Origin of the sequence: Chitinophaga sp. 30R24 (assembly GCF_049056765.1) — a bacterium.
In the GTDB taxonomy this organism is placed as follows: Bacteria; Bacteroidota; Bacteroidia; order Chitinophagales; family Chitinophagaceae; genus Chitinophaga.
Genome location: NZ_JBJGXX010000009.1, coordinates 1 through 166,339, shown reverse-complemented (window position 1 = coordinate 166,339; position 166,339 = coordinate 1). Strand labels below are relative to the sequence as shown.

Genomic DNA, 166,339 nt, shown 5'->3' with positions numbered 1-166,339 from the left:
TTCTGGTATTCTGTTTTTTAATAGTGGCTTACTTCGGCTGATCTCTTTCAAGGCTAATTCGCCTCCTTCTGCATACAATTTCTCAAAACGATAGAAACTATCTCGGCTGTAACCTAATACCTTACAAGCCTCTGATACATTCCCAAGTGGAACTGCTACCTTTGAGTGGACATATAGTTAAGCTCATTTCTTAACTTTGAAAGCAATGAGTAAAAAAGAAAGAAGGAGTTATGACAAATCCTTCAAATTGATGGCAGTAGAATTGCACAGAAGTGGCAAGGCCGCCGTAACTGTTGCAAAAGATTTGGGTATAGACGTAGGCATGCTTCGTCGATGGACCAGAGAGTTCATTGTGCATGATAGCCGTAGTTTTCCTGGCCAAGGCAAACAGGGTCTGACACCAGAGCAGAAGGAAATCCAAACCCTGAAGAAAGCACTCCATGAAGCAGAAATGGAAAATCGAATTAAAAAAGGCAGTGAGCATTTTCTCCAGGGAAGACAACAAATATTCAGGTTCATAAAAAAGGACCATCAGGCAGAATTTGATGTCGAGAAGATGTGCAAGCTGTTCAAAGTAAGCCGTAGTGGTTATTATGCCTGGTGTACAAGAAAACCATCAAAACTTTCCATGGACAGGCAAATGCTTTGCAAAGGAGTTGAAGATATCTATCACAAAAGCAAAGGCCGATATGGGAGCCCTAAAATAGTTGCCGAACTTAGGTCTATGGGATTGCATGCCTCCAGACCCAGAGTGGCCAAGATCATGAAGGACAAAGGGCTTCGCAGTATTATTAGAGGCAAGTTCAAAGTATGCACGACAGATTCCAACCATAAACTGGAAGTGTCTGCCAATATCCTAAATAGAGAATTTACTGCCACGGCACCCTCAGAGAAATGGGTTTCTGATCTGACTTACATCCGGACAAAAAAGGATGGCTTTACTTAACAGCAATCATGGACCTGTTTGACAGAAAGATTATTGGATGGTCAATGAGTACTGGTATGAGAACCAGAGAGACTATTGTTACTGCCTGGAATATGGCGATTAGAAATAGATCGGTGGCTCCAAATATGGTTTTTCACTCAGACAGAGGTGTACAATATGCCAGTGAGGAGTTCAGAGATCTGCTTAAAGGCAACTCCGTACAACAAAGTATGAGTAGAAAGGGTAACTGTTGGGATAATGCAGTAATGGGAAATTTCTTCAAGATCCTTAAATCAAACCGGCCACCATACTGTATATGGTTCAATAAATGTTGCAAAAAAAGAGATGTTTGAGTTCATCGAAATATGGTACAACAGGCAGCGAATACATTCAATATTAGGGTATTTACCCCCCGAAGAATTTAGTAAATCTATTCTAAATAAAGCAGCTTAATAAGTTGTCCATTTTTCTGTTGCAAATCCAATACATCACTTTTATAATGAGCATCTGACTACGGATCAGAAGGCGATCAAGTCCACATCAAATCCATGTCAAAGGCAGATATAAAACGTATTAAAGGCTAGTGACATTGCTTCGGAATAACACGTCCCTGCTACTCACCATAAAGCCCTGGCGGGTGTTTTTGTACGCTCGCAGCAGTACGGTAGAAGTGCAGACGGTGTCTGTTTATCCCCGTCATCGATTAACCACGGCATATGCCTATAACTCACTGGGTCAGGTAGTGCGCCAGTCTACACCAGATGGAGGGGATAGTTATTTCTGGTACGATCAGATAGGCCGGCTTATTGCTTCCCGCAATGCCAACCAGTTAAAAGGCAAGGGTCAGTATAGCTATACTAAATATGATGTGTTAGGTAGGATAGTGGAGGTAGGAGAGAAGAAAAATGGTTTAGACTTAGGAATGCCTGCTTACCTGGCCAGCGCTGTAGCTGCCCAGTTTCAGACTAGTGGTGTTAACAGTCAGATCACCAAAACGTACTATGACCAACCGGTATTGAGCGCTGCTCAATATCCCCAGGATAACCTCCGCAAGCGGGTTTCCGCCTCTGTTTATTCAGAGACAGCAGGTACAGAGGAACAAGGTACCTACTATAGTTATGATCCAACGGGTAACGTAAAAACGTTGTGGCAACGTGTATATGGTCTTTATGAGTTAAAACAGCTGGATTATAGTTACGACCTGGTAAGTGGTAAGGTAAATGCGGTACGTTACCAGCGAAATAAGCCCGACCAGTTCCTTTACAATTACAAGTATGATGCAGAAAACCGTTTGGTAGACGCCAGTTCCGGAATCGCGCATGCGGGAGATGGCTGGACGATACAAAGCCCTAAGAGGGATGCGCATTATGGTTATTATCTTCATGGCCCATTAGCGCGTGCTGTAATTGGTCAGCAAGGGGTGCAGGGTATCGATTACGCCTATACGCTTCAAGGTTGGTTAAAAGGGATTAATGGCGTTCAGCTCCTTCCTACATCAGAAATTGGCCAGGATGGCGGAGAAGATGGGCTTACCTGTACCATCTCGCGTGATGTGATGGCCTATTCATTGGATTATTTTAATGGGGACTACCCCAGCATCAACTAACTACAGGTATGGGCAGTTGGGGTAGCTCACAGATCGTAGAAGATCACAAAGAGGATATCACCTATGATGGCAATGGTAACATCCTGACCTACAAGCGTAATGGCGCCAGGGATACGAGCCTTGCCATGGATGATTTGAGTTATGCCTATCCACGTGATGATGTGGGTAACCTGTCGTTGAACCGGTTACGGCATATACGGGATGCAGTAGCCCCGGATGTTTATCAATCAGATGTTGATAATATGGCAGATGACAATTATCTTTATGATGATCTTGGTAATTTGCTGAGCGATAAGTCGGCCCATATCAGCAACATTGTATGGTCTGTTTATGGTAAGATCCGTCAGATTACGTTTAGTGATGGAAGTTCTTTGTCGTATAAATATGATGGCTCCGGTAACCGGGTTTATAAGGAGTATTTTCAAGGAGGAGTAAGTACGAAAACGTGGTATGTAAGAGATCCTCATGGCAATCCGCTGGCGGTATATGGTAGTATCAATGGAGTAAGTGTTTACTGGCGCGAGCAACACCTGTATGGCAGTACCCGGCTAGGTATGTGGCTACCCAATATGGTGGTTAGCGGCGGTACCATAGGTAATGCCAGTAGTTTATGGAGTCAGTTTAACCTTACGCGTTATGAGTTAAGCAACCACCTGGGTAATGTTGTGGCCACGATCTCAGATGCACGTCAGGGTAAGGCTGCAACGGTGTATAACGAAAACGACTATGCGCCGTTTGGGATGCAGCTACCCGGTCGTCAGTTTAACCTGAGGGATGACACTACTTCATCGCCAACTTCTCCGGCACCGATTGTAGGGAGCCCTTCGCAGCCAGTAGCGCTGTACCTGCATGATTTTGAAGCGTCTCCTTATAGTAAACCTTATGCGGGCTTGCCGGCTACCCATGCTTATATCAGCAACAGTAGCTGGACGAACGATCGTACCGGGGATACTGCCTGGGTTACCTACGCGGGTGTCAGCAATGGTGGCCATGCCCTGGCGTTATCGTCTTCTGCTCCGGAAACGAGTACTCTCACCCTCACCTTCGACGTAGATCCGGGCTACCGGATGAACGTAAACTCATTTAGTTTTTATAACCGTAGCAGTTATACAGGTTACCAGAACTGGAGCATGACGATTAACGGTATCCCGGTAAGTCCTTCACCAACCTCTGGTGCAGACACTATTTACGTGGATGTATCAGGTGGGTCGCATGTGATGAGGTCAACTGGTACCTTGCCTGTAGCCAGCCCAGTGATAGGATTGGAAGGAAAAGTAACTATTGAGCTTATCTTAAGTAACCGGACAGGTAACCAGGGAACTTTCCGGATAGATAATTTTGTGTTGAATGGTTCTATAGAATCGGTCGGAGGGGATGTTTATACGAGTGTGGGAGGTAGGTATAGATATGGGTTTAATGGGAAGGAGAATGATAATGAGGTGAAGGGAGAGGGGAATCAGCAGGATTATGGGATGAGGATTTATGATCCACGTTTAGGAAGGTTCTTATCTGTAGATCCATTAACGCAACATTTTCCATGGTATACACCATATCAGTTCGCAGGGAATAAGCCTATATGGGGCTATTGATCTTGATGGAGCGGAAGAACTTATATTTCCAATGTTTGCTATGGATCCTCCAATGTTTTCTGTGCAGGAGATGATAGAAACAGGAGCGGAGGTTGGAGGTACATTTGAAGGTGCTGGATTGGGCCAGGCACTGGGTAATATGCAAATTGGCCGTGGTGGTCTATGGCAAGAGTTACCATTTAATTGGACTTCATTTGAGCCTATGCCTATAATACCAAGGATTCCTTTTTTGAAGAATCCGGATGCAACAACAGTATCTCAATCACAGGCCAAGCCAAGTACTGCACCACAACCTCAGGCTAACCCACAACGTCAATTTGATCCTAAGCAAGCACCTACTAAGAAAGATGATAAAGAGGATGACTCTTATATTTACAGAGGAGGTAACTTTACCGATGGTAACTTTACACCACGGCCAGGTAAAGATGATAACTATTATGATCCTAAAGGCGGTTTGTCAACGTTTAAAGATCCACTCACGGCAACAATGGGAGAGGGAGGAAAGGTGCAAAAACTAAGTGTGAAGAAGCTTAAGGCCCTTGGTTTCGAACTGAGTGTAGATGGATCACATGTTGGTATTAAACCTAAGAGTGAAAAGGCATTAAAAATATGGGCCGCTTCACGGCCTGATGTTGTTGCTAAGAAGCGAGAAGCGCATCTTTTAACTAAGATACTGAAAAAGGCAAGAGTTGAGGAAACCTATGTTTCTCGTTCTGGAAAGAAAAAGTAATATTTATGAATAATGAAATAGCTCAAATAATAGAAGAAGAAATTTGTTCTATGTCTGTTGATTTAAACAACAAGTTATCAGAAACGACTGATATATACTTTAGAGAAGAACGTCACCTGGAAGAAAATAGGAAAGAGTATATTTTTGAATTAATGGTTATTGAATTTGAAAATGAAGACGATTATGGACCATCATTAACTATTCGCTTAGAAAAGTTGAATGATTATTATGAATTAGATTTATCTGTTATCAGGAGTTACGGGAGTTTACTGGATAGGAGATTACTAAAATTTACAGAACAAACCGTGAGAGATGTGAGTATACATGCAGCTTTTTTTGAAATGGGATCTGCATTGTTAATGGCATTAGAGAAACTATACTTAAATAGACTAAGATAACTTAAACTTATAATAACCATTTTTCAGATAAATAGAAACCCGGCCGATTCGGCTGGGTTTTCTATTTATGATAAGTATGTCTAGCCTTAGCATCACGTATAAACATGTCTAGTAGTTTAAAGGCATCAGCTTTATCCTGGTCATTTAATTTTTGTATATCCATTATTCTGTCCAGGATAGTTTGGTCAAGTAGAAGATCTGTATTGCCTACCAGGTAATCAAGAGAAACTTCGAGTGCGGTAGCGATCTGGGCAGCCATCTCAATAGAAGGTTTTACTTCATCGCGTTCATATCTGCCAATTACGGCACCATGTACCCCTACTTTTTTAGCAATCTCCTCTTGGGACATTTTTTGTCCTTTCTCACTTCAGTAAGCCTTTCTCACTTCAGTAAGCCTTTTGCCGAAAGTAACCTGCTTCATATGTGTAGTAAAAACAACGGTTAAAATGGTGTTTTGGCAAATGTAGGAAACATAAATATTGTAATCAAACTATAAAGGTCTTGTTGAATTAAGATTGATATGTTATGTGTGCAACACATTTGTTGTGAAAAAATATTTTTTTATGTTGACAAGCAATAACAGACAAATCAAACTTCAGCCCAAACACCGGGATCAATCAGGTAATCATACCGTAGTACCGTGGCTCAATATCAGTGGTGTGTGGTTGGAGGAACTGGGTTTTAAAGTAGGAGATATGGTAAAGATTACCACCCATGACAGGCTGTTGATCATAGAACCACTGGAAGGTACGGAGCAGGCAGCGCATGAATATAAATCTGCTTTACAAGAAATGAAGCAGACGCTGAAAAAGCTGGCGCAATGAATATACAGGAGATCAAGCAGCAGCTGACATTATCTTCCGTATTGCAGCATTACGGGCTCAAACCTGATAAGCACCTGCGTTTACACTGCCCGTTCCATGATGATAAAACGCCGAGCCTGCAGGTGTATTATAAAACGCATACCTGTTATTGTTTTAGTTCTAACTGCAAAACACATGGCAAGGCACTGGATGTAATCGACTTTGTTATGCATAAAGACAGCTGCAGCAAACATGAAGCTATTGAGAAGTGCAAACAATTAAGCGGCGGCACTGTAACTGAAAGCCCTCTTGCCTCACCGTCTGGTATAGATATACTGGGCAATATGTTTATCTATTTTAAGAATGCGGTTCATCATAGTAAACCAGCCCAGGAGTATATAAGAAACCGTGGGCTGGATGCTACCAGTCTGGAGATCGGTTATAATACGGCGCAGTTCCATCATGGCAGCCGCAGAGACGAAACCTTTATCCGCTGCTGTGTAGCCGTAGGGTTGTTATCGCCGTGGGGAACCAATAGCCGAGATGGCGGGCAGGCTTATAAACCTTTTGCCAAGTACTGTATAGTGTTCGCGTTGCGTGATCGTAGTAGCCAGGTGTGTGGTCTGTACTTCCGCAGTACGATTAATGATGAAGATCAGAAACACTTTTATTTAAAAGAGCGTGGGGGTCTGTATCCTGGCTATCCTAAAGCAGAAACTGAGCGTTTAATCCTTACCGAAGCGATTATAGATGCTGCCACTTTATTACAACAACCCGTTATTACAAAGGATTACAGTGTATTATCCTGCTACGGAACCAATGGTTTTACACAGGAACACTGGACGGCAGTTAAATCCTTGCCAGCCTTAAAGGAAATCATTTTTGCCTTTGATGGTGACGAGGCAGGTAGTAAGGCGGTGGCTAAATATGCGGCAGCGCTGCGTGAGCATCTGCCGCATATTGTTATTACAACGCTTACCGTTCCTGCTGGTGAAGATATTAACAGCATGGGCTTATCCCATGAACCGGATATTTTTGTTCACCTGCTTAGTGAACGCAAAGAATTTTTTCTTTCATCTGAAAGTAAAACACCGGAATCCGCTACAGTGGCTGCTGAAAAGAGGCCATCACCTGGTGGTCTGGATACTGCGAATCCTTATAAACTGTGCTATAGTACAGAGGGTGTATCTTATTATGTGCAGGGTGGCATCAGCAAGCAGCTGGATAGTATGAAAGTAACACTGGTGATAGAACGAAAGGATAACAGTCAGAAAAGCCATAACAAGCTGGACCTGTACGAAGATAAGCAGGTGGAGAAACTGAGCAGAGAGGTGAGCGAAAAACTATTGCTTGATAAATCCTTGCTGGAAGGGGATCTATACCGGTTAACGGATCTGCTGGACGAATACCGGGAAAAGGATTTTATTAAATCAGGTGGGGATAATGGGTCTGTTACAGGTGTGTATCCTCTTACGCTACAGGAACGTACAGCGGCCGAAAGTTTTTTAAAAGCACCGGATCTGATCACCAGATTAAATGATCTGTTAGGGCAGGCGGGTATAGTAGGAGAGGAAACGAACCGTTTATTCTTACTGCTGATCGCCATTAGTTATAATATGCCCGAAACCCTGCACGCGCTGATACAAGGAAGTAGCAGCAGTGGGAAGACCCGGTTGTTAAAACAAATATCAGATTGCATCCCGCAGGAGAAAGTTACCAAGCTAACCCGCGTTAGTGATAAGGTGTTGTATAACTATCCTGAGCATTACTTTATCAACCGGTTGTTATGCCTGGAGGATATAGACGGGTTAAGCGAAGAGGCGGAGTTCGCGTTCCGGGAGTTGCAGAGCAACGGAGAGCTGAACAGTGCTACCAGTATCAAGTTGGATAATGGACAGATCACCAGCGGCCAGAAAACGGTAAAAGGTCCTATTGCCTCTCTGGCCTGTACTACGCGGGGAGAGATCTATGAGGATAATATGAGCCGTGTGTTTTTGCTGGCCGTTGATGAAAGCACAGAGCAAACCAGTCGTATGGATGACAAAGGCCGTTTAATTACAGCGGTATCTGATCTTGAAACGGCCGTAGCCATCATGTTCGATAGTATTATATTAAAAGTGGATGAACTCGACGGCAGTCTTCGTCAGTTCTATGAGCAGTTGAAAGTATACCTGCATAAGGCATCAGAGGGCCATGTAACAGAATATTGGTTTACACAACGGGAAGTCAGGCAATCATTACGTATCAGCCGCTCTCAATGCAGTCGTTATTTTATCCAGCTGCAAACGCTGGAATACCTGGTAAGTGACTATGCAAAAAATCTGCGGAAGGTCCGTTATCGTATAGATTATATGGATAACCACGGGTTACAGCGCTCCAAAGTAAAAACATTGTTATCCGATCAGTTGCAAAAGTTGAAGTTGGGATAATATGGGACAATCCTGGGACAATTAAACCCAGTACAGCAAAGGATTATATATGATTGTCCCTTATCCCGGAAATCTGTTCAAGGCCCCTTTTTAGAACAACGTCATACCTATACCGAAATCACCATATCGTTAACCCTTCCTTTTATTTTATCACAAAATAATATCATTATTTATGTACCCGATCGTAGATAGCTTTAAAAGCTATCTGTCCGTACTGGGATACAGTAGCACTACGCAAAGTATGCTGCCTGCGTGTATCCGTGACTTTTTGGAGTATGGGCAGTATAGCAGTATACAGCAGATCCAGCCAGTAGATATTAGCGTGTTTTATGAATGGCTGCATGAACGGCCGCTAAAGCGTGGTGAAGGGGGCGCTTTAAGCGAAATGATGATCAGTCATTACGTATATGCGTTAAAGGTATTTTTTAGCTGGCAGCTTGAAACCGGAGGTATTATGAGTAATCCGGTTAGTGTGCTGAAATTTAAAAGCCCTGGACGCGACCACCGGGAACCTTTAACCGTGGGGGAAATAGAAACCTTGTTTGCTGCGGCAGTGACCTGCAGGGAACATGCTATGCTGCACCTGTGTGTGATTCATAGACATCGTTTCAATATATTTGTATGGAATATTGGTAACATGGTAGTTATGCCATACTCGTTGTAATAGTCATTTATTATGGATGAATTAGTTCGCAAACGACTAGGATGGATCAAGTTATATCAGCAGTGTCAAAATGCAGGAAAAACCTGTTTGAAATGTGGTATTTCAAGGCCAACACTTCGGAAATGGTTAACGCGATTTGAATTGTTCGGAGAGGATGGATTAACAGAACTTAGCCGTAAGCCCTTAAACTCTCCAGGCAAGAAAATTACTGCATACCATGAAGGAATCATATTAAGCCTGCGTAATGACCGTAAGTTGGGGCATCGTAGAATTGCCAGTGAACTCAAACGGCTTCATAGTATCCATCTTTCTTTAGCATCTATTCATAAGGTTCTCGAAAAGCATAATAAACAATACCTTTCGCTCAAGCGAATCTACCGAAAGAAAATAACCAGATATAATCGTCCCACACCTGGTGACCGGGTTCAGGTAGATGTTTGCAAAATAGCTCCTGGCCTATATGAATACACTGCCATAGATGACTGCAGTAGGTCTAAGGTTATAGAGCTTTATTCAAGACGAACAGCAACCAACACTTTGTTCTTTTTAGAGGTGATGCTAGAGCAAATGCCATTTCCAATCCAGAGAATACAAACAGATCGCGGTCGTGAGTTTTTCTCCTATAAGTTTCAGGAAACGCTTATGGAATATGGCATAAAGTTCCGACCAATCAAGCCATACTCGCCATACTTAAATGGGAAAGTGGATCGAACTCAAAGAACCGATCTGGATGAATTTTACTCTACGGTATCCCTAAAGGATCCTAAATTAAAAGAACTGCTGAAGGACTGGCAACACTACTATAACTGGTACAGAGCTCATAGTTCTCTACGTGACAAAACACCTGTTGAAGTAGTGGTTTCCCTTTCACCCAAAACGCCCTATTGGGATGAAGTTGAAACATCTTATGATCCACTAAAAGAGAGAATTAGAATACAACATTATGCATCAGATCAGAGGTCTGAAAAATTGAAACGATGTCTATGAATCACACATTTTATCGCGAGAATGATTTGATCAATAATATTGAAGATTTTCAAAAATTCTCTAATTATATTGCCCCAGAAGGTAATTTAATTTTATTAGGATGTTTCATTGGTGCTCCTCAGTTAAAAGGGGAAAGCTATTTGAAAACTTTTTCAGGGATAGTAAATCGTCCTGTTTACGGGAATCAAGGTGAGAGTTCTCTGAGATACAGTGTTTCATTTACGGGAGTGCCAATGGGTGTCTCGCCAATGGTGAAGGATAAGCACAATGCGTCTTATTATGATATGGCTGTGCAAAATGCTGGCAAGTGGTTAGTAGGGCTTCCTTCTGGGAGTGTGAAGACAAATATTGGAAATCTTGGCCTTAATAAAACAGGGTCTCCATATATTTTGTCTCCTTCGTCAGCTGTTAAACCTGTTGATAAACCATTACCATCTTTTCAATCAATTTTGGGCAATGCGGAGTCTCATTAAAGTCGGTTATTTTTTGTTATTAATATCTACTTTTTTTGCATGTCAAAAAGAGGTAAAGGTAGTTGTGTTTTGCAGTTTTAATTATGAAAAATTGCGACCAGATAGTAATTGCATGTCAAGTATTAAACTCATTGCCAGTACAGTTAATGATAAATTTGAATCTATTAAATATTACAATGCGGGAAGGTTGATTAGAGTGGATTCAATTTTGGAACTATCTGGCATGAACTTTTACTTATCTAGTACTTTTTTTCCAACAGATACCCTATTTAGGGTGTCTGTATTGGTTAACGACACTACCCGGAGTTTTGTTTTTAAGAAAGTGGGTGGTGTGTATGATTTGATTTTTATTGAGAGTGCAGATGGTGGAGATCAAATAAAAATTAATTTCACGCGGAGTGGTACATTATTTACAGAGCGCATAGATATTGTTTTTTTGAGGTCTATTTTATCAAGGTTTGATAGCTTGGAAAAGTTAGGGGATTACATAGTGTTGCGGTATAAGTATTCTGCAGGTGGGTTATATTGTGAGATATTTGAGGGGCATGACTATCTTGAAGGGATTGGGAAGTCGGGAGAACATAATATATTAATGAATAATGGTAATATCTACCTTGATTTACCATTAATTGAGGATCGAGTCATTTTACCTTTATCTCATCAGTTAAATATACAAATGAAGCCTAGTTGAATGTTAGGGCCTCTTTACTAAAAACGGATTGGAACTAAATGCCCAGTTTGGATCCGTTTTTAGTATTATTATTTATAGGTTTCTTGCGTTTTAACGGAAGCAAGTAGGTGGTCTAATGTGTATAGAATGCAACGTTTATCCTTCTCAGGGAGTGCATTAATATCATTAAGCCGCTTAAGCATCGCGGTATCTTTAAGTACGTTCATATCATTAGATTCACTAAGCAGATATCCAACTGTAGTATCAATTAGTTTGGCAATTTTTTTAGCAGCTTCAATAGAGGGTAGCATCTCATCTCGCTCATATTTACCGATAACAGAATAAGAAGTATTAAGAAGGTTGGCGAGTTCCTTCTGGGATAAGTCTTTGGCCTCCCTACACTCTCTCAATTTTTTACCAAATGACTCCATGTTAGATATTGACGTTCTACCAAAAAATGAGACAGTTTAAAAATAGAGAAAATCAATTGAGCTTGTCCCCAATCCTGGACACGGTAAATTAGAGATTTTGGGTCTTTTTATGTCTTTCAACGACCTCGTTTGGTGTTAAGTTATTAAGCGAACTATGAGGGCGAAAATTGTTGTACTCCTGGCACCATTGTTCAATTTTCTCTTGTGCATCCTCAAGAGACAGGAACCAATTCACATTCAGACATTCATCCCGGAAACTGCCATTGAACGATTCTATGAACGCGTTGTCAGTGGGCTTCCCCGGACGGGAATAATCTAAAGTTACGTTATTTTCATGAGCCCATTTGTCAAAGTCTTTGCTAATGAATTCACTTCCGTTATCCACCTGGATGCGCCGGGGAATAATGTTTTTCTGATGTTTTAAGTCTTCAAGAATTTTTACCACATCAATGCCTTTTATCGATTGGCCAACCCCGATTACCAGGCATTCCCGGCTAAAATTATCTACTAAAGTTAAGGTCCTGAATTTCCGTCCGTCAAACAGCTGATCTGCTACAAAATCCATTGAACAACACTGGTAAATTCCAGTTAAGCCTGGCCGTTCCAGGCGATGAGCCGCTGCCTTGCTTCTGCGTGTACGTTTGCTCCTAAGATTGAGCCCCTCTTCCTTATAGATGCGATGCACCCGCTTACGATTGTCTTTCCAACCTTCTCTACGCAGAAGAATATGAATTCTCTTATAACCGTATCTAACTCTCGTTGCTGCAATCTCTTTTATTCGCTGCCGGACAGGTGTATCACTCTTCCTTTTAGATTTATAATACCATTTTGAACGGGCATACCTAACCAACGAACAAGCTCGCTTTACAGCCACCTTGTAATCTGATATCAGATACTGTGCATGCTTCTTTATCTGAATCCGCGTTAAACACTTTTTTTTAGCACGTCCTGCAGCATTTGCTTGTCCAGACTAAGGTCCACCACGATCTGCTTCAACTTAAAAGTTTCCTCCTCCAACTGCCTTAATCTTTTAAGCTCAGTTACACCAAGATCTCCATACTTCTTCTTCCAATTGTAAAAAGTCGCTTCGCTCACCCCCATCTTTCGACAAACTTCACTCACTGTAACTCCTGTCTCCGATTGCTTGAGAGCAAATACAATTTGTGCTTCTGTAAATTTAGATTTTTTCATGACAATTATCTTCTTTTTAAAGTTATAAATAATTGCCCATTTTCTCTATTTTTAAACTGTCTCATTTTTTGGTAGAACGTCACAGTGTATGAGGGGCGTGAGAATCCCAAATGGGCAGGAGCTTTAGAAAATATCAGGTTGATGTTCCCGAAAGGCAAAATGAGGTTAGAATTCTTAAATTACAGACAGGGACAAATCAAGTAACAGGTGAACCGACGTATAAATTTGGGTATTCAACGGATCATTATAAAAATATTCACGAATTTAAACCAATAACGTCAACGCCCTAATTCAGCTTCTTAATAAAAATGAATATAAGTTAATGTAATGGAAGTTTTGTTGAGTTTAGAAGGAAGGACTATTATGACTTGCGATTATGTATGGCTTGATCCTCTAGCAATTAATTCTGGAAGAAAGCTACTCTTTTCCGGAATAAAGTACTAGGAAGATATCGATTTATGTGATAATTCAATTGATGTGAGTATTTGGGTAAGTACTGGTTCCGGGTATAAAAGAGGTATAGCAGAATTTAAAGTTGTTGTTTATAATTTTGGAGAAGGGAATTTACCAGAGAAAAATTGGTGGGTTTATGGGGAGCTTCATAATTCTCCCCCAGAGTATGAACAAGGCTTAGTGAATATTTTTAATATATGGCAGAAAGAAACTTTTTTTAATTGGTTTAGTCTGCCAATTGGTTCTCAAATGAAGCGCGACTATAACGATGCGTGTTTGATATATTCTAGTTTAAGTACGCGAATCTTAAAAAAGGAAATATACCAAATAGATGTTTCTTTAACACGTGAAGAATTGGACTTTTACTATTTGGTCGCTTCAGAGTTTTTGGGGGAAAAGGGATATTTTGGTTATGATCTTCATACGTTTAAGGATTGTTTAACAGAATTGTATATGAATAATGGATATCAGAATGGGAGTACAATAGCTTTTGTTAATTATGATAAGATAGTGGATCAGAACATTTCTAATTTTATATTAGAAATCAAGAATATTTTTATGAGCTATGAATTTACGGTGAAGTTTTTTTGATTGTAAAGAAGAATCGTGATTTATTATGCAATGTCATGATAATGTGGAATTTTACATTGAGATATAATATTCAGAAAAGTAGGTTAGATCAAGTGGATATAAAGTTTAGGGGGTTATACTTTTCTGCTTATAAATGATAAATGATTCAGTCTGGACGATTTGCTCCAGAATTACTTCAGGGGTACATTGATAATCCGAAAAACGAACATTCTGAGGGGAAAGAAATATCTACCTGATGTGCATTATAATAAGGTACCTACTATAATTATGATCCAACGGGTAATGTAAAAACGTTGTGGCAACGTGTATATGGTCTTTATGAGTTAAAACAGCTGGATTATAGTTACGACCTGGTAAGTGGTAAGGTAAATGCGGTACGTTACCAGCGAAATAAGCCCGACCAGTTTCTTTACAATTACAAGTATGATGCAGAAAACCGTTTGGTAGATGCCAGTTCCGGAATCGCGCATGCGGGAGATGGCTGGACGCTACAAAGCCCTAAGAGGGATGCGCATTATGGCTATTATCTTCATGGCCCATTAGCGCGTACTGTAATTGGTCAGCAAGGGGTGTAGGGTATCGATTACGCCTATACGCTTCAAGGTTGGTTAAAAGGGATTAATGGTGTTCAGCTCCTTCCTACATCAGAAATGGGCCAGGATGGCGGAGAAGATGGGCTTACCTGTACCATCTCGCGTGATGTGATGGCTTATTCATTGGATTATTTTAATGGAGACTACCGTCCAATAGATGGCAGTGCTACTGCCTTTGGGGTAAAGTATGTAGGTAATAGTACTGATCAGACCGGCCAGCCTCTTTACAATGGTAACATCAGCCATACCACCCTTGCATTGGATAAAATCAATCATGGCCATCCTGTTGGTTATAGTTGCCGTTATGATCAGCTGAACCGGTTGGTTCGTATGCGCCAGCATCAACTAACTACGGGTATGGGCAGTTGGGGTAGCTCACAGATCGTAGAAGATCACAAAGAAGATATTACCTATGATGGCAATGGTAACATCCTGACCTACAAGCGTAATGGCACCAGGGATACGAGTCTTGCCATGGATGATTTGAGTTATGCCTATCCACGTGATGATGCGGGTAACCTGTCGTTGAACCGGTTACGGCATATACAGGATGCAGTGGCCCCGGATGTTTATCAATCAGATATTGATAATATGGTAGCCGACAATTATCTTTATGATGATCTTGGTAATTTGCTGAGCGATAAGTCGGCCCATATCAGCAACATTGTATGGTCTGTTTATGGTAAGATCCGTCAGATTACGTTTAGTGATGGAAGTTCTTTGTCATATAAATATGATGGCTCTGGTAACCGGGTTTATAAGGAATATTTTCAAGGAGGAGTAAGTACAAAGACGTGGTATGTAAGAGATCCTCATGGCAATCCGCTGGCGGTATACCTCAATCAGCTACAGGTGTTGCTGTGACAGTTGTTTCGGCTATTGGAGGTTATGATGGGCCAGATGTTCCTGGGGTTGGAGATGATTTTGCCACTATGGGAAGAAAAGGATATGAGAAACTAGTGGCTAAAGGGATAACGTCTGAGGCAGAATTAGGGGGCATTGCGCGTAATTCTTATAATGCAATTATTGGGACGATTGACGAGGAGATTAAAGGACTAAGTACTTTGGAATTAAAAGCTAAAAAGGCATTTGATATAAGAAATGAAGCAAAAGATTTTGCAAGAGAGCTTTCTGGTCCAGAATTGAAGCAAAAAGCTGAGGCTATGAGTGCTGGCAATTATGGAAATGCCAAACCTTCTTTTGAGTTACTGTTTAATAAAAATAAAGACAGAATGTTAAAGGAGAATCCAAATTTAAGTGGAGACGATTTGTTAAATAAGGTCTATCAAGGGATTATTGATGGCTCAAAGAGAACTAATGAGGCAGTTAATAAAGCGCATGGTTCAAACTAGATTTTAAATTATGGAAGAGAAGCTTATAAATAAAGATAATGGCTACTTACAGGTAGTATTGGTAGATGACTGTGATTTTCAATTGTTTTATGAGTTAGCTGATTATGCAGAACGAGAACTGAATTTTACCTTTACAAAGGTAGATGATATTGATTCGTTATATTATAGTTTTAAATATGATGCTATTGGTTTTATACTTTCATATCATGTATATTTTGGAATAAAATTGGAATTTGTTGATAAAAGAAATAATAGTCAGCAATGTGAAGATATAATGAGACGATTGGCAAATATCTTATTAAAGGCGTTGAAGACATAATGGAGAGCTAATAGATTGGGTTGATGCATTTAAAAGGGACTATTTCAATAAGTGTGTAAGTTTAAAAATCGGAGAATACCTGCATGATTTTGAAGCGTCCCCTTATAGTAAACCTTATGCGGGCTTGCTTGTTACCCATGCTTATATCAGCAACAGTAGTTGGGCGAACGATCGTACCGGGGATACTGCCTGGGTTACCTATGCGGGTGTCAGCAATGGGGGCCATGCCCTGGCGTTATCGTCTTCTGCTCCGGAAACGAGTACTCTCACCCTCACCTTCGACGTAGATGCGGGCTACCGGATGAACGTAAACTCATTCAGTTTTTATAACCGTAGCAGTTATACAGGTTACCAGAACTGGAGCATGACGATTAACGGTATCCCGGTAAGTCCTTCACCTGCCTCAGGTGCAGACACTATTTACGTGGATGTATCAGGCGGGTCGCATGTGATGAGGTCAACCGGTACCTTGCCTGTAGCCAGCCCAGTGAAAGGACTGGAAGGAAAAGTAACCATTGAGCTTACCTTAAGTAACCGGACAGGTAACCAGGGAACTTTCCGGATAGATAATTTTGTGTTGAATGGTTCTATAGAGTCGGTCGGAGGGGATGTTTATACGAGTGTGGGAGGTAGGTATAGGTATGGGTTTAATGGGAAGGAGAATGATAATGAAGTGAAGGGGGAGGGAAATGAGATTGATTTTGGAGCGAGAATTTATGATCCAAGAGTGGGGAGGTTTTTAAGTGTGGATCCGTTAATAAATAAGTTTCCTTGGCAATCGCCTTATACTTTTGCAGGGAATAATCCAATTTGGATGGTGGATGAGGATGGTTTAGCCCCTATACCTGTTGACGAAAAAAAGAAAGGCTTCTTTGCCAAGATTGGTACTCCTTTAGTAAATGCGTTGACTACTAAAGATATTCCTTTGAAGAATGCTATGTTTGTACTCGGACAAGTTATTATTGAACAAGGATATAGTCCTCAAAGTAGCGATGCAAAGAAGATGTGGGAAGGAAATGCGATTTTTAATATTAAAGGTAAGGGAACAGCGGGTTCGGTAGCAATTACAACTACTGAATTTAAACAAGGGAAAAAAATAACAATAGTTGATAATTTTAGAGCTTATAATACAATGAATGAGGCGATAAATGATTATCTGGGACAACTTCAAAAGAACTTTCCTGACGCATATCAAAATCTAGTAAATTTGGCAGGTTCTGCAGAAGGTTTTGCGAAAGGGCTTCAAAATGGTAAATTGGGAAGCTATGCAACTGCTCCGGATTATGAAGATCAAATAGTGGCTTTTTCGGGCTATGCGACTAAGGGTTATAATAAGTTTGGTAATGGTAAATTGGAAGTTTCTACGAAACAGAAAGGCGAGTTAAAGGATGAGAAAATTTATGGAACTATTATGCTTAATGAATATGCCGTAACAGCTAAGGCTCCTAACAGGCCGGAAACACTGGCTATAAAACAAGCTACAATTGCGCAGCCTTCCATTGAATTAGTTAACGATGGTTTAAATAAAGTTAAATGAAATATTATCAATTTATTTTTTGTGCCGCTATAATGGTTTGTTCTTGTCATGAGCGGCAGCTAAAGGAGAATAATCCTGAAAATGTACGGGAAAGTACTAAAATTGTAATAGACTCTAATGCCGTAAGTAAGCTTGATAAAGCAACTTATAGGGTGGAAGGGGATTCTGTATTTTTGAATTTTAGAGGGGGTAGTATACAGATAGAGGGAAGTGGTGTTATTCCTATACAGAACGACAGGAATGGAGAAGATAGCATAACGTTAATTGATTATGATAAGAATGGGGTACCAGAAGTTATTGTTATGGTTGACGATCCCATGATGGCAAGGCGTGCCCATTTAAAAGTATTTAAATTGGAAGATGGGATACTGAAACAGGTTTGTTTTAATACGGGTAGCCAAAAATTTGATGAACTTGTTGTTAGAAATAACATTTGTTTTATAGATAGTGTTGGTAATATCTTTGCTTATACTACAAATACGATGGACAAGGATGATCAACTTTTAATGCAAATAGATAAGTATTCTTGGGATAAGAAAAATGGTGAATTTCTTTACATAAAAAGTAAGTCAATACTTGAGAGTAATTTACCTGATTCTATTAAAGGCTTAATTTTTTAGGCAATTCCTACAATAGGCATAGAGATAATATTTAATCCGACAGACAATATTAATTAATAGGTTGTAAAGTAAACTGCTTCGAGATAAACCCCGGTCGCCGACCGGGGTTTTGTTATTTATCAAAAGCCTTTTAGTTTTATAGTTCTAGATAACATTATCAGTGAGGAAAAAGAGGTGCTGTTTAGTATCGGCATTAAGCTTCGGTACGCATTAAATTAAGTTGAAACCAGGATATTTGCTCTTGCAGTTATCAACTTGAACAGAGTTGCCGCCGGGCCTCCTTAAAGGAATCTCAACATCAAATCCTATAAAACAAAAATCGTAGCATGGAATCCCATGCTACGATCAAGGACGAGACATACCTTACTTATTTCAGGTTAGCCAGTAACTTCTTATTCAGCGCTACATAGTCGTCGTTTTTGGCGGTAGTAGCCAGTTCGATGGATTTCAGTGCAGCTTCTTTTGCTACAGCATTATTTTTAGCTTTCGCGTTGATACGGGCTTTTTGGTACCATACCCAGAAAGCGTCTGGAGCTTGGTTGGCCGCTTCGTTAACCCATTCTACAGCTTTGTTAAGATCTTTACCGTTTTCAAAATAGTATAAGGCTGCCTGGAAGTAAGGCTTCTTGTCAGATAGCATCGCTTCATTGAGCTGCGACATAATTTTACCATCGATGTCGGCAGTGATTACTACAGGCACTTTTGTTTTGTCCCAGTTTATAGACAGTACCATGGAATTAGCAGTTACCGTTTCAAATTCGATGGTAAAGCTTTCCTGGCTAAATGGCATCGCTACCGGCGTTACTTTCACACGGGCGATGTCGTTTTCTGCTTTATACGCAGCAGGGCTGGTTACGTCCAGGCTGCTGGTGAGGATCACTGTCCAGGATTGCTGGCCGGGAATAGATAATAAACCATATTTACCTGCTTTTACCGGAACGCCACCAAATTTCACATCTTCCCCGAAAGTAATGATGGTAGCGCTGTTGGCGCCTGTTCTCCATACTTTGTTGTAAGGTACGAGGTCGCCCATGATTACCCGGCCATTTTTAAGCGGACGGGAATAGCTCAGTTCCACGGCAGACAAAGCAAAGTCTTGTTTAATGGTTTGAGTAGGACTGGGTGCAGGTGTTTTAATTCCCTGTGCCAGGGTGGTGCCTGCGTACAGCAGCAGCATGGCGCCTGCTGTGGCGGCAAAGGTTTTAATAGATTTCATATTAAAGGTGGGTATTTAAATACTATTCTATGATTCCGTTACGGAATGCGTACAATACAAGGCCTACGCTGTTTTTGACATTGATTTTTTCCAGTAATTTCTGGCGGATGCCTTCTACCGTGCGTGGGCTCAGAAATATTTGCTCAGAGATTTCCTGGGTAGTTAGTTCATTGCAGATCAGCTTTAATACTTCCTGTTCCCGTTCGTTGAGCTGTATTTCGTTTTTAAGTGTTGGTTTAAACTGCTGTTTGTTTTTGTGTAATACTTTTTTGAGCAATGCGAGATTTACATTCTCATTAAAATAGAATCCTTTATCGTGCGTAGTACAGATAGCTTCATAAATTTCTTCCGGTTCTGCATTTTTTAATAAGTAAGCATTGGCGCCGTTTTCTACCAGGTGTACGATGAAGTTATCATCTTCGTACATGGTCAATATAATTACTTTAACGTCCGGATATGTTTCCTTTACTTTAATGGTAGCCTCAATACCATCCATATTAGGCATTTTAAGGTCCATCAGGATTACATCCGGTTGTTCTGTAGTCATCAGTTGAAGTAAGTGCTGACCATCATCCGCTTCATATACGAAGCGGATATTTTCGTACGGAATTAAGGTGTTGATCACTCCACTGCGAAAGATCTTGTGATCATCAGCAATAGCCACTTTTATGTGTGCCATAAAGGGACAGTTAATAATTTGTATTATTTTATTATGAATAAATTACTATGAGTCATGTTGTTATAAGCGGGTTCAACACAACCGGATGGCAATTTAGTAATAAAACAACATAAGTATCAACTATTCTGTGCGGGCATCTGATAATTCTCTACACTGATCGTAGCGATAGTACCTTGTGGTGTTCCTGGGGTGAAGGTAATACTTCCACCGATAATATTGAGGCGGCTCTCAATATTTTTAAGTCCCAGGCTACCGTTTTTCTTTTTGGAATCGGCCAGGGAAGATAACAAGGCGCCGTTTCCATTGTCTTCCATCCGGATAGTGAGCACCGATGGAGTGGTATGGTAGGAGATGAGCACCTGGCTGGCCTGTGCGTGTTTTAGGATATTGTTGATCAATTCCTGTATAACACGGTACACGTTCAGTGCTTTTTCCTTGTCTACCCCCTGGCCATTACCGTTAGCGTTGAAGGTAATCTTTACTTGTCTGTTTTTGTTGATCAGGTTACAGAAGGAGTCCAGCGCATGCGCCAGTCCAAGGTTTTCCAGGGCTTGGGGATGGAGACTTTGGGAGATGAACCGTAGTTGTTGAATAATTGTATCCGTAAACTCTTTTGTTTCTTTAAGTCGTTCAGTTTCGCCATTGCCAGTTTTGAGCAGGGGTTGAAGCCCGCCAAGGTTGAGTTTTAATACCGATAGCTGAGCGCCTACTTCGTCGTGCAGATCTTCTGCGATCCGTTTTCTTTCCTGTTCCTGCCCCTGGAGTACCGCGATGAGTCGTTCCCGTTGTAACTGGAGGTCTTTATCGCGGATAACCAGTTTGTGTTGAATAACCTGTTTTTGTTGGAGCATTACGAGTATGATCACAATTACACCCAGCATTAACATTACTGTAGTACCAATTACAATAATATCAACAGTCTGCATATCTCAATTTTTTTAGTTTTGAGAGGCCAATATACTGAAGTATCATGGATAATGTGCCTATGATACAATTAATGCATAGGGTAGTAATGATCATTCTCATATTGCTTTCGCTTGTTTGTTGTCCTTGTACAAAGTTATAACTGATAGAAAAGAAAAATTCTGTACAGGAGAATATGAAAAAGCCGGCATTATACCAGAATATGGGCAGGGTATTAATGTAAATGGATTTTTCGATGAGATCTTTGTCCCATAAGGTTTGGAGGAATAAATAGATGCTGTAAATAAGTATAACGAAGTTTTTAGATCCGGTTGAAATGGAATTATAGGCGCTTACGCCTTCGAGATAGAATATGTCTGCAAGAAAAACACCAAGTATCACTACCGGCATAAGTTTTATCACTGTCTTCATCGCGCTGTTTTTTACGCAAGTCCAATAAAAAGCAGACAGGATAATAAACTGGGCAAAGTGCATGATACTTAGAAACCACATATTATTGCCCATGATTTTTTGAAGGAAATAAGAACCAACAGCAAAGATGACGCTACTGATAATATAGTATAATATGCATCTGGATGCTGTATCAAGTAGCTTATGGTTTATAATGAAGGGGATCAAAACTAAACATTCGACCCCCGTCATTGTGCAGTAAATAATCCAAAATATTGTAATATTCACGTATGTCTATTGTGGTTAGGGTTATTAGGGTTTTGGATCCTCTGATCCTGAACAGAACTGAGGGCAAGGAAGGCCTGAATCCAGTATTTTACCCATAGCCATAGCTTTTGATACAATGCCATCTGCAGGTGCAACAGCAGGTGTTTCTGAAGGTACAATATCGTTACCATGTTCGTCTACCGCTACCAGGATCATTTTCTTTTCTTTAATACCGTCGCCATCTGTATCGATTTTAATACCGTAATAAATTCTTAAAGCTACCGCACCTGGTTGGTCCAGTAGTTCTATTATTTTATCTTTACCAAAGCACATGGCCCGCACGTGGGAGTCAAAAGATTTTTGGTTTGCATGATCATCGTCATGATTTTTGGTAAGTGTTTTCATTTCTGCTAATGAAATAAAGGCCCCTGTATCAGAGGAAATAGTTTTTTTTGTAGAATTACCCATGGTGTTAATGTATTAGTTATGAGGTAAAATTATTATAAATTACCAGATATCCAAGTATGCATTAACAAGGAGTGCCAGGTGTAAAAAATGGCTTTTTAGAGCTAAACCGCTATTATATTGCATTCTGATTATTTTCATATATTTTTATCCAGGGGCTGATTCCGTAGGTTTCTCTGTAAAATGCGTATTTATACGTATGGTCCTATGGGGAATACAATTTAAATATAAAGATAATGTTTTTATAGTATATAATATTTATTTTTATGTTAATGATAAGAATTGGTACCCACACCTGGTTTTAAGTACAAGTTCTGGTGACGCGAGAAGTAGAGTGGGAGCAGATGCGCTTATGTAACTACATCGGCTATACGGAAATAACCAGTGGCAATGTAATCGTTATCAGAAATAACAGCGCTGTATATATCCGTATAATCATTGCCGTATTTTTTTTTGGAAAAATTTTATTTTTTTTGCTGAATTTAAAATAAATCCTACATTTGCAATCCCAAACAGGGAAATGGCTTCATAGCTCAACTGAATAGAGCATTTGACTACGAATCAAAAGGTTTCTGGTTTGAATCCAGATGAGGTCACAAAAAAAGAAAATGCTGCAGCTTCCTGCGGCATTTTCTATCAAAAAAAAATACTTGAAGAAAAGCTATCAGGTATAAAAAGTTGAAAAATAATTTGTTAGGATTAAAAAATGTATTACATTTGCAATCTCAAACAGAGAATGGCTTCATAGCTCAACTGAATAGAGCATTTGACTACGAATCAAAAGGTTTCTGGTTTGAATCCAGATGAGGTCACAAAAGGACGGATACAGTGTATAACTGATTCGTCCTTTTTTGTTATTAACAGTTCCCTATCTTTCCCTTTAAAGTACCTTCCACCATTTTCCTTACTGATAAAAAAACTACCCCTTCTGCAGGCTCTGTGGCTGGTTACCTGGAAATTAATGTATCAGGGCAGATCTATAAAAAACATTATCTTTTAACTGTTGTTAGTAGATTATCCAATATCGGAAACCAGTATTATGATACGGATAAAAAAAGAAGGCATCCTCCTGAAACCAACTACACAGGATTTTGAAAATGAAGGAGTATTGAATCCCGCTACCATCCGGGTAAATGATGAAATATTCCTTTATTACAGGGCCGTGCAGCATGGGAATCACTCCAGCATCGGGTTTTGTAAACTGAGCAATCCCTTAACCGTAGGAGAGCGGTTGGAAAAACCGTTGTTGTTACCGGAAAACGATTATGAAGCAAAGGGCCTGGAAGATCCCCGGGTAGTGAGGATAGATGATGTGTTTCATCTTACCTACACTGCCTACGACGGTGTTACCGCTTGTGCGGCCCTGGCCACTTCTACTGATGGCGTAACATTCGAGAAAAAAGGTTTGTTGGGCGCGCAAATGCATTATGATGAATTTATACGCCTGGCATCCACGCAGGGCCCGCTTAATGAAAAGTATGCACGTTACAACAGTATTAATAAGATGCTATGGGATAAAGATGTCGTTTTCTTTCCCAGGAGGATTCAGGGTAAACTATACTTCCTGCACCGCATCAAACCAGATGTGCAGCTGGTATGTGTAAATGACCTGTCGGAGTTAACATACGATTTTTGGAAAGAATATTACCTGCACTTTCAAGATCACCTGTTTCTTACCCCCAGGTACCCGCATGAACACAGTTATGTGGGGGCTGGTTGCCCGCCAGTAGAAACGGAATATGGTTGGTTATTGATTTACCATGGTGTGCACCAAACAACTGAAGGATATGTATATGTAGGTTGCGCGGCCCTCATGGACCTGGAAGATCCACGTAAGGAGATTGCGCGGTTGCCGCACCCCATTCTAGTGCCGGAAAGGGTTTGGGAGGTCCGGGGAGATGTAGATAATGTTTGTTTCCCTACTGGTACTGTATTGGAAGGGGATGCGCTCTACATTTACTATGGTGCAGGAGATGAGGTAATTGCTACCGGTGTAGTCAGTTTGTCGGAATTACTAAATCAATTACTGGCCCATAAGGCAAAATAAAGTGAAGGCGCCTCAAACGTTTGAGGCGCCTTCACTTTATCGCATATGCCTTTACAAGTCTGTATAGCAAAATATTATAGTTTCAATAATCCGTTTTGTTTCTTCAGGGTCCCTTACTTTAACGCAGTCTACTCCTGTTTCTTTGGCCGGGTAATCATTGCCTCCCGGAAAGATCGCATCGCCGGCAAATAGCATTTCTTCCAGCGGGATCACGAGGATGTCGCGTAGCTTCCGGATCCCATAGGCTTTATCGATGCCAGGTTTGGTAATATCTACGGAAGTAGTGCCACCCAGGCTAACCGAAAATTCAGGGATTAGTTTTTCAAGTAATGTCTGCATCTTTTTTCTTTTGGTAAAGTCGGGGTCCCATTTTTTCTTTTCTTCCAGCGGGGCTTCCTGGCCCAGCGCAGAGAACGTGATCTGGCTGCCACGGTCTTCTATGGGAACTCCCCAGAGCCTAGGGGCTTTATAGCCTAGTGTAGAGATCACCTGGTTTAACGCATTGATGATCTTTTGTTTCTCTGTACTGGAAAAATCTTCTGCATATAATTTTTCCCATTCGCCGTTATATTCATAAAATTGCGTGCCACATGTAGGCAAGATAGAGAGCCGCTGTAGGCGCTCATCTGCTGGTAAATGGGCCAGCACCTGCGTTTGGAACTGGGGCCATGCACCCCCCGATATAATGGCCACCCTGGCCACGCCCAAGAGTGCATGCAGCAGTTGGCTCATTTCTTCATCTACGGCAGACTTACTTTCTGCCAGGGTGCCATCCAGGTCAAATACCACCAATTTTTTCATGTGTTTTGAGGTGTTGTTACAGATCGGATTTTCAGCAGGGCAAACGCGCGCTGCACAATATTTTCTACGGTAAAGCCAAATTCACGTAACATTAGCGGTCCGGGTGCGGAAGCGCCAAAGCGGTCTATGGAAATAATATCGCCGCTGTTGCCAGTATACCGGTGCCATCCTTGTGATATGCCTGCTTCTACGGCTATCCTGGCTGTAATGTCAGGAGGCAGCACCTGGTCGCGGTATTCCTGCGTTTGGGTATCAAATAGTTCCCAACTAGGTAACGATACGGTGCGTACGGCAACATGGGCTTTTTTCAGTTCTTCCTGTGCGGCTACGATCAGGTCTACTTCCGATCCGGTGGCCATCAGTATCAGTTCCGGTTGTCCATCTGCGGCGTCCTGCAATATATAGCCGCCATAGTGCAGTTGATCGGCTGCGCCATATTGGCTCCGGTCTAATGTGGCCACGTTTTGACGGGTGAGCACCAGGGCAACAGGCTTATCCGGGATTTCGATGGCCATCTGCCAGGCAGTAATGGTTTCGTTGGCATCTGCCGGACGGATTACCACCAGGTTGGGGATGGCCCGTAGCGCAGCCAGCAGTTCTACTGGCTGGTGGGTGGGGCCATCTTCTCCCATGGCGATACTATCGTGTGTAAATACGTAAATTACTTTTAATGCCGATAAGGCGGCCAACCGTATCGATGGGCGCATATAATCAGAAAAGGTCAGGAAGGTGGCGCAGAACGGGATGATGCCGCCATGCGCTGCCATGCCGTTGGAAATGGCCCCCATGGCATGTTCCCGGACGCCATACTGTACGTTCCTGCCTTCATAGCTCCATACGCCGCCGGCGGCGCCTTGCAGATCGCCGTTCTTCATCGCGGCGCTCTCAAAGTTCCCGGCATCTTTCAACTCTGTATTGGTAGACGTATTAAGATCTGCGGAGCCTCCGATGAAGCCGGGTAAATACTTGAAGAAAGCCTGCATCACTTTGCCGGAAGCGGCTCTGGTGGCCATACCTTTACTATCCGCCGGAAAAGGGGTAATGTCTTTGGTCCAGTTTTCCGGAATCTGTTGATGTATCAATGAACGGAGCTCTTGTGCCAAATCCGGGTATTTCTGCGCATAGATCACCATGCGCTCTTCCCATTTTGTAGACAACTGCTGGCCAACGTCAACAGCGCTACGAAAATGTGCCAGTGCTTCTTCCGGTATCAGAAAAGCAGGTTCCACTGGCCAGCCCAGGTTTTCCTTGGTGAGCTTTACTTCCTCTTTTCCAAGGGGAGAGCCATGGGCGGCACAGGTATCTTGTTTGTTCGGAGAGCCGTAACCGATATGGGTACGGACCAATATCAGGGAAGGCCGGTCGGTAACCGCCTGTGCATCGCGGATAGCTTGCTCAATGGCTTCCAGGTTGTTGCCGTCGTCTATTTTTAACGTATGCCAACCATACGATTGAAACCGCAAGGCATGGTCTTCTGTAAAGGTAACCGGTGTGGCGGAAGCCAATGTGATCCGGTTATCGTCGTATAGGTATATCAGTTTCCCTAACCGCAGATGCCCGGCCAGAGAGGCGGCTTCGGCAGCTACGCCTTCCATTAGGTCGCCATCGCTCACAATCGCATACGTATAATGGTCTATCACTGGGTCGCCCGGACGGTTGTACTTTGCCGCTAGGTAAGCTTCTGCCATTGCAATGCCTACGCCATTAGCAAATCCTTGACCTAATGGTCCTGTGGTCACTTCTACGCCAGGTGCATGGTGCCGTTCCGGATGCCCCGGCGTTTTGCTGCCCCATTGCCGGAATTGTTTGATCTCATTCAAGGAAAGATCATACCCTGTGAGATGTAGCAAGCTGTACAACAACATGGAACCATGTCCGGCAGATAACACAAAACGGTCCCTGTTAAACCAATTAGGATCGGAGGGATTATGCTGCAAAAATTTTGTCCACAGCACATAAGCCATGGGAGCAGCGCCTAAAGGCATACCTGGATGCCCGCTATCGGCTTTCTGCACAGCATCTACAGAAAGAAAACGGATTGTATTGACACATAACTCATCCAGCGCTGCAGGATTGGGAATAAGAGAAGTGTTGGTACTCATGGAATTTTCTTTTTGGTGTGAATAACCACACTTAGGTCAACAAACATCATGCACAGAAGGTTGCCGGGAATATTTTTTAATTAGTCTACTTAAATTATAGACTTTTAGAAAAATATTGTATTATTGTAGCCAGACAGCTTTCCGGATTTGCGTACGGAGAATACTATCCGCCTGTTGATATGACCGTCTTATCTTTCAAAATTTAACTTACATGCATACGCTACCACACTTATTGAGGAAATTTTGCAGCGTGGAATATACTGCGAACCGATGTTAGAGAAAACCAATCACATATAAAAAGGGCCGGAACTGTTAGCGCAGTTCCGGCTGGTAAACAAGGCTGCCTGGACAATTATCAGTGATCGTATTAGCGTACTATCACCGGCCTCATTTTTTCATACCAAAGTAAAGATAATGAAAATTGCTATTGCATGCAGCTACGGGCTGCTGCTCTCAGCCGCTGCATGGGCCCAAACCTCGCAGCAGCCGAAAGATGCGGACACTACTTCTCCCGCGCACAAAACCGTTGTTCAGAACAACATCTCGCTTTCCGGAAGACTTATTGACGCCAAAAACCAGCAGCCGATAGGTGGCGCTTTGGTGCATATTAAAGGAACTACACACGAGGTACAAAGTGGTGTTAACGGAGAATTTTCTTTTTTAACCGGACAGAAGGTGCCTGTTATTTATCAGATCTCTGCCCTGGGCTATAAGCTGAAAGAAGTGTATGCCGACAGGGCCCATATAGGCAATATTACTTTAGAGGAATTGAGTACACAGCTGAATGATGTGGTAGTAGTAGGGTATGGCACCCGCAAAAGAAGGGATCTTACCAGCGCTGTTTCGTCTATTAAAGGGAGTGAAGTAACCAGTGTGCCGGTAGCCAGTTTTGATGCGCAGTTGCAAGGCCGCGCCGCGGGCGTGCAGATTAACTCGAATACAGGTGTGCCAGGTGATGGTGTGTTTGTGCGTGTACGCGGTACTACTTCTATCAATGCAGACAATGATCCGTTGTATATTATTGACGGGGTATTTATTAACAATAACAGTTTGCAAACGGTGAATACCGGTGGCAGATCTACTTCCCCATTGGCTGATATTAATCCTGCTGATATTGAAAATATTGAGGTATTAAAAGATGCGAGCGCTACGGCCATCTATGGCTCCAGGGGCGCCAACGGTGTGGTGATTGTTACTACCCGCCGTGGTAATTATAACTCAAAGGCTAAACTAAATCTCGATGTATCTGCCGGTGCGGCCTGGGCGCCTAAGCTTTGGGACCTCACCACCGGCCCTCAACATGCAGCACTGCTCAACGAATTTTACCGCAACTCCCTGGCCGATGCTACAGCTGCTAATGATAAAAATGGTATTGCTAAATATACTTACCTGCCTTTCCGGGCGCTCACAGATCACCCTGAAGCTACTCCGGCCCCCAGAGGGCTGCCACAAGACCAAAAAACGTACAACCGTTTAGGTGAGATCTTCCAAACCGCTCCCTTACAGAATTATAACTTGTCGCTCTCCGGAGGTAACCGCGATACCAAGTATTACTTTGGTGGTGGTTATTCCAAACAGGAATCCATTCTGAAACCAATTTCTTTTGAAAGGGCCAGTTTTAAACTGAATATAGACCAACGGGTAAACGATAAGGTAACTATTGGCGCCAGCAATAGTTTTTCCCGCAGTTACCGTACCCAAGGCCGTTCTGGCGATGGCCCCCAAGGTGGTCTTCTCCAGGCCGCCTTGCATACGCCCACTTACCTGCCGGAAAACAACCCGGATGGTACTCCCGCCCGCTGGGCAGGATTTGATAACGTACAGGTGCTCATAGATAACTATAACGTACATACGACGAGCCTGCGTTATATCGGTAATCTTTACCTCGACGCTACCTTACTACCTGATCTCAAATTCCATAGCACTTTCAGTATCGACTATAATAACTACAATGAATCGGAATACTGGAATAATCTTACCCAGCTAGGCGCTAGTCCTACTAATGGGTCGGCTACTTCTGCCATCACCCAGAACACTACCTGGATTAATGAACAGACATTGTCTTATCGCAAGCAATTTGGCACTAAGCATTTCTTCGGTATTCTTTTAGGTAATACGGTGCAAAGCAATACAGAAACGCTAACTGCCGCCCAGGGTTCAGGTTTTCCGAATAATTCTTATAAGCTGATATCGGCAGCGGCTACACGTACTTCTTCCCAGTCGTGGACCCGTAACAACCTTGCCTCTTTCTTCTCCAGGGTAGATTACAACTATGCAGGTAAGTACTATTTTGAGGCCAGTATCCGCGCAGATGGCTCTTCCAAATTTGGGAATAACGTAAAATGGGGGTACTTCCCGGCAGTAGGTGCTTCCTGGCGATTAAAGGATGAAAATTTCCTGAAGCATGTGAACAATATCAGCGACCTTAAGTTAAGGCTAAGCTATGGTGTTACTGGTAACCAGTCCGGAATCAGCAACTTCGCCTCAAAAGGATTGTGGTCTGGCGGCTCCGGCTATCCCGACAACAGCAGTGGCGATCAGCCAGGTACGGCGCCACAACAACTGTCTAACCCCAACCTGAGCTGGGAAAGAACAGCCCAAACGAATTTAGGAGTGGATATAGGCTTGTTGAAGAACCGCATCAACCTTACCACGGACATTTATACCAAATATACCAGCAGGGTATTGCTGCAATTGCCACAGCAAGGTGTTTCCGGCTTCGGTACCTACTATAGCAATGCCGGCGAAATCAGCAATAAAGGATATGAAATAGGCCTGAATACTATCAATATTACCACCCGCTCCTTTACATGGACCAGTAACTTTAACCTTGCAGGCAATACTAACCGGATAGAGAAGCTACCTACACCGATCTATCAGTATAACCGCGACTGGATCATTATGCAGCAAGGTTCGCCTATGTATTCTTTTTGGTTGTACAAACAGTTGGGGGTAGATCCCAAAACTGGTGATGTGATTTTCCAGGGTGAACAAAACGGTGTTTTGCCAGTATCTGCGCGCCAGGTGATGGGTAATGCCATGCCTAAGTTCTATGGGGGATTCAATAATACCCTTACTTATAAAGGCTTTGATCTGAGCATCCTGTTATCTTTCCAGTATGGCAATGATATATATAACCTGAACCGTTTTTTTGGAGAAGGGGGCGGTACAAGAGATGCTAACCGCGTATTGTTTGCAGACCAGTTGAACCGCTGGCAGAAACCCGGAGATATTACGGTGGTGCCAAGGCTCACTGCTTACGGTCTTAACTATACGGTAGACCAGAACAGCCGTTTTCTTGAAGACGGCTCTTTCCTGCGCCTCAAATCACTCACATTTGGCTATACCATCCCTAAATCGGTAACTGAAAGATTAAAGCTGCAACAGCTGCGGTTATACTTTATTGGTACAAACCTTTGGCTGCTTACTAAATACACAGGACCCGATCCGGAAGCCAATGTTACCGGTATACAAACTGTACAGGGACTGGATCTGGGCACGCCGCCGCAACCACGCAGTGTGCAATTTGGCCTGAACGTAACCCTTTAATCCATTTTAATCTGAGATTTTATGAAAGCATATCTGAAATATATTGCGGTTGTCTTTTCTATGCTGGGAACTTTATCATGCAGTAAATTCCTTGACGTGGCGCCCAGGGATGCGGTAGCTGATGATGCTACCATTGTTGATAAAACATCAGCCAATACCGCACTGCGTGGTGTATACAGGAAACTGGCCGGGGATAGCTACTATGGTTCCCTATTTCAAACATTTGGTTACCTGCCTGGTGATAATGTGCAGTGGACCGGCTCCCAATCAGTGATCCAACAGTTTATTACACATAGGATATCTGCAGACAATGGCAACCTGCAAAGTGTGTGGTCTAGTATTTACGCTACCATTAATGCAGCTAACAATGTGTTGGCAAAAGTGCCTGGCGTGCAGGATGCTACCTTTGCAGATGCAGAGAGGAAGCAGGTGCTGGGCGAAGCATATTTTCTTCGTGCTTTGTGCTATTTCGACCTGGCCAGAACCTGGGGAAATGTGCAGATAACGTTAACGCCTACATTAAACTCTACCGGTAAAAGCAATATTAAGAGCAGTACGCAGGTGCAGGTGTACCAACAGGTGCTTAGTGATCTTAATGCGGCAGATTCTTTGTTGAAGGTTCCCGCTACGCCCAATCCGGTGCGGGCCAACCAGGAAACTGTATGGGCATTAAAGTCGCGTTATTACCTTTATCAGGGAGATTGGTTACAGGCAGCTGCTTATGCATCCAAAGTGATCAGCGATACTAAAAACTATGTTCTGCAAAAGCCTTATAGTGCATTCTTCACCCCTGCCAGCGCTGTAGCTACCCGGGAGTCGGTGTTTGAGCTTTCCTACAGTGCTACTTATACCAATGGTCATCGCAATTATTGGCAACCGCCGGCTAACAATGGTACGCGGCAATGGGCGCCCTCCGACGCTTTTGTGAGCCTGGTGAACGACCCCGGAATAGGCGGCAACCGTAATGCACTCGTAGCCGTTACCTCCACTGGTTTATGGTATGGAAATCTCTACTACCGCAGCCCAGCTACTGATCCGGCTTATGTGATCCGCATTGCAGAATTATACCTGATCCGTGCAGAAGCGGAAGCGCAACAAAATCAACTGGATGCAGCAGCAGCAGACCTCAACGTTATACGCGACAGGGCAGGGTTACAACCCACTACCGCTACTGGTAAAGAAGACCTGCTGCTAGCCGTTGAAAATGAAAGACGGATTGAATTCGCATTGGAACCACATCGCTGGTTCGACCTGGTTCGTACCGGCCGTGCAGCCACCGTACTCAATGTAACAGACACAAGATTATATTTCTTCCCAATCCCTGCCAGTGAAGTAGTGTTATCGAATGGCAATCTGAAACAAAACGATGGTTACTGATCTTATCACTTTATAACAATACACTAATGAGTAACGTTACTTTCGGGGAAACTCCCGCCTGGAAAGATTATGAGAAGATCGGCTTTAGGATAGTGTTTATTTATTTTTTGTTGCAGGCATTGCCGCTTGACTGGAAATTTTACCACTGCCTTTTTACCACTTCTCTTTTTCATCTTCATTATGAAGATATTTTTAACCTGGCGAATTATACTACCAGGTTTGCTGCCGGTCCTGCTACTTACCTCGATTGGGCCATTCTGCTGGCTTTGGCGATTATAGGCGCCGGTATCTGGACCTATCTGGATAAGGGCCGTACCCACGCGTATAATGCCACTTTCTATTGGTTACGGGTGATACTCCGTTACCGGTTGGCGCTGTCTGTGCTGGCTTATGGCTTCCTGAAGTTTTTTGCCCTGCAGGCGCCTTATCCATCGCTGAGCAGCCTGAATACCCCTTACGGCGATTTTACCCGTTGGAAACTTTTTTCCCTTAGTTTAGGCATTGTACCTTCTTATGAACTCTTCCTTGGATTGGTGGAAATTATCCTGGCCATATTGCTGCTGTTTAGAAGAACGGCTTCTATCGGCGCCTTTATTTTCCTCATTTTCTGCGGTAATATTTTTATGTCTAATCTGGCTTATGAAGGCGGCGACCAGGTATACAGCCTGCTCCTTATTTCTTTTGCCTTAGTAGTGTTCAGCTTCGATGCCCAGCGCGTTGTACGATTGCTCATTTTGCAACAACCCACTGCTGCTGCTACGTTCAAACCCGTTTTTGAAGGGGTAAAACGCTATGGCCGGCTAACACTAAAAACATTGTTCCTGTTGTTTTTTGTAGTGATTTATGGGATTAAAACCGGCGTTGGCGCTAAACAGGATGTTTATCAATATCCCACAACCCCAGGATTGACAGCCAGCAAAGGTTTATATAATGTAGCGACGTTTATCGTGAACGGTGATACGCTGGCTTATTCCCCTACAGATACTTTGCGCTGGAATAATGTGGTGTTTGAAGAATGGAATACCATTAGTATCCGTAGTAACAAACCTGCCCCCATAGATGCCAATAACCAACACCTGGTTTCTGGTAATAACGCAGAACGGCTGTACGAAATTGAAGGTACTAATGGCCGTCATTATTACAGCTATACGGTAGATACCACCCGTCAGTTGCTTATACTGCAAAACAGGCTGCCACAATCAACCGAATCTTTTTCCCTGCATTATTCCCGCCCGGATAAGAACAGCATCATATTAAGTGGCATCGCTTATAGCCGGGATTCTATTTATGTAGTGCTGGAAAAGGTCAACAAAAAATACCTGTTGGAAGAAGTGGCTAACGGTAGAGGAAGAATCAGGACATTAAAATTATAAACTTATTATCATGGCTCAGATTACACACACATTATCCGGTGAAATAGTGATCAGGGAAGGTGCTGCACAAGTTCCGCCTGCAACTGACGCTACTTTATCCCAGTTGCCGGCCTGGAAGGAATATCAACTGATCTTATTCCGCATCGCTTTTATCTTCTTTATTGCCATCTCTGTTCCTAATAGTGCGGAATGGTATAAACAGTTAGTGCAACTGAACTGGTTCCACCTCAACTATCGTGATCTCTATGATATCGCCCGTTTTGGTTCCGGTATTAACTTTCTGGGGAATACTATTTTCGGCAGCCAGTTGCTAGGATATGCCAATTGGGTCACCACTTTGCTGGTGGCTATTGGGGGTAGCCTTATCTGGACCGTTGTTGTGAAAGTGAGAAAATTGCCACGCAAAGAATATTACCGTGCAGCATACTGGCTCCGCGTAGTAGTAAGATATCGTGCTGGTATAGGTATCATCGGTTTTGGTTTTACGAAGTTGTTGCCACTGCAAATGCCTTATCCATCCCTGGGTATTTTAAATACCAACTTCGGTGACCTTACCGCTCAAAAGATCTACTGGCTATCCATCGGTATTGTACCGTGGTACCAGGTGTTTGCAGGTGTGGTAGAAATAACTGCCGGTACCTTGTTGTTTTTCCGGAAAACCACTACACTGGGAGCCATTCTTCTGTTGGGCGCATTGGGCGACATTGTATATGTGAATTTTGCCTATGACGGCGGTGTACATGTATATAGCAGTTACTTTGTACTGTTGTCTGCTTTCCTGCTGGTAAATGATGTGCCTAAAATATATCGTTTGCTGGTACAGGAACGTTTCACCGTACCGGTAAATTTTTATCCTTCGTTTTCACAGCCCTGGTTGAAATATACCCGGATCGGGCTGAAGTCGCTCACTATCTTCCTGTTCCTGGGTGTATTGTTTTACCTGCAATACATCAATTTTCGCTACGATCCATATAAGCAACCGGCAGTAGCCGGTGTAAAAGAATTGCGTGGCAATTACCAGGTAACGGAATTCAGGATCAATAACCAGGTGATCCCATATTCACCTGTAGACACGGTACGTTGGCAGGAAGCTACTTTTGAGGATTGGTCTACCTTCACTTTCAGGGTCAATAAGCCACATCCGCTTGACTTATCCAATGGTGGTGGTGATCCGCAACGGGATGTGAACCGTACCTTCGAGATCACCGGTCTTGCAGGCGGGCAACGGGCTTTCCATTATTATGCTGATGAAGTGAATAAGGTATTGTATCTGGAGGATAAGTATAAGCCTATTCCCGACAGGCGTAACCGTACCGCCGGTGTAGGGGGTGACGGGGGCGCAGTGCCGGATAAAGTAGCAGAAAGGGCTATGAGTCGCCAGTCGGTCAAAAAGAAAACCAAAGAAAAATGGATTCCTGCCGAAGCGCTCAAAAATATAGGAGATGAAGCCGTAAAAATTAATCCGCTGGCATTATCTGCCCGAAGGGCAAAAGATTATGCAGCAACGCCGGCAAATGAATTCCGTAAGAGATTTATCGTGAAATATACCACCGCGGATGGCTCGCATATAGTGCTCAGTGGTGTTGATGAAAATAAAGACAGTATTTATGTGGTGCTGGATCGCGTAAATAAGCAATATGCCTTGTCGCGTAGCACTTTGCAGGCGGGAAATTATTAGCTAACAAGCCGCCTTTACGGCGGGGCTTTATACTTCGTGGAACCACCAGTATTTTGAAGATATGCTGATACAATATAGATACGCTTGCCTGGTAGCCATAGCAGTATGGGGAATGGCTTGCCACGATGTAGCCTCCCAGTCTTCGGAGCGGGAATGGCCGGTACATTTTGGGTTTGGAAAAACGGCCACTGCTGCACAGATAGATTCGCTGGATATCGCTATTCGCCCCGATGGCAACGGGCTGCCGCCGGGTAGTGGTAATGCCGTTTCCGGTAAGAAAATTTACCTGGCAAAATGCGCGCTTTGTCATGGTGAAACCGGCGCAGAACCTACGCCTAACCGCCTGGTAGCGCCTATAGGCGACACTGCCCATGTAAAGACCATTGGCAACTATTGGCCGTATGCAACTACTATATTTGATTATATCCGCCGTGCAATGCCCTTTAATGCACCAGGATCGCTTAGCAATGATGAAGTGTACCATCTTACTGCTTTCCTTTTATACCGTAATCAGATCATCGATAGTACCCTGCAGCTTAATGCCATGAACCTGCCGAAGATAGTGATGCCGGCGAAAAAATATTATGTAGACGATGACCGCCGCGGTGGCAACGAAATAAAATAGTAAATGTATGTCGACAGATGAACAAGGGCACGAAGACAAAAAGATTCCCAGGAGAGTGGTATTAAGGGCTGCTGCCGTATCTGCGGCGGTGGCCCTGATGGGAAGCGCCGGTATACAAAGCCCTGGTAGTAATGAAGTAAAATCTCCTCCGGCCAATAACGGAGGCGGTGCTCCGCCATCCGATGGCGCGCAGCCTTACGCTGATCCTACTAAAACGGTGGGTGCGCCCCCGGGGAAACTGGGTACCCGCTCATCTTTTGAACAGCTTTCGAAGAAACCGTCGGATATTTCTGCACGTACTCCGCTGCAAGATCTTTATGGTATGATCACGCCTGCCGACCTGCATTTTGAAAGAAGTCATGCGGGTGTGCCGTTCATACACCCTGATAAATATGAGCTGCTCATCCACGGGATGGTAGACCGGCCGATGGTATTTTCTTTACGCGATTTAAAGCGTTTTCCGGCTGTTTCCAGGATCGCCTTTATAGAATGCTCGGGGAACTTCAGATCGGGCAAGGAAACCCTAACGCCGCAAGAAATATGTGGGCTGACCAGCCAGAGTGAATGGACCGGTGTGATGTTGTCTACCCTTTTCCGGGAAGTGGGCGTACATCCTAAGGCTACCTGGTTTTTGGCCGAAGGTTCAGATGCTGCTGTGATGACCCGTAGTATCCCGGTAGAAAAAGGGTGGAAAGACGCCATGATTGCCTATGGGCAAAACGGGGAGGCTATACGCCCGGAACAAGGTTATCCAGCCCGTTTATTCCTGCCCGGTTGGGAGGGAAATACCAATGTGAAATGGATACGCCGTATAGAATTATCTGATCAGCCATTTATGACCCGGGAAGAAACATCCAAATACACAGAAACGATCCGGGACCACAAGATCCGGCAATTCAGTTTTGATATGGACGCACGGTCTATTATCACCTATCCGTCTTATCCCGGGCAGGTGGAAAAGGGCTGGATAGAGATTAACGGTATTGCTTGGAGTGGCCGGGGAAAGATAAGCCAGGTAGAGATCAGTACTGATGCTGGAAAGCACTGGGAACGGGCACAATTGCAGGAACCTGTATTGGATAAGGCGCATACCCGTTTTCGCCATTTATGGTATTGGGATGGGTTGCCTACAGAAATTATGAGCCTTGCAGTAGACGATACAGGCTACCGGCAGCCTACTTTAAAGCAGTTGGTACAGGCGCGTGGCGCCGATATGGGGGGATATCACGTTAATCCGGTTACCGCCTGGATAATAGAACGGGACGGCAAAGTATTGTTTAAACCGGAAAAGTGGAAATAGGCTTAATCAAATAAAGTAAGTTCATCCCGGGTAAGGGCGTGGAATAGGTTCTGTAACTGGTGTACATGTACAATAGGACGGCCATAAGGCACCAGTTCGCCGGGAGCGTCGGTAAGTGGTTGAAATGTCCCGTTTTCGTGGCGGATATGGATGCTATGCAGCCGGTTATATTTCAATGAATATACATTCGCATCTTCACCATATTCCGGATCTCCCTTGAGAAAATCGAAGCGGGCAAGCAGATAAATATCTAATACAACCGGATTTACCTTTTCTATAGGGAGTTTACTAAGGGGTAAGCCGGAGTTATAAACATAGCCTTTTAAGATCCCTTCGACTATAAAAATGGTTTCTTCCATGTTATAATCGAAATAAGATACATAATTGCCAATCCTGATATCAGATTCCTGTATCATGTCACAAAAAAATAATGCCTGGATAAATATAGTTAAATTATTTTTTCGGGGAGCCAGCCAATACAAATGTAAGTAAGGCGCCTATGGCCTGATATACGCAATCGCTCCACAGGAAATCATGTTTCGGCAGAAAGCCGGGGAATATAAAGCTGATATTAAAGGAAGATGCAGGTAGCGAAAAGGATATTTCCACCATATATCCGGATGATAGCTGGGAGAAATTGAGGCTTATCCGAAAGGAACATTGAATGAAATAAGGGTTAAATAAAGCCAGCGTGTTTTAGCTACCATAGGTTAAAAGCAATGAAGAAAATTTACATTGCCGCTACAGTTTGGGGAGAATAATAACCAAATAAAAAGCAATAACCCTTGACGGGCTATTGCTGATTATCAGTTTCAACGTTTACTGTACTGTTTTTCTTTTTGCCACGATTGGTGCCGCCTTTCCGACCTATAGCTGCCATGTGTTCACGGTTGCGACTTACGGCTTCACCGCCTTTTTTACCTGCTGCACGCGCTTCTTCTGAGGTAAACTTGTGCGCAACGCCTTGTTGATGGGCAGCTTTACCACCTTCCCTGGATATGGCACGTTGCTGTTCAGGGTCCATAGAAGCAAATCCGCGTTTACTGTGCTTTTTAGGTTCCTGATTATTCTCTTCTACATGAGCAACCGGAGATGCCTGATGATATCTGATGTCTTCCATAATCCTGAAGTTTTTTAGTGATAGTGGTTAAAACATTTTCGGCAAATACGAATCAAGTTATGTGCCACCGCTAAATTTCAGCACCAGGGGGCATTTTCATTAAAAGTCTGTTGCAGATAGGGCAATTGATTCCACAATTCATAGAATTTTTATCACACTCAAGGGTCAGTTTCCACATTTTTAGCAGTGCTAAACCCCTTATTTCCATGGCTTGTATTTTGTTTTTAGTAAGTCGTTATTTTATTTTCTTAACCCATCTAAATTTTTATTGTCATGGCAAGATACTCAAAAGCATCCCAGAGCAAAGTGAAGAAAGTGATGCAGGAAATGCAGGAAGGCAAATTAAAAAGCGGAAAAAGCAGAAAAAAAGTAACTAATCCGAAACAGGCAATCGCCATTGGCTTATCTGAAGCCAGGGCAGAAGGAGATAAAGTCCCCAAAAGAGCAATGGCCAAAAAATCCACTGCAAAAAAATCCACTGCAAAAAGTACTATAAAAAGTGCTACAGCGAAGAGAGTTACTGCTAAAAAAGCTACTGCTAAAAAAGCAGCGCCAAAGAAATCCTCTATGATGAGCACTGCTACCCGGAAAACTACCGCTAAAAGTGCTACCGCTAAAAAAGCTGCCACAAGAAAACCTACTGCTAAGAAGGCAACAGCCAAAAAAGCAACAGCCAAAAAAGTCACTGCGAAGAAAGCCGCTCCAAAAAGAACGGTAACTGCCCGCAGAAAAATAGCAGCGATGGCGCACTAGATGATGATATTACAGCTATTGGCTGCTGGTTACTGGCAGTTGATAGCTGTAACTTTGTAATAGCTAGCTCCCGGCAGCCAGCGTAATAGCTAACCATAAGATTTTTGGCGATGGAAAAGCACAGTATTACGGTGATTATACGAGGAAAGCCTTATGGGTTGGTCATTACGATCGATAGAGGAGCGCTGGAAACAGCATTTCAAGTGGTGCCAGATGTAAGCGAACATGTATTGGAAGAGTATGAACCCCATAACGACACCTTTACTGCCGATCACGAAGATACCCTGGAAGGGAGTATCCGGATCGTGGAATCTGAACAGATTGCCCGCATTATCTGGGAAGATATCCTGGATAAAATGAAGTAAATACCTGCTTTGCAAATCAATTCCCCAACATACCTTCGCCATAAAGAGCGCATGATTGCTTATGATGGTAACGTAAAGCAATAGTGAGCTATTCCGCCAGTTTTACGCCAGAAAGTTTTTCTCTCAAAACAATCGAGATCAAGAAAGATTATGTACAGTTTAAGGTGCAGCTGTTGATGCCCCTGGCGGATAAAGAAACAGAAAGGTTAATCAGGCGCGCGCTGAACATAGAAATTATGGCCGTTGCTGAAGGCGGCTGAACTCCGTTGGCACTACATTAGCATTACAACGATCTGCTGATTATCTTCTTAATACCCTTACCCCGTTTACTGGATGGTCTTGTACTACCATCGTATAGCCGTGAGGGTTAATATCCTGTTCATCTGCTAATGGGATGGTAAAAAAGAAGCTACTACCACTGCCTGGCATACTGTTAAACCAGATTCGGCCATGGTTGCGTTCCACAAAGTCTTTGGAAAGATGCAATCCCAGTCCGCAACCTTTTTCATTTTGAGTGCCGGTAGTAGAGTAGTAAATATTGGAGAAGATGCGGTGTTGATTTTCTACCGGGATGCCAGTGCCGTTATCCTTCACCGTTATTTCGGCGCTTTCCTTGTCTTTCCGGGCGGAGATGAGGATTTCACCGCCGGCAGGTGTGAACTTGATGGCATTGTTGATTAGGTTGCGTAATACCAACCGGATCATATCCGGATCGGCATATACCATAATGCTTTTGTTCAGTTCGTGTAGGAGTTTTACTTCCTTTTGCTTGGCGAGGGTGTTTAATAAGTCGAACTCCCGGTTTAGCAGCAGGGTGAGATCGAAATCGTCTGCCTTTACGCCGATGCCTTTCATTTGATTGCTGGCCCACTGCAGCATGTTATCCATCATATAGGCCGTGTTTTTAACATCGCGCCATAGTTCATCGGTATAGATGCGGAATTGGCTGGCGTCGATTTTTTCATCTTTCAGCAGGAACAGCAATCCCTCCAGGATGGCTAACGGTGAGCGCAGGTCGTGTGATATCACAGAGAAGATCTTGTCTTTTACCTGGTTCAGGTTCTCCAGGGTAACGTTTTGTTCCAGAATGATCCGGTTCTGCATCGATGCTTCCCGGTTTTTATTATTCAGTTCGCGGTATAGTTCCTGTTGTTTTTTATAGAGCCGGTATACCATCACAGTAATCAGCAGTAAAGCCATAAACAGTGCGGCGGCAGACAATACCAGTACCCGCTGTTGCTGTATGGTGGCCAGATGCATGTGTTGCTCTTTTTTCAACAATATATTTTCACGTTGCTTTTTTTCTGACTCATACTTTTCCTGGGAACGGGAGATCTGCCGGCCTTTTTCAGCGTTAAAAAACTCGATGTTGCGGGTACTGAATTGTTTAAAATTTTCAAAGGCGGCGGCGTAATCTCTCCTGGCAGAATCCAATTCGTATCGCACTTTGTAATAGGTCATTTCATTTTTTGTGTTCCCGAGCTGCTCGTTCAGTAACTTAGCTCTACTGAGCTGTTTATCTGCATCTTTCAGGTCGCCCAGGATGGTTTTCACTTCTGCCAGGTGCAAACTGGCTTTTACCAGGCCGGGTAAATTGCCGGCTTCTTCGTAATAGGCAGCAGAGAGTCCATGGAAGCGCAATGCGTCGTTGTAGTGGTGTTGCAACAGGGAAATAATGCCCATGTTCTCGTAAGTAAAGGCCAGGCTGCGTAGGTCGTGCAGTTCCAACTTGATCTTTTCTGCTTTTTTCAGGTAAAGCATGGCAGAATCAAGCGCCTGGAGCGCAATATAAGCTGATCCGATATTGTTGAGGGTTTTGCCTATTTCTGCTTTTTCGTTCCTTTTTTGTTTGATGGCCAACGACTTTTTCAAGTACTCAAGGGCGTCTTGTGGGCTGTTCAATTCCGTATAGATGTTACCGATATCGTTATTGAGTACACCAAGGGTATAGGCGTCGTTGGTAGCTGTTGCCAGTTTCAGTGCTTGGAGAGTAAGCCGCATTTGTTCATCCAGGTGGCCTTTGGTATTTTCTACCAGGGCAAGGTTGCGCAGAGCCCATATCTTACCTGTTACATCATGGAGGCTGTCGCTCAAGGCCAGGGCTTCCTGGCCAAAGGTGGCTGCTGCCGCGGTATTGCGTGTAAAGTAACTCCTGGAGAGTTGGTTGAGCAGGTAGATTCTGCCTGTATCTTTTTGGGGATGCTGTTGCAGGGCCGACAATAAACTGTCGCTGATTGTCTGCTGCGCCGTTACCACAGGCGATAGTAAAAGCAGATAAAGGGGGATTAAAACGTATTTATTCAAAGGACTGGCCGGCAACATAGTGTAAAGGTGTTGGCTGTGACTAGAGTGGAGCGGTTTTGGGGCGGTCCACCTTAAATAATATAGGTTAAAATTAAAGATAATGTGCCACGATTCAAAGGAAGTGGGAATAAAAAGTAGCGGGTGCCGCAAGTTTTTATATGATGTTCCGCTGAATCAGCGTTGAACGACGAAATGGGGTTGGTATGAAAAATGGTCACCAATGTAATGTCTGCATGTAATTTTATACATTTGCAGCTTATGTATAAGCAGCTCCATATCACGGCTTTATTGGTTATTTTAGCTACAGGCGCAAAAGCTCAGTTCATTAGTATTACAAGAGTGAAAGACCAGCCCGATTCTTTACGGACAGGTATAAACGATACTTTGCTGCTGCGGAGGCGCAGTTTTTTTCCATTGCCGGTATTAGCTTATTCACAGGAAAAGGGATTGGAGATAGGCGCTGCTATGTTGTATTCTTTTTATACAGATAATAAAAACCCTGACCCGGATACACGCAATTCCACCTTGAACCTGATTCCGGCTATAACAACGCAGAAACAGTTCAAGATAGATCTGCGGGCCAATATCTGGACACACGATAATCTTTGGCATTTGAAAGGGATTTTTCGTTACCAGAATTACCCACTTTATTTCTTTGGCATTGGAGATACCACTCATTATGATACCAGGTCGCTCGTAGATAATATCCGTTACCGGGTGCAATTGGAAGGGGAGCGGCGTGTTAACGGTCATTTTTATGCCGGCATTTCCCTGTTGTACCAGCATGATACCTATGGTAGCGGTGATAATAAAGGGATATATACTACTATGCCACTAATTGATAAAGATGGGGGGTACGTTACTTTCCTGGGAATAGCAGGCGTATATGATAACCGCGACAATCAAAATTATACCCGCCATGGCTCCTTATTGCGGCTTCATGTAGCCTATGCGCCCGCTTTCCTGAGCAGGCATCCACTTGTAAAGATCGAAGCTTCGGGTACCCATTTTTTTGCGATCTCCCGGAAAAGTACCTTAGGGTTAAATGGCTTGTTCAATAGCCTGCAAGGCAATGAGCTGCCTTTTTACCTGCTTCCTGAGATGGGGAATGATAACCTGATGCGTGGGTACTATACCGGTAGATACCGGAATCAGAATTATTTGGCCGGTCAGGCAGAATACCGCTATCTGATAGATCCCAAAATGCGTGTAAGGGCTTGGTTTATAGACCTGAAACCCAAATTTGCACTGGCAGCTTTTGCTGGTACGGGCACTGTATTTGCCAATCGTGATTTCCGTTTTGGAGGCTTCAAACCTAGCTATGGTGGAGGGATTCGGTATTTCTACGATGAAAATGCTAAGCTGACCATCCGGGTGGATTATGCGATAGGAGAAAAGCGTGGTGGCGAGCCAAGACAAAAAGGATTGTATCTTTCTTTAGCGGAAGCTTTTTAGTTTAATCGTACTTTAATGGATTTCGTAATGGTTATTTGCTAATAATTTGTTAACTTCCAACAGGCGAATATAATACACCAAAACCATTGCATTATGAAAAGACTATTCCTGATCTGCTCAGCAGCGCTAATGGCTGCCGCAGTGACTACCCAGGCCCAGGACGATTCTCACGCTTCTTCCCCCCATTCAAAATTCTATTTTAAAGTTGCAGGTGGTTATTTTTTTAGTGTGTCTCCCGGGCAATTTCCCAATGTGGGGCCTTATCCTCCGCAGGATCTGCACACAGAGGTGAACCCCGTTACTGGCATTGCAGATACCATCAGCCGCAAAGTGCTTACAGGTTCTTATGGAGAAGGATTCCGTGTAGGCTTGTCCTTTGGCTATAACATCAACAGGTATATGGCTATAGAAGGAACTTTTAATTATTTCCACAGCTCCAAAAATTTGATGACACGGCAGTTAACTACCGTAGTAGGCGCTCCCAGCCAGCAATTGGGAGACATCACTTCCCACGGGTATGTATATGCTGTGGATTTTGCCCCCAGCCTGGTGGTAAGCCCGGGGTTGGAAAGAGTGAATCCTTACGTGCGTATTGGTGTAGTGTTTCCGCTTTGGGGCCGTTTGTATATAAAAACGGAAGCCGATCAGCTCTCTGCTCCTCCGGCAGGATTACCAGTGCCTCCGGGCTCTCTGATCGCAACAGATGTTAGCCGCAAGGAAGCAGTAAAGCCTAATATTACCCTCGGCTACCAGGGGGCATTGGGCGTATCTTTCCGGATAGCTTCCCACTTTGATATTTTTGTGGAAGCAGAATACAGGAATGTACCTGTTAAGAGCAAAGACAAAGATGTGGTGAGATATGCAGAAACCAATACACTTGTTAGCGCTGCCGGAGCACCTATACAGGTAGTATCTACCCGTTCCCTGGATCAATTGAGCACTGCCGAAAAAGATACCAAGTACGTAACTACCCTCACCCAGAATTCTAATACCCCTATTAATCAGATAGGTACTACTGTGGTGTATAAAAATAATAATATACCTGCCAATGACATAAAATCCTATATCAATATAGGTGGATTGGGCGTGAATGTGGGGCTCAAAATCCGCCTCTAATAGAGGTAGAGGCATGAGAGCAAAGAATAGCATAAGCGCCTAAAAAACGCTTAAATGGTTACTTGTCTCCCCGCAGGTACCTGAAAATGAAAGAGGCGATCTCAAAAGTAGAGATCGCCTCTTTCATTTTCAGGTATTGATGGGCGTTACCTTTATCAGTGAATTACGCACTGGCTTGATCCAATAATTCTAAAACAGATTTATCGAGCGACAACTGCACGCCCTTGATCAGTTCATGTAATTGAGGGATGCTGGTAGCACTGGCAATAGGCGCAGCAATGGCCGGACGGGAGAGGAGCCACGCCAGCGAAACGCCAGCGGGTGTGGATTGATATTCCGCCGCTACCTTATCCAGGGCAGCCAGGATACGCAAGCCTCTTTCATTCAGGTAGCTTAACGCTTTTTGGCCTCTTGCACTGCTCTTGCTGATATCTTCCTCGTTACGGTATTTACCGGTAAGGAAGCCGCTGGCCAGGGAATAATAATTGATCACGCCCAGGTCTTGTGCTTCACAGATAGCGGCATAATTGTTTTCATAGTCTGGCCGGTCGTACAGGTTATATTCCGGCTGAAAGGTTTCATAGCGAGGATAGCCATTCTTTTCGCTGGCCTGTAAACTTTCCAACAAGCGGGCAGCGCTCATGTTAGAGGCGCCAATGGCCCTTACTTTGCCTGCTTTTACCAGCGTAGCATATGCTTCCAGCGTTTCTTCCACTGGTGTGGCTTCGCTGTCGAAATGGGTCTGATATAAATCAATATAGTCTGTTTGCAGCCGTTTTAAAGAGGCTTCCACTTCTTTGAGTATATAGGCTTTGGTCACATTTTTTCCATCTCCCAAACCCATATCTGAACCTACTTTTGTAGCTACTACCACTTTATCCCGGTTCCCGCGCGCCTGCATCCATTTGCCAATGATCGTTTCCGATTCACCGCCCCGGTTGCCAGGCACCCAGCTGGAATATACATCCGCAGTGTCTACCAGGTTAAAACCCTGTGCAATAAATTCATCCAATAGGGTAAAAGAAGTAGCTTCGTCGGCCGACCAGCCGAATACGTTGCCGCCAAAGGCAAGAGGGGCTACAGTAAGCCCGGATTTTCCCAGTTTCCTTTTTTCCATAAACATTTTTTATTGATTCTTATAATGGGTATATCTCTCTTGTAATTTAATCACTTTTACGTTGCAAGCAGATTATTTTTTTCAGGTTTATTATTACAAGTATTACTATAGGCTTAAGGTCAGTTCCTGTATGTAAAATCAGTACTAAAAACATATACGGGTTAACGTTATTTAACATAATGCCCGCATGCATAGAAGGGCTGTGGCGGAAAGTAACGGTAACCAGGGTAGTTTGCAATTACTGTTGTACTGATGATGTGCATCTCCGGTGCTAACAGCCGGAAGAGGCAAACGTGTTGTTGGTAGGTGTTGTGTCTGCTGGTTTACCGCTACATAAAAAGGCCGCCCCGAAGAATCGGGACGGCTTTTCTGCTAACTGTTCCGTCTATATTGATTTTCTTCTGTTCTTATTAAAAAAAGAGAACAAATAACATCCACCTAGTAATCAATAACGGATTTACCTGTTGTTCAACTAAAAAAAATTAAAGCGGCAATAGCTTCCCGTCACGAATTCCGTGCAGGGTTACTGTCAGTATATAATCATTTTGGATTTTAGCGTGTTATATTCGACCATAGCGAAAATTAACGTTATGGAATGATGGCTACATCTGGAAAATAGTTACATATAGCTGTATATAATCTTCTCGTTTGCGTTTAATGTAATAACACGAAATAATTTAAAATTGTTTTGTAAAATCGCGCTAAAAATTAAAAAGCTCATGCATGCCTGGTACCAGCATTTACAGGACAATCGCTGTAGAATCAGTCCCAGCATTTTGGTTATCCGATCATTACATTATTGCTGATTATTTTCACAATTCTGTTGCCGGTAATAAAAAGAGAGGGTAGAATATAATTATTATGTTGCATCATACGCCCGTAATCAGGATACGGTTAGATGGCTGGGATTTTAGTCGGAATAATAGTACCATGGCCTGGCGGCAAGTGTATGGCCGCTAACGTGGTTTTCTCTTCGTGGGTAGCCAGGCAAAATAATTTTTATGTTCTCATGCGGGGCAATTGCCAATTATGACGTAGGCTTACGAGTCGTATCACCACTATAACGGCGATGGATATACTTTGTGCAATGTCTCCGGAAGCGCCGTAATAACGATCTGCTACTACATATAGTATACCTCCAGCAAGGGAGGCTGCAGCATATATTTCTCGTGTAAAAAGGATAGGTTGCTCTCCGCAGATTACATCGCGTAATAAACCGCCGAAGGTGCCTGTAATAACGCCAAGGGCTACACATATTGGTAGCGGTAAGCCTGCTGCGAGACCTTTGTCGATACCTGTAATGGTAAACAGGCCGAGGCCGATGGCATCAAAAGTGCTCAGCAAACGGGTGAGTTTTTTTACATAGGAAAAAAACATTGCCGCTATAATCGCTGCTGCAATGATAGCGGTGTTACTGATTCCATCTGTCATCCAGGCCACAGGAGTAGCCCCGATCAGCAAATCACGTACAGTTCCGCCACCGATGGCTGTGATAAAAGCCAGCGACAATAATCCGATCACATCGTACGATTTGTTAATGGCGGCGGTAGCGCCTGAAACAGCAAAAGCGAAAGTTCCGAGTAATTCCAATACCTGTATAAAGGAAAGCTGCATGCTCCTTGTCTTGATTTTTACAAAGGTAAGCATACTTTAAATGACAGATGTGAAAATATGGAGCTGCTTCAATAATCGTAATCGAAAGCATATTCTCCCCGTAAGGTGCGTTCTATTTGGTTGCGGAGATCATGACTGAATCCTTCTACTTCAATTTTAGGGTGATGGTCTAGGTAAATCAGGAAACGTCCTGTTTCTTTGGTAACCAGATCATAAATATCTTCCAATAGGGCACAAAGGAGCTTCCGGGTAACTTCTGCAATCTGCGCAAGAGAAGTGTCTTCGAAGTACAGATACTCACGGTTTTTGTAAGATAAGGTAATTTGTATCATAACTGATGGTTCTTCTAGGATTTAAAATAGCCGGTTGCTTCTTCTAACCGGTTGGTTTTCATATTTTATATTCTGACATAAAAATAGAAAAAAAGAAGTAGTTTTTTTCCAACTAAAGGGTGATTTTTTATCCACAGTACTGCTTCGAAAACCAACTAAGTATTTCAATAAAGGTGACTATCCGCGCCTTAACAAGGTAGTTGCTATATTGTTCACTTTTTTTTCTTTTTTAATTTGGATACCATTGCAAACTATATTTACACATATGAAGCCACTTACGTTATTTGTTTTATTGATTGTCCTGTTCTGGCTACCCTTGCAGGCACAACCCGGCAAGGGTAGCCGATGGAGCCGGGATGGAGTATCCTATTATAAGGCTACGGCAGCCGGTATTGAAGCTTATCCATTGTCTGGCGCATCGCCTACTGTAAAAGTGCCGGCAGCCAGTTATCAAGGTTTGGCGGTCAGGGATTTTTATTTTTCTGGAGATGAAAAAAAATTATTGCTTTACACGAATGCTCGGAAGGTATGGCGTTACGAAACCAGGGGCGATTACTGGGTACTGGACATCCCCTCTGGTAAGCTGCAACAGCTGGGAAAAGACAAGCCGGCATCTTCCCTTATGTTTGCTAAATTGTCGCCGGATGGTAGTAAAGCAGCTTATGTAAGCGACCATAACATTTTTGTGGAAGACTTGCAAACAGGCGTTATTACGCCCATCACCACAGATGGTATGCGCCGTTTGATTAATGGTACTTTCGATTGGGCCTATGAAGAAGAATTTGGTTGCCGTGATGGGTTTCGTTGGAGCCCCGATGGACAACACATCGCTTATTGGCAGATCAATGCTACTAAGATCCGTGATTTCCTGATGATAGATAATACCGATTCTATCTATTCTTTTACCATTCCGGTAGAATACCCGAAGGCAGGTGAAAGTCCTTCTGCTTGCCGTATAGGTGTAGCAGATATCCGCACAGCCCAAACTATCTGGATGCAAGTGCCGGGCGACCAGCAACAACACTATATTCCCCGTATGGAATGGGTGCCGGGTAAAAATACCCTCATCATTCAACAGCTTAACCGCAAGCAAAACGATAGTAAAATAATGCTATGTGACGCCGCTAGCGGCAACGTACGGCCGCTCTATGAAGAAACAGACAGTGCGTGGATAGATGTGAAGTCCCGCTGGGACGATGATAATATTGCCGGATGGGATTTTATCAGCAACGGTAAATCTTTTGTATGGGTAAGTGAACAGGATGGCTGGCGTCATCTGTATAATATTAATACGGAAGATGGAAAAGCAGCCTTGATCACTCCTGGTAACTACGACGTGATCAGCATCGCTAAAATAGACGAGGCTAACAATGAAATTTATTTTCTGGCTTCCCCGGATAACCCTACTCAGCAATACTTATATAAAGTGGCGCTAACAGGTGGTAAAGCAGTGCGTATTACACCTGCCAACGAACCTGGTACCCATGAATATAAAATAGCGCCTAACAGTTCCTGGGCCATTCATGAATTCAGCAATGCAGCTACCTATCCGGTTAGCGAAAATGTGCAGTTACCCGCACATAAAAGTAACGGCAACACGGTTTTAAATGCTATTAATAAAGCGGCTGCATCACCTAATAAACCGGAGTTTTTCCGTATCACTACTGCTGATGGCGTTATTATGGATGGTTGGATGAGCAAGCCTACTGGCTTTAATCCCGCTAAGAAATATCCGGTAGTGTTTTATGTGTATGGCGAACCTGCAGGCGCTACTTCCCTTGATGCTATTGGCGCAGGCCGTAACTTTCTTTATGACGGGGATATGGCTGGCGATGGTTATATTTATGTGTCTATGGATAACCGGGGCACACCATTGCCTAAAGGCCGTTACTGGCGGAAATCCATTTACCGCAAAGTAGGATTGCTCAACGCCCGTGATCAGGCCATGGGTGCAAAAGCCCTGTTGCAAAAATATACTTTTATGGATCCGGAGCGTGTAGCCGTTTGGGGTTGGAGTGGTGGTGGCTCTATGACGCTGAATCTCTTATTCCAATATCCGGATATCTATAAAACCGGTATCGCCATCGCAGCAGTAGGCAATCAGCTCACTTACGATAATATTTATCAGGAACGCTATATGGGATTGCCGGAAGAGAACCTGGAAGATTTTGTGAAGGGATCTCCGATTACCTACGCCCGGAATTTGAAAGGTAACCTGCTTTATATACATGGTACCGGCGATGATAATGTGCATTATCAAAATGCAGAAATGCTCCTGAATGAATTGATCCGGTACAATAAGCAGTTTCAGTTTATGGCTTATCCTAACCGTACCCATAGCATTTCAGAAGGTCAGGGTACTTTCGAGCATTTGTCTACGTTATATACCAATTACCTGCGAACACATTGTGAACCAGGGGGTAGATAGTTGCAGTAATCACCACAAAATAACTACCTTTGCCCCCCTAAATTCAAAAGTATGTCCAGGACAGCTATCATTGGTATACTGGCAGTTTTGCTGGTAATTATCTGCGCTTTTTTACCATGGTCTGTAATTGAAAGCAGGCACTTGGTATTTACAGGAGTAAACGGTGCTGGCTCCAGCTATGGAGAACCCGGTAAGCTAAATATCTTCGTAGGGGTACTGGCTGTTATCTTTTTTTTGTTAAAGCGCCGGATGGCCATTTGGGCTAACCTGTTTATTACAGGTTTTCTGGTAGCCTGGACTTTCCGGAATATGATCCTCTATTCCCGTTGTGAAATAGGGGAGTGTCCTGATGCCGGTATCGCGTTGTATCTTTCCCTGGGAGCGGCTGTTGTGGCTTTTCTTTGTGTGTTGCTTACCCGGGTACCCAAAAAAGAGACTATTATAAAGGAGTAGTAAACCGCTTAATGGAAGAATAAATAAAGCACCTGAGAAGCGTTTAAAGGTTCTGAATAACAAGAAAGAGGATGTATCATACTTTTGATACATCCTCTTTCTTGTTATTCGGGTACCTGATGGAGACAGGTGGTTGTTAGAAACTACCGATAATCCACCAGGTGTTGCCATCAGACTGGAAAATATGAGATTTTCCGGTAGCAATTGTTGGATTTCCAGCCGTTTCATCAAAGCCGCCACCGGCGGCGGAAACGGTTAGGGTACCATTTCCCCCTGACGCACGCTTTACGATATACATTTTCCCTTTATGATTGGATGCAGTGGGAAGGCTAACGTTAAGGTTCCCGTTCGCATTAAGTTTTCCGATAATTGTATAATCATTTTCCAAAGCGGTATAGGTAAGGGTTCCATTGTTATTGGAGCTAACTGTTTTTATTGCCATTATTGAAACGCCACCGTTCACTGTTAATGTAGCGTTTGGTGTATTGGTTCCCACGCCCAGCCTATTATTGGTATCATCAAAGAATAAATTCGCATTATCCTGTGTCACTTCTGATGATGCATCACTTGTAACGTTGCCAAAGAGGATAGCGCCGGTTTGGATATTAGTATTTCCATTTGTGAGAATGGCTTTATACCAGATATTTCCTGCGTTGGTGGTGAGTGGGGCTGTAGTGCCGCCCCATTCTTTTACCGCCAGGGTATTTTTATCGAAATATAGTTGTGTAGTATATCCAACTCCCCTGAACGAGAGTACATTCCAGGAAGACGCGCTTGTGCCGGATACGCCGTTTACTACGTTCCCGGTAAGTGGGCTGGCCCATATTTTCATACGGGTGGTAGATCCGGCTACGTCGGCATTTGAAATATCGTTATTGGCAAGCGTTGCATAGGTAGCTCCCCCATCGTTATCGGTATTGGTTTCCCAGGCTGTGCCGTTCCATTTCAATACTTCACCGTTGGCGGGCGTTTTGGCCGATATTTTCATTCCCTGTACTTTACTGGCATTCCATACGCCCAATGCGCTGTCGGCGTATAATGCACCGGCAGTAGTTAGTTTTAATGTGTTATCGAGGGAAACCTCTTGTAAAGAGCCTGCACCGGTTGCGAACCTACCCAATAATTTCTGGGAATTTATATTTTGTATTTTGCTGTAGGTGACTGCTTGGTTAGCGATGGTGGTGGACATTGTACCTGCAGCGCTAGTGCCCGTTACATCTCCAGTAAGCGTGAGCGAAGCGGAAGGGGTGGCGGCATAGCTCAATGAAGTTCCATTGCTGGTTAGCACTGTGCCTGCAGCGCCAACAGCTGTTAAACCGGTTCCACCTTGTGAAATAGGCACCACTCCGGTGATCTTTGAAAAGGGTAGGCTAGGCAGGTCGGCTGCAACGAGGGTACGGAAGGAAGCGGTACCAGCAGTGCCATTAGGCGTTGCGAAAATGGTATTGGCAGGTTGTGTAAGCATACCAACATTGAAAGTGCCATTAGTGGTAAGCGTAGCGGGTGAAACGGAAAATGGCACTGGCATGGTGAGGCTGATAGAGGAAATAGATCCACCTTCCGGCATCTTCACCCAGGTTCCGGCCTTACGCACGTATAAACCGTTTTGTGCTGGAGTAGCACTGGCGAGATATACGATCATGCCATCTGCCGCGTCTGTACCAATAGCAGTATTGATGGCGCTAAAATCAGGTATCCTTGGCAGTAACAGCCCTTGTTTGTTACTGCTAAGTTCCAGAATGGCAGATTTGATAACCTCAGAAGGATTTTCGCCGATTTTCATTTGCGCGGTTGCTTGCGTAACAGCCAGGGTAACGCCACCAGCTAGCATAAGTGTGCGAGGCACATGACGTAAAAGTGATTTCATTGTATAGGAATAAGATCTTTTCTAAAGTTTTTGATGCTTATGCAAACAAAAGCTACGCATGATGGGTGCTGTAAGTTTATCCGAAATTTTCAGGGGTAAACTCTTCAAGCTAGCTACTCTCCGTTTGCAAAAGAGATAGGTGACAAAAGTTTTTCAGCAAGTAGGTGGTTAAAAAATCACCCGTTTTTTGTTATTGTTCCCGAAGACCTGTAGTACTGATTGATTAAAGATGCCCGTAATACCGGTGATAAAAAGTATGTCCCTTCTGAGGAACAGGGTATCGTGCAAATATCTGATATTATAGATATTAATTAAATGACATGAACGTATTATTTTGGAAGATTCCTGAAAGGCCACCAAAATTCCAGGAATCAGGCAGTCTTTACACATAGGGCCGCAACGGCTGTTAAAATGTTTTATGTAATATCCAGGCTCCCAGAAGAATGCCTGCGCCCATTAACCAGTAGCGTAAAATAATGGGTAGTGGGCGTTGAGCGGTTACCCGGGCCTTTATAAAGCTGAAGATGGTAAGCCCCAGAAAAACCAGCAAAGTGCTGGTTTGTGATGCAGCGGTAAAATTTTCGTTGGAAAGATAAGGTCCCAGGGAGAGGGCGCCTCCCAATAAAAAGAAAAATCCTGTTAGCAAGGCGCTGCTGATAGCGTGGGAACGGCTAAATGTAGTTTCTTTTACGTGCTCCTGTTCCAGTATCTGTTCCCAGCTTTGGGCGTCTTTTTCCATTTCCTGTGCAATATGTGCGATGGTTTGGTCATTGATATCAAGGCGCTGTAATTTGCTTCTTTCCTCATCAGACAAGAGGGCGCTGTCGTGTTGTGTATCTCCTTTATTGGCCTGGAAGGCGCTGTACATCACCAGCAAACCGCCTATCACCAGTAGGGCTATATGAATGTTATAAAAGGTTTGCACCTCCATGGGGAATACCTGTATTACCTGGGTGGCAAAAAATAACAGGAAAAGCCCGTCGGGGAAGCCGATTAAAAAGTCTGTTTTCCACCCGGAGCTACGGATGGCTTTATGTGATGTACCCATACAGCAAATAAACTAGCTAAAGGCCTGTTCCAGGCTTCGTTTAATGATCTCCACACAATCTGCCACCTGGCCGGATGTAATAGGCAGGGGGGGCGCAAATCTTATTTTATCGCCATGCGTGGGTTTGGCCAGCAGGCCATTTTCTTTTAAGGCAAGGCAGAGATCCCAGGCGGCTTCCGGGTTTTTATGCTGGATAATAATGGCATTCAGCAGCCCTTTACCGCGAACAGTAGTAATGTAGGGCGAATGCAGGTCTTGAAGGCCCAGTCTTAGTAATATGCCCATTTCAGCAGCATGTTCTGCCATATTCTCGTCTTTGAGTACTTGCAGGGAAGTGATCGCCACTTTACAAGCCAAGGGATTACCACCATAGGTTGAGCCATGTTCTCCCGGCTTTATGGTTAACATAATTTCATCGTCTGCCAATACCGCACTGATGGGCAGGGTACCGCCAGATAAAGCCTTACCCAATATCAGGATATCGGGGCGTACACTTTCGTGGTCGCAGGCCAGCATTTTACCCGTACGGGCCAGTCCTGTTTGTATTTCATCTGCAATAAACAAGACGTTGGCATCCTGGCAATATTGTTTCGCTTTAGCCAGGTAACCTTCTTCCGGTACTACTACACCGGCTTCGCCCTGTATGGGCTCTACCAGAAAGCCGGCTACATTTTTATCCTGTAAGGCCTGCTCTAGTGCGGAGAGATTGTTGAACGGAATTACCTCGTACCCGGGCATAAATGGTCCGAAATCATTACGGGCAGTGGGGTCTGTACTGAAAGAGATCACATTTAGTGTGCGGCCATGGAAGTTGTTGGCGCATACAATGATTTTTGCTTTGTTCTCCGGGATGCCTTTTATCAGGTAGGCCCAGTGGCGGCACAGCTTCAGGGCTGTTTCCACGGCTTCTACGCCGGTATTCATGGGTAATACCTTGTCGTAGCCGAAATAATCGGTGATATATTTTGCATATTCCCCCAGCAGATCATTATAAAATGCCCGGGAGGTAAGTGTTAGTTTCTGCGCCTGTTCTATGAGGGTGGCAATAATCCTGGGATGGCAATGTCCCTGGTTTACTGCAGAATAACCAGATAAAAAATCGTAATAACGTTTACCATCTACATCCCATAGATATACTCCTTCTCCCCGGTCGAGCACTACGGGCAGTGGATGGTAGTTGTGGGCGCCATATTGTTCTTCCAGGGCCAGGTAGTGCTGTGATTTCTTACTAATCGTGAATGAAGGTATCATAATTCAAAAGTAAGCCATTATCCTTTTAGTTTCTTCACAAGATCCACATATTCCTGCATGGCAGCTTCCTTTGTTTTGCCTTTAAGCGCGGCCCAGGCCTCATATTTTGCTTTGGCAACGAAATCGAATGGGTTGGCTGGAGGCTCCGTATCTACATCGCCGGTAGTGCCTTGTTTGTACAGTGCATATAACTGCAATAAAATGTCATTAGAAGGCTTTTCTGCCAGGGTTTTGCTGTCTGCAACGGCCTGTTCAAACTGATTAACAAGTTCCATGATAATTCGATTTAAATGATTAACAGGAAGGGGTTGGGATTGTTCCTGCGCCCCATGTTATAAAATTGAGGTTTATACGCTAATATATCAAAAAAAAGCGGCCCTTCGGCAGAGGCTATCTTCCTAAAAACCAAACTATAAAACATAATCGGCAAACGCATTAACTAATCAACTAATTTCAATACCTTTGCCGGCTGAAAAGGTTTAGTGTAGACTCACATAGGCCTATGGAACAGCAAAACATCATATGAAGAATATTCGCAATTTTTGTATCATTGCCCATATTGACCATGGTAAAAGCACCCTGGCAGACCGTTTACTGGAGTTTACCAAAACTATTTCCGACCGCGATATGCAGGCCCAGGTGTTGGATGATATGGATCTTGAACGTGAAAAAGGTATCACGATCAAGAGTCATGCTATTCAAATGGATTATACTGCTAAAAACGGTGAAAAATATACCTTTAACCTGATCGATACCCCCGGCCACGTAGACTTTTCTTACGAAGTATCCCGCGCATTGGCAGCCTGTGAAGGTGCATTGTTGTTGGTGGATGCCGCTCAGGGTATCCAAGCCCAAACTATTTCGAACCTCTACCTGGCATTGGAAAATGATTTGGAGATCATTCCGGTGATCAACAAAATAGATATGCCCGGCGCTATGATTGAAGAAGTAAAAGACCAGATCATAGACCTCATTGGCGTAAAAGATGAAGATATCCTGCTGGCATCCGGTAAAACGGGTATTGGCATTGAAGAAATCCTGGAAGCGATCGTGTCCCGTATTCCTGCTCCCAAAGGCAGCAATGATGCTCCGCTGCAGGCATTGATCTTCGACAGCGTTTTTAACTCTTTCCGTGGTATTATCGCCTATTTCCGCATATTCAACGGTTCCATCAAAAAAGGGGATAAAATTAAATTCGTGAACACCGGCGAAGAATACGAAGCCGATGAAGTGGGTATCCTGCGCCTGGGCCTGGAACCACGTAAGGAAGTATTCACTGGAGATGTAGGATATATTATTACCGGGATCAAAAGTGCGAAAGAAGTAAAAGTAGGGGATACTATTACCTTGGCTAATAATCCTTGCCTGGAAGGAATCAAAGGATTCCAGGAAGTAAAGCCTATGGTATTTGCCGGTATTTTTCCGGTAGTAACAGAAGACTTTGAGGAACTGCGGGACTGCATGGATAAGCTCCAATTGAACGACGCCTCCCTTACCTATGAGCTGGAAACTTCCCAAGCGTTAGGTTTTGGTTTCCGTTGCGGATTTCTGGGCATGTTGCACATGGAAATCATCCAGGAACGCCTGGAAAGAGAGTTTAACCAAACGGTGATCACTACCGTTCCCAACGTAGGCTTTATTGCATACACTACCAATGAAGGCACTGTACATGTAAATAACCCGAGTGAAATGCCCGATCCTACTAAACTGGATAGGATCGAGGAACCTTTCATCCGTGCGCAGATCATCACCAAACCGGATTATATCGGTAACATCATGACCCTCTGCCTCGGTAAACGTGGTATCCTGCTTAACCAGAGCTACCTCACTACCACCCGTGTAGAACTCATATTTGAGCTGCCGCTTACAGAAATTGTATTCGATTTTTATGATAAGCTGAAAAGCCAGACCCGTGGCTATGCTTCCTTTGATTATTCTCCGATCGGTTTCCGCGACAGCGATATCGTGAAAATGGATATTCTCTTGAACGGTGAAAAGGTGGATGCACTTAGCGCCCTGATCCACCGCAGCCGTGCACAGGACTTTGGCCGGAAGCTCTGCGAAAAGCTGAAGGAACTATTGCCGCGCCAGCAATTCCTTATTGCTATCCAGGCTGCTATTGGCGCTAAGATCGTTGCCCGTGAAAACATCAGCGCCATGCGTAAAGATGTAACCGCGAAATGTTATGGCGGTGATATTTCCCGTAAACGTAAGCTCCTCGAAAAACAGAAAGAAGGTAAAAAACGTATGCGCCAGATTGGTAACGTAGAAGTACCACAAGAGGCATTCCTGGCGGTGTTGAAACTGGATGACTAATTCGTGATTTTTGAATACCTGGTGAAGCAGATAAAAATCAGATGACAAATTTTTTATTTTATGAGAAAAATCGTATCGATCTTATTCGTCACTTTCATCACCTCCCTGGCTCATGCGCAAACAACACCACCACCTGCGGAGAAGGTGATTAAAGAAGCTTGTGCCAGTGCTGCGAAAGCGCATAAGCAGGTATTCGTAATATTTCATGCTTCCTGGTGTGGCTGGTGCCATAAAATGGATACGGCAATGAATGATGTGAGTGTGAAGCAAGCTTTTACCGATAACTATGAGATCCGGCATATTACAGTGAAGGAATCTGGAGATAAGAAAGTACTGGAAAATCCAGGTGGTAATGAGTTGCTTACCCAGTACCACGGTGGCGACCAGGGCATTCCTTATTGGTTGGTACTGGATACGAAAGGCAAGATGTTGGCAGACAGCCGTGTAAAGGATGCCGCCAGTGGTAAAATGCAGAATGTAGGCTGCCCTACGCAGCAAGAAGAAGTGGACTACTTTGTTGGCGTATTGCAGCAAACCTCTAAGATGAAACCTGCAGAACTGGATGCCGTGCGTACCCGTTTTAGTTTAATAGGGCAACAACATTAATAACAGTACATCTGATAGCAGATCCCCTGGAATGATTTCCAGGGGATTTTTTTATGCCTGTTGGTATATAGTTCCCCGTTAGGTTGAATGGTATTTTAAACTATTTTCGTATTTTGCTAATCCTATTATACACCAACCGATCTCCGGGAACAACCAATTATCTTACAACAATCCATTCGTATGCACCTGACTGCCCGGGAAACCGAAAAATTATTATTACATCTGGCCGGAGAGCTGGCCGAAAAAAGAAAAGCAAGGGGCTTGCGGCTCAATTATCCGGAAGCTATTGCCCTTATCAGCAGCCGTTTGATGGAGGCTGCCCGCGACGGTAAAAGCGTGGCGGAACTGATGCACTACGGGGCCACTATCCTTACCCGCGATGAGGTGATGGAAGGTATTCCTGAAATGGTCCATGAAGTACAGATTGAAGCCACTTTCCCCGATGGTACCAAGTTAGTGACTGTACACGATCCTATCCGTTAACCATTAATTTTTGCAAAGATGATCCCCGGAGAATATTTTTTAAAGCAGGAAGATATACTGCTGAATGCTGGCCGTAGCACTGTAAAGATCAGCGTGGTAAATACCGGCGACCGGCCGGTGCAGATTGGGTCCCATTGCCATTTTTTTGAAGTGAACCGGATGATGTCTTTTCCCCGGGAAGCTGCTTTTGGTATGCGCCTCAATATCCCTTCCGGCAACGCCGTACGTTTTGAGCCAGGAGAGGCCAAAGAAGTGGAGCTGGTGGAGCTAGGCGGCCATAAACGGGTGATAGGTATTAATAACCTAACCAATGGCGACACCACCAATCCTATAGTAAAAGCGGCCGCTATTGAAAAAGCCGCCCTGTTGAACTTTAAATCTGAACAACTATGAGCCTGTCTGTCAGCAAAACCAAATATGTAAATATGTATGGGCCTACTGCCGGCGACCGTGTACGGCTGGCAGATACAGACCTGATTATAGAGATAGAGAAAGATTATAATGTACATGGCGATGAAAGCAAATTTGGCGGGGGAAAAAGCGTAAGGGACGGCATGGCGCAATCTGCCACTGCCCTGCGTGAAGAAGGGGTGTTGGATTTGGTGATCACCAATGTGGTGATCATCGATCATTGGGGCATTGTAAAGGGCGACATCGGTATTAAAGACGGGAAAATTGTGGCCATCGGGCAATCAGGTAATCCAGATACCATGGATGGCGTGCACCCCAACCTGATTATTGGCGCTTCTACTGAAATCCATAATGGCGCCAATCTCATCGCTACAGCCGGAGGTATAGACACCCATATCCATTTCATTTGCCCCCAGCAGATTGATCATGCCCTGTTTAGCGGCGTTACCACTATGATTGGCGGTGGTACCGGCCCGGCAGATGGCACCAGCGCCACTACCGTTACGCCTGGCAAATGGAATATACAGCGAATGCTGCAGGCAGCAGAAGCTTATCCGGTAAACCTAGGTTTCTTCGGAAAGGGCAACTGCGCCACTACGGCCCCGCTCATAGAACAGATAGCCGCCGGGGCGTTGGGGCTTAAAATACATGAAGACTGGGGCGCTACGCCAGCAGTGATAGATGCTTCCCTGAAAGTGGCAGATGAGCTGGATGTACAGATTGCTATCCATACAGATACCCTTAACGAAGCCGGCTTCCTGGAAGATACGTTGAACGCCATCAATGGCCGGGTAATACATACCTTCCACACAGAAGGCGCCGGTGGCGGTCACGCACCCGATATTATCCGGGCAGCCTCTTTTCCCAATGTGTTGCCGGCGTCTACCAATCCTACCCGGCCATATACGGTAAATACCATAGATGAACACCTCGATATGCTGATGGTGTGCCACCACCTGGATAAAAGGGTGCCGGAGGATGTGGCGTTTGCAGATTCCCGCATCCGCCCGGAAACTATCGCGGCAGAAGATATCCTGCATGATATGGGGGTATTCAGTATTATGAGCTCAGATTCCCAGGCTATGGGACGTGTAGGCGAGGTAGTGATACGCACCTGGCAAACTGCTGATAAAATGAAGAAGCAACGCGGCGCTCTGGAAACAGATAAAGGGCGCGATAATGATAACTTCCGTGTAAAAAGATATATCGCCAAATATACCATCAATCCTGCCATTGCACATGGTATTGCAGACCATGTAGGTTCGCTGGAACCGGGTAAAATGGCAGACCTGGTGCTATGGAAACCTGCATTCTTTGGCGTAAAACCGGAATTGATTATTAAAGGGGGAATGATCAACGCCAGCAAAATGGGTGATCCTAATGCCTCTATTCCTACCCCCCAGCCGGTTATATACCGTCATATGTTTGGTGCTCATGGGAAGGCCTTGCTGCAAAGCAGTGTATTATTCGTATCTGCGTTGTCGTTAGAGAAAGGGATTAAGGAAGAATATGGATTACAGAAGCAATTACTGCCCGTGCGCAACTGCCGGAATATTTCCAAGAAAAACCTTATCCATAACGATAAAACCCCGGATATCCGCGTGAACCCGGAAACTTATGAGGTAAAAGTGGATGGGGAGCCGGTTACCTGTGAACCATTGAAGGAATTGTCGCTGGCGCAACGTTATTTTTTATTTTAAGCCGGGAAAGATATGTTGGTGAAGGAAATTATAGGGAATACGGTAACGCATACACGTAATAGTAAGGTAACAGATTTATTGCAGCTGGAATGGTTCGAAACTACCCGGCGCATTCAGCGTAAACGCACAGTGGGCGGTCGTGATATCTCCCTGAAATTTACAAAGGAAGGACAACAGCTACAACAGCATGATATCCTGTATCAGGATGATGAGCTGATGGTAGTAGTAGACCTCCTTCCCTGCGATGCTATTGTAATCTCTCCGCGCAATATGTATGAAATGGCTAAGGTTTGTTACGAGATTGGGAACAAGCATTTACCCTTGTTTTTAGAAAAAGAGCAGCTGCTGATTCCCGCAGACGAGCCTTTGTTTCGTTGGTTGGTGGCTTCCGGATACGAAGTAGTAAAGGAAAAGCGGCAGCTGCTTCACATGTTGCGCACTAACGTGCAGCCGCATGCGCATGGTAGTGGTAGCCCTTCGTTTTTCGAGAAAATACTCGACCTGGCATCAAAATAAAATATGATGGAACAATCCTACCTGGGCAGTTTATTGCACCTGGCAGATAGCACATTGCCTATAGGCAGTTACACCCATTCGTCGGGACTGGAAACCTTCGTGCAGCAGGGGTTGGTACATAACAGCCCTACCGCAGCCACCTTTGTACGCAATATGTTGCAGAACAACCTGCAGTACAATGATGCCGCTTTTATGAGCCTGGCCTACGCCGCAGGAAGCCAGCGTAACATTACCGGATTACTGGAACTGCATGAGTTGTGCACGGCGGTGAAAGCGCCACGGGAGCTGCGGGAAGCTAGCCATAAGCTGGGCGCCCGTCTTACCCGTATCTTTAGCCGTCGTTATCCCGATTCCTTAATAGCGCGTTACGAAGCTGCGGCAAGACAAGGGCCTCATTATTGCCTGGTATTTGGCGTATATGCTTCCCTGTTAGCTATCCCTTTGCCGGCTGCCTTGTTTGCTTTTTATTATAATACCGCCGCATCTATGGTAACCAATTGCGTAAAATTAGTGCCGTTGGGCCAGATGGATGGGCAAGACATCCTTTTTGACCTGCAACCTTTACTCCGGGAGCTTACCACTGCTACCCTGGAACCGGATCAATCATTATTAGGACTATGCAACGCAGGTTTTGACATTCGCAGTATGCAGCATGAACGGTTGTATAGCCGTTTGTATATGTCATAGTTACACTATCATAAAATCATTGCAAATGACAACAAGAGAATATATTAAAATTGGGGTAGCCGGCCCCGTTGGCTCTGGTAAAACAGCGCTGATAGAGCGGCTCACCAGGCAAATGGCCACTACCTACCAGGTGGCTGTTATTACCAATGATATTTATACCAGGGAAGACGCAGAATTTTTAACCCAAAATAGCCTGCTGCCCGCCGAGCGCATCATTGGTGTGGAAACGGGTGGTTGTCCTCATACTGCTATCCGCGAGGATGCCAGTATGAACCTGGAAGCCGTAGAGGAAATGGCCCGCCGTTTCCCGGACCTAGAGATCATCTTCATAGAAAGTGGAGGAGATAATCTCTCCGCTACTTTTAGCCCCGATTTGGCCGATGTTACCATTTTTGTGATTGATGTAGCGGAAGGTGATAAGATACCCCGTAAGGGTGGTCCCGGTATTACGCGCTCCAACCTGCTTGTAATCAATAAAACAGACCTTGCGCCCTATGTGCATGCGGATCTGGACGTAATGGAGCGGGATGCCCGTAAAATGCGGCAGGGGCAGCCTTTCGTATTCACCGACCTTATGAGCGGTAAAGGATTGCAAGACGTGATTAACTGGATCAAACGGTATGCTTTATTAGAAGATATAGCAGAGCCTAACTTGTGGAAATGATCAGCGAATTGAAAATACTAACCGGGAAGAGGGGGGCACAAACTTTTTTACAGTCTTGCTATTGTACCCGTCCTTTTAAAGTGGCCAATATAAGGGAAGAACGGCATGATCCGGTGTTGCGCCTGATGATGATGAGCTCTTCCCCAGGTATGTTAGACCGGGATCATTACCGTTTGGATATTACTGTGGCAGCAGGTACTTCCCTGCACCTGCAAACGCAGGCTTACCAGCGTCTTTTTCATATGGAAACCGGCGCCCGGCAGGAAATGCGGGTGGAGTTATTACCAGGCAGCAGTTTTACTTTCCTGCCACATCCTCTGGTGCCCCACGAGAAAGCTACCTATACCGGCTATACGAATATTTATTTGTCGGACAATTGCCGGTTGATATGGAGTGAGATCATTACTTGCGGGCGGCGGCTTAATGGAGAAGTGTTCCGGTTTACTAAACTGCATAGTGTTACCCAGGTGTACAAAGATGGTCAGCTATTGTTGAGAGACAACCTCCTGATGCAACCTGGGAGCAACGATTTTCAGGCAATGGGATGGATGGAGGGCTATACCCATCAGGCCACCTTTCTTTTTTTTGATACCCAGGTGGCAACCCCCCTGGCCGAAACTGCGGACCTGCTTTACCGTTATCTGGAAACCCAGCTCCATATGCTGGCCGGTATTACACGTACACATGGCAACGGTATACTGGTAAGGCTGTTGGGATATAGCGGAGAACAGATGTATGCCTGCCATCAACAACTGGCCGCGCTTCTGCAGGTATAAAAACAGTGTATGACATTTATCGATAATAGCTTACTACTTACGGCAGTGACCATCAGTTGCTTACATACAGCGTCCGGGCCAGATCACTATGTACCTTTTATCGTTTTTTCCCGGACCCGGAAATGGTCTGTGGCCAAAACTATTGGTTGGACAGCCCTTTGTGGGCTGGGTCATGTTATGAGCTCCCTGCTGATAGGAATGGCCGGTGTAGTGCTCGGCTGGCAGTTGTCACGGTTTACTACGATCACAGAAGTACGCGGAGGCATTGCTGGTTGGGCTTTGTTGGTACTGGGATTGTTTTACCTTATCTGGGGGGTATATAAAGCCATTGCTAATCAGCCACACAAACATTTTGATGTGTATGAAGATGGTGATATGTATGTGTACCAGCATCGTCATAATGAGGTTTATGTAGTGCCACAGCGGCGTATCCGGGTAACTCCCTGGATATTGTTTGTGATCTTTGTAATGGGCCCTTCGGAACCATTGTTGCCATTGCTGTTTTATCCGGCAGCCCAGCAATCGGTAGCTGGCATCATAGTGCTGGTGGTAACTTTTACCCTCTTTACCATACTTACTATGATCGTTATGGTACTGTTGGGATATTATGGTTTTTCTATGATGAAACCCGTCGTTACAGAGAGATACATGGCTGCCATCAGTGGTGCGGCCGTTACTATATGCGGAGCAGGCATGGTTTTTATGGGTTGGTGAACTGTTTAACCATTCAGCTGTTATAGCAGTTAAACCTTTCTGTATGCGAAAATGGCTCAGGATCATCTTTATCACCAGCGGAATCGTAATAGCGCTTTTGCTGTTATTATTCCTGGGTATGACCTGGTACATACATGCCAACAAGGAAGATTTTTTAAAGCAGATCGCCGCACAGGTAAATGAGAGGATCAGCGGTACTATCAGTATCCAGGATATGGAGTCTTCTGTATGGCGAAGCTTTCCCAATGTATCTATAGGCCTTAAAAAAGTAGTGCTGCAAGACAGTACCTGGCAATATCATCATCATGCTTTATTGGATGTAAACTATATCTATGTAAAAGTGAACACCCTCTCACTGTTACGCAAGCACGTAGCAATAAGTGATATTACTTTGCAGGATGGTACCGTTTTTTTATATACAGATACCAGCGGCTATTCAAATACGTATGTATTGCGGGCATCCGGCGGCAACCGGCATAGTGGTTACCGGGATGCCGAGATTAAACAGCTGCTGCTGCGGAATATCTATTTCGTAATAGATAACCGCCAGAAATTTAAACTCTTTCAACTAGACATTAAACAACTGGATGGTAAGATACTCGTTTCTGATAGTAGTATAGCGCTAACAATGACCTCCGACATTTTGTCGAAAAGCTTTGCCTTTAATACCAATAAGGGAAGCTATCTTCAAGGTAAGCGTCTGCAACTAAATCTCACCGTTAGCTATAACAAACGTACGAAGCTGTTACAGATACCAGAACAGGAAATTAAGATCGACGGCCATCCGGTGATGATTGCAGGGCAGTTTGGTTTTTCTGAAAAACCACCGCCTTTTCAGCTGAAGATAACGGCTAACCAGGTATTGCTTAAAGAAGCGGCATCCTGGTTATCTCCGGTTATCAGTGCCAAACTCACAAATATTACGCTTACCAAACCGCTGGACGCTTTTGCTGATATTGCAGGGTACCTGAAATTCCGGGATACACCGCATGTGGTGGTGAACTGGAAAACTACTGGAAACGTATTGGGTAGCCCCATAGGAGAATGGAAAAACTGCAGTTTTACCGGTAGGTTTAATAATGAAGTACTCCCCGGGAAAAGTCATAATGATGAAAATTCTGCGGTTAACATATTTGGTTTAAGTGCCGTATGGGCGGGGGTAACGCTGAAAGCGGATACCATCCGGGTAGTGAACTTGAAACAGCCTTTGTTACATGGTCATTTCCGTGCCGCTTTTCCCTTAACCAATCTAAATGATGGCGATAACGACGGCCCCCTGGTATTTAAAGGCGGTAGCGCAAATGCAGATCTATATTATACCGGACCCTTACAAAAGGGTGATAATACGCCTTCTGCATTGCAAGGAGTAGTGAACGTGCAACAAGGCACTTTTATTTATCAGCCGCGTAACCTGTCTTTCCACAATGCCAGCGCCACCTTGCGGTTTACCGGGGAAGACCTGTTGCTGGAAAACGTTAGGGTACAGTCTCAGCACAGTATTCTGCAAATGGATGGTATGGTAAAGAACTTATTGAACCTGTACTTTACCACACCAGATAAGATCCAGATCAGTTGGAATATCCGTAGCCAGTTGGTAGACCTTAACGAGTTTATAGGTTTCCTTGCGCCGCGCCTGCAAGTAGAAAGTAGCCGTAGCCGCCAGCGGGCCCGGATGGGAAGGGTATCCCGGCAATTGGATGTAGTATTGGCTTCCAGCAATGTAAAGATGCAGGTACTACTGGATAAAGTTATCTTTCAGCGGTTTGTGGCACAGCAGGTAAAAGCCAGTTTGGATCTAACGAATACGGATATACTGCTAAACCAGATTTCGCTGCAGCATGCCGGAGGTAGTATAGAAATGACGGGTACTATCCATCAGCAAGGCATCAATAATCTGTTTAATATACAAGCAGGTATCAATAATGTGAATATAAGCCAGCTTTTTTATGCCTTTGATAATTTTGGCCTTACTTCACTTACTTCGAAAAATTTACGGGGCACCGTATCAGCCAAAGTAAATATGAAGGGAAATGTTCTTGATAACGGCATATTGGCCAAACACTCTTTATACGGTAATATCAGCTGTAATCTGAGGAATGGCGCATTGGTCAACTTCGGGCCATTGATAGACATCAGCAATTTTGCTTTCCGTAAAAGGAGGTTGGATAGTATTACCATTGAAGACCTTTCCACTACTTTCCAGGTAGATGGCAATAAGATTACCATCCCGCCCATGCGGATTGCTTCCAGTGCCGTTAATATTGATGTATATGGCGTATATGGCATAGATGGCGGTACCAATATTAACATGGATATTCCATTGCGTAATCCAGCCAAAGATTCTGCTGTTAAAGACCGGACAGAGAGGCGTAAAAGAAGCAATAAAGGAGTTATTGTACACCTGCATGCCACGTCAGATAAAGATGGGAAGATGAAGATACAATTGGGCAAGGGGAAGCATGAAGACAGGGGGGCAGATAGCACGTATCTGCCAACAAACCTGTAACTACAGTGCCTATATAGTATAGGCAGGACTGTTATCAACCTATGAATTTTTATAATAGTTGATGGCTACATATAACAATATGTAATACCTTTGTTGTTAAAAATATTTAAAAGCGTGTTTCAAAGGAAACACAGTGTACCAATGTTATTAACTATTACGACTAAACGTTACCCCGCTACAGACTTAGGTTATCTGCTGCACAAACATCCTGCTAAAGTTCAGACCGTAGAACTGGCTGCTGGCTGCGCTCATATTTTTTATCCGGAAGCTACCGACCATTGTTGTACAGCGGCTTTGTTGCTGGACATTGATCCTATCCGGTTGGTGCGTGGAGGAAATGGAGGCCACGATTTTGCATTGGAGCAATATGTAAACGACCGTCCCTACGTTGCTTCTTCTTTCCTGAGCAATGCGATTGCGCATACTTTTGCTACAGCTATGAATGGCCGTTGTAAAGACAAGCCCCATCTGGTAGATGAGGCGATGCCATTTGAAATCAATTTATCCGTGTTGCCGGTAAAGGGTGGTGAAACGGTACTGCGCCAACTTTTTGAGCCACTGGGTTATGAAGTAAACGTACAGGCCTTTTTGCTGGATGCTCAATTTCCTGAATGGGGCCAAAGCCATTATTTTAAGGTTACCCTGCGGCATACCCTGCCGCTTAAAATAGTGCTTAGCCAGTTGTACGTATTGATACCGGTGTGTGATAACGACAAGCACTATTTTATAGGCGAACATGAAGTGGAAAAGCTCATAGAAAAAGGAAAGGGGTGGTTGGATGTTCATCCAGCCAAAGAGCTGATCACCCGGCGTTACCTGAAACATATTGCTCCCCTGGCTAAAGAAGCCTTGGGAAGGATTATGAAAGAGGAAGGTTCGTTATTGGAAGAGAAACCCGTAAAAGATAAAGATAAGGTACGTCTCCACGATGTCCGTTTGCAGGCGGTAAGGGACTTGCTATTGGAGCTGAAAGTAAGTACGGTGGCCGATCTGGGTTGTGGTGAAGGGAAGCTGCTCCGTTTGTTGATGGAGAAACCGGTTTTTAGTAAATTACTGGGAATGGACGTGAGCTACCATGCTCTGGAAATAGCAAAGGAAAAGCTGAAAATTGATCGGTTGCCGGAAGCACAACGGTCCAAGTTAGAGCTGATACATGGTTCATTAACGTACAGGGATAAACGTTTATCCGGATTTGACGCTGCTGTGTTGGTAGAAGTTATAGAGCACCTGGACATACCGCGCTTACAGACATTGGAGAAAGTGGTGTTTGAATATGCCCAGCCTCAACATGTGATTATTACTACGGTGAATGCAGCATATAACGTGATGTATGAAAAGCTCAGCAATGGAAGTTTTCGTCATAGCGATCACCGGTTTGAATGGACAAGGGCAGAGTTTGAAGCCTGGGCCAGCCAGGTTGGTGCGCAATTCGGGTATGAAGTGTTTTTCCGGCCGCTGGGTGAAGTAGTGGACAATTTGGGCGGTCCCAGCCAGTTGGCGTTATTTAAAAGATAGCCCTGCTCATGCATATAACATGATTCCCTATGACATTTGCAACATTACAACAACAACGTGCTTATATACTACTGGAGTGTATCAGTGGCAGCAGGGCTTATAACCTGCAAGTGCCCACATTACAATATATAGAGCAGCTGTATGCTACGTCAGACCTGCCGGAACATCCGGCCCCAGGATTGGCGGAGCTCTGTTAATCAGAATAAGAGAGGAATATTATGTCCCGAAGAAATAATAAATTATCACATATCTCCATACCGGAATTGTCGCTGGTATTATTGGTAGGCCCTTCCGGGGCCGGTAAGTCAACGTTTGCCCGTCAATTTTTTAAGCCTACTGAAATCATTTCTTCAGATACATGTCGTGGTTTAATCAGCGACGATGAAAACAACCAGGCTGTTTCTGCAGATGCATTTGAATTGGTAAGATTCATTGCAGCCAAGCGTTTGAAGCTTGGGTTACTTACTGTAATAGACGCTACTAATGTGCAGCCTGAGTCAAGAAAAGAATGGGTAAAGTTGGCACGTGAATACCACGTGTTGCCGGTAGCCATTGTGTTGAATATGCCTGAACAGCTGTGTCAGGAAAGAAATGACTTGCGTAACGACCGTCATTTCGGTAGCCATGTTATCCCGCAGCAATCCAGCCAGTTGAAACGCAGTATCCGTTATCTCCGGGAGGAGGGGTTTCGCCATGTTTTTGAGTTACGCTCGCAGGAAGAAGTTGCTTTCCTGGAAACGATCAGCCGGGTACAGTTGTACAATAATAAGAAAGAAGAACATGGCCCATTCGATATCCTTGGTGATGTGCATGGTTGCTACGATGAGCTTTGTACCTTGTTGGAAACATTAGGATACACCATTGATAAAGAAAATGCCCGGTTATTGAGCGCTCCCACAGCTACTACCGTAGATGGATATACGAGATATCGTAAGCCTGTATTCTTGGGTGATCTGGTAGACCGTGGTCCTAAGTCCCCGCAGGTATTGCGTTTGGTGATGGATATAGTAAATAATGGCATGGGGCTTTGCGTGCCAGGTAATCACGATGCTAAATTATTGCGCTTCCTCAATGGTAAGAATGTGCAGCTCAGGCATGGGTTAGAACAAACGGTGGCTCAGCTGGCCGGAGAAACGCCCGCGTTTTTGGAAGCTGTAAAAGCATTTATCGATGGCCTTGTAAGTCATTATGTGCTGGACGACGGAAAATTGGTAGTAGCACATGCCGGATTGAAGGAGAGCATGCAGGGGCGTGGGTCTGGTGCTGTGAGGGAGTTTTGTTTGTATGGCGAAACCACTGGCGAAACAGACGAATTGGGCCTCCCGGTGCGCTACAACTGGGCCCTGGAGTATAAAGGGAAAGCTATGGTAGTATATGGCCACACACCCGTGCCGGCTGCCGAATGGCTCAATAACACCATCGACATTGATACGGGTTGTGTTTTTGGCGTTTCCCTGACTGCCTTACGTTATCCGGAAAGAGAACTGGTGTCTGTGCCGGCGCTGGAACAATATGCTGTACCTGCACGCCCTATTGGTTATAATGCCAGTAGCCCACTGAGTGTACAACAGCAGTATGATGATATACTAGACATCGATGATTTTATTGGACGGAAAATATTGCAAACACGTTTTAGTCATAACATCACCCTCCGTGAGGAAAACAACATTGCAGCCCTGGAAGTGATGAGCCGTTTTAATGTAAATCCCAAATGGCTGATCTATTTGCCACCAACGATGTCGCCCGCTGAAACCAGCGAAGCATCCGGTTTTCTGGAGCATCCGGCAGAAGGACTGCAATACTTTAAAGAGGCCGGCGTAGAGAAAGTGATCTGTGAAGAGAAGCATATGGGCTCCCGTGTGGTAGTGGTGGTTTGTAAAGATCAATCAGTAGCAGAGCAGCGTTTTGGAATAACAGGGGAAGGTAACGGGGTAGTATATACGAGAACTGGCCGTAGCTTCTTCACAGAGAAAGAAACAGAACAGGATTTTATCAACCGGATCAACCAGGCGTTGATCCGTACAGGTTTTTATGATGCCTTTGATACCGACTGGGTATGTTTAGACGGAGAGCTGATGCCTTGGAGCGCCAAGGCGCAGGCGCTTTTACAGCAGCAATATGCTGCGGTAGGCGCTGCCGCCGGAAAAGCCCTGCCACAAGTGGTAACTGCCTTACATCAGGCCATTAGTAACCAGGTGCCTGCACAAGCTTTACTGGAAAAATACACACAGCGGTTGGAACAGGTGAATAATTATGTGGATGCTTACCGTCAATACTGTTGGCCTGTAAGCTCCCTGGATGATTATAAGCTGGCGCCGTTCCATATCATGGCTACGGAAGGGAAAACATATTTTGATAAGGATCATGAGTGGCATATGTCTGCCATAAAAAATATTTGCGTTGGTGATGAACAAATTTTGCTGGCTACTCCTTATCTTTTGGTAGAAACCGGAAATGAAGCCAGTGAACAAGCGGCTATCCAATGGTGGGAACAGCTCACTGGTAAAGGAGGTGAAGGGATGGTTATCAAGCCTTATACTTTCCTTCATCAGCATGAGAAAGGTCTTGTGCAGCCGGCCATTAAGATCCGCGGAAAGGAATACTTGCGTATTATTTATGGCCCCGAATACGATGCGGTAACTCATTTGAATCGTTTACGTACCCGTAAGCTTTCAGGTAAACGTTCGCTGGCATTACGTGAGTTTGCCCTGGGATTGGAAGGCCTGGAGCGGTTTGTAGCAAAAGCGCCCTTGCAGTTAGTGCATCAATGCGTATTTGGTGTGTTAGCCCTGGAAAGTGAACCGGTAGACCCACGGTTGTAATCATCTTTTATCATAATAAAATAACAATTATGAAAGCCGTAGCCGTAACTAAATTTAAAGATATTCCTGTAGTAATGGACCTTCCCACACCTGTTGTAAGGCCTGGTGCCGTATTGATCAAGGTGGCGGCGGCAGGTATCAATCCTTTTGATTGGAAAATGGTGGATGGCATACTGGACGGGAAAATGACGCACAGTTTTCCACTGATCATGGGTGTAGATGGGGCAGGTACAGTGGAGGAAATAGGCGAAGGTGTTACCCGCTTTAAAAAGGGTGATAAAGTATATGGCCAGTTTATTCATTCTCCTATAGGGGAAGGCTCCTATGCAGAATATGCCATTGTACCGGAAAAAGCAAGTATTACGTTGGCGCCTACCCGCCTTTCGGCGGTAGAAGCGGCGGCAGTGCCTACTGCGGGTATGACCGCCTTGCAATTATTGGATAAGCTGGATCTGAAGAAAGGAGAGGTACTGTTAATTAATGGTGCTACCGGTGGAGTAGGCTCATTTGCCACACAGCTGGCTGCTGCCAGAGGTATACAGGTGGTAGCCACCGTGAGGGATGAGGAAGCGGCTATACGTATGCAACAACTGGGTGCTACTGCTACCATTAACTACAAGACAGGGCCATTGGAAAAGCAGGTAAAAATGCAATTCCCTGCAGGGGTAGATGGGCTTATTGATCTGGTAAATGATGCTGCCGGATTTACAGCTCTTCTGGAACTAGTAAAGCCGGGCGGCACTGCGCTAACCACTACTTTTGTAGCAGATGAAAATGCCATGAAAGCAAAAGATATCCATGGGGGTAATTTTGAAACGCAAGGTAGCGCTGCCTCTCTTGATAAATTATCAATGATTATAGATGAAGGAGCATTGCGTATTCCGGTAGAAAATAAGATCGGATTAGAAGAAGTACCGGCTGCCATCGTATTGAGCCGGCAAGCGAAAGGAAATGGAAAAACGGTTATCGTTATCTGAGATACTACCTGGTTATCTTGTGCTGTGTACCTGATGTACACAGCACAAGATACTGGGTGGTTATATATTTACTGTTGCCTTAAATAGCATGGCATCGCTGTCTGTATTAATTTCGTATGCGGCGTTATAAGTAGTGAACACGCATTGTCCTTTATGTAAGTTCAAGGTATCATCTCCTTTAATAGTGGCGGCGCCACTTATCATAATCAATATTTCCGCCGCTTTAGCAGTGTATCTATACACTTCGCCCGCTTTAATAGTTATCTTACTTACTTCAAAATCTGGTGCCGGGGAAGGATATACTCTTTCCAGTCCATCTGCGTTTACCTCTCCTTTAATGATATGCGGATGTATGGCTTCAAAACGGGTGTGTTTCAGTAGTTCCGGTACATCTACATGTTTAGGCGTAAGGCCTCCACGCAATACATTGTCTGAATTGGCCATCAGCTCTACGTTTTGTCCTTCGAGGTAAGCATGAGGAACGCCGGCATCCTGGAATACGGCATCACCGGGTTGTACCTGCATGATGTTGAAGAAGTAGATAGAGAAGATACCACGATCAAGTTTGTCTATGCTGGCCGGGTCATTTAATACGGCGCGTGCTGCCCAGAAGCCGGGATCTGTTTTAGCCAGCTGGCCAGCCTTATATAATGGTATCATGCGGTCTGTCAGTGGGCGGAGAATAATATTCACCAATGATTGGGGCATTTCCATCACATTTTTATATAAACCGTAATAGCCTTCCTGTTCGAAGATGCTTACTAAAGACGTGAACTCTGGGATGGTGCTCAATACCGTTTTTAGCTCGGCCTCCGGTAAGAAACCGTGCAACAGGTAAAATTCACTTAACGCCACCATAATTTCAGGTTTATGGTTGTCGTCTTTGTAATTACGGTTAGGAGCATTTAAGGGGATGCCTTCTGCATTTTCTCTTGCAAAGCCTTTTTCTGCCTCTGTTTTGTTAGGATGTACCTGAATGGATAACATGTCTTTTACATCCAAGATCTTAAAAAGAAAAGGCAGCTCTTTGAATCGTTCCCATACAGCGGGGCCGGTAATGTTAGCAGGATCTTGCTGAATCAGTTGATTCAATGGCAGAGGCCCGTTGCTGGTAGTAATAAGTGACGGCGCACTGGGATGCGCGCCCATCCAGTATTCTGCAGAGGGTTGATCGGTTGTGGGAATGCCGAGCAATTCCGGGATATAAGTATATCCGCCCCACGCATAATGCTGTATTTTTCCTTCCAGTCTGAATAAGTTCATATGTAACAGTTTACTTGTTTAACAGCAGAGAAATGATAAATTTATATGCTTGCAAAAATAGGCGTTAAGCAGTAAATAGTTATCCGCTGAAAAATAAATATTTAACGTACTTGTTTGTTATCACCAATTCCTTCAGCACATGCTACATCATTTAAAGTTAGGGCAGCGGGGAGAAGCCATTGCACAGGCTTATGTACGCCAGTTCTGTTCCTTACGGCATCTAAATTGGAAGTCCGGTAAGCGGGAAATAGATATTATTGCAGAAAGGAACAATGTCATTTATTTTATCGAAGTTAAAACGCGTAGCTCTTCCCGTTATGGCTGGCCGGAAGAAGCGGTGGATTACCGTAAGCAGCAGCATATCCAGCAGGCTGCCGCAAATTATCTATTGCAATACGCACTATACCCAGCGGCTATCCGGTTCGATATTATTGCGATTACGTTTAAAGACAGGATAAAAGAGAGAGGAGTAGATAATGAATGTAGCGAGTATAATGAGCATCATGAATATGAGCTGATGCATTTTAAAGATGTTTTCTAAAAAGGCATGATTCATCTGATTGCTGGATTGGGAAAGATTATTTTTTGAGGTGATGAGAATGATCTTCTTTATCACTGAAAAGTGATATCTCTGTTTAAACGAAAATCATTTTTAGCAGTATCTGAAATCGTATACAGGCAGGCATTTTGCGGTTTTTCCTTTAACCAGTCATTAACAAAAAAATGAGTGTAAATATTCACTAATAACATGCATAATTTATATATTTGCAATGCTTTTAGAACCTACCCTTTGTGTTGTTATACACTTCCGGTATCCCGGTAGTTTTCAAGCAAATCATTTTCTCTGAAAGAATTTGGCACTGGTTATTTACTGACCTATGTGGATGACTATTTTATATTAACAAGAGAAATGACAGCCGGGATTACCCGTAACAACGATGAAAAGCAGGGAATAGAAATTAATACACCTTGATTGCGTTTGTTTAACCAAGGCTCAACAGCTGTAGCCATTGAAACGCATTGATCGCAAAGAAAAATTGCTTTCGGGAGTCCAGAAAAATAAAAGCTCCGTCTACCCGACGGAGCTTTTATTTTTTAAGCGATTACTAGCGCACATGAGATAGCTTACCAGATACCGGTATAGCTATGTGGCGTAATGGCTTTCAGTTCTTTTTTCAATGCGGCGCTGATTTTCAGGCCGTCGATGAATTTATGCATACGTTGTTGGGTGATCTGTTCTCCGCCACGGGTAAGCTCTTTCAGGGCTTCGTAAGGTTGTGGGTAGTTTTCACGGCGTAATACAGTTTGAATCGCTTCCGCCACTACAGCCCAGTTGTTTTCCAGGTCGTCTTTCAGTTTGGCTTCATTGAGGATCAATTTGCCCATACCTTTTTGGATAGACTTGGTAGCCAGCAGGGTATGACCAAAGGGTACGCCCAGGTTGCGTAGTACAGTAGAATCGGTAAGATCGCGTTGTAAGCGGGAAACCGGGAGTTTGGCGCTCAGGTGCTCAAATAAGGCGTTGGCCAAACCGAGGTTGCCTTCTGCATTCTCGAAATCGATCGGGTTTACCTTGTGTGGCATGGCAGAGGAACCCACCTCGTTTTTCTTGATCTTCTGTTTGAAGTAATCCATGGAGATATATGTCCATATGTCGCGGCAGAAGTCCAGCAATATAGTATTGATACGTTTCAGGGTATCAAATTGAGCGGAGATATTATCGTAATGTTCAATCTGGGTGGTGTACTTCATACGTTGCAGCCCCAGGGTATTATTAACAAATTTTTCCCCGAATTTTTCCCAATCAATCTTCGGAAATGCTACATGGTGGGCGTTGAAGTTACCGGTAGCGCCGCCAAATTTTGCGGCAAAAGGAATGTGTCCCAGTAAATTGATTTGTCCTTCCAGCCGCTCTACGAATACCAGTATTTCTTTACCGAGAATAGTAGGAGAAGCGGGTTGTCCGTGGGTACGGGCCAGCATGGGCACTTCCATCCAGGATTGGCCCAGCTTTTTCAATTCCAGGATCAGGTTAGCCAGTGCTGGCATGTAAACATGCTCTACAGCGTCTTTCCACAGGAGCGGCGTAGCGGTATTATTTACATCCTGGGAGGTAAGGCCAAAGTGCACCCATTCCATTCTATCTTCCAGGCCCAGGTTCTTCATTTCATTTTTAAGGAAGTATTCTACTGCCTTCACGTCGTGGTTGGTGATTTTCTCCGTATCCTTGATCAGTTGTGCGTTTTCTACTGTAAACTCCTGATATATTTTACGCAGGGCAGCATATTTGGTTTTAGGCAGCGCAAACACTTTCTGTTCGGCAAGTGCAATAAAGTATTCCACCTCTACCATCACACGGTAACGGATTAACGCAAATTCAGAGAAATAATTGGCCAGCTCGTCCAGTTGCTTGCGATAGCGCCCGTCCAGCGGAGAAATGGCAGTTAATGGTTGTAGTTGCATAATGTTTCTTTCCAGTATTACAATTAACTTGTTTATCCGGTTACAAGTGCTGATCGCATCCTGTATTTCAGGACGACGAATTTCAAATAGGACTTGTTAACCGGGATTTAATTACTTTTGCAGCTTCAAAATTACTGAAATTGGAACGGAAAGTAAAAGTTGCGGCTGTAAGTTATTTGAATACGAAGCCTTTATTGTTTGGATTCAAGGATCATCCGGTATTGGAGATGATGGAATTATCGATGGATTACCCAGCTAAGATTGCCCAGCAGCTGATAGATGGAGAGGTGGATGTAGCGTTGGTGCCAGTGGCTATTATTCCTAAATTGAAGGAATATCACATTATCGCAGATTATTGTATTGGCGCCGAAGGACCTGTGGCCTCCGTTTGTTTGTACAGTGAAGTGCCCTTAAATGATATTAAGCGCATTTATCTGGACTATCAAAGCCGCACTTCTGTAGCCTTGCTAAAGGTGCTGATACGTGAATATTGGAAACTGGATGTAGAATTTGTAAATACCAGCGATACCTACCAAGACAAGATCAAAGGTGCCGATGCCGGATTGGTAATAGGCGACCGGGCTTTGGTACAACGTAAGGTATCTCCATATATCTATGACCTGGCAGAACATTGGGTGCGCTTTACAAGCCTGCCTTTTGTGTTTGCTGCCTGGATCAGTAATAAACCGTTGCCCATTGATTTTATAAAAGCATTCAATGATGCTACGGGTACCGGTATCCGGAATATTCCTGCTGTAGTAGTGGAAAATCCTTATGAGGTATATGATCTTACTACTTATTATATACATAACATCAGTTATCCACTAACGCCTTCAAAAAAGCAAGGTATGCAGCGGTTCCTGGGTTATTTGCTGCAAGAGCAACCGGCAGCTGCCAGCGCCAGCTAAGGCCGTTGGCCGATCTTTTTTAGGTTAACAGCTAGTTCCTAACAGCTATCTGGCTTTGCTCTTTTTTAAGTATCTTCATGACTCGTGTTTCAATATTGGCTTAATTTAATACACAGTCATGAACATCGGCATCCTAGGAAGCGGTCCGGTAGGACTTACCCTTGGTAAAGGTCTTATCCAGTCCGGACACCATATCACTATTGGCACCCGTAATCCGTCGAAGGAATCTCTGCAACAATGGATAAAGCGGCAAGGGAAGCAAGCCACTGCTGGTACTTTCCGGCATGCCGCCGAATTTGGCGAGCTATTGTTGATCTGCACTAGTTGGATAGGTACCAAAAAGGCCATTGAGGCCGCCGGCATCTGGAATTTCAAGACAAAGACCGTAGTAGATGTTACCAATCCCCTCGATGGTAAAGGCCCCGATGAACATGGGCGGTTTACCTTCACGATCGGGCATAACTATTCTGCCGGAGAACAAATACAGGCGTGGTTGCCACCAGATGCTAATGTGGTGAAAGCCCTGAGTTGTATAGGCCACGAAAAGATGTTGCTGCCCGAATTCCAGGAAGGAGCCCCTACTATGTTTATTGCAGGTAATAATCCTGAGGCTAAAAAACAAGTAACAGACCTCTTATCGCAGATAGGATGGCAAGATGTGGCTGATATGGGCCGGATAGAAATGAGCCGCAGCATAGAGCCCCTCTCACTTTTATGGGCCGCTTACGGCTTTTTAAATAACAGTAACAATCATGCCTTCAGGCTATTAAAAAAATAAGGAGGAGAGATCATAGCCTGATTCCTCCTCCTTATTTTATAGGTTATTGCAGCTCCCTGCTACTTTACCTGTTTGGTATTAATGTAGAAGTTTTTGTCTACCTCAAAATCTTGGAGGTTGGTTAAAGTTGTATTGGCGCTATGCCATAACGTGCCGGGATATACTAACTTATAGCCATTGTCGTTTAGCTTCACTTTTACGGGCATATTAAAATCTTTTACATCAGAGCTCCAACGGAATTGTAACTGCCGTCCTACAAAGCGATATTCCAGGGTAGGAATGGTGGTATGGCGTAGGTATTGGTCGAATACCTTACTGAGGTCCATGCCTACCACCTTACTCATATAGTCTTCTACTTCCTTGGAGGTAACCGTTTTATGGTAGAAGGTTTGATTGAGTCCTCTGAGCAGCTGCCGGAAGGCTTCATCATTTTCCATGATCTGCCGGATGTTATGGATCATATTAGCGCCTTTATAATACATGTCTCCGCTGCCCTCGGCATTTACGCCATAAGGAGCAATAATGGGCACATCATTTTTAATATTCTTCCGCAAACCGATTACGTAAGCATTGCCGGCCTCTTTACCAAATTCGCATTCTGTATACAATGCTTCGGAGTAGTTGGTAAATGATTCGTGTATCCACATGTCGGCCAAGTCTTTGCTGGTAATGTTGTTGCCAAACCATTCATGTCCGCTTTCGTGTATGATCAGGAAATCCCATTTTAATCCCCATCCGGTACCAGACAGGTCGGTGCCCTTGTAGCCCATCCGGTAATTGTTGCCATAGGCGACTGCACTTTGGTGCTCCATGCCTAGGTAAGGTGCTTCAATGAGTTTGTAGCTGTCTTTATAAAAAGGATATTTTCCGAACCAATACTCAAAACATTTCAACATGGGCTTTACCACTTTGAAATGTTCTCTTGCCTTTTCTTCATTATAATCCAATACCCAGAAGCCGAGGTCCAGTTTACCGCCTTCGCCGGAATAGGTATCTTTCATTTCAATGTAGTTGCCGATGTTAAGGGCTACGTCGTAGTTGTTGATTGGGCTGCCAACATACCATACATAGGTATGGGTACCATCTGTATTAGGTATGATTTTCTTTAACCGTCCGTTGGATACGTCTACCAGGTCGTTGGGAACTGTAACCTGTATGGTCATTTCTTCCGGTTCGTCGCTCTGGGTGTCTTTATTGGGCCACCAGATGCTGGCGCCCAGGCCTTGGCAGGCGGTAGCGATCCAATGCCGGCCTTTTTCGTCCTGGGTCCATACAACGCCGCCATCCCAAGGGGCATTTTTTGCCCGCCGGGGCTTACCGCTATAGTATATGGTGATTTGTTTGGATTTATTTTTAGGCTGGGTAGATTTTAGTTGTATAAACCAGGCATTACTATCGCGGGTAAACGATAAAGATTTTTTATCCTGTAATACGCTGTCAATGATCATTGGCGTTTGTAGATCTATCTGCATGACAGAGTCAACGCTCAATATCTGGTAAGTAATGGTATTGAAGCCACTGAAGGTGCTATCTTTCGGATTTACGTTTACATGCAGGTCGTATTTGGTTACATCCCACCAGGCACGCTGAGGGGTAATACTTCCCCGTAGCGTATCTGCTCTGCTGAACTGCTGTTGTTGAGCCGTTGCGGTAAAGATTGCCATTAGGGCCATAAAAAGCATCGGTATGCCGCGCATAATTCTTCGTATATTTTAACCTGAAAGATATTAATTTACTGCCAAATGAAAAGTTGTTATTGTCAGGCGGTTATATTGCCCTGTTACCTTATACTCTTAAGTATAGGAAGCTTATGGTCTTGCAAGAGCCCTTCAAAAGAGCATCGGCAGGTGTTCCGGTACAACAGCGCCAACGGTTTGGCTACGTTAGACCCCGCTTTTGCAAAAAGCCAGGAAGTGATATGGGCAGTGAAACAACTATATAATACCCTGGTAGAAACAGACAGTAACCTGGAGATCCGCCCTTCGCTGGCGAAAGCCTGGTCTGTTGCTGCAGACCACAGGACCTATACTTTCCACTTGCGTACAGATGTTTATTTCCATGATAGCGACATCTTCCCGGATGGGAAGGGGCGTCGTATGACGGCCCAGGATGTAGTATACAGCCTCCGGCGCATTATGGACCCCGCCACCGCTTCTCCCGGCGCCTGGATTTTTAATGGTAAATTGAGTGCAGATACGGGGTTTACCGCACTTAACGATTCTACTTTTCAACTCACCCTTTACCGGCCTTTCCATCCGGTGTTAGGCATATTAAGCATGCAATACTGTTCTATAATACCACATGAAGCCATAGCAAAGTACGGGAAGGATTTCCGTAACCACCCCTGTGGCACCGGGCCATTCCGGTTTTTCTTATGGGATGAAGGACAGGCGCTGGTACTGCACCGCAATCCTGCTTATTTTGAAAAGGATGCCAAGGGCCGTAACCTACCTTATCTGGATGCGGTGCAAGTTAGCTTCCTGGAAAGTAAGGCATCTGAGTTTCTCTTGTTCAGGCAAGGGCAATTAGACTTTATGAATGATATAGATGCCTCCTTTAAAGACGAGGTATTAACCAAACAGGGGCAATTGCGAAAGGAATGGATAGGTAAAATGCAGCTCAGCAAACATGCTTACCTGAATACAGAATACCTGGGCTTTTTGGTAGACAGTAGCAACCCACTTGTCCGTGAATCGCCATTGCGCCTCAAAAAAATACGGCAGGCCATCAATTATGGTTTCGACAGGATCAAGATGATGACCTATCTCCGCAACGGTATTGGTACAGCTGCGTTGTCGGGCTTTGTTCCGGCAGGGTTGCCTTCTTTTGATAGCGTAAAAGTAAGCGGGTATTATTATAACCCGGTATTAGCCAGACAGTTGCTGCGGGAAGCCGGGTATCCCGATGGTAAAGGGCTTCCGGTGATCAAATTACTATCTATTCCTTCTTATGCCGACCTGGGCAATTATTTAGCTAATCAGTTACAGGAAATAGGTATGCATATAGAAGTGGAAGTAGTACAGAAGAGTTTGCTACTGGAGCAAACCGCTAAATCCCAGGCACTTTTTTTCCGGGCCAGTTGGATAGCCGACTACCCGGATGCAGAAAGCTACCTGGCTATGTTTTATAGCAAAAACCCGGCGCCACCTAACTATACCCGTTACCATAATCCTACTTTTGATCAGCTGTATGAAAGGGCGCTGGAAGAGAATAATGATAGCAGCCGGTATGTTTTATATCAGGAAATGGACCGGATGATTATAGCAGATGCTGTTGTGGTACCGTTATTTTATGATGAAGTGATCAGGTTGGTGCAACCTAATGTTAGCGGATTAGTGAATAATGGAATGAATCTGTTGGAGCTACGAACGGTGCAAAAAAACGTTCCCTGAGTGATGAAAAAACGTCCGCAAATGCCTTCATTAAAAAAACGTCGGCTGGCTGTACCCGCTGAAAACCAATACAGTAAAGGGAAAAATTAAATTTAAAATTATTTTAACGTTTCCTTCACTAAGCTACGTTTTTTTTGTCCTTTATATCTACCTATTTAGATTACCTTTGGCACTTATTTGTCAATTTTAAAGTATAGAAATGACGGCGATCCTGATATTCTTTTGTGTGCACTGGTTCTTTTCATTGTTCTTTCACACATTCTATTTACACAGATACGCATCTCATCAGATGTATACTACCAGCAAATTCTGGGAGCGTTTCTTTTATTTTTCTACCTGGTTTTTCCAGGGGTCATCATATTTGATTCCAAGAGCTTATGGGGTTATGCACCGCATGCACCACGAGTATAGTGATACAGAAAAAGACCCGCATTCTCCTCACTTCTTTAAAGATGTGTGGACGATGATGGTGCAAACCCGTAAAATATATGGCGGTTTTGTAGACCGTACCAGTACCATAGATCCTAAGTTTACAGCGGAACCATTACCAGAATGGGATGCGATGGATAAATTCGGCGACAGCAATATTACACGCTTTGCGTGGATGGCCGCTTATATCGCTTTTTATGTTGCTTTTGTTCCGGCTGGCATGTGGTATCTCTATTTATTGTTGCCTATTCACTTCCTGATGGGGCCTGTACAAGGCGCTATCGTTAACTGGTGCGGACATAAATATGGTTACCAGAACTTCGACAATGGCGATCATTCCAGGAATACTTCTCCATGGGGTATTGTATTAATGGGAGAGTTGTTTCAGAACAACCACCATAAGTTTAAGGATAGTCCTAACTTTGCCAAGAAATGGTATGAGCTGGATCCTAGCTATCAGGTGATGAAATTGCTGAATGTAATGGGTATCATCAAGCTTAAGCCAGCAGTGGTTACACCAGCCCAGCTGAAAGAAGCGAAAGCTGCATAATAACACTGTACAATCAATCTGTTACAATAATAAAAGTGCCTTACCGTAAATGGTGAGGCATTTTTTATTATTGGCTGCCCTTTAATTGTTACCTCGTGATAGGGCTGTTATGGCGGTATCCGGATTTAGCTAAATGCTCTATATGAAACGTAATGGGCGAGCGACAACATGGGCAGATCCCCTTTACTGTCGCCGTAGGCATATATTTCCCGGAAGTTTTCGAGGTGGTAAGCCTGCCGGATGCGATTTACTTTTTCTTCCCCATTGCAATTGATGCCTCGTATCTTTCCGGTAATGCTTTTATTTTTTATCTCAAGCCGGGTGCCCAGGCAGATAATATTTTCAGATCTGCACCAGGGCGCTACCCAATCTTGTGCAGAGGCGGTTACCACTACCACATGATGTCCTTGTTGCTGGTGATTGCGTATGGCTGTCAACGCTTCGGGGCGGATAATGGCCGGTAGCCGCTGTGCGCAGAAATCTTCACAATAACGGGTAAAATCAGCGGCAGGCATCTCTCCGAAAAAATATCCCAATACCTGTTCTTTTATATGTTGGGCAGTGGTTAGCTTTAATTTAAATTGTACCAGGGCTGGCAGCAATTGCACAATGCCGGCATACATAGCCGCCCTGCCTTTATGGAAGCGAATAATTTCCCAGAGCGTATCCCGGTTGGTGATAGTACCGTCGAAGTCAAATAAAGCAATCGTCAAAGTGAAAGTTTTTTGAAAATACCTTCCGGTATCAGTTTGATAATGAGCATAATGTATTTCCAATGCCATTTCACGTATATCGTATGCTGTTGTTTACGGACTGCTTTAAATATAGCTTCGGCCACCGCGGTTGGTTGTGCGGTTAGCAGCGGTGGGAGTGTGAGGTGTTGCGTCATTTGGGTATTAACGAAACCTGGTTTTACCGTGATAACGTGTACACCGCTGCGATATAACCGGTTGCGTAATCCACTGAGATAGGCGGTAAACCCGGCTTTAGCGCTGCCATAAATATAATTGCTTTGGCGCCCGCGTTCTCCGGCTACCGAGCTGATGCCTATAATAGTGCCCCGGTTAACTGCTACATAATTGTCTGCAATGATATTTAAGATAGACACAGCGCCGGTATAATTGGTATGAATAATCGCTGCAGATTCCAGCCAGTTTTGTTGCGCTTTTTCCTGGTCGCCCAGGTAGCCAAATACGCAAACGGTGATATCTGGCGTTGTGGGTAATGCATGATAGAATCCGGCATGGGTATTAAAATCGGTCGCGTTAAAAGTGTGGGTGGTGGCGGTGATCCCATAGCGTACCTGCAGGTCTTGCTGCTGTGGTAAGAGTGCAGAGGCGTCCCGGCCAGCTAGTTGTATATCATATTTTGCAGCGGCGAATTTTCTGGCAATGGCAACGGCAATGTCGGAGCCAGCGCCTAATAGTAGTACTGTTGGCATGTGAGGTGTATCGTTAAAACAAGGTGACTATTTAGTTAATAATAAACGTTCAGATTGGCGGGATTCGAAACGGGCGCCGGAATTATACTGCTGGATAATGTTAGCAAACTGTTGGGCATTAGGGTAGCTGTTCCAGAAAACCTCCTGTTTCATCCGGGCATCTTTGGAGAGGTACAACCGGCCGCCATATTGCAGCACAATTTTGTCGAGTTCGTCAAGGAATTCGAACAGTCCTTTCCGGATGGGGAAGTCTAGCGCCAGGGTGTAACCTTCCATGGGGAAGGAAATCAGGCTGTCTTGTTTACCAAATACTTTCAACACGGCAAGGAAGGAGCCCCAGCCTTTTTCACTGATCCGTTGCAGGATATTGATCAATCCTTCTTTTTGGTTAAGGGATACTACAAATTGGTATTGTACAAAGCCTGCTTTGCCATAGCCCCGGTTCCAGTGCAGGATGGCATCCAGTGGATAAAAGAAAGGTTCGTAAGGGATGATTTTGTGCATCACCTTCTTGTAATTTTTACCGTAATACAGCCAGTTGAAGGCTTTCACTGTAAAAGTATTCAACGCAAAGGATGGTAGGTTAAAGGGAAGGGTGAGCTTTCGTTTAGCCGGAAGGGTAAGCGGAGCCTTCCTTTGTTCAAGTGTTAATTCTTCAGGGGCAGCATGTTCTCCTACAATAAGGATGCTCCGGCCAAAGGAAGCGCCTTTTTGCAGGCAATCTATCCAAGCCATGGAGTAGGTATAATGTTTATACTCATCGAACAGTTGCAGTACTTCTTCCAGGTTGCGGGCTTTCAGTTGGGTTTGGCGGATATAGGCGGTAGCCACTTTTTTGAGACGGAATTTCACCCGTGTAATCACGCCTGTTAGTCCCATACCTCCACAGGTAGCCCAAAAGAGGTCTTCGGCTTGGTTGGGTGCGCAGCGGATAGTTTCACCAGTGGCAATGAGTACGTCCATATCTATAATATGACCAGAGAAAGCGCCATCTACGTGATGGTTCTTACCATGCACGTCGGAGGCTACGGCTCCGCCAATGGTAATATACTTGGTGCCTGGGGTAACAGGAAGGAACCATCCCTGAGGAACGATGAGGTCTAATATCTGGTCGAGGGTAACACCAGCCTGTATATCCAGTATGCCCATGGCCGTATCCAGCGAAAGTACCTTGTCGTACTTCAGCATATTGATGCTGTGTTTGCCTAGTGAAGCATCGCCATAACAACGGCCATTTCCTCTGGCTATCATCCCGGAATGGGAAGCAATATATTTACGGAGTTGATCTTCCTGGGTAAAGAAATGTTCATCACTGTCAACAGTGGGGTAGTTTCCCCAGTTGGCTAACCGTTTTTGCATTATTCAAATATTTTTTTGTCTGTCGGTAAATAAATTAAAACATAAAAACTAAGTACCCACAGGATGATGGTTAATTGAATAAAACGGTCTTTATATAGGATTTTGGTGGGAGAACCAGTATTGTTCTCCACGTAGGTTATTTGCAAATATCGTAATAATCCGCCAATTACAAAGAGTGTGGTATAATAAAGGCGGTAGGTCTTAAAGCGGAGCTGTGTTTCAGGAGAGATGGTATAGGTTAGGTAGGCAACTATAATGATGGCAGATACCAGGGCGAGCATCACGTTCAGGAAATCGGAGTTATAGCCGCTGGCGGCTTTTCGCATATCCTTACCCGTGTCTTGTTTAATGAGTATATCATCGCGCCGTTTGGCGATGGCCATAAAGAGGGCAAGTAGGAATATCATGATCACCAGCCATTCGGAAAGGGGTACCTGGGCGGCCACCCCGCCGCATTTGGCGCGTAACACAAAACCGGTAGAAAGGATCATGATATCCAAGATGGAAATGTGTTTCAAGCCCAGGCAGTACAAGATATTCATGACGAAGTAAATGCTCAGGATAAAGACAAATTTGCCATTCACCAGCCACCCAAGACCATAACCAACTAGTATGCAGGCTACAAAAAGAACCAGGGCCGCCTGTTTGGAAATTTCTCCCGAAGCCAGCGGGCGTTTACATTTTACTGGATGTAGCCTGTCGGCTGCTATATCCTGGTAGTCGTTTAGAATATATATGCTGCTGGCAGTAATGCTAAAAGAGAAAAAGGCGATGACCAGCTCCAGTAATTTGGCTGTATTGAATAGTTCGCCGGCAAAAAAGAGCGGGATAAAAAGGAAGGTATTCTTTACCCAGTGCTTGGGTCTCAGTAACTTAATGTATTTCATGGGGGAACTAGAGTTGACACGTCGCCGCCAAATTACAATTAATTCGATTACTTTTGGCCTCCATTTTACAGTTGATTATAAACCACAACGAATCCCAAACCACTATGCCAGTTTTATCCCTACAACGCCAGAAATGGGTCATTGCCGAAAATATCCTCATTATTGCATTGGCGTTGGTGCCTTTGTTGGTGACTTTCCCTTACCGGGTCAATATTTTTTTATCGTGGGAAGGAGCCTACCGTATTTCCTCCGGGCAGATGCCTTTCAAAGATTTTGGGACGCCGTTGGGCTATGGGTTTTGGATTATTCCGGCTTTGTTTTTCAAGTGTTTTGGCCCGGAAATGATCACGCTGGTAAAGGCGCAGGTGTTCATTAACTTGTTGGCCGGTTTTTCTTTCCGGTCTATCCTGAGAACGCTGAACGTTAAACCAGGTGTGCGTTTCTTGTCGGTGCTGGTATTTGTATTGTCGTATTCCTTTTTTAATTTCTGGCCTTGGTACAATCATACGGTGATTGTATTTGAACTGATAGGGATCAGTTGTTTGCTACGGTCTTTTTTTACGGATATCCGGCTACGTAGTTACCTGTGGATGTTACTGGCTGCCTTTTTCATCTTCCTTTCCATTTTTACCAAACAAGATGGCGGGGGGATGGCTTTTATGCTTTGCCTGCTTTTTGTGGCCTACAATAGTTTTCAGACCCGTCGTTGGTGGGACTTGCTCCTGTTTCCCGGAATGGTACTTGGTATTGCCCTGCTTTTCATTGTGCCGCTGCTGCCGGGATTTGCTTATTGGTTTAACCATGGGCAACCGCCGCATAGCTCACGCTTATCCATCAACGATCTTACAGATGAAATATTGGGCAGTTCCAATTGGATCAAAGGATATGTGTTGTTGGTGGTATTATGTATTGCCGCCCGTTTAAAACAAGGAAAGGTTTGGTTACAGGAACGCAGAGAGGTATTATTTATATTGCTGACTTTGGGGATGCTGGGGGAAGCAGCCATTTTCCAGGTTACAAGTTATACGCCGCCAGATAATAATATCTTCTTTCATAGTTTTGCTTTTGCATTTATTACCAGCTATTTATGCGATTTATTGCAGGTAAATACTGATCGTGTCCGTCCTTTGTTGGGCGCTACGTTACTGGTATTGTTCTGGTGGTCTGGTACCTGGTGGAAGTATGTAAGCCGTTTTACGGACAGGTTGTTTCCTGCGCAGGAAATGGTGTTAAACGATCCTCATCATGAAAATGTGGTAAACCGGAGAAATTATATGATCAGCACAGATACGACAGACGTGCCGGTTACCCAATGGGTATTTTCAAACCTGAAGCCTTTGCGGAAAATTTATATGCCGGCCTCTACAGTAAAAGGGATAGACCGTGTGCTTGCCTTGCCGGTAGTAAAGGAGAAGAGGGAGAATATTAAGGTACTGAATATGACTGAGTTAACGCCTTTAGCTGCTGCTATGCCCTATCATCTGGAAACCGGGCCGGATATCCCGTTATGGTATCACCTGGGCGTAGGGATGTTTAACCGGCAATTGGCAGCCTATACACAGAAAGTAAGGGAGCATCATTATGACCTGGTGATTTTTGAATATGCTCCTGGTTTAAATAACTTTTTTCCCTTTGCTTTACGCAACGAATTGCAACAACAATATCACCAGGTTGATTCTTTTTTAGCGCCAAGGCGTCCAACAAATGCTATGATAGAAGTATATATTAAATAATATATATGATTTCCACTTGGCTAAGCTGTGAGGGTGTAATTATTTAATACTTTGTATTTTTTATATATGTTTAAAATGATTTATTTTTTTGGTGGCCACGTGTAATTTAGATATTTTTACAATACATTATTTAAAGGAAGCAAGAGGTGGAAAAATGAGCCAACCTGGTAGCCAGCTAACGATTAAAATACTATTATTATATTACCGGAACCAGCCATTTAATGGCTGGTTTTTTATTTTTCAATTAACTGATTTTTAAATATTTAAATTCATCTACTTCATGTGTTGTTTTAAGATGATAAAAAGCTGTTTTTATCCTTATTTTTGATTAACCAATAAAATGTATTTTGATGGTTAAAAATAAAATGTACCTTCATTACAAATGATGTGTATGTCTATCGAAAAGTCTGTTACCACCCTTCGTTTGGAAGGCAGCATATTATGCCTCGATTTTATTAATACGGTTGAAAACCGGAAGAAAGCAGCGCCTTACGATTACCTCAACAGCTTTAAAGATTTGTTGAAATGGTATGCGCATACCGGTGCCTTATCTCCCAAAATAATCCATACTTTGGAACGGTTGGCGAAAGATTACCCACAAAAGGCAACCATTGTTTTTGACAAATGCAAACAGTTGCGTGAATTGTTGCATAGTATTTTGTCGCGTTTGGTTGCAAAGAAATCTCCTCTTCCGGAAGATCTTTTGTTATTTAACCGGTTTATCAGTGAAGCGTACGCAAGCATTGAAATCAGTTTTCCAGCAGGGCAGGGGCTGCTACAATTTAATGCACCGGTATTGGAGCAGGTATATTGGTGGTTAATAAAATCTGCAGTGGAATTATTTATTTCCCCAATGGTAACGGGCGTAAAGGAATGCCCCGGTTGTGGATGGCTTTTCCTGGATAAGAGTAAAAATGGTTCCCGTAAATGGTGCAGTATGCGTACTTGCGGAGATGTAAGCAAGGTAAAGGCGTATATGCAGCGGCAGCGTTAATACTTAACAAGACAGTACCTTTGTTTTCCCCCTGATAATCTGTATATTACCAACTCACCCTTATCCTGCTCTGGATAATTCCCTGTTGAAGAACCCACAACCTGGTAGCAGTATTTTATTTATTTATATATGTAGGTTCCGCTCTTTTGGGTGCATTTTTTGTTTTGTTGTCGCTGCCTGTTGAAAATAATTAGATAATAGATTATATAAACTGACTATGCGAAAAACCATTATTGTATCAAACAGACTGCCTGTAAAAATTTCTGAATCCAATGGTGAATATATCATGCAACCTAGTGAAGGGGGCTTAGCCACTGGGCTGGGTTCTATTTACCGTGAAGGAAATAATATATGGATAGGCTGGCCCGGGCAGGAAATTTCAGCAGAGAAAAACCAGGAAAAAATAACCCGGCAACTACGTAAACTAAACCTGATGCCGGTTTTTCTGACGCAAGAAGAGATTAATAATTTTTATGAAGGCTTTTCTAATGAAACACTGTGGCCTGTTTTCCACTATATGGCTGTTTATGCACGCTATGAGCAGGATTATTGGGATGCCTATTATGAAGTGAATAAAAAGTTCAGGGACATTGTTTTAAAACTTGCCGCTCCTGGCGATATTATCTGGATACATGATTATCAGTTATTATTATTGCCTGGCATGATCCGGGCAGAAATGCCGGAAATCTCTATCGGCTTTTTCCAGCATATTCCTTTCCCTTCCTTTGAGCTATTCCGCTTGCTTCCCTGGAGGGCTGAAATATTAGAAGGCATGTTGGGGGCCGACCTGATGGGTTTTCATACGTTCGATGATACTCGCCATTTTCTGAATGCCGCTAATCGCATCTTGCCAGTGAACACTTCGGCCAATGTTGTATCGTGGAACGACCGCGCTATTGTGGTAGAAACATTTCCTATGGGTATTGATTTCAACAAATATGCAGCACTGGGCAACAATCCGGAAGTGCGTAAACAGGTCGGTTATCTCAAAGATAATTTCCAACATGAGCGGATGGTGCTTTCTATAGACCGGCTGGATTATAGCAAAGGCATTCTCCAGCGTTTGCAGGCATTTGAGCTATTGTTGCAGCTGCAACCTGAATATGTTGGGAGGGTAGTACTATATATGATTGTGGTGCCTTCACGCGATACGGTACCCCAGTATAAAGAACTCCGTGATGAAATTGACAAATTGGTGGGAAACATTAACGCCCGTTTCCGTACCCTTGCCTGGCATCCCATCCAGTATTTTTACCGTTCTTTTCCCGTGGAGATATTATCAGCGCTCTATAATTTTGCCGATATCTGCCTGGTTACTCCAATGCGGGATGGGATGAACCTTGTTAGCAAAGAATATGTGGCCAGCCGTAATAATAATGATGGCGTGCTGATTCTCAGTGAGATGGCCGGGGCATCTAAAGAGCTAATAGATGCCCTTATTGTAAACCCTAATAATATCGGGGCTTTTACCCGCGCTATTGTAGATGCCCTGAATATGCCACTGGAAGAACAACAACGACGCATGAAACAGATGCGTGCCATAGTGGCCAAATTTAATATTCACCATTGGGTGAAGTTATTTATGACACGCCTGCAGGAAGTGAATGAAATGCAACAGAATATGCTGGCCCGCCGTGTGAACCAGGAAACCGCCGTTTTGATCCGCCAGCAGTACCATGAAGCTAAAAAAAGGATTATTTTCCTGGATTATGATGGTACGCTGGTTGGTTTTCAACCTAATATAGATATGGCTTCTCCAGATCCAGACCTGTACCAGTTGCTCAGAGAGCTGTCGGCTGTTCCTGGCAACGATATTGTGATGATCAGTGGTAGGAAGCATGAAACATTGGGAGACTGGTTCGGTCATCTAAAATTAGACCTCATTGCAGAACATGGCGCCTGGCAAAAAACCAAGGAAGGAGAGTGGTACCAGTTACCTGGGTTAACAGATAAATGGAAAAAAGAAATCCTGCCCATTATGGAGTTAGCCACCGACCGTACTCCCGGTTCCCTGATAGAAGAGAAAAGTTATTCCCTGGTATGGCATTACCGGAAAGTGGAATCCGGGTTAGGAGAGCTGCGTGCTAATGAACTGATGAGTACCCTCCGTTATTTCACCGTGGAAAAAGGTTTGCAGGTATTGCCCGGTGATAAAGTAATAGAAGTGAAGAATGTAGAGATCAATAAAGGTAAAGCGGCCCTAAGCTGGTTAAATCATAAGAGGTACGATTTTATGATGGCTATGGGAGATGACGTAACGGATGAGGATATCTTTAAAGCGCTTCCGCCCAAAGCCATTACAATTAAGGTAGGCAGCCAGGTTTCGGCTGCACAATATTACCTCAGAAGTTATCATGAGGTCAGGCATTTGCTCCGAACACTAAAGCAGTAACTACAAAAAAATCGGTGTGTCCAATTTCATTGCAATGCGGTAGGCGGCATTCATCAAACCTACATGGCTATATGCTTGGGGGAAGTTGCCCCATTGGCTGCCGGAATCGGCAGCTACATCTTCACTGAACAGCAGGAGGTGGTTGGAATATTGTAGGAGTTTCTCAAATTCGCGTTGGGCATCTTCTAATCTGCCTACGCAGGCGAGTGCTTCTACATACCAGAAGGCGCAAACAAGGAAAGTGGTTTTGGGCTTACCGAAATCGTCTGAATGGCGGTAGCGGTAAAACAAGCCTTCCGGTGTTTTGAGTTCTTTTTCCAATGCTGAGAGATGATCTTTAGCCCGGTCTGAGTGGGGATCAAGATAATTCATCATGATCAGTTGCAGCGTGCTGGCGTCGAGGTATTCGCTGCCTGCGGCGTTGGTATATACTTTCCTTACGGGGTCGTAACAGCTTTCGATATGGACTGTTGCCCTTTCTTTGAGGGCGAGCGCTTTTTGCCGTAATGCTTCATTGCCGATAGTGCGGGCCATTTTTTCAGCGGCTGCGCAACCGGCCCATTGAAACAGGTTCGTATAGCAATAGATGTTAGCCATATTCCTAAATTCCCAGATGCCTGCGTCTTTTTCGTCAATGGTTTTTTCTATCTTTTTCAAGAGCAGGTCTATCCATCTGTCGGAGTCTTTCCGTTCAGAGAAAATAAACCGGTGGTCGGTGTATAGGGGGAGCATAGAGATGAGCACTTGTCCGTAGATATCATTTTGAATATGCTCGTAAGCCTGGTTGCCCACCCGTACAGGCTTATTGCCCATGTAGCCATCCAGTTCGGGCAATACCCTTTCCAGCAGGGTTTTGTTACCCGTAATACCGTAGAGGGGTTGATAGCGGAAATCACCTGAAAAAGAGATATCAGTAATATAGCCGAAGTAGCGTTCCATTTCTTCGAAATGGCCAATATGGTTCAGGGCGGTAATCACATAGTAGGTATCGCGCATCCAACAGTAGCGGTAGTCCCAGTTGCGGCCACTGTCCGGAAATTCCGGTAAGCTGGTGGTGCTGGCCGCTATAATGGCGCCAGTATCTTCAAATTGGTGTATTTTGAGCACTAAGGCAGAACGGATTACATAGGGCTGGAAATAATTGGCGATAGAAGACTGCCTAATCCATGTTCTCCAATATAATATGGTTTCCCGCAAAAATCTTTCAGCGGTGCTAATCAGCGGCGCTTCCAGAGGGTGGCCATAAGTTAGCAGCAAATAACGGGTATCGTTCAATACAAAAAATTCATCCTCAAAAACATAGCTTACCGGGATATTGGTGGTGAGCCGGATGTTTTCATCGCAGCCAACAAACTCAATATGGCTGCTGCCGCGCATACGTTGCAATCGTTGGGCGCCATAATCGCACACTGGGGCACATTTTACCCGGATGCGAGGAGAGCCTTCCAGGGGTTCTACTTTTCGGATCAGCATCAAGGGTCTAAAAAATCTTTCATATTGCACAAAGCGCGGTGTGAAGTCGGTGACGCGGTAGCTGCCTTCCGGGGTGGAAATTTCGGTACAAAGTACATTGGTATTTTCCAGGTAATATTGATGGGTTGTATAATCATTTTCCGGAAGGATAGAAAATTCGCCTCCTTTATTTTTATCCAGCAGGCCTCCGAAAATAAAAGAGCTATCCATGCGGGGCCAGCAAAGCCAATCGATGTTGGTGTCCTTATTTATATGCGCCAGAAATGCACAGTTACCGATAAGTCCTGTCTCATAAATATGTCTTTCCATAAGTCCTGCCGTTTTTTGAATTACATTTTTACCTGAGAATTGTTCATCGAAACAAAAGCTCTTGCACTAATGTTCTGGCCTAACAAAGGGCTGAGTTGCAGATAATATTGATGGAATACCTTATTTTTAATACAAAGCGCCACAGCAATGCAAATATTAAAAGAACAGCATTATCTGCCGCAGTTTATAGCGCCAGTACAAAGTGGAGATACTCAAACATACTTACTGGCAGGCGACTTGGGAGGCACCAAAACGAACCTGGCGTTATTCAGTTTATGGCATGGGAAATTAGATATGATCAGGGAAGAAACATATCCTTCGCGTAATTATACCAGTTTTTCGGAGATCATACAACAATTCATTAACGAAGGAAAAGACATCCTTCCCCAGCGTATATGCGTAGGAGTGGCCGGGCCGGTAGTACGGGGCAAAGTAGAGTTAACCAATCTGGCGATGGAGGTGAATGAGGAAGAGATCAGGCGAGGGACCGGCATAGGACTGGTGTGTTTAATCAATGATCTGGAGGCTACAGCCTATGGATTAGCTACCCTGGCTCAGCAGCAGCTCATCACCTTACACCGGGGCGCCCCGGATCATAGTGGCAACATGGCGCTTATTGCACCAGGTACAGGGTTGGGAATGGCTGGTTTATATTGGGACGGCGCCTACCATCACCCATTTGCGACAGAAGGGGGGCATACCGATTTTTCTCCGAGAACAGACCTGGACATATTGTTATTTCGGTATTTACAGGATAAATATGAAATTGTAAGCGGGGAGCGTGTAGTAAGTGGACCAGGTATTTTTGATATTTATGAATTCCTGAGGGATGTAAAAGGGATGGAGGAACCTGCTGCTTTTCGTGATGTACTGAATACGGGGAATGCTTCTGCGGCCATCAGCAAGGCCGCGCTGGAAGCCAAACTGCCACTCTGCGTAAAAACGATGGAACTCTTTGTGCGCTACCTGGCGAGGGAAGCATGCAACCTGGTGCTGAAGCTGAAAGCCACCGGCGGACTTTTCCTGGGAGGTGGTATACCTCCCAAAATCGCGGCCTTACTGGAAACAGGGGACTTTTATCATTATTATATGCAGAGCGACCGTATGGCCGAATTATTATCCAGTGTACCTATTCATATCGTAAACAACGATAAAGCCGCCCTGTGGGGAGCAGCATATTATGCTGGATTATTAAAAGAATAATTTATTTTTGTGAGATACAGGAAATGGTGTCTTCCTGACCCAAACCGTCAGCCCCTGGCTGTCTGATGGCGCCTACAAATATTGAAGTGGTATGATGCCACTTAACACTGCTATTTGTAGGATATGAAACAATCTAAATACCCTTTTGAACAATTTACGGTAGCATACCAGTTATTGCGTTGGACCGTATTGGTTACGCCAGTAGCCGTGATCGCAGGCTCTTTAGTAGCCTTATTCTTATGGTTGCTGGACCTGGTTACCCATATACGCTGGCAACACGAATGGCTACTTTTCGGGCTTCCGCTGGCGGGAATATTCATTTACTGGTTATACCGCTTGGCTGGCAAGCAGGCCGACAAAGGTAACAACCTGATCATGGAGGAAATCCATCAGCCTGGAGGCGGCGTGCCTGCCCGGATGGCGCCGCTGGTATTGCTCACAACAGTATTAACCCATCTTTTTGGCGGGTCTGCGGGTCGGGAAGGAACAGCAGTACAAATTGGCGGTAGCATCGCGGGTCTGATCGGGAAAAAGCTAGGACTGCCAGCTGCAGATATACGTATATTACTAATGACAGGAATTGCTGCTGGCTTTGGGGCGGTATTTGGTACACCACTTACCGGTGCTGTATTCGCCTTGGAAGTGCTTGCCATTGGCGTAATGCGCTACGACGCGCTGGTGCCTTGTCTTATTGCCGCTATTTTTGCAGATATTGTTTGTAGCGCCTGGGGCATCCATCATACTCATTACAGTATAGATTTTAGCGGCAAGGAATTTACAGCCATCCTGCCTTTCATTCATCTCGACTTATGGTTGCTTGCAAAAGTGATTGTGGCAGGTGTAGCCTTTGGGCTGAGCAGTTATTTTTTCTCCTGGCTGATGCATAGCATTAAGGATAATGCCAAAACATATATTAAAATACCCTGGCTCATTCCTGTTATAGGTGGAGGGATGATTATTATCTTAAGATACCTGATAGGTACACCCGATTATCTCGGATTAGGCGTAACGAGTCTGTCGCCAGATGGGATAAGTATTGTAGCTGCTTTCAAGGCCAATAGTAACATCACCAATTGGAGTTGGCTTTGGAAGCTGATTTTTACGGCAGTTACGTTAGGCATGGGATTTAAAGGGGGAGAGGTAACACCTTTATTTTTCATAGGGGCTACTTTAGGACATACCCTGGCTTTAATACTGGGCGCCCCCGTTGATCTCTTTGCCGGTTTAGGCTTCATTGCTGTTTTTGCAGGTGCTACTAATACCCCAATTGCCTGCACGCTGATGGGCATAGAATTATTCGGCACTAGTCATGTTTTATATTTCGCCGTTTCCTGTTTCACTGCGTATTATTTCAGCGGACATGCTGGTATTTACAGTGCACAGCGAATAGAGGTGAGAAAACTTTAAAGGTAACTCCACCTAAAATCCAGTAAAAATCGAAAGTCGCCCCACTGAACTACAAACTTTTTTAATTCGTTTTAATGTGTTCATAAACTTCCTATAATTTATATTATGTTAAATAAAACAAACCAATTAAAACAGATAGAAACCTATACCCTAAGTTGAATTTCAGAGCATATCATTTACTCAAACCCACCGAAAGGTTTCAGCATCAACATTTCCGAATGATATCATTCATAATTGCTGCTGATTTTGAGGCGGTATTTAGCACACCGGATGGAGAGTTCGTAGACGATTATAGGCAAATAAAATTGTACTACTTCCTCCCCCGGTTGCTGAGTATAAAATCTGCTCAGATCTAGCGAAGAATTAACCGCATTAAAAAGCCAGCGGCAATCTCCGCTGGCTATGCTCGTTCAACAGATTATGCATTCATCACTATCTTACAGGACTACCGTCCATATTATAAAACAGATTTTTCACTGTTTCTCCCTTTTTAATAGTTATCCGGTAATATGATTTTTTAGACGTTTCACTGGACAAGCGTGTATACTTATCAGATTCGATAACATATCCAGGATACTCTTTCCGGATATGCCTTGAAATCTTCTCTGGTAACGGCGCATCATTTACCTTATACTGCGAAGCAATCCTTTTACCAGTTTTGTCGTACAAAGCATAGTAGGTATTGCCACCACGTTCTACACTTACAGAGTAATAATCAGGATCGCTATCAGGCCCGGCACCGCTGGAAGTAACCATCCAGTCTTCCTTGGTATATTCAGCGGGCACCGCAAAATAATCTGTAATGCTGCCATCTTTATAATCTCTTTCGGCAGCGCCTGTAACTACTACAGGTACGTTATTTTTATCAACTCTTCGGAGGTTCAAATTCTCTGCTGTCTGAGCAAATGTTGTAAAATACGCACCCATCAGTGCACATAATAATAGGATCTTCTTCATACTTAACAATTTATAGGATTGTGAGAAGGATAAAAAAAATATCCAATGTGGTTGTATAACAAGTCTATTACCCAAACAGTTCAATTGTGATGTTATCCCCCAATAAGGGATCTCTGCTTCTAATCTCTATATAAGTCAGATCTTGTCTATAACAGCGTTCTCACTTCAGCTTATAATCTTATTTTTAATATATTTTATTCATTTTTATTAACGATTTATCAATCATTAATAAAAATGAATATGTAAGTAACTTATTCTTAATCTAAAAAAATTACTTGCAAGTAACAAACAACAACTATTCTTAACCTTAAAAACAAAAAAATGAAAGCTTTAAAATTTGCTGTTATGGCAGCTGCTGCATTTGTTGGTTTAACTTCTGCTTATGCTGGTAGCCTTCGTGCTGTATTCACCTATGTTAACATAGGTAGTTCAATTTATACAAGATTGACAAATCCATACAATGCTGCGAATTGCGTAACTCCTGATCCCAATCCATGTGCTTATACAACAACTGCAAACCTGCCTACTAGGGTTACTAAACATCAATTAACTACAGCTTTTGCCTCTCCTAAAGGCGGAAATAGAATTTATATTCATTAAATAACTAGGTTCCTTCCAATTGAATAAATGGGCTGACCAAAAAGTAAAAATTGGTCAGCCCTTAAAGTTTTAAAACCAATGTTTTATCATTGCAAAATGATTCCTAAACAAAGATTAAAACGGTTGCTGATCTATGCAGCAAAATGCGTAAGCGGTGTATTACTAGTACTAGGGTTATCATGGGCAGTAGATTACAAGGATATCATCTGGATATTGATTTCCGTTATGCTGGTATTATCGCCGGATGGTTCCGATGCAGTAACCCTGGCTGTAACACGTATTAAAGCAAATGCAGTGGGAGCCATATCCGGTTTCCTATTAATCCTGCTTCATCCCAATATGATACTGATGATGTGCAGCGCAGTATTTATAACAGTGGCCATCTGCAACCTATTGAACCTGGAAGCAGCTACCCGCACGGCTTTAGCAGCTACTATTATTGTAATGACCCACGAAGCCGGAACGCACATATGGGATACAGCCGTAGAAAGAGTACTATCAGTATTGACGGGGTGCCTACTAGGATTACTCATTACCTTTATTTTTCATAACAAATACACTGTCCAAACAGCTGAAATGATTTTTCCTAAACCCGACCGCGGAGGAGAATAACAAATACAGAATTGCTCCAGAATCAGCCCCTAAGTTTGATCAAATAAGGAATGATTCATGAAGAAAATGTTATTCGAAGCGGCGGGGCTGATCATCTTTACTTTTACCTGTTCACTCCAGTCAATTGCTCAATCAATCGACACGCTTTCCACTACACCTCTTGTACTGACAGCCGATACGATCCAGCGGCCACTTATTGCGATACCCACTGTAAACCGGACTAAAACACCGGTGATAGAAATAGTTGTGCCAGCAGCTATGATCGGGTATGGCGTGCTTGCACTCAGTAATACTATGCTGAAAAATCTTAATGCAAGTACTAAAACTGAACTCAAAGAAGATCACCCCCAATTTAAAACACATATAGATAACTACCTCCAATATGCGCCTGTAGTTGCCGTGTATGCATTAAATGCGGCAGGTATTGCCGGCAAACATTCCTTACGCGACCGAACCATTATTTTGGGAATGGCAGCAGTGATCACTGCCAGTACAGTGGAAGGGGTAAAAAGATGGACACATGAAGAGCGCCCGGATGCTTCGGATTATCTTTCTTTTCCCTCCGGACATACCGCCACCGCTTTTGCGGCTGCAGAATTTCTTCGTCAGGAATACCATGATGTGTCTCCCTGGTATGGCGTAGGCGGTTACCTCGCCGCTGCTACTACCGGTGCCCTACGCATGTACAACAATAAACATTGGTTAAGTGATGTAATAGCGGGCGCAGGAGTAGGTATATTGAGCACCAAAGCAGCTTATTGGCTGTTTCCCCTGGTGCAACAACACATTTTCAATAACCGTAACAGCCATACCCAAAAAGTAGTAATGCCGTTTTATAACCCTTCTTTGCATACTGCCGGAATAGGCGTTACCTTCTTCCCACATTAACTGCCTGATAAATAAAACAGGGTAATTCAATTTAATGAAGTACTCACTTCACACAAATACAAATGTGATTTATACCTATATTATATAAAATTAAGGGATATTATTCCTAGATTATGTGGGGGTTAACCCCTAAAGCTGACGTTGGTTACAAACACCTTTTTTCTCTAACTGTGTCGCAAAGTTGCAGGATTCTTCTGAGAAATTTTGTGATCTAATTGTTAATGCGGAAAAAAAATTTATTTTTTTGTGTCAGAACTCGCTTATAAAGTTAACGTATACACTTTTATCTCGCTTTTATTAACATGTGATTTACAAAAACTACTGGCATATGCTGGTATATTAGCACTATCAAACTGATAATAAAAATCCCCCTAACCCATTATCTTATTTATGATTTATGGTCTAGCTTATACTTCATGATAAACCAACTCCCTATTTAACAACTTTCTCCTCAAAAGCTATTAATATTATGTACGTCCCGGTTATTATCTTTTTCTTTTTTATGTTATGGTATCTACATTTCAGGACAAAAAGTTTTCGCAATGCCCATTTCAGAGAAAAAAAACTAAAGCCCTTTGCAGGGGAAGATGCTATACAAGTGGCCAGAATCGTTGGTGTTTCCAATAGTGTTTTCAGTGTATCAAAATACCTGCGCAGTATCAAAAACTTATCTGATAAACGGTTTATTACAGTAGTTGTTGACCAAGTGATCACCACCACCATGGGCACTACCCGTCAAACCAGATTAATAGAACACCTGGCGCCAGGGGAAGAAAGGCGGCTTGGCCATACAGATGATATCCGGGAAGGAAAATACCAGGTATACATCGGTTATGAAATATTATGGGCCAGATATACGCCTACCCCACCCTCCTACCGGGAAAAGATACACGAACAAACAAACCCTGCTAAACTCTACAAGGAATTATTAAAACAACATCAGGAATCCCTGCTACGGGAAATGGCATCGAAGAAAGATCTACAACCCTGATTCTTCGCCCAGTTTACCGGTTATGAACGTTAACCAAACCATGGTAAAGAAAACGCCCAATACCATACCGGCAATTACATCTTCTAAGAAATGCTGGCTCAGGTACATACGGGAATAACCGGTAAGCGCAGCCAACGCGAAGTACAACCACGACCAATGCTTGTTACGGGCAAAATAAGATAACACGGTAGCAGCAGTAAAGGCGCATACGGTATGCCCGGAAGGGAAACTCCGGAAATTATCCAGCACGGTGATCCCTGGCACAAAGTATATGTCGTGCAAACGGGTAAAAAAATACCGGTGTGGCCGGGGAAAGCCTACCAACACTTTTAAACTGAAACTGATGGCAGATGTAAACAAGTAAGCAGTAGCTAATGCCCAACCTATACGTCTTTTAAATATTAATAACAACAGGGAAATCAACACGGCAGCCGACACACTGCCCAGTTCTGTTACATAGGAGAAAAAGAAGTCGCCAAAAGGCGTATGCAGCCGGTTAATATAAAAATAGGCATCCGTGCGACTTACAAAGAGCCGCGTAGTCAGCACAGCTATAAGCAATATTGCAGAAGTCCACAAAAAATAAGTTAGTTGCTGACTCACCTTCAGGAATCTTTGCAGAAAATCTTTCACGCAATTATGACTGGGTTAAACGCCTGTGATAATTGATCTGTCCGAGATGGTAGTTTAAATGGGCCAGCAGACGCAACAAAAAATATCCGGTAGACATTGTGCTGGAAAAAACAACCTCAGGATAAGTCTTCTCTAACGCTTCCGCAGAAAAACCGGCGATAACAGATAAAACAGTACGGCGGGTAGTACTGATCAACACCAACAATTCTTCTTTGGCAAGCCCGCTATCACTAAATTCCCGTTCCCGCTGGCGTACATACCCAGTATTACCCAACACTGCTCCCACAAAATATTGCAAATTGCCACAAAGATGTAAACAAAGATTACCTCCTGAGTTATTGATCCCTTGGGGTTTTGCCCACAAACCTTCATTAGTGCCATAGGCAGCGATCTCCTCTTCCAGTTTGCTGAGATCCCGTTCATATAAGTTAAGTAGTATACCCGTAAGCATACGCTAAAGATAGGAAAAGCTATGCAATCATCTTTTGATATTATTATAAATACTTTCCAGTACGGATTCCGCATGCTGAAGGTCGTGCCGTGGAACACCCATTTCCGCCATTTCCACCACCGATAACGCCAATGGATATACTTTTTCTTTCAGTTTCTTCCCGGCAGATGTTAGCCAAACCCGTTTGCTACGCCTGTCTGTTTGATCAGTGGCGCGCTTTACTAAACTTCTTTTCTCAAGGTTATCCAGTAACTTGGTGAGGCTGGCTTTATCTTTACCTGTTTTATTAGCCAGCTCTTGTTGCCGGCTACCATCCTGCTCCCCCCATAGGTAACGCAGTATAAAATACATATCCGGTGTAAGATCCAGACCTGCTTTCATAAAAACATTCAATAATTTAAGCCGGTAGGCGGTATGTGCTTTAATAACCGCGCTGGCAATATTCATCCGCAGCTTGGCACTAATATCAAGTTTTTTCATAATATGGTTAATGATTAAACAAGGGTATAAAGTAAAACTGCCACTCCTATTGGAGACCTAATAATTTTCCACCTAAACATAAATGAGCAGACTTTTGTTTAAAGATGATAATCTAACAGGACGAAGAGCTATACCACCCACCTATGTAGAAGCGATTTATGGAGGCGCACATTTTCCAGATTCCTTCGGGCACCAAAATAAAATAGGGCGTATCAGATTTTGATACGCCCTATTTTGTATTTGCCGGTATGGATTATAATTACCAGCCTGGGTTTTGAACCAGATTAGGGTTAATTAATACCTGTTTATTAGGGATTGGGAAGAGGTAATCCCTATCTTTAAAAATACGTGTTTCAATGACTGTTTTCTTGTAGAAATCAGTACCGTTCGCTGTCATGTCTAACCCGTATACCGGGCCATTATTGGTGGTCCCGGCAATTTTCCAGCGGCGGGTATCGAAATAGCGTACATTTTCAAATGCCAGTTCTACTCTTCTTTCGGCGCGGATGGCCTCTCTCATATCTGTTTGCGAAACCGGGACAGGAATCATATTGGCGCCAGCTCCGTATTGCGGAATACCTGCACGGTCGCGGATCAGGTTAACATATTTCAGGATGTCTGCATTCGCCGGATCATATTCATTCAACGCTTCTGCATAATCCAGGTATATGTTGGCCAAACGAAGCAATAAGCAACCGCGTTCCCCTTCATTGGAAGAACCGGTTACATCTTTCCTCACAATATACCCGGTTGGGGAAACATCGGAAGTACTCTGGCTCCTGCCGGAATTACCGTTAAATTCCATGTTGCTGACAATAGGTGTAGAACCCTCCTGGTACAGCCAATAACTATTATTGTAAGTAATGCCTACATAAAAACGGGGTTCCCGGTTTACCCATTGATTATACGTACTTCTGGCGTTCACATCATAGGGTGCTTTAAAGCTCGAAAATCCGCTCTGCTGATAGTCGGCCCCAGCGGCAGTAATAGGTAGTCCATTCGCCATAAAATATGCATCTACCATATTCTGGGTAACTCCCTGAGCGCCGGCTCCATGCTGGTTGGCAGGTAACCCTGCGTGGAAAGGCGTTCTATCATAACGCATATAACTGCCAGAATTAGACCGGCCAAAGATCCATTCTTTGTTCCATTCGTTGGTCATTACATTACGGCAAGAAAGATAGGCGGCGGTAAAGGCATCGCTGTTATTTTCTTTATACAGGTCGTAATATTTAGGCACATACGTATCTATGAATTCTTTGGCAGCAATAGCAGCCCTCTGCCACTTAGCTGCCTCGTAAGTAGTATTTACCAGCAATGCGCCATCCGGGTTCTTAAAATCGCCATAGGCAGCATTACCATTCCAGAGCGGGCTGGCAGCCAACAGCAGGGCTTCTGCTTCATAAGCCTTAGCTACCCCTTTCGATACTCTTCCATATTGTACTCCTACATCTTCCAACAGATCGGATTTAGCTTCTTCCAATTGCTGTACGATATAGTTGATACAGGTATCAATGTGGGAACGTTTCAGCTGCAGCTCCGACGCAGGTGTGTTGATGTCTACCGGCTCTTCACTCAACAAGATCACCGGGCCATAGGTACGTACCAGGAAGAAATAATAAATAGCCCGTAGCGCCCTGGCTTCTGCCTTGTATTGCTTCTGCAAACCAGCATCTACTTCAACGGGATTGGCTTTATTAATGTTCTGAATTAAATAAGAAGCGTTGCGGATCGCTACATAATAATTTTTCCAGTAGTTATCTACATTGTCGTCTGTATTAGCCCAGGCGCCCAGGTTCATGGTATTGGCATACACGAAAGACCAATTATACTTACATTCATCTGAAGCGCCACTCCATACACCCGAATTGTCGGTACCGGCAAATCGTTGCTCAAACTCATTCGGCAGGGAGTTGTATACGTTCGCCAGGAAACGGTCTGTGTTAGTCTTGGATTTAAAAATATCATCGGTGGTCAGCACATCGTCCGGCACCTGCGACAAGTACTTTTTACAGGAAGTGATGCCCAATGCGAGCGTGGCGGTTAATATTAAGAAAACTCTTTTCATTTCATACAGTTTATGCATTGATGTCAATACGGCACTACGCGGATAATTAGCGCAATACAGCTGTCTTTAGAAATTAGCCTGCAGACCGAAGTTCACAGATCTGGTGTTTGGATACTTCGTACCGTTACTGGTATTTAACTCAGGATCCCACAGCTTGAACTTACTCCAGTAGAACAGGTTCAGTCCTTGTACATACACACGGGCATTCCTCATTCCAATGCTTTTCAAGGTGCCTTTAGGCAAGTTGTAGCCTAAGTCGGCTGTTTTGAGACGTAGGAAACTGATATCCTTCACCCACCAGCTGGAGGTCTGCGCATTGTTTTTATTATCGGCATTACCATATGCCAAACGGGGATAAAAAGCATGTGGATTCGGATTGTCTGCCGTCCACCTGTCTTCTGCGATGGCAAACAGATTACTCCTTTCCGGTCCTGTGCTGTTGTTAAATGGAATAATGCCATCGCCAGACAACAACCTGTCTGCACCGGCTACTCCCTGGAAGAATACGCCTATGTAGAAGTTTTTCCAGGAGATATTGGCACCCAAACCATAAATTGTCGTAGGTACGTCACCGTTACCAATGCGGGTCTTGTCGTTGGCATCAATAACCCCATCACCGTTCAGGTCTTTATACTTGATATCGCCTGGGTGTACCTCGTTCCAGGTTTGTTTAGCATGTTTGTTAATGTCTGATTCATCAGTGAACAACCCTTCTGCTATATAGCCAAAGGTAGCCAGGTAGTTGGTACCACGTTTTTCCATGTAGGGATAGGGCTGTTTAGGCTGATCGTTTTCGATCACTTTATCCCGGTTATAGGAAAAGGTAGCGCGCATATCCAATGTCATATTTTTGGCAATAGGAATAGGGCTCAATTCCAATGTACCATCAAAACCTTTATTTTGGATAACGCCCAGATTTCCCCAGGGGCTATTGGTTAATCCTACAAAATCGGAAAGTGATTCCCTTGGCAGGAATACGCCGGTACGTCTTTCTTTAAATACGTCTGCTGTCAGCGAGAGTTTATCATTCAATGTCCTTAACTCCAGTCCCAGGTCTTGTTTATGGGAAGTAGACCAGGTAACGTTGGTACCATAGTCTGTGATTTCCACACCATCATTTCTCACCCTGTCTGGCCCGTTTTTACCAAAATCCAATCCGTTGTCGGTAACGTCTACCAGTGTCAGGTAACCAAAGCGACGGCCGCCATTACCCCCATCCCCTACCTTACCATCGGAATAGCGCAGTTTAAAGAACTGGAATACATTAATAATTGGTTTAAAAAATTGCTCATTAGAGAGTACCCAACCCACCCCAAAAGAGGGGAAGAATCCAAATTTGCGGCTGGGCACAAAGTTCTCGGAACCATTATAACCAAAGTTCACCTCTCCGAAATACCTGTCGTTATATGAATAGGTTACCCTTCCTGCCAATCCCATATTACGGTAGGGCAAAGAATTCGTTAAACTTTCAGAGGCGTCTGCCCGTATTTCTTCCCGCTGGTTGTACAGGATCATGGCAGTAATATGGTTTTTAGTACCGAAGCTCTTGTCGTAGTTCAGGGCGCCTTCCACATAAAACTGACGGGCAGCACTATTGGAGGTATCAAAGTTCAGGTTATCGGAACCATTAGAGATGAGGTTTAGATTAATACTGCCATCTGCGTTATATGGACGCGCCTTATTAATCAGGTAACCGCTTCTGGAACGGGTACGCTCCAGCCCGCGGGCGCCTTTCACGTCGAATGAGAACAAGCCATATGCAGACAAACCAGGCAACAGGGCTTTTAAGTCTTGCGAAATACGCGCATTAGAGTATACCTGGTTCATGAAGGTATTCGTATACCCGGTTTGCGTTACCTGCGCATAGGGATTAGGTTGGGCGCCCTGGGAGTTCACACTAGGCACCAGATTACCCGGATACATGATAGGATACAATACCGGATTGGTTTGCATCACATTCGCAAAAGCATCTTCCGGACCTACGCCAGGTTGGTTATAGGTAGCAATATAACCCTGGATACCCAGATCAAATTTGGTGGTTTTAGTCCAGTTGGTACTAACATTCGAAGTAAAATTATAGCGCTTGTACCTGGTAGCAGCATTATAACTCTGTAACGCGTCTGTTCTCAGCAAACTTTCTTCATCGTAATACGCTAATGATACATAATAACTCGAATTATCATTTCCGCCCCTGGCGCTGAAATTAGCGCGTCTGTTCTGGCTCACATCTTTGAAAAGAGCCGACATCCAATCTACATTCGGATACAGGTTCGGATCTTCTTTCAGAATAGTGGAATTGATCGTATTGTTGGAATATTCTGGCTTCAGGCCAGAGTTGCGCTCAGCCTCATTGCGCAACATCATATACATAACGCCATCAGTAAGTTCCGGTACTTTGGTAAAAGAGGTGACACCCTGGTTATAGTTAAACATCAGGTTAGTTTTCCCTATGTTACCCTTTTTAGTAGTGATGATAATTACTCCGTTTGCACCGGCTACACCATATACTGCTGTAGCAGCTGCATCTTTCAATACGGTAAAAGAAGAGATGTCTTCCGGATCAAAACTGTTGATATCCCGCCCTTGCACGCCGTCTACTACGACCAGGGGACTGGCGCTATTATAGCTATTAAATGTAGAAATACCGCGTATCCAGAGGTCTGCGCCATTGGAACCCGGCAACCCGGAACGCTGTACGCCAACCAACCCGGAAATCCGGCCGGCCAATGCGGCGCTCAGATTGGCTATAGGTTGTTTCAGTTCTTCTACTTTAACGGTAGACTGGGCGCCTACGAGACTAATTTTTTTCTGCTGACCGAAACCTACTACCACTACTTCGTTCAGGCTACTGTTGGTTGCTTTTAGCGTAATATCGAAGTCGATCGTTTTATTGATAACGAAAGTAAAAGGCTCATATCCCACAAGGCGGGCGATCAGGGTATCTCCTCTTTTAGCGTCGATGGCGAAATTACCTGTTGCATCTGTATTAACGCCTGATTTGGAAGACTGGTTGATGATGGTAACACCAGGCATCGGCGCTTTCAGTTCATCTTTCACGTTACCGGTAATCTTTATTTTTTCGGCTTGCTGGGCATATGTCCCGGTGCCCATAAACAAGCCAGACAGGCAAAGGCTGCCCATTATTATACACTTTCTTAGATTGCTAAGCATAGTCGCTTGAGTTAGTTGATGAGTAATGTTGGCTTAACTACTAGTGAAGAATAGGGTGATCGCTTATTGCGGCCGGCTGATCACACGCCATTCGGCCAACTGAAACAGTCCGCTGGCACCGCCTTTCAAGGCACTGATAACCAACCGGTAGTACTTGTATTTATTGGCGTTGGCGAACTCATAACGGATCGTTTTTTTCCTGGCGTCGAAGGTTTCGCCAACCCTGGTATCCAGCGTTGTCCATTCCGACTGATCATTGGAGCCCAGCAATTGCCAGTCTTTCGGATCACGGTCGTCAGCATCATTAGCAGAAGTCAGGGTATAGGCATCAATTCTTACTGCATCCTGGTAACCCAATTGCATATAAAAAGTAGGATCAAAGGAGAAAATCAGGAACTTGGAATCCAGGTCGTTGTCGATCACTTTCCTTGAACCTTCTGCGGCGGTGGCGCCACTTGTGTTTTCAATGTTCACAGAGAGACTGATAGCCAGTTCGGTTAGATCCTTTTCCATTTCCGGATCTGGCGGTAATAGTTCATAGACGCGCTCTTTCTTTTTAGTACATCCCATGAAAACTGCCACCATCAGCGTCAAGAGGAAAAGGGCGCCTTTTTTGGTTGATTTGTGCATATTCATATCTATTTGATTTTGGCTTATAAAAACTTTCAGGATATAGAAAGCCCTGTCCGCATAACGGCGTTGTTGTTCACACCGTTGCCTGCAGAGGACATTTATTGGAATTACAGATATATCACCGTTTATTTTGCTGTTAAGTGCAAAAACGATTTAGCATTCTGGTTACGGTTTAATAATGGTCTATGTTATTCATATAGCCCCTCTCGTTATTAATTAAATAAATACACGTAATATAGCACCGGCGTTCAACAGGTATCTTTCCTGTATTCCGGTCAACTGTCTCTTAGGGACGTGTGAATAGCCTGGCATAATGAGGCATCACTTTCTGATCTTGGTTTGTCTGTTCATCTACTTTTATTATTACCTGCTACCGTTAATGACAGGATTTTCAGGATTTTAGTCACCACTATACGCTTCCCAAAAACCTGTGTCAAAATCTTCATATGAAAAGGAATTGATATTTCCCAAACGGCTATAAAATTATAAGGTTTTCTTAACAAAACCTGTTAACGAAAATTATTGAAATGTAAATGGAATTTAAAACTCATCACAACGGTTTGATTTACAAACGATAATCATCATTTCACCTCATACAGATCAGCGGTCAAAAAAATTACTAAAACGGCTATATGTTTTCCAAGAGATATCTGAATAAAAAGAGGCTATCTCCGTTTTTTGCAAACATAGAGACAGCCTCTTGCTATGATATTGTTGTTGATGTGGTATCGTTTACCAGTTTCCCAGCCCAATGCCGGTATCTCCTTGCTTTACGTCTCCACTCTCAAAACCTTTTTTAAACCAGAACATTCTTTGCTCGGAAGTACCGTGTGTAAAGGCATCTGGCACTACCTGGCCGGTGGCCGCCTTTTGCAAACGGTCGTCACCTACGGCGCTAGCCGCATTGAGGCCGGATGCTATATCACCTGGGTCTAGGAAAGGCTTAATCTTATTAGCACGGTTTGCCCACACTCCTGCCAGAAAATCGGCTTGCAACTCCAGCATTACCGATAATTTATTGTAGTCTTTTTCACTCAAACGGGAACGCATGGCCTGCATTTTTGTGCTAATGCCTAACAGATGCTGCACATGGTGGCCTACTTCATGTGCAATCACATACGCTTTTGAAAAATCGCCCTTCACCCCAAACTTTTGTTCCAGCTCATCGAAAAAAGTAACGTCGAGGTATACCTTTTCGTCTGCCGGGCAATAAAAAGGGCCCATGGCCGATTCAGCAAAGCCGCAGCCGGAAGTGGTACCTTGTTCAAATAGCACCATGCCTGGTACCTGATAGGTTTTATTATCTTCCTGAAATTCCTGCTTCCAAACCCTTTCTGTGCTGCGCAGTACTTTAGAAGCCATTACTTCATAAGTGGATGCATTCTCTTTGGTCAGCTTTTCCACTTTTTCTGTCCCCTGCTGAGGACCTTGTGCCTGTTGCACCGCCTGCATTACCTGCTGGGGATTTTGTTTGAAGAGCAATGCCAGCACTAAAATAATAATGCCGCCGATACCGCCGCCAATACCAATGTTACGCATTCCGCCACCGGTTCGTTTCTCGACGTTGTCGCTCATTTCTTCATCATCAAGACGCATAGTAAATTTAAATTTATGGGTGAAGTTTTCTGACCCCGAATGTACATTTTTCAGCGGGATTCACCCACTTTCCTTCATGGTAAGCAAAAGCTTTTTACCTGTTACTCATTCCTCTTCTCCGCTCACTCAAGCAAGGCATGAAAATTAAACTCCGTATATACATCGCCGTATGAACAACAGCGAATACAACATGTTCCTTATGAAAAGCAGTACTGTTGCTAAAACAATAAATACCTCTACAAACAAATCGCTAATTGCATATAATAACTTGCCAGCATCAAGCAGACAACGCTTCCGTTTCCCGGACCAATTCTTCCAGTATATCTGCGGCACTCCAGGCTTTAGCCTTACCGGCTGCCTGGCCAGCCCAAATGTTAATGAATTCCGGATTATCCAGTTCCCTTGACACGCTACGTATAGGCTGGGTTAAAGCATCCTGATAAGGATAATCACAGACCGTTAACCCGGAAGCTTCTACTTCCCGGATCAGGGTATTGGGAACCGCCCTAGCCCAACGGCCGGAAAAAGCACGGGTAAGCAGGGTATCTGTATCTGTTATCCCCGCCAACGCTTCTTTATGGGCAGGTGTAGCCGCACTTTCATGCGAACGTAAAAACAGGCTACCCAACTGCACTCCTGCAGCACCTAGTTTGCCTGCCGCAATTACTCCCCGTGCATCCATAATTCCACCTGCTGCCACTACGGGCAGGCGCACCCTGTCGACCACCTGTGGTACCAAAGCCATTGTACCTATTACCGGCAATGGTCCGGGCAGAAAAGAACCCCTATGGCCGCCGGCTTCTATTCCCTGAGCCACTATCACATCCGAGCCCGCTTCTTTCAATACGATAGCTTCTGCTACACTGGTAGCCGTTCCCATCAATAATATATCGTGCGATTTAAGCAAACGGACTCCCTCTTCATCAGGCATACCAAAAGTAAAACTCAGCAACTTAATGCCTGCGGCAATGATGGCTGGCAATTGCTCCCTCCAGGAATAAATACGTATATCTTCATAATTTACCGGTACAGCCGCCACCCCCTTTGCCCCGTAAAGAAATTGCAAAAAGTCCTGCATCTTATCAAACACTTTCCGGTCTTGGTACTGCGGAGGCTCATAAATAAAGAGGTTTACGGCAAATGGCTGTGTGGTAAGCTCTTTTACTTCCCGGATCAAAACAGTAACCTTCTCAGGTGGCAAACCTCCCAACGACAAGGAACCCAATCCCCCGCTATTGCTTACAGCGGCTACCATTGCCGGGGTAGTAATCCCTAACATAGGCGCTTGTATCAGTGGATAGGAAACACCCAGCATACGGGTTAATTCATTAGTCCATTCCATAAGCGTGAGTTTACTATAAAAATACGAAAGTTTGCCTTCCCTGCAGCCGGGCTGCAGGGAAGGCATGGAAGCACTTAACGGAAGTTTAGTACGGAAGGCGCTCTTAGTGCGGAAATATCAAAACGGAAATCTACCACGGTAGTAATCTCCAACATCAGCTTATTCACTGGCGCAGGGGCATTGGGATAGTAGTATGCGGATACTTTAAGGGTATTGAGCGAGAGATTTTCATTACGTACCAGAAAACCGCCACCTATACCCAGATAGAGTGGATTGTTGAACAGGTCGCTACTTTTGGCAGAGAGCATGGAACCCTGCAGGGAAGTGAAGAAATTAAACTTAAAGCCCAATAATTTCAATGGACTGTAGTACACTGTTTCGGAGCTGAGGTTTAACCGCTGAAAGCCGTTGAGAGTGGTTCTCTTGTATCCCCATATACCATATTCCATGTTAATATTAAGCGGCTTATTGAAAAAAGGATCGGGACTATTCAGATAATCACCGATAAAGAACTGCCGGAACCTGGATTTGCGGATGGTCACCAACCGGCTATAATACTCTATCCTGGCATGGATAATAGCATCTTCCGTAGCATTGTTCAGCCAATAGGTGCCAATGCCAACCGTAGTATTAAAGAGTCCATGTTTTTTGGTAGTCCAGTATTTCTGGGCTTCAAGCCCGGTGTAGATCCTTCTGCGATCTTTCCAGGTTTCCCAACCGCTAGTGGCACTTACATTATATCCCAGCGGAATATCCTCTGTACGACCGAAACCGAAAAAATAATGGTCTTTGAAATAATCGATACGATAGGCCTGCAACTCCAACAAATATAACCGGTGATTATTGTACACCGGATCTTCTTTATAGCGGATCTGATCCGGTTTTCGCTGAAACAGCAAATTATAGTGCCGGGCCAGCAGGGCTACGTTCGGCTTACTGCCTATCGTACCGTCGTGCCGGTAGTTATTAATGAAGTTATATCCTATCCAACCGTCTATAACCGTATAACTATAATCGCGGTAAGCAGTATCTCCAAGAACCGGCAGGGAACCATGAATATTGATAGACCAATTTTTAGAAAGGGCGAGTCCTCCTACCCACTTGGCTGCATTGCGGTAAAGCGGCCTGTTTAAATTGATGAATATCGCGCCTTCATAAGCATTGGTATCCAGTTGGGCATAATTGTTCAGGGTTGTATAGCCTACGCTCATATCAACGAAAGAGCCCAACATGTTATACTTGGTATAATGTATTTCCGAGTTCCAGCTAGGTGTATAATCAGAACGCCACTGCATACCCAACCGGAGCCCCTGACCTGCTCCAAACAGATCGTTGTTAGATACTCCCGCCCTTATATCTGTTGCACTGAACTGGGAGATATCAGCACCATATTCAAACAGGTCTTTTGTAACTACCTCTACATCTACAGAATCTGCGTCAACGTTTTGGATGTATAAACGCGCATCCTGGATGAACGGGCGGTTACGGAGATAACGTTCATTATCTGCCATTTCAAAAGGGTCGAGGGTTTGATCTTCCCGGAAAAACAGGGACTGGCGGATTACCCATTGCCGGGAGTCGTAGTGTACGCGGTTAGCCAGGTGTATCAGCTTCATGTTGGTGGTAAAAGTGGTATCGTTGATGTTCCGGGGACCAAACACCTTTACCTTTCTATAGTAGATATTTCTGATCACTTTGCCCGCAAAAGGGGTAAAATATGCCTCACTTTTGATAATGATGCTATCGTTGTTAACATAATGATCCGGTTCATCCTGACGGGTAATCCGTTTGATCAGGGATTGGCGGTAGTCTTTATGCCGTATGGAATCCCGGTATTCTCCGATCTTTTTAAATAGCCCATTGCTTTTATGGGGGATAGTATCTGCCGAAAGCGGAAGCTGTTGGCTATCAGCAACTCCCAATGCAGGAAAATGCAGGCTTAACAACCAGCATAAGACAGTTATTGTAGGCAATATTTTTAAGAAGTTCCTCAATTCTAACAGCAGGGAACAATTATATCGAAAAAAAATGGAAATGCAACCACTACAAATATTGTACTGACCGGAACGGAATTAGCTATAAAAAGGCAATTGCTGGCATAACCCTTAATAGCCAGCAGCTTCCAATTCATATTTCACCTCAAAAAAACTTACGCTTATGTTACGTTGGGCATTAATTTTTTTTATTGTAGCCATTATCGCGGCCATATTTGGCTTTTCAGGCCTTGCTGCGGGAGCAGCCTCTATTGCGAAGATCCTCTTCTATATTTTCCTTGTGCTGTTTTTAATTTCGTTTCTGTCGGGGTTATTGAGAAAATAAAAAGAACAACCCACCAGTGATAAGCATTCCTGGTGGGTTATTTGGCTATCAGCCACTATTTTACAATACTGGTTTCCCAGCCGTCGTATTCTGCGTTTACTTGCTGGGCCAACTCCCAGAGGCTCATTACCAAACGGTCAATCGCCGCTTCACTGGCTTTGTCTAAGCGGGAGATACATAATTTATAGGGGAACTCCGGATTATCAGTTTTACCCTCATGCACCAGGGAGAAACCATTTTCTTTGATGTGCTCCCAATAAACATTTTTATCTTCGGTAGTCCTGAAATGTATCCAGTGCTCTACCGGACGCTCTTTCTCACCTGCGTCTCCATGTTGTTGCAGCATACGTAATACTTTCCGGTTTTGTATACGCTGAAACTCATACACATCAGGAAAGAGGAAATCAAAATATAACTCCCAGTTATTATCTTCCTTCATCCCATAGTCGTAACGGTAATCGGGAAAATTAATCATTGCATCTGCAATAAATTTATCATGCAGCAGTGTAGTACCGGTATAAAAATAAAAGTCCCTTACGCCATTGGAAAAGGTTCGGCCAACAAAGTGCGCATCCAGCCTGGTTTGTAACTGCTCCACCAATCTGTCTTCTATTTCACCCATGATGGCAAATTCATCGTTCTGCGGGAATCCGTCTTCACGTGGATTGTTAAGATATACTGTTACATATATGGCATTCGGCTTTTCCTTTAATGGCGCAAATCGTCTCAGATCAAGGTCAAGGCCTATTACTGCTGGACTTTCTTCAATATGGCACGTATAAATATCCCAGTCCGGGCGGTAATCCTTATGCATATAAAAAAATTAAAATAACGCAACAGCGGGCTGTAAAGATACGTAGCTCTCCGTTACAACGGAAAAGATAAACTTATATACGGCCCTTTTTTATCCACAAAATTTAGCGTATGCTTTCCGTTGTCTTCCATGAAGTTATGTTAACCTACTACCAGATTTAACACTACTTAACATTTGTGGTTTATTTTCCGCATATCTATACAACCGGCCACCAGTAAGAATCCTATTCAATTCTGTAGCTGAAACACCTGTCTGCAAAGGGTTCCGTACAACCTTTTATCCTAAAAAGGTGATATTCTTCGTCCTTAAAAACTAATTTTGCGGCACTATAAATTGTTGGAAGCTATTATGAGAAAAATTGTATTGTTTATTACTAGTTGGTTATTGTTATTTTGTTTCACAGCCCTGGCACAACACCCTCCAGGCAAGCCGGGAGCCCCCACCGGCACTATTTACGGTAAATTATTAGACGCCCAAACCGGAAAACCTATCGAATATGCCTCGGTGGCATTACTGCGCCCGGATTCATCTGTACAAACAGGCATGCTCTCTAAAACTAATGGAGATTTTAGTTTTGAAAATATTACCCTTAACAAATATATTCTTAAGATCAATTTTATCGGCTACGAAACGCTCTATAAACCAATTGTTCTTTCTACCCAATCAAACAGCACAGACGCCGGCAACATTAAACTGCAGGCAAATGTAAAATCGCTGGCAACTGTAAATGTGGTAGGCGAAAAGCCAGCTTTTACCATGGCTATCGACAAAAGGGTGTTCAACGTAGATAAAAACCTGTCGAGTATAGGTGGCACTGCTACCGATGTGCTGAAACAGGTGCCTTCCGTGAATGTAGACATAGATGGGAATGTGACCGTACGCAATGGCTCTCCTACCATCTTTATCGATGGCCGTCCTTCTACGCTCACACTAGACCAGATCCCTGCAGATGCTATCCAGAACATAGAAGTGGTAACCAACCCTTCTGCCAAATATGATGCGGAAGGCATGAGCGGTATCCTGAATATCGTCCTCAAAAAAAATAAAAAAACAGGTATCAATGGTTTGGTAAGTGCCGGCGGATCTTCACTCGGTAGCTCCAATGGAGGCGTAGACTTTAACCTGCGCCAGGAAAAGTTCAATTTCTTCCTTAACTATAATTTCCGCAACCGGAAGTCACCCATGACCAGCCGCCTGTACCGGAAAAATAAAGGCGCCGACACCACTACGTATACGGAGCAACTGGAAGATGGCAATTTTTATCGCAAATTCCAAACCGGCCGCATTGGATTCGACTGGTTCGCAGACAACCGGAATACTATCACCCTCTCCGAAAATATCACTACCGGTAACTTCAATAAGTATTTCGACCAAACGGTGAATCAGCAAGACGCCCACCAACAGCAAGTGCGTTATGGCACCGGTATAGATAATACCCTGAACGGTTTCCGTAACTATACCACCCAACTGGGTTATAAGCACACTTTTGCCAAGGCAGGGGAAGAACTAACGGCCGACTTCACCTACAACTATGCCACCGGCGATAACAGCAGCAATTACTCCCTGCAGTATTACGATCTGGAAGGTACGCCCAGCTACGATCCTAACAAACCGGAAGTACGCAATGGCAAAGGCAAAGGCGCTACTACCTATCTCACGGCACAGGTAGACTATGTAAAACCGCTAACAGAAAAATCTAAGCTAGAAATGGGCTTGCGCAGCAATACCCAACGATTCGATAACTACGTAAACACCTTCGGACAAAATTACCCTTCCGGTGCTTTTACACTCGATTCTGCCCTTTCCAATAACTACCATTACCAACAACAAGTAAACGCCGCCTACGCCAGCTATACCGGCGCTAAAGATAACTTCGGCTACCAGGTAGGCTTAAGGGCAGAACAGTCGAACTACAAAGGGGAAACCCGGTTGGGAGACAAAGCTTCCTACAGCATCAATTATCCGGTAAGTTTATTTCCCAGCGTATTCCTGTCGCAAAAATTAAAAGGCGACCATGAGCTGCAACTCAACTACAGCCGCCGTATCCGCCGGCCCTGGTTCAGAGACCTGCTGCCTACCATAGACTATAGCGGCCAAAGCGCCAGCACCGGTAACCCGGAACTGAAACCTGAGTTCACCAACTCTTTTGAACTGTCGTATCTGAAAGACTTTGCCCGCAAACATAACCTGTTAGTATCATTGTATTACCGGAACACCACCAACGCGATTACTAATTTTTATGTAGATACCACCCTGAACCTGAATGGACAGGCCCAACACGTATTACTCACTTATCCTATCAATGCCAGTTCCAGGAACTCATATGGTGCAGAGTTTACCTTGAGAAGCCAACTGACTAAGATATGGGACCTTACTACCAATATCAATCTGGCACAAACAAAGATCGATGCCACCAGTAACGGCAACAACCTATCTAACCAAGGGCTTACCTGGTTTGGTAAATTAAACAGCAACACCAAGCTGCCCTGGAACCTTTCCCTTCAGGTAAGCGCTGAATATGAGTCTAAGCAGATCCTTCCGCAGGGAGAGCAGAAAGCAAAGTGGTCTGCCGATGCTGCTATTAAAAAAGACCTGCTGAAAAAGAAAACATTGTCCGTTTCCCTGGGCATCAATGATATTTTCAATACCGACCGTAATCTTTCCTATACTTCCACCAATTTCTCTGACCAGGAGAACTACCGTAAAAGGGTTACCCGTGAACTGCGTTTTAATGCTGCCTGGCGCTTCGGAAAAATGGATACTAATCTTTTCAAAAAGAAAAACAGTAAACCCAAAGAAAGTGGTAACGGAGATATGGGAGGAGGTGATAATTTCTAAAAGGGCCAACAATAAAAAGCCCCGTCTGGTAGTACCAGACGGGGCTTTTTATTGCTAACAACAATTATATTGTAAACTGCATATCACTCAGTGTTCTATACAATCCTTCCATTTCTATCAGCTCGTTGTGTGTGCCTTCTTCTACTATTTGTCCTTTATCCAACACAATAATTTTATCCGCTTCGCGGATGGTGGCCAGGCGGTGGGCAATCACAATAGAAGTGCGGCCTTCCATCAGTTTATCCAATGCATCCTGTACCAGTTTTTCTGATTCGGAATCCAGCGCCGAAGTGGCTTCATCAAGGATGAGGATACGCGGATTTTTAAGCACGGCCCTGGCGATAGCAATGCGCTGGCGTTGGCCGCCAGACAATTGTATACCTCTTTCTCCTACGATTGTATCTAGTCCTAACGGAAACCGCTGTATGAATTCCCAGGCATTGGCCTGTTTGGCAGCAGCTTCCATCTCAGCAATGGAAGCGCCCGGCTTGCCATAAGCGATATTTTCTGCAATAGTACCGCCGAACAGGAATACATCCTGCGGCACTACGGCCATCTGTGCACGTAACTGGGACAAAGGAAATGCTTTACTGTCTTTCCCATCAAAACGGATATGACCACTTACCGGATCATAGAGGCGAAGCAGCAAGGAAACGATTGTACTCTTGCCCGCGCCACTGGGTCCCACCAACGCCACTTTCTGATCGGCATATACGTCGAAGGAAACGTTGTTCATAACGGCCTGATCAGGACGGGACGGATAATGGAACGACAGGTTACGGAAACTGATCTGTCCTTCCAGCTGATTTTCCGGTGCAATTTCCTTAACAGCAGTAATCGCTTCCGCAGGCTCATCAAGTATTTCCAACAGGTGCTCGGTAGCTCCTATGCTCTTTTGCAGGTTGGTGTATACTTCCGCTAATCCGGCGATAGAACCGCCTATGAATACGGAGTATAACAGGAAAGACAATAGCGATGAAGTAGGCATGCCCATTGCAACGCCTCTCCAGATCACAGCAACCAGGGCGCCGAAAATACCCAGGATAATAAAGGAAGAGAAAGCACCGCGGAACTTACCACCTTTCATACCTATCCGGGCGGCTTCGTTGGTACGTTGGCGATACCTTGCGATCTCAAAAAATTCGTTGGCAAATGCCTTTACATTCAGGATGCCCTGCAGGGTTTCTTCCACAACAGTATTGGAAGCAGCTACCTGTTCCTGTACCTCTTTCGAAAAACGGCGGATGAACTTCCCGAAAAACACGGCCGCCAGCATCATTACCGGCAGAATAGCCAACATAAAACCGGTTAATCCCGGAGAAGTGATCAATAAAATTGTTACCCCTCCAATGATAATGACCATTTGGCGGATAAATTCTGCCAAGGTAGTAGTAAATGTTTCCTGCAGCAGTGAGATATCAGAAGAAATACGGCTACTCAGCTCTCCTACCCGTCTTTCCAGGAAAAATTTCATCGGAAGGCGGATCAGGTGACTGTAAATGGTTTGGCGAAGAGTGGCCAGGGTTTTCTCCGTTACATTCACAAATAATACAATACGAAAAAAAGAAAAGATAGATTGTCCTACTAATACAGCAATCAGTAATACGGCGGCCTGGTTCATTCCCTGGAACAACTGTGTGTTGCTTTTAGGATCTACCAGGTTGCCTAATAGTTTAGGAAAGGCCAAACCAGCGAGGCTGGAGATCAACAGGAAAATCAGGCCTAAGGAAAATTGAGGCCAGTAGGGCTTTACATAGCGAAACAGGCGTAATGTTTTTTTCAAGGACGCCAGCTTAATGGGTTGTTTTGGTACCGGGGTAGTGATGTCGTTCTGCATTAGAATAAAATTCTTTATGTATAGGAAGACGAAGTGTTTCCAAATATATTGCAAAAGCGGGATAAAATGCTAAACGCCTCCATATGTCTTTATCCAAAGGAGAAAGATCAAAGGAGGCGTTGTACCGGCCCGATTAAGGACGCGGTCTGTTTTTGGAAGAGTCTTCTGTTCCAGTACCAAATCTGGAAGAATCTTCTCCCGGATTAATGGTTCCCGGGGGCATTTGGGCCGCTGGTACGGTATCCTGCTGCTGCAGCCCCGCAGTATCCATCGTAGCGTTCACCGAATCGGTGGTTGCCTGGTGACCATTTCCACATGCAGTGAGCCACAACAGGACTGCACTTCCCAACAACATGAACGGGTGTTTTACTTTCATCATAACAGTATGTTTAAGGGTGAAGTAATCAGTTTATAAAAGAATAGGGACACCCTTAAACTGTTACATATGCATAGAATCAGGCTTGGTAATACTGGTGTCTACAGGAACAACACTGGTGCTGTCTACCCTGGGCATAGTTACAGCGGCAGAATCAGCGGCGGCATCCTGGCCGGTTTCCCGGGCGCCATTACACGAAAAAATAAAGATGCTCAGCATACCGGTGATACATAACACTACACAGCACTTGTAGAAAAAAGGTTTCATCTAAATAAATTTATGGTTATAAATCGTACACATAACAAGGTGTAAAGCAAACTGTTCAAGCGCTGTACACTTTTTTTCTTCAAGGAAAGAATTGTGCCAACGCGTACATTTGTAACAAGATATTTTATCAGATGAAAGAAGCATTACAGGTTATACAGGAAGATCAAATCCTGAAAGTACTGATAGCACTGATAATGGGATCATTACTGGGGCTGGAAAGAGAGTACAAACGCAAAGCCGCGGGCATGCGCACCATGGCGCTCATCTGTATGAGCAGTGCAGTTTTTACGATCCTCTCTGCCGAACTGGGATTTCCCAATTCTCCTGATCGCGTAGCTTCTAATATCCTTACCGGTGTAGGTTTTATAGGGGCGGGTGTTATCTTTAAAGGCGACTATACGATAGACGGTATCACCACAGCTGCCTCTATCTGGATTGCCGCCGCAATAGGCATGGCCGTTGGCATGAGTCGCTATTGGCTGGCTGGCGCCGCACTTACCGGAGCCTTGATCGTACTCATTTTGCTGGAATATGTAGAACAAAGAATTGCCGTTGTTAACAATAAACGACTGTATACAATTTATTTCTATGAAGAAAAATTTCCACATATGGATGTTGAGAATATCCTACAACAATTTAAATTGAAGTATGAGCGGATGATGGTCATGCGAAAAGACAATATGATAGAAGTGAGCTACGCTGTGAGGGGCCCTCGTAGCCAAATGGAACAATTGGATGATTTCTTTTTGCAAAACACTAACATCTTTCAATATGAAGTACAACTGAGCCCATTATAAATATTTTAACCATTTCCATATGCCATCATATGCAGATCTTCCTTTACATTACGGGCAGGTACCTCCCTGGCTGGCAAAGCGCATGAGCCTTTTGGGTGGCGCCATTGTAGAGGCAATCCTTACCGACTACGGTAAGGGAGAAGTAATCAGGAGGCTCAGTGATCCCTGTTGGTTTCAGGCGCTGGGCTGTGTGTTGGGCATGGACTGGCACTCTTCAGGCATTACCACCAGCGTAATGGGCGCCCTGAAAAAATCCATCAATCCCCGCTCATCCGAGCTAGGTATCTACATCTGCGGAGGTAAAGGCCGTTATAGTAAACAAACACCTGCAGAATTAACTGCTATCGCAGAAAAAACCGGTTTGCCCGGAGAGCAATTGGTATATAGTAGCAAGCTTACCGCAAAAGTAGATAATACTGCCATTCAGGATGGATTTCAGCTATACCTGCACTCCTTCATTTTATCAGACGAAGGAGAATGGGCCGTAGTACAGCAAGGTATGAACGATACCAACCATATGGCCCGCCGTTACCATTGGCATTCTTCGGCTTTTACCTCTTTTACTGAAGCCCCCCATACTTTTATTTACGGTCGGAACCAAGGCCAGATCCTAAATCTTACCGATGTACAAGCTAGTCTTACTAAATCGGGCATTCTACAGCTAACACAGGAAAATCCGGCTCACCTGTTGCCCGAAATACGCAACCTGGTAATGCCTTGCCGCCACCATGTAAAAGCCGACGACGTAAATCTGAAACGGTTGGGGAGCGTATTGGCGCTGGCATATGATACACGACCGGCAGATTTTGAAGCATTACTGATGTTGGAAGGCGTAGGCCCAAGAACGTTACAATCGCTCACCTTAGTGAGCGAAGTAATACATGGCACCCCGTCACGATTTGAAGATCCCGCCCGATTTTCATTTGCGCATGGCGGTAAAGATGGCCATCCGTTTCCCGTGCCTACGCAAATTTACGATGATACCATCCATACACTCAAAGAAGCACTGCACAAAGCAAAAGTAGGCGAGTCTGATAAGAAAGATGCGATCAGGAAATTATCACAGCTCTCACAGCAAATTGAGCAGGACTTCGAACCGAATTCCAGTTTGGATAAAGTAATAGAACAGGAACGCCGGGATTCATGGAAATATGGCGGCCGTACCGTATTTGGCAAAGCAATAACGCCAACGCCACCCAAGTCTGGCGAACAACTAACGCTTTTCTGACAACTCATTTGCAAATAGAAAACTTATTTATCCTCCCAAATTATATAAACGAAGCACCACACGCATGATCAATTATAATGAATTAACTGTACCTGAGGCCACCCGCCTACAACAAGAGCTAAAAGCAGCAGTAAAAGTTATTCCATATACCGGGCCACTCCACTATGTGGCAGGCGCGGATATTTCATTCAATAAATTCAGCACTACCGTATATGCTGGCATTGTATTGCTGGCATTTCCTTCCCTCGTTCCTATTGGATACAGCCTGGTTAAAAAAGAAGTGCTATTCCCTTATGTGCCTGGCTTCCTGGCCTTTCGGGAAGTGCCCGCCCTACTAGACGCCTGGGAACAATTACCGGTAAAACCCGACATATTGGTAGTAGATGGCCACGGTATCGCCCATCCGCGGCGCATGGGCATTGCGAGTCATTTTGGGGTGTTAGCGAATCAACCCTCCATCGGAAGCGCCAAGAAAAAACTGTTCGGCATTTATGAAGAACCTGGCCCGGAGAAAGGCAGCTATACACCGCTTACGGATAAAAAAGGCGAGCAATTGGGCAATGTGCTGCGGAGTAAGAACAAGGTAAAGCCCATTTTTGTGTCGCCTGGCCATCTGGTAGACATTCCCGGCAGCTTGGAGATCCTGGAAAAATGCCTGAAAGGCTACCGCCTGCCGGAACCAACAAGACTGGCACATAATGCCGTAAATCAGTTCCGGCTGGGCGAAATACCAGCAGGTTGGACCGCATTATAACGGGCCGCAACAATTGCGGCGCCAATAACCTGGTAACTTAGCGCCAACCTCTAATTAATAGCGGAGAAGTAGCTATCATTATCGCTAAAACTTTATCCAGGCGATATTCGCCTTTTTCTCCAATCCTTTCCGGGAAATCAGTAACGTAGCGTAAGTGCCTACAGCAGCATTATAATCTGCTGCGCCCATCATACAAGCATAGCCTTTGGTGACTTCCGGCATACCAAATAAAAACAACCGCTCCATCTTTCCATTGTAAAAGCGGTAACAAACGAAGTTTGCATCCACTGCATATTTTAATGGTTTGCGCACCCTGTCTTGTCCGCCAGTGTCCAGATATTGCAGGTAATCATTAAACAATACAAAAGCAGCCGACTGCCCTGGTATATAATCGTATGAGAGGTAGGTATTGGTATTAAGGGCCGCAATCTTGTTACGGAACATCCATTCGCTTTTGCTTCTGCGCTGCAACTGGAAGGGCTCGCAGATGCCGGTGATCACCTGGTATTTAGACACTGCCATGGTGGTATTTTCTTTACCCGCTGTGTCTAACAGTGCAATGCCAATGTCTCCCAAATTAGTATGCAGTTTATTAATTTGTGTGTTGCCTTGCTTAAAAAAGGAAAAGTTTTCCAGGAGCAATGTACTGGTGCCGTCTTGGTTAAGCATGAACCGCTGCGGCGTTCCCTTATAGGTGTCTTTATATCCAAGGTTCATTTCCATATTACGGGCCAACTCTGGAAAGACTAACTGCACATGCTTTTGGAGCTTGCCGGTAGATAGCTGGAAAGTATTCAGGATGATACTGCTATTACCTTCCCCCTGTTTAGCTGGTACATGCAGCAACATATATACGTTAGCGGTAGAAGTGGCTACCTGGATAGTGCCGCCCACATTGGCAAAGCCAGCGGTGTAATCCAGCACCTGGTGCGCAAAAGTAGCAGAGTCTGGCGATAACGCAGAGAAGATCACTTTCGGCTTAATTTCACTGCCATTACGTTTGGTATTAAACCCCACCGTGCCCAGATATACTTTTTCTTTTCCATTTACCGCCATGTTAATATAACTGAAATAGCTATACGTAGTGTCCGGCATATACAACCATCCTTGATGCAGGAGCTCATGCCGCGGAGAAAAATGCATAACTTGTATCCGTTCATGAATGCTATCTGTTTTCTGCACAGGCATACCTGAAAATAAAGCTACCGCATAGTAATCACTCTCCGGGTCTTTCTCCACATAAAAGTCGTGCGAGGCCAGGTTATCGTCTACAAATACGCTACGGAACTGCACAGAAGGCAATTCTCCCAGTTTATCTTCCCGTACCAGCTTACCACTAACGCCATCCAATACGAGACGGTACAACACTGGATTATATTTCACCAGCTGTTGTAAAAACAATACCGGCTGCCCGTTGATTTCGAAAATGCCATCTATTTCTGTAGATTCTATATCGGCTGTATTCCACAACTGGGCATGTACTGTATCCGTTACCGTTAATTCATGCCCGGCATTATATACATTCACCACCAGCCCTTCTTTCCTGGAAAAGTGCAAATAGAAGGTGTTCCCATTCTTTAATTGCATTAACTTATCCCAACCATCACCCGGCTCTGCGAAGTCGGGTCCTAATGTTACTACAGGCACCTGGGCTGCTGCCACTGCATGGATAAACAATATTCCCAGCAGAACAGGCCATTTCATATATTTCATCCTTAAATTAATTAATAATTTCAAATATATGATTTATTTCATTTATAGAATGATGATTTTAGCAGGATTGGAAGAAGCAACTCCCATAATACTCAAAACAATATTACGCCAACCGGAGCGGTTGCCGGATCGTACCAGCAACCGCGGGAAGTGGATTTATTGGTAAGCAACGTATAACGGAGAGCGGGAGTCCGGCTGCGGGTCGTATACCCTCTGGAAAAAAGTGTAGCACAGTTGCGGTAGCAATTGATTTATATTATGATTTGTACTTAAATTAGCTCTATGAACTGCCTGATCGTTGATGATAATAAACTGGCCCGTACAGCGATGAAACAACTAGCCAGCCACGTAGTGCAACTTCACGCTGTTGGCGAATGCAGCAGCGCGATGGAAGCTTATAACCTTTTACAGAAAGAAAAAATTGACTTGTTACTGCTCGACATTGAGATGCCAGGCATGAGCGGCCTGGAACTAACGCGCAATCTGGGTAAAAAACGGCCGGTCATTATTTTCACCACCGTTAAAAAAGAATACGCAGTAGAAGCCTTTGAGCTCAATGTGGCAGATTACCTCATTAAACCGGTACAGCCAGCCCGGTTTATTCAGGCCATAGAAAAGGCGAAAGAGATTATAGACAGCAACAACAGGGAACTACAGGTATCAGATACGGAGTTCGTTTTTATCCGCGACAACGGTGTACTAAAACGGATACGCACAGAAGATATCCTTTTCCTGGAAGCAATGGGCGACTACGTGAAATTAAATACGCCACAGAAATTTCATGCCATCCATACTACGTTAAAAGCATTGGAAGAAAAGCTTCCTGCCGGCAAATTTATGCGGGTACACCGTTCGTATATCATTGCGCTCGATAAAATTGAATCCATAGAAGACGGTACGATTATTATTCAGAAAAATACGATCCCCGTAGCGGACGCATACCGCTCGGCCCTGAACAATAAATTGAATCTCCTGTAATTCAACGACACTTTATCCTTTTTGAACGATAGCTGCCGCCTGTTGGGCCATAAGTTAAATCATTGCTTTTGAAGGGAGTGTACCTTTAGGTTGTCAAATAAATTGATCACTAATTAAAGTATACAACCATGAAAAAGTTTGGTATTATCATCGCTGCAGCCATGTTGTTTATGAGTGCATCATCTTTTGCCCAGACAACAACAACTCCTAAAAAAGAAACAAAGAAAACAGCCACTGAAAAAGCGCCGGCTCATAAAGCACATGCAAAACATCATGCGGCTAAAACCGATGCTACTCCGGCTACACCAAAAGCGCAATAATTGTAACTCCGGAACTTTCTAAATTTTCGGGTTTAAGGATTTAGTTACAGGCAATCATTTATCTGTACATAAATCCCTAAACCCGGAAATTATTTACGTATTTAGTTCATGTACTTTGAAATACTGTAAATATTTGAACCAAAGTGCTATCGTTGTTGGGTACTGCTTTTATCCGGGCAAGGAAATCTGCCGCAGGCAAAGGATTACCTGCAACCATAAAGAAATCGGTTCTGCTATTGAACCGGCATTCCTATATCAGCGTTTATATTTACTAAACTGTCATGCAGCCTAAAAAAATCAAATATTATCTCCTCGGCCTTTTCATTACCGGAATGATATTATTTGTTGTGCTACAGTTTAACTCCTCCAATAACATCCGCAAACTTATTAAGGGTAACGAGCAGTTGCTACAGGAACTCAATGTTAAAAATGAGTTACAGAAACTGCAAACCAATATGGCTAAAACGGACAGCAAGGTCCGGGGTGCCGTTATCTCGCAAGACACTACCCACATTACGGGCATAGAGGCAGAAATTGCCATTATAAAAGCCGATCTTAAAGAAATCAATAAGATTGTTAAAAACGACAGCACCGAGAAATTGCTCACACAGCTCTACTACCTGGTAGAGGAGAAAAACAATTTCAACCTCATGGTGCTGGATACCTTTTACAGTAATGGGAAAGAGGCTGCCGAAAAAATGATCAATAACCAGAAGGGGAAACGGCTGGGAGAAGCCATCAATGGCATCTTACGGCAACTCGATACCACCCGGCAATCGGAGGTGAACCGGACTACCCATCTGATAGACAGCAGCGGGCAAAAAGCGCAGAGCTGGGGCACCATACTCGTGATCTTCGCTTGTCTTACCTGCTTATTGGCATTTCTATATATTATCAGCCGCATTCACCGGCAAGAACAACTGATAGAAGCCCTGGATGAATCGCAGCGGCAAGAAAAAAAACTGGCGGCGGTAAAAGAGCAATTCCTGGCCAATATGAGCCACGAGATCCGGACCCCTATGAATGCAGTACTGGGTTTCACTCATCTGCTGAAATCCCAACCCATGAACGATAAATCCAGAGAGTTCGTAAATGCCATCGAAAACGCCGGCCAAAGCCTCCTGGAAATTATCAATGATATCCTGGATATTTCAAAGATAGAATCCGGTATGATGCGTATAGAGGCCACCTCTTTCAGCCTTCGTAGCGTATTGCACAGCGTGAATACGATGTTTCGCCCTAAAGCGGAAGAAAAACAACTGCAACTGACTGTTACCATCGATGAAGATGTGCCGGATATCCTGTATGGAGATATGATGCGGCTCACACAAGTACTGGTAAACCTTACCAGCAATGCCGTGAAATTTACCCACGAAGGGGAAGTACACATCCATGCCCGAAAAATATGGGCAGAAGATAATTCCGTACGTATATTGTTTACCGTTAGTGATACAGGGATAGGGATAGATGCCGATAAATTAAATAGTATATTCGACCGGTTCAACCAGGCGGAAGCCTCTACTACCCGTAAATACGGAGGCACCGGCTTAGGACTGACCATCGTAAAACAACTGATAGAGCTACAAAATGGTTTCATTTCAGTAGAAAGCAAACCCGGTGAAGGCAGCATTTTTAAGGTGGAACTTCCCTATACGCTGGGAGAGTCGCCGGCAGAAGAAGATAACAACTATTACTCCGACAATGACCTGTACCCCCTGCACCCAGACGTGCGGCTGCTGGTAGCAGAAGATAACAAAATGAACCAAAACCTGCTTCGGCACCTGCTGAGCAGCTGGCAACTGCAGTTTAAAATTGTTAACAATGGTAAAGAGGTATTACAGGCGCTAGACAAACAACATTTCGACCTGGTACTAATGGATATACAAATGCCTGAAATGGACGGCTACACGGCAGTACAGGCGATCCGGAATGAGCGCCACTCCACCATTCCCATTATTGCCATGACAGCCCATGCCATGGCCGGCGAACGGGAAAAATGCTTACAAATGGGTATGAACGAATACATTTCAAAACCTATTATAGAAGAAGAACTGTACAAAATAATACAAGTATATATCGGAAAACTGCCTCCACGGGAATTACCTTCCGCTCTTCATCATCCACATGAAACAGGCGCCCAGCACCTGATTAATATGCATTACCTGCACGACCTTTCCAAAGGCAATACCGACTTCGAAAAAACGATGTTGGAACAGTTTATCACCCAACTACCAGAAGAACTTGCCCTGCTTAAAAAAGCTATCATAGCCGAAGATATTGCAGGCATTCGTGCTACCGCTCACAGCTTAAAAACAACCGTTGCATTTATCGGGTTGGAAGAACACCTTTATCCCCTACTGGATCCCCTGGAAAAATTACCGGAAAATAATTACCATCTTAACGTAATAGCAGGTCAGTTTAATACGCTGAAACAGTTGTGTATACAGGCAGTGCAAGAAGCTATTAATATTCTTTTATAATTGTAATTGCGCATTACCGTACATTTTTCCCCGTTCAACGACAGTAATTCCTTGTTCACCGAAACTTCCCCTCCACACCAATTGGCTGGTGTATTTTTACTCTACAAATAACAACAACACATTCTTAATCTAATCATTTTAAAAAGACAATCACCATGAAAAAAAGCCTGATCGCCGCTGTAATAGTAATGTGCATCTCTGCTGCTTCTTTCGCACAAGCACCAGCTACTAAACCAGCAAAGAAAGAAAAAGCTAAAACCGAAGCTAAAGCTGAACCAAAAGTTGAAGCAAAACAAGCTGCTGATTCAACTAAAGCTCCTAAGCACAAACATGCTGCTCCTGCTGCTAAGAAAGCAGCTTAATTCAATACCATATAGCGTTTGAGTTAATTGTCCCGTCGACCGGTGGTTGACGGGATTTTTTTATGCTATACGGGCTCCATAAAAAAGAGGTTGTATCGAAAGATACAACCTCTTCTATTATTAAATCTTCCTGCCGGTTTTTACTCATCAGGACTATCGAAAAATCACTTCAATCACATGACTATTTCTGCGTTAATGCATCAAGTTTCTTTTTCACTTCTTCTACTTTCGCATTATCATTCTTGATAGCATAGATCTTCTGTAAAGCATACAGGCAGCTTTCGTAGGTTTGTCTGTCGCTTGTATCCAGGTTGCTCACTTTAGCAGAGAAACCTGCATCTGCCTTTTCAAAGAAAGGTAATGCCTGGTTCATCAGTCCTTCTACCTTAGTTTGCAACTCTTTTGCTTTAGGAGAAGTTTGTTGTTTGCTATCGAGGTTATTCAGTTCTTTATTAAAAACAACTGCACGGTTAAAGTACAGCGCTCCTAACTGGAAGTTCGCAGTAGCATCAGCAGGATTTAACTGGATGGCTTTTTTATAGGCATCTTCCGCTTTTTTGATCAGCTCTTCGTAGTTAGCTGGTTTAGGAGCGTCGTTACCTCTCTCATCGCGGGGATTAGCCAGGTTATCTACGCGGATAGCGTAATCCAGCACTGCTGCTTCATCATTTGGATTTTCGGCGATTTTCTTTTCCAGCATAGCGAGTAATTCGTCTGATTTACCGGTTTTGCTGTAGAAAGCCATTTCCATATCGTTAAAGCGTTTATCCTTAGGGAATAAAGCTTTTGCTTGTTCAATAGTTTTCAGCCAGTTTGCCTGATCTCCTTTTTCTTCATACAGCTGACCCAGGATAACATACAGGGCTGGTTCACCTTTGAATTGGAGGTCGGCTGCTTTTTTCAGGTAAGTAAAAGCATCATCTTTTTTACCTGCCTGGTTAGCTGCATAACCAGTATAAAAAATCAGGGCTGTATCTGTAGGGATAGTGCCACCGAGATTTTTACCGTTGTAGAAATCAGCTATTTCAAATGCTTTTTTGAAGTTGATCAGAGAGGAATCCCAATTCTGTTCGTTCAGATCAGCATAGCCGGCATTGGCAATAGTAGCATATACGTTGAACAGGGGCTGGTTCATTTCCAGGATGGCCTCCTTCATTTTAGGATCAATTTCCAATGCTTTCTTGAAAGCGTTGTATGCTTCAACGGCGAGTGCAGAGCTTTTCTGCTTAGTACCCATTGCCTCAAGGATTTTACCATCTACCAGCCATGTTTTAGCTTCGTTTTTGGTCTTGTCGTTCTGTAATGCTGCGTCGATGTCTGCCTTAGCTTTTTCCAGATCTTGTTTCTTCAGGTTCTCATCCGCACTGGCGACTTTTGCCCGTTGTGCCATTACCGATACACTTGCCGTGCAAAAGAGAAGAGATACCAATAATTTTTTCATGCTTTTGTTTTTTTTAGTTGCTGATTACAATAAGAGTATGGTGCTCTGATAAACAATATACAACCAGGTAACTGGTTACCACTAAAGTTGGCAGTATTTTTTATCAGTAAACAGGCAACAGTTCCTTTTAAAGACCTGCTACCTGTTTTAAAGTTAATTATTCTTCGTTGTTTGCCGGTTCACCGTTGTTATCTTCCGGTGTTTCTTCATTTTCTGCGGAAGTATTGGCATCTGCTACAGTAGTTGTTTCGCTACCTTCCATAACTTCCTCTTCCTGATTGTCTTCTTCCTGTTCATCTAAACGGGCTACAGCGGCAATTTCATCGTTATTATCCAGGCGGATCAGGCGTACGCCTTGCGTAGCGCGGCCAGCTTCACGGATATCGGCAACTGCCATCCGGATGGTGATACCAGACTTACAGGTGATCATCAGGTCGTGCTTTTCTGTTACATCCAGCACGGCAATCAGGTTACCTGTTTTCTCTGTGATATTAATTGTTTTTACGCCTTTACCACCGCGGTTGGTGATACGGTATTCTTCGATGTTGGTACGTTTACCGAAACCTTTTTCAGAAACCACCAGGATGGTTTTCTGTTCATCTTCCTTACTTACGCAAACCATACCTACCACTTCATCATTTTCGCTATCCACTTCGATTCCCCTCACGCCGATGGCGCCACGACCGGTATCACGTACGGTCGCTTCCGGGAACCTGATAGCGCGTCCGCTCTGGATGGCCATCATGATCTGGCTGTCTCCATCTGTGAGTTTAGCTTCCAGCAACTCATCGCCTTCGTTGATAGTAATAGCGTTTACACCATTCTGACGTGGGCGGGAGAATTCTTCCACCATTGTCTTCTTGATAATACCCTTTTTGGTGCAGAGTACAATATAGTGATTGTTGATGTAGTCTTTATCGCTCAGGTCCTTGATATCAATAATGGCGCGGATTTTATCATCCGACGGCAATTGGATCATATTTTGGATAGCGCGGCCTTTACCACTCTTTTCTCCATCTGGGATTTCGTATACTTTGAGCCAGTAGCAACGTCCTTTTTCCGTAAAGAACAGCATGGTGTGGTGGGTAGAAGCAACGAACAAATGTTCTATATAATCCTCATCCCTTGTTCTGCCGCCCATAGCGCCACGGCCACCGCGTTTCTGCTGGCGGTAGTCGTAGGCAGAAGTACGTTTGATATATCCCAGGTGGGAGATGGTGATCACCACATCTTCTTCTGCGATAATATCTTCGATCCTCATTTCACTGGCCAGGTACTGAATTTCAGTTTTACGCTCGTCACCAAATCTCTTCTTCACTTCTTCCAGTTCCTCGCGGATAATCTTCATCCGCAGGGCTTCATCGCTCAGTACTTCTTTCAGGTAAGCGATCAGTTTCATGATATCGTCGTATTCTGCACGGATCTTATCACGCTCCATACCGGTGAGGCGTTGTAAACGCAGCTCCAGGATAGCTTTTGCCTGGACTTCAGACAGTCCGAATTCGCTCATGAGGCCATCCTTGGCTACTTCAGGCGTATTGGCCGCACGGATCAGGGCAATTACCTGGTCCAGGTGGTCTAGCGCAATGAGATAACCGGCGAGGATATGCGCTTTTTCTTCTGCTTTACGCAGGTCAAAGCGGGTTCTTCTCACCACTACTTCATGACGGAAATCGATGAACTCTGCAATCATATCCTTCAGGTTCAGGATACGTGGGCGGCCTTTTACCAGGGCCACGTTATTGATACCATAAGAAGTTTGCAGTTCAGAATATTTAAATAACTGGTTGATGATCACGCTGGAAATGGCTTCCCTTTTGAGATCGATCACCAGGCGCATCCCCTCACGGTCGCTTTCATCGCGCACGTCAGAGATGCCTTCAATAATTTTATCGTTTACCAGCTGGGCAATTTTCTGGTGTAGCACCGCCTTGTTGATCTGATAAGGCAACTCATAGATCACCAGCTTTTCTCGTCCGTTTTTAGCCGTTTCTGAGGTAATTTTACCCCTTACCACTACTCTGCCCCTGCCGGTTTCAAAACCCTGTTTTACGCCTTCAAAACCATAAATAATACCCCCTGTTGGAAAATCGGGTGCTTTTACATGTTTGATGAGGTCTTCTACAGTAATGTCTTTGTTTTCTATATAGGCGATACAACCGTCTACCACCTCGCTGAGGTTATGGGGCATAATGTTGGTAGCCATCCCTACGGCGATACCGGATGCGCCGTTCACTAGCAGGTTAGGAATACGTGTAGGCAGTACAGTAGGTTCTTCGAGCGTATCGTCAAAGTTGTTGCTGAAATCTACCGTTTCCTTCTCAATGTCTTCCAGCATGGCTTCCGCGATCTTCTGCAGGCGGATTTCGGTGTAACGCATGGCTGCCGGCATATCGCCGTCTACCGAGCCGAAGTTACCCTGCCCGTCCACCATCGGATAGCGCATGCTCCAGGGCTGGGCCAAACGTACAATGGTATCGTAAATGGAAGCATCACCGTGGGGGTGATATTTACCCATTACTTCACCAACAACACGCGCAGATTTCTTGTAGGGCTTGTTGCTGGTGTTGCCGAGTTCGTTCATACCGAACAAAACACGGCGATGTACCGGCTTCAAACCATCCCGTACATCGGGTAAAGCACGACCAACGATCACAGACATAGAATAATCTATGTAGGCCGTTTTCATTTGCTCCTCGATGTTAATCTGGACGACTCTCCCTTCCTGTGGATTTTCCGTATGCTCTGTCATTTTGTGTATTGATTTACAGTTTTTTCTGCTCAAAACAGATAAAGGCAAATATAGCCATTTCAGCCCTTATTCTGGCCTAAAAATCCATAAATGTGAAAAAAAGGACCATAGAGATTAACGGTTATATGGCAATATCGATATATGATTCAAATGCACTATGAATGACAACTATTTATATGATCAGAATGTTATGAAAAAATAGCCCGGCTGATTTTTAATGAATCTGCTATATATTACAACTATATCATATAATACTAAATGAACATTGGCAAAGTATATTTGTCTATAAATAACTGATAATCAATATTTCGAATCAACGGAAAACATATATATAATCTGAATAAATCCGAATTCACTGTAGAATTCGAACATTAGTATCAAAAGTGCTGTTATTCCCCTGATTCTTAATCACTTTTCTAACAAAACTATGAAGAACATACTGTTGTTTGGCGCCGGTAAATCGGCCACCAGTCTGATCGACTACCTCTTAACAAATGCACCAAAACAAAAGTGGCATATTACGGTGGCCGACCATGACATGTCCCTGATCAAGTCCAAAACAGGAAAATCATATTACGCTACCCCGGAAGCCCTGGATATTAAAGACGATACCGCCAGACAAGCGCTGATCCAGGCTACAGATCTTGTTATATCCCTGCTTCCCCCTTCTTTGCATATACTGGTAGCCCGCGACTGCCTCGCTGCCAAAAAAAATCTGCTCACCGCCTCTTATATAGATCCGGAGGTACGCGCCCTGGAAAACGAAATCGCCCAGGCTGGCTTACTCTTTATGTATGAAATGGGACTGGACCCCGGCATCGATCATATGTCGGCCATGAAACTCATTCATTCCATTGAGAAAAAAGGCGGGCAAATATTTTCTTTTAAATCCTATTGCGGCGGCCTGATCTCACCAGACAGCAACGACAATCCCTGGCAATACAAAGTGTCTTGGAATGCCCACAATATTGTAATGGCTGGCGCTTCCGGCGCTACTTACAAGGAAAAAGGGAAGGTGAAAGAATTAACGCACGAGCACTTGTTTGATCATACCAAAACCATTCAGGTACCCGGACTAGGCAAACTGGCTTTTTATCCTAACCGGGACTCTCTCGGCTATATGGAAGCCTATAAGCTCGGCGACCTGGCTACTTTTATGCGCGCTACCCTGCGTTACCCCGACTTCTGCGAAGGCTGGAACGCTGTTATCAAACTGGGCCTCACCGATGATCATCATAAATTTGCTACAAATGACCTTACTTATACTAACTGGGCTTCCCACCTCGTTAGTGATACCTCATCAGGTAATTCCGAAGAAAACCTGGCACAATTCCTTGGCGTTAGCGCAAAATCAAAAGTGATCCGGCAACTGAAATTCCTTGGGCTGTTAAGTAACGATACCATCAATCTGGGAGAGCAAACCAATGCAGGCATCTTACAATGCCTAGTAGAGAATAAATTGAAAATGGAGCCTGCAGATAAGGATATGATCGTAATGATGCATGAAATAGAATTCGAGCGCCGCAACATGGCTACCAGGATGCATAGCTACATGATCAGCCAGGGAGAAGACAACATACATACCGCTATGGCCAAAACAGTAGGCCTGCCGCTAGGCATACTCGCCAAAATGATATTACAGGATAAGGTAACACTCACCGGCCTGCAAATACCTGTAATGCCGGAAATATACAATCCAGTATTAAAAGAATTGGAAGACTACGATATCCGGTTTGAGGAAAGCTTTGAATAGTAAAATAATTGTCTATAACAGCATGCCCAACAGCTCTTCCACACCGACAGTAGCTGGCTTTTCTATGCGAATCTGATTGGGCTGCTGTGCTACGGGAGGTATTTTCTGGTCGATGATATAAACCGGCACCTGCGAAGGCACATATTCCAATAAGCTGGCAGCCGGATATACCTGCAGGGAGGTTCCGATGATCACAAAGATATCAGCTTCCAATACCTCCGCTACTGCCTGTTCTATCATAGGCACTGCCTCTCCAAACCAAACAATATGCGGGCGTAGTTGTCCGCCATCTTCCGCCAGGTCGCCCATCTTAATATCTTCATAAATATCATAGATCAGCGTTTCATCTGTTACACTGCGCATCTTAAAGATCTCTCCGTGCAGGTGCAATACCTGGGAAGAACCACCGCGTTCGTGCAAATCGTCTATATTCTGCGTCACAATACGCACATCATATTTTTCTTCCAGTTTTGCCAATCCGGTATGCGCAGCATTGGGTTGGGCCGATTTTACATCCTTACGGCGGGCATTATAAAAATCCTGTACTAGTACAGGGTCTTTTGCCCAACCTTGTGGGGAAGCTACTTCATACACATCATATCCTTCCCACAGCCCATTTGTGTCGCGATAGGTCCGGAGGCCACTTTCGGCGCTGATGCCGGCTCCGGTCAGCACCACCAATCTTGGTTTCATTCTTTTTCGTTTACAGGTGAGGGTTGGGTAGAGGTCTTTAATATTCTATGTCACAAGCGCAACAGCTATTATTTCATACCGCCCATCTCCATGATCACCTCAAACTCCTCCGGCATTACAGCGCATACCGACAAGCGGCCTTGCCGTATCAGCGATAAGTTTGCCAGTTGTTTTTCGGCTTTCATCTGCGCCAGGGTTACCGGTTGTTTGAAGGGTTTCAACGGTTTGAGATCTACCACTACCCAATTCGCGTCTGGTGTGGTAGGATCTTGGTAAAACTCCTTTGCTACAGTAGCCAAACCTACTACTGCCAGTCCTTCGTTGCTGTGGTAAAACAATACCTGGTCACCTTTTTTCATGGCTTTCAGGTTATTGCGCGCCTGGTAGTTGCGTACGCCATCCCAGAAGGTAACTTTATCTTTTACAAACTGTTCCCAGGAATATTTAAACGGCTCAGACTTCACCAGCCAATAGTTCATATGCAATAAAATTTTCAGATTTATATGGGTGTGTATTACCAACCGCTGGCCAGTACATCGGCGATGTGCATTACTTTAATGTTGTTGCCATGTTTGCGGATATATCCATCCAGATGCATCAGGCAGGAAAGATCGGTAGAGATGAGGTAATCGGCACCGCTATGAAGCGCATTGTGTACCTTTTGTTCGCCCATACCAACAGAGATCGGCTCAAACTTTACCGCGAAAGTGCCGCCAAAACCGCAACAAACTTCGCTATCGTTCATCTCTTTCAACTCCAGTCCTTTTACATTTTCCAGCAGTTTGCGGGGACCTTGTTTAATACCGCATTCCCGCAGTGCGCCACAGGCATCATGATAAGTACCTACCCCATTGAGGGTAGCGCCCAGGTCGGTTACATGGAGTACTTCGGTGAGGAATTCCGTAAACTCATAAAGATTTCTCTTCAGTTGTTTTACGTCGTTATGTGCAGCAGAATTATCGAATAATTTACCGTAATAATTACGTACAAAGCCCGTACAGGAGCCGCTGGGAGCAACGATGTAATCGTATGTTTTAAAGTCTTTGATAAACTTGGTGGCAACGGTACGGCATTCATCCTGGTAGCCGGCATTATAGGCTGGCTGACCGCAGCAGGTTTGCTCCGTGTTATACATCACATTACAGCCTAGTTTTTCCAGTACTTTCACCATATTGAAGGCGGTTTCCGGAAAAAACTGGTCTACAAAACACGGTATAAATAACTGTACATTCATCTTTAATATTTTTTACCTGCTTATTTCCTGGCCAGGTCCCGTTGCAGTGCGATCATTTTCAATGCGGTGATCGCAGCTTCTTCTCCCTTATGGCCATGCGCCCCGCCTAATCTGTCGAGCGCCTGCTGTTCATTATCTACTGTAAGAATTCCAAATATAACAGGAATGGGTAATTGAAGGTTCAATTGAAGGATACCTTCCGTTACTGCTTTACATACATAATCGAAATGTGGTGTTTCGCCACGGATTACACAACCGAAAGCAATAATAGCGCCAGGCTGTTTACCGCTGCCTTTAGTAGCTTCCCAGTATTGTTTACAGGCATATGGCAATTCGAAAGCGCCAGGTACGATGACCTTCTCTATTTTAGCTGCTTTATACTGGTGCAGGGTGTTATCACAACCGGCAACCAGTTCATTTACGATGGCGTCATTCCATTCGGTATATACCATAACAACACTGGCATCCTCCAAGTTGAGAATGCCAGCATCGTTTAACAAGCTTTTATTGTGCTCGGACATATTTTTAGCTTTTAGGAGTTAGCGGCTAGTAGCTGATAGCTATTAGCAGCCAGCCACTAATAGCTATCAGCTGAACCAAGCTTAATTTCTTACTTCACCCAGTCTTGCCAGGTACTTATCCATTTCACGACCTTCGCCGGTCAGTGGGAATTTTTCTTTGATTTCTTTATAGATAGCGATTGCTTCCTGGGATTTACCTGCTTTTTCCAGGGCCATACCGGCACGGAACAGGTATACAGGAGCAGTCAGCTCATTATCATTATAGTGGCCTGCTTTCTTGTAGAAGTCTATACCTTCTTCAGTTTTGTTCAGTTCCATATAAGCATCGCCGATCAGGCCATAAGCAGTAGGCTGCAGTAACAGGTCGTTAGCGCCGAAAGATTTCAACATATCGATACCTTTCTGGAATTCACCCAGGCGGATATAGCAGATACCAGCGCTATATTTAGCCAGGTTACCAGCTTTAGTGCTGCCATATTTACCGGCCACCTGTAAGAAACCATAATTATTACCATCACCATTAAGTGCCAGCTTGAATGAATCTACTGCGAAGTAGTTTTGGGCATGGAATACCATTTCCTGTGCTTTCTTTTCATTCGGTTGCTTTACAAACTGGTTATAGGCGAAGAAACCGCCTACCACTACTACTACAGCTAATACTGCAATAGTAATAACATTCTTGTTTTTATAGAAGAAGTCTTCTGCTTTATGCAGGGATTTCTCCAGATTAAAATCTTTCGTAGGTTGAGGCACCGGGGCTTTATCTTTAGTTTCTGCCATTGTAAGGTGTAATTGTGATTACTTGATAATGATAATAAAATTAGAAATCAGCAGTTAGCTGATTAGCCTTTAGCCGATACAACATCAAAACGCTGTATTGGCTAAAGGCTATAAGCAGCTGACAGCTAAAATACTTTAGTCAACGATAAACGGATAATCTTCCTGAGTGTACACATCTTTCAGCAGCTCATCATCGCTAGGCCATGGTGATTCTTCTGCAAATGTTACACATTCTTCAACTTCAGTTTTTACACGTTCGTTGATCGCCTCAATTTCTTCTTCTGTTGCCCATTTATTTTTCTGAATTACCTTCAGTACTTCGCTGATAGGATCTTTTTCTTTGTACTCTTCAAGCTCTTCTTTGGTACGGTATTTAGCCGGATCGCTCATAGAGTGGCCGCGGTAACGGTAAGTTTTAATTTCCAGGAGGGTAGGTCCACCGTTTTCACGGGCGCGTTTTACCGCTCTTTCAATGCCATCGTGTACGGCTTCGCAGCTCATACCATCGATAGAATCTGCCGGCATTTCATAAGCGTCTGCAAGCTTGTAGATATCCAGTACGTTAGAAGTACGTTCTACTGAAGTACCCATTGCATACATGTTATTTTCGCATATGAAGATGACAGGCAACTTCCAGGTCATAGCCATGTTGAAAGTTTCATGCAAGATACCCTGACGGGCAGCGCCATCACCAAAGAAGCACAACACTACGTTGTCCGTTCCTTTGTATTGTTCTGCAAATGCCAGTCCCGCACCTGTACCAATCTGCGCACCAACGATACCATGACCTCCGAAGAAACCGTGTTCCTTGGAGAAAAAGTGCATACTGCCTCCCTTTCCTTTCGAGCATCCGGTTGCCTTTCCATACAGTTCTGCCATACAAGCCTTCGCGGAAATTCCTTTTGCAATAGCCAGCGCATGATCACGGTAAGCAGTGATAAATTTATCCTCCGGCTTGGTAGCTGTAATCGCACCAGCAGCAATTGCTTCTTGTCCTATGTACAAATGACAAAAACCACGGATTTTTTGCATCCCGTACAATTGGCCTGTCTTTTCTTCAAAGCGGCGCAGCAAAAGCATCAATTCATACCAGTACAGATATGTCTCTTTGGTGAATTTCGTCTTCACGTCTGTTTTAGTTTGCACTCTTTCTAAATTTGTTCGCAAATATAACAGGAAAATCGTAAAATATAAATATCAATTCCAATTCCCATTAAATTATGCAATTTCATCAATTTCAAACAGTTTTGCATTTAATTGCACTTAAATCTCACGGAAGTTCCGATTAGTGCGGATCTTTATCGCTTATAAAGTCGGTAAATTTCGCATATTATTAATTACGCATAACTTTTTTCCTTGCTGTCTATTCATAAAATATCACTCGTTCAGTTCAAAAACTACCGGCAGGCGGCCTTTACTTTCGAAAAAAAGATGATAGGAATTACCGGCAGGAATGGCGCAGGCAAAACCAACCTGCTGGATGCCATCTACTACCTGTGCTTTACCCGTAGCTATTTTACCAGTACTGAAAGTCAGAATACCCAATACCAAACCAATGGCTTCCGGCTGGAAGGGTTGTTAGACAAAAACGGGCAACGCGAAAAAATTGTTTGCACCCTTAAAGACGGCAAAAAAGAGATCAGCCTTAATGAAGAAAAATACGACCGGTTTTCACGCCATATAGGCCAATTCCCAGCCGTGATGATTGCCCCTGACGATGCAGACATTATCCTGGGCGGCAGTGAGGAAAGGCGCAAATGGCTAGACAGCCTCCTATCCCAACTTTATCCCGACTACCTCGACCACCTAATCGCCTACCAAAAAATATTACAACAGCGAAATAGCCTGCTCAAAAACATGACTGGCACCGGGCAAAACCAGGATAGCCTGCTAGACATATTTGACCTACAATTGGTGGTGCACGGCGTACCCGTGTTTGAAACCCGGCGAACGTTCCTGCAAACCTTTATTCCGCAGGTACAACGGCTATACAATTATATTTCCGGCACCCATGAAGCGGTTGATATACAATATGTGTCGACCCTTGCGGAAATCCCTTTCGCCTCCCAGCTGCTACAAGCCCGGTACCGCGACATGCAGGTACAGCGCACTACTACCGGCATACATCGCGACGACCTCCTGTTTTTGTTGGATGAGCACCCGATGAAGACCAATGCTTCCCAGGGGCAACGCAAAAGCTTCCTGTTCGCCCTCAAACTCGCCCAGTTTGAAATAATCCGCCAACATAAAAATTACCCCCCATTACTATTGCTCGACGATGTTTTCGAAAAGCTGGACCAGGAAAGGGTTACCCGCCTGATTGCCCTCGTAAGCAGCGATAACTACGGACAAGTATTTATCACTGATACCCATGCCGACCGCCTGCAACAGGCATTTGCCGGGAACCAGGCATTACAGCTATTAACGATTACCGGTTAGCCACTAGCTGTTAGTAGCTAACCAGTATCACTTTTTCCTGTTTTTTTCCTAGCTTCGCACCATGCGCCACGGAACCACGAATATAGGAGATGCCCTCCGGGATTTTTTGAACAAGAGCAGGATGAAGCCCCGTCTTACAGAGGTGCGTATCCAAGAAAACTGGGAGCAACTGATGGGCAAAACGATAGCCCGCTATACACAAAGCGTACAGCTCATCGATCATAAACTGATCGTTACTACTACAGTAGCTCCATTAAAACAAGAATTAACTTACTCTAAAGACAAGATCATCAAACTCGTAAATGAAATGCTGGGAGAAAACATGGTAAGGGAAGTGATGATCCAATAGGATGGTTAGTTAGCGGCAAACTGCTGTATCAGGCTATTCACATCAGCCATTTTGAGGGACGTTTGCAAGTTTACTATCACAAATTGTTTATCGTCCTGTATTAGTAGTACCACATTTCCCAATTCATCGTCTGTACCTTTGTTCAATACATGTACCAGGCTGTTCTTTTCTCTTACCTCCATCAGCAAATCGAAGTGATCGTTGCGCTGCAGGTTACTTTTCAGATCGGCAATATCATCGTAGTTAACAGTATCACCGTTAATGTTAGTGATGGTATACATTTTCAGCCGCTTCACATGCTTAAGCGCATGGCTAACCGCTTTACTATCAGCATCTTCTTTATCAAACGAGATATACCAACTGGCAAATCTCATAGGGAAAGAACCCAGCGACAAAGTATGTGTTTCCGCACTCCGGTACTTGTTCCGGAATGCCCGTAAACTTTTTTCCTGTGCAACAGCCGTTGACGTAGCGAGCGTCAGGCAACAGGTGGCAATAAGGAATGCTTTCATGGAAATCATTTTTTATTTTTTTCTCACGTTTTTGAGTTTATCCATTCCCTGGATATTAACCGCACCTGCGATCTGGGAAATCTCATTGAGGTCAATATCTCCTACAAGGCTCATTGCCAAAAATTCGTCTGAGCCGCCTACAAGCATCACCAACTCATTGATATTACCTTTTCCGTTTTCTTTCACCAGAAATTTCAAATCGCTGTTTTTATCCCTTACGGTCATCAGCTCTTCAAAATCGCCACCCAGGAAAGCGGCGGCCTCCCGGTACAAGCGGGGCCCTTCTTTGGTACCATCCTTAGTAAGGATCTTCAATCCCTTCAGCCGCTGCACTACCTTCATCAGATTTTTGGCATCCGGATCTCCGGGGTCTAGCTTAGCAAACATACTGAACATTTTAGGCGTAATACTGATCAGCGTGAAGCTCCGGTCATTTTCGTACTTCTGGAAAAAGCGGTCGATAAGGCTCCCCTGTTGCGCCGACAGGTGGAAACTGGCAAAAACCGCTACCAGTAATAAAATACATCGTTTCATCTTTTGTTAATTTATATCAGGTTTTAAAATGGCGTTCAATTTTCCTTTCCTTCCACCAGTGCAGCGGCATCGTTGAAGTAAGACAACTTCTGCATGCCGGTGGTGCCTTTGTTCAGGTTTTTGGCCAGCAGTTGCAAGGCCTTTTTAGTTTCATCGAATGCTTTCTGCGGATCATTCATATTTTGCTGTTGCATCATCTGCGCTACTTCCTGTTGGCGGCGATCCTGCTGTTTCAGCGCATAAACAATTCCCACTGCTGTCAGCAACACTGCTGCATACTTCATCCAATGGTGCCAGGGCGATAGCTTCACTACCTTTCCGGGGGTAGCCGGCGCCATAGCTGGCAACTCCCAAACCTTAGCCGCTTCCTGGCCGAAATACTGGAATAAAGGAGCCGCTTCCTGTAAAGCTGCAGGCAGATCCGGAGGGAGGACACGAAAGAATTCACGCAAGGCATCTTCTTCCTCCAAAGAGGTATCTCCTTCCCAATATTTTTCCAACAATGCATAGATCCTGTTATAATCCATATACCTGCTGATTTTGTAGTTTTTCCCGTACCGTTTTGCGGGCACGGTGCAAATTCACTTTTACCTCATTCATATCTATCTCCAGAATATCTGCGATTTCCTGGTAGGAATGCCCGTCTATATCCCGCAATTGCAGGATGGTGCGGTGCTTTTCCGGTAAGCTGTTGATTGCCCGATGTACCTTCTTCATCACATCCTGCTGTTCCATCATCATGTGCGGATTTTGCTGTGATACCTCGGGCAACTCCCCCGCCCTATCCAGCTCATCGGCGATACGGTATTTCTTTGACTTTAATTTATCCAATGCCAGATTACGGGTGATCCGCATACACCAGGCCTCCATATTCTGTAACTCCGTCATTTTATCCTGCATGCCCCATACCTTCATTAGCACATCCTGGGTAATATCCTGGGCATCTTCCTCGTTGCCCAACAGGCGAAATGCAAAGCGGTACAGCTTTTGCCTGACTGGAACTACCTGAGTAAGATACCTATCTAAAGACATATGGAATGATACGTTTTGAAAAGAAGACGACTGTATGCAGCAGATGTTACAAAAAAGTTTGACTTTTTTATAAAGTAACGGGACAGCTTTTATAGCCAGCCGCGCTTACAGCTTAATCCTGGGGTCTATCCATGTATAGATTAGGTCGGCCAGGATATTCACTATCACGAAGATGCCGGCAGTAAATAATATAGCGCCCATCACAACGGGGAAATCAAATTTGTCTAAGGCGTCTACCGTGATTTTACCGATTCCTTTCCAACCAAAGATATATTCCACGAAGAAGGCGCCGGCCAACAGTTCGGCAAACCAGCCGGTGATAGCAGTAATAACAGGATTGAGGGCATTAGGCAGTGCATGTTGCAAAACTACCCTGCTTTTAGGGAGCCCTTTGGCGTAGGCGGTGCGGATAAAATCCTGGTGCAGTGCATCTAGCATGGCACTGCGGGTAAGCTGCACAATAATAGCGAGTGGGCGGATGCCCAAAGTAATAGCCGGCAATATCAGGTTGCGCAGATTCAATACGCGGCCCCTGAAAGGATCTATATCGAAGAGACTGCCCGTCATGTGCAGGCCGGTGTAGTCGCTGAGTACAAAGCCGAACAGGTAGGCAATAACAATACCCGCAAAAAAGGAAGGCGCCGAAATGCCTACCACACTGGCAAATACAGCACCGGTGTCCATCCAGGTATTTTGTTTTACGGCAGACAATACTCCCAGCGCAATACCGGCAACAGTAGCGAGCAGCATGGCCGCCAAGGCCAGCAGCAAAGTACCGGGCAAAGCCTCAGTGAGTATATCCCATACTGGCTTTTTCCCCTGATAAGAACGGCGCAAATAGGGCGTTTTGAGCAAGAGTAGTTTACCTGCCGGCAAATGGGCTATAGCAAAGTAATGAAAATTGCCCCCCGCTTCCGGTTCGGTATAAACGCCCAGGGGCAACAAATCGTTGAGATAATACAGGAACTGCATCCCTACCGGTTGATCGAGATGCAGTTCTTTTCTTACATTTTCCAGGGAGGCTACGTCTGCCCGCTGCCCCAATGTTAGCCTGGCGGGATCACCGGGTAATACATTGAACAGGAAAAACACCAGTACTACTACTCCCAGTAGTACCAACAGGCCATATCCGGTTTTATGCAGCAGAAAACGAAGCAATATGAATAACTTTTAAGCAATGAACAGAGATCCCTAGTTTTAACCCCTTACGGCATATCATTATAGTGCCACTTTCCTTTGATCGTCCCTTTTTCCAGGAGGATCAGGCAAGGATTACTACGGCCGGCCGTTTTAATAGCCACACCATCCATTTGCACAAAAGGAAACGCCAGACCATGTTCCTGTTTGAAGGCGGCAATTTCATCTTTGGTAGAAGCGGATACGCCATATATTAACACCTGCTGGTCTTTCCATCGCTGTTGCAGCGCTTTCATTTTAGCATCCCAGCCACTACCGGCTTTCTTCACATTCTGCACCAAGAACAGGTATACAGGTTTGGTTTCAGACAAAATAGCTGTTGTTTGATTCACGCCATCGGCATCTGTGAGGATAAAGTCTTTGATGGCCGGTTCAGCGTTACCTTTTTTCACCAGTTTATCTTTACGGTCTATAAACTTCCAGGTGCTGTCTGACCAGGGGTAGTTATCTGCAGAGAACTCTTTTTGCTGACCGTCCTTTTCATAAATGAAGATCATTTCATACACATCTGGCGTAGCTCCCGGCGGCAACTTCATTTTTTCGGGGATATTGTTGCCTACTTTATAGGGCAGACAATCGATAAATGGCAGGTGGCGCAAGGTATACCACTGCACGCCAAAAGCAAAAGCAGCCGACAGTAACAATACCACGCCGGCACCTTTAAATAATGGTTTTATCCGATGGCGGTAGAAGAAGATAACGAGTATCATTACCAGCAGGATCACATCTTTCCAGAAAGTTTGTTCTGCAGACAGTTTGATGCAATCACCGAAGCAGCCACACTCACGGATAGTACCGCTAAACAACGCATAACCGGTAAGGAAAGTAAAGAATATAATCAACAGTAATAATAGCACAGAAAAGATACGCATACGGTAGCCAACGAGTACGGCTACACCTGCAATAATTTCAAACGCATTCATTATAATGGAGAATGCCAGGGAATAGGGAGACAAGAAGGTCAGGTGCAACACTTCAAAAAACTCCTCCATTTTATAACTCAGGCCCAGTGGATCATTAGCCTTGATAAGTCCCGAAAAAATAAATAACACCCCAACGATTATACGTAACAGGTTCAGGATAATCTTCATAAAATAGTTTAATGGTTAAGTATACTTCTAAATTCCTAAATTCGGAAATGATACATTTTCCTGCTTAGATTTGCAGGCAAAATAAAGAATTTCAGGTAAAAGGCCGGAACTATATGATGAATGAGGCGTAAGCCCGCCTGTACACTCACTTTTTAACGCATTCAAATGACAAACCATATCCATCATGCGGCGGCCATACCGCAAATCAACTGCAGAGGACAATTATTATCACTTCATACCCCCGTTGTAATGGGGATTATTAATGCAACAGACGATTCGTTTTATGAAGGCAACCGTATGCATGAGTTGCACCAGGTAATGGCAAAGGCGCAACAGCACCTGGAGGAAGGCGCGGCCATACTGGATCTAGGCGCACAGAGCACACGTCCGGGTGCCGAAGTGGTTGGCCCTGAAGAGGAGATACACCGGCTGCTCCCCTCCATTCATGCTATTCTGAACCGCTATCCTACTGCCATTATCTCTATAGATACCTGGTATGCCAGCGTAGCAGAGAAAGCGGTGCAAGCCGGCGCCTCCATCATCAACGATATTAGCGCCGGCGATATGGACCCTGAAATGATCCCGCTAATAGGGCGTTTACAGGTGCCTTATATCGCCATGCATATGCAGGGTAAACCAGCTACCATGCAGCATAACCCCCAGTACGGCAATGTGGTAACCGAAGTATTGGACTATCTAAAAGAGAAGCTGGCAGTTTGCCGGGCTGCGGGTATCAAAGACTTTATCGCCGATCCCGGATTCGGATTTGGCAAAACGCTGGAGCACAACTATGCGCTAATGAAAGAACTGTCGTTGTTCTCCAGTGTATTGGGAGTACCCGTGCTAACAGGCATCTCCCGGAAATCCATGATCTATAAATTACTTCATACCACTCCAACCGAAGCCTTGAACGGCACAACAGTACTGAATACCATTGCCCTGCTTCATGGCGCCCATATATTAAGGGTACATGATGTAAAAGCTGCTGTGGAAGCGGTACGGATCACAGAGAAACTGAAAGGCTAACTAAATCTTGCTATTTTTACAATTATGAAGGAAGTTATACAATTATATGGAGTGGAATTTCGCTGGTTGAATGCAATAGACCTGTTGATCGTTATTTTTTTAATCGTCCAGTTATACCGGTTATTAAAGGGCAGCCTTGCTTTTAATATTTTCGTAGGGTTATTAATGGTATATGCTGTCTATTTCCTGGTAAGGGCATTACAGATGCCTATTCTTACCAGTATCCTGCAAAACTTTATCAATGTTGGCATCATTGCCATTATCATTATTTTCCAGCCAGAGATCCGGAAATTCTTGTTGGTGCTGGGCAAGAAAACGCCGCTGAGCAAAGACAGCTTCTTTACCAAATTATTTTTACCCGACAAGTTTAAAAGTTACAAGGAAGAAGAGAATATTATCAATGAGATCATTGTAGCGGTAAGCCGGATGCAAAGCAGGTATACTGGCGCATTAATGGTAATTGCCACTACTTACCGTCTTAAATTTGATTCTGCTTCCAGTATTTCCATAGATGGTAATGTGAGCGCCAAACTGATAGAAAGCATTTTTGAGAAGCACAGTCCTTTGCACGATGGCGCCCTGATCATCGTAGGCAATAAGATCCTGGCAGCCAAAGTAATACTACCGGTGTCTGAAAACCCCAACCTGCCCAACCGTATCGGATTGCGTCATCGTTCTGCTGTAGGCATTACAGAACATAGTGACAACCTGGCCATTATTGTATCTGAAGAGCGGGGCACCGTTTCCTATGCAATGGACGGGGAGTTAACACAGGATGTATCGTTGGAAGACCTGAAAGTGAAACTGTATGAGGTATTGATAGATGGATACGCTTAATTGATCAAAAGTAATAAAAGTAAAGGCCGTTGATATTATTTATCAACGGCCTTTACTTTTATCTGCTTATCTACCGCCAAAGGCAGCAGGTAAAAACTATTTCTTAGATGGAACAACCGGAGCTTCAGGAGCACCTGGCTTAATATCTACCATCTGAACATCAAATACCAGGATAGAGTTACCTGGGATTACTGGAGGACTTCCCTGTAAACCGTAAGCCAGTGTAGAAGGAATTACCAGGATAGCTTTAGCGCCTTTTTTCAGACCGCTTAAGCCAGCATCCCATCCTTTAATCACGAAACCACGACCGATAGGGAATTTAATTGGGTCCAGCGGCATACCAGGACGCAGGGTAGAATCCAGGCTGGAATCGAATACTTTACCGCTGGTAAGTTTACCAGTGTAATGTACATATACAGTATCACCTGGATTAGGGGTGTTGCCGGTACCTTCTTCAGTTACGGCTACGTATACACCTTCTGCGTTCTTAGTAGCGTTGATCTTATTTTTTTCCAGGTATTCTTTAATCAGCTGCTCATCTTTTTCTTTCTGGGCGGTAGCTGAATATTTATCTTCAACTGCGAAAGTGATTTTCAGTTTATCACCTTTTTTACCAAAAGGAGGACGTTCCTGAGCTGGTAATGAATCCCAAGGAATGATGAAAGTAGCGCTATCGCCTTCGTGCAGGAGGGCAATACCTTCCATGAGGTCGTACTTATTCTGGGGTTTCTGCACCAGAACAGGGATAGGAGCACCTACCATTTTGCGGGAATCACCCAGGAGAGAGTCATTGATACGTTGGGTTACGTTCACGAGGACAGTATCACCCAACTTCAGTTGTGCTCCGCTACCGGATTTGTGAACGATATACTCAATACCGCCCGGTGTTTTTTTAACACCTGTACCACAGCTGGCTATCAGCAAGCCTAATGCCGCAGTTGCAACTAAAAACTGATTGTTTTTTTTCATTTGTTTGTATTAGTAGGTTGAAATACTTTATTTAATTATTGTAAGAGCGCCTCATTTTCTTCGATGGCCTTAATAAAGCGATCCACGGTTTTTTCCAGCGGGTCGGCGCTACGGCCTCCGGAGGCGTTGAAATGACCACCGCCATCAAAATATTTACGGGCGAAAGTATTTACATCAAAATCTCCTTTAGAGCGGAAAGACAGCTTCACTTCTGAGTTCCGGTCAATGATCAATGCTGCCATCTTGATGCCCTGGATAGACAACAGGAAGTTAACCAGTCCTTCGGTATCCCCTGTTTGCAGGTCGAACCGCTTCAGGTCTGAATAGGGAATGGCCAACATGGCGGTATTATATTCATAGAATACTTCCATGCGGTTCAACAGACTATGTCCGAGGAAGCGCAGACGGTTTTCTAGGAAATTATCGTAGATCGCCTGATGTATTACCTCGTGGCGCAGTCCTCTTTCCATCAGATCGGCTACCATCCGGTGTACGGCGGCAGTGGTGGATGCAAAGCGGAAAGAACCGGTATCAGTTACCGTACCCGCATAGATACACTGGGCAATCTCAAGGTTAATATACTGCTCATCTCCCAATTTATAAATAGTTTCATAAACTAATTGGGCCGTAGAGCTGGCAGAAGTATCACTTACCCCATAGTCGAATCCGGGCTGTGGCTCCAGGTGGTGATCTATGAGTATTTTTACTGCCGACAGTTTTTCCAGATGAGGCGCCAGGTTTTTGGTACGGTAAAACGCATTGTAATCGAGGCTAAACAGGAGATCTATCCCTTCCAGGGCCTGTAAGGCCTTATCTGTGGAAGATTCAAAATCAATGACCAAATCTGCTCCAGGCATCCATTTCAGAAAATCCGGAAAGTTAGTGGGAGAGATTACAGTTACCTGGTGCCCTTTCTGCAATAAGTAATGATACAGTGCCAAAGAAGACCCCATAGCGTCAGCGTCTGGCTTCTGGTGCATGGTTATCACCACTTTCTTAGGGTTCTCCAGCAAAGGCTTAATTTCCTCGATCGGCTTCATTAAAAAACTGTAATGTTAAGAGTTGATTTTCAATCACAACAAGTGGTTGAAACAGAAAACGAAGTGCGAAGTTCTTTATTTGGGCTAGAATTTCAAAATTTTTTACCGCTAAAGAAAATGTAATTACTTTTGCGGCCTAATCTGTAATTCGGAATTAAACATAATATGAGCAACAGAACATTTACTATGATCAAGCCTGATGCAGTAGCAAACGGGCACATTGGTGGCATTTTAGACATGATCAACGCTGCAGGTTTCCGCATCGTAGCCATGAAAATGACACAGTTATCTACTGCTAAAGCAGGTGAATTTTATGCAGTACATGCGGAAAGACCCTTTTACGGTGAACTGGTAGAATTCATGAGCAGCGGCCACATCGTAGCAGCTATCCTGGAAAAAGACAATGCTGTAGAAGATTTTCGTAAACTGATCGGTGCTACTAATCCTGCTAATGCAGAAGAAGGTACTATCCGTAAAAAATACGCAGAATCTATTGGCCGTAACGCAGTACACGGTTCTGATTCTGATGAGAACGCTGTAATTGAAGGTAATTTCTTCTTCAGCGGTCTGGAAAAATTCTAAAAAAACTGCTACCTGCAAAGGTGAAAAAAGCCGGCAACTTATGCCGGCTTTTTTATTTCAATTAACTTATTATCAATACATCCACGATAATCAATTAAAGCCGGCTACCAACAAAGTCTTTTCCTGCCAAAAAGTTAAATTAATATATATTATAATTGCAATATAACAACCTAAAGTTAAATATCGCCCGTTGGAAGCAGCTAAAAGAGCTATTTTTAGATGGTTTCTCATCTAAAAAAATAATAAAATAAATCACTCATTTTTAAACGCTTACATAGATATATTTCACCCTTTACTTTAAATAATAACAACTTTGCGCGCTGATCTCCCTATACCCGTACAGCAACATCTTATTTTTTTACTATTGCATATAGCCGTTGCCGTTGTTTTGTGAAAAACCTGTTAACTTGCCCTCATGTGGGAATCATTCCGGAAACTATTTAAAGGTTATTTAAGATTGGAGCGGTCCATGTCTGACCACTCAATAGAAGCTTACTTACGCGACGTAGAAAAACTGGAGCAATACCTGCTGGCGCATGGTAAAGATAAAATGCGCCCGCAGGACATTACCCTGGAAGAGCTCCAGGGTTGCGTACAATGGATCGCCAAACTGGGCATGACCGCCTCCTCTCAGGCCCGAACCATTTCCGGGCTCAAAGCATTTTATAAGTTCCTGCTGCTGGAAGACATGGCCAAAGACGACCCTACCCAACTATTGGAAGCACCCAAGATACTGCGGAAGCTACCCGACGTACTCACCTTTGAAGAAATTGAAAAGATCATTGCACAGATACCGTTGGATACTCCGGAAGGGCACCGTAACAAAGCTATTCTGGAAACAATGTACAGCTGCGGGCTACGGGTAAGCGAAGTAATTAACCTGCAGATCACCCAACTGCACATGGATGTAGGGTTTATACGGGTAGTAGGAAAAGGTAATAAAGAAAGGCTGGTGCCCATCGGCAAGGATGCCATGCGCCAGATAGATATTTACCGAAGACATGTACGTACATTGCTACCCGTTAAATACGGCGAAGAGGATACCCTGTTTCTGAACCGGCGCGGAAGCGCCTTGAGCCGGGTGATGATCTTCCTGGTAATAAAGGAACTGACTAAACAGGCAGGCATACAGAAAAATGTATCGCCCCATACTTTCCGGCACTCTTTTGCTACCCACCTGGTAGAAGGCGGCGCCGACCTTAGGGCCGTACAGGAAATGCTGGGGCATGAAAGCATTACCACCACAGAAATATACACACACTTAGACCGTGAATACCTCCGGGATACCCTGATGCGTTTCCATCCGCGCTTTTAATCCTTCATAAAAAAGAACAGCTACCCATAAGAAAGGTAGCTGTTTATTCTGCTGCTAGTGGGTACAAACAAGAGGTTCCTATGCCAAAAAGATAAGGGTTCACAAAGCTGAAAATAGTAGGGTTCTACAAACTTGACAATCTCTTACAATAAGCTCGGATGAAATAACAAACGATAATGATCACTCTTCTTTTTCCGTGTGCCTGTTAATGTTATCATGTCGGTAAACCAGGTGCCGATGTGGTCGGAAGCCCATTTTACCCGGGATGGTTTATAAATGATATTCAAATTAGTACAAGGGCCAATATCCTGCCGTTCCGGCACTTGCGCCATTTTGGGATCTTCAGCCCATAGCAGCTGATCATTCCGGTAGATGCGGAAAAAAACATCTGGTCCCATGTTCTGGCTACCGGGCCGGATCATTTGCAGGGAGCCCTTCGCCAGCTGTTGCCGTGAAAAGTGCAACGTATACCTTCCTATTTCATTGGTAAAAGCCTCGCCAATCCGCTGCCCTGTAATGGCGTTCCAGGCCTCTACTCTCAGGCAAGACTCTTCTGAAGCGCCAAACCGTGGTTTCACAACACCCGTTATTACCCAGGCGCCGGCCCTGGCATAAATGCTACGCCATACGGCAGCAGGGATCACATAGGCATAAGCGCCTACATAACCATCGCTATTACGCTTCCAATGCAATACCAGGCGACTCAAATGGAAATTGCGCGACTGGCGGCTACCATTCCTACCCGGCAGTTCATCCAGGCAGAGATCCAACTCCAGGGCTTCGGTAAATAAGTGCACTTCTTCCCACGACAGGGAAAAATTCCCCTTCTCATCCAACGAGCCTTCTGCCAGTAAGCGATCGGCCTTCATCAACACCTCTTTGGCCGACAAAGCGGTCATATCGTTAAAGATACCTTCCTCTACTTCCTGCTGCAACTGCTTTTGACTCTTCGGCGCAGGTAAATATACACGGATACGGGCATTTGCCAGGGGCTCTACACAATCGTTACAGATAAGTGCGGATATATTTCCGATTAATAGGTAACTCATATTTAATTTTTTAAAAAAGGGCTAACGAGTATCACCTCATGAAAATGTTCTGCGTATTATTCATCCAAAAAAACAAACAAGGCGAAAAGGCCGGATCAAACTTAAACCGATTGATGCTTACAAAGATTATGAAGTTTCTAAAAGCACGCAAGCGTTAAACAACTGAAAAAAGCAAATGCGTAGAAATACGTAAAAAAGACAGAAAAATACGCAGCAGCCTGGAAGATATGGCTATTCACCACTTCATAGCTACCATATTGTTTAATATACTTACCGAGTAGCCGGTTGTTGATGCAGCCCGGTTAATATTGCTTTCTATTGAAAGAAAGAGCTGAAACTTCAATAGCTTATAGCAGATACTTCTCAAGGTATGGGAATTGCTTCCACCATAATTACATGTCCACTTTTATCATAATAGGTACAAGTCATTTTTCTCATACATACGGCCCATTTATTCACTCCATTATTAGCACATTCCCTACAGATTTCAAAATAATCCGATCCTCCGTTCTGGTGATTTTTAATGTCTTTGCGCAGTTGTTCTTCATTAACTTCATCGGCAATATGAAGAAGGGAATAATTAGGCGTTGAACTTACTTTATAATCGTTTTTTCCATAGTAATCTGTATGTCCGTCGTGGAGAAAAGTCTCATAAAAAGTAACTCCCAGCGCTTTGATATCCTGGATATACTTCGGAAAATCGGCGCCTGATTTTACGGTGGAGTGAGCCGCTTTAATTTGTTCAACTGTGAAATAAGGTAGGGCTTCCAATATACTTTTCAGCTGAGCCAATTCATCATCAAATTGTTTCATTCCCACTTCAAAAGCTTCTTCAGGCATCTGTACCGGTTTGGTAAAGGTGATCATAAAATGGGCTCCTTCATTGCCTGCAACTACTCTGCAGGGAACACGCCAATGGCCCTCCCCCGGATCAATGAAATCATGGTCTAAAATACCCAAAGATTTATCTGACCTCATTTTTACTTTTGAAATTCCCCTGGGGCCTTCCATCAGATAAAATCCATCTTCTCCCCCACTTACTTTTTTTACATTATGTACAGCCCATTCGGCCCATAAAGAAAGGTTGTTTACATAATCCCAGACTAAACCGGGATTTGCTTTAATGTTGATTGTTTTTGTTATTGTACCTGTCATTTTCCTGAGCATTTGTGTTGAACATACCATTGAAGCATATTGCAACGGTTAAGGAATATTTCGTTTCAACAAAAGTCAATCTTTCGCAAATGCTGTAATTGTAAAAAATCGTTTTCTATAAAGTGGGTTTGAAACGCTCTGGTGAAACACCAGTATATTGTTTGAAGTCTTTTATAAAATGGGCCTGATCAAAAAAATTATTCTCATAGCAGATCTCGGTTAAAGATTTCTGACTATCTAAGGTATTAAGTACCGCATTAAAGCGTACAATGGAGGCAAACTTTTTAGGGGACGTTCCTACTAATTTTCTAAATCGCTTTTCAAAGGGACTTTGGCTAATAAACAGTTGCTCGCTGAGCTCCTTTATCCTGATAGTCCCATTTGATTGATAAATACGTCTTACCGCTTCCACAATTAACTTATCGCTTGCCCTGTCTTTCAGTGCTGATATAAAAAAGCGTTCAACAATTTTAATTCGGTCTTTATCTGTTTGGGCTAGGGATAGCTGGTCTTCCGCTTCATGAATTTTATTCTTATCGAAAATAGTATCAAGTGCAATACTTAAATTAAACAACTCGTTAGCAGGATGATTTGAAAAATAGGTAATTCCCGTTTCACTGAAAAAAACCAGGATTGTACCAATATTGGCAGTGCTCTTAAACACTTTATAGCTATCCGATATACCGGTTATTCCTGCTGTAGCTAAGGTATTATTTTTCCCATCTTTAATTAGTGCTAAATGCCCTTGGTACTGAAATCCTATCACTAAAGATGTTGATGGAAAGACTTTATAAATTTTTTCATCCGTACTTTCAGTAATGACAAAATATTTGATATAGGGTTTAAGTCTGTTTGCCGGCTCAGTCTTGTCAAATTTCATTTTCAATCTTATTAAAAATTAAAAAGCTCTCTCAACGGCTTCACTCTTCTTTCCTGAGGATACCTGCAAGATAGGTAATAAATCCAATCGGGCTGCTATAGCAATTGCAGCGTTTCTATCAGGAATGAACGATGCGCAACCCTTACCGACTGAACCGTATTACCACCTGTTCATCAGCGTATAAATAAAAAGCCGACCAGACTAAATGTCTGGTCGGCTTTGTGACCCCGTCAGGATTCAAACCTGAAACCTTCTGATCCGTAGTCAGATGCTCTATTCAGTTGAGCTACGGAGCCTTGTATTTATAAGTGGATGGCAAAAATAGCTTTTTTTTTGAAATCGTCAAATAGTTATTAAAAATATTTCTGCAATCTTTTGATTTACATTTACATTCATAATCATTGTGTAAATATAATAAAAAGTGAAAATTCAACTCTGGAGCATCGGAAAGGATCATGATCCTTATATCAGGGAGGGTATGGCAGTATTTCAAAAAAGGCTGCAACATTATGTAGACTTTGAAGTGAAGCTCATTCCCACTGTGAAGCAAGCTGCCAGTTTATCAGTACCCGAACTGAAAAAGCAGGAAGCTAAAATCATTATGGATATGCTGCAGCCCACCGATTATCTGCTTGCCCTGGATGAAAAGGGTAAAATGATGACCACCGTGCAGTTTGCCGATTTTATACAACAAAGAACTAATGCCGGTACCCGGCAACTGATCATACTCATAGGTGGCGCTTTTGGGATAGACAGCACCGTGCTGCAAAGGGCACAGTCACAACTATCCCTTTCCCCCCTTACCTTTCCTCATCAACTTGTGCGGCTGATTTTCACAGAACAGCTATACCGGGCCTATACGGTCATCAACAGGGAAAAGTATCATCATCAATAATTACATTTATCACAAAATAATGTGGGCCTTATGACATTATCCATCAGCTTAATTATCATCATTATCACCTGTCTGATTTCCTTTACGGCACTGAATAACTACGGCCAGCTCGACAAACTGAGCCTGCAGCCTTATATGGTAAAAAACTACAAACAGTACTACCGGTTCATCACTTCCGGTTTTGTACATGCAGATTATTCCCATTTGCTGTTTAATATGCTTACTTTATATTTCTTTGGGAGTTCTGTGGAAAATTATGTATTCCTAGGACTGTTCCATAGCAAATGGATATACATCGCTTATTATCTTCTGGGAATTATTGTGGCTAATATTCCTTCTTATATCAAACAGCAGAATAACGTTAACTACTCTTCCCTAGGTGCTTCCGGCGCTATATCGGCAGTAGTGTTTACCGCTATTCTCATCAGTCCCTGGACGCCTATCTACCTGTTCTTTGCCATTAAATTACCAGCAGTAATATATGGCGCGTTATTCCTGGTAATCTCCGCCTATCTATCCAGAAAGGGCGGCGGCAACGTTAACCATGACGCACATTTGTGGGGGGCTCTTTTTGGTCTGGTATTCCCGCTGTTGTTTCATCCAGAGCTGGGCACGCAGTTCATCTATATGCTTACCCACCGCTCCATGTTTGGGCAATAAAAAAATCCGGTTGCTGAAATGGATAAGGTTTCAGCAACCAGGTTACTTCACCAGGGTGATTGCCAGTATTTCTTTTGTTTTAGGAGTGATCTTCACCCGATCGTCTATACGCATGCCCAGTATCCAAATTATCCGCTTATTCGATTCCAATACCCAAACCTTTTCCTTTTGTGGCAGCGATAATTTTTGATCTATCAGAAAACGGCTTATCTTCTTTTTCTTAGGCATGCCCAGCGGATAAAAATAATCTCCCTGTTTCCATTTGCGCAATATCAGCGGAAATTTAATCTGACCGGCATCTAACCAGGCTATTTCCGGAGCCGTAGGAATAGCCGCTCCTCCCTTCTCCTGAACGCGGAGATGTAATTGTCCGTCTGCAAAATGAATATGCGATTGTTGCGGCTCTATCACTATAAATGGCGTATCCTCCGTGGTAAGCGGTGTAACCAGTAACCACTGGCGGTTGCGGATAATCCGATGGGTAGCTGTTTCCACATAACGACCCGATTCACTTTCCAGGAGTGACAGCACCTGTTGTGTTTGTGCAGAAGAACAACCGAAACCACGGAACAGTTCCCAGGTAATCGTTTGCAGGGGCACGCTTTTCTGCAGCTTGGCTACCGGCACTTTCCAGGTATTGCCTTCAACTGTCAACAAACGTTTACGATGCCGATCCATAGCTTCCTGGTACAGCATTTCGGCTTCCTTCATCCGCTCAATAGTGGCCGCCATATTTTTCACTGCACCGGGAAATGCCTCCTGTAAGCGAGGAATAATCTGGTGCCTGAAATAATTACGTGTATACTTATCCGTTATATTAGAGCTATCTTCCACATAGCGGATATTATGCAGGGCTACATAGGCTTCCAGGGTAGCTTTATCTGTAAACAACAGCGGCCGGATCAGGTACTCCTGTTTGGGCAATATACCGTGCAAGCCAGCGATACCGGTACCTTTGGTAAAATTCATCAGGGCTGTTTCCACACTGTCTTGCACATGATGTGCAGTAGCGATACAGGCATACCCATTTTCCCTACGTACTTCTTCCAACCAGCGATAACGCAGCTCACGGGCGGCTACCTGAATGGTTACACGATGTTGGGTTACATAGGCCTGGGTATCGAATTTCACAGTGTGTACCGGCAACTCCAGCCTGGCCGCAAGTTCCCGGACAAAGGCCTCATCGCGTTCGGACTCTTCCCCTCTTAACTGAAAATTACAATGGGCTATAGCAGCCAGATAGCCTGCCTGCTTAAATAATGTAGCCATCACCACAGAATCTATTCCTCCGCTTACTGCCAGCAGTACTTTTTGCGCAGGATCGAACAGTTGATGACGAGTAATAAAAGTAGTTAGGTGTTCTAATAAATGTTGCGGCATCCGTTTTTAATTGGATTAGAAATATCAATATACCAGGTCTTCATAGGCCGACTGCAATTCATTGTATGCATGCCTTTCGTTAGCCGCTTTAGCCATGGCCATTCCCTTTTCATAGACGCTAATGGCTGCAGTATTATCACCTGCACGTTCCAGCAATTTTCCCAGATGATAATAAGACCCCACATAACCTGGTTCATGCGCCAACAGTTCTTCAAACAACTGCCGGGCGGCGGCATCCTCGTTGAGCTTAATATATTCCAGGGCCAGGGCATGTTTCAAGAAACTGTCGTTTGGCGTTGCCTGGAGGAATTGCTTGATTTGCTCGATTCTATCCATCCGTATATTATTAATAATTTATACAATATGTAGCGGATATTTACTACCCAAAATCATCTTTCTATGCAGCGGTTGGCGTATATTATTTAGATATATTTGCTAATACCACATTTTTTAATAAAACCGTTTAAGGCCATGAAGATTTTAGTATGTATCAGTAAAACTCCGGACACGACTGCAAAAATAGCTTTCACGGACAACAACACGAAATTCAATGAAGCTGGCGTACAGTTTATTATTAATCCATATGATGAGTGGTATGCCTTGGTAAGAGCGCTGGAGCTGAAAGAAACAGTAGGTGCCGACGTTCATCTGATCACTGTGGGCGGGGCTGATTGCGATCCGATCATCCGCAAAGCGCTGGCACTGGGTGGAGATGCAGCTTTCCGGATCAATGCAGACAGTGCAGACAGTTTTTATATCGCATCACAAATTGCTGCGCATGCACGGGAACAGCAGTACGATATTATTTTTACCGGTAAGGAAACCATCGACTATAATGGTTCCGGCATAGGCGGCATGGTTGCTGAGCTGCTGGAACTGCCCTATGTATCCATTGCTGCTAAATTTGATCTCAACGGCACAGTAGCCACTATAAACAGAGAAATTGAAGGGGGAGAAGAAATATGTGAAGTATCCCTGCCGGTAGTAGTATCCTGCCAAAAAGGAATGGCCGAAGCCCGTATACCCAATATGCGTGGCATTATGGCGGCCCGTACCAAACCCTTAACTGTTGTAGAACCCACAGCCGCAAATACCCTCACGGCAGTAGTAAACTTTGAACTGCCTCCAGCAAAAGCGGGCGTAAAACTTATCAGTCCTGATCATGTGGAAGAACTGGTAAAGCTACTGCACGAAGAAGCCAAAGTAATTTAAGGGTATAACATTTCTCAACAACTAATCAAATTATTCCATGTCTATATTAGTATTTGCCGATCAGGCACAGGGTAAAATCAAGAAAGCTGCGCTGGAAGCCATTCAATATGGAGCCAAAGTAGCGGAACAGTTGGGCACTACCGCTACAGCGCTGGTACTCGGACCGGTTGAAACAGCGGAACTCGCCTTACTTGGTAACTATGGCGCACAGAAAGTATTACATGTAGCAGATGCACGTTTACAAGAAGTGGAGAGCTCCGTATTCACTAAAATTGTGGTGGCGGCCGTAGATAAAGAAGGCAGCAAAGTGATTATTTTCCCCCACAACTTCGACGGCAAAGCAGTAGCTCCCCGGGTAGCGGCTAAATTAACCGCGGGCCTGGTATCTGGCGCTATCTCCTATCCGGATATTTCCAATGGTTTTGTAGTAAAGAAAAACGTATTCTCTGGAAAGGCTTTTGCCAATATCAATATCCTGTCTGAGAAGAAAGTGATTGCCATAATACCCAATACTTTCCCATTAACGCCTGGCACAGGCACTGCTGCAGTAGAGGCATTTTCTCCTGCCATTAACGAAGCAGACTTCAAAGTAAAAGTGATCAAAACGGAAACAGTTAGCGGAGAGGTTCCGTTAACCGAAGCAGAGATCATTGTAAGCGGCGGCCGTGGCATGAAGGGTCCTGAAAACTGGGGTATCCTGGAAGACCTGGCTAAGGTGCTGGGAGCAGCTACCGCTAGTTCCCGCCCGGTGGCCGATGCTGGCTGGCGCCCGCACCATGAGCACGTAGGCCAAACTGGCTTAACGGTAAGACCCAATCTATATATCGCCGTAGGTATTTCCGGCGCTATACAACATTTGGCTGGGGTAAATGGTAGTAAGGTAATTGTAGTGATCAATAAAGACCCAGAAGCGCCATTTTTCAAGGCGGCAGATTATGGCATAGTAGGTGATGCATTTGAAGTAGTTCCCAAACTAACGAAAGCCATTCAACAATTTAAAGAAGCATAAACAAAATGAGCGCATCAATAGAGAATGAAGTATTATAATATCATATGGATCAGTAAAACTTCATTCTCTATCATTTATTTTGTATAACTGACAATTATCATTATAGATTTTTTTTAGATAAGGAATTATTTTCTAACTTCACACACTTACAAACTATTCAGCGACAACGCAAGACAGATATGAGAAAAATAGAACTGGAAATAGTTGCTTTATCGCACAGCATTACGCAGACTCATTCGTATGCTGTAGTACTGGGAGAAGTAAATGGTTTGCGCCGTTTACCTATTGTGATTGGTGGATTTGAGGCACAGGCAATTGCAGTGGCCCTAGAGAAAATGCAACCCAGCCGGCCTTTAACACACGACCTGATGAAAAACTTCATGAATGCCTTCAATGTAGAATTACAGGAGGTGATCATCAGTAATCTACAGGAAGGCATTTTTTATTCCAAGCTTATCTGTTCCAATAACGACGAAACCATTGAGATAGACTCCCGCACTTCTGATGCTTTGGCACTCGCAGTGCGCTTTGGATGCCCTATTTACACCTACGAGAATATCCTCAATAGTGCTGGTATATTGCTAGACGACCCTGCCGGTAAGAAGAGCAACAAACCCGTTACTCCTACTATTTCAGAACACGAGAAAGGCATAGAAGATGACCTGAAATCGATGAATGTAGAGGAGTTAACTTCTCTTTTACAGGAAGTATTGGAGCAGGAAGATTACATCCGTGCTATCGCTATCCGCGATGAGATCAATAGCCGTAAAAGCAAATAATTTTCTTTCAGTCACCTGCCTGCTGCCAGCCATATCAAATGGCTGCTGTTAGCTTGCTGTGCAATAATTAGTACATGGTTGTATTTCCTAATTGCAAAATAAACCTGGGCTTACATGTTACCCGTAAGCGCCCTGATGGCTTCCATGACCTGGAAACGGTGTTTTATCCTTTCCCTGTAACCGATGCTTTGGAGGTACTAACACATCCTTCCTTACAATTTGCCAGCAGTGGCATAGATGTACCAGGAGATGCCACAGACAATCTCTGTTTGAAGGCCTTTCATTTATTACAACGGGATTTCCCGCAGCTAACGCCGGTGAATATTCATTTACATAAGCACATTCCTATTGGCGCCGGCCTGGGCGGCGGCTCAGCAGATGCTGCCTTTATGCTGCAGTTGCTGAATCAGAAATTTCAACTGGGATTGTCTGAAGCTGCGCTGATCGACTATGCTGCACAACTGGGCAGCGATTGCCCATTTTTTATATTAAATCAGCCTTGTTATGCCACCGGGCGTGGAGAAATCATGGAGCCCATCCAACTGGACCTCTCTGCCTGGTCCTTTGTGCTGGTACATCCGGGTATACATGTAAATACCGGCTGGGCATTTAAGCAGCTCACCCCTCAGGCGCCTGTTCATTCCCTTACGGAAATGATCCAGTTACCGGTAGCGGAATGGAAAGAAGTGATCAGAAATGACTTTGAGGCGCCGGTATTCAGGGCACATCCGGTTATCGGGGCTATTAAAGACCAGTTATATACCGCCGGCGCCGTATATGCCGCTATGAGCGGCAGTGGTTCCGCTGTTTTTGGCATCTTCCCTAAAAACAAAATAGCTGGCATCCTGTGGGATACCAGCTACCGGGTATTTACTATTAAGTAAGTCTTACTTTACAGAAGCCACCAGTGCTTTGAAAGTTTCTGGTTCATTCATAGCCAGATCAGCCAACACTTTTCTGTTCAGCTCAATCTTTTTACCGGCTAATTTGTTCATGAACACAGAGTAGGTCAACCCTTCTGCTCTAACAGCAGCGTTGATACGGGCGATCCACAGCTGGCGGTAGTTTCTTTTCTTTAATTTACGACCTACATAGCTGTAAGTGAGTCCTTTTTCGAGAACGTTCTTCGCTACGGTGTAAACATTCTTTCTTTTACCGTAAAAGCCTTTGGCTTGCTTTAAGATCCTTTTTCTTCTGGCTCTTGAAGCTACGGCATTAACTGAACGAGGCATTTGCTTTGTTTTTTCTCAGGTTATAAAATTCGATTCTTGTGACAGCTACTAGCGCATTCCGAGCATTCTCTTAACCAAGTTAAGATTTGCTTCATGAACCAGCGTACTACCTCTTAAGCTACGTTTTCTCTTGGTAGCTTTTTTAGTCAGTAAGTGGCTTTTGAAGGCCTTGAACCGCTTAATCTGTCCGTTCCCACCAACCTTGAATGTTTTCTTGGCACGGGAATGTGTCTTTACTTTGGGCATCTTACATCAAATTTGGTCTGCAAAGGTAGGAAAATAATTTAATAAAGCACAGACTTGTATAAATAATTCGCCTACCCTCCATAATGTGGATAACTTTTTAAATATTTTTTCATCTGCCGGTAAGCTATTGACAATCAGTTTTTCGCCCGACTTCCCTGCCAAGTTATCTCACCTAAAACATATTACGATTATTACCACTTTTTTTAATTTTGTATATTATATCTAATTTTAATCTCAAATTAGTTATATATATTTTAGCCATACCATGTATAAACACCTGAGGCCTATGAAACCATTTTACACACTTCCGACCCTTTGCCAGACAAGGGTATCTGGATTTAATTACCGATGTAAAGAGTTGAGAAACAGTAAGGACTGAGCATCCTAGCATGCCCGGACCTGATATTTTTTTCACTTAACTGTTTGCACCTATGAAACAACTATTAACCTTTTTGTTCCTGCTACTGGGCTTTATGCTGCCGCGGCAACACGCGATGGCACAAACTGCGCCCCCCAACGGAAGTGCCTTCATGAACTTACCGGACACGGCCTGCTGGAATAGCTTTGCCAGTATGAACGCCTTTTACTGGAAGGCCAATTATTCGCCAGATTATGTAGACTGGACGGTTACCGGAGGTAGCGTCACAGTACTCTACTCTTCCGATGGTACGAAACTGGTAGGGCAGAAGCCGGATACCAAGTACGGTAAAAATGCCTTGACGTTAAAATTTAACGACAAGGGATTATACACGATAACGGCCAAGCTCGTAAGAGGTAATAACTCTACCACCATTAAAAAAACCATCTATGTAAAAGATTGCTCTATCCTACCTTGTCAGGGACAATCCCCTGGCGTAGGAGATTTTAAAGAAACCTTCGGTAACTTTAAAGTGAACGCCGGTACAAGTAGATCTAACTCTAACGTAACCGGTTATACGTACGTTGCCATTCCTTTAGGAGGAAAAGACTTCGCTGATGATAGCTATACCATTTACTACAATACACAGATCAGGGGCGAATGGGTAAATGCCTCCGACCACACCGGTAGTATCTATGCCGACTCTGTAGGCGGTATGCTGATCGCTAACTCATCTGTCACTAAAAAATCATTTTATACCAAAGATAATGTACCGGTTTGCCCGGGTTCCCAATACAATTTCAGCGCATGGTTTATGAACGTTAACTCCACGGAGGTGTTCAATTCAACCTGTGCTGCCGGTAACCCAGACGGTTACCACTATGCGGGTGTAACCTTTCTTATCATCAATAAAAATAAGACGCCCTGGGATACACTGGCACGTTTTAAAACCTACGACGTGTCCATGAACCTGAAAAATCCACAGTGGCAGATGTATGGAGGTGGTTTTAAAACACCGGGAGGCGTTACTGCTGTTACCCTGACCATCGTAAATGATCGTTTGGGAGATTGTGGTAACGATATCGCGATCGATGATATCACCTTTAATTATTGCAGTCCATATATTTACTCTTTTATAGATGGGCAATACAATCCACCGCTAACAGCAGATTCTCTTTGTGAAGGAGCGCCGGTAACCATTAAAGCTACCTATAGCCCTAATGGCTGGCAGCCTGATGGTACTTACGACGCTTCCAAAGACTATTTCCAAAAACCGATTTTCCAATGGGAAAAAAGTCCGGATAGCCTTAACTGGAGCCCTCTCTATGATGGTGGCGGTATTACAGGTACTAGTGATTCTGTACTGGTAATCGCCGAAGGTGCATTAAAAGGCGATCCTAACCAGATCGTCAATTATTTTTACCGGGTAAACATCATTGAAAAAGGCAACAGCACCAACTGTGCCACGCCTTCCCTAGCTGCTAAAGTCACGGTACTACCTAAACCCAAAGTAAAAGTTTCTTCGGGCAGGATATGTATAGGAGAAAGCGTGGACCTGGAAGCCACCGGAGGTTATAGTAAATACGAATGGAAGGTAGAACCGGTAGTGATAGGCCCAAAACTAACCGTATATCCCCAGGCAACCACCACTTATGAAGCGGTGGGCATTGCCGATTATGGATGGAACTCACTTACTAATGAGCCCAGACAGTGTAAAGACAGTGGCAGGGCTTTGGTAGTTGTAGATTCCATGCCAGTAGCTAAAATTACTGGTGGACCTACGGAAATATGCCTTGGAGATCAGATCAATCTGCACCTCACCATTACTGGCGCGCCAGCTGATAGTATTACCTGGAAATGGGCATATCAAACAGATTCAATTGCTGGTAAAGTAACTGACATCAGCCATACTCCTGCTGATACCGGTAGAAGAGTATACTACGCGATAATAAACAATAAAAACTGTAACGCACTCGATTCTTTCGTAGTACAGGTAAGATCACTGCCCAAAGCAGATGCCGATACTACTTACAAGCAGTGTAATACTACCGACTTTGCTATCAAGCGCTCCACTCCTCCTGCCGATCAGCAAGGAACCTGGTACTTCGAGGGCAACAACCTCGGTGCTACGATCACCAATATCAATGCAGCACAAACTACTATTAAGGGTGTACCTGCCGGCGATACTGTGCACTTGTTATGGGTAATCACCAACAAGTACCGCGCTGTATGTACCGATACCAGCAGGGTAACACTCATCAATACCAAGCCGCTTAGCACCAGCATAGCAGGTCCGGATATGATCCAGTGCGATAGCACCATATTCCAGCTAGCTGGCAGCAAACCTGGCCCTAATGAAACGGGTACCTGGAGTCTCGCTACCGGTTATACCAATGCAGATGTAACCATCGATAACATCAATGCCTGGAACGCACAAGCTACTATCCTGGGTGCTACACGGCCCACAACAGTAGAACTGATCTGGACTATCTCCAATGGCGTTTGTACCGATGATACTTCCAGCATTAAACTGACCGTTAAACAAGCTCCTACTGTAAAAATAACCGCTACACCGGTTTGTAATACAGCAGGCGCCTTTACCGTGAACTTCAGTAACGTTACCGGCACCATTACCAACTACACTATAGATGTAGCTTCCACCAGGCCTATGCCTGGCTTTACTGCTGTTAGCCAATCATGGCCAGGCGGTACTTCAGGATCTTTCACCGTGGCATTTCCAGCCTCTACTCCGGCTGGCAGTTATGATTTTGTGCTGACCGCTAACGAAGATGACCTGAAAGGATGCAGCATTAATATACCTTTCTCTGTTTCTGTAGAAATACCTTCTACCGCTCCTACCGGTGTTACTGCTTCTGTAGACAATTTCTGCATAAGTGGTAATGCAACTTTAACTGTTGTAGGCGGCTCACTAGGTACTGATTCCACAGGTAAGGGTATTAAGTGGAGATGGTACACCGGTAGCTGCGGCGGCACACCAGCTATTCCAACTTCCGCTAACGCAGATAGCTCTATCGTTACTTTCAATAATATTACCGCTACTACTACCTTCTTTGTACGTGCAGAAGGCGCCGGCGCTTGCGCTACTACTTCTTGTGCATCTGTAACAGTAACAGTATTACCACAACCTAATACTGCTGCAGTAGGAACAGACCAAACACAATGTAATAACGCTACCTTCACTTTATCCGGTAATAATCCGGTAGGCACAGACGCTCATGGCGTGTGGAGATGGCCGGCTGCTTACAATGGTGTAATTACCATTGCTGATAGCACCAACGCTACTACCACTGTAACCGTGGCCGCGGGTAACACTGTACCATTTACCTGGTGGATCACTAATGGCGTGTGCGACTCTACGCAGGCGACTGTGAAGCTCACCAACTTCGAACAACCAGTAACGGCTACTGTAGGTGCGGATCAGGCACATTGTAATGATGCCAACTTCACCCTCTCTGGTAACACCCCTACTGAATATGGCGCTCATGGCGTGTGGAGATGGCCGGCTGCTTATAATGGTGTAATTACCATTGCTGACAGCACCAACGCTACTACTACCGTGACCGTAAAAGCAGGTAACACCGTATCATTTACCTGGTGGATCACTAACGGCGTATGCGACTCTACTAAAGCGACCGTGAAAATCACCAATTTCGAACAACCAGTAGCAGCTACTGTAGGTGCAGATCAGGCACATTGTAATGATGCCAACTTCACCCTTTCTGGTAACACTCCTACTGAATATGGCGCTCATGGCGTGTGGAGATGGCCAGCTGCTTACAATGGTGTAATTACCATTGCTGACAGCACTAACGCCACTACTACCGTGACCGTAAAAGCGGGTAACACCGTACCATTCACCTGGTGGATCACTAACGGCGTGTGCGACTCTACACAGGCTACCGTGAAAATCACCAACTTCGAACAACCAGTAACGGCTACCGTAGGTGCAGACCAGGCACATTGTAATGATGCTAACTTCACCCTCTCTGGTAACACCCCTACTGAATATGGCGCTCATGGCGTATGGAGATGGCCGGCTGCTTACAATGGTGTAATTACCATTGCTGACAGCACCAACGCTACTACTACCGTGACCGTAAAAGCAGGTAACACCGTACCATTTACCTGGTGGATCACTAACGGCGTGTGCGATTCTACTAAAGCGACCGTGAAAATCACCAACTTCGAACAACCAGTAACGGCTACCGTAGGTGCTGACCAGGCACATTGTAATGATGCCAACTTCACCCTCTCTGGTAACACTCCTACTGAATATGGCGCTCATGGCGTGTGGAGATGGCCAGCTGCTTATAATGGTGTAATTACCATTGCTGATAGCACTAACGCCACTACTACCGTGACCGTAAAAGCGGGTAACACCGTACCATTTACTTGGTGGATTACCAACGGCGTGTGCGATTCTACGCAAGCTACCGTGAAGCTCACCAACTTCGAACAACCAGTAACGGCTACCGTAGGCGCGGATCAGGCACATTGTAATGATGCTAACTTCACCCTCTCTGGTAACACCCCTACTGAATATGGCGCTCATGGCGTGTGGAGATGGCCGGCTGCTTATAATGGTGTAATTACCATTGCTGACAGCACTAACGCCACTACTACCGTGACCGTAAAAGCAGGTAACACCGTACCATTCACCTGGTGGATCACTAACGGCGTATGCGACTCTACACAGGCTACCGTGAAGCTCACCAACTTCGAACAACCAGTAGCAGCTACCGTAGGCGCGGATCAGGCACATTGTAATGATGCTAACTTCACCCTCTCTGGTAACACTACTACTGAATATGGCGCTCATGGCGTGTGGAGATGGCCAGCTGCTTATAATGGTGTAATTACCATTGCTGACAGCACTAATGCCACTACTACCGTGACCGTAAAAGCAGGTAACACCGTACCATTTACCTGGTGGATCACTAACGGCGTATGCGATTCTACGCAGGCTACCGTGAAGCTCACCAACTTCGAACAACCAGTAACGGCTACCGTAGGTGCAGACCAGGCACATTGTAATGATGCCAACTTCATCCTCTCTGGTAACACCCCTACTGAATATGGCGCTCATGGCGTGTGGAGATGGCCAGCTGCTTATAATGGTGTAATTACCATTGCTGACAGCACCAACGCTACTACCACTGTAACCGTACAAGCGGGTAACACCGTACCATTTACCTGGTGGATCACTAACGGCGTATGCGACTCTACTAAAGCGACCGTGAAGCTCACCAACTTCGAACAACCAGTAGCGGCTACTGTAGGTGCTGACCAGGCACATTGTAATGATGCCAACTTCACCCTCTCTGGTAACACCCCTACTGAATATGGCGCTCATGGCGTGTGGAGATGGCCAGCTGCTTATAATGGTGTAATTACCATTGCTGACAGCACCAACGCTACTACCACTGTAACCGTACAAGCGGGTAACACTGTACCATTTACCTGGTGGATCACTAACGGCGTATGCGACTCTACTAAAGCGACCGTGAAGCTCACCAACTTCGAACAACCAGTAGCGGCTACTGTAGGTGCAGACCAGGCACATTGTAATGATGCCAACTTCACCCTCTCTGGTAACACCCCTACTGAATATGGCGCTCATGGCGTGTGGAGATGGCCAGCTGCTTATAATGGTGTAATTACCATTGCTGATAGCACCAACGCCACTACTACCGTGACCGTAAAAGCAGGTAACACCGTACCATTCACCTGGTGGATCACTAACGGCGTATGCGACTCTACGCAGGCTACCGTGAAAATCACCAACTTCGAACAACCAGTAGCAGCTACCGTAGGCGCGGATCAGGCACATTGTAATGATGCTAACTTCACCCTTTCTGGTAACACTCCTACTGAATATGGCGCTCATGGCGTGTGGAGATGGCCGGCTGCTTACAATGGTGTAATTACCATTGCTGACAGCACTAACGCCACTACTACCGTGACCGTAAAAGCAGGTAACACTGTACCATTTACCTGGTGGATCACTAACGGCGTGTGCGACTCTACACAGGCTACCGTGAAGCTCACCAACTTCGAACAACCAGTAACTGCTACCGTAGGCGCGGATCAGGCACATTGTAATGATGCCAACTTCACCCTCTCTGGTAACACTCCTACTGAATATGGCGCTCATGGCGTGTGGAGATGGCCAGCTGCTTATAATGGTGTAATTACCATTGCTGACAGCACCAACGCTACTACTACCGTGACCGTAAAAGCAGGTAACACCGTACCATTTACCTGGTGGATCACTAACGGCGTATGCGATTCTACGCAGGCTACCGTGAAGCTCACCAACTTCGAACAACCAGTAGCGGCTACTGTAGGCGCTGATCAGGCACATTGTAATGATGCCAACTTCACCCTCTCTGGTAACACACCTACTGAATATGGCGCTCATGGCGTGTGGAGATGGCCAGCTGCTTACAATGGTGTAATTACCATTGCTGACAGCACCAACGCCACTACTACCGTGACCGTAAAAGCGGGTAACACCGTACCATTCACCTGGTGGATCACTAACGGCGTGTGCGACTCTACACAGGCTACCGTGAAAATCACCAACTTCGAACAACCAGTAACGGCTACCGTAGGTGCAGACCAGGCACATTGTAATGATGCTAACTTCACCCTCTCTGGTAACACCCCTACTGAATATGGCGCTCATGGCGTATGGAGATGGCCAGCTGCTTATAATGGTGTAATTACCATTGCTGACAGCACTAACGCTACTACTACCGTGACCGTAAAAGCGGGTAACACCGTATCATTTACCTGGTGGATCACTAACGGCGTGTGCGACTCTACACAGGCTACCGTGAAAATCACCAACTTCGAACAACCAGTAACGGCTACCGTAGGTGCAGATCAGGCACATTGTAATGATGCCAACTTCACCCTCTCTGGTAACACTCCTACTGAATATGGCGCTCATGGCGTGTGGAGATGGCCGGCTGCTTACAATGGTGTAATTACCATTGCTGACAGCACCAACGCTACTACCACTGTAACCGTGGCCGCGGGTAACACTGTACCATTTACCTGGTGGATCACTAACGGCGTGTGCGACTCTACGCAGGCTACCGTGAAAATCACCAACTTCGAACAACCAGTAACGGCTACCGTTGGCGCGGATCAGGCACATTGTAATGATGCTAACTTCACCCTCTCTGGTAACACCCCTACTGAATATGGCGCTCATGGCGTGTGGAGATGGCCGGCTGCTTATAATGGTGTAATTACCATTGCTGACAGCACTAACGCCACTACTACCGTGACCGTAAAAGCGGGTAACACCGTACCATTTACCTGGTGGATCACTAATGGCGTGTGCGACTCTACGCAGGCTACCGTGAAAATCACCAACTTCGAACAACCAGTAGCGGCTACTGTAGGCGCGGATCAGGCACATTGTAATGATGCCAACTTCACCCTTTCTGGTAACACTCCTACTGAATATGGCGCTCATGGCGTGTGGAGATGGCCGGCTGCTTACAATGGTGTAATTACCATTGCTGATAGCACTAACGCCACTACTACCGTGACCGTAAAAGCGGGTAACACCGTACCATTTACCTGGTGGATCACTAACGGCGTGTGCGACTCTACACAGGCTACCGTGAAGCTCACCAACTTCGAACAACCAGTAACGGCTACTGTAGGCGCGGATCAGGCACATTGTAATGATGCCAACTTCACCCTCTCTGGTAACACTCCTACTGAATATGGCGCTCATGGCGTGTGGAGATGGCCGGCTGCTTACAATGGTGTAATTACCATTGCTGACAGC

The 166,339-nt window shown here is 44.3% G+C and carries 151 protein-coding genes, 3 tRNA genes, 2 pseudogenes and 1 riboswitch; of the genes and pseudogenes, 88 read left to right on the top strand and 68 right to left on the bottom strand.

The features are described from left to right. A pseudogene (locus ACDQ55_RS17405) lies at positions 1-147 on the bottom strand (helix-turn-helix domain-containing protein); the annotation flags it as partial. Positions 148-205: 58 nt separating this feature from the next. Between ACDQ55_RS17405 and ACDQ55_RS17400 the strand changes: the two are divergent. The 7 genes from ACDQ55_RS17400 to ACDQ55_RS17370 all read left to right on the top strand — a co-directional run bounded on the left by ACDQ55_RS17400 (position 206) and on the right by ACDQ55_RS17370 (position 5,248). Next, the gene (locus ACDQ55_RS17400; RefSeq protein WP_420982729.1) at positions 206-946 is read left to right on the top strand and encodes an IS3 family transposase; all 741 of its coding nucleotides are present in this window, start codon (positions 206-208) and stop codon (positions 944-946) included. Positions 947-954: 8 nt separating this feature from the next. Beyond that, positions 955-1,278: a DDE-type integrase/transposase/recombinase gene (locus ACDQ55_RS17395; protein ID WP_420982728.1), complete on the top strand. Its 324-nt coding sequence runs from the start codon at positions 955-957 to the stop codon at positions 1,276-1,278. Beyond that, positions 1,199-1,378 carry an IS3 family transposase gene (locus tag ACDQ55_RS17390; protein WP_420982730.1) on the top strand — a complete coding sequence of 60 codons (180 nt, stop codon included), beginning with the start codon at positions 1,199-1,201 and terminating at the stop codon, positions 1,376-1,378. The genes ACDQ55_RS17395 and ACDQ55_RS17390 overlap by 80 nt, the downstream gene beginning before the upstream one ends. A gap of 136 nt (positions 1,379-1,514) precedes the next feature. Next, a complete protein-coding gene (locus tag ACDQ55_RS17385; protein WP_420982727.1) occupies positions 1,515-2,531 on the top strand; it encodes a hypothetical protein in 1,017 nt (338 codons plus the stop codon). Positions 2,532-2,539: 8 nt separating this feature from the next. Beyond that, on the top strand, positions 2,540-4,120 hold the full coding sequence (locus tag ACDQ55_RS17380; RefSeq protein WP_420982726.1) for an RHS repeat-associated core domain-containing protein: 1,581 nt from the start codon (positions 2,540-2,542) through the stop codon (positions 4,118-4,120). Between the two features lie 31 nt (positions 4,121-4,151). Next, positions 4,152-4,850 (top strand): hypothetical protein, encoded by a 699-nt coding sequence (locus tag ACDQ55_RS17375; RefSeq protein WP_420982725.1) that lies wholly within the window; start codon positions 4,152-4,154, stop codon positions 4,848-4,850. Between the two features lie 5 nt (positions 4,851-4,855). Further along, positions 4,856-5,248, top strand: coding sequence for a hypothetical protein (locus ACDQ55_RS17370; protein ID WP_420982724.1), 393 nt, complete (start codon positions 4,856-4,858; stop codon positions 5,246-5,248). A 61-nt stretch (positions 5,249-5,309) separates the two neighbouring features. Here ACDQ55_RS17370 and ACDQ55_RS17365 read toward each other — a convergent pair whose 3' ends face one another. Continuing rightward, complete coding sequence (locus ACDQ55_RS17365) at positions 5,310-5,597, bottom strand: helix-turn-helix domain-containing protein (protein ID WP_420982723.1); 288 nt, start codon at positions 5,595-5,597, stop codon at positions 5,310-5,312. A 214-nt stretch (positions 5,598-5,811) separates the two neighbouring features. Between ACDQ55_RS17365 and ACDQ55_RS17360 the strand changes: the two genes are divergently transcribed. The 6 genes from ACDQ55_RS17360 to ACDQ55_RS17335 all read left to right on the top strand — a co-directional run bounded on the left by ACDQ55_RS17360 (position 5,812) and on the right by ACDQ55_RS17335 (position 11,295). Further along, complete coding sequence (locus ACDQ55_RS17360; protein WP_420982722.1) at positions 5,812-6,072, top strand: SymE family type I addiction module toxin; 261 nt, start codon at positions 5,812-5,814, stop codon at positions 6,070-6,072. After that, a complete protein-coding gene (locus ACDQ55_RS17355; RefSeq protein ID WP_420982721.1) occupies positions 6,069-8,480 on the top strand; it encodes a CHC2 zinc finger domain-containing protein in 2,412 nt (803 codons plus the stop codon). Before ACDQ55_RS17360 ends, ACDQ55_RS17355 begins: the two co-directional genes overlap by 4 nt. A gap of 172 nt (positions 8,481-8,652) precedes the next feature. Continuing rightward, positions 8,653-9,144, top strand: coding sequence for a hypothetical protein (locus ACDQ55_RS17350; RefSeq protein ID WP_420982720.1), 492 nt, complete (start codon positions 8,653-8,655; stop codon positions 9,142-9,144). A gap of 12 nt (positions 9,145-9,156) precedes the next feature. After that, entirely contained in the window at positions 9,157-10,131 is a 975-nt protein-coding gene (locus ACDQ55_RS17345) for an IS481 family transposase (protein ID WP_420982719.1), read from the top strand. After that, positions 10,122-10,604 (top strand): hypothetical protein, encoded by a 483-nt coding sequence (locus ACDQ55_RS17340; protein WP_420982718.1) that lies wholly within the window; start codon positions 10,122-10,124, stop codon positions 10,602-10,604. The genes ACDQ55_RS17345 and ACDQ55_RS17340 overlap by 10 nt, the downstream gene beginning before the upstream one ends. Continuing rightward, the gene (locus tag ACDQ55_RS17335) at positions 10,588-11,295 is read left to right on the top strand and encodes a hypothetical protein (protein WP_420982717.1); all 708 of its coding nucleotides are present in this window, start codon (positions 10,588-10,590) and stop codon (positions 11,293-11,295) included. Before ACDQ55_RS17340 ends, ACDQ55_RS17335 begins: the two co-directional genes overlap by 17 nt. A gap of 68 nt (positions 11,296-11,363) precedes the next feature. Here ACDQ55_RS17335 and ACDQ55_RS17330 read toward each other — a convergent pair whose 3' ends face one another. Further along, positions 11,364-11,705 (bottom strand): helix-turn-helix domain-containing protein, encoded by a 342-nt coding sequence (locus ACDQ55_RS17330; protein ID WP_420982716.1) that lies wholly within the window; start codon positions 11,703-11,705, stop codon positions 11,364-11,366. Between the two features lie 88 nt (positions 11,706-11,793). Beyond that, positions 11,794-12,896 (bottom strand): IS3 family transposase gene (locus ACDQ55_RS17325; protein ID WP_420982715.1). Its coding sequence is split into 2 segments (ribosomal slippage): positions 11,794-12,630 and positions 12,633-12,896, totalling 1,101 coding nucleotides; the frame shifts between segments, so codons are not numbered across the junction. A 477-nt stretch (positions 12,897-13,373) separates the two neighbouring features. On the opposite strand from ACDQ55_RS17325, the gene ACDQ55_RS17320 reads away from it, so the two are divergent. The 7 genes from ACDQ55_RS17320 to ACDQ55_RS17290 all read left to right on the top strand — a co-directional run bounded on the left by ACDQ55_RS17320 (position 13,374) and on the right by ACDQ55_RS17290 (position 18,361). Then, entirely contained in the window at positions 13,374-13,940 is a 567-nt protein-coding gene (locus ACDQ55_RS17320; RefSeq protein WP_420982714.1) for a hypothetical protein, read from the top strand. Between the two features lie 293 nt (positions 13,941-14,233). Next, positions 14,234-14,515 carry a hypothetical protein gene (locus tag ACDQ55_RS17315; RefSeq protein ID WP_420982713.1) on the top strand — a complete coding sequence of 94 codons (282 nt, stop codon included), beginning with the start codon at positions 14,234-14,236 and terminating at the stop codon, positions 14,513-14,515. A 75-nt stretch (positions 14,516-14,590) separates the two neighbouring features. After that, positions 14,591-15,397, top strand: a complete 807-nt coding sequence (locus ACDQ55_RS17310; protein WP_420982712.1) for a hypothetical protein — start codon at positions 14,591-14,593, stop codon at positions 15,395-15,397. Then, the gene (locus ACDQ55_RS17305; protein ID WP_420982711.1) at positions 15,394-15,885 is read left to right on the top strand and encodes a hypothetical protein; all 492 of its coding nucleotides are present in this window, start codon (positions 15,394-15,396) and stop codon (positions 15,883-15,885) included. The genes ACDQ55_RS17310 and ACDQ55_RS17305 overlap by 4 nt, the downstream gene beginning before the upstream one ends. Before the next feature lie 10 nt (positions 15,886-15,895). Further along, a complete protein-coding gene (locus ACDQ55_RS17300; RefSeq protein ID WP_420982710.1) occupies positions 15,896-16,204 on the top strand; it encodes a hypothetical protein in 309 nt (102 codons plus the stop codon). 124 nt (positions 16,205-16,328) lie between these two features. Beyond that, positions 16,329-17,741: a glucosaminidase domain-containing protein gene (locus ACDQ55_RS17295; RefSeq protein WP_420982709.1), complete on the top strand. Its 1,413-nt coding sequence runs from the start codon at positions 16,329-16,331 to the stop codon at positions 17,739-17,741. Continuing rightward, on the top strand, positions 17,738-18,361 hold the full coding sequence (locus tag ACDQ55_RS17290) for a hypothetical protein (protein ID WP_420982708.1): 624 nt from the start codon (positions 17,738-17,740) through the stop codon (positions 18,359-18,361). The genes ACDQ55_RS17295 and ACDQ55_RS17290 overlap by 4 nt, the downstream gene beginning before the upstream one ends. 367 nt (positions 18,362-18,728) lie before the next feature. Here ACDQ55_RS17290 and ACDQ55_RS17285 read toward each other — a convergent pair whose 3' ends face one another. The 5 genes from ACDQ55_RS17285 to ACDQ55_RS17265 form a co-directional block, all read right to left on the bottom strand. Further along, positions 18,729-19,577 (bottom strand): DUF2911 domain-containing protein, encoded by an 849-nt coding sequence (locus ACDQ55_RS17285; protein ID WP_420982707.1) that lies wholly within the window; start codon positions 19,575-19,577, stop codon positions 18,729-18,731. Between the two features lie 22 nt (positions 19,578-19,599). After that, positions 19,600-20,256 (bottom strand): response regulator, encoded by a 657-nt coding sequence (locus ACDQ55_RS17280; RefSeq protein WP_420982706.1) that lies wholly within the window; start codon positions 20,254-20,256, stop codon positions 19,600-19,602. A 116-nt stretch (positions 20,257-20,372) separates the two neighbouring features. Further along, positions 20,373-21,182 carry a sensor histidine kinase gene (locus ACDQ55_RS17275; RefSeq protein WP_420982705.1) on the bottom strand — a complete coding sequence of 270 codons (810 nt, stop codon included), beginning with the start codon at positions 21,180-21,182 and terminating at the stop codon, positions 20,373-20,375. Continuing rightward, positions 21,169-21,591, bottom strand: coding sequence for a hypothetical protein (locus ACDQ55_RS17270; RefSeq protein WP_420982704.1), 423 nt, complete (start codon positions 21,589-21,591; stop codon positions 21,169-21,171). Before ACDQ55_RS17270 ends, ACDQ55_RS17275 begins: the two co-directional genes overlap by 14 nt. 291 nt (positions 21,592-21,882) lie before the next feature. Further along, a complete protein-coding gene (locus ACDQ55_RS17265) occupies positions 21,883-22,305 on the bottom strand; it encodes a hypothetical protein (protein ID WP_420982703.1) in 423 nt (140 codons plus the stop codon). Between the two features lie 519 nt (positions 22,306-22,824). Between ACDQ55_RS17265 and ACDQ55_RS17260 the strand changes: the two genes are divergently transcribed. From ACDQ55_RS17260 to ACDQ55_RS17250, 3 genes are all read left to right on the top strand, one after another. Continuing rightward, positions 22,825-22,898 (top strand) — tRNA-Arg (locus tag ACDQ55_RS17260). Positions 22,899-23,040: 142 nt separating this feature from the next. Further along, a tRNA-Arg gene (locus tag ACDQ55_RS17255) sits at positions 23,041-23,114 on the top strand. Positions 23,115-23,341: 227 nt separating this feature from the next. Further along, a complete protein-coding gene (locus tag ACDQ55_RS17250; RefSeq protein WP_420982702.1) occupies positions 23,342-24,349 on the top strand; it encodes a hypothetical protein in 1,008 nt (335 codons plus the stop codon). 51 nt (positions 24,350-24,400) lie between these two features. Here the strand turns inward: ACDQ55_RS17250 and ACDQ55_RS17245 are convergent, their stop codons facing one another. Both ACDQ55_RS17245 and tkt read right to left on the bottom strand, forming a co-directional pair. After that, positions 24,401-25,150: an HAD-IIB family hydrolase gene (locus tag ACDQ55_RS17245; RefSeq protein WP_420982701.1), complete on the bottom strand. Its 750-nt coding sequence runs from the start codon at positions 25,148-25,150 to the stop codon at positions 24,401-24,403. After that, positions 25,147-27,252 carry a transketolase gene (gene tkt / locus ACDQ55_RS17240; RefSeq protein WP_420982700.1) on the bottom strand — a complete coding sequence of 702 codons (2,106 nt, stop codon included), beginning with the start codon at positions 27,250-27,252 and terminating at the stop codon, positions 25,147-25,149. The genes ACDQ55_RS17245 and tkt overlap by 4 nt, the downstream gene beginning before the upstream one ends. A 414-nt stretch (positions 27,253-27,666) precedes the next feature. Between tkt and ACDQ55_RS17235 the strand changes: the two genes are divergently transcribed. The 6 genes from ACDQ55_RS17235 (at position 27,667) to soxC (ending at position 37,154) form a co-directional block, all read left to right on the top strand. Beyond that, a complete protein-coding gene (locus ACDQ55_RS17235) occupies positions 27,667-30,801 on the top strand; it encodes a SusC/RagA family TonB-linked outer membrane protein (protein ID WP_420982699.1) in 3,135 nt (1,044 codons plus the stop codon). 21 nt (positions 30,802-30,822) lie between these two features. Further along, on the top strand, positions 30,823-32,178 hold the full coding sequence (locus ACDQ55_RS17230; RefSeq protein ID WP_420982698.1) for a RagB/SusD family nutrient uptake outer membrane protein: 1,356 nt from the start codon (positions 30,823-30,825) through the stop codon (positions 32,176-32,178). A 26-nt stretch (positions 32,179-32,204) separates the two neighbouring features. After that, a complete protein-coding gene (locus tag ACDQ55_RS17225; RefSeq protein ID WP_420982697.1) occupies positions 32,205-33,551 on the top strand; it encodes a DoxX family protein in 1,347 nt (448 codons plus the stop codon). A gap of 10 nt (positions 33,552-33,561) precedes the next feature. After that, entirely contained in the window at positions 33,562-35,229 is a 1,668-nt protein-coding gene (locus ACDQ55_RS17220) for a hypothetical protein (protein ID WP_420982696.1), read from the top strand. Positions 35,230-35,290: 61 nt separating this feature from the next. Further along, positions 35,291-35,854: a c-type cytochrome gene (locus ACDQ55_RS17215; RefSeq protein ID WP_420982695.1), complete on the top strand. Its 564-nt coding sequence runs from the start codon at positions 35,291-35,293 to the stop codon at positions 35,852-35,854. Between the two features lie 7 nt (positions 35,855-35,861). Next, complete coding sequence (soxC, locus tag ACDQ55_RS17210; protein WP_420982694.1) at positions 35,862-37,154, top strand: sulfite dehydrogenase; 1,293 nt, start codon at positions 35,862-35,864, stop codon at positions 37,152-37,154. 2 nt (positions 37,155-37,156) lie between these two features. Here the strand turns inward: soxC and ACDQ55_RS17205 are convergent, their stop codons facing one another. Next, positions 37,157-37,570, bottom strand: a complete 414-nt coding sequence (locus ACDQ55_RS17205) for a hypothetical protein (RefSeq protein ID WP_420982693.1) — start codon at positions 37,568-37,570, stop codon at positions 37,157-37,159. A gap of 377 nt (positions 37,571-37,947) precedes the next feature. Then, positions 37,948-38,274, bottom strand: coding sequence for a KGG domain-containing protein (locus ACDQ55_RS17200; protein WP_420982692.1), 327 nt, complete (start codon positions 38,272-38,274; stop codon positions 37,948-37,950). 273 nt (positions 38,275-38,547) lie between these two features. On the opposite strand from ACDQ55_RS17200, the gene ACDQ55_RS17195 reads away from it, so the two are divergent. The 3 genes from ACDQ55_RS17195 (at position 38,548) to ACDQ55_RS17185 (ending at position 39,652) form a co-directional block, all read left to right on the top strand. Continuing rightward, positions 38,548-39,027 carry a DUF6496 domain-containing protein gene (locus tag ACDQ55_RS17195; RefSeq protein ID WP_420982691.1) on the top strand — a complete coding sequence of 160 codons (480 nt, stop codon included), beginning with the start codon at positions 38,548-38,550 and terminating at the stop codon, positions 39,025-39,027. 110 nt (positions 39,028-39,137) lie between these two features. After that, entirely contained in the window at positions 39,138-39,392 is a 255-nt protein-coding gene (locus ACDQ55_RS17190) for a hypothetical protein (RefSeq protein WP_420982690.1), read from the top strand. Between the two features lie 83 nt (positions 39,393-39,475). Beyond that, entirely contained in the window at positions 39,476-39,652 is a 177-nt protein-coding gene (locus tag ACDQ55_RS17185) for a hypothetical protein (RefSeq protein ID WP_420982689.1), read from the top strand. Between the two features lie 40 nt (positions 39,653-39,692). On the opposite strand, the gene ACDQ55_RS17180 is transcribed toward ACDQ55_RS17185, so the two are convergent. Then, positions 39,693-41,714 (bottom strand): tetratricopeptide repeat-containing sensor histidine kinase, encoded by a 2,022-nt coding sequence (locus tag ACDQ55_RS17180; RefSeq protein WP_420982688.1) that lies wholly within the window; start codon positions 41,712-41,714, stop codon positions 39,693-39,695. Positions 41,715-41,954: 240 nt separating this feature from the next. Here ACDQ55_RS17180 and ACDQ55_RS17175 point away from each other — a divergent pair, with 240 nt between their 5' ends. Next, the gene (locus ACDQ55_RS17175; RefSeq protein WP_420982687.1) at positions 41,955-43,151 is read left to right on the top strand and encodes a hypothetical protein; all 1,197 of its coding nucleotides are present in this window, start codon (positions 41,955-41,957) and stop codon (positions 43,149-43,151) included. Between the two features lie 93 nt (positions 43,152-43,244). Continuing rightward, positions 43,245-44,267, top strand: a complete 1,023-nt coding sequence (locus ACDQ55_RS17170; protein WP_420982686.1) for an outer membrane beta-barrel protein — start codon at positions 43,245-43,247, stop codon at positions 44,265-44,267. 163 nt (positions 44,268-44,430) lie between these two features. On the opposite strand, the gene ACDQ55_RS17165 is transcribed toward ACDQ55_RS17170, so the two are convergent. From ACDQ55_RS17165 to ACDQ55_RS17155, 3 genes are all read right to left on the bottom strand, one after another. Continuing rightward, positions 44,431-45,384 (bottom strand): aldo/keto reductase, encoded by a 954-nt coding sequence (locus ACDQ55_RS17165; RefSeq protein WP_420982685.1) that lies wholly within the window; start codon positions 45,382-45,384, stop codon positions 44,431-44,433. A 999-nt stretch (positions 45,385-46,383) separates the two neighbouring features. After that, positions 46,384-46,998, bottom strand: a complete 615-nt coding sequence (locus tag ACDQ55_RS17160; protein WP_420982684.1) for a trimeric intracellular cation channel family protein — start codon at positions 46,996-46,998, stop codon at positions 46,384-46,386. A gap of 68 nt (positions 46,999-47,066) precedes the next feature. Beyond that, complete coding sequence (locus tag ACDQ55_RS17155; RefSeq protein ID WP_420982683.1) at positions 47,067-47,330, bottom strand: hypothetical protein; 264 nt, start codon at positions 47,328-47,330, stop codon at positions 47,067-47,069. A 265-nt stretch (positions 47,331-47,595) separates the two neighbouring features. Here ACDQ55_RS17155 and ACDQ55_RS17150 point away from each other — a divergent pair, with 265 nt between their 5' ends. Together ACDQ55_RS17150 and ACDQ55_RS17145 are read left to right on the top strand one after the other, a co-directional pair. Continuing rightward, on the top strand, positions 47,596-49,758 hold the full coding sequence (locus ACDQ55_RS17150; RefSeq protein ID WP_420982682.1) for a S9 family peptidase: 2,163 nt from the start codon (positions 47,596-47,598) through the stop codon (positions 49,756-49,758). Positions 49,759-49,809: 51 nt separating this feature from the next. Next, positions 49,810-50,211, top strand: a complete 402-nt coding sequence (locus tag ACDQ55_RS17145; RefSeq protein WP_420982681.1) for a hypothetical protein — start codon at positions 49,810-49,812, stop codon at positions 50,209-50,211. Between the two features lie 136 nt (positions 50,212-50,347). Here the strand turns inward: ACDQ55_RS17145 and ACDQ55_RS17140 are convergent, their stop codons facing one another. From ACDQ55_RS17140 to ACDQ55_RS17125, 4 genes are all read right to left on the bottom strand, one after another. Next, a complete protein-coding gene (locus ACDQ55_RS17140; protein WP_420982680.1) occupies positions 50,348-52,078 on the bottom strand; it encodes a hypothetical protein in 1,731 nt (576 codons plus the stop codon). A 406-nt stretch (positions 52,079-52,484) separates the two neighbouring features. After that, positions 52,485-53,126: a VIT1/CCC1 transporter family protein gene (locus ACDQ55_RS17135; protein ID WP_420982679.1), complete on the bottom strand. Its 642-nt coding sequence runs from the start codon at positions 53,124-53,126 to the stop codon at positions 52,485-52,487. Between the two features lie 12 nt (positions 53,127-53,138). Beyond that, on the bottom strand, positions 53,139-54,377 hold the full coding sequence (gene rocD / locus ACDQ55_RS17130; RefSeq protein ID WP_420982678.1) for an ornithine--oxo-acid transaminase: 1,239 nt from the start codon (positions 54,375-54,377) through the stop codon (positions 53,139-53,141). 17 nt (positions 54,378-54,394) lie between these two features. After that, positions 54,395-54,652, bottom strand: a complete 258-nt coding sequence (locus ACDQ55_RS17125) for an acyl-CoA-binding protein (RefSeq protein ID WP_420982677.1) — start codon at positions 54,650-54,652, stop codon at positions 54,395-54,397. A gap of 247 nt (positions 54,653-54,899) precedes the next feature. Between ACDQ55_RS17125 and lepA the strand changes: the two genes are divergently transcribed. From lepA to ACDQ55_RS17050, 15 genes and pseudogenes are all read left to right on the top strand, one after another. After that, positions 54,900-56,693, top strand: coding sequence for a translation elongation factor 4 (lepA, locus tag ACDQ55_RS17120; protein ID WP_420982676.1), 1,794 nt, complete (start codon positions 54,900-54,902; stop codon positions 56,691-56,693). Between the two features lie 60 nt (positions 56,694-56,753). Beyond that, complete coding sequence (locus ACDQ55_RS17115) at positions 56,754-57,299, top strand: thioredoxin family protein (protein WP_420982675.1); 546 nt, start codon at positions 56,754-56,756, stop codon at positions 57,297-57,299. 180 nt (positions 57,300-57,479) lie between these two features. Next, positions 57,480-57,782 carry an urease subunit gamma gene (gene ureA / locus ACDQ55_RS17110; protein ID WP_420982674.1) on the top strand — a complete coding sequence of 101 codons (303 nt, stop codon included), beginning with the start codon at positions 57,480-57,482 and terminating at the stop codon, positions 57,780-57,782. An 18-nt stretch (positions 57,783-57,800) separates the two neighbouring features. After that, positions 57,801-58,100, top strand: a pseudogene (gene ureB, locus ACDQ55_RS17105) (urease subunit beta); the annotation flags it as partial. A 71-nt stretch (positions 58,101-58,171) separates the two neighbouring features. Then, positions 58,172-59,893, top strand: a complete 1,722-nt coding sequence (gene ureC / locus ACDQ55_RS17100) for an urease subunit alpha (RefSeq protein WP_420982673.1) — start codon at positions 58,172-58,174, stop codon at positions 59,891-59,893. Positions 59,894-59,905: 12 nt separating this feature from the next. Further along, positions 59,906-60,409, top strand: coding sequence for an urease accessory protein UreE (gene ureE, locus ACDQ55_RS17095; protein WP_420982672.1), 504 nt, complete (start codon positions 59,906-59,908; stop codon positions 60,407-60,409). Positions 60,410-60,412: 3 nt separating this feature from the next. Next, positions 60,413-61,096 (top strand): urease accessory protein UreF, encoded by a 684-nt coding sequence (locus ACDQ55_RS17090; protein ID WP_420982671.1) that lies wholly within the window; start codon positions 60,413-60,415, stop codon positions 61,094-61,096. Between the two features lie 25 nt (positions 61,097-61,121). Continuing rightward, positions 61,122-61,760, top strand: a complete 639-nt coding sequence (gene ureG / locus ACDQ55_RS17085; RefSeq protein ID WP_420982670.1) for an urease accessory protein UreG — start codon at positions 61,122-61,124, stop codon at positions 61,758-61,760. Beyond that, a complete protein-coding gene (locus ACDQ55_RS17080; protein WP_420982669.1) occupies positions 61,757-62,536 on the top strand; it encodes an urease accessory protein UreD in 780 nt (259 codons plus the stop codon). The genes ureG and ACDQ55_RS17080 overlap by 4 nt, the downstream gene beginning before the upstream one ends. A gap of 9 nt (positions 62,537-62,545) precedes the next feature. Continuing rightward, positions 62,546-63,250 (top strand): hypothetical protein, encoded by a 705-nt coding sequence (locus ACDQ55_RS17075; protein ID WP_420982668.1) that lies wholly within the window; start codon positions 62,546-62,548, stop codon positions 63,248-63,250. A 43-nt stretch (positions 63,251-63,293) separates the two neighbouring features. Then, positions 63,294-65,756 carry an AsmA-like C-terminal region-containing protein gene (locus ACDQ55_RS17070; RefSeq protein ID WP_420982667.1) on the top strand — a complete coding sequence of 821 codons (2,463 nt, stop codon included), beginning with the start codon at positions 63,294-63,296 and terminating at the stop codon, positions 65,754-65,756. Positions 65,757-65,897: 141 nt separating this feature from the next. Next, positions 65,898-67,271 (top strand): 3' terminal RNA ribose 2'-O-methyltransferase Hen1, encoded by a 1,374-nt coding sequence (locus ACDQ55_RS17065; RefSeq protein WP_420982666.1) that lies wholly within the window; start codon positions 65,898-65,900, stop codon positions 67,269-67,271. 29 nt (positions 67,272-67,300) lie between these two features. Next, on the top strand, positions 67,301-67,468 hold the full coding sequence (locus tag ACDQ55_RS17060; RefSeq protein ID WP_420982665.1) for a hypothetical protein: 168 nt from the start codon (positions 67,301-67,303) through the stop codon (positions 67,466-67,468). 21 nt (positions 67,469-67,489) lie between these two features. Further along, positions 67,490-70,093 (top strand): polynucleotide kinase-phosphatase, encoded by a 2,604-nt coding sequence (locus tag ACDQ55_RS17055; protein WP_420982664.1) that lies wholly within the window; start codon positions 67,490-67,492, stop codon positions 70,091-70,093. 29 nt (positions 70,094-70,122) lie between these two features. Beyond that, positions 70,123-71,070, top strand: coding sequence for an NADP-dependent oxidoreductase (locus ACDQ55_RS17050; protein ID WP_420982663.1), 948 nt, complete (start codon positions 70,123-70,125; stop codon positions 71,068-71,070). Positions 71,071-71,130: 60 nt separating this feature from the next. On the opposite strand, the gene manA is transcribed toward ACDQ55_RS17050, so the two are convergent. Continuing rightward, the gene (gene manA / locus ACDQ55_RS17045; RefSeq protein ID WP_420982662.1) at positions 71,131-72,333 is read right to left on the bottom strand and encodes a mannose-6-phosphate isomerase, class I; all 1,203 of its coding nucleotides are present in this window, start codon (positions 72,331-72,333) and stop codon (positions 71,131-71,133) included. Between the two features lie 139 nt (positions 72,334-72,472). Between manA and ACDQ55_RS17040 the strand changes: the two genes are divergently transcribed. After that, on the top strand, positions 72,473-72,874 hold the full coding sequence (locus tag ACDQ55_RS17040; RefSeq protein WP_420982661.1) for a YraN family protein: 402 nt from the start codon (positions 72,473-72,475) through the stop codon (positions 72,872-72,874). Between the two features lie 584 nt (positions 72,875-73,458). Here the strand turns inward: ACDQ55_RS17040 and purB are convergent. Further along, positions 73,459-74,796, bottom strand: coding sequence for an adenylosuccinate lyase (purB, locus tag ACDQ55_RS17035; protein ID WP_420982660.1), 1,338 nt, complete (start codon positions 74,794-74,796; stop codon positions 73,459-73,461). Positions 74,797-74,936: 140 nt separating this feature from the next. Here purB and ACDQ55_RS17030 point away from each other — a divergent pair, with 140 nt between their 5' ends. Together ACDQ55_RS17030 and ACDQ55_RS17025 are read left to right on the top strand one after the other, a co-directional pair. Beyond that, positions 74,937-75,704, top strand: a complete 768-nt coding sequence (locus tag ACDQ55_RS17030; protein WP_420982659.1) for a menaquinone biosynthetic enzyme MqnA/MqnD family protein — start codon at positions 74,937-74,939, stop codon at positions 75,702-75,704. Positions 75,705-75,822: 118 nt separating this feature from the next. After that, positions 75,823-76,482, top strand: a complete 660-nt coding sequence (locus tag ACDQ55_RS17025; RefSeq protein WP_420982658.1) for an NADPH-dependent F420 reductase — start codon at positions 75,823-75,825, stop codon at positions 76,480-76,482. 59 nt (positions 76,483-76,541) lie between these two features. On the opposite strand, the gene ACDQ55_RS17020 is transcribed toward ACDQ55_RS17025, so the two are convergent. After that, the gene (locus ACDQ55_RS17020; RefSeq protein ID WP_420982657.1) at positions 76,542-78,179 is read right to left on the bottom strand and encodes a M1 family metallopeptidase; all 1,638 of its coding nucleotides are present in this window, start codon (positions 78,177-78,179) and stop codon (positions 76,542-76,544) included. 150 nt (positions 78,180-78,329) lie between these two features. Between ACDQ55_RS17020 and ACDQ55_RS17015 the strand changes: the two genes are divergently transcribed. Beyond that, on the top strand, positions 78,330-79,874 hold the full coding sequence (locus ACDQ55_RS17015) for an ABC transporter substrate-binding protein (RefSeq protein ID WP_420982656.1): 1,545 nt from the start codon (positions 78,330-78,332) through the stop codon (positions 79,872-79,874). Positions 79,875-80,073: 199 nt separating this feature from the next. Next, complete coding sequence (locus tag ACDQ55_RS17010) at positions 80,074-80,853, top strand: acyl-CoA desaturase (RefSeq protein WP_420982655.1); 780 nt, start codon at positions 80,074-80,076, stop codon at positions 80,851-80,853. A 125-nt stretch (positions 80,854-80,978) separates the two neighbouring features. On the opposite strand, the gene ACDQ55_RS17005 is transcribed toward ACDQ55_RS17010, so the two are convergent. Genes ACDQ55_RS17005 through ACDQ55_RS16990 form a run of 4 tightly spaced genes read right to left on the bottom strand, consistent with a single transcriptional unit; the run spans position 80,979 to position 84,540 of the window. Continuing rightward, positions 80,979-81,566: an HAD-IB family hydrolase gene (locus tag ACDQ55_RS17005; protein ID WP_420982654.1), complete on the bottom strand. Its 588-nt coding sequence runs from the start codon at positions 81,564-81,566 to the stop codon at positions 80,979-80,981. Next, entirely contained in the window at positions 81,563-82,294 is a 732-nt protein-coding gene (locus ACDQ55_RS17000) for an SDR family oxidoreductase (protein WP_420982653.1), read from the bottom strand. The genes ACDQ55_RS17005 and ACDQ55_RS17000 overlap by 4 nt, the downstream gene beginning before the upstream one ends. Before the next feature lie 27 nt (positions 82,295-82,321). Beyond that, the gene (locus ACDQ55_RS16995; RefSeq protein ID WP_420982652.1) at positions 82,322-83,653 is read right to left on the bottom strand and encodes an FAD-binding protein; all 1,332 of its coding nucleotides are present in this window, start codon (positions 83,651-83,653) and stop codon (positions 82,322-82,324) included. Then, positions 83,653-84,540, bottom strand: a complete 888-nt coding sequence (locus ACDQ55_RS16990) for a decaprenyl-phosphate phosphoribosyltransferase (protein WP_420982651.1) — start codon at positions 84,538-84,540, stop codon at positions 83,653-83,655. The genes ACDQ55_RS16995 and ACDQ55_RS16990 overlap by 1 nt, the downstream gene beginning before the upstream one ends. 104 nt (positions 84,541-84,644) lie before the next feature. Between ACDQ55_RS16990 and ACDQ55_RS16985 the strand changes: the two genes are divergently transcribed. The 3 genes from ACDQ55_RS16985 (at position 84,645) to ACDQ55_RS16975 (ending at position 89,659) form a co-directional block, all read left to right on the top strand. Further along, positions 84,645-86,273 carry a hypothetical protein gene (locus ACDQ55_RS16985; protein ID WP_420982650.1) on the top strand — a complete coding sequence of 543 codons (1,629 nt, stop codon included), beginning with the start codon at positions 84,645-84,647 and terminating at the stop codon, positions 86,271-86,273. Between the two features lie 391 nt (positions 86,274-86,664). Next, positions 86,665-87,267 carry a CGNR zinc finger domain-containing protein gene (locus tag ACDQ55_RS16980; RefSeq protein WP_420982649.1) on the top strand — a complete coding sequence of 201 codons (603 nt, stop codon included), beginning with the start codon at positions 86,665-86,667 and terminating at the stop codon, positions 87,265-87,267. Positions 87,268-87,484: 217 nt separating this feature from the next. Further along, entirely contained in the window at positions 87,485-89,659 is a 2,175-nt protein-coding gene (locus ACDQ55_RS16975; RefSeq protein WP_420982648.1) for a bifunctional alpha,alpha-trehalose-phosphate synthase (UDP-forming)/trehalose-phosphatase, read from the top strand. On the opposite strand, the gene ACDQ55_RS16970 is transcribed toward ACDQ55_RS16975, so the two are convergent. After that, the gene (locus ACDQ55_RS16970; protein ID WP_420982647.1) at positions 89,660-91,441 is read right to left on the bottom strand and encodes a glycoside hydrolase family 15 protein; all 1,782 of its coding nucleotides are present in this window, start codon (positions 91,439-91,441) and stop codon (positions 89,660-89,662) included. A 147-nt stretch (positions 91,442-91,588) separates the two neighbouring features. Here ACDQ55_RS16970 and glk point away from each other — a divergent pair, with 147 nt between their 5' ends. Then, positions 91,589-92,644 (top strand): glucokinase, encoded by a 1,056-nt coding sequence (gene glk / locus ACDQ55_RS16965; RefSeq protein WP_420982646.1) that lies wholly within the window; start codon positions 91,589-91,591, stop codon positions 92,642-92,644. 10 nt (positions 92,645-92,654) lie between these two features. Beyond that, positions 92,655-92,726: riboswitch (Fluoride riboswitch) on the top strand. A 41-nt stretch (positions 92,727-92,767) separates the two neighbouring features. After that, complete coding sequence (locus ACDQ55_RS16960) at positions 92,768-94,051, top strand: voltage-gated chloride channel family protein (RefSeq protein WP_420982645.1); 1,284 nt, start codon at positions 92,768-92,770, stop codon at positions 94,049-94,051. A 432-nt stretch (positions 94,052-94,483) separates the two neighbouring features. On the opposite strand, the gene ACDQ55_RS16955 is transcribed toward ACDQ55_RS16960, so the two are convergent. Further along, entirely contained in the window at positions 94,484-95,008 is a 525-nt protein-coding gene (locus tag ACDQ55_RS16955) for a hypothetical protein (RefSeq protein WP_420982644.1), read from the bottom strand. A 321-nt stretch (positions 95,009-95,329) separates the two neighbouring features. Between ACDQ55_RS16955 and ACDQ55_RS16950 the strand changes: the two genes are divergently transcribed. The 4 genes from ACDQ55_RS16950 to ACDQ55_RS16935 all read left to right on the top strand — a co-directional run bounded on the left by ACDQ55_RS16950 (position 95,330) and on the right by ACDQ55_RS16935 (position 98,099). Continuing rightward, positions 95,330-95,608: a hypothetical protein gene (locus tag ACDQ55_RS16950; protein ID WP_420982643.1), complete on the top strand. Its 279-nt coding sequence runs from the start codon at positions 95,330-95,332 to the stop codon at positions 95,606-95,608. A gap of 96 nt (positions 95,609-95,704) precedes the next feature. Further along, positions 95,705-96,220, top strand: coding sequence for an FUSC family protein (locus ACDQ55_RS16945; protein ID WP_420982642.1), 516 nt, complete (start codon positions 95,705-95,707; stop codon positions 96,218-96,220). Between the two features lie 57 nt (positions 96,221-96,277). Then, positions 96,278-97,108 carry a phosphatase PAP2 family protein gene (locus ACDQ55_RS16940; protein ID WP_420982641.1) on the top strand — a complete coding sequence of 277 codons (831 nt, stop codon included), beginning with the start codon at positions 96,278-96,280 and terminating at the stop codon, positions 97,106-97,108. Between the two features lie 502 nt (positions 97,109-97,610). Continuing rightward, complete coding sequence (locus tag ACDQ55_RS16935) at positions 97,611-98,099, top strand: hypothetical protein (RefSeq protein WP_420982640.1); 489 nt, start codon at positions 97,611-97,613, stop codon at positions 98,097-98,099. Here ACDQ55_RS16935 and ACDQ55_RS16930 read toward each other — a convergent pair. The 9 genes from ACDQ55_RS16930 to ACDQ55_RS16890 all read right to left on the bottom strand — a co-directional run bounded on the left by ACDQ55_RS16930 (position 98,088) and on the right by ACDQ55_RS16890 (position 110,446). Further along, positions 98,088-98,732 (bottom strand): phosphatase PAP2 family protein, encoded by a 645-nt coding sequence (locus ACDQ55_RS16930; protein ID WP_420982639.1) that lies wholly within the window; start codon positions 98,730-98,732, stop codon positions 98,088-98,090. The two genes, ACDQ55_RS16935 and ACDQ55_RS16930, sit on opposite strands and share 12 nt — an antisense overlap. Positions 98,733-98,736: 4 nt before the next feature. Continuing rightward, positions 98,737-99,183 carry a DinB family protein gene (locus ACDQ55_RS16925; protein ID WP_420982638.1) on the bottom strand — a complete coding sequence of 149 codons (447 nt, stop codon included), beginning with the start codon at positions 99,181-99,183 and terminating at the stop codon, positions 98,737-98,739. 27 nt (positions 99,184-99,210) lie between these two features. Next, entirely contained in the window at positions 99,211-99,663 is a 453-nt protein-coding gene (locus tag ACDQ55_RS16920; protein WP_420982637.1) for a MarR family winged helix-turn-helix transcriptional regulator, read from the bottom strand. Between the two features lie 259 nt (positions 99,664-99,922). Beyond that, positions 99,923-101,731, bottom strand: a complete 1,809-nt coding sequence (locus tag ACDQ55_RS16915; RefSeq protein ID WP_420982636.1) for a RagB/SusD family nutrient uptake outer membrane protein — start codon at positions 101,729-101,731, stop codon at positions 99,923-99,925. 66 nt (positions 101,732-101,797) lie between these two features. Beyond that, positions 101,798-104,902 carry a SusC/RagA family TonB-linked outer membrane protein gene (locus tag ACDQ55_RS16910; RefSeq protein ID WP_420982635.1) on the bottom strand — a complete coding sequence of 1,035 codons (3,105 nt, stop codon included), beginning with the start codon at positions 104,900-104,902 and terminating at the stop codon, positions 101,798-101,800. Positions 104,903-104,965: 63 nt separating this feature from the next. Continuing rightward, positions 104,966-105,532: a hypothetical protein gene (locus ACDQ55_RS16905; RefSeq protein ID WP_420982634.1), complete on the bottom strand. Its 567-nt coding sequence runs from the start codon at positions 105,530-105,532 to the stop codon at positions 104,966-104,968. Between the two features lie 735 nt (positions 105,533-106,267). After that, positions 106,268-107,131, bottom strand: coding sequence for a neutral zinc metallopeptidase (locus ACDQ55_RS16900; RefSeq protein WP_420982633.1), 864 nt, complete (start codon positions 107,129-107,131; stop codon positions 106,268-106,270). Between the two features lie 277 nt (positions 107,132-107,408). Then, the gene (locus ACDQ55_RS16895) at positions 107,409-108,473 is read right to left on the bottom strand and encodes an NAD(P)H-dependent flavin oxidoreductase (protein WP_420982632.1); all 1,065 of its coding nucleotides are present in this window, start codon (positions 108,471-108,473) and stop codon (positions 107,409-107,411) included. A gap of 74 nt (positions 108,474-108,547) precedes the next feature. Further along, a complete protein-coding gene (locus ACDQ55_RS16890) occupies positions 108,548-110,446 on the bottom strand; it encodes a hypothetical protein (RefSeq protein WP_420982631.1) in 1,899 nt (632 codons plus the stop codon). Between the two features lie 184 nt (positions 110,447-110,630). On the opposite strand from ACDQ55_RS16890, the gene ACDQ55_RS16885 reads away from it, so the two are divergent. Then, positions 110,631-110,792, top strand: coding sequence for a DUF1328 domain-containing protein (locus tag ACDQ55_RS16885; RefSeq protein WP_420982630.1), 162 nt, complete (start codon positions 110,631-110,633; stop codon positions 110,790-110,792). A gap of 55 nt (positions 110,793-110,847) precedes the next feature. Here the strand turns inward: ACDQ55_RS16885 and ACDQ55_RS16880 are convergent, their stop codons facing one another. Next, the gene (locus tag ACDQ55_RS16880; protein ID WP_420982629.1) at positions 110,848-111,606 is read right to left on the bottom strand and encodes a DUF695 domain-containing protein; all 759 of its coding nucleotides are present in this window, start codon (positions 111,604-111,606) and stop codon (positions 110,848-110,850) included. Positions 111,607-111,954: 348 nt separating this feature from the next. Here ACDQ55_RS16880 and ACDQ55_RS16875 point away from each other — a divergent pair, with 348 nt between their 5' ends. Next, entirely contained in the window at positions 111,955-114,444 is a 2,490-nt protein-coding gene (locus ACDQ55_RS16875; protein ID WP_420982628.1) for a TonB-dependent receptor domain-containing protein, read from the top strand. 64 nt (positions 114,445-114,508) lie between these two features. Here the strand turns inward: ACDQ55_RS16875 and ACDQ55_RS16870 are convergent, their stop codons facing one another. The 3 genes from ACDQ55_RS16870 to ACDQ55_RS16860 all read right to left on the bottom strand — a co-directional run bounded on the left by ACDQ55_RS16870 (position 114,509) and on the right by ACDQ55_RS16860 (position 116,924). Then, the gene (locus tag ACDQ55_RS16870; RefSeq protein ID WP_420982627.1) at positions 114,509-116,281 is read right to left on the bottom strand and encodes an ABC transporter ATP-binding protein; all 1,773 of its coding nucleotides are present in this window, start codon (positions 116,279-116,281) and stop codon (positions 114,509-114,511) included. A gap of 133 nt (positions 116,282-116,414) precedes the next feature. Then, positions 116,415-116,660 carry a hypothetical protein gene (locus tag ACDQ55_RS16865; protein ID WP_420982626.1) on the bottom strand — a complete coding sequence of 82 codons (246 nt, stop codon included), beginning with the start codon at positions 116,658-116,660 and terminating at the stop codon, positions 116,415-116,417. Between the two features lie 60 nt (positions 116,661-116,720). Beyond that, positions 116,721-116,924 (bottom strand): hypothetical protein, encoded by a 204-nt coding sequence (locus ACDQ55_RS16860; protein ID WP_420982625.1) that lies wholly within the window; start codon positions 116,922-116,924, stop codon positions 116,721-116,723. A gap of 131 nt (positions 116,925-117,055) precedes the next feature. Between ACDQ55_RS16860 and ACDQ55_RS16855 the strand changes: the two genes are divergently transcribed. The 3 genes from ACDQ55_RS16855 (at position 117,056) to nfi (ending at position 119,703) form a co-directional block, all read left to right on the top strand. Beyond that, positions 117,056-117,721 (top strand): MgtC/SapB family protein, encoded by a 666-nt coding sequence (locus ACDQ55_RS16855; RefSeq protein WP_420982624.1) that lies wholly within the window; start codon positions 117,056-117,058, stop codon positions 117,719-117,721. 19 nt (positions 117,722-117,740) lie between these two features. Continuing rightward, positions 117,741-118,949, top strand: a complete 1,209-nt coding sequence (locus tag ACDQ55_RS16850; RefSeq protein ID WP_420982623.1) for a DUF763 domain-containing protein — start codon at positions 117,741-117,743, stop codon at positions 118,947-118,949. Between the two features lie 64 nt (positions 118,950-119,013). Continuing rightward, positions 119,014-119,703 carry a deoxyribonuclease V gene (gene nfi, locus ACDQ55_RS16845; protein ID WP_420982622.1) on the top strand — a complete coding sequence of 230 codons (690 nt, stop codon included), beginning with the start codon at positions 119,014-119,016 and terminating at the stop codon, positions 119,701-119,703. Between the two features lie 84 nt (positions 119,704-119,787). On the opposite strand, the gene ACDQ55_RS16840 is transcribed toward nfi, so the two are convergent. Beyond that, on the bottom strand, positions 119,788-121,416 hold the full coding sequence (locus ACDQ55_RS16840) for a hypothetical protein (RefSeq protein WP_420982621.1): 1,629 nt from the start codon (positions 121,414-121,416) through the stop codon (positions 119,788-119,790). 282 nt (positions 121,417-121,698) lie between these two features. Between ACDQ55_RS16840 and ACDQ55_RS16835 the strand changes: the two genes are divergently transcribed. From ACDQ55_RS16835 to ACDQ55_RS16820, 4 genes are all read left to right on the top strand, one after another. Next, the gene (locus ACDQ55_RS16835) at positions 121,699-122,394 is read left to right on the top strand and encodes a LytR/AlgR family response regulator transcription factor (protein WP_420982620.1); all 696 of its coding nucleotides are present in this window, start codon (positions 121,699-121,701) and stop codon (positions 122,392-122,394) included. 128 nt (positions 122,395-122,522) lie between these two features. Beyond that, positions 122,523-122,714, top strand: a complete 192-nt coding sequence (locus ACDQ55_RS16830) for a hypothetical protein (protein WP_420982619.1) — start codon at positions 122,523-122,525, stop codon at positions 122,712-122,714. A gap of 281 nt (positions 122,715-122,995) precedes the next feature. Next, positions 122,996-125,194: a response regulator gene (locus ACDQ55_RS16825; protein ID WP_420982618.1), complete on the top strand. Its 2,199-nt coding sequence runs from the start codon at positions 122,996-122,998 to the stop codon at positions 125,192-125,194. 155 nt (positions 125,195-125,349) lie between these two features. After that, entirely contained in the window at positions 125,350-125,556 is a 207-nt protein-coding gene (locus tag ACDQ55_RS16820) for a hypothetical protein (RefSeq protein ID WP_420982617.1), read from the top strand. A 181-nt stretch (positions 125,557-125,737) separates the two neighbouring features. On the opposite strand, the gene ACDQ55_RS16815 is transcribed toward ACDQ55_RS16820, so the two are convergent. Both ACDQ55_RS16815 and gyrA read right to left on the bottom strand, forming a co-directional pair. Beyond that, positions 125,738-126,997: a tetratricopeptide repeat protein gene (locus tag ACDQ55_RS16815; protein WP_420982616.1), complete on the bottom strand. Its 1,260-nt coding sequence runs from the start codon at positions 126,995-126,997 to the stop codon at positions 125,738-125,740. A 157-nt stretch (positions 126,998-127,154) separates the two neighbouring features. Continuing rightward, positions 127,155-129,749 carry a DNA gyrase subunit A gene (gene gyrA / locus ACDQ55_RS16810; protein ID WP_420982615.1) on the bottom strand — a complete coding sequence of 865 codons (2,595 nt, stop codon included), beginning with the start codon at positions 129,747-129,749 and terminating at the stop codon, positions 127,155-127,157. Between the two features lie 427 nt (positions 129,750-130,176). Here gyrA and ACDQ55_RS16805 point away from each other — a divergent pair, with 427 nt between their 5' ends. Then, positions 130,177-131,502 carry a saccharopine dehydrogenase C-terminal domain-containing protein gene (locus ACDQ55_RS16805; protein ID WP_420982614.1) on the top strand — a complete coding sequence of 442 codons (1,326 nt, stop codon included), beginning with the start codon at positions 130,177-130,179 and terminating at the stop codon, positions 131,500-131,502. 12 nt (positions 131,503-131,514) lie between these two features. Here ACDQ55_RS16805 and ACDQ55_RS16800 read toward each other — a convergent pair whose 3' ends face one another. The 6 genes from ACDQ55_RS16800 to pdhA all read right to left on the bottom strand — a co-directional run bounded on the left by ACDQ55_RS16800 (position 131,515) and on the right by pdhA (position 135,858). Next, on the bottom strand, positions 131,515-132,195 hold the full coding sequence (locus ACDQ55_RS16800; protein WP_420982613.1) for an SIR2 family NAD-dependent protein deacylase: 681 nt from the start codon (positions 132,193-132,195) through the stop codon (positions 131,515-131,517). Between the two features lie 68 nt (positions 132,196-132,263). Beyond that, complete coding sequence (locus tag ACDQ55_RS16795) at positions 132,264-132,674, bottom strand: EVE domain-containing protein (protein WP_420982612.1); 411 nt, start codon at positions 132,672-132,674, stop codon at positions 132,264-132,266. A 35-nt stretch (positions 132,675-132,709) separates the two neighbouring features. After that, complete coding sequence (locus ACDQ55_RS16790; RefSeq protein WP_420982611.1) at positions 132,710-133,429, bottom strand: (Fe-S)-binding protein; 720 nt, start codon at positions 133,427-133,429, stop codon at positions 132,710-132,712. Between the two features lie 20 nt (positions 133,430-133,449). Beyond that, on the bottom strand, positions 133,450-133,950 hold the full coding sequence (gene ribH / locus ACDQ55_RS16785) for a 6,7-dimethyl-8-ribityllumazine synthase (RefSeq protein WP_420982610.1): 501 nt from the start codon (positions 133,948-133,950) through the stop codon (positions 133,450-133,452). Positions 133,951-134,031: 81 nt separating this feature from the next. Next, positions 134,032-134,730, bottom strand: coding sequence for a tetratricopeptide repeat protein (locus ACDQ55_RS16780; RefSeq protein WP_420982609.1), 699 nt, complete (start codon positions 134,728-134,730; stop codon positions 134,032-134,034). 135 nt (positions 134,731-134,865) lie between these two features. Further along, complete coding sequence (gene pdhA / locus ACDQ55_RS16775) at positions 134,866-135,858, bottom strand: pyruvate dehydrogenase (acetyl-transferring) E1 component subunit alpha (protein ID WP_420982608.1); 993 nt, start codon at positions 135,856-135,858, stop codon at positions 134,866-134,868. Between the two features lie 228 nt (positions 135,859-136,086). Between pdhA and recF the strand changes: the two genes are divergently transcribed. After that, on the top strand, positions 136,087-137,169 hold the full coding sequence (gene recF, locus ACDQ55_RS16770; protein WP_420982607.1) for a DNA replication/repair protein RecF: 1,083 nt from the start codon (positions 136,087-136,089) through the stop codon (positions 137,167-137,169). Positions 137,170-137,230: 61 nt separating this feature from the next. Then, entirely contained in the window at positions 137,231-137,518 is a 288-nt protein-coding gene (locus ACDQ55_RS16765; RefSeq protein WP_420982606.1) for a DUF721 domain-containing protein, read from the top strand. A 5-nt stretch (positions 137,519-137,523) separates the two neighbouring features. Here ACDQ55_RS16765 and ACDQ55_RS16760 read toward each other — a convergent pair whose 3' ends face one another. The 6 genes from ACDQ55_RS16760 to ACDQ55_RS16735 all read right to left on the bottom strand — a co-directional run bounded on the left by ACDQ55_RS16760 (position 137,524) and on the right by ACDQ55_RS16735 (position 141,884). Then, the gene (locus ACDQ55_RS16760) at positions 137,524-138,030 is read right to left on the bottom strand and encodes a DUF4252 domain-containing protein (RefSeq protein ID WP_420982605.1); all 507 of its coding nucleotides are present in this window, start codon (positions 138,028-138,030) and stop codon (positions 137,524-137,526) included. 12 nt (positions 138,031-138,042) lie between these two features. Continuing rightward, entirely contained in the window at positions 138,043-138,564 is a 522-nt protein-coding gene (locus ACDQ55_RS16755) for a DUF4252 domain-containing protein (protein ID WP_420982604.1), read from the bottom strand. A 35-nt stretch (positions 138,565-138,599) separates the two neighbouring features. Then, positions 138,600-139,091, bottom strand: coding sequence for a hypothetical protein (locus ACDQ55_RS16750; protein WP_420982603.1), 492 nt, complete (start codon positions 139,089-139,091; stop codon positions 138,600-138,602). Next, the gene (locus tag ACDQ55_RS16745) at positions 139,081-139,596 is read right to left on the bottom strand and encodes an RNA polymerase sigma factor (protein WP_420982602.1); all 516 of its coding nucleotides are present in this window, start codon (positions 139,594-139,596) and stop codon (positions 139,081-139,083) included. The genes ACDQ55_RS16750 and ACDQ55_RS16745 overlap by 11 nt, the downstream gene beginning before the upstream one ends. A gap of 105 nt (positions 139,597-139,701) precedes the next feature. After that, positions 139,702-140,754, bottom strand: a complete 1,053-nt coding sequence (locus tag ACDQ55_RS16740; protein WP_420982601.1) for an ABC transporter permease — start codon at positions 140,752-140,754, stop codon at positions 139,702-139,704. 47 nt (positions 140,755-140,801) lie between these two features. Next, positions 140,802-141,884 (bottom strand): BT_3928 family protein, encoded by a 1,083-nt coding sequence (locus ACDQ55_RS16735; RefSeq protein WP_420982600.1) that lies wholly within the window; start codon positions 141,882-141,884, stop codon positions 140,802-140,804. Between the two features lie 165 nt (positions 141,885-142,049). On the opposite strand from ACDQ55_RS16735, the gene folP reads away from it, so the two are divergent. Continuing rightward, complete coding sequence (folP, locus tag ACDQ55_RS16730) at positions 142,050-142,910, top strand: dihydropteroate synthase (protein WP_420982599.1); 861 nt, start codon at positions 142,050-142,052, stop codon at positions 142,908-142,910. 24 nt (positions 142,911-142,934) lie between these two features. Then, the gene (locus ACDQ55_RS16725; RefSeq protein WP_420982598.1) at positions 142,935-143,747 is read left to right on the top strand and encodes a diadenylate cyclase; all 813 of its coding nucleotides are present in this window, start codon (positions 142,935-142,937) and stop codon (positions 143,745-143,747) included. Positions 143,748-143,843: 96 nt separating this feature from the next. Here ACDQ55_RS16725 and ACDQ55_RS16720 read toward each other — a convergent pair whose 3' ends face one another. Together ACDQ55_RS16720 and ACDQ55_RS16715 are read right to left on the bottom strand one after the other, a co-directional pair. Then, positions 143,844-144,716, bottom strand: coding sequence for an FKBP-type peptidyl-prolyl cis-trans isomerase (locus ACDQ55_RS16720; protein ID WP_420982597.1), 873 nt, complete (start codon positions 144,714-144,716; stop codon positions 143,844-143,846). Positions 144,717-144,751: 35 nt separating this feature from the next. Further along, positions 144,752-145,756: a DHH family phosphoesterase gene (locus tag ACDQ55_RS16715; RefSeq protein ID WP_420982596.1), complete on the bottom strand. Its 1,005-nt coding sequence runs from the start codon at positions 145,754-145,756 to the stop codon at positions 144,752-144,754. 165 nt (positions 145,757-145,921) lie between these two features. Between ACDQ55_RS16715 and ACDQ55_RS16710 the strand changes: the two genes are divergently transcribed. Both ACDQ55_RS16710 and xerD read left to right on the top strand, forming a co-directional pair. Beyond that, positions 145,922-146,338 carry a nucleoside-diphosphate kinase gene (locus ACDQ55_RS16710; RefSeq protein ID WP_420982595.1) on the top strand — a complete coding sequence of 139 codons (417 nt, stop codon included), beginning with the start codon at positions 145,922-145,924 and terminating at the stop codon, positions 146,336-146,338. A 415-nt stretch (positions 146,339-146,753) separates the two neighbouring features. Continuing rightward, positions 146,754-147,653: a site-specific tyrosine recombinase XerD gene (gene xerD, locus ACDQ55_RS16705; RefSeq protein ID WP_420982594.1), complete on the top strand. Its 900-nt coding sequence runs from the start codon at positions 146,754-146,756 to the stop codon at positions 147,651-147,653. Between the two features lie 143 nt (positions 147,654-147,796). Here xerD and ACDQ55_RS16700 read toward each other — a convergent pair whose 3' ends face one another. From ACDQ55_RS16700 to ACDQ55_RS16685, 4 genes are all read right to left on the bottom strand, one after another. Further along, the gene (locus ACDQ55_RS16700) at positions 147,797-148,702 is read right to left on the bottom strand and encodes a hypothetical protein (protein ID WP_420982593.1); all 906 of its coding nucleotides are present in this window, start codon (positions 148,700-148,702) and stop codon (positions 147,797-147,799) included. 363 nt (positions 148,703-149,065) lie between these two features. Further along, positions 149,066-149,857, bottom strand: a complete 792-nt coding sequence (locus tag ACDQ55_RS16695; protein ID WP_420982592.1) for a DUF1398 family protein — start codon at positions 149,855-149,857, stop codon at positions 149,066-149,068. A 115-nt stretch (positions 149,858-149,972) separates the two neighbouring features. Next, complete coding sequence (locus tag ACDQ55_RS16690; protein WP_420982591.1) at positions 149,973-150,737, bottom strand: helix-turn-helix domain-containing protein; 765 nt, start codon at positions 150,735-150,737, stop codon at positions 149,973-149,975. A gap of 222 nt (positions 150,738-150,959) precedes the next feature. Next, a tRNA-Arg gene (locus tag ACDQ55_RS16685) sits at positions 150,960-151,033 on the bottom strand. A gap of 125 nt (positions 151,034-151,158) precedes the next feature. Here ACDQ55_RS16685 and ACDQ55_RS16680 point away from each other — a divergent pair. Together ACDQ55_RS16680 and ACDQ55_RS16675 are read left to right on the top strand one after the other, a co-directional pair. After that, a complete protein-coding gene (locus ACDQ55_RS16680; protein WP_420982590.1) occupies positions 151,159-151,632 on the top strand; it encodes a 23S rRNA (pseudouridine(1915)-N(3))-methyltransferase RlmH in 474 nt (157 codons plus the stop codon). Between the two features lie 30 nt (positions 151,633-151,662). Next, the gene (locus ACDQ55_RS16675) at positions 151,663-152,292 is read left to right on the top strand and encodes a rhomboid family intramembrane serine protease (RefSeq protein ID WP_420982589.1); all 630 of its coding nucleotides are present in this window, start codon (positions 151,663-151,665) and stop codon (positions 152,290-152,292) included. Between the two features lie 42 nt (positions 152,293-152,334). Here the strand turns inward: ACDQ55_RS16675 and tilS are convergent, their stop codons facing one another. Both tilS and ACDQ55_RS16665 read right to left on the bottom strand, forming a co-directional pair. Then, a complete protein-coding gene (gene tilS / locus ACDQ55_RS16670) occupies positions 152,335-153,672 on the bottom strand; it encodes a tRNA lysidine(34) synthetase TilS (RefSeq protein WP_420982588.1) in 1,338 nt (445 codons plus the stop codon). A gap of 24 nt (positions 153,673-153,696) precedes the next feature. Further along, the gene (locus ACDQ55_RS16665; RefSeq protein WP_420982587.1) at positions 153,697-154,008 is read right to left on the bottom strand and encodes a hypothetical protein; all 312 of its coding nucleotides are present in this window, start codon (positions 154,006-154,008) and stop codon (positions 153,697-153,699) included. Positions 154,009-154,143: 135 nt separating this feature from the next. On the opposite strand from ACDQ55_RS16665, the gene ACDQ55_RS16660 reads away from it, so the two are divergent. The 4 genes from ACDQ55_RS16660 to ispE all read left to right on the top strand — a co-directional run bounded on the left by ACDQ55_RS16660 (position 154,144) and on the right by ispE (position 157,556). Next, on the top strand, positions 154,144-154,884 hold the full coding sequence (locus tag ACDQ55_RS16660) for an electron transfer flavoprotein subunit beta/FixA family protein (protein ID WP_420982586.1): 741 nt from the start codon (positions 154,144-154,146) through the stop codon (positions 154,882-154,884). A gap of 37 nt (positions 154,885-154,921) precedes the next feature. Beyond that, positions 154,922-155,893 carry an electron transfer flavoprotein subunit alpha/FixB family protein gene (locus tag ACDQ55_RS16655; RefSeq protein ID WP_420982585.1) on the top strand — a complete coding sequence of 324 codons (972 nt, stop codon included), beginning with the start codon at positions 154,922-154,924 and terminating at the stop codon, positions 155,891-155,893. A 179-nt stretch (positions 155,894-156,072) separates the two neighbouring features. Beyond that, on the top strand, positions 156,073-156,672 hold the full coding sequence (locus tag ACDQ55_RS16650; RefSeq protein WP_420982584.1) for a bifunctional nuclease family protein: 600 nt from the start codon (positions 156,073-156,075) through the stop codon (positions 156,670-156,672). Positions 156,673-156,746: 74 nt separating this feature from the next. Continuing rightward, complete coding sequence (gene ispE / locus ACDQ55_RS16645) at positions 156,747-157,556, top strand: 4-(cytidine 5'-diphospho)-2-C-methyl-D-erythritol kinase (RefSeq protein WP_420982583.1); 810 nt, start codon at positions 156,747-156,749, stop codon at positions 157,554-157,556. Between the two features lie 3 nt (positions 157,557-157,559). On the opposite strand, the gene rplT is transcribed toward ispE, so the two are convergent. Beyond that, entirely contained in the window at positions 157,560-157,904 is a 345-nt protein-coding gene (rplT, locus tag ACDQ55_RS16640) for a 50S ribosomal protein L20 (RefSeq protein WP_420982582.1), read from the bottom strand. A gap of 48 nt (positions 157,905-157,952) precedes the next feature. Next, positions 157,953-158,150, bottom strand: a complete 198-nt coding sequence (gene rpmI / locus ACDQ55_RS16635) for a 50S ribosomal protein L35 (protein ID WP_326992358.1) — start codon at positions 158,148-158,150, stop codon at positions 157,953-157,955. A 431-nt stretch (positions 158,151-158,581) separates the two neighbouring features. Between rpmI and ACDQ55_RS16630 the strand changes: the two genes are divergently transcribed. Further along, a partial coding sequence (locus ACDQ55_RS16630) for a hypothetical protein (protein ID WP_420982581.1) occupies positions 158,582-166,339 on the top strand: 7,758 nt, incomplete at its 3' end.

Bases quoted from the DNA above. Each gene is read 5' to 3' on its own strand.
- ACDQ55_RS17350 (WP_420982720.1), top strand. From the start codon at position 8,653: ATGTACCCGATCGTAGATAGCTTTAAAAGCTATCTGTCCGTACTGGGA.
- ACDQ55_RS17400 (WP_420982729.1), top strand. From the start codon at position 206: ATGAGTAAAAAAGAAAGAAGGAGTTATGACAAATCCTTCAAATTGATG.
- ACDQ55_RS16720 (WP_420982597.1), bottom strand. From the start codon at position 144,716: ATGAAAAAAAACAATCAGTTTTTAGTTGCAACTGCGGCATTAGGCTTG.
- ACDQ55_RS17060 (WP_420982665.1), top strand. From the start codon at position 67,301: ATGACATTTGCAACATTACAACAACAACGTGCTTATATACTACTGGAG.
- ACDQ55_RS16690 (WP_420982591.1), bottom strand. From the start codon at position 150,737: ATGAAATTTGACAAGACTGAGCCGGCAAACAGACTTAAACCCTATATC.
- ACDQ55_RS17200 (WP_420982692.1), bottom strand. From the start codon at position 38,274: ATGGAAGACATCAGATATCATCAGGCATCTCCGGTTGCTCATGTAGAA.
- ureA (WP_420982674.1), top strand. From the start codon at position 57,480: ATGCACCTGACTGCCCGGGAAACCGAAAAATTATTATTACATCTGGCC.
- ACDQ55_RS17375 (WP_420982725.1), top strand. From the start codon at position 4,152: ATGTTTGCTATGGATCCTCCAATGTTTTCTGTGCAGGAGATGATAGAA.
- ACDQ55_RS17150 (WP_420982682.1), top strand. From the start codon at position 47,596: ATGAAGCCACTTACGTTATTTGTTTTATTGATTGTCCTGTTCTGGCTA.
- ACDQ55_RS17115 (WP_420982675.1), top strand. From the start codon at position 56,754: ATGAGAAAAATCGTATCGATCTTATTCGTCACTTTCATCACCTCCCTG.
- ACDQ55_RS16880 (WP_420982629.1), bottom strand. From the start codon at position 111,606: ATGCATAAGGATTACCGCCCGGACTGGGATATTTATACGTGCCATATT.
- ACDQ55_RS16675 (WP_420982589.1), top strand. From the start codon at position 151,663: ATGACATTATCCATCAGCTTAATTATCATCATTATCACCTGTCTGATT.
- ureG (WP_420982670.1), top strand. From the start codon at position 61,122: ATGACAACAAGAGAATATATTAAAATTGGGGTAGCCGGCCCCGTTGGC.
- ACDQ55_RS17135 (WP_420982679.1), bottom strand. From the start codon at position 53,126: ATGGGTACATCACATAAAGCCATCCGTAGCTCCGGGTGGAAAACAGAC.
- ACDQ55_RS16955 (WP_420982644.1), bottom strand. From the start codon at position 95,008: ATGAAGAAGATCCTATTATTATGTGCACTGATGGGTGCGTATTTTACA.
- ACDQ55_RS17020 (WP_420982657.1), bottom strand. From the start codon at position 78,179: ATGCGCGGCATACCGATGCTTTTTATGGCCCTAATGGCAATCTTTACC.
- ACDQ55_RS17335 (WP_420982717.1), top strand. From the start codon at position 10,588: ATGCGGAGTCTCATTAAAGTCGGTTATTTTTTGTTATTAATATCTACT.
- ACDQ55_RS17280 (WP_420982706.1), bottom strand. From the start codon at position 20,256: ATGGCACACATAAAAGTGGCTATTGCTGATGATCACAAGATCTTTCGC.
- ACDQ55_RS17265 (WP_420982703.1), bottom strand. From the start codon at position 22,305: ATGGGTAATTCTACAAAAAAAACTATTTCCTCTGATACAGGGGCCTTT.
- ACDQ55_RS16655 (WP_420982585.1), top strand. From the start codon at position 154,922: ATGTCTATATTAGTATTTGCCGATCAGGCACAGGGTAAAATCAAGAAA.
- ACDQ55_RS16945 (WP_420982642.1), top strand. From the start codon at position 95,705: ATGATTCCTAAACAAAGATTAAAACGGTTGCTGATCTATGCAGCAAAA.
- ACDQ55_RS16660 (WP_420982586.1), top strand. From the start codon at position 154,144: ATGAAGATTTTAGTATGTATCAGTAAAACTCCGGACACGACTGCAAAA.
- ureE (WP_420982672.1), top strand. From the start codon at position 59,906: ATGTTGGTGAAGGAAATTATAGGGAATACGGTAACGCATACACGTAAT.
- ACDQ55_RS16855 (WP_420982624.1), top strand. From the start codon at position 117,056: ATGAAAGAAGCATTACAGGTTATACAGGAAGATCAAATCCTGAAAGTA.
- ACDQ55_RS16990 (WP_420982651.1), bottom strand. From the start codon at position 84,540: ATGAAATACATTAAGTTACTGAGACCCAAGCACTGGGTAAAGAATACC.
- ACDQ55_RS16815 (WP_420982616.1), bottom strand. From the start codon at position 126,997: ATGAAAAAATTATTGGTATCTCTTCTCTTTTGCACGGCAAGTGTATCG.
- ACDQ55_RS16820 (WP_420982617.1), top strand. From the start codon at position 125,350: ATGAAAAAAAGCCTGATCGCCGCTGTAATAGTAATGTGCATCTCTGCT.
- ACDQ55_RS17245 (WP_420982701.1), bottom strand. From the start codon at position 25,150: ATGAAAAAATTGGTGGTATTTGACCTGGATGGCACCCTGGCAGAAAGT.
- nfi (WP_420982622.1), top strand. From the start codon at position 119,014: ATGATCAATTATAATGAATTAACTGTACCTGAGGCCACCCGCCTACAA.
- ACDQ55_RS16700 (WP_420982593.1), bottom strand. From the start codon at position 148,702: ATGAGTTACCTATTAATCGGAAATATATCCGCACTTATCTGTAACGAT.
- ACDQ55_RS16760 (WP_420982605.1), bottom strand. From the start codon at position 138,030: ATGAAAGCATTCCTTATTGCCACCTGTTGCCTGACGCTCGCTACGTCA.
- ACDQ55_RS17125 (WP_420982677.1), bottom strand. From the start codon at position 54,652: ATGGAACTTGTTAATCAGTTTGAACAGGCCGTTGCAGACAGCAAAACC.
- ACDQ55_RS16755 (WP_420982604.1), bottom strand. From the start codon at position 138,564: ATGAAACGATGTATTTTATTACTGGTAGCGGTTTTTGCCAGTTTCCAC.
- ispE (WP_420982583.1), top strand. From the start codon at position 156,747: ATGGTTGTATTTCCTAATTGCAAAATAAACCTGGGCTTACATGTTACC.
- ACDQ55_RS17230 (WP_420982698.1), top strand. From the start codon at position 30,823: ATGAAAGCATATCTGAAATATATTGCGGTTGTCTTTTCTATGCTGGGA.
- ACDQ55_RS16865 (WP_420982626.1), bottom strand. From the start codon at position 116,660: ATGATGAAAGTAAAACACCCGTTCATGTTGTTGGGAAGTGCAGTCCTG.
- purB (WP_420982660.1), bottom strand. From the start codon at position 74,796: ATGCAACTACAACCATTAACTGCCATTTCTCCGCTGGACGGGCGCTAT.
- ACDQ55_RS17175 (WP_420982687.1), top strand. From the start codon at position 41,955: ATGTATAAGCAGCTCCATATCACGGCTTTATTGGTTATTTTAGCTACA.
- ACDQ55_RS16985 (WP_420982650.1), top strand. From the start codon at position 84,645: ATGCCAGTTTTATCCCTACAACGCCAGAAATGGGTCATTGCCGAAAAT.
- ACDQ55_RS16715 (WP_420982596.1), bottom strand. From the start codon at position 145,756: ATGAAGCCGATCGAGGAAATTAAGCCTTTGCTGGAGAACCCTAAGAAA.
- gyrA (WP_420982615.1), bottom strand. From the start codon at position 129,749: ATGACAGAGCATACGGAAAATCCACAGGAAGGGAGAGTCGTCCAGATT.
- ACDQ55_RS17065 (WP_420982666.1), top strand. From the start codon at position 65,898: ATGTTATTAACTATTACGACTAAACGTTACCCCGCTACAGACTTAGGT.
- ACDQ55_RS16920 (WP_420982637.1), bottom strand. From the start codon at position 99,663: ATGAAAAAACTTGATATTAGTGCCAAGCTGCGGATGAATATTGCCAGC.
- ACDQ55_RS16765 (WP_420982606.1), top strand. From the start codon at position 137,231: ATGCGCCACGGAACCACGAATATAGGAGATGCCCTCCGGGATTTTTTG.
- ACDQ55_RS17070 (WP_420982667.1), top strand. From the start codon at position 63,294: ATGCGAAAATGGCTCAGGATCATCTTTATCACCAGCGGAATCGTAATA.
- ACDQ55_RS16995 (WP_420982652.1), bottom strand. From the start codon at position 83,653: ATGCAAAAACGGTTAGCCAACTGGGGAAACTACCCCACTGTTGACAGT.
- ACDQ55_RS16915 (WP_420982636.1), bottom strand. From the start codon at position 101,731: ATGAAAAGAGTTTTCTTAATATTAACCGCCACGCTCGCATTGGGCATC.
- ACDQ55_RS17000 (WP_420982653.1), bottom strand. From the start codon at position 82,294: ATGCCAACAGTACTACTATTAGGCGCTGGCTCCGACATTGCCGTTGCC.
- ACDQ55_RS17010 (WP_420982655.1), top strand. From the start codon at position 80,074: ATGACGGCGATCCTGATATTCTTTTGTGTGCACTGGTTCTTTTCATTG.
- ribH (WP_420982610.1), bottom strand. From the start codon at position 133,950: ATGTCCGAGCACAATAAAAGCTTGTTAAACGATGCTGGCATTCTCAAC.
- ACDQ55_RS17055 (WP_420982664.1), top strand. From the start codon at position 67,490: ATGTCCCGAAGAAATAATAAATTATCACATATCTCCATACCGGAATTG.
- rocD (WP_420982678.1), bottom strand. From the start codon at position 54,377: ATGATACCTTCATTCACGATTAGTAAGAAATCACAGCACTACCTGGCC.
- ACDQ55_RS17340 (WP_420982718.1), top strand. From the start codon at position 10,122: ATGTCTATGAATCACACATTTTATCGCGAGAATGATTTGATCAATAAT.
- ACDQ55_RS16830 (WP_420982619.1), top strand. From the start codon at position 122,523: ATGAAAAAGTTTGGTATTATCATCGCTGCAGCCATGTTGTTTATGAGT.
- rplT (WP_420982582.1), bottom strand. From the start codon at position 157,904: ATGCCTCGTTCAGTTAATGCCGTAGCTTCAAGAGCCAGAAGAAAAAGG.
- lepA (WP_420982676.1), top strand. From the start codon at position 54,900: ATGAAGAATATTCGCAATTTTTGTATCATTGCCCATATTGACCATGGT.
- ACDQ55_RS16745 (WP_420982602.1), bottom strand. From the start codon at position 139,596: ATGTCTTTAGATAGGTATCTTACTCAGGTAGTTCCAGTCAGGCAAAAG.
- ACDQ55_RS17190 (WP_420982690.1), top strand. From the start codon at position 39,138: ATGGAAAAGCACAGTATTACGGTGATTATACGAGGAAAGCCTTATGGG.
- ACDQ55_RS16750 (WP_420982603.1), bottom strand. From the start codon at position 139,091: ATGGATTATAACAGGATCTATGCATTGTTGGAAAAATATTGGGAAGGA.
- ACDQ55_RS16935 (WP_420982640.1), top strand. From the start codon at position 97,611: ATGTTATGGTATCTACATTTCAGGACAAAAAGTTTTCGCAATGCCCAT.
- ACDQ55_RS17270 (WP_420982704.1), bottom strand. From the start codon at position 21,591: ATGAAGACAGTGATAAAACTTATGCCGGTAGTGATACTTGGTGTTTTT.
- ACDQ55_RS17285 (WP_420982707.1), bottom strand. From the start codon at position 19,577: ATGAAATCTATTAAAACCTTTGCCGCCACAGCAGGCGCCATGCTGCTG.
- ACDQ55_RS17050 (WP_420982663.1), top strand. From the start codon at position 70,123: ATGAAAGCCGTAGCCGTAACTAAATTTAAAGATATTCCTGTAGTAATG.
- ACDQ55_RS17235 (WP_420982699.1), top strand. From the start codon at position 27,667: ATGAAAATTGCTATTGCATGCAGCTACGGGCTGCTGCTCTCAGCCGCT.
- ACDQ55_RS16895 (WP_420982632.1), bottom strand. From the start codon at position 108,473: ATGGAATGGACTAATGAATTAACCCGTATGCTGGGTGTTTCCTATCCA.
- tkt (WP_420982700.1), bottom strand. From the start codon at position 27,252: ATGAGTACCAACACTTCTCTTATTCCCAATCCTGCAGCGCTGGATGAG.
- ACDQ55_RS16940 (WP_420982641.1), top strand. From the start codon at position 96,278: ATGAAGAAAATGTTATTCGAAGCGGCGGGGCTGATCATCTTTACTTTT.
- ACDQ55_RS16835 (WP_420982620.1), top strand. From the start codon at position 121,699: ATGAACTGCCTGATCGTTGATGATAATAAACTGGCCCGTACAGCGATG.
- ureC (WP_420982673.1), top strand. From the start codon at position 58,172: ATGAGCCTGTCTGTCAGCAAAACCAAATATGTAAATATGTATGGGCCT.
- ACDQ55_RS17040 (WP_420982661.1), top strand. From the start codon at position 72,473: ATGCTACATCATTTAAAGTTAGGGCAGCGGGGAGAAGCCATTGCACAG.
- ACDQ55_RS16860 (WP_420982625.1), bottom strand. From the start codon at position 116,924: ATGAAACCTTTTTTCTACAAGTGCTGTGTAGTGTTATGTATCACCGGT.
- ACDQ55_RS17025 (WP_420982658.1), top strand. From the start codon at position 75,823: ATGAACATCGGCATCCTAGGAAGCGGTCCGGTAGGACTTACCCTTGGT.
- ACDQ55_RS17310 (WP_420982712.1), top strand. From the start codon at position 14,591: ATGGGCCAGGATGGCGGAGAAGATGGGCTTACCTGTACCATCTCGCGT.
- ACDQ55_RS17195 (WP_420982691.1), top strand. From the start codon at position 38,548: ATGGCAAGATACTCAAAAGCATCCCAGAGCAAAGTGAAGAAAGTGATG.
- ACDQ55_RS17370 (WP_420982724.1), top strand. From the start codon at position 4,856: ATGAATAATGAAATAGCTCAAATAATAGAAGAAGAAATTTGTTCTATG.
- ACDQ55_RS16695 (WP_420982592.1), bottom strand. From the start codon at position 149,857: ATGACAGGTACAATAACAAAAACAATCAACATTAAAGCAAATCCCGGT.
- ACDQ55_RS17365 (WP_420982723.1), bottom strand. From the start codon at position 5,597: ATGTCCCAAGAGGAGATTGCTAAAAAAGTAGGGGTACATGGTGCCGTA.
- ACDQ55_RS16665 (WP_420982587.1), bottom strand. From the start codon at position 154,008: ATGGATAGAATCGAGCAAATCAAGCAATTCCTCCAGGCAACGCCAAAC.
- ACDQ55_RS16875 (WP_420982628.1), top strand. From the start codon at position 111,955: ATGAGAAAAATTGTATTGTTTATTACTAGTTGGTTATTGTTATTTTGT.
- ACDQ55_RS17290 (WP_420982708.1), top strand. From the start codon at position 17,738: ATGAAATATTATCAATTTATTTTTTGTGCCGCTATAATGGTTTGTTCT.
- ACDQ55_RS16650 (WP_420982584.1), top strand. From the start codon at position 156,073: ATGAGAAAAATAGAACTGGAAATAGTTGCTTTATCGCACAGCATTACG.
- soxC (WP_420982694.1), top strand. From the start codon at position 35,862: ATGTCGACAGATGAACAAGGGCACGAAGACAAAAAGATTCCCAGGAGA.
- ACDQ55_RS16885 (WP_420982630.1), top strand. From the start codon at position 110,631: ATGTTACGTTGGGCATTAATTTTTTTTATTGTAGCCATTATCGCGGCC.
- ACDQ55_RS16825 (WP_420982618.1), top strand. From the start codon at position 122,996: ATGCAGCCTAAAAAAATCAAATATTATCTCCTCGGCCTTTTCATTACC.
- ACDQ55_RS16905 (WP_420982634.1), bottom strand. From the start codon at position 105,532: ATGCACAAATCAACCAAAAAAGGCGCCCTTTTCCTCTTGACGCTGATG.
- glk (WP_420982646.1), top strand. From the start codon at position 91,589: ATGCAAATATTAAAAGAACAGCATTATCTGCCGCAGTTTATAGCGCCA.
- ACDQ55_RS17180 (WP_420982688.1), bottom strand. From the start codon at position 41,714: ATGTTGCCGGCCAGTCCTTTGAATAAATACGTTTTAATCCCCCTTTAT.
- tilS (WP_420982588.1), bottom strand. From the start codon at position 153,672: ATGCCGCAACATTTATTAGAACACCTAACTACTTTTATTACTCGTCAT.
- ACDQ55_RS17220 (WP_420982696.1), top strand. From the start codon at position 33,562: ATGGCTCAGATTACACACACATTATCCGGTGAAATAGTGATCAGGGAA.
- ACDQ55_RS17090 (WP_420982671.1), top strand. From the start codon at position 60,413: ATGATGGAACAATCCTACCTGGGCAGTTTATTGCACCTGGCAGATAGC.
- ACDQ55_RS16710 (WP_420982595.1), top strand. From the start codon at position 145,922: ATGAGCAACAGAACATTTACTATGATCAAGCCTGATGCAGTAGCAAAC.
- ACDQ55_RS16800 (WP_420982613.1), bottom strand. From the start codon at position 132,195: ATGAAACCAAGATTGGTGGTGCTGACCGGAGCCGGCATCAGCGCCGAA.
- ACDQ55_RS17075 (WP_420982668.1), top strand. From the start codon at position 62,546: ATGACATTTATCGATAATAGCTTACTACTTACGGCAGTGACCATCAGT.
- ACDQ55_RS17250 (WP_420982702.1), top strand. From the start codon at position 23,342: ATGATACGGATAAAAAAAGAAGGCATCCTCCTGAAACCAACTACACAG.
- ACDQ55_RS16960 (WP_420982645.1), top strand. From the start codon at position 92,768: ATGAAACAATCTAAATACCCTTTTGAACAATTTACGGTAGCATACCAG.
- ACDQ55_RS17170 (WP_420982686.1), top strand. From the start codon at position 43,245: ATGAAAAGACTATTCCTGATCTGCTCAGCAGCGCTAATGGCTGCCGCA.
- ACDQ55_RS16780 (WP_420982609.1), bottom strand. From the start codon at position 134,730: ATGGCAGAAACTAAAGATAAAGCCCCGGTGCCTCAACCTACGAAAGAT.
- ACDQ55_RS16950 (WP_420982643.1), top strand. From the start codon at position 95,330: ATGAAAGCTTTAAAATTTGCTGTTATGGCAGCTGCTGCATTTGTTGGT.
- ACDQ55_RS16840 (WP_420982621.1), bottom strand. From the start codon at position 121,416: ATGAAATATATGAAATGGCCTGTTCTGCTGGGAATATTGTTTATCCAT.
- manA (WP_420982662.1), bottom strand. From the start codon at position 72,333: ATGAACTTATTCAGACTGGAAGGAAAAATACAGCATTATGCGTGGGGC.
- ACDQ55_RS16735 (WP_420982600.1), bottom strand. From the start codon at position 141,884: ATGAAGATTATCCTGAACCTGTTACGTATAATCGTTGGGGTGTTATTT.
- ACDQ55_RS16850 (WP_420982623.1), top strand. From the start codon at position 117,741: ATGCCATCATATGCAGATCTTCCTTTACATTACGGGCAGGTACCTCCC.
- ACDQ55_RS16910 (WP_420982635.1), bottom strand. From the start codon at position 104,902: ATGCTTAGCAATCTAAGAAAGTGTATAATAATGGGCAGCCTTTGCCTG.
- ACDQ55_RS16725 (WP_420982598.1), top strand. From the start codon at position 142,935: ATGAAGGAAGTTATACAATTATATGGAGTGGAATTTCGCTGGTTGAAT.
- ACDQ55_RS17300 (WP_420982710.1), top strand. From the start codon at position 15,896: ATGGAAGAGAAGCTTATAAATAAAGATAATGGCTACTTACAGGTAGTA.
- ACDQ55_RS17160 (WP_420982684.1), bottom strand. From the start codon at position 46,998: ATGCAGCTTTCCTTTATACAGGTATTGGAATTACTCGGAACTTTCGCT.
- ACDQ55_RS16975 (WP_420982648.1), top strand. From the start codon at position 87,485: ATGCGAAAAACCATTATTGTATCAAACAGACTGCCTGTAAAAATTTCT.
- rpmI (WP_326992358.1), bottom strand. From the start codon at position 158,150: ATGCCCAAAGTAAAGACACATTCCCGTGCCAAGAAAACATTCAAGGTT.
- ACDQ55_RS17165 (WP_420982685.1), bottom strand. From the start codon at position 45,384: ATGGAAAAAAGGAAACTGGGAAAATCCGGGCTTACTGTAGCCCCTCTT.
- ACDQ55_RS17345 (WP_420982719.1), top strand. From the start codon at position 9,157: ATGGATGAATTAGTTCGCAAACGACTAGGATGGATCAAGTTATATCAG.
- ACDQ55_RS16805 (WP_420982614.1), top strand. From the start codon at position 130,177: ATGAAGAACATACTGTTGTTTGGCGCCGGTAAATCGGCCACCAGTCTG.
- ACDQ55_RS17215 (WP_420982695.1), top strand. From the start codon at position 35,291: ATGCTGATACAATATAGATACGCTTGCCTGGTAGCCATAGCAGTATGG.
- ACDQ55_RS16925 (WP_420982638.1), bottom strand. From the start codon at position 99,183: ATGCTTACGGGTATACTACTTAACTTATATGAACGGGATCTCAGCAAA.
- ACDQ55_RS16790 (WP_420982611.1), bottom strand. From the start codon at position 133,429: ATGAATGTACAGTTATTTATACCGTGTTTTGTAGACCAGTTTTTTCCG.
- xerD (WP_420982594.1), top strand. From the start codon at position 146,754: ATGTGGGAATCATTCCGGAAACTATTTAAAGGTTATTTAAGATTGGAG.
- ACDQ55_RS17225 (WP_420982697.1), top strand. From the start codon at position 32,205: ATGAGTAACGTTACTTTCGGGGAAACTCCCGCCTGGAAAGATTATGAG.
- ACDQ55_RS17380 (WP_420982726.1), top strand. From the start codon at position 2,540: ATGGGCAGTTGGGGTAGCTCACAGATCGTAGAAGATCACAAAGAGGAT.
- ACDQ55_RS17140 (WP_420982680.1), bottom strand. From the start codon at position 52,078: ATGAAATCACTTTTACGTCATGTGCCTCGCACACTTATGCTAGCTGGT.
- ACDQ55_RS16900 (WP_420982633.1), bottom strand. From the start codon at position 107,131: ATGCGTCTTGATGATGAAGAAATGAGCGACAACGTCGAGAAACGAACC.
- ACDQ55_RS17355 (WP_420982721.1), top strand. From the start codon at position 6,069: ATGAATATACAGGAGATCAAGCAGCAGCTGACATTATCTTCCGTATTG.
- ACDQ55_RS17275 (WP_420982705.1), bottom strand. From the start codon at position 21,182: ATGCAGACTGTTGATATTATTGTAATTGGTACTACAGTAATGTTAATG.
- ACDQ55_RS17145 (WP_420982681.1), top strand. From the start codon at position 49,810: ATGTCCAGGACAGCTATCATTGGTATACTGGCAGTTTTGCTGGTAATT.
- ACDQ55_RS17395 (WP_420982728.1), top strand. From the start codon at position 955: ATGGACCTGTTTGACAGAAAGATTATTGGATGGTCAATGAGTACTGGT.
- ACDQ55_RS16795 (WP_420982612.1), bottom strand. From the start codon at position 132,674: ATGAACTATTGGCTGGTGAAGTCTGAGCCGTTTAAATATTCCTGGGAA.
- ACDQ55_RS17155 (WP_420982683.1), bottom strand. From the start codon at position 47,330: ATGATACAAATTACCTTATCTTACAAAAACCGTGAGTATCTGTACTTC.
- ACDQ55_RS17330 (WP_420982716.1), bottom strand. From the start codon at position 11,705: ATGGAGTCATTTGGTAAAAAATTGAGAGAGTGTAGGGAGGCCAAAGAC.
- ACDQ55_RS16970 (WP_420982647.1), bottom strand. From the start codon at position 91,441: ATGGAAAGACATATTTATGAGACAGGACTTATCGGTAACTGTGCATTT.
- folP (WP_420982599.1), top strand. From the start codon at position 142,050: ATGACAAACCATATCCATCATGCGGCGGCCATACCGCAAATCAACTGC.
- ACDQ55_RS16870 (WP_420982627.1), bottom strand. From the start codon at position 116,281: ATGCAGAACGACATCACTACCCCGGTACCAAAACAACCCATTAAGCTG.
- ACDQ55_RS17360 (WP_420982722.1), top strand. From the start codon at position 5,812: ATGTTGACAAGCAATAACAGACAAATCAAACTTCAGCCCAAACACCGG.
- ACDQ55_RS17080 (WP_420982669.1), top strand. From the start codon at position 61,757: ATGATCAGCGAATTGAAAATACTAACCGGGAAGAGGGGGGCACAAACT.
- ACDQ55_RS17205 (WP_420982693.1), bottom strand. From the start codon at position 37,570: ATGATACAGGAATCTGATATCAGGATTGGCAATTATGTATCTTATTTC.
- ACDQ55_RS16980 (WP_420982649.1), top strand. From the start codon at position 86,665: ATGTCTATCGAAAAGTCTGTTACCACCCTTCGTTTGGAAGGCAGCATA.